207 protein-coding genes, 2 tRNA genes, 1 other RNA gene and 3 pseudogenes (2 of these 213 cut by a window edge) are annotated in these 227,122 nt (G+C 62.5%); 89 read left to right on the forward strand and 124 right to left on the reverse strand.

What is annotated here, in order from left to right; all coding sequences use genetic code 11:
* The 6 genes from carB to grpE all read right to left on the reverse strand — a co-directional run.
* Window positions 1-1,913 carry the 5' portion of a carbamoyl-phosphate synthase large subunit gene (gene carB / locus K4A76_RS20150; RefSeq protein ID WP_029885745.1) on the reverse strand. 1,309 nt of this gene lie to the left of the window's left edge, so the window shows 1,913 of its 3,222 coding nt (coding positions 1-1,913); the start codon lies at window positions 1,911-1,913; its stop codon lies beyond the left edge, outside the window.
* A 105-nt stretch (window positions 1,914-2,018) separates the two neighbouring features.
* Entirely contained in the window at window positions 2,019-3,155 is a 1,137-nt protein-coding gene (carA, locus tag K4A76_RS20155) for a glutamine-hydrolyzing carbamoyl-phosphate synthase small subunit (RefSeq protein WP_003249935.1), read from the reverse strand.
* A 316-nt stretch (window positions 3,156-3,471) separates the two neighbouring features.
* On the reverse strand, window positions 3,472-4,275 hold the full coding sequence (gene dapB, locus K4A76_RS20160) for a 4-hydroxy-tetrahydrodipicolinate reductase (protein WP_009685336.1): 804 nt from the start codon (window positions 4,273-4,275) through the stop codon (window positions 3,472-3,474).
* Window positions 4,276-4,288: 13 nt separating this feature from the next.
* Entirely contained in the window at window positions 4,289-5,413 is a 1,125-nt protein-coding gene (dnaJ, locus tag K4A76_RS20165; protein ID WP_009685335.1) for a molecular chaperone DnaJ, read from the reverse strand.
* Window positions 5,414-5,609: 196 nt separating this feature from the next.
* The gene (gene dnaK, locus K4A76_RS20170) at window positions 5,610-7,535 is read right to left on the reverse strand and encodes a molecular chaperone DnaK (RefSeq protein WP_054912825.1); all 1,926 of its coding nucleotides are present in this window, start codon (window positions 7,533-7,535) and stop codon (window positions 5,610-5,612) included.
* A 101-nt stretch (window positions 7,536-7,636) separates the two neighbouring features.
* Complete coding sequence (grpE, locus tag K4A76_RS20175) at window positions 7,637-8,194, reverse strand: nucleotide exchange factor GrpE (RefSeq protein WP_009685333.1); 558 nt, start codon at window positions 8,192-8,194, stop codon at window positions 7,637-7,639.
* A gap of 192 nt (window positions 8,195-8,386) precedes the next feature.
* Between grpE and recN the strand changes: the two genes are divergently transcribed.
* Complete coding sequence (recN, locus tag K4A76_RS20180; RefSeq protein WP_029887492.1) at window positions 8,387-10,060, forward strand: DNA repair protein RecN; 1,674 nt, start codon at window positions 8,387-8,389, stop codon at window positions 10,058-10,060.
* Between the two features lie 124 nt (window positions 10,061-10,184).
* On the opposite strand, the gene fur is transcribed toward recN, so the two are convergent.
* Window positions 10,185-10,589: a ferric iron uptake transcriptional regulator gene (gene fur, locus K4A76_RS20185; RefSeq protein ID WP_009685331.1), complete on the reverse strand. Its 405-nt coding sequence runs from the start codon at window positions 10,587-10,589 to the stop codon at window positions 10,185-10,187.
* A gap of 97 nt (window positions 10,590-10,686) precedes the next feature.
* Here fur and K4A76_RS20190 point away from each other — a divergent pair, with 97 nt between their 5' ends.
* Window positions 10,687-11,223 carry an outer membrane protein assembly factor BamE gene (locus K4A76_RS20190; RefSeq protein ID WP_274411003.1) on the forward strand — a complete coding sequence of 179 codons (537 nt, stop codon included), beginning with the start codon at window positions 10,687-10,689 and terminating at the stop codon, window positions 11,221-11,223.
* A gap of 57 nt (window positions 11,224-11,280) precedes the next feature.
* On the opposite strand, the gene K4A76_RS20195 is transcribed toward K4A76_RS20190, so the two are convergent.
* Complete coding sequence (locus K4A76_RS20195; protein WP_009685329.1) at window positions 11,281-11,715, reverse strand: type II toxin-antitoxin system RatA family toxin; 435 nt, start codon at window positions 11,713-11,715, stop codon at window positions 11,281-11,283.
* A 163-nt stretch (window positions 11,716-11,878) separates the two neighbouring features.
* Here K4A76_RS20195 and smpB point away from each other — a divergent pair, with 163 nt between their 5' ends.
* Window positions 11,879-12,361: an SsrA-binding protein SmpB gene (gene smpB / locus K4A76_RS20200; RefSeq protein WP_029887491.1), complete on the forward strand. Its 483-nt coding sequence runs from the start codon at window positions 11,879-11,881 to the stop codon at window positions 12,359-12,361.
* Between the two features lie 169 nt (window positions 12,362-12,530).
* On the opposite strand, the gene K4A76_RS20205 is transcribed toward smpB, so the two are convergent.
* Window positions 12,531-13,298: a GntR family transcriptional regulator gene (locus K4A76_RS20205; RefSeq protein WP_054881451.1), complete on the reverse strand. Its 768-nt coding sequence runs from the start codon at window positions 13,296-13,298 to the stop codon at window positions 12,531-12,533.
* Between the two features lie 255 nt (window positions 13,299-13,553).
* On the opposite strand from K4A76_RS20205, the gene K4A76_RS20210 reads away from it, so the two are divergent.
* The 9 genes from K4A76_RS20210 to K4A76_RS20250 all read left to right on the forward strand — a co-directional run bounded on the left by K4A76_RS20210 (window position 13,554) and on the right by K4A76_RS20250 (window position 24,267).
* A complete protein-coding gene (locus tag K4A76_RS20210) occupies window positions 13,554-15,224 on the forward strand; it encodes a lactate permease LctP family transporter (RefSeq protein WP_029887488.1) in 1,671 nt (556 codons plus the stop codon).
* A 63-nt stretch (window positions 15,225-15,287) separates the two neighbouring features.
* Window positions 15,288-16,433, forward strand: coding sequence for an FMN-dependent L-lactate dehydrogenase LldD (gene lldD, locus K4A76_RS20215; protein WP_274411004.1), 1,146 nt, complete (start codon window positions 15,288-15,290; stop codon window positions 16,431-16,433).
* 75 nt (window positions 16,434-16,508) lie between these two features.
* A complete protein-coding gene (locus K4A76_RS20220) occupies window positions 16,509-19,319 on the forward strand; it encodes an FAD-binding and (Fe-S)-binding domain-containing protein (RefSeq protein WP_274411005.1) in 2,811 nt (936 codons plus the stop codon).
* A gap of 277 nt (window positions 19,320-19,596) precedes the next feature.
* The gene (locus tag K4A76_RS20225) at window positions 19,597-19,887 is read left to right on the forward strand and encodes a hypothetical protein (RefSeq protein WP_009685320.1); all 291 of its coding nucleotides are present in this window, start codon (window positions 19,597-19,599) and stop codon (window positions 19,885-19,887) included.
* 99 nt (window positions 19,888-19,986) lie between these two features.
* Window positions 19,987-20,385: a transfer-messenger RNA gene (gene ssrA, locus K4A76_RS20230) on the forward strand.
* A 361-nt stretch (window positions 20,386-20,746) separates the two neighbouring features.
* Complete coding sequence (locus tag K4A76_RS20235; RefSeq protein ID WP_115294818.1) at window positions 20,747-20,989, forward strand: hypothetical protein; 243 nt, start codon at window positions 20,747-20,749, stop codon at window positions 20,987-20,989.
* Window positions 20,990-21,068: 79 nt separating this feature from the next.
* Window positions 21,069-21,332 (forward strand): DUF3077 domain-containing protein, encoded by a 264-nt coding sequence (locus K4A76_RS20240; protein WP_274411006.1) that lies wholly within the window; start codon window positions 21,069-21,071, stop codon window positions 21,330-21,332.
* A 1,682-nt stretch (window positions 21,333-23,014) separates the two neighbouring features.
* Window positions 23,015-23,995 (forward strand): integrase domain-containing protein, encoded by a 981-nt coding sequence (locus K4A76_RS20245; protein WP_274411007.1) that lies wholly within the window; start codon window positions 23,015-23,017, stop codon window positions 23,993-23,995.
* Complete coding sequence (locus tag K4A76_RS20250) at window positions 23,992-24,267, forward strand: hypothetical protein (protein WP_274411008.1); 276 nt, start codon at window positions 23,992-23,994, stop codon at window positions 24,265-24,267. Before K4A76_RS20245 ends, K4A76_RS20250 begins: the two co-directional genes overlap by 4 nt.
* Window positions 24,268-24,786: 519 nt before the next feature.
* On the opposite strand, the gene K4A76_RS20255 is transcribed toward K4A76_RS20250, so the two are convergent.
* The 5 genes from K4A76_RS20255 to K4A76_RS20275 all read right to left on the reverse strand — a co-directional run bounded on the left by K4A76_RS20255 (window position 24,787) and on the right by K4A76_RS20275 (window position 34,002).
* On the reverse strand, window positions 24,787-25,416 hold the full coding sequence (locus tag K4A76_RS20255; protein WP_274411009.1) for a DUF3226 domain-containing protein: 630 nt from the start codon (window positions 25,414-25,416) through the stop codon (window positions 24,787-24,789).
* Between the two features lies 1 nt (window position 25,417).
* Window positions 25,418-26,506: an ATP-binding protein gene (locus K4A76_RS20260; protein WP_274411010.1), complete on the reverse strand. Its 1,089-nt coding sequence runs from the start codon at window positions 26,504-26,506 to the stop codon at window positions 25,418-25,420.
* A 775-nt stretch (window positions 26,507-27,281) separates the two neighbouring features.
* Window positions 27,282-30,383, reverse strand: coding sequence for a type I restriction endonuclease subunit R (locus K4A76_RS20265; RefSeq protein WP_274411011.1), 3,102 nt, complete (start codon window positions 30,381-30,383; stop codon window positions 27,282-27,284).
* A 339-nt stretch (window positions 30,384-30,722) separates the two neighbouring features.
* A complete protein-coding gene (locus K4A76_RS20270) occupies window positions 30,723-32,078 on the reverse strand; it encodes a restriction endonuclease subunit S (RefSeq protein WP_274411012.1) in 1,356 nt (451 codons plus the stop codon).
* Complete coding sequence (locus K4A76_RS20275) at window positions 32,068-34,002, reverse strand: class I SAM-dependent DNA methyltransferase (protein ID WP_274411013.1); 1,935 nt, start codon at window positions 34,000-34,002, stop codon at window positions 32,068-32,070. Before K4A76_RS20275 ends, K4A76_RS20270 begins: the two co-directional genes overlap by 11 nt.
* A 1,012-nt stretch (window positions 34,003-35,014) precedes the next feature.
* Here K4A76_RS20275 and K4A76_RS20280 point away from each other — a divergent pair.
* Window positions 35,015-35,257, forward strand: a complete 243-nt coding sequence (locus tag K4A76_RS20280) for a hypothetical protein (protein WP_274411014.1) — start codon at window positions 35,015-35,017, stop codon at window positions 35,255-35,257.
* 16 nt (window positions 35,258-35,273) lie between these two features.
* The gene (locus tag K4A76_RS20285) at window positions 35,274-35,537 is read left to right on the forward strand and encodes a DUF3077 domain-containing protein (RefSeq protein WP_009683500.1); all 264 of its coding nucleotides are present in this window, start codon (window positions 35,274-35,276) and stop codon (window positions 35,535-35,537) included.
* A gap of 132 nt (window positions 35,538-35,669) precedes the next feature.
* Here K4A76_RS20285 and K4A76_RS23965 read toward each other — a convergent pair whose 3' ends face one another.
* The 9 genes and pseudogenes from K4A76_RS23965 to K4A76_RS20325 all read right to left on the reverse strand — a co-directional run bounded on the left by K4A76_RS23965 (window position 35,670) and on the right by K4A76_RS20325 (window position 45,438).
* Entirely contained in the window at window positions 35,670-36,533 is an 864-nt protein-coding gene (locus K4A76_RS23965; RefSeq protein ID WP_443218428.1) for a methyl-accepting chemotaxis protein, read from the reverse strand.
* A gap of 39 nt (window positions 36,534-36,572) precedes the next feature.
* A pseudogene (locus K4A76_RS23970) lies at window positions 36,573-37,301 on the reverse strand (CHASE3 domain-containing protein); the annotation flags it as partial.
* Window positions 37,302-37,524: 223 nt separating this feature from the next.
* On the reverse strand, window positions 37,525-39,918 hold the full coding sequence (locus K4A76_RS20295) for a TonB-dependent siderophore receptor (protein WP_161892903.1): 2,394 nt from the start codon (window positions 39,916-39,918) through the stop codon (window positions 37,525-37,527).
* A 116-nt stretch (window positions 39,919-40,034) separates the two neighbouring features.
* The gene (locus K4A76_RS20300) at window positions 40,035-41,978 is read right to left on the reverse strand and encodes a response regulator (protein WP_274411016.1); all 1,944 of its coding nucleotides are present in this window, start codon (window positions 41,976-41,978) and stop codon (window positions 40,035-40,037) included.
* Window positions 41,968-42,816 (reverse strand): sensor histidine kinase, encoded by an 849-nt coding sequence (locus K4A76_RS20305; RefSeq protein WP_054911674.1) that lies wholly within the window; start codon window positions 42,814-42,816, stop codon window positions 41,968-41,970. Before K4A76_RS20305 ends, K4A76_RS20300 begins: the two co-directional genes overlap by 11 nt.
* Window positions 42,809-43,822, reverse strand: coding sequence for an ATP-binding protein (locus K4A76_RS20310; RefSeq protein WP_274412316.1), 1,014 nt, complete (start codon window positions 43,820-43,822; stop codon window positions 42,809-42,811). Before K4A76_RS20310 ends, K4A76_RS20305 begins: the two co-directional genes overlap by 8 nt.
* Window positions 43,819-44,223 (reverse strand): anti-sigma regulatory factor, encoded by a 405-nt coding sequence (locus K4A76_RS20315; RefSeq protein ID WP_009683493.1) that lies wholly within the window; start codon window positions 44,221-44,223, stop codon window positions 43,819-43,821. Before K4A76_RS20315 ends, K4A76_RS20310 begins: the two co-directional genes overlap by 4 nt.
* On the reverse strand, window positions 44,220-44,582 hold the full coding sequence (locus K4A76_RS20320) for an STAS domain-containing protein (RefSeq protein WP_054905950.1): 363 nt from the start codon (window positions 44,580-44,582) through the stop codon (window positions 44,220-44,222). The genes K4A76_RS20315 and K4A76_RS20320 overlap by 4 nt, the downstream gene beginning before the upstream one ends.
* 4 nt (window positions 44,583-44,586) lie before the next feature.
* Complete coding sequence (locus K4A76_RS20325) at window positions 44,587-45,438, reverse strand: STAS domain-containing protein (protein ID WP_274411017.1); 852 nt, start codon at window positions 45,436-45,438, stop codon at window positions 44,587-44,589.
* Between the two features lie 395 nt (window positions 45,439-45,833).
* On the opposite strand from K4A76_RS20325, the gene K4A76_RS20330 reads away from it, so the two are divergent.
* The 9 genes from K4A76_RS20330 to K4A76_RS20370 all read left to right on the forward strand — a co-directional run bounded on the left by K4A76_RS20330 (window position 45,834) and on the right by K4A76_RS20370 (window position 53,690).
* Window positions 45,834-46,352, forward strand: a complete 519-nt coding sequence (locus K4A76_RS20330) for a type IVB secretion system protein IcmW (RefSeq protein WP_274411018.1) — start codon at window positions 45,834-45,836, stop codon at window positions 46,350-46,352.
* 58 nt (window positions 46,353-46,410) lie between these two features.
* Window positions 46,411-47,184 (forward strand): hypothetical protein, encoded by a 774-nt coding sequence (locus K4A76_RS20335; protein WP_274411019.1) that lies wholly within the window; start codon window positions 46,411-46,413, stop codon window positions 47,182-47,184.
* 11 nt (window positions 47,185-47,195) lie between these two features.
* The gene (locus tag K4A76_RS20340; RefSeq protein WP_110676552.1) at window positions 47,196-47,951 is read left to right on the forward strand and encodes a hypothetical protein; all 756 of its coding nucleotides are present in this window, start codon (window positions 47,196-47,198) and stop codon (window positions 47,949-47,951) included.
* Window position 47,952: 1 nt separating this feature from the next.
* Window positions 47,953-49,089 carry a hypothetical protein gene (locus K4A76_RS20345; protein WP_110676553.1) on the forward strand — a complete coding sequence of 379 codons (1,137 nt, stop codon included), beginning with the start codon at window positions 47,953-47,955 and terminating at the stop codon, window positions 49,087-49,089.
* 7 nt (window positions 49,090-49,096) lie between these two features.
* A complete protein-coding gene (locus K4A76_RS20350) occupies window positions 49,097-50,272 on the forward strand; it encodes a hypothetical protein (RefSeq protein ID WP_274411020.1) in 1,176 nt (391 codons plus the stop codon).
* Between the two features lie 13 nt (window positions 50,273-50,285).
* Window positions 50,286-51,422, forward strand: a complete 1,137-nt coding sequence (locus tag K4A76_RS20355) for a M23 family metallopeptidase (RefSeq protein ID WP_274411021.1) — start codon at window positions 50,286-50,288, stop codon at window positions 51,420-51,422.
* A gap of 27 nt (window positions 51,423-51,449) precedes the next feature.
* Window positions 51,450-52,751 carry a hypothetical protein gene (locus K4A76_RS20360; RefSeq protein WP_274411022.1) on the forward strand — a complete coding sequence of 434 codons (1,302 nt, stop codon included), beginning with the start codon at window positions 51,450-51,452 and terminating at the stop codon, window positions 52,749-52,751.
* A 67-nt stretch (window positions 52,752-52,818) separates the two neighbouring features.
* On the forward strand, window positions 52,819-53,244 hold the full coding sequence (locus K4A76_RS20365) for a hypothetical protein (RefSeq protein ID WP_274411023.1): 426 nt from the start codon (window positions 52,819-52,821) through the stop codon (window positions 53,242-53,244).
* A 14-nt stretch (window positions 53,245-53,258) separates the two neighbouring features.
* Window positions 53,259-53,690, forward strand: coding sequence for a hypothetical protein (locus K4A76_RS20370; protein ID WP_274411024.1), 432 nt, complete (start codon window positions 53,259-53,261; stop codon window positions 53,688-53,690).
* Window positions 53,691-53,728: 38 nt separating this feature from the next.
* On the opposite strand, the gene K4A76_RS20375 is transcribed toward K4A76_RS20370, so the two are convergent.
* The 4 genes from K4A76_RS20375 to K4A76_RS20390 all read right to left on the reverse strand — a co-directional run bounded on the left by K4A76_RS20375 (window position 53,729) and on the right by K4A76_RS20390 (window position 56,374).
* Window positions 53,729-54,451 carry a Yae1 family protein gene (locus tag K4A76_RS20375; protein WP_274411025.1) on the reverse strand — a complete coding sequence of 241 codons (723 nt, stop codon included), beginning with the start codon at window positions 54,449-54,451 and terminating at the stop codon, window positions 53,729-53,731.
* A gap of 84 nt (window positions 54,452-54,535) precedes the next feature.
* Window positions 54,536-55,147, reverse strand: a complete 612-nt coding sequence (locus K4A76_RS20380; RefSeq protein WP_274411026.1) for a hypothetical protein — start codon at window positions 55,145-55,147, stop codon at window positions 54,536-54,538.
* Between the two features lie 79 nt (window positions 55,148-55,226).
* Entirely contained in the window at window positions 55,227-55,886 is a 660-nt protein-coding gene (locus K4A76_RS20385; protein WP_274411027.1) for an OmpA family protein, read from the reverse strand.
* Window positions 55,883-56,374 carry a hypothetical protein gene (locus K4A76_RS20390; RefSeq protein WP_274411028.1) on the reverse strand — a complete coding sequence of 164 codons (492 nt, stop codon included), beginning with the start codon at window positions 56,372-56,374 and terminating at the stop codon, window positions 55,883-55,885. The genes K4A76_RS20385 and K4A76_RS20390 overlap by 4 nt, the downstream gene beginning before the upstream one ends.
* Before the next feature lie 290 nt (window positions 56,375-56,664).
* On the opposite strand from K4A76_RS20390, the gene K4A76_RS20395 reads away from it, so the two are divergent.
* Window positions 56,665-57,198 carry a hypothetical protein gene (locus K4A76_RS20395; RefSeq protein WP_110676562.1) on the forward strand — a complete coding sequence of 178 codons (534 nt, stop codon included), beginning with the start codon at window positions 56,665-56,667 and terminating at the stop codon, window positions 57,196-57,198.
* A gap of 65 nt (window positions 57,199-57,263) precedes the next feature.
* Here the strand turns inward: K4A76_RS20395 and K4A76_RS20400 are convergent, their stop codons facing one another.
* The 5 genes from K4A76_RS20400 to K4A76_RS20420 all read right to left on the reverse strand — a co-directional run bounded on the left by K4A76_RS20400 (window position 57,264) and on the right by K4A76_RS20420 (window position 63,684).
* Entirely contained in the window at window positions 57,264-57,698 is a 435-nt protein-coding gene (locus tag K4A76_RS20400; protein WP_110676563.1) for a hypothetical protein, read from the reverse strand.
* Window positions 57,699-57,824: 126 nt separating this feature from the next.
* Entirely contained in the window at window positions 57,825-59,648 is a 1,824-nt protein-coding gene (locus K4A76_RS20405; protein WP_274411029.1) for a phospholipase effector Tle1 domain-containing protein, read from the reverse strand.
* Between the two features lie 29 nt (window positions 59,649-59,677).
* A complete protein-coding gene (locus K4A76_RS20410) occupies window positions 59,678-60,130 on the reverse strand; it encodes a hypothetical protein (protein ID WP_110676565.1) in 453 nt (150 codons plus the stop codon).
* Between the two features lie 87 nt (window positions 60,131-60,217).
* Complete coding sequence (locus tag K4A76_RS20415; protein WP_274411030.1) at window positions 60,218-60,607, reverse strand: hypothetical protein; 390 nt, start codon at window positions 60,605-60,607, stop codon at window positions 60,218-60,220.
* 167 nt (window positions 60,608-60,774) lie between these two features.
* Window positions 60,775-63,684: a DotA/TraY family protein gene (locus tag K4A76_RS20420; RefSeq protein WP_274411031.1), complete on the reverse strand. Its 2,910-nt coding sequence runs from the start codon at window positions 63,682-63,684 to the stop codon at window positions 60,775-60,777.
* A gap of 1,212 nt (window positions 63,685-64,896) precedes the next feature.
* Here K4A76_RS20420 and K4A76_RS20425 point away from each other — a divergent pair.
* Together K4A76_RS20425 and K4A76_RS20430 are read left to right on the forward strand one after the other, a co-directional pair.
* On the forward strand, window positions 64,897-65,259 hold the full coding sequence (locus tag K4A76_RS20425; RefSeq protein WP_274411032.1) for a hypothetical protein: 363 nt from the start codon (window positions 64,897-64,899) through the stop codon (window positions 65,257-65,259).
* Between the two features lie 10 nt (window positions 65,260-65,269).
* Entirely contained in the window at window positions 65,270-65,623 is a 354-nt protein-coding gene (locus K4A76_RS20430) for a hypothetical protein (RefSeq protein WP_274411033.1), read from the forward strand.
* Window positions 65,624-65,672: 49 nt separating this feature from the next.
* Here the strand turns inward: K4A76_RS20430 and K4A76_RS20435 are convergent, their stop codons facing one another.
* The 25 genes from K4A76_RS20435 to K4A76_RS20555 all read right to left on the reverse strand — a co-directional run bounded on the left by K4A76_RS20435 (window position 65,673) and on the right by K4A76_RS20555 (window position 93,094).
* On the reverse strand, window positions 65,673-66,521 hold the full coding sequence (locus K4A76_RS20435) for a hypothetical protein (RefSeq protein ID WP_274411034.1): 849 nt from the start codon (window positions 66,519-66,521) through the stop codon (window positions 65,673-65,675).
* Window positions 66,522-66,558: 37 nt separating this feature from the next.
* Complete coding sequence (locus tag K4A76_RS20440; RefSeq protein WP_274411035.1) at window positions 66,559-66,966, reverse strand: hypothetical protein; 408 nt, start codon at window positions 66,964-66,966, stop codon at window positions 66,559-66,561.
* Window positions 66,967-67,133: 167 nt separating this feature from the next.
* Entirely contained in the window at window positions 67,134-67,937 is an 804-nt protein-coding gene (locus tag K4A76_RS20445; RefSeq protein ID WP_232108456.1) for a hypothetical protein, read from the reverse strand.
* 288 nt (window positions 67,938-68,225) lie between these two features.
* The gene (locus tag K4A76_RS20450) at window positions 68,226-69,020 is read right to left on the reverse strand and encodes a hypothetical protein (RefSeq protein ID WP_274411036.1); all 795 of its coding nucleotides are present in this window, start codon (window positions 69,018-69,020) and stop codon (window positions 68,226-68,228) included.
* Window positions 69,021-69,032: 12 nt separating this feature from the next.
* Window positions 69,033-69,971, reverse strand: a complete 939-nt coding sequence (locus tag K4A76_RS20455) for a hypothetical protein (RefSeq protein ID WP_274411037.1) — start codon at window positions 69,969-69,971, stop codon at window positions 69,033-69,035.
* Window positions 69,972-70,134: 163 nt separating this feature from the next.
* On the reverse strand, window positions 70,135-71,445 hold the full coding sequence (locus K4A76_RS20460) for a secretion/conjugation apparatus DotM-related subunit (RefSeq protein ID WP_274411038.1): 1,311 nt from the start codon (window positions 71,443-71,445) through the stop codon (window positions 70,135-70,137).
* 55 nt (window positions 71,446-71,500) lie between these two features.
* A complete protein-coding gene (locus K4A76_RS20465) occupies window positions 71,501-71,719 on the reverse strand; it encodes a hypothetical protein (RefSeq protein ID WP_110676575.1) in 219 nt (72 codons plus the stop codon).
* A gap of 103 nt (window positions 71,720-71,822) precedes the next feature.
* Window positions 71,823-73,022, reverse strand: a complete 1,200-nt coding sequence (locus K4A76_RS20470) for an ATPase, T2SS/T4P/T4SS family (protein ID WP_274411039.1) — start codon at window positions 73,020-73,022, stop codon at window positions 71,823-71,825.
* A complete protein-coding gene (locus K4A76_RS20475; RefSeq protein WP_274411040.1) occupies window positions 73,019-73,957 on the reverse strand; it encodes a type IV secretory system conjugative DNA transfer family protein in 939 nt (312 codons plus the stop codon). The genes K4A76_RS20470 and K4A76_RS20475 overlap by 4 nt, the downstream gene beginning before the upstream one ends.
* A 23-nt stretch (window positions 73,958-73,980) precedes the next feature.
* Window positions 73,981-74,481 carry a DotD/TraH family lipoprotein gene (locus K4A76_RS20480; RefSeq protein ID WP_274411041.1) on the reverse strand — a complete coding sequence of 167 codons (501 nt, stop codon included), beginning with the start codon at window positions 74,479-74,481 and terminating at the stop codon, window positions 73,981-73,983.
* 81 nt (window positions 74,482-74,562) lie between these two features.
* Window positions 74,563-75,087, reverse strand: coding sequence for a transglycosylase SLT domain-containing protein (locus K4A76_RS20485; RefSeq protein WP_110676577.1), 525 nt, complete (start codon window positions 75,085-75,087; stop codon window positions 74,563-74,565).
* 2 nt (window positions 75,088-75,089) lie between these two features.
* On the reverse strand, window positions 75,090-75,707 hold the full coding sequence (locus K4A76_RS20490) for a hypothetical protein (RefSeq protein ID WP_110676578.1): 618 nt from the start codon (window positions 75,705-75,707) through the stop codon (window positions 75,090-75,092).
* Between the two features lie 115 nt (window positions 75,708-75,822).
* Entirely contained in the window at window positions 75,823-78,756 is a 2,934-nt protein-coding gene (locus K4A76_RS20495) for a TraM recognition domain-containing protein (RefSeq protein WP_274411042.1), read from the reverse strand.
* Window positions 78,757-78,766: 10 nt separating this feature from the next.
* Window positions 78,767-81,829, reverse strand: a complete 3,063-nt coding sequence (locus K4A76_RS20500) for a type IV secretion protein DotO (RefSeq protein WP_110676580.1) — start codon at window positions 81,827-81,829, stop codon at window positions 78,767-78,769.
* A 63-nt stretch (window positions 81,830-81,892) separates the two neighbouring features.
* Window positions 81,893-82,600 (reverse strand): HNH endonuclease, encoded by a 708-nt coding sequence (locus K4A76_RS20505; RefSeq protein ID WP_274411043.1) that lies wholly within the window; start codon window positions 82,598-82,600, stop codon window positions 81,893-81,895.
* Window positions 82,601-82,710: 110 nt separating this feature from the next.
* Window positions 82,711-83,091 (reverse strand): hypothetical protein, encoded by a 381-nt coding sequence (locus K4A76_RS20510; protein WP_110676582.1) that lies wholly within the window; start codon window positions 83,089-83,091, stop codon window positions 82,711-82,713.
* Window positions 83,092-83,128: 37 nt separating this feature from the next.
* Window positions 83,129-83,713 (reverse strand): type IV secretion protein DotIE, encoded by a 585-nt coding sequence (locus K4A76_RS20515; protein WP_110676583.1) that lies wholly within the window; start codon window positions 83,711-83,713, stop codon window positions 83,129-83,131.
* A gap of 14 nt (window positions 83,714-83,727) precedes the next feature.
* Window positions 83,728-84,351 carry a hypothetical protein gene (locus K4A76_RS20520; protein WP_274411044.1) on the reverse strand — a complete coding sequence of 208 codons (624 nt, stop codon included), beginning with the start codon at window positions 84,349-84,351 and terminating at the stop codon, window positions 83,728-83,730.
* Window positions 84,352-84,361: 10 nt separating this feature from the next.
* A complete protein-coding gene (locus tag K4A76_RS20525) occupies window positions 84,362-85,792 on the reverse strand; it encodes a DotG/IcmE/VirB10 family protein (protein ID WP_110676585.1) in 1,431 nt (476 codons plus the stop codon).
* Window positions 85,789-86,802 (reverse strand): DotH/IcmK family type IV secretion protein, encoded by a 1,014-nt coding sequence (locus K4A76_RS20530; RefSeq protein WP_274411045.1) that lies wholly within the window; start codon window positions 86,800-86,802, stop codon window positions 85,789-85,791. Before K4A76_RS20530 ends, K4A76_RS20525 begins: the two co-directional genes overlap by 4 nt.
* 2 nt (window positions 86,803-86,804) lie before the next feature.
* Entirely contained in the window at window positions 86,805-87,569 is a 765-nt protein-coding gene (locus K4A76_RS20535; protein WP_110676587.1) for a DotI/IcmL family type IV secretion protein, read from the reverse strand.
* On the reverse strand, window positions 87,559-87,825 hold the full coding sequence (locus K4A76_RS20540; RefSeq protein WP_274411046.1) for a hypothetical protein: 267 nt from the start codon (window positions 87,823-87,825) through the stop codon (window positions 87,559-87,561). Before K4A76_RS20540 ends, K4A76_RS20535 begins: the two co-directional genes overlap by 11 nt.
* Window positions 87,826-88,554: 729 nt before the next feature.
* Window positions 88,555-89,946 (reverse strand): GABA permease, encoded by a 1,392-nt coding sequence (gene gabP / locus K4A76_RS20545; RefSeq protein ID WP_054882033.1) that lies wholly within the window; start codon window positions 89,944-89,946, stop codon window positions 88,555-88,557.
* Window positions 89,947-90,366: 420 nt separating this feature from the next.
* Window positions 90,367-91,722 carry a glucarate dehydratase gene (gene gudD, locus K4A76_RS20550; RefSeq protein WP_033690099.1) on the reverse strand — a complete coding sequence of 452 codons (1,356 nt, stop codon included), beginning with the start codon at window positions 91,720-91,722 and terminating at the stop codon, window positions 90,367-90,369.
* Window positions 91,723-91,741: 19 nt separating this feature from the next.
* Window positions 91,742-93,094, reverse strand: coding sequence for an MFS transporter (locus K4A76_RS20555; protein ID WP_274411047.1), 1,353 nt, complete (start codon window positions 93,092-93,094; stop codon window positions 91,742-91,744).
* Between the two features lie 261 nt (window positions 93,095-93,355).
* Between K4A76_RS20555 and K4A76_RS20560 the strand changes: the two genes are divergently transcribed.
* A complete protein-coding gene (locus K4A76_RS20560; RefSeq protein ID WP_274411048.1) occupies window positions 93,356-94,057 on the forward strand; it encodes a FadR/GntR family transcriptional regulator in 702 nt (233 codons plus the stop codon).
* A gap of 30 nt (window positions 94,058-94,087) precedes the next feature.
* On the opposite strand, the gene K4A76_RS20565 is transcribed toward K4A76_RS20560, so the two are convergent.
* From K4A76_RS20565 to K4A76_RS20580, 4 genes are all read right to left on the reverse strand, one after another.
* Complete coding sequence (locus K4A76_RS20565; protein ID WP_274411049.1) at window positions 94,088-95,098, reverse strand: zinc-dependent alcohol dehydrogenase family protein; 1,011 nt, start codon at window positions 95,096-95,098, stop codon at window positions 94,088-94,090.
* Between the two features lie 122 nt (window positions 95,099-95,220).
* On the reverse strand, window positions 95,221-95,811 hold the full coding sequence (locus tag K4A76_RS20570; RefSeq protein WP_274411050.1) for an HAD family hydrolase: 591 nt from the start codon (window positions 95,809-95,811) through the stop codon (window positions 95,221-95,223).
* Window positions 95,808-96,677 carry an acyl-CoA thioesterase II gene (tesB, locus tag K4A76_RS20575; RefSeq protein WP_009681790.1) on the reverse strand — a complete coding sequence of 290 codons (870 nt, stop codon included), beginning with the start codon at window positions 96,675-96,677 and terminating at the stop codon, window positions 95,808-95,810. The genes K4A76_RS20570 and tesB overlap by 4 nt, the downstream gene beginning before the upstream one ends.
* 149 nt (window positions 96,678-96,826) lie before the next feature.
* Window positions 96,827-97,396 carry a GNAT family N-acetyltransferase gene (locus tag K4A76_RS20580; protein ID WP_009681789.1) on the reverse strand — a complete coding sequence of 190 codons (570 nt, stop codon included), beginning with the start codon at window positions 97,394-97,396 and terminating at the stop codon, window positions 96,827-96,829.
* A gap of 179 nt (window positions 97,397-97,575) precedes the next feature.
* Here K4A76_RS20580 and K4A76_RS20585 point away from each other — a divergent pair, with 179 nt between their 5' ends.
* The 3 genes from K4A76_RS20585 (at window position 97,576) to K4A76_RS20595 (ending at window position 100,736) form a co-directional block, all read left to right on the forward strand.
* Window positions 97,576-98,262: a histidine phosphatase family protein gene (locus K4A76_RS20585; protein ID WP_274411051.1), complete on the forward strand. Its 687-nt coding sequence runs from the start codon at window positions 97,576-97,578 to the stop codon at window positions 98,260-98,262.
* Between the two features lie 169 nt (window positions 98,263-98,431).
* Window positions 98,432-99,346, forward strand: a complete 915-nt coding sequence (locus K4A76_RS20590) for a histone deacetylase family protein (RefSeq protein WP_009681787.1) — start codon at window positions 98,432-98,434, stop codon at window positions 99,344-99,346.
* A 148-nt stretch (window positions 99,347-99,494) separates the two neighbouring features.
* A complete protein-coding gene (locus K4A76_RS20595; protein ID WP_274411052.1) occupies window positions 99,495-100,736 on the forward strand; it encodes a TIGR03862 family flavoprotein in 1,242 nt (413 codons plus the stop codon).
* A 27-nt stretch (window positions 100,737-100,763) separates the two neighbouring features.
* Here the strand turns inward: K4A76_RS20595 and K4A76_RS20600 are convergent, their stop codons facing one another.
* The 5 genes from K4A76_RS20600 to K4A76_RS20620 form a co-directional block, all read right to left on the reverse strand.
* Window positions 100,764-102,095 carry a DEAD/DEAH box helicase gene (locus tag K4A76_RS20600; protein WP_274411053.1) on the reverse strand — a complete coding sequence of 444 codons (1,332 nt, stop codon included), beginning with the start codon at window positions 102,093-102,095 and terminating at the stop codon, window positions 100,764-100,766.
* Between the two features lie 54 nt (window positions 102,096-102,149).
* A complete protein-coding gene (yedA, locus tag K4A76_RS20605) occupies window positions 102,150-103,070 on the reverse strand; it encodes a drug/metabolite exporter YedA (protein ID WP_054906076.1) in 921 nt (306 codons plus the stop codon).
* Window positions 103,071-103,216: 146 nt separating this feature from the next.
* Window positions 103,217-103,822, reverse strand: a complete 606-nt coding sequence (locus tag K4A76_RS20610; RefSeq protein WP_110676596.1) for a 3'-5' exonuclease — start codon at window positions 103,820-103,822, stop codon at window positions 103,217-103,219.
* 8 nt (window positions 103,823-103,830) lie between these two features.
* Window positions 103,831-104,310, reverse strand: a complete 480-nt coding sequence (locus K4A76_RS20615) for a LabA-like NYN domain-containing protein (protein WP_009681780.1) — start codon at window positions 104,308-104,310, stop codon at window positions 103,831-103,833.
* Between the two features lie 76 nt (window positions 104,311-104,386).
* Entirely contained in the window at window positions 104,387-105,136 is a 750-nt protein-coding gene (locus tag K4A76_RS20620) for a DUF2076 domain-containing protein (RefSeq protein ID WP_274411054.1), read from the reverse strand.
* A 166-nt stretch (window positions 105,137-105,302) separates the two neighbouring features.
* Here K4A76_RS20620 and K4A76_RS20625 point away from each other — a divergent pair, with 166 nt between their 5' ends.
* Window positions 105,303-105,959: a YciC family protein gene (locus K4A76_RS20625; protein ID WP_009685422.1), complete on the forward strand. Its 657-nt coding sequence runs from the start codon at window positions 105,303-105,305 to the stop codon at window positions 105,957-105,959.
* A 48-nt stretch (window positions 105,960-106,007) separates the two neighbouring features.
* Here K4A76_RS20625 and hrpB read toward each other — a convergent pair whose 3' ends face one another.
* Window positions 106,008-108,536: an ATP-dependent helicase HrpB gene (gene hrpB, locus K4A76_RS20630; RefSeq protein WP_274411055.1), complete on the reverse strand. Its 2,529-nt coding sequence runs from the start codon at window positions 108,534-108,536 to the stop codon at window positions 106,008-106,010.
* Window positions 108,537-108,652: 116 nt separating this feature from the next.
* On the opposite strand from hrpB, the gene K4A76_RS20635 reads away from it, so the two are divergent.
* Both K4A76_RS20635 and K4A76_RS20640 read left to right on the forward strand, forming a co-directional pair.
* Complete coding sequence (locus K4A76_RS20635; RefSeq protein ID WP_029887386.1) at window positions 108,653-109,072, forward strand: hypothetical protein; 420 nt, start codon at window positions 108,653-108,655, stop codon at window positions 109,070-109,072.
* A gap of 21 nt (window positions 109,073-109,093) precedes the next feature.
* Window positions 109,094-109,966 (forward strand): cation diffusion facilitator family transporter, encoded by an 873-nt coding sequence (locus K4A76_RS20640; protein ID WP_009685411.1) that lies wholly within the window; start codon window positions 109,094-109,096, stop codon window positions 109,964-109,966.
* 13 nt (window positions 109,967-109,979) lie between these two features.
* Here the strand turns inward: K4A76_RS20640 and K4A76_RS20645 are convergent, their stop codons facing one another.
* Complete coding sequence (locus K4A76_RS20645; protein WP_029887385.1) at window positions 109,980-110,780, reverse strand: DUF6515 family protein; 801 nt, start codon at window positions 110,778-110,780, stop codon at window positions 109,980-109,982.
* A gap of 394 nt (window positions 110,781-111,174) precedes the next feature.
* Between K4A76_RS20645 and K4A76_RS20650 the strand changes: the two genes are divergently transcribed.
* Together K4A76_RS20650 and K4A76_RS20655 are read left to right on the forward strand one after the other, a co-directional pair.
* Window positions 111,175-111,651, forward strand: coding sequence for an Lrp/AsnC family transcriptional regulator (locus K4A76_RS20650; RefSeq protein ID WP_003249795.1), 477 nt, complete (start codon window positions 111,175-111,177; stop codon window positions 111,649-111,651).
* Between the two features lie 54 nt (window positions 111,652-111,705).
* Window positions 111,706-111,909, forward strand: a complete 204-nt coding sequence (locus K4A76_RS20655) for a DUF2788 domain-containing protein (protein WP_003249787.1) — start codon at window positions 111,706-111,708, stop codon at window positions 111,907-111,909.
* A gap of 153 nt (window positions 111,910-112,062) precedes the next feature.
* Here the strand turns inward: K4A76_RS20655 and K4A76_RS20660 are convergent, their stop codons facing one another.
* The 4 genes from K4A76_RS20660 to K4A76_RS20675 all read right to left on the reverse strand — a co-directional run bounded on the left by K4A76_RS20660 (window position 112,063) and on the right by K4A76_RS20675 (window position 118,228).
* On the reverse strand, window positions 112,063-112,701 hold the full coding sequence (locus K4A76_RS20660; protein ID WP_110679089.1) for a pseudouridine synthase: 639 nt from the start codon (window positions 112,699-112,701) through the stop codon (window positions 112,063-112,065).
* Window positions 112,702-112,707: 6 nt separating this feature from the next.
* The gene (gene amn / locus K4A76_RS20665; RefSeq protein WP_009685408.1) at window positions 112,708-114,171 is read right to left on the reverse strand and encodes an AMP nucleosidase; all 1,464 of its coding nucleotides are present in this window, start codon (window positions 114,169-114,171) and stop codon (window positions 112,708-112,710) included.
* Between the two features lie 176 nt (window positions 114,172-114,347).
* Entirely contained in the window at window positions 114,348-116,000 is a 1,653-nt protein-coding gene (locus K4A76_RS20670) for an acyl-CoA dehydrogenase family protein (protein WP_274411056.1), read from the reverse strand.
* A 239-nt stretch (window positions 116,001-116,239) separates the two neighbouring features.
* Window positions 116,240-118,228 (reverse strand): sensor histidine kinase, encoded by a 1,989-nt coding sequence (locus K4A76_RS20675; protein WP_054911686.1) that lies wholly within the window; start codon window positions 118,226-118,228, stop codon window positions 116,240-116,242.
* A gap of 265 nt (window positions 118,229-118,493) precedes the next feature.
* Here K4A76_RS20675 and K4A76_RS20680 point away from each other — a divergent pair, with 265 nt between their 5' ends.
* From K4A76_RS20680 to lnt, 8 genes are all read left to right on the forward strand, one after another.
* Window positions 118,494-119,291, forward strand: coding sequence for a hydroxymethylpyrimidine/phosphomethylpyrimidine kinase (locus K4A76_RS20680; RefSeq protein WP_029884760.1), 798 nt, complete (start codon window positions 118,494-118,496; stop codon window positions 119,289-119,291).
* 13 nt (window positions 119,292-119,304) lie between these two features.
* A complete protein-coding gene (gene thiE, locus K4A76_RS20685; RefSeq protein ID WP_274411057.1) occupies window positions 119,305-119,928 on the forward strand; it encodes a thiamine phosphate synthase in 624 nt (207 codons plus the stop codon).
* A 14-nt stretch (window positions 119,929-119,942) separates the two neighbouring features.
* Window positions 119,943-121,226: a glutamate-1-semialdehyde 2,1-aminomutase gene (gene hemL / locus K4A76_RS20690; RefSeq protein WP_009685400.1), complete on the forward strand. Its 1,284-nt coding sequence runs from the start codon at window positions 119,943-119,945 to the stop codon at window positions 121,224-121,226.
* A 195-nt stretch (window positions 121,227-121,421) separates the two neighbouring features.
* A complete protein-coding gene (locus K4A76_RS20695) occupies window positions 121,422-121,967 on the forward strand; it encodes a tetratricopeptide repeat protein (protein ID WP_274411058.1) in 546 nt (181 codons plus the stop codon).
* Between the two features lie 137 nt (window positions 121,968-122,104).
* Entirely contained in the window at window positions 122,105-123,103 is a 999-nt protein-coding gene (locus K4A76_RS20700; RefSeq protein WP_009685398.1) for a PhoH family protein, read from the forward strand.
* Window positions 123,096-123,569: an rRNA maturation RNase YbeY gene (ybeY, locus tag K4A76_RS20705; protein ID WP_274411059.1), complete on the forward strand. Its 474-nt coding sequence runs from the start codon at window positions 123,096-123,098 to the stop codon at window positions 123,567-123,569. Before K4A76_RS20700 ends, ybeY begins: the two co-directional genes overlap by 8 nt.
* A gap of 25 nt (window positions 123,570-123,594) precedes the next feature.
* Window positions 123,595-124,434: an HlyC/CorC family transporter gene (locus K4A76_RS20710; protein WP_009685396.1), complete on the forward strand. Its 840-nt coding sequence runs from the start codon at window positions 123,595-123,597 to the stop codon at window positions 124,432-124,434.
* Between the two features lie 8 nt (window positions 124,435-124,442).
* Window positions 124,443-125,960 (forward strand): apolipoprotein N-acyltransferase, encoded by a 1,518-nt coding sequence (gene lnt, locus K4A76_RS20715; RefSeq protein ID WP_144189380.1) that lies wholly within the window; start codon window positions 124,443-124,445, stop codon window positions 125,958-125,960.
* A 152-nt stretch (window positions 125,961-126,112) separates the two neighbouring features.
* Here the strand turns inward: lnt and K4A76_RS20720 are convergent, their stop codons facing one another.
* Window positions 126,113-126,874, reverse strand: a complete 762-nt coding sequence (locus tag K4A76_RS20720; RefSeq protein ID WP_274411060.1) for a YdcF family protein — start codon at window positions 126,872-126,874, stop codon at window positions 126,113-126,115.
* Window positions 126,875-127,009: 135 nt separating this feature from the next.
* On the reverse strand, window positions 127,010-127,324 hold the full coding sequence (locus tag K4A76_RS20725) for a hypothetical protein (protein WP_009685393.1): 315 nt from the start codon (window positions 127,322-127,324) through the stop codon (window positions 127,010-127,012).
* A 227-nt stretch (window positions 127,325-127,551) separates the two neighbouring features.
* On the opposite strand from K4A76_RS20725, the gene leuS reads away from it, so the two are divergent.
* From leuS to K4A76_RS20750, 5 genes are all read left to right on the forward strand, one after another.
* Window positions 127,552-130,158 (forward strand): leucine--tRNA ligase, encoded by a 2,607-nt coding sequence (gene leuS, locus K4A76_RS20730; RefSeq protein WP_274411061.1) that lies wholly within the window; start codon window positions 127,552-127,554, stop codon window positions 130,156-130,158.
* A 61-nt stretch (window positions 130,159-130,219) separates the two neighbouring features.
* On the forward strand, window positions 130,220-130,825 hold the full coding sequence (locus K4A76_RS20735) for an LPS-assembly lipoprotein LptE (RefSeq protein WP_110679081.1): 606 nt from the start codon (window positions 130,220-130,222) through the stop codon (window positions 130,823-130,825).
* 39 nt (window positions 130,826-130,864) lie between these two features.
* The gene (gene holA / locus K4A76_RS20740) at window positions 130,865-131,902 is read left to right on the forward strand and encodes a DNA polymerase III subunit delta (RefSeq protein WP_009685390.1); all 1,038 of its coding nucleotides are present in this window, start codon (window positions 130,865-130,867) and stop codon (window positions 131,900-131,902) included.
* Window positions 131,903-132,068: 166 nt separating this feature from the next.
* Window positions 132,069-132,233, forward strand: coding sequence for an alternative ribosome rescue factor ArfA (gene arfA, locus K4A76_RS20745; RefSeq protein WP_009685838.1), 165 nt, complete (start codon window positions 132,069-132,071; stop codon window positions 132,231-132,233).
* A 60-nt stretch (window positions 132,234-132,293) separates the two neighbouring features.
* Window positions 132,294-133,610: a lytic murein transglycosylase gene (locus tag K4A76_RS20750; RefSeq protein WP_054911693.1), complete on the forward strand. Its 1,317-nt coding sequence runs from the start codon at window positions 132,294-132,296 to the stop codon at window positions 133,608-133,610.
* A gap of 91 nt (window positions 133,611-133,701) precedes the next feature.
* Here K4A76_RS20750 and K4A76_RS20755 read toward each other — a convergent pair whose 3' ends face one another.
* From K4A76_RS20755 to K4A76_RS20815, 13 genes are all read right to left on the reverse strand, one after another.
* The gene (locus tag K4A76_RS20755) at window positions 133,702-134,640 is read right to left on the reverse strand and encodes a S66 peptidase family protein (protein WP_274411062.1); all 939 of its coding nucleotides are present in this window, start codon (window positions 134,638-134,640) and stop codon (window positions 133,702-133,704) included.
* Between the two features lie 109 nt (window positions 134,641-134,749).
* Complete coding sequence (gene lipA, locus K4A76_RS20760; protein ID WP_009685834.1) at window positions 134,750-135,766, reverse strand: lipoyl synthase; 1,017 nt, start codon at window positions 135,764-135,766, stop codon at window positions 134,750-134,752.
* A 2-nt stretch (window positions 135,767-135,768) separates the two neighbouring features.
* Entirely contained in the window at window positions 135,769-136,416 is a 648-nt protein-coding gene (gene lipB, locus K4A76_RS20765) for a lipoyl(octanoyl) transferase LipB (RefSeq protein ID WP_009685833.1), read from the reverse strand.
* The gene (locus K4A76_RS20770; RefSeq protein WP_009685832.1) at window positions 136,416-136,691 is read right to left on the reverse strand and encodes a DUF493 domain-containing protein; all 276 of its coding nucleotides are present in this window, start codon (window positions 136,689-136,691) and stop codon (window positions 136,416-136,418) included. The genes lipB and K4A76_RS20770 overlap by 1 nt, the downstream gene beginning before the upstream one ends.
* A gap of 70 nt (window positions 136,692-136,761) precedes the next feature.
* Window positions 136,762-137,922, reverse strand: coding sequence for a D-alanyl-D-alanine carboxypeptidase family protein (locus K4A76_RS20775; RefSeq protein ID WP_009685831.1), 1,161 nt, complete (start codon window positions 137,920-137,922; stop codon window positions 136,762-136,764).
* 271 nt (window positions 137,923-138,193) lie between these two features.
* Window positions 138,194-139,195 (reverse strand): septal ring lytic transglycosylase RlpA family protein, encoded by a 1,002-nt coding sequence (locus K4A76_RS20780; RefSeq protein ID WP_054906037.1) that lies wholly within the window; start codon window positions 139,193-139,195, stop codon window positions 138,194-138,196.
* Window positions 139,195-140,205, reverse strand: coding sequence for a lytic murein transglycosylase B (gene mltB, locus K4A76_RS20785; RefSeq protein ID WP_009685829.1), 1,011 nt, complete (start codon window positions 140,203-140,205; stop codon window positions 139,195-139,197). Before mltB ends, K4A76_RS20780 begins: the two co-directional genes overlap by 1 nt.
* A 17-nt stretch (window positions 140,206-140,222) precedes the next feature.
* Window positions 140,223-141,326, reverse strand: coding sequence for a rod shape-determining protein RodA (gene rodA, locus K4A76_RS20790; RefSeq protein ID WP_009685828.1), 1,104 nt, complete (start codon window positions 141,324-141,326; stop codon window positions 140,223-140,225).
* 38 nt (window positions 141,327-141,364) lie between these two features.
* On the reverse strand, window positions 141,365-143,254 hold the full coding sequence (gene mrdA, locus K4A76_RS20795; protein ID WP_009685827.1) for a penicillin-binding protein 2: 1,890 nt from the start codon (window positions 143,252-143,254) through the stop codon (window positions 141,365-141,367).
* Between the two features lie 16 nt (window positions 143,255-143,270).
* Window positions 143,271-143,738 (reverse strand): 23S rRNA (pseudouridine(1915)-N(3))-methyltransferase RlmH, encoded by a 468-nt coding sequence (gene rlmH / locus K4A76_RS20800; protein ID WP_009685826.1) that lies wholly within the window; start codon window positions 143,736-143,738, stop codon window positions 143,271-143,273.
* A gap of 10 nt (window positions 143,739-143,748) precedes the next feature.
* Window positions 143,749-144,168: a ribosome silencing factor gene (gene rsfS, locus K4A76_RS20805; protein WP_009685825.1), complete on the reverse strand. Its 420-nt coding sequence runs from the start codon at window positions 144,166-144,168 to the stop codon at window positions 143,749-143,751.
* 43 nt (window positions 144,169-144,211) lie between these two features.
* Window positions 144,212-144,871 carry a nicotinate-nucleotide adenylyltransferase gene (gene nadD / locus K4A76_RS20810; protein WP_009685824.1) on the reverse strand — a complete coding sequence of 220 codons (660 nt, stop codon included), beginning with the start codon at window positions 144,869-144,871 and terminating at the stop codon, window positions 144,212-144,214.
* A gap of 1 nt (window position 144,872) precedes the next feature.
* Window positions 144,873-146,144 (reverse strand): glutamate-5-semialdehyde dehydrogenase, encoded by a 1,272-nt coding sequence (locus K4A76_RS20815; protein WP_054913532.1) that lies wholly within the window; start codon window positions 146,142-146,144, stop codon window positions 144,873-144,875.
* A 325-nt stretch (window positions 146,145-146,469) separates the two neighbouring features.
* On the opposite strand from K4A76_RS20815, the gene K4A76_RS20820 reads away from it, so the two are divergent.
* Together K4A76_RS20820 and K4A76_RS20825 are read left to right on the forward strand one after the other, a co-directional pair.
* A complete protein-coding gene (locus K4A76_RS20820; protein ID WP_047149542.1) occupies window positions 146,470-147,138 on the forward strand; it encodes a DNA-3-methyladenine glycosylase in 669 nt (222 codons plus the stop codon).
* A gap of 2 nt (window positions 147,139-147,140) precedes the next feature.
* On the forward strand, window positions 147,141-148,457 hold the full coding sequence (locus tag K4A76_RS20825) for a bifunctional DedA family/phosphatase PAP2 family protein (RefSeq protein ID WP_115294848.1): 1,317 nt from the start codon (window positions 147,141-147,143) through the stop codon (window positions 148,455-148,457).
* Between the two features lie 78 nt (window positions 148,458-148,535).
* Here the strand turns inward: K4A76_RS20825 and K4A76_RS20830 are convergent, their stop codons facing one another.
* The 3 genes from K4A76_RS20830 to K4A76_RS20840 are packed head-to-tail and all read right to left on the reverse strand — an operon-like array spanning window position 148,536 to window position 150,211.
* Window positions 148,536-149,126, reverse strand: a complete 591-nt coding sequence (locus K4A76_RS20830) for an LON peptidase substrate-binding domain-containing protein (RefSeq protein WP_009685818.1) — start codon at window positions 149,124-149,126, stop codon at window positions 148,536-148,538.
* Between the two features lie 9 nt (window positions 149,127-149,135).
* Window positions 149,136-149,852 (reverse strand): LrgB family protein, encoded by a 717-nt coding sequence (locus K4A76_RS20835; RefSeq protein ID WP_009685817.1) that lies wholly within the window; start codon window positions 149,850-149,852, stop codon window positions 149,136-149,138.
* Window positions 149,849-150,211, reverse strand: a complete 363-nt coding sequence (locus tag K4A76_RS20840; protein WP_029885805.1) for a CidA/LrgA family protein — start codon at window positions 150,209-150,211, stop codon at window positions 149,849-149,851. Before K4A76_RS20840 ends, K4A76_RS20835 begins: the two co-directional genes overlap by 4 nt.
* 142 nt (window positions 150,212-150,353) lie before the next feature.
* On the opposite strand from K4A76_RS20840, the gene K4A76_RS20845 reads away from it, so the two are divergent.
* The 9 genes from K4A76_RS20845 to K4A76_RS20885 all read left to right on the forward strand — a co-directional run bounded on the left by K4A76_RS20845 (window position 150,354) and on the right by K4A76_RS20885 (window position 161,660).
* Entirely contained in the window at window positions 150,354-150,809 is a 456-nt protein-coding gene (locus tag K4A76_RS20845; protein WP_274411063.1) for a MaoC family dehydratase, read from the forward strand.
* Between the two features lie 327 nt (window positions 150,810-151,136).
* Window positions 151,137-152,015 (forward strand): 50S ribosomal protein L11 methyltransferase, encoded by an 879-nt coding sequence (gene prmA / locus K4A76_RS20850; RefSeq protein WP_274411064.1) that lies wholly within the window; start codon window positions 151,137-151,139, stop codon window positions 152,013-152,015.
* Window positions 152,016-152,057: 42 nt separating this feature from the next.
* The gene (locus K4A76_RS20855) at window positions 152,058-153,428 is read left to right on the forward strand and encodes a DUF3426 domain-containing protein (RefSeq protein ID WP_274411065.1); all 1,371 of its coding nucleotides are present in this window, start codon (window positions 152,058-152,060) and stop codon (window positions 153,426-153,428) included.
* A gap of 202 nt (window positions 153,429-153,630) precedes the next feature.
* Entirely contained in the window at window positions 153,631-154,644 is a 1,014-nt protein-coding gene (gene dusB / locus K4A76_RS20860) for a tRNA dihydrouridine synthase DusB (RefSeq protein WP_009683257.1), read from the forward strand.
* On the forward strand, window positions 154,641-154,961 hold the full coding sequence (gene fis / locus K4A76_RS20865) for a DNA-binding transcriptional regulator Fis (protein ID WP_003249693.1): 321 nt from the start codon (window positions 154,641-154,643) through the stop codon (window positions 154,959-154,961). Before dusB ends, fis begins: the two co-directional genes overlap by 4 nt.
* Window positions 154,962-155,042: 81 nt before the next feature.
* Entirely contained in the window at window positions 155,043-156,650 is a 1,608-nt protein-coding gene (purH, locus tag K4A76_RS20870) for a bifunctional phosphoribosylaminoimidazolecarboxamide formyltransferase/IMP cyclohydrolase (protein WP_009683258.1), read from the forward strand.
* Between the two features lie 145 nt (window positions 156,651-156,795).
* Window positions 156,796-158,091: a phosphoribosylamine--glycine ligase gene (purD, locus tag K4A76_RS20875; protein WP_274411066.1), complete on the forward strand. Its 1,296-nt coding sequence runs from the start codon at window positions 156,796-156,798 to the stop codon at window positions 158,089-158,091.
* A gap of 135 nt (window positions 158,092-158,226) precedes the next feature.
* Window positions 158,227-160,998, forward strand: coding sequence for a hybrid sensor histidine kinase/response regulator (locus tag K4A76_RS20880; protein WP_274411067.1), 2,772 nt, complete (start codon window positions 158,227-158,229; stop codon window positions 160,996-160,998).
* Between the two features lie 65 nt (window positions 160,999-161,063).
* Window positions 161,064-161,660 carry a MarC family protein gene (locus K4A76_RS20885; protein WP_009683262.1) on the forward strand — a complete coding sequence of 199 codons (597 nt, stop codon included), beginning with the start codon at window positions 161,064-161,066 and terminating at the stop codon, window positions 161,658-161,660.
* On the opposite strand, the gene K4A76_RS20890 is transcribed toward K4A76_RS20885, so the two are convergent.
* The 7 genes from K4A76_RS20890 to cobG all read right to left on the reverse strand — a co-directional run bounded on the left by K4A76_RS20890 (window position 161,657) and on the right by cobG (window position 168,164).
* Window positions 161,657-162,280, reverse strand: coding sequence for a hypothetical protein (locus K4A76_RS20890; RefSeq protein ID WP_274411068.1), 624 nt, complete (start codon window positions 162,278-162,280; stop codon window positions 161,657-161,659). The genes K4A76_RS20885 and K4A76_RS20890 overlap by 4 nt on opposite strands.
* Entirely contained in the window at window positions 162,277-162,966 is a 690-nt protein-coding gene (locus K4A76_RS20895) for a hypothetical protein (RefSeq protein WP_274411069.1), read from the reverse strand. The genes K4A76_RS20890 and K4A76_RS20895 overlap by 4 nt, the downstream gene beginning before the upstream one ends.
* A 61-nt stretch (window positions 162,967-163,027) precedes the next feature.
* Window positions 163,028-163,705 (reverse strand): hypothetical protein, encoded by a 678-nt coding sequence (locus K4A76_RS20900; RefSeq protein WP_054913303.1) that lies wholly within the window; start codon window positions 163,703-163,705, stop codon window positions 163,028-163,030.
* Between the two features lie 92 nt (window positions 163,706-163,797).
* A complete protein-coding gene (gene cobJ, locus K4A76_RS20905; RefSeq protein ID WP_274411070.1) occupies window positions 163,798-165,495 on the reverse strand; it encodes a precorrin-3B C(17)-methyltransferase in 1,698 nt (565 codons plus the stop codon).
* A complete protein-coding gene (locus K4A76_RS20910; RefSeq protein WP_054904932.1) occupies window positions 165,483-166,217 on the reverse strand; it encodes a precorrin-2 C(20)-methyltransferase in 735 nt (244 codons plus the stop codon). The genes cobJ and K4A76_RS20910 overlap by 13 nt, the downstream gene beginning before the upstream one ends.
* Window positions 166,214-166,840 carry a precorrin-8X methylmutase gene (locus tag K4A76_RS20915; RefSeq protein ID WP_009683269.1) on the reverse strand — a complete coding sequence of 209 codons (627 nt, stop codon included), beginning with the start codon at window positions 166,838-166,840 and terminating at the stop codon, window positions 166,214-166,216. Before K4A76_RS20915 ends, K4A76_RS20910 begins: the two co-directional genes overlap by 4 nt.
* Complete coding sequence (gene cobG, locus K4A76_RS20920) at window positions 166,833-168,164, reverse strand: precorrin-3B synthase (RefSeq protein ID WP_182389581.1); 1,332 nt, start codon at window positions 168,162-168,164, stop codon at window positions 166,833-166,835. The genes K4A76_RS20915 and cobG overlap by 8 nt, the downstream gene beginning before the upstream one ends.
* 143 nt (window positions 168,165-168,307) lie before the next feature.
* On the opposite strand from cobG, the gene cbiE reads away from it, so the two are divergent.
* The 17 genes from cbiE to K4A76_RS21005 all read left to right on the forward strand — a co-directional run bounded on the left by cbiE (window position 168,308) and on the right by K4A76_RS21005 (window position 185,827).
* Window positions 168,308-169,519 (forward strand): precorrin-6y C5,15-methyltransferase (decarboxylating) subunit CbiE, encoded by a 1,212-nt coding sequence (cbiE, locus tag K4A76_RS20925; RefSeq protein WP_274411071.1) that lies wholly within the window; start codon window positions 168,308-168,310, stop codon window positions 169,517-169,519.
* Window positions 169,512-170,606, forward strand: a complete 1,095-nt coding sequence (locus K4A76_RS20930) for a cobalt-precorrin-5B (C(1))-methyltransferase (RefSeq protein ID WP_274411072.1) — start codon at window positions 169,512-169,514, stop codon at window positions 170,604-170,606. Before cbiE ends, K4A76_RS20930 begins: the two co-directional genes overlap by 8 nt.
* Window positions 170,603-171,325, forward strand: a complete 723-nt coding sequence (locus K4A76_RS20935; protein ID WP_274411073.1) for a cobalt-precorrin-6A reductase — start codon at window positions 170,603-170,605, stop codon at window positions 171,323-171,325. The genes K4A76_RS20930 and K4A76_RS20935 overlap by 4 nt, the downstream gene beginning before the upstream one ends.
* 94 nt (window positions 171,326-171,419) lie before the next feature.
* On the forward strand, window positions 171,420-171,857 hold the full coding sequence (locus K4A76_RS20940; protein WP_274411074.1) for an NfeD family protein: 438 nt from the start codon (window positions 171,420-171,422) through the stop codon (window positions 171,855-171,857).
* 26 nt (window positions 171,858-171,883) lie between these two features.
* The gene (locus K4A76_RS20945) at window positions 171,884-172,738 is read left to right on the forward strand and encodes an SPFH domain-containing protein (RefSeq protein ID WP_009683275.1); all 855 of its coding nucleotides are present in this window, start codon (window positions 171,884-171,886) and stop codon (window positions 172,736-172,738) included.
* Between the two features lie 93 nt (window positions 172,739-172,831).
* Window positions 172,832-173,221: a DUF2946 domain-containing protein gene (locus K4A76_RS20950; RefSeq protein ID WP_054904938.1), complete on the forward strand. Its 390-nt coding sequence runs from the start codon at window positions 172,832-172,834 to the stop codon at window positions 173,219-173,221.
* 46 nt (window positions 173,222-173,267) lie between these two features.
* The gene (locus K4A76_RS20955) at window positions 173,268-173,753 is read left to right on the forward strand and encodes a copper chaperone PCu(A)C (protein WP_029885705.1); all 486 of its coding nucleotides are present in this window, start codon (window positions 173,268-173,270) and stop codon (window positions 173,751-173,753) included.
* Between the two features lie 22 nt (window positions 173,754-173,775).
* On the forward strand, window positions 173,776-174,207 hold the full coding sequence (locus K4A76_RS20960; protein ID WP_054904939.1) for a DUF2946 domain-containing protein: 432 nt from the start codon (window positions 173,776-173,778) through the stop codon (window positions 174,205-174,207).
* Window positions 174,208-174,273: 66 nt separating this feature from the next.
* Complete coding sequence (locus K4A76_RS20965; RefSeq protein ID WP_274411075.1) at window positions 174,274-176,304, forward strand: TonB-dependent copper receptor; 2,031 nt, start codon at window positions 174,274-174,276, stop codon at window positions 176,302-176,304.
* Between the two features lie 57 nt (window positions 176,305-176,361).
* Window positions 176,362-177,729 carry a PepSY-associated TM helix domain-containing protein gene (locus tag K4A76_RS20970; RefSeq protein WP_161892019.1) on the forward strand — a complete coding sequence of 456 codons (1,368 nt, stop codon included), beginning with the start codon at window positions 176,362-176,364 and terminating at the stop codon, window positions 177,727-177,729.
* A 290-nt stretch (window positions 177,730-178,019) separates the two neighbouring features.
* Entirely contained in the window at window positions 178,020-179,426 is a 1,407-nt protein-coding gene (gene cycA, locus K4A76_RS20975; RefSeq protein ID WP_274411076.1) for a D-serine/D-alanine/glycine transporter, read from the forward strand.
* A 184-nt stretch (window positions 179,427-179,610) separates the two neighbouring features.
* Window positions 179,611-180,876 carry an urea ABC transporter substrate-binding protein gene (urtA, locus tag K4A76_RS20980; RefSeq protein ID WP_161892017.1) on the forward strand — a complete coding sequence of 422 codons (1,266 nt, stop codon included), beginning with the start codon at window positions 179,611-179,613 and terminating at the stop codon, window positions 180,874-180,876.
* A 138-nt stretch (window positions 180,877-181,014) separates the two neighbouring features.
* Window positions 181,015-182,502, forward strand: coding sequence for an urea ABC transporter permease subunit UrtB (urtB, locus tag K4A76_RS20985; protein WP_443218407.1), 1,488 nt, complete (start codon window positions 181,015-181,017; stop codon window positions 182,500-182,502).
* Window positions 182,502-183,581, forward strand: coding sequence for an urea ABC transporter permease subunit UrtC (gene urtC, locus K4A76_RS20990; protein WP_009683284.1), 1,080 nt, complete (start codon window positions 182,502-182,504; stop codon window positions 183,579-183,581). Before urtB ends, urtC begins: the two co-directional genes overlap by 1 nt.
* Complete coding sequence (gene urtD / locus K4A76_RS20995; protein WP_009683285.1) at window positions 183,578-184,435, forward strand: urea ABC transporter ATP-binding protein UrtD; 858 nt, start codon at window positions 183,578-183,580, stop codon at window positions 184,433-184,435. Before urtC ends, urtD begins: the two co-directional genes overlap by 4 nt.
* A 146-nt stretch (window positions 184,436-184,581) precedes the next feature.
* Complete coding sequence (urtE, locus tag K4A76_RS21000; protein WP_054904943.1) at window positions 184,582-185,280, forward strand: urea ABC transporter ATP-binding subunit UrtE; 699 nt, start codon at window positions 184,582-184,584, stop codon at window positions 185,278-185,280.
* 31 nt (window positions 185,281-185,311) lie between these two features.
* Window positions 185,312-185,827 (forward strand): GNAT family N-acetyltransferase, encoded by a 516-nt coding sequence (locus tag K4A76_RS21005; protein WP_029885713.1) that lies wholly within the window; start codon window positions 185,312-185,314, stop codon window positions 185,825-185,827.
* Window positions 185,828-185,895: 68 nt separating this feature from the next.
* On the opposite strand, the gene K4A76_RS21010 is transcribed toward K4A76_RS21005, so the two are convergent.
* A complete protein-coding gene (locus tag K4A76_RS21010) occupies window positions 185,896-186,201 on the reverse strand; it encodes a chaperone modulator CbpM (RefSeq protein ID WP_009683288.1) in 306 nt (101 codons plus the stop codon).
* Between the two features lie 2 nt (window positions 186,202-186,203).
* A complete protein-coding gene (gene cbpA, locus K4A76_RS21015) occupies window positions 186,204-187,157 on the reverse strand; it encodes a curved DNA-binding protein (RefSeq protein ID WP_054912820.1) in 954 nt (317 codons plus the stop codon).
* A 175-nt stretch (window positions 187,158-187,332) separates the two neighbouring features.
* Here cbpA and K4A76_RS21020 point away from each other — a divergent pair, with 175 nt between their 5' ends.
* Window positions 187,333-188,604, forward strand: a complete 1,272-nt coding sequence (locus K4A76_RS21020) for an Hsp70 family protein (RefSeq protein WP_125854962.1) — start codon at window positions 187,333-187,335, stop codon at window positions 188,602-188,604.
* Between the two features lie 138 nt (window positions 188,605-188,742).
* Here the strand turns inward: K4A76_RS21020 and K4A76_RS21025 are convergent, their stop codons facing one another.
* From K4A76_RS21025 to K4A76_RS21035, 3 genes are all read right to left on the reverse strand, one after another.
* Window positions 188,743-189,750: an AI-2E family transporter gene (locus tag K4A76_RS21025; RefSeq protein WP_009683291.1), complete on the reverse strand. Its 1,008-nt coding sequence runs from the start codon at window positions 189,748-189,750 to the stop codon at window positions 188,743-188,745.
* Window positions 189,751-189,820: 70 nt separating this feature from the next.
* Window positions 189,821-190,108 carry a PsiF family protein gene (locus K4A76_RS21030; RefSeq protein WP_029885715.1) on the reverse strand — a complete coding sequence of 96 codons (288 nt, stop codon included), beginning with the start codon at window positions 190,106-190,108 and terminating at the stop codon, window positions 189,821-189,823.
* Between the two features lie 91 nt (window positions 190,109-190,199).
* The gene (locus K4A76_RS21035; RefSeq protein ID WP_274411077.1) at window positions 190,200-191,090 is read right to left on the reverse strand and encodes an esterase/lipase family protein; all 891 of its coding nucleotides are present in this window, start codon (window positions 191,088-191,090) and stop codon (window positions 190,200-190,202) included.
* Window positions 191,091-191,213: 123 nt separating this feature from the next.
* Here K4A76_RS21035 and osmE point away from each other — a divergent pair, with 123 nt between their 5' ends.
* Window positions 191,214-191,555, forward strand: coding sequence for an osmotically-inducible lipoprotein OsmE (gene osmE / locus K4A76_RS21040; RefSeq protein WP_009683294.1), 342 nt, complete (start codon window positions 191,214-191,216; stop codon window positions 191,553-191,555).
* Between the two features lie 47 nt (window positions 191,556-191,602).
* Window positions 191,603-192,133 (forward strand): ferritin-like domain-containing protein, encoded by a 531-nt coding sequence (locus K4A76_RS21045; protein WP_009683295.1) that lies wholly within the window; start codon window positions 191,603-191,605, stop codon window positions 192,131-192,133.
* A gap of 348 nt (window positions 192,134-192,481) precedes the next feature.
* Here the strand turns inward: K4A76_RS21045 and K4A76_RS21050 are convergent, their stop codons facing one another.
* Complete coding sequence (locus K4A76_RS21050) at window positions 192,482-194,548, reverse strand: AsmA family protein (protein ID WP_274411078.1); 2,067 nt, start codon at window positions 194,546-194,548, stop codon at window positions 192,482-192,484.
* A gap of 337 nt (window positions 194,549-194,885) precedes the next feature.
* Here K4A76_RS21050 and K4A76_RS21055 point away from each other — a divergent pair, with 337 nt between their 5' ends.
* The 3 genes from K4A76_RS21055 to K4A76_RS21065 all read left to right on the forward strand — a co-directional run bounded on the left by K4A76_RS21055 (window position 194,886) and on the right by K4A76_RS21065 (window position 197,253).
* Window positions 194,886-195,293 carry a hypothetical protein gene (locus tag K4A76_RS21055; protein WP_054904947.1) on the forward strand — a complete coding sequence of 136 codons (408 nt, stop codon included), beginning with the start codon at window positions 194,886-194,888 and terminating at the stop codon, window positions 195,291-195,293.
* Window positions 195,294-195,414: 121 nt separating this feature from the next.
* A complete protein-coding gene (locus K4A76_RS21060; protein ID WP_009683298.1) occupies window positions 195,415-196,047 on the forward strand; it encodes a TetR family transcriptional regulator in 633 nt (210 codons plus the stop codon).
* A 108-nt stretch (window positions 196,048-196,155) separates the two neighbouring features.
* On the forward strand, window positions 196,156-197,253 hold the full coding sequence (locus K4A76_RS21065) for an AGE family epimerase/isomerase (RefSeq protein ID WP_274411079.1): 1,098 nt from the start codon (window positions 196,156-196,158) through the stop codon (window positions 197,251-197,253).
* A 34-nt stretch (window positions 197,254-197,287) separates the two neighbouring features.
* Here K4A76_RS21065 and K4A76_RS21070 read toward each other — a convergent pair whose 3' ends face one another.
* From K4A76_RS21070 to K4A76_RS21095, 6 genes are all read right to left on the reverse strand, one after another.
* On the reverse strand, window positions 197,288-198,055 hold the full coding sequence (locus K4A76_RS21070) for an SDR family oxidoreductase (RefSeq protein ID WP_029885720.1): 768 nt from the start codon (window positions 198,053-198,055) through the stop codon (window positions 197,288-197,290).
* Between the two features lie 648 nt (window positions 198,056-198,703).
* Window positions 198,704-199,420, reverse strand: coding sequence for an ABC transporter ATP-binding protein (locus tag K4A76_RS21075; RefSeq protein ID WP_054912815.1), 717 nt, complete (start codon window positions 199,418-199,420; stop codon window positions 198,704-198,706).
* Window positions 199,417-200,292: an ATP-binding cassette domain-containing protein gene (locus tag K4A76_RS21080; protein ID WP_029885721.1), complete on the reverse strand. Its 876-nt coding sequence runs from the start codon at window positions 200,290-200,292 to the stop codon at window positions 199,417-199,419. Before K4A76_RS21080 ends, K4A76_RS21075 begins: the two co-directional genes overlap by 4 nt.
* Window positions 200,289-201,590 carry a high-affinity branched-chain amino acid ABC transporter permease LivM gene (gene livM, locus K4A76_RS21085; RefSeq protein WP_009683305.1) on the reverse strand — a complete coding sequence of 434 codons (1,302 nt, stop codon included), beginning with the start codon at window positions 201,588-201,590 and terminating at the stop codon, window positions 200,289-200,291. The genes K4A76_RS21080 and livM overlap by 4 nt, the downstream gene beginning before the upstream one ends.
* Window positions 201,591-201,592: 2 nt before the next feature.
* Complete coding sequence (locus K4A76_RS21090) at window positions 201,593-202,507, reverse strand: ABC transporter permease subunit (RefSeq protein ID WP_009683306.1); 915 nt, start codon at window positions 202,505-202,507, stop codon at window positions 201,593-201,595.
* A 158-nt stretch (window positions 202,508-202,665) separates the two neighbouring features.
* Window positions 202,666-203,802 (reverse strand): branched-chain amino acid ABC transporter substrate-binding protein, encoded by a 1,137-nt coding sequence (locus K4A76_RS21095; RefSeq protein WP_182368643.1) that lies wholly within the window; start codon window positions 203,800-203,802, stop codon window positions 202,666-202,668.
* A gap of 467 nt (window positions 203,803-204,269) precedes the next feature.
* Between K4A76_RS21095 and pncB the strand changes: the two genes are divergently transcribed.
* Both pncB and nadE read left to right on the forward strand, forming a co-directional pair.
* Window positions 204,270-205,475: a nicotinate phosphoribosyltransferase gene (gene pncB / locus K4A76_RS21100; RefSeq protein ID WP_274411080.1), complete on the forward strand. Its 1,206-nt coding sequence runs from the start codon at window positions 204,270-204,272 to the stop codon at window positions 205,473-205,475.
* A gap of 3 nt (window positions 205,476-205,478) precedes the next feature.
* Window positions 205,479-206,306, forward strand: coding sequence for an ammonia-dependent NAD(+) synthetase (gene nadE / locus K4A76_RS21105; RefSeq protein WP_274411081.1), 828 nt, complete (start codon window positions 205,479-205,481; stop codon window positions 206,304-206,306).
* A 108-nt stretch (window positions 206,307-206,414) separates the two neighbouring features.
* On the opposite strand, the gene azu is transcribed toward nadE, so the two are convergent.
* Window positions 206,415-206,864 carry an azurin gene (gene azu, locus K4A76_RS21110; protein WP_029885725.1) on the reverse strand — a complete coding sequence of 150 codons (450 nt, stop codon included), beginning with the start codon at window positions 206,862-206,864 and terminating at the stop codon, window positions 206,415-206,417.
* Window positions 206,865-207,213: 349 nt separating this feature from the next.
* Here azu and K4A76_RS21115 point away from each other — a divergent pair, with 349 nt between their 5' ends.
* Complete coding sequence (locus tag K4A76_RS21115; RefSeq protein WP_161892200.1) at window positions 207,214-207,801, forward strand: TIGR00730 family Rossman fold protein; 588 nt, start codon at window positions 207,214-207,216, stop codon at window positions 207,799-207,801.
* Between the two features lie 135 nt (window positions 207,802-207,936).
* Here K4A76_RS21115 and K4A76_RS21120 read toward each other — a convergent pair whose 3' ends face one another.
* The 8 genes from K4A76_RS21120 to rnr form a co-directional block, all read right to left on the reverse strand.
* Window positions 207,937-210,240 (reverse strand): YgiQ family radical SAM protein, encoded by a 2,304-nt coding sequence (locus K4A76_RS21120; RefSeq protein WP_274411082.1) that lies wholly within the window; start codon window positions 210,238-210,240, stop codon window positions 207,937-207,939.
* A 308-nt stretch (window positions 210,241-210,548) separates the two neighbouring features.
* Window positions 210,549-211,946, reverse strand: coding sequence for a replicative DNA helicase (dnaB, locus tag K4A76_RS21125; RefSeq protein WP_009681285.1), 1,398 nt, complete (start codon window positions 211,944-211,946; stop codon window positions 210,549-210,551).
* A 113-nt stretch (window positions 211,947-212,059) separates the two neighbouring features.
* Window positions 212,060-212,506, reverse strand: coding sequence for a 50S ribosomal protein L9 (gene rplI / locus K4A76_RS21130; RefSeq protein WP_003249568.1), 447 nt, complete (start codon window positions 212,504-212,506; stop codon window positions 212,060-212,062).
* Window positions 212,507-212,526: 20 nt separating this feature from the next.
* Window positions 212,527-213,390 (reverse strand): hypothetical protein, encoded by an 864-nt coding sequence (locus K4A76_RS21135; protein WP_274411083.1) that lies wholly within the window; start codon window positions 213,388-213,390, stop codon window positions 212,527-212,529.
* A gap of 33 nt (window positions 213,391-213,423) precedes the next feature.
* A complete protein-coding gene (rpsR, locus tag K4A76_RS21140) occupies window positions 213,424-213,654 on the reverse strand; it encodes a 30S ribosomal protein S18 (protein ID WP_003249563.1) in 231 nt (76 codons plus the stop codon).
* A gap of 28 nt (window positions 213,655-213,682) precedes the next feature.
* Window positions 213,683-214,108, reverse strand: a complete 426-nt coding sequence (rpsF, locus tag K4A76_RS21145) for a 30S ribosomal protein S6 (RefSeq protein ID WP_003249557.1) — start codon at window positions 214,106-214,108, stop codon at window positions 213,683-213,685.
* A 290-nt stretch (window positions 214,109-214,398) separates the two neighbouring features.
* A complete protein-coding gene (rlmB, locus tag K4A76_RS21150) occupies window positions 214,399-215,145 on the reverse strand; it encodes a 23S rRNA (guanosine(2251)-2'-O)-methyltransferase RlmB (protein WP_029887883.1) in 747 nt (248 codons plus the stop codon).
* Window positions 215,142-217,721, reverse strand: a complete 2,580-nt coding sequence (gene rnr, locus K4A76_RS21155) for a ribonuclease R (RefSeq protein WP_274411084.1) — start codon at window positions 217,719-217,721, stop codon at window positions 215,142-215,144. Before rnr ends, rlmB begins: the two co-directional genes overlap by 4 nt.
* Before the next feature lie 272 nt (window positions 217,722-217,993).
* Here rnr and K4A76_RS21160 point away from each other — a divergent pair.
* From K4A76_RS21160 to K4A76_RS21175, 4 genes are all read left to right on the forward strand, one after another.
* Window positions 217,994-218,080 (forward strand) — tRNA-Leu (locus K4A76_RS21160).
* 87 nt (window positions 218,081-218,167) lie between these two features.
* Window positions 218,168-218,254 (forward strand) — tRNA-Leu (locus K4A76_RS21165).
* Window positions 218,255-218,425: 171 nt separating this feature from the next.
* On the forward strand, window positions 218,426-219,439 hold the full coding sequence (locus tag K4A76_RS21170; protein ID WP_009681291.1) for an extracellular solute-binding protein: 1,014 nt from the start codon (window positions 218,426-218,428) through the stop codon (window positions 219,437-219,439).
* Window positions 219,439-221,004, forward strand: coding sequence for an ABC transporter permease (locus tag K4A76_RS21175; protein ID WP_274411085.1), 1,566 nt, complete (start codon window positions 219,439-219,441; stop codon window positions 221,002-221,004). Before K4A76_RS21170 ends, K4A76_RS21175 begins: the two co-directional genes overlap by 1 nt.
* Before the next feature lie 374 nt (window positions 221,005-221,378).
* Here K4A76_RS21175 and K4A76_RS21180 read toward each other — a convergent pair whose 3' ends face one another.
* From K4A76_RS21180 to hflC, 6 genes and pseudogenes are all read right to left on the reverse strand, one after another.
* Complete coding sequence (locus tag K4A76_RS21180) at window positions 221,379-221,831, reverse strand: DUF2867 domain-containing protein (protein WP_009681299.1); 453 nt, start codon at window positions 221,829-221,831, stop codon at window positions 221,379-221,381.
* A gap of 186 nt (window positions 221,832-222,017) precedes the next feature.
* Window positions 222,018-222,533: pseudogene (locus K4A76_RS23975) on the reverse strand (methyl-accepting chemotaxis protein); the annotation flags it as partial.
* Window positions 222,534-222,923: 390 nt separating this feature from the next.
* Window positions 222,924-223,616: pseudogene (locus K4A76_RS23980) on the reverse strand (methyl-accepting chemotaxis protein); the annotation flags it as partial.
* A 584-nt stretch (window positions 223,617-224,200) separates the two neighbouring features.
* A complete protein-coding gene (locus K4A76_RS21190; protein WP_009681301.1) occupies window positions 224,201-225,493 on the reverse strand; it encodes an adenylosuccinate synthase in 1,293 nt (430 codons plus the stop codon).
* 56 nt (window positions 225,494-225,549) lie between these two features.
* Window positions 225,550-226,737: an ATP phosphoribosyltransferase regulatory subunit gene (locus tag K4A76_RS21195; protein ID WP_009681302.1), complete on the reverse strand. Its 1,188-nt coding sequence runs from the start codon at window positions 226,735-226,737 to the stop codon at window positions 225,550-225,552.
* 301 nt (window positions 226,738-227,038) lie between these two features.
* On the reverse strand, window positions 227,039-227,122 hold the end of the coding sequence (hflC, locus tag K4A76_RS21200) for a protease modulator HflC (protein ID WP_182389567.1). It continues 786 nt past the right edge of the window; 84 of the gene's 870 nt are visible here — the last part of the coding sequence; the start codon falls outside the window, past its right edge; the stop codon is at window positions 227,039-227,041.

The raw sequence follows: 227,122 nt of genomic DNA on the forward strand, positions 1-227,122 counted from the left end.
ATCACGCCTTTGGGCTTCTCGACGCGGCACACTTCCAGCACGTCTTCCAGGGTCAGCGGCTCGAAGTACAGGCGGTCGGAGGTGTCGTAGTCGGTGGAAACGGTTTCCGGGTTGCAGTTGACCATGATGGTCTCGTAACCGTCGTCACGCAGCGCCAGGGCCGCGTGTACGCAGCAGTAGTCGAACTCGATACCTTGGCCGATACGGTTCGGGCCACCGCCCAGGATCATGATCTTGTCACGGGTCGACGGGTTGGCCTCGCACTCTTCCTCGTAGGTGGAGTACAGGTAGGCGGTGTCGGTGGCGAACTCGGCGGCGCAGGTGTCGACGCGCTTGTACACCGGGAACACTTCGAGCTTGTGGCGGTGGCGGCGCAGGTTCTTGTCGGTAATACCCAATAGCTTGGCCAGGCGCTGGTCAGAGAAGCCCTTGCGCTTGAGGCGCAGCATGTAGTCCTTGTCGATGGCCGACAGGGCCAGGGTCTTGACCTTCTCTTCTTCTTTGATCAGGTCTTCCATCTGCACCAGGAACCACATGTCGATGCCGGTCAGATTGAAGATTTCTTCGCAGGTCATGCCCGAACGCATGGCGTCGGCGACATACCAGATACGCTCGGCACCCGGCACGGTCAGCTCGCGCTTGAGGATGCTGGCAGCTTCCGGGCTGGCCAGGTCGACTTTCGGGTCGAGGCCGCAAGCGCCGACTTCCAGGCCACGCAGGGCTTTCTGCAGGGACTCCTGGAAGGTACGGCCGATGGCCATGACTTCACCCACGGACTTCATCTGGGTGGTCAGGCGGGCGTCGGCCTTGGGGAATTTCTCGAAGGCGAAGCGCGGCAGCTTGGTGACCACGTAGTCGATCGACGGCTCGAAGGAGGCCGGGGTACGACCGCCGGTAATGTCGTTCTGCAGCTCGTCGAGGGTGTAGCCGATGGCCAGCTTGGCGGCGATCTTGGCGATCGGGAAGCCGGTAGCCTTGGAGGCCAATGCCGAGGAACGCGAAACGCGCGGGTTCATCTCGATCACGACCATGCGGCCGGTGTTCGGGCAGATACCGAACTGAACGTTGGAACCGCCGGTTTCCACACCAATTTCACGCAGCACCGCCAGCGAGGCGTTGCGCATGATCTGGTATTCCTTGTCGGTCAGGGTCTGCGCCGGGGCAACCGTGATCGAGTCACCGGTGTGCACGCCCATCGGGTCGAAGTTCTCGATGGAGCAGACGATGATGCAGTTGTCCTTTTTGTCGCGGACCACTTCCATCTCGTACTCTTTCCAACCGATCAGCGATTCGTCGATCAGCAGTTCCTTGGTTGGCGACAGGTCCAGACCACGGGTGCAGATTTCTTCGAATTCTTCACGGTTGTAGGCAATACCGCCGCCAGTGCCGCCCATGGTGAACGACGGGCGGATGATGCAAGGGAAGCCCAGCTTCTCCAGCACCGCATTGGCCTCTTCCATGCTGTGGGCGATACCCGAACGCGGGCACTCCAGGCCGATGTCCTTCATGGCCTTGTCGAAGCGCGAGCGGTCTTCGGCCTTGTCGATGGTGTCGGCGTTGGCACCGATCATCTCTACGCCGAACTTTTCCAGAACGCCGTGGCGCTCCAGGTCCAGGGCGCAGTTCAGTGCAGTCTGGCCACCCATGGTCGGCAGCACGGCGTCTGGGCGCTCTTTCTCGATGATCTTGGCCACCGACTGCCACTTGATAGGCTCGATGTAGGTGGCGTCGGCCATGGCCGGGTCGGTCATGATGGTGGCTGGGTTGGAGTTCACCAGGATGACGCGGAAACCTTCCTCGCGCAGGGCTTTGCAAGCCTGGGCGCCGGAGTAGTCGAATTCACAGGCCTGGCCGATCACGATCGGGCCAGCGCCGAGAATCAGGATGCTTTTGATGTCTGTACGTTTTGGCATGGTGGTCACTCAAATCCGGGGTCAGTCGGCAAGCCGCTTTGAACAATCTGGGTCAGGCGCTGCCGGGCGCGGCGTGTGCCGGCCCGGGGCCTTGAAGCAGGATGCTCAGCGGCGCTTGGCCATGGCATCGGTGAAACGATCGAACAGTGGCGCGACGTCGGTCGGGCCTGGGCTCGCTTCAGGGTGGCCCTGGAAGCTGAACGCGCTCTTGTCGGTACGCTCGATACCCTGCAGGGTGCCGTCGAACAGCGACTTGTGGATGGCGCGGACATTGCCCGGCAGGGTGGCTTCGTCAACGGCAAAGCCGTGGTTCTGGCTGGTGATCATGACCACGCCGGTGTCCAGGTCTTGCACCGGGTGGTTGGCACCGTGGTGGCCATGGCCCATTTTCACGGTCTTGGCACCGGAGGCCAGCGCCAGCAACTGGTGGCCCAGGCAGATGCCGAATACCGGAATCTCGGTTTCGAGGATTTCCTTGATGGCCTGGATGGCGTAGTCGCACGGCTCGGGGTCGCCAGGGCCGTTGGACAGGAACACGCCGTCCGGGTTGAGCGCCAGCACTTCGCTGGCCGGGGTCTGGGCCGGCACCACGGTCACGCGGCAGCCACGGGCAACCAGCATGCGCAGGATGTTCAGCTTGACGCCGTAGTCGAAGGCCACCACGTGGTAGGGCAGGTCGGCCGCGTCGATGGTCGGGTGGCTGTCGGTTTTCAGCTCCCACACGCTGGAGCGCCACTCGTAGCGTTCCTTGGTGGAAACCACCTTGGCCAGGTCCATGCCCTTGAGGCCCGGGAAACCGCGGGCAGCGGCAATGGCCGCCTCTTCGCTGATGTTGTCACCCGCCAGGATGCAGCCGTTCTGGGCGCCCTTCTCACGCAGGATGCGGGTGAGGCGACGAGTGTCGATGCCGGCGATGGCAACCACATTGTTGGCCTTGAGGTACTCCGGCAGCGACTGGGTGTTGCGCCAGTTGCTGGCCAGCAGCGGCAGGTCACGGATGACCAGGCCGGCGGACCACACGCGGTTGGACTCGGCGTCTTCCGGGGTGGTACCGGTGTTGCCGATGTGCGGGTAGGTCAGGGTGACGATTTGCTGCGCGTAGGAAGGGTCTGTAAGGATTTCCTGGTAGCCGGTCATAGCGGTGTTGAATACCACCTCACCAACGGTCTGACCGTCGGCACCAATGGCTTCACCGCGAAAAATACTGCCGTCGGCAAGGGCGAGTATGGCTGGCTTTGTCAAGAAGACCTCCCGTAAATCAAGCATGAAAGGGCGATCGCAGGTTGCAAAAAAGCGGAGTGACGTATGGACACGTCACCCCGCTTTCATGTGCTGAATTCAATTCGCTGCGCGCTTTTAGTGGACACACTAAAGCTGTAGCTTACAGAAAAGTGCGTTTTCGGTCTACCGCATATGTGCCTCTAAAACACATCGATGCGACAGGCTGACTATTGTGTTGGCTTCTTCGCGGGCTTGCCCGCTCCCACAGGGCTTGGGCCTTGCACAAAACCTGTAGGAGCGGGCAAGCCCGCGAAGAAGCCAACACAGCCCTCACTGCTTAACGCAGATCAAGCACATCCTGCATGTCGTACAGGCCAGGCTCACGCCCGTCGAGCCACAGCGCCGCACGCACGGCGCCCTTGGCGAAGGTCATGCGGCTGGAGGCCTTGTGGGTGATCTCCAGGCGCTCGCCTTCTGCAGCGAACAGCACGGTGTGATCACCGACCACATCGCCGGCACGTACGGTGGCAAAGCCGATCGTCTTGCGGTCGCGCGCGCCGGTCTGCCCTTCACGACCATACACGGCCACTTCCTGCAGGTCGCGGCCCAGCGCGTTGGCAACCACTTCACCCATGCGCAACGCCGTACCCGAAGGGGCATCGACCTTGTGGCGGTGGTGCGCCTCGATGATTTCGATATCCACATCATCGCCCAGCACGCGCGCCGCCATGTCGAGCAACTTCAGGCTCAGGTTGACGCCAACGCTGAAGTTGGCAGCGAACACGATTGGAATGTCCTTGCCCGCCTCGGCCAGCAACTGCTTTTCTTCGACGGTGAAACCGGTGGTACCGATGACCATGGCCTTGCCGTGCTTGCGGCAGAACGCCAGGTTCTTCAGGGTGACCGACGGGTGGGTGAAATCGATCAGCACGTCGAACTCGTCCACCACCTTGGCCAGGTCGTCGGACAGCAGCACACCAATGCGCCCCAGGGCCGCCAGTTCACCGGCATCGGCGCCGACCAGCGAGCTGTCGGGGCGGTCGACCGCCGCCGTCAGCCCGGCGCCGGGTTGCTGCTGCACGGCCTCGATGAGGGTCTTGCCCATACGCCCTGCCGCGCCCATCACTGCAATACGTCGCATAGCCTTTTCCTTGTCAGAGATCGCCGAAGAAGCGCTTCACGCCATCGAACCAGCCACTGGCCTTCGGCGAGTGCGAGCTGTCGCCTTCCAGCGAATCACGCAGCTCTTCGAGCAGTTCGCGCTGGCGGCGGCTGAGGTTGACCGGGGTTTCCACCGCCACACGGCACAGCAGGTCACCGGCACCACCACCGCGCACCGGCGCCACACCCTTGCCGCGCAAGCGGAACTGCTTGCCGGTCTGGGTGCCTTCCGGAATACGCAGCTTCACCCGGCCATCGAGGGTCGGCACCTCCAACTCGCCGCCCAGGGCGGCATCGGTGTAGCTGATCGGCACCTCGCAGTACAGGTGCTTGCCATCACGCTGGAAGATCTCGTGCTCACGCACACTGATCACGACATACAGGTCGCCGGTCGGGCCACCATGGGTGCCGGCCTCGCCTTCACCCGACAGGCGGATGCGGTCACCGGTATCGACACCGGCCGGCACCTTGACCGACAGGGTCTTGTATTCCTCGACGCGGCCTTCGCCGTGGCACGAGGTGCAAGGGTCGGTGATGATCTTGCCCTGGCCATGGCAACGCGGGCAGGTTTGCTGCACCGAGAAGAAGCCCTGCTGCATGCGGACCTGGCCGATGCCACCACAGGTGGGGCAGGTCGACGGGGTGGAGCCCTTCTTGGCGCCGGAGCCATCGCACGGCTGGCAGTTGACCAGGGTCGGCACGCGGATGCTGACCGTAGTGCCGCGCACCGCTTCTTCCAGGTTCAGCTCCAGGGTGTAACGCAGGTCGCTGCCACGCTGGGCGCCACCGCGTCCGCCACCACGGCCGCCGCCGAAGAAGTCGCTGAACACATCGCCGAAGATGTCGGAGAAGTTGGCGCCACCGAAACCAGGGCCGCCGCCACCCATGCTCGGGTCGACACCGGCATGGCCATACTGGTCGAACGCCGCGCGTTTGCTGGCATCAGACAGCACTTCGTAGGCCTCGTTGGCCTCTTTGAACTTGTCTTCGGACTCTTTATCGCCCGGGTTGCGGTCCGGGTGGTATTTCATCGCCAGACGGCGATAAGCTTTTTTGAGGTCTGCCTCGGTGGCGCCGCGCTCGACACCCAGAACCTCATAATAATCACGCTTGGACATAGGTCATTTGCACCTTGTTGGGCGTGTGGCATCTGCGCCACGCCATCAGCACCTGCGCTCGCCCACCAGGGCCGCTGACAGATGCTGTAAAAATTCTCGAATTCCAGATACGCCAACGCGGGAGCAAGCCCCCGCGCGGCGACATCCTACCAATTCACCGACAAACCACGGTGAACTGGCCGACAACATGCAACGATTACTTCTTGTCGTCGCCTTTGACTTCTTCGAACTCGGCGTCAACCACGTCATCGTGCTTGGCTTCCGGCTCGGCCTGCTGCGCGCCACCCTGAGGCTGTTCGGCCGACTGCTCGGCGTACATCTTCTGGGCAACCGGGGCAGAGACCTTGGACAGCTCTTCGACCTTGGCGTCGATGGCGGCCTTGTCGTCGCCTTTGACAGCGGCTTCCAGGGCAACCACGGCAGCCTCGATGGCAGTTTTCTCTTCAGCGGTGACCTTGTCACCGGCGTCAGCGACCATCTTGCGGGTCGAGTGAACCAGCGCATCACCCTGGTTACGGGCAGCAGCCAGCTCTTCGAACTTGCGGTCTTCCTCGGCGTTGGCCTCGGCGTCACGCACCATGCGCTCGATTTCTTCGTCCGACAGGCCGGAGTTGGCCTTGATCACGATCGACTGCGACTTGCCGGTGGCCTTGTCTTTGGCGCTGACGTGCAGGATGCCGTTGGCGTCGATGTCGAAGGTCACTTCGATTTGCGGCACACCGCGTGGCGCTGGCGGAATGTCGGCCAGGTCGAACTTGCCCAGCGACTTGTTCTGCGCAGCCTGCTTACGCTCACCCTGCAGCACGTGAATGGTCACAGCGCCCTGGTTGTCGTCGGCAGTCGAGAACACCTGCGACTTCTTGGTCGGGATGGTGGTGTTCTTCTCGATCAGCGAAGTCATCACGCCGCCCATGGTTTCGATACCCAGGGTCAGCGGGCTGACGTCCAGCAGCAGCACGTCTTTCACGTCGCCAGCCAGTACCGCGCCCTGAATGGCAGCACCCATGGCCACGGCTTCGTCCGGGTTGACGTCCTTGCGGGCTTCTTTACCGAAGAAGTCAGCAACGGCCTTCTGCACCAGCGGCATACGGGTCTGGCCACCGACCAGGATCACGTCGTCGATCTTGCTGGCGTCGATGCCGGCGTCTTTCAGCGCTACGCGGCATGGCTCGATGGTACGGGTGACCAGGTCTTCGACCAGCGACTCCAGCTTGGCGCGGGAGATTTTCACGTTCAGGTGCTTCGGACCGGTAGCATCTGCAGTGATGTACGGCAGGTTGACGTCGGTCGACTGAGCGGACGACAGCTCGATCTTGGCTTTTTCAGCAGCTTCTTTCAGACGCTGCAGGGCCAGTGGATCGTTCTTCAGGTCCATGCCCGACTCTTTCTTGAACTCGTCGACGAGGTAGTCGATCAGGCGCATGTCGAAGTCTTCGCCACCCAGGAAGGTGTCGCCGTTGGTAGCCAGTACTTCGAACTGGTGCTCGCCGTCGACTTCGGCAATTTCAATGACCGACACGTCGAAGGTACCACCACCCAGGTCATAGACGATGACGGTGTGGTCGCCCTTGGCCTTGTCCATGCCGTAGGCCAGTGCAGCGGCAGTCGGCTCGTTGATGATACGTTTTACGTCCAGGCCCGCGATGCGGCCAGCGTCTTTGGTAGCCTGGCGCTGGCTGTCGTTGAAGTAGGCCGGCACGGTGATTACCGCTTCGGTCACGGCCTCGCCGAGGTAGTCTTCGGCGGTTTTCTTCATTTTCTTCAGCACTTCAGCGCTGATTTGCGGCGGTGCCATGTCTTTGCCGCCCGCCTGTACCCAAGCGTCGCCATTGTTGGCCTTGACGATTTTGTAAGGCACCAGCTTGATGTCTTTCTGCACGACGTCTTCTTCGAAGCGGCGGCCGATCAGGCGCTTCACGGCGAACAGGGTGTTGTGCGGGTTGGTGACGGCCTGGCGCTTGGCCGACTGGCCAACCAGGATTTCGCCATCGTTGGCGTAGGCCACGATCGAAGGGGTGGTACGCGCACCCTCGGCGTTTTCGATGACTTTGACGTTACCGTTTTCCAGAATAGAGACGCACGAGTTGGTGGTCCCCAGGTCGATACCGATGATCTTGCCCATGTTAACTCTCCCGAAACTTGAATTTGGTAGCAGCGACTAATTTGGCCAACTGCGGTAATACTTGAAGGCTTGACACCTAGATGGGGATGCCCCGACGGATTTCAAGCCTTTTCATTGATCGAGGGTTGCGCCGCGCTCGGCGCCTTGCTGACCACCACCATGGCGGGGCGCAGCAGGCGGCCGTTGAGCAGGTAACCCTTCTGGAACACGTTCAACACGCTGTTAGGCTCTACGTCAGCGCTTTCCTGCATGGCCATGGCCTGGTGGTGCTCAGGGTTGAACGGCTGGCCATGCGGGTCGACCGCTTCGAGGTTGTAGCGCTTGAGGGTGTCCTGGAACATTTTCAGGGTCAGCTCCACGCCTTCGCGGATCTGCTTGACGTTTTCATCCTCGGCGCTGGAGTGGGCCAGGGCCAGTTCCAGGCTGTCGATCACCGGCAGCAGGTCGCTGGAGAACTTCTCCAGGGCGAACTTGTGGGCTTTCTCGACATCCTGCTCGGCGCGGCGGCGCACGTTCTGCAAGTCGGCCACGGCGCGCAGCGATTGGTCCTTGGCGGCGGCCAGCTGTTCCTCGAGTTCCAGAACACGGGCATCCGCAGTGGCTTGGGCACCGGTTTCTTCAACATTAAGGTCTTTTTCGTTCAGCTGTTCGTCAGCCATGGGGTCTCTCCTGCGCAATTTTGTGGACTGCGAGCCAGGCTCGCCTTGGTTGTCGGCTATATGGGGCCGGAAAAACCAGCTTCAAGGGGCAAGCGGGTTTTCAGGCACAAACAGAATCCGCCAAGAGGCATTGGCAGGCCTGAAAAAAGTACTGTATAAATAACCAGACCTGACTTTTCGGGAGCCGCCCCCATGCTGGTGCACCTGTCCATTCACAACTACGCCATCGTCGAACACCTCGACCTCGAAATCGCCCGCGGCATGTCCGTCATCACGGGCGAGACCGGCGCTGGCAAATCGATCATGCTCGACGCCCTCGGCCTGGCCCTGGGCGACCGGGCCGACAGCGGCGTGGTGCGCCCTGGCACCGACAAGGCCGATATCCTGGCCACCTTCGACCTGGTGGACATCCCCGAGGCGCACACCTGGCTGGCCGAGCGCGACATGGACAGCGACGGCCTGTGCATTTTGCGCCGCGTCATCACCGCCGAAGGGCGCAGCCGGGGCTACATCAACGGTACCCCGTGCCCGCTCGGCGACCTCAAGGCCCTGGGCGAACTGCTGATCGACATCCACAGCCAGCATGAGCACCAGTCGCTGCTGAAAACCGACACCCACCGCCGCCTGCTAGACGAGTACGCCGGCGCTGTCGACCTGGCCCGCCAGGTGCAGCTGGCCGCCAAACGCTGGCAGCAAACCCGCCTGGAACTGGAGCGCCTGTCCAACTCCGGTGACGAGCAGCGCGCCCGCCATCAGCTGCTCAGCTACCAGCTGGAAGAGCTGGACAACCTTGCCCTCGGCGAGCACGAGCTGGAACAACTGGAGCAGGAACACAAGAACCTGACCAGCGCCGAAGCCCTGTTCGGTATCTGCCGCCAGGTCATTGACCAGTGCAGCGAAAGTGATTCGGGCAACGTACTCAGCGCCCTCACCGCCAGCCTCAACCGCCTGGGCGCCGCCACCCAGTCGCCCAAGGCGCTGACCGAGGCGGCCAACCTGATCGCCAGCGCGCAGATCCAGGTTGAAGAAGCGGTGGGTGAGCTCAACCGCTTCCTGGACAACTTCGATGCCGACCCGATGCGCCTGCAGGCACTGGAGGAGCGCCTCGACACCATCTATACCCTGGCGCGCAAACACCGCGTGCACCCGACCGAGCTGCCCCACCTGCAGCAGCAACTGATGGAAGAGCTGGAAGGCCTGAACGCCAGCGATGAATCGATTGAACAGCTGGGCGAAGAGCTGGCTGCGTACGCCCAGCACTATAAAGAGCGGGCCAGCGAACTCAGCGCCCTGCGCCGGCAGGCCGCCCAGCAGTTGGCGGTGGCGGTGGAACAGGAAATCCAGCGCCTGGGCATGCCTGGCGGGCGCTTCCGTATCGAGCTGACCCCGCATGAGGGTACGGAGCTCTCGCCGCATGGCCTGGAGCAGATCGAGCTGCTGGTCAGCGCCAACCCGGGGCAACCCCTCAAGGGCCTGGCCAAGGTTGCGTCGGGTGGCGAACTGTCGCGCATCAGCCTGGCGATCCAGGTGATCACGGCACAGACCTCGCGCATTCCCACGCTGGTATTCGACGAAGTGGATGTGGGTATCGGCGGGCCCACCGCGGAAATCGTCGGCCAGTTGCTGCGCCGGCTGGGTGAACGCGGCCAGGTGCTGACCGTGACCCACCTGCCGCAGGTGGCAGCGCAGGGGCACCACCACCTGTTCGTGCACAAGGTGCGCAACAGCGACACCACCCACACCGCCGTGGCCAGCCTGGGCAAGCGCGAGCGCGTGGAAGAAGTCGCACGCATGCTGGGCGGCATCGACCTGACCAAGGAATCCCTGGCGCATGCGCGCAAGATGGTGGTTACCAGCAAGGCCTGAAGCCACTGGATTGCCGGGGCCGCTTGCGGCCCTGTCGCGACGCAATGCCCCTCACTGACCTACTGCCCCTAAAAGCACAAAGGCGACCCGAAGGTCGCCTTTGCTGTCCATAACGATTGAATCGTTACTTCTTCTTACGCACGTACAGGACCAGATTGTGGTCCACCAGCTCGAAACCGTGTTCCTCCACGATTTCACGCTGACGCTTCTCGATGGCGGCGTCCATGAACTCGATGACTTCACTGGTATCCACGTCGACCATATGGTCGTGGTGACCGCCATCGGCCAGTTCGAATACCGCATGACCGCCGTCGAAGTTGTGGCGAACCACCAGACCCGCCGCTTCGAACTGGGTCAGTACGCGGTACACGGTAGCCAGGCCAACGTCCTCGCCAGCCTCCATCAGCGCCTTGTAGACATCCTCGGCGCTCATGTGACGCTGCTCGGCAGAGTCGAGCATCTGAAGGATCTTGACTCGAGGCAGGGTTACCTTGAGACCGGCTTTGCGTAATTCGCTATTTTCAACCATGGTCAGCTTTCTCGCCGATGCTGCTTCGCAGCTTCTCTTAATACGGGTATGATCGGGGTTTACGTTGTCCAGCCAAGATAGTGGAAGTCGCCCACCGATGCAAAACACCAAGCTCTTGCTAAACAGCCTCGCCCTCGCGGGACTGCTCGCACTCGCCGGTTGCTCGTTTCCCGGGGTTTACAAAATCGACATCCAGCAGGGCAATGTCGTCACGCAGGACATGATAGACCAATTGCGCCCGGGAATGACCCGACGGCAAGTGCGGTTTATCATGGGCAACCCGCTGATTCAGGACACTTTCAACACCAACCGTTGGGATTACCTGTACAGCCTGCAGCCTGGTGGCGGCCAACGCCAGCAGGAGCGCATGAGCATTTTCTTCAACGACAGCGACCAACTGGTCAGCCTGTCTGGCGACTTTATGCCAGGCGTTAGCCGCGACCAGGAAATTCTGGGTGGCAGCAGCGATACCACGGTCAGCCACGGCACCGAGCCAGGCCAAACCGAGCAGCCCGCCACACAACCGGCGGAGCAACCCGCCAAGCCTGGTTCGACCGAAGAGGCCATCCAGCGCGAAATCGATACCATCGAGACCACCCCGGTGCCTACGCCAGCACCGCTGGAAACCCGGTAATCGAAAGCAACAAAAAAGCCCGGACTTGTTCCGGGCTTTTTGTTGCTGCCTGCCTGATCAGCCGTTCAACTGCTTGGCACGCTGGCAGAACGCATCGACCAGGGTGTTCGCCGCCTGGTTGAACAGCGGCCCCAACGTGGCACGCACAATGGGCCCGGCATAATCGAACGACAGATCCAGGCTGATTTTGCAGGCCTTCTCGCCCAAAGGCTTGAACACCCACACCCCATGCAATTGGGTAAAGGGGCCTTCCTCCAGGTTCATTTCGATGGACTGCCCAGGCACCAGCACGTTGCGCGTCACAAAGTGCTGGCTCATGCCGCCCTTGGCCACTTCGAGCTTGGCACGCATGTGCGTTTCGCTGCTGTCGATCACCGTCGCGGCCGAGCACCACGGCAGGAACTGCGGGTAGCTGGCCACGTCGTTGACCAGATCGTAGAGCGCCTGGGCGGGGTATGGCAGCAGGGCGGAGCGTTGAATATGGGTAGTCATCCAGGCGTCACTTCCAAGGCTGGGTGGCGGCGCTTCGCAGCGTGCCAAAAACAGATTCTGTCGGCAGGACAGGGCTTGTATTGTCCGGTATTCATTGCGGTGGCTCAAGCACACCGAAATCCCATAGCGAACGACGCACGGTCTTGCCTATAATGCCGGCCCTATGGCTAAACAAAAGAAACATCCGACCGGGACCATCGCGCAGAACAAAAAAGCGCGACACGATTACTTCATCGAACACAAGTTCGAGGCCGGGCTGGTCCTGTCCGGTTGGGAAGTAAAAAGCCTGCGAGCCGGCAAGGCGCACCTCGTGGACAGCTACGTGCTGCTCAAGGACGGTGAGGCCTGGCTGTTCGGCAGCCACATCACCCCGCTCACTACGGCCAGCACCCACGTGATCGCCGACCCGATGCGCACGCGCAAGCTGCTGCTGAACAAGCGCGAGCTCGAGCGCCTGGAAGCGGCGGTGGCGCAAAAGGGTTACACCTGCGTGGCGTTGTCGCTGTACTGGAGCAAGCACCTGATCAAGTGCGAAATTGCACTGGGCAAGGGCAAGAAGGAATTCGACAAGCGCGACACCGTGCGCGAACGCGATTCCAACCGCGAGCTGCAGCGGGCGGTGCGCAACAAGGGCAAGGAAGACTAAAACCTTCTTTGTCAGCAGCGCGGTCAGTGTAGGAGCGGCCTTGTGTCGCGATGGGCTGCGAAGCAGCCCCAGCAATCTCGGCTCATTGCCGAAGCCCAGGGGCCGCTTCGCAGCCCATCGCGACACAAGGCCGCTCCTACATTAACCGCACATGCATGAAGAGACCGAGTCAGCGCCCGCTACGCCGCTCCGCCCGCGCTACCCGCTGCGCCTCCTCATGCGCTTCTTCCAGCACTTCCTGCACATACAGAATGTGCCGGCTGGACACCTCTCGCGCCTCCTCCGCCCTGCCTTCGACAATCGCCAGGTACAGCTCGCGGTGCTGGCTGATCAGCATGTCGCGGGTCTCGGTCCGCTGCTGGTACATGCCACCAATGTTGGTCACCACGTTGCGCTTGAGCAGGTCGAACAGGCCACGAATGGTGTGCAACAGCACCGCGTTATGGCTGGCCTCGGCAATTGCCAAGTGGAAGCGCGCATCGGCCGCGCCCTCCTCGGCCCGGGTCACTTCATCGACCCTGGCGTAGCAGTCCTGCAGCGTGTCGAACGCCGCCTTCAGCCGCGCCCGGTCTGGCTCGGTAGCGCGCTGGGCCGCGTAATACGCACAGGACGCCTCCAGCGTATGGCGAAACTCGAGCAGGTCGCGCTGGGCCTCGGGGCTATGTTCCAGCAGCTGCAACAGCGGGTCACTGAAGGTGGACCCCAGCGACTCGGCGACAAAGTTGCCGCCCCCCTGCCGGCTGACCAACAAGCCCTTGGCCACCAGCTTCTGGATCGCCTCACGCAGTGACGGGCGCGACACGCCGAACTGTTCGGCAAGCGCACGCTCGGCGGGCAGCCGCTGCCCCGACGTGAGGGTGCCCTCCAGAATCATCGCTTCCAACCGATCGACAATGTCGTCGGACAGGCGCCGTTGGCGAACCTGATCAAAAACCATCACATGCTCTCCACAAACCCCGGCACACACCCGGGGGTGCCTATTCTCGCCGATCCAGAGCGCGCGAACACCCATCAGGCCATGATTTTCCCGGCACATCAGCTGCCCGCTCATCGGCACGCGACCAAAGTTTTGCACGGGACAAATTGACACACCCACGACAGCGCTTTTAACCTAGCGACCAGCCATTGTAAATTGGTCTTACCAATTATCCAATGCCAGCGCCTGACCAACAACAATTAGGGGCCACCCCATATGCAAACCTGGCAACAACTCTATAGCCCGCTTGGTAGTCTTGGCCTGTCCGCACTGGCGGCGGTCATTCCCATCGTGTTCTTCTTCCTTGCCCTCGCCGTGTTCCGCCTGAAGGGCCACGTGGCGGGTAGCATTACCCTGGCCTTGTCGGTACTGGTGGCCATATTCGCCTTCCAGATGCCGGTCGACATGGCCCTGGCTGCCGCAGGTTACGGCTTCCTTTACGGCCTTTGGCCAATTGCCTGGATCATCGTTGCCGCGGTGTTCCTGTACAAACTCACGGTCAAGAGCGGCCAGTTCGAAGTGATCCGCAGCTCGGTGCTGTCCATCACCGACGACCAGCGCCTGCAGGTACTGCTGATCGGCTTCTGCTTCGGCGCGTTTCTGGAAGGTGCAGCAGGCTTCGGCGCGCCGGTGGCCATCACCGCCGCACTGCTGGTCGGCCTGGGCTTCAACCCACTGTACGCCGCCGGCCTGTGCCTGATCGCCAACACCGCACCGGTCGCCTTCGGCGCCCTGGGCATCCCGATCATCGTGGCCGGCCAGGTGACCGGTATCGACGCCTTCCACATCGGCGCCATGACCGGCCGCCAGCTGCCGCTGCTGTCACTGTTCGTGCCGTTCTGGCTGGTGTTCATGATGGACGGCCTGCGCGGCGTGAAAGAAACCTGGCCTGCGGCCCTGGTGGCCGGCCTGAGCTTTGCCGTGACCCAGTACTTCACCTCGAACTTCATCGGCCCCGAGCTGCCAGACATCACCTCGGCCCTGGCCAGCCTGATCTGCCTCACCCTGTTCCTGAAAGTGTGGCAACCCAAGCGCGCGTTCGGCGAAGCCAAGGCCAGCGTGGGTGCTGCCGTGGTGCAGCCAAGCGGCAGCCAGCCAAGCCCTTACAGCTTTGGCGAGATTTTCAAGGCCTGGTCGCCGTTCCTGATTCTGACCGTGCTGGTCACCATCTGGACCCTGAAACCGTTCAAGGCAGCCTTCGCCCCGGGCGGCGCGATGTACAACTTCGTGTTCAACTTCGCCATCCCGCACCTTGACCAACTGGTGATCAAGACCGCACCGATCGTGGCCGCGCCAACCGCCATGCCCGCAGTGTTCAAGCTGGACCCGATCTCCGCCACCGGCACCGCGATCTTCCTCTCGGCGCTGATCTCGATGGCGGTGCTGAAAATCAACGTCAAAACTGGTCTTACCACTTTCAAAGAGACCTTCTGGGAGCTGCGCTGGCCCATCCTGTCGATTGGCATGGTGCTGGCCTTCGCCTTCGTCACCAACTACTCGGGCATGTCGTCGACCATGGCCCTGGTGCTGGCCGGCACTGGCGCGGCGTTCCCGTTCTTCTCGCCGTTCCTTGGCTGGCTGGGTGTGTTCCTGACCGGGTCGGACACCTCGTCCAACGCCCTGTTCAGCTCGCTGCAGGCCACCACCGCCCACCAGATCGGGGTCAACGACACCCTGCTGGTAGCGGCCAACACCAGCGGCGGCGTGACCGGCAAGATGATCTCGCCGCAATCGATCGCCGTGGCGTGCGCCGCCACCGGCCTGGTCGGCAAGGAATCCGACCTGTTCCGCTTCACCGTCAAGCACAGCCTGTTCTTTGCCACCATCGTCGGCCTGATCACCCTGATCCAGGCTTACTGGCTGACCGGCATGCTGGTTCATCACTAAAGTGAAAGGGGCCGGGCGCCATCGGGCGCCTGGCATACCCCCCAAGCAACGCTGCGAGAATCCATGATCATTTCTGCCTCTACCGACTATCGCGCCGCGGCCCAACGCAAGCTGCCTCCTTTCCTGTTCCACTATGCCGACGGCGGTGCCTACGCCGAGCACACGCTGCGCCACAACGTCGCCGACCTGGCAAACATTGCCTTGCGCCAGCGCGTGCTGAAGAACATGTCCGAGCTCAGCCTGCAGACCACACTGTTCGGCGAAACCCTGAGCATGCCCGTGGCCCTGGCCCCGGTCGGCCTCACCGGCATGTACGCCCGCCGTGGCGAAGTACAGGCGGCGCGGGCGGCGGCGGCCCATGGCATCCCGTTCACCATGTCTACGGTGTCGGTGTGCCCGATCGAAGAAGTGGCGCCAGCCATCGACCGCCCCATGTGGTTCCAGCTGTACGTGCTCAAAGACCGCGGCTTCATGCGCAACGCCCTGGAGCGGGCCAAGGCAGCCGGGGTCAAGACCCTGGTATTCACCGTGGACATGCCCGTGCCCGGCGCCCGCTACCGCGACGCCCACTCTGGCATGAGCGGCAAGCACGGCCCGCTGCGCCGCGTGCTGCAAGCCATGACCCACCCCGAGTGGGCCTGGGACGTGGGCGTGATGGGCCGCCCGCACGATTTGGGTAACATCTCCAAGTACCGGGGCAACCCGACCGGCCTGGCCGACTACATCGGCTGGCTGGGCAACAACTTCGACCCGTCCATTTCCTGGAAGGACCTGGAGTGGATCCGCGAGTTCTGGGATGGCCCGATGATCATCAAAGGCATCCTGGATGCCGATGACGCCCGCGATGCGGTCAAATTCGGTGCCGACGGCATCGTCGTGTCCAACCACGGTGGCCGCCAGCTCGATGGCGTGCTGTCCAGCGCCCGCGCCCTGCCGGCCATTGCCGATGCGGTGAAAGGTGACTTGAAGATTCTCGCCGACTCCGGCATTCGCAGCGGCCTGGATGTGGTACGCATGATCGCCCTGGGTGCCGACACCGTGCTGATTGGCCGCGCCTTCCTCTATGCGCTGGCCGTGCATGGCCAGGCCGGGGTGAAAAACCTGCTGGAGCTGTTCGAGAAGGAAATGCGCGTAGCCATGGTGCTGACCGGCGCCAAGACCATCAGCGAAATCACCCGCGACTCGCTGGTACGCGAACTGGGCGCCTGAGCGCCTGCACCAACGACCGCCTGATAGACCCGGGGCATGTGGCACGCAGAGGCCACAGCCCCGCGAGGAGACTGCATGAGCCTGCCCGCCGCGTTTCTGCGTGATGCCGAGCGCCTGATCCCCGCCGCACGCCGCTTCGACGACCCCACCTCGACCCTGGCCTTCGGCACCGACGCCAGCTTCTACCGGCTGATCCCCAAGCTGGTGGTGCGTGTCGAGTCCGAAGACGAAGTGGTCGGCCTGATCAAGCTGGCCCAACGCGACCGGGTGCCGGTCACCTTCCGCGCCGCCGGCACCAGCCTGTCTGGCCAGGCCATCAGCGACTCGGTGCTGATCGTGCTGGGCGATAACTGGAACGACCGCGAGATCCGTGGCCAAGGCGAACAGATCCGCCTGCAGCCCGGGGTGATCGGCGCCCAGGCCAACGCTTGGCTGGCCCCGTTCGGGCGCAAGATCGGCCCCGACCCGGCCTCGATCAACGCCTGCAAGATCGGCGGTATCGTCGCCAACAACGCCAGCGGCATGTGCTGCGGCACCGCCCAGAACACCTACCACACCCTGGCCGGCCTGCGCCTGGTGCTGGCAGACGGCACCCGCCTGGACAGCGAAGACCCGGCCAGCGTGGCGGCCTTTGAAGCCAGCCATGCCGAGCTGCTGCAAGCGCTGGCCCGCCTGGGCCGCGAAACCCGCGCCAACACGGCATTGGCCGATCGCATCCGGCACAAGTACCGGCTGAAGAACACCACCGGCCTGTCGCTGAACGCGCTGGTGGACTACGACCAGCCGCTGGACATTCTGCAGCACTTGCTGGTCGGCTCCGAAGGCACCCTGGGCTTTATCAGCGCTGTTACCTACAACACCGTGCCCGACCACCCGCACAAGACCAGCGCCCTGCTGGTGTTCCCCAGCGTGGAAAGCTGCTGCCGCGCGGTGCCGGTACTCAAGCGCCAGCCGGTGTCGGCCGTGGAACTGCTCGACCGCCGCAGCCTGCGCTCGGTGCAGGACATGGCCGGCATGCCGCTGTGGGTAAAAGGCCTGTCGGCCAACGCCTGCGCCCTGCTGATCGAGTCACGCGCGGCCAGCCAGAGCTTGCTGCACGAGCAACTGGAGCAGGTAATGGCCTCGATCGCCGACTTCCCGCTGGAGCAGCGCGTGGACTTCAGTGAAGACCCGGCGGTGTACAACCAGCTGTGGAAAATCCGCAAAGACACCTTCCCCGCCGTCGGCGCCGTGCGCCAGACCGGCACCACCGTCATCATCGAAGACGTGACCTTCCCGGTCGAGCAACTGGCCGAGGGCGTGAACCGCCTGATTCAGCTGTTCGACAAGCACCGCTATGACGAAGCGATCATTTTCGGCCACGCCCTGGAAGGCAACCTGCACTTCGTTTTCACCCAAGGGTTCAACAGCGCCGAAGAGGTTGCCCGTTACCAGGCATTCATGGACGACGTGGCGCAACTGGTGGCCGTGGAGTTTGGCGGTTCGCTGAAAGCCGAGCACGGCACCGGGCGCAACATGGCGCCGTTCGTGGCGCTGGAGTGGGGCCACGACGCCTACCAACTGATGTGGCAGCTCAAGCGCCTGCTCGACCCCAACGGCATCCTCAACCCCGATGTGGTACTGAGTGACGACCCAGCCATTCACCTGAAAAACCTCAAGCCACTGCCCGCCGCCGACGAAATCGTCGACAAGTGCATCGAGTGCGGCTTCTGCGAACCCGTGTGCCCGTCCAAGGGCCTGACCCTCAGCCCACGCCAGCGTATCGTGATGTGGCGGGACATCCAGGCCAAGCAACGCGCCGGCGTCGACACCCGCGAGCTGATGCGCACCTACCAGTACCAAGGCATCGACACCTGCGCTGCCACCGGCCTGTGCGCCCAGCGCTGCCCCGTGGGCATCAACACCGGCGAGCTGGTAAAGAAACTGCGCAGCCAGGCTGCCGACCACGGCAACACCGCCAACTGGCTGGCCGAGCACTTCCCAATCGCACTGGGCGGCGCCCGCCTGACCCTGACCGCAGCCAACAGCGCGCGCAAGCTGCTCGGCGCCCCACGCCTGGGCCGCCTGAGTGCCACCCTGCGCAAAGCCAGCAACGGCCGCCTGCCGCAGTGGACGCCCGCCATGCCCCAACCGCTGCGCCCGGTCGCCTTCGGCCAGGCCAGCAACGACGCCCGCCCGCGGGTGGTGTACCTGGCGGCTTGCGTGTCCAGGGTAATGGGCCCGGCCTATGCCGACCGCGAGCAAAGCCCGCTGCTGGACAAAACCCGCGCCCTGCTGGAAAAGGCCGGCTACCAGGTCGTGTTCCCCGACAATGCCGACAGCCTGTGCTGCGGCCAGCCGTTCGCGTCCAAGGGTTACCCCGAGCAGGCCGAACACAAGCGCCAGGAGCTGATCAACGCCCTGCTGCACGCCAGCCGCGGCGGTCTTGACCCGATCTACTGCGACACCAGCCCCTGCACCCTGCGCCTGGTACAAGACCTGGGCGACACCCGGCTGGACCTGTACGACCCCGTGCGCTTCATTCGCACTCACCTGCTCGAACGCCTGGAGTTCACCCCCCAGGATGAGCCGGTGGCCGTGCACGTGACCTGCAGCACCCAGCACCTGGGCGAAAGCCAGGCCCTGATCGACCTGGCCCGGCGCTGCAGCAAGCAGGTAGTCATCCCGGAAGGCATTCATTGTTGCGGGTTCGCTGGCGACAAGGGCTTCACCACCCCCGAGCTCAACGCCCACTCGCTGCGCAGCCTGAAGGATGCCGTGCAGTACTGCAGCGAAGGCATTTCCACCAGCCGCACCTGCGAGATCGGCTTGAGCAGCCACAGCGGCATCGACTACCACGGCCTGGTCTACCTGGTGGACCGCGTCACCCGCCCCCGCAGCCTCTGAAGCCTGCGCGATCCATTGTGGGAGATAACGCAGCCCAACGGGCTGCGCTGTCGCGAAGAGAACTCAATCCGTAAGCGCGACGCGCCCTGTGTGGGAGCGGGCGTGCCCGCGAAAAACCCAGCGCGGTACCTGGCACCGGCTAAGCCGGTGTTCGCGGGCAAGCCCACCCCTCTCGCAAACAATCCCGCCCCCGCGGCACGAACAAGATTGAACCCTTGCAAAACTGCCAAGGTCCATCCTTTAGGCCCACCTTCCCGAGGCCCCAGAGGAGACTCCCATGAAAGGTACCGCGCTTTCGGCCCTGTTCGCGGCCGCTACCCTGCTGGCTTCGCCGGTGTTCGCTGCTGACGACCTGTGCGCCATCAACCTGCAAAAAATCGACGACAGCATGGCCACCGCCGGCGCCACCTCCGAGGGCCTGGACAAAGCCGTGACCGAGCACGTCGACAAAGCCAAGGCTGCCCAGGCCTCGGGCGACACCAAGGAATGCATCGCCATCACCAGCAAAGTGCTGGAGCGCCTGGAAAAAACCGAGAAAGGCAGCGGTTCGGGCAGCGGCGGCGCCTAAGCCATGGGCGGGCGACAGGACCAGCTGTCGACGTCGCCCGCACAATGGCGTATACTCCGGCTCACGTGCCGTAAGGTGCGTTAGCCAAGAGCTAGTGTAGGGGCCGATTAGGATTCGACGCCGGTAGCGAAACTCTAGGTGCATGCCGAGTTGGTAACAGAACTCGTAAATCCACTGTTGCAACTTCTATAGTTGCCAATGACGAAACCTTCGGCGCGGAGTACAAGCTGGCTGCGTAAGCAGTCCTCTTGACCCGTTGCTTCTGGTAGCTTCGGCTCCAGCAATCACTAGGGGATGCCTGTAAACCCGAACTGATTGTCATATAGAACAGGATCGTCGCGTAGCACGTTGTGGGCGAAGTGACTAAAACTTACACAACTCATCCAAAGCACCCTGCCCGTCGGGCGGCTGCGGATTAAATCAGTAGACACGGCTAAGCATGTAGTACCGACAGCGGAGTACTGGCGGACGGGGGTTCAAATCCCCCCGGCTCCACCAAATTCCAAAAAAGAAGACGCCCCTGGGCGTCTTTTTTTGTGCCTGTGATTGGCTGGCCTGGGGCCAGAAGATCAGATTTAATCCCTTCCGCGTAGGACGTTTCCCAAAGATACTCCCTGCGCCTGTTTTCCGTTGCGGTCGCTGTTTCAGGGTTTTAGGCTCGGTGGGTCGTTGCTCATCAACGACCGGCTTTGACAGGCCGCTACGGTAAACAACAAAACGGCTCGTCGTTATGGCGGCTGTACGTGCGGGCACGCTTGCGTGCGCCGGAGCTTGTTGTTTCCGCCGGTCTGTCAACCCGCGTACAGCTGCCACCCGCTGTTTGACAGCAGAGGGTGGCGGCCCTGAGATGGAAGCAATCATGTTGAAGATAGTCCCCGACCCACCCCACCTTCCCCACTCCCTGGAAGACACCATCATGCTTGCTACTGACTACGCGCTTTGCGCGGAAGCCGTGGCACAGCAAGCAATGCTGATGCAGCCCAGGTCCCCCGCCTCCGTGTTGATCATGGCCTCCATGCACGAGCTGGAAACGCTACGCCGTCTACTCGAATCGGCACTAGCGCAAATACAAAGACCAGCCGGCCCGCAACCCATGCACTGACCTCACCTCACACTGTGGGAGCCCGGCTTGCCGGCGATAGGGCCAGCCCAGGCAACACAAAGACCAGGGATAATGCTCGATGACAACCGAAAACACCCAATGCACTGTCGGCAAAACCATCTTCTTCCAAGGCGAAAACCAGACCCACCCGCTGTTCCGCATCGAACGAGGCATCCCCTGCCAGAACGCCCGTGAACAGGCGTCGGAGCTGATGGGGTATGCGCGGGATTTGACCATTGATGGCCTGATGGAAGACAAGCCGAAGCTGATCTGGGCAGCGCACTATCTTTGCGCTCTGGGGAAAGCGCTGCTGGATGATGCGGAGTTGGGGATGATGCGCTGAATTGCAGTCTCAAAGGCTATGAGAGCCAGGCTTTGCTGGCTGGCCCTCACGAAAACCCCAGGTACCTGTTTCCCCGACCATTGTAGGAGCGGGTTTACCCGCGAAAGGGCCGGGCCTGCTGGCCAGTTTATGCCAGGCATTGTGCATTGCCGGTACCACCGTATTCGCGGGTGAGCCCGCTCATCCATGGATCGATGATGCCGACCCGGCGCCGCAGGACCACCGGCCACCCCCGCCCGTTAGTTGGAGCAACTGTCTTTCTCAAAATTTGAAAAGCCTACGCGATTCATTGTGGGAGCGGGCTTGCCCGCGAAGCAGGCGAAGCGGTGTCTGGCACCAGCTCCGCCGGTGTTCGCGGCATTGCTCCTTAGGACACCGCAGCCAGTAGCCCCGTTTACCACCTACTCAACCAAAACGATCAACGCCCTAGGTTCATGGCTGACCAATAAGTGCTGAATCAGAGATCCACTGCTGATTTCTCGAATGTCCCACCGTGTCTCTGGTTGATGACTAGGTGTTAGTCAGACACATAGGGTCCAGGAAAAGTAAGGCTGTGCCACATACGATTGTCCTAGGTGAACGATTTGCCGGTAAAGGCCGCCGACCACGGAGCCGACTACAGGAGACGCCGCCGCCCGATGATGGCGTGGTGGAGCACATCCAGAAAGCTGCCACCGGTACGATCCCTGCCTCAGCATACAGCCAAATCAAAGACAAGGCGGGATGCCGATATGCTAGCGGTATACGGGTGCAGTAATAGCAACAACTGCGCGCTCAAGATTCGGGGCAAAAAGCCTCATCGATCCACTTCCAGCGCGCGTCCATCCAACCAGGGTTGCTAATCCGCCTTCGTTGGATGGACCTCATTTTGAATGAGCTAAAAGCCACGACGTTGTCCGGGATCCATCACGCAGTTCCATCAGTGGATAACCGTTTTTCGCGTCCCAAGTAGCGGTGAACTTGAGCCTTGACCGAGTTTATCCACAGGCATAGAACTGGCCGTGCAAACGCTGTCGATAACAGCGCCCCAGGTGACCCGAACCTTAAAGGTCACGCCGCTCCCGCGGTGGTTCTCCCCAAGGGCGACTCGCATCCGGCAGCTCGCCCGGTCACCTCCCCGGTGATGGATGCCAACTACATTTCATGGCCCTCGTGCGCCAGACGACACTTCCTACTGCGCTGCCCTGCAGCAACCTATCCGCTGGGCCGAATCTTGCGCCAACCTGTGACCGTCTCTTTCTTCTGGAAAGAGACGGTCACTTCTAACACTGCTGCAGCCCTGATCGCATAAGGCTTTGCGGCAATCCCCCTCGTGACAATCGGCGTGACAAACGCCGATGTCACCAGCAACAGCCATGTAGGTGATGGTGCCGCAGACCACTGAATGGACTGCACCTGACTGACAGTCAGGCATGCCCCGGTCATCGCATCGCTGCGTTCACCCGGCTCAGGATCTTCAGGCGCTGGTTTAGTCAGCCAGCGCTGCCCCCACCCGCCCACCGGTAACGGTGCTCAGGAGGCCAGATCATGAGATGCCCTTGCTCCCGGACGTAAGGAGCCGCCAGTCCCGCGTAGAGGACATTCCCCACAGGTCGCAGGGGCCTTGATCCCTGATAACACTCAGCATTCTTGGCGGGATGACGTGGGGCGAGGATCAGAGAAGCGGCGATGAGGTGATCGACATGGCATTGGTAGGTAGACGCGATGGCCGCAATTTTGGTTACGGCAGGCAGTTAAGTTACGCAGGGCCGCCGGCGCTGAAAGACATGTTCGGCGGCGGTCATTACGGTACGGTCAAAGCGCACTGTGATCGGTGGCAGGCATTCGTCAAATGGTGCCGCTCAGAACGGGGGCCCGGTATCAATGATGCGCGGCAGATTGATCGGAAGGTGTTGGCCGACTATGCAGCGTACCTGCGCGACGTGGTTGGGCGCGGTGACCTCGCCGTCAGCACCGCACAAAACCGGCTATCTAGCGTTAACAGGACCATGGCAGCGCTTCGCGGTGATCAGTACGTGAAGTTGCCAAGCCCGAGCAAGGCGTTGGGCATGCAGCGCACCGGGGTTCGACAGTCAGCGCCACAAAGACAAGATCGCGAGCACGTGAAGCAGATCGTCAATGCACTTTGCAGCCAACATCATCAACGCGCCGCCGCGCTTGTGCTGTTGGCGCGAGCCACCGGTATGCGCTTGCGTGAGGCCATCTTGGCTGACCTGCCACGACTAAGCCGTGAGGCTAACGAGCTAGGCAGGATCAACATCCAGGACGGCACCAAAGGCGGCCGAGCTGGCGCCTCGGCGCCACGATGGATTGCGGTGGACCACCATGCTCAAGACGCACTTGGGTTTGCACTGCAGGTGTTGTCTGCGAGTAGCCGCAACCTGATTGCGCCAGAAGAAAGCTATCGTAATGTTCTGCAGGAAATCATCCGCCCAGCGAGGGACGTCCTGCATGCACACAAGCTCAAGGGCTTCCATGAGCTACGAGCGGCGTACGCATGTGAACGCTATGAGCAAATCACCCAACACCCCGCGCCTATCAACGGCGGCCAATGTTGCCAGCTAGATCGGAACCTTGATCGTGAGGCCCGGAGGCAAATCAGCTATCAGCTGGGGCACGGTCGGATCGATGTGGTCGCTGCCTACATTGGAGGACGGTCATGAGCAAGCCATTCGATATGAAATTGTTCTTGGCTGGCGTGCTGACCGGTTCCCAAGCTACGCGGAGGCGGCATTTGCGGCAAGCGACGATTATTCAGGCTGCTATAGCTGAGCGGTGGCAGCGGGAGACGCCTTGGGTGTGGCAGAGAAAGCATCTGGACTGGTTTTTGAAGAGTCGCTTGAAACAGCGTAGTGACGACACTCGATATTACTATCTGCTCACCGTTAGGTTAATTGTTCGACGCTTGGAGGCGTCGTGGGTTTTCGGCATTTGAGTAAGGACAACTCCACTCTCAAGACCTATTATAGCCTCCGGTGAGACAACGCAATAGTATCCGAATAAAAACCATGAATCCGGAACGGTTGCTTCGGCCCGCTGTCGGCCTTCGGGAAGGGCAGTTAACGTCTGAGGCTGTGTAACAACGTTCTTGAGCGCGGCCAGTACTCAAAACCGGACTGAAAATCGCGCTTCTACGCGAAATCTACATCTGCTAACGTGCCGATAAATTTCAGACTTAACGTAGACGCGCACACTTCAATTTTGGTGAAGCGTTATTACACACTCTGGGCCCAAAGCGGCCAGTCCTGAACGACGGTTTTAGACCCAATGATGCCCCCTCGTGAAAGACAGCTATCAGCCACAGGCGGTCATCGTATTTTGCCTATAGAGGAGGAGTGACTCACAGGGCTCTATTCGACCCCCCGATTTTTGGTTGACAGTCATGGCATGGTGTTTGTGTAAAACACCATGCACCTAGTGAGGATAGGGAGGAAAAGGGGGCAGTGCGTGAAAGTTAGAACAGATTCTTCAAAAAATCATTAAATCGGAGCGCTATTGGCTGTTCCGGATCCAATGCCCTAGCCGTGAGGGCCATTCCCATAGGCATTCCCGGTTCATCTTGCCACGCTAGGTAGGTGTGTATTGCTGCTTTGGTGTGATGTGTGTTGGTAAAGCTCGAAAAGCCCCCTGCTCTTGCTTGTGTCACACATTTTTCTGCGAACTCAATTGCTCCGGGCTGGGCAAGTTGCTTGCAAAAGTCTTCGAGCATGCCATCAAGATTATTATCAGGCATTAGCCAGATGCCAATCACTGGCTTACCCTCAGAATGTAGAATCGTACCATTAGCATTGGGCTGATCCGGTATGGTATAACCCTCAGGTTCTAATTTGTGGCGTAAAGATCGCCACTTGCCCTGAATGCCAGGGTTATCTGCATCTAAGACCACTCCGATCACTTCCATGGGCTCGGAGCTCGCTATCAATGCAGCTAATTTCTTGATAACTAGATCATCTGATCCACACTCATGCAACCCGAAGCTTTGTGGAACGTTGTGGTACTTACATAGAGAGGAGATAAGGTGGCAGTCATTTTTTCCTTCGGCGAGCAATATGCGAGGGCCTTTATGCTTGAAAATAGTTGTCATTTCATCGCACCTCAACATCCGTCATCAACGAGTCTTGTAAGAGTTCAAGATCATATTCCTTTAAGGTGACTTTATTATTGATCTTATTTATACGAGCAAATGAGCCTGCCTGGGGGGCTCTTGACCACGCATTTTCAAAGCCTTTGATGCAATCCCTACTGTGGGTGGTAGCAAAAACTTGCACATTCAACTTCTCTGACAACTGAAATACAAGACCCCACACTTCCTCTTGGACGCCCCAGTGCAGACCTGTTTCAAACTCATCAATTAATAATATACTGTCTTTTGCGTTAACAAGAGATAGTACTATCTGGAATATCCTGCTCATGCCATCCCCCAGGCTTTTCAGGGGGAATGGTTCAGAATTTCCTAAAATTTTAACTAAGGGGATTCGACCATCTCTCTCTTCAGATGCTACAAACGCTACCCCTTCCACACGAGGTTCAATAAGCTGCAGACCCTTTATTACTTCAGCTTCGCTGTCTGTTAGGCTAATACTATCCCATAAAAAAGCGGTACCAGAGTCTTCAAGGCCCCTTGTAGGAATATAGAAGCAACTATCTCTTCCTTCCACCCTGCGAGCGTGAAGCGATCTTCTGCGTAGGTCATTGATAGACGAGTTAGTTCTTGCGAGCCTTCTGTTTTGATCAGGTTTCGCCAATACTAAAAATGTTTCATAAAGATCTGGATCTGCTTCCTCAATACTGGCTGCCTCTACCAATTTGTAGACTGGGCCAACTGTTTCATCGTCTCTTATGTAGGCTGCCGTTCGCACTTCAAATGAACGCGGGTCATTTGAAGAGCTAAGCTGAAATCCTGGCTCCCCTATTCCAGGCAGCTTGTGCTGGGCAAAGAGGTGACGTAAAGGGCTTTGCTCGCCACCACCTCTTTGGTCCCAGGTTTCCTGTCGAGAGATATGTATTCCAGGAAGATACTTGTCCGACATTTGCGAGAAGAAAAGTAGAAGCGCCTCAAGTAGGGCACTTTTACCAGCGCTGTTTTTCCCGACGAATAAATTTATGCGACTTATCGTATTTATATTTAACTCGTCAAATTGACGAAAGTTTAATATTCGGAAATCTTTTATCACATCCCACTCCTTTACGCGACGAGCAGCCTCGTAGGCCTCGAAATCTAAGCACAGCCACTATAGTACAGATTATCTATAGGAGGTCTATAGCTGGCGTGGGCCCTCCGGGCCCGCAAGTACTTAATTCTGACGTGTAGAGGTAAAATACCCCTTTCAAAGGGTTAAGTTTTCTCTCGCCTGAGCGGGTGCCACGCTCCCCCCTTAAGACCTCATCAACTCCAGCTTTGAAGACAATGCCAGACGTGCCATGAGGTCCTAAGGAGGGCGACAGGACTGGTGAGAAAGCAATGAAGGCGCTCATTGCCCCCACAGTGCTTGGATGAAATGCTACCTGAAACCTTGGCTTGGGGTCGATTGAGCTAACGATATGTCCATTTACCTGAGCTGCGGCCTACGACTGACCAGGCAGAGTGCCCGGTGTTCATCACGGATGGCGACCAATAATTCCCCGATTCGACTCCACTGAAATCCATAACTAGCTGATTTATTTATAGCGACCCTTTGAGGTACACCCAGAAATCCACCAAATTCCAGCCCCGCTAATCCCCTGCCCTCACAGCAAAAAACCGTTCGTCTGGTGCCATATCATGAGATGCCCTTACTCCCGGTCGCAAGGAGTCGCCAGTCCCGCGTTAGAGGACATCCCCACAGGTCGCAGGGGCCTCAATCCCTGATAACACTCAGCATTATTGGCGGGATGACGTGGGGCGAGGATCGGAGAGCGAGAGATGAGGTGACCGTCATGGCATTTGTGGGTACATATCGGCAGCCAGCCCTACATCCATGCCTCACAGAGCGTCTCAGCCTGCGCCAGCACTAGTTGTGCCGCCTCCTCCTGCTGATCCGGCGGATAATTATATTTACGCAGGATGCGCTTGACCAGAAGCCGCAGCTTGGCCCGTACACTGTCACGATTACTCCAGTCCACGGTTACGTTCTGGCGCAGACTATCGGTCAGCTCATGGGCGATCTTGGCCAGGATCTCATCGCCCAGCTCTCGCACCGAGGCCTCGTTATTGGCCAGCGCATCGTAGAAAGCCAACTCGTCATCATTCAGGCCCAGTGCATCTCCACGCTTGCTCGCTGCTGCAAATTTCTTGGCCATCTCGATCAGCTCTTCGATGACCTGGGCGGTCTCGATGGAGCGGTTCTGGTAGCGCTTGATCACGCTATCGAGCAGCTCGGAGAACTTCTTCTCTTGGGCCAAGTTGCTGGCGAACTTGCTCTTGATCTCCCCCTCCAGCAGGCGCTCCAGTAGCTCAACCGCCAGGTTTTTCTCCGGTAAGTTGCGCACCTCGGCAAGAAACTCATCATCGAGTAGGCCGATGTTGGGCTTGTCCAGACCGACCGCCTCAAACACATCCACCACCTCGCCGGAGACTACGGCATTGCCGATGATCTGGCGGATCGCCAGCTCACGTTCTTCATCGGTTTTCTTTTGGGCGCTAATGTCACGCTTGATCAGCAGCACCTTGATGGCCTGTAGGAAAGCCACTTCCTCCCGAACGGCTTTGGCCTCGTCAAGGGTGCAGCACAGGGTAAAGGCCTTGCTCATGGCCAGGGCATTGTCGGCAAATCGCTTCTTTCCGTCCTCCAGCCCCAGCACATGGTTGGCGGCACCGGCCAGCAGCTTGTGTCCGCCAGTCAGGAAGTCTCCGTAATCGAAGCCATACAGCAGGCTACGTAACACATCGAGCTTTTCCTCCAGCACCGCATAGGCTTCATGGGCATCGACGGTGGGCCGCCCCCTGCCTTTGCTGGCGGTGTACTCCTTGAGCGCCGCCTTCAGTTCGTTGGCAATGCCGATGTAATCGACTACCAGGCCGCCCTGCTTGTCCTTGAACACCCGGTTCACCCGGGCGATGGCCTGCATCAGGTTATGGCCCTTCATCGGCTTGTCGACATACAGGGTATGCACGCAGGGCGCATCGAAACCGGTCAGCCACATGTCGCGGACGATCACCAATTGCAGCGGATCGGCAGGGTCCTTGAAACGTTTCTCCAGGCGCTTCTTCACCTGCCCCGGGTAAATATGCGGGCGCAGCAGTGCCTTGTCCGATGCGCTACCGGTCATGACGATCTTCACCGCGCCCTTCTCCGGATCCTCATCGTGCCATTCGGGGCGCAGGGCGATGATCTCGTTGTACAGGTGCACGCAGATCTCACGACTCATGGCCACCACCATGGCCTTGCCGTTTTGCGCCTGGTTGCGCTCCTCGAAGTGCGCCACCAAATCGGCCGCCACGCTCTTGATACGCGGCTCGGCCCCCACGATTTTTTCCAACGCGGCCCAGCGCGACTTCAAGCGTGACTGCTGATCCTCCTCCTCACTCTCGGCAAGCTCGTCGACCTCGTCGTCGATATGCGCCAGCTCCGAGTCTTTGAGCGACAGCTTGGCCAGCCGCGACTCATAGTAGATGGACACGGTGGCGCCATCTTCCTTGGCCTGCTGCATGTCGTAGACGTGGATGTAGTCGCCGAACACCGCACGGGTATCACGATCTTCGCTGGACACCGGCGTACCGGTAAAGGCCACGAAAGTAGCGTTAGGCAGAGCGTCGCGCAGGTGCTGGGCATAACCCACCTGATAGCGAGCACTGGCCTCGGCCACCTTCAAGTCCGGCACCTTCAGCGAAGCACTGAAGCCGTATTGGGTGCGGTGCGCCTCGTCGGCCACCACCACGATATTCGAGCGCGTGGACAACACCGGGAAGCTGTCTTCATCCTCGCCCGGCATAAACTTCTGGATGGTGGCGAAGACAATGCCGCCACTGGGTCGGTTGACCAGTTTCTCGCGCAGATCACCGCGGGTCAGCGCCTGTACTGGTTGTTCACGCAGCAGATCCTGCGACAGCGAGAACACGCCGAACAGTTGGCCATCCAAGTCGTTTCGGTCGGTGACCACTACGATGGTCGGGTTCTCCATCGCCGCTTCCTGCATTACTCGGGCGGCGAAGCAGGTCATGGTGATGCTCTTGCCCGAGCCCTGTGTATGCCAGACCACCCCGCCCTTGTGCGTGCCGCCGGGGCGCGAGGCACTAACCACCTGCTGGATCGCCGCACGCACGGCATGGAACTGGTGATAGCCGGCAATCTTCTTCACCAACCGACCATCGTCCTCGAACAGCACGAAGTAACGCAGATAATCCAGCAAAAGCGCCGGCTGCAGCCCCCCACGAACCAGAGTCTCAAGCTCGTTGAACTCACCCAGCGGATCGACCGTAGCCCCATCAATGGTGCGCCAGCGAGCGAAACGCTCGATATCCGCAGACAGCGAGCCCATGCGCGCCTCGCTGCCATCACTGATCACCAGAATCTCGTTGTAATGAAAGACGTCCGGAATCTGCTCCTTGTAGGTCTGGAGCTGGTCGAATGCCTTGAACAGGTCGGCATTCACATCCGCCGGGTTCTTCAGCTCCAGAAGCACCAGCGGCAGGCCGTTGACGAACAGGATGATGTCCGGCCGGCGTGTATGCTTGGGCCCCTGAATGCTGAACTGATTGACCGCCAGCCACTCGTTGGCCTGCACATCCGCCCAGTCGATCAGCCGTACGAAATCGCCACGCGTCTCGCCGTCAACCTGGTACTGCACCGACACACCACTGACCAGCAAGCGATGGAACAGCCGGTTGGCCGCCAACTGCACAGGCATCCCCAGCTCCAGCACCTGACGCAACGCATCCTCACGTGCCGCCAGCGGCACCTTGGGATTGAGCCGGGCAATCGCCGTACGCAGTCGCATAGTCAGTAACACTTCGCGATAACTGGCGCGCTCCGGGTTATCACCGTCGTGGGCGATACTAGGGCCGTAGAGATGAGTGTAACCCTGCTCGCAGAGCCAGCCGAGGGTTTCCTGTTCCAGTTGGTCTTCGGTCATTACACAGCCTTCCCTGCCGCCGGCATCATCTGCCGACTGCCAAAGCAGCACACGGGCAACGAGCCTTACTTGTTCGGTTACTTGATCGGTTATTTGTTCGCTAGTGTCGCATTTACGACCTGCTGCCTCTCTACGGCACTAGCAATGAGAGGCGCAACGTCGCGCAGCCCCTCAAGATTCAGCTTACCCACCTGATATAGGTCGTACCACTTGCAACGCTGGCGCAGTACACGCTCATCATCTTGTAGGTGCAGACTTCAGACAAGTCATTGATGGCGTTGAAGTGCCTTAGTACTTCCAACCTCTGCTCAGGCGTTGCCTTGATAGGTTCTGGAGGCATCACGAGGCCACCTCCGCTACCAGCGCCTCAGCTTCCGGCAGATGCAGTTGACCGGAGATCAAGCGGGGTAGGAGGGTGTCACGGAGTTGGGTGAGGCACTTGATCTGGCCACGCTGCTGATGGATTTTTTCGAATAGAGGGCTAACTACCTGGGAAAATTTCTCCAAAACAGATGTGGACGGCACTAAAACTGATATTTCCCTTAATGCCTTTAGCGACAAATACTTCTGTGTCGTACCCGCAAGGCGCGCAAGCAAATATCGCTGCATACCCGCAGAGCAGAGCAGAATGTACATATAGTGACTCAACAGCGGGAGCTCAGACGACTTAAATAAACCAATATTCTTAATCGCAAATTCCGGCGCACCATCAAGAACAATTGCAGGAACCCCAACCGTACCGATCATTGTGATAAGCACATCCAAGTGATCAACCTTACTCCTTTTAGATACAGAAAGATAATCATCAACCGCAATCAAATATGCATCATCAGCAATTATTTCGCCGCTAGTTATATGCCGAGATGTAATCAGTGGATACCCTGACAAAGAGGGTTTTGGAGAGTCATGGGTACCGTCTCGTACGTCCATGATATTTTTACAAGCCGTAACACGCCACCCCTTCGGCACAAAGCCTAGTTCGGACTCTTCGAAGCTATCGGGGAACAGAGCGGCGGTGGCGGCGTCCATACCGTCCGGCTGGCGGCCTTCGGCCTTGGCGCGCACGGGGTCGAAACCGACGAACCAGGATTTGAACAGCGCTTGGGCGATGCCTTCCAGAGTGGCATTGGTTTCGCGTAGCAGGGTGATGCGGTCGTCGAACGTCTCCAAGAAGTCAGCAATCCGCACCTGCTCTTGAACTGGCGGCAGCAAAATTTCGTGGCGTTTCAATTGCCCAAGATTGAAACCTGGCACTGAGCTGCCGATGCCATTTTCGAGAATTTCATTTTGCTTGGCGGGTCCAGAGAATACGTAATAGATGAAGCGATGGTCCGCTTTGGCAGGATCAATCGTTAGCTTCATCTGCTTGTTCGAAACGATGTAGCTGTCAAATTTCGAGCGACTATCAATCAGACCAACCTGATTGATAGTGCCCCAGCACGTAAAGACAAGATCCCCACGCTTTGCCACAGATCGCTGAAATTCATTTGCCTTCTCATGAGAGACAAAGACCAAATCAGCATCAATGAGCCTTGTAGATGTATCTGCACTCAGGTTCGACCCACGAATAACGGGCACACCTGAATCGACGAAGTACTTCGAGCTGATAGCCGATCCAAATGGCCCAGTCGCTAATGCTGTTGAATAGGGAGCAGCAATCTCCTCGATTTTCGCCGCGCGCCACTCAGAACTCATACCCCAGCCCCCCCAGCTTCTGCCGGATCAACTGATCGAGCTCCGCCCCTTTTTGCATCTGCTCGCCAAGCTGCAGAGTCAGCCGCTGCATCTTCTCAGCAAAGGCTTCGTCGTCGTCTTCCACCTCTTCGGCGCCGACATAGCGGCCCGGTGTCAGCACATGGCCATGCTCGGCGATCTCATTGAGAGTGACGCTGCGGCAGAAGCCGGGAATATCGGTGTACTCTCCGACCTGCCCGCCTTCGTCCAGCGCTTCGCCACGCCAAGCCGCCACGGTGCTGGCGATGCGCTCGATATCGGCCTCGGTCAGCTCGATCTGCACACGGCTGACGCTGGAGCCCAGCTTGCGCGCATCGATAAACAGCACCTGGTCGCTGCGGTCGATGCCGCCGGTGCTCATGGCGTGGCGCTTGTCCTTCGCCAAGAACCACAGACAGGCTGGGATCTGAGTGTTGAAGAATAGCTGGCCAGGCAAGGCGACCATCACTTCCACCACATCGGTCGCGACCATGGCCTTGCGGATATCACCTTCGCCGCTCTGGCTAGAGCTCATCGAACCGTTAGCCAGCACGATACCGGCGCGGCCAGCAGGCTTGAGGTGGTAGAGCATGTGCTGCAGCCAGGCGTAGTTGGCGTTGCCTTGCGGCGGTGTGCCATACACCCAGCGAGGGTCGCCTTCCAGACTGCCGTGCCACCAGTCGCTGACGTTGAATGGTGGGTTGGCCAGCACGAAGTCGGCACGCAGGTCGCTGTGCTGGTTGCGGACGAAGGTGTCCGCCGGCTCTTTACCCAGGTTGAAATCGATACCGCGAATGGCCAGGTTCATCGCCGCCAAGCGCCAGGTAGTGGGGTTGGACTCTTGGCCGTAGATGGACACATCGCCCAGCTTGCCGCCGTGTGCTTCGATGAACTTCTCTGACTGTACGAACATGCCGCCCGAGCCGCAGCAGGGATCGTAAACCTTGCCATGGTGCGGGTTGAGCACCGCCACCAGGGTTTTCACGATACTGGCCGGCGTATAGAACTGCCCGCCCTTCTTGCCTTCGGCGCTGGCGAATTGGCCAAGGAAGTATTCGTAGACTTGGCCGAGCAGGTCGCGGGCCTTACCGGCATCGTCACCGAAGCCAATGGTGGAGATCAGATCCACCAGCTCGCCGAGCTTTCCGTCCGGCAGTTGCGCACGGGCATACCGCTTGTCGAGGATGTTCTTCAGCTTGGGGTTTTCCGCCTCGATGGCAGCCAGGGCTTCGTCAATGCGCTTGCCGATATCTACCTGCTTGGCGGCGGCACGGATCGACTCCCAGCGTGCCACTTCCGGCACCCAGAACACGTTGACCTCGCGGTAGTAGTCGCGGTCTTCCAGCTCGGCGGCCAATGCCTCCGGGTCGTCATCGCCCAGGTAGTAGTCGTCGTTCTCGTCGGTGAGCTTACGCTCCAGCTCGGCACGGCGACCGGCAAAGCTGTCGGAGATGTACTTGAGGAAGATCAGCCCGAGCACGATGTGCTTGTACTCGGCGGCATCCATATTGGCGCGCAGCTTGTCGGCGGTGGCCCAGAGGGTTTTCTCCATCGCCTCGATGCTGGTGGCAGCCTGTACCTTGACCACCTTGCCCTTGCTGGCTGCCGTCTCGACGACATAGCTAGCAGATACTTCGGCCACGGCCGGCTCGAAACGCTCACGCGCCTTGCTCAGAGCCTGCGCCGCCAGGCTGGCACCCGCAGCCTGGGCGCGCAGCACAGAACCACCGCGCCCGCGGCCTTTGACCAGAACACCCTCACCGATCAGCGCGTCGCGCAATTCCCAGAATTGCTCTTCACTCAGGCCGGTGAACTGGCTCTTGAGTCGCTCATAAAGGGCCTGATTGCCGATGCTGCCGCCATCTTCCGGTACTGCTGCCAGCAACGCCTGGGCCAATTCACTCATGCATAACACTCCCATACCGTCCACCATCAGATGGGCCGGCCAATACTCAAACGGGCAATGAACAAACGAGAGGGAACCTGAGAAAGCCTCAAAACAGCGCTTTAATGCGCCGCTTCATTCAGAGAGCCATCCCTGGACCACGCAAGCCGCCATCATTTTGCAACGCGCGCCACCTTATCGGCTGGAAGAGCACGGGTAAAGCGGTGGCCTGATTTCCAGGGGTATTTCTGAAACACCACACTAGGAGCCCCTGACCTGCGAGCCCAGGGGCAACAATCAGCAGCGCGTCCATTTGCTTGATAGATTGGCCCCGATTCGTTTTGGGGGGCGGTTCTCAAAACGCACCGTCCATCGGAATCCAGACCACGCAGCGTTCCAACTGGTATTCCAAGCAAGTTGACCAATCAATTATTAATTAGACAAAACAGTTAGGTACCCACTCGTTTCAAATTACCCCGGCCCACCAAATTCCAAAAAGAAGACGCCCCCAGGCGTAATGCCAGCCAGTTAAGCCTTAGTGGCAGCAATTGGTCTGCTTCGCAGCCCATCGCCGGCAAGCCAGCTCCCACAGGTACCGCACAAATCTTGAGGTCTGCACTACTTATGTGGGAGTCCGGCTTGCCGGCGATGGGCCGCAAAGCGGCCCCAATCGCGCGTAACTAACAGACATTACCCCCAGGCGTCTTCTTTATACCTGTGGCTGGCTGGCCCGGTGCCAGAAAATCAGATTTAACCCCTTCCGCGTAGGACGTTTCCCAAACATACTCCCTGCGCCTGTTTTCCGTTGCAGCCTCCAGGTCAGAGTTCTAGGCTCGGTGGGTCGTTGCTCATCAACGACCGGCTTTGACAGGCCGCAACGATACACAGCGCGCATAACCGTTAATGGCGGTTGTGCATGGGGCACGCTCGCGTGCGCCGGTTTCTGTGTTCGCCGGTCTGTCAACCCATGCACAGCTGCCACCATTCCGTTTGACAGCGGGTTGGCGGTAGCCCCTAGCGAGAACACAGTCCAATGCTAAAAATCTTCCCCGACCCACCCCGCCTCCCCCACTCCCTGGAAGACACCCTCATGCTCGCAACCGACTACGCGCTCTGCGCAGAAGCCGTTGCCCAGCAAGCAATGCTGATGCAACCCAGATCACCCGCCTCCGTGTTGATCATGGCCTCGATGCACGAGCTGGAAACACTCCGCCGTTTGCTCGAATCGGCACTGGCGCAAATACAAAGGCCAGCCGACCCGCAAACCATGCATTGACCAGGGGTATTGCTCGATGACCACCGAAAACACCCAATGCACTGTCGGCAAAACCATCTTCTTCCAAGGTGAAAACCAAACCCACCCGCTGTTCCGCATCGAACCCGGCATCCCCTGCCAGAACGCCCGTGAACAGGCGTCGGAGCTGATGGGCTATGCGCGGGATTTGACCATTGATGGCCTGATGGAAGACAAGCCGAAGCTGATCTGGGCAGCGCACTATCTTTGCGCTCTGGGGAAAGCGCTGCTGGATGATGCGGAGTTGGGAATGATGCGCTGAACCCCAGGGCCAAAGGCGATAGAACTCAGTCGGCTCGCAGCTATCAATCACTGACGCTATCGCCCGCCAAGGGCCCCTGTGCGCACGGCGAATGAGGACGTCGCACGCGCAGGGGCACCACCCCCTAACCCCTCAAATCCGAAACACCCCCACCTGCCCATACAACCCCTGCGCCAACCGCTGCAACGCCCCCGCCGTCTCGGCCGTCTGCTCCACCGCCTGGCTATTCTGCTGCGACATCTGCGCAATGCGTTCAACGTTGCGCGCCACATCCTGGCTAGCCGCGGTCTGTTCGCGCAGTGCCAGGGAAATCTGATCCACCATGCGCACCACGTCCCCCGAAGACTGCCGAATGTTGACGATCGCCTCCCCCGCTTGTTGCGCCAGGGTCACACCGCCTTTGACCTGCTGCACACCCACCTCCATCTGCCCCACGGCCTCGCGGGTGCCGGACTGGATGCGTTTGACCATCTCGGTAATTTCCTGGGTCGAGTTGCCGGTGCGCTGTGCCAGCAGGCGTACTTCGTCGGCCACCACCGCAAAGCCCCTGCCCTGTTCGCCGGCGCGGGCGGCTTCGATGGCGGCGTTCAGGGCCAGCAGGTTGGTCTGCTCGGCAATGCCGCTGATCACGCTGACAATGCTGCTGATCTGCTCGGCATGGCTGTCCAGTTCGCTGATCTGGCCGGCAGAGGCTTCTACGGTCTGGGCGATCAGGTTCATGCGCGCCAGCGTTTCCTGAATCACGCTGCCGCCTTCGCTGGACTGGCGACCAGACTCGCTGGACTGGGCATGCGCTTCCACCGCATTGTCAGAGACATGGTTGATACTCACGGTCAGCTCCTCGACCGTGGCCGCCATCGAGGAGGCCGAGCTCGACTGTTCCTGGGCCGACGCGGAGAGCTGTACCGATGCCGCCGAAATATTGTCGGCAGCCCCCACCAGTTGTTCGGCACTGGCCCTGATCTCGCCAATCATGGTGCGCAGGCGCTCTTGCATGGCAACGAATGCCTGTTGGAGGGTGCTGACTTCATCCTTACCTTCAATGGCGATGGTGTTGTCCAGGCGCCCGTCAGCGATATTGCGCGCCAGCGTTACAGCTTCACCCAGGCGGTGGGTGAGGGTTCTTGCGAGGAATGTGGCGATCAGCACAGCCAGGATTGCAGCGACCAGTCCGCCGGCGATCAGGATGGTGAAGGCGGTGGATTTAGCCTGGTCCATCAGCAGGCTGCGCTCGTCCTGCAGGGATTTCTCGGCCGCCTGGAATTCGTTGATCACGGCGCGCATGGCGTCCATTTTGGCTTTGGCCTGGCCCGAGCTTATCTGGCTGACCAGCGTTGTCAGCGGCGCGCGGTCAGCATTGACCTCGCGGCGCAGGTTCACGCTGGTTTGCATGTCTTGCTGCAACCACTGTTGGTAAAGCTGTTGCAGGCGGGCCAGCCGGCCTTGCTGCTGGGGGTTGTCGGCGGTGGCTTGCTTCAGGCGATTGTAAGCGTCGGTGAACGCCTCTTCGCCTGTGTTCATGGGTTCAAGGAAGCTGTCCTGGCCGGTGAGGGCAAAACCGCGCATGGCGGTTTCTATGTCGACAAGGCTGTTGAGCATGCTGCTGGAGCTGTTGAGCACGTCGTAGCTGTGGATGTTGCGCTTCACGCTACTGCTGACTTGATCGAAGCCTCGCAAGGCGGTCAGTACCAATACGGCGATGATGAGCAGTACAAGACCGAAACCGGCGTACAGTTTTTTCGAGATACTGAGATTGTTGAGCATCGTGGGGGCAACCCTTCAAGGCCTGGCTGGGCGCTACGCTGGGTCCCGTGCACAAGGATGCGGACGGGTTTTGGCGTAGTGACGTTTTGATATCAGGCCTATGATTATCTTGTACAGGAAAAGTTCTTTGTACAATTTTATTCGATTGGGCGATGCGAGGGTTGGATTGGGAGGGGGGTCACCCAGCTCTGGGGCTGGGTGACGATCATGAGCCTAGGCTGGCTTACCAGCTGTAACTCAACTTGGCGGTCACTTCCCGCCCTGGGTTGTAGTAATCGGCCGTACCCGAGCCCACTACATGCTGCTCGTCGAACAGGTTGCTGACATTCAGCGCCAGGTCGGTGCCCTTGGCGATCTTGTAGTTCAGCGCAGCGTCGAACAGGGTGGTGCCGTCGCTTTTCTTGGTGTTGGCCGCGTCCATGAAGTAACCGCCCACGTACCGCGCCCCCAAGCCCACGCTCACGTCGGTGTCGGGTATGTCGTAGTAGCTCCACAGCGAAGCCGTATGCTTGGGCGCAACGGTGAACGCTTTGCCTTTGAGCGAGCTGCCGTCATACAGCGAGCCGCGCAGCACTTCGGTGTCCATGTACGAATAGGCCCCGATCAAGCTGAGGTTTTGCGTGACCTGGGCCTTGGCTTCCAGGTCCAGGCCGCGCGCGCGGGACTCGCCCACGGTTTGCTGCTCGATGATGCCGCTGGGCAGCACCACGGCGATGGTGACGTTTTCCTGGGTCAGGTCGTACACGGCGGCCGAGAACATCGCATCCATGCCCAGCGGCGAGTACTTCACGCCCACTTCGTACTGCCTGCCGGTCTGCGGGGTAACCCCTACCTGCGGCGGCGAAACCGATTCCACCATGCTGACGTAGGTCGACACTTCATCGTTGACGATGTAGGTCAGCGCGCCACGGTAAGAGGTTTCCGAGAAGGTGTCGCTCTGCCTGTTCACCCCCCCCACATACTCGGTGCTGGTCAGGTCCATCGAGTCATTGCGCATACCCACCGTGGCAATGACGCGGTCGTAGAAGGACAGGTTCTGCTGCAGGAACACGGCCTTGGTGGTGGCGTCGTTTTTCTCGCGGCTATACGGCGTGATGCCGCCAGGTACACCAGTGAATACGGGGTTGGCGATGTCTATCGACGGCGCCAGGCTGTACACCGAGCGCTGTTTGTTGGTCGAGTCCAGGTATTCCACGCCCACCAGGGTGCTGCTGTCGATGTGCTCGAACTGGGCATCGTACTGCAGCATCAGGTTGCCATTGAGCTGGTCCGCGTCGCTGTCGGTGCCGAACACGTAGCGGGGGATCACGGTGCCCACCCGCTCGGCGCTGTCGCTCAGGTAGACGTAGCCGAAATCATCGCTCAGCTCGCTGTAGCGCAGGTTGCTGCGCAGGGTGAAACCGTTGTCGAAGTCGTGGGTGATGCTGGCGCTGAGGCTGGTGCGCTCCACATCATGGAAGTTGTAGCCGGGCTCGCCGTAAAAATCGCTGCGGTCGTATTCCTTGTCCAGCGGGTAGCCACCGCTGTTGGGCGAGCTGTTGGTCTTGAGGTAATCGAGAATCACCGTGGCCGAGGTGAAGTCGCTGGGTGCCCAGGTCAGGCCGCCCATCACGAAGCGGTTGTCGTCTTGCGAGTGGTCGTACTCGCGGTCGCTGTTCTGCAGCTTGGCCGTGAAGCGGCCAGCCAGGGTCTGCTCGTCGTTCAGGGCATCGCCCACGTCAATGCCGGTCTCGGCATGGTCGTAGGAGCCGTAGGTCACGTAGCCCTGGCCGAACTTCTCGAAGCGCGGCTGCTTGGTCACGAAGTTCACCGAGCCCCCTGGGTCGGCCGGGCCGAACAGGGTGGAGTTGGCGCCGCGCAGAATCTCGATGCGCTCATAGGCATAGGGGTCTTCGCGCACACCGCGCATCGAGCTCAGGGTAAGGCCGTCGCGGTAGGTGGTGGCCTGGAAGCCGCGGATCTGGAAGTAGTCGTTGCGGTCGTCCGAGCCGTAGAAGTCGCTGACCACGCCCGGGCTGTACTGCAGCGCTTCCTCGGTGGTGCTGACGCTGCGCTGCTCCATTTCCTTGCGGGTCACCACAGACACCGAGGCCGGGGTGTTGAGGATGCTGGTGGCCACCTTGCCACCGACCCACAGTTCCTTGGCCACCACTGAATTGAGGTCGTCATCGGCGCTGGCCTTGACCTTGGCATTGATGATGACCGGCGCCAGCCGGTAATCCTCGGTCGCACCCAGCTCCAGCGGGCCGGCAGCCGGCGCTTGCGCAATGATCTGGTAGGCCTGCGGCCCTTGCTGTTCAACCTGCAGATCGGTCCCCTGCAACAGCGCCGACAACGCGGCGGGCGTCGCCAGGCCGCCCTGCACGCCCGGGGTGGTGCGGTTGGCCACGGTCTGCGCGTCGAAGGCCAGGCTCACACCCGCCTGCCGGGCAAAACGGTCCAGCGCAGGTGCCAGCGGGCCAGCAGGGATATTCCACTGCTGCAGTTGCAGGGTGTGATCAGCGCCAGCAGGTTGCGCCAGCGCTGGCAATGCCGGGCTGCTGACAACCAAACCCAGAATCGCAGCGTGCATGGCACGGCTGAGGGGGTGGCGCTGTGGAACCGGTGTCGAACTCATTTTCTCGCTCCGTAGAGGGTCGGCGGGTGGCCTGTATTCCGGCCTTGTGCAAAGGCCGAACGAGAATGAGAAAACACCTCATTTATTTTCAGAAAAAACGGACGGGGGTAATTGCCTCAGGGTGTACCGACCGCCTGGCGCACTTTCACCAGCAGCTCGTAGAGCTGAAACGGCTTCACCAGCATGTCCATGCCCGCGCCGAGAAAGGCCTGGCGGTCCTGGGCCGCATCGGCGTACCCGGTCATGAACAGCACCGGCAACTGGGGCCGGTAGCACCGCGCCAGGTCGGCCAGTTCGCGGCCGCTGAGGGTCGGCAGGCCAACATCGGTCAGCATCATGTCCAGGCTGGCGTCGTCGCGCAGGTGCCGCAACGCCTCGTCAGTGGTGGTGGCCACCGTACAGCGGTACCCGGCATCGGTCAGCGCTTCTGCCACCGCCACCTGCACCGAGGCCATGTCTTCCACCACCAGCACGTGCTCGCCATTGCCTTGCAGGTTCTGCACGTTGGCCGGCTCCACCGCTACCGCGGCCTCCGCGCTGGCCGGCAGCAACAGGGTCACCTCCGTGCCCTGCCCCACCACGCTGCTCAGCAGCACATGCCCGCCGGACTGCCGGGCGAAGCCGTAGATGGTCGACAGCCCCAGCCCGGTGCCCTGGCCCACCGGTTTGGTGGTGAAGAACGGGTCGAACACCTTTTCCAACAGCTCCGGCTCGATGCCGCTGCCGTTGTCGCGCACGTTGACGGCAATGTAATGGCCGTCCGCCAGGTCGGGGTTGCCCTGCGACCAGGTGGCTGCGGTGTTCACCCAGATCCGCCCCCCCTTGGCCAAGGCATCGCGCGCATTGATCACCAGGTTGAGCACCGCGCTCTCCAGTTGCACCGGGTCGACCAGGGCGATGGCCGGGTGGGTCGACAGGTCCAGGGTAAGCTGGATGCGCTCGCCGATGGTGCGGTTCAGCAGCTCTTCCAGCGAGCGTACATGCTGGTTGACGTCCACCGGGCGGGTATCCAGTGGCTGCTGGCGCGCGAAGGCCAACAACCGGTGGGTCAACGAGGCCGCGCTGGTGGCTGAACTGAGTGCGGCTTCGGCGTACCTGGGCACTTTCTCGATACGGTTTTCCGCCACCCGTTTGCAGATCAGTTCTAGGCTGGTGATGATGCCGGTGAGCAAATTGTTGAAATCGTGGGCAATGCCGCCGGTCAGGCTGCCCAGGGCATCCATTTTCTGCAGTTGCAGCAGTTGCGCTTCAGTGCGTTCGCGCACCGCCACTTCCCGCGCCAACTGGCTGGTGGCATCGTCCAGGCGGGCCAGGTGGGAGCGCTCCCGGTGGCGGTGCTCGGTGATGTCCTCGATGAACACCAGGCACAGCCCTGGCGCCTGGTAGGGCGACAGCTGCCACTCGGTTTCGCGTACATGCCCGTGCACCAGCATGCTCAGGGTGCCCTTCCAGCGCTCGCCAGCCGCCAGGTGCCGGCGCAGGTCGGCCAACGCTGGCTCCTGGCCGCTGGCAAAGCATTCCAGCAGTTGCGAGGGGTTGCTGTTTTCCTGGGTCAGGTGGCTGAATGCCTGGTTGCACTCGTGCACCTTGAACTCGGCGTCGAGCACCGCGATGGGCGCTGATACACCGGTAAATATCTCGCGAAAGCGCGCCTCACTCTGGCGCAGGGCGCGCTCGGCGTCACGCACCCGCAACAGGGTACGCAAGGTTGCCAGCAACACATCCGGGTCTACCGGGTGCACCAGGTAGGCATCGGCGCCAGCGTTCAAGCCGGTGATGATGTCACCGCTCTGGATCGACGCGGCCGACACGTGAATCACCGGCAACAACGCCGTGCGGGCATCTTCGCGCAGCAACCGTACGATATCGAACCCGCTCATGTCGGGCAGGTTCACGTCCAGGATCAAGGCATCTATCTGCTCGTCGCGAATCAGCGCAAGGCCTTCACCGCCGGTGCCTGCCTCCAGCACTTCGTAGCCGTGCACTACCAGGCGCCGGCGCAGTGCGTAGCGGGTGGCGACGTTATCGTCCACGATCAGCAAGCGCACCTCAGGTTTCATCGGCGTTCTCCTGAGCCAGGGCCAGAGGAATCACCACGAAGAAGGTAGAGCCTTCCCCTGGTTCACTGTGCACCCCCACTTCGCCACCCAGCAGCATGGCAAAGCGCTTGCACAACGACAGGCCCAGGCCAGTGCCGCGAAAGCGCTTCTGCAGTGGCGAATCTACCTGGGTGAAATCTTCGAACAACGTATCCAACAGCTCTGCTGCAATGCCAATGCCGGTATCACTGACGGCAAAGCGGATGCGGTCGTCGCCATACAGCTGGGCCGACACCCGCACCTCACCCTGGGCGGTGAACTTCAGCGCGTTGGAAATGAAATTGCGCAGAATCTGCGCGAGCTTCTTGTCATCGGTGTACAGCCGCGGCAGCCCTGTAGGCTCCTCGAAGATAAGGTCGACTGCAGTAGCGTCGACAATCGGCCGGAACATGCCGCGCAAGGCCGCGAACAGATCGAGCATGTCGAACCAGGCCGGCGAGATGCTGATGCGCCCGGCTTCGATCTTGGCAAGGTCGAGCAGGTCGTCGACCATGTCGGACAGCTCGCGGGTGGCGGTGCTGATAAAGGTGACCTGGCGGTGCTGTTCAGCCGACAGCGGCCCGTCGAGCTCGTCGGTAAGCAGGCCGGTGATGCTCAGGATCGAACCCAGCGGCGTGCGGAATTCGTGGCTCATGTACGACAGGAAGCGGCTTTTCAAGTCCGACGCCTGGCGCAGCTGTTCGGCCTGTATGTCCAACTCGGCGTACAGGGCCAGCACGCCCTGGTTGGTTTCTTCCAGTTCGGCACGCAGGGCATCGTTATCCGCCTGCAGCCGGGCAATTACCTCTGCATCAGCCATGCGCCGCCTCCAGGTCGATGACCAGCACGGTTACATCATCCCGGCCCCGGCAGAAGTCGCGGTGCAGCACTGCCGCGATGACAGCCGGGTGGCGGTGCACCAGGCCAGGGTAACTCTCCAGATTCCAACGGGACTGCAGGCCGTCGCTGTACATGATCAACAGTTTTCCATTCGCTTGAGCGTAGTCAAATACCTGGGCTTTTCTATACTGCCCGCCAACGATGCCGGGCAACGAAGCCAACCCACGCACCTGGGTGGCGCTCACCAGGCTGGCGCCGATATTGCCGACGCCGGCAAAACCGAGGTGGTCGCGGGCACCGTCATAGCGTGCTATCGCCACCGCGCCACCACGGCTGCCATTCATGGCCTGGTGCATGGCCTGCAATTGCTCCAACTGGCCGGCGAACGGGGCCTGGGCAAACACTGCCGCGCCCGCGCTGGCTGCAGCCTGGGCATCCACACCGTGGCCCAGGCCGTCGATCACCAGGGCGCTGATACGCTGCCCTTCGATCGCCAGGTGCCAGGTATCGCCACAGGCGGGGTCGCCGTGCAGGGCATGCTGGCTTACCCCCACGCGCAAGTCTGGCGCGTGGTCGCGCTGGGCATGCACGCGCGCCAGCACCACCGCGCCGCGCGCATCGGCGTACACATCGAATACCTGGGCCATGCGCGCCAAGGCCCCCAGGCCGATTCCCTGGGTGCCTGCGGTTGAATAACCGTCGGTCAGGCAGGCCTGTGCATCAAAGCCCTGGGCACGGTCCGCCGTGAGCAGTTCAATGGCATAACCCCCGTGCTCACGGGGCAGCACCCGCAGGTGCAGTTCACCGCAGCCGGCATGCTTGAGCACGTTGCTGCACAGCTCGGTGGCCAGCAGCGCCACACGGCCGCAGTCCTCTTCGTCAAAGCCGTGCCGCTCGGCCAGCTTTTGTGCGGTACGCCGGGCGTGGCCAACATCGCTCGGGTCTGCCAGGCCCATCACGTGGGTCTGGCTGGCGAACAGGTTCATGCCCATCGGGTGATCGTCACGCGTGTGCCCTGCCCTGGCGCGGTGTCCAGTTCAAATTCATCGACCAGCCGCCGAGCGCCGGTCAGGCCCAGGCCCAGGCCACCGCCCGAGGTCCAGCCGTCAGTCAGCGCCAGCTTGATGTCGGGGATGCCGGGGCCCTCATCGCGGAACAACAGGCGCAAACCGGTGCGCCCGCCATCCTCCAGCACAGCCCAGTCCATGTCGCCACCGCCGCCATACACCACCGTATTGCGCGCCAGTTCACTGACTGCCGTCACCAGCTTGGTCAGGTCCACCAGGCGCATGCCGCATTCGCCGGCCAGCTTGCGCGCCAGCTGACGCGCCAGTACCACGTCCTGTTCGATTCGTACCGGTTGGCTGCCGCTTTCGCGCACATTCATTTTTGGCTCACACGTTGACGCAGCACTTGCATGCCACGCTCCACATTGAGTGCCGTGCTGACGCCCGGCAGGGTAAGGCCCAGTTCGACCAAGGTAATGGCCACGGCCGGCTGCATGCCCACCACCATGGTTTCGGCATCCAGGATGCGTGACAGGCCAGAGATGCTGGCGATCATCCGGCCGATGAATGAGTCGACCATGTCCAACGCGGAAATATCGATCAACACGCCCCGGGCCGAGGTACTGCTGATGCGCTCGGTCAGGTCTTCCTGCAGGGTCAGCGCCAGCTGGTCGTGCATGTCGACCTGAATGGTCACAAGCAGGAACTCGCCCATTTGCAGGATCGGGATACGCTCCATGGGCTTACCCCTGCTTGCTGATGTCGCAGCCCAGGCGTGCAAGGGCAAGCTTGAGGGCGTCGGCCAGGCTGGCCTTGGTGGTCAGCGAGCCCAGGTCCAGCCCCAGGTGCACGATGGTCTGGGCGATTTGCGGGCGCACGCCACTGATGATGCAATCGGCGCCCATCAGGCGGATGGCCGTGACGGTCTTCAGCAGGTGCTGGGCGACCAGGGTGTCAACGGTGGGTACACCGGTGATATCGATGATGGCAATTTCCGAGCCGGTGTCGACGATGCGTTGCAGCAGCGACTCCATGACCGTCTGGCTACGCTGCGAGTCCAGCGTACCGATCAGTGGCAGCGCCAGCACCCCGTCCCACAGTTTGACCACAGGGGTAGACAGCTCCAGCAGTTCTTCCTGCTGGCGCCTGATCACTTCCTCGCGGGTTTTCTGGAAGGCGCGGATGGTGTGCATGCCCATGCCATCGAGCAGTTCCGACACCAGCCACAGTTGCTCGGCCAGGCGGGCCGGGTCGCTGCTGTAGTGCGCTTGCAGCAAGCCGAACAGCGGCCCTTTCAAAGCGAAGATGAAGAACGCGGCCTGGTGCGAATCGTGGCCAAGCTGAGCGCGGCTGGCAGAAAGCTTCTCCAGGAACCGGCGCAACGCCTCCCACTCGCTGCCGGCCAGGTGGCTGCCGCCACCAGCGCGCAGGCCGTCCACCAGCAACTGCAGGAACTCCTGGATTTCCTGTGCCAGTACCTGTTCTTTGATATTGCGCGTGGCGCCGTTGGTTTCGAGGCTGGCTGTCCATTCCTCGCGCAGTTGCGCCTGGCTATGTTGGATAGCCTCCAACGTGCTGCCTTGCAGTGTTGCCATGTGCCTTCGCTCCAGTGGTGAAGGCCGGCGTCCCGATGAATGGCCGGCCTGCTGTGAATGACATTTGCCGGTTCGATTAGTTGTGCAGCGGGAAAAGATAATTGCATTGAGCCATTTAGGATAGCCCAACGGCTTCGGATTGCGGCACGGCTGCTGTCAATTCGTGGCTTCTGGCAGGGCTGGCGCACAGCACTGCTTTCTACTCGCAGCCCCTGCCAATCAAAGGCTTCAGCTGCAGGGCGTCGCCCATTTCACCCTCGAGACAGTGGCCATTTGCCAATAGCCGGCAACTACATTTCAGATGTCAAAAAGTTGATACGCCATCATTTTTGATACAGAATTAGAAACAGGATGCATTTTAGCGTATTTCAGTATGCTTAAAGCGAGTGCAGGGAATGGACCAACACACAGCGTACGGTGCGCACACACCGCCCATTGAACAGCTTGACCTCACGGCCCACGGGGTTCTTGGGCATTTCGCCAAGTCATCGCGCAATGCCGCACTGGTCAAATTCCTGATCAGCATGGATCGCCTAGACCGCTGGGCGGTGGACTTCGATGAGGATGCTTCAGGGCAGCAATTCGAAATCCAATTGCTGGTGCAGGAACTGCAGGCGTTCATCGAAGCCTACGCAGGGGTCCTGCACCACGTGCCGCAGCGGTTCGCCGAACTGCTGGCCCAACTTACCTCTTCGCGCTGTATGTACCTGGTGCGCTATGTCGCGCAACACAATGATGCGTTTACCGGAGCGCTGACCCCGCTGCTGGCCGGCGACCTTGCGCAGCCCGCTGATTTCACGGCATTTCGCCGCCGGCTGGATGCCTTCAGCAAAGCTCACCTGCTCAGCGAGATCTTCTGCGCAGAGCGGCTGCGCGAGATATCCCAGATCATGGAGAGTTACGCAGATGTATAACGGACGACCGAACCCTGTTGCTGCAGCGGTAGGCAAATTTGTGGGCAAGCACGCGGCCATGGGCAGCGTCCTGGGTGCCTGGTTACTGCTGGCAGGGCCGGCAGTGGCCGCTTCCAGCAGCCTGGGCGCTACGTCGAGCGGCTTGCTGTCGGAGCAGAGCTCGGTGGTGGCCGAGGCCATCAAGGCCGATGCCCAGGACTGTGCCGACGGCACCAAGGAAGGCACGATCGGCGCCTCCATCAACGACGCACTGAGAATTCATACCGAACTCGCGGCGGCAACACCCAACGTCGAATCGTTGTTCAGCGCCACGGCCGATTGCTTCGGGGGCTTGGGCAGCCTGTTCGACCTCTCTGGCTCCATCCCCAGCCTGGGTTCCATTTTCGCTGCTGCCCAGCAAGCGGTGCTGAAGTACGCGCAGAAGAAAGTGTGTACGGCGGTCCAGCAGGTGTCTTCCATGGTCACCAGCCCTATCAACCAGGCAATTGGCAAAGTCAGCAGCGGCACATCGCTGGCGGACCTGAACGGGCTGACCAATGGCTTGGTCAGCAAGGGCATGAGCACACTCGACCCGGAACTGGGCAGCAGCTACCACAGTACCCCTGCCGGTTACGAGGCCACCTACACGGTCGACGTCAACCCGTTCAATTACGTGCAAACCGACTTCGGCGGCGGCACTGGCACTGGTACTGGCACCAGCAGCCCCGCTGCCACCAACACCGTGGCACCTGCAGCCAGCACCCCGCCCGCAAGCACTTCCAGCAGCACCAGCCGCTCCACGTCCGGGTCAGGCAGCGGGTCGTCCAGCTCGGCTGCCGGCCTGTTCAACTGAAGGGGTTGGGAATGAAGAAAATCGCAGCAGTTGCCGCCGTCGGCCTTGCCCTGGGCACTACGGCGCTTCCGGCCCAGGCCCTGACCTGGGCCTCGGTGCTGACGTTCATCAGCACCATGCAAAGCGAGCTGAGTGCCTGGTCGGTGACGGTCAAGCAAACGGCGCTGTCGGCCAACGTCGTCGCGCAGATGGACAACGATTCGAAAAAGCAGCTTGCCAATGCCGTTGGCGCCATCGAAATGTCCGACCGGGCAATGGCGGCTGTGACCTCATTCGACTCAGCAGTGGGGCAGCCGGTCACCAGCAAGTGCATTGCCCAGCAACAGGGCAAGCTCATGGTCGAGGCCGTTTCTCAGCGCGACAAGGACACAGCGCGCCTGATGGCGACCTATTCCTCGCAACGCGTTGGCTCCAAGGCCGCAGCCGATCAGGAAACGCTGGCCATGCACCGCGACAACTACTGCAGCGTGTCTGAAGCCAGACAGGGCATGTGCACCCTCAACGCCAACGGCATGCAAGGCTGGGATGTGGACTACGCCGGGCCTTTCAGCGAAAAGACCCTTGCCCCGGAAGGCGAGACAGCAGCCTATGCCTACACCGCGATGATCACCGATCAACGGGCTGAAGCACATATCGACTGCAACTCGATCGCCTGCAATGCCGCCCAGTCGCAGCAACTTGCCGCCTCGGCAATGACTGCCATGGCTGCCAATTCTCTTGTCGGGCAAGTGACGGACCGTCGCGTGCCAATGCTCACGGGGCAGTGATATGAATTTCCGGCTCAAGTTAGCCAGCATCGTCGCAGGTTCGACCATGCTGTCGGGTGTGTCCTACGGCGCGTTGTACGGTTTCGGCCCCGCCGAAATGTGGACTGCAGCGCAGATCACCGCACTGTCAGGTTCCGTGGGCGGCAACATCACCACGTTTGGCACGACCTTCGCCAACCAGATGAACATCAAGTTCGAGCAGATCATCTCTGCCGTTGCCGTAGCCACCAAGCAGGAGGCACTGTCGGCAAGTGTGATTGCGGACAACAGCAGGCAAACCGCCGAGCAACTGATCAACGCCAGCCGTGCGCAGCAACAGAACGCGGCGGCGACCAAGGCCTATCTCGATTTCAATGCCGCTACCGGCCAAGGTTTCGACCCTTGCGGTACCGTGGTCAAGAACAAGTCGATGGACATCGCATTCACCAGCATGGCGGCCAGAGCCAAGGCAGCAGTTGGTGAACTGGATGCCTCTCCGGGTCGCTTGGTGCCTTCCACCGGCCAGGCGATGCAGCAGCGCCTGGAAGAGCACCGCGCCAAGTTCTGTACCGAAGCCGAGGCAAACGCCGGCCTCTGTACCCTCAGCAAGCTGCCCGGTGGCGACACCAACGCGGCGCTGCTGTTTGAAGCCGCCGATGCCGATTCGCTGGCTACCGAGGCGCGCACGGCCTACATCCAGCATGTGATAGGCCCGCCAGACGAGGCCCTGGCCAAGGAAGCTGGCGCTACGCCTGCCGGCGAAACCTACATGGTGCAGAAAAACCGCAAGGACTCGATGCTGTCCATACCCGCCTACAGCCTGTCGATGATCAACGCGGCCAACACCCGCAGCAAGGAATTCGGCGGTAAGTCGCCCAATGAAGTGCTCAAGCTACGTGTGAACCAGTACTTTGGTGGCAAGGAGGCGCTGGAGTGGTCAGGCAACCTGGCGCGCCAGACGCAGCGTGGGTTGCTGGTCGAAGCGGCCAAGATGGGTGGCCTTGAGGTCTGGATCCATCAGCAACAGTACGAGCAGAACCAACGGTTGCTCGCCAACTTGGCAACGCTGGTCATCGCCTCCTCCGACGGCCTGAGCGCCCCTCTGGAAGCGCGCTACCAGAAGGTGCTGTCTGAAACTGCAGCGCAAGCGGTACAGTGAGGTGCCCATGAAACGGAATTTCGACGAAGCGCGTGAAGCACGCAAATGGAAGGTTTCGCTGGGTGCGTCGCTTGTCCTGACTTCTACGCTGGCCTGGGCCTATTGCCCGCCCCAGTATCAGGAAAACACCGTAGCACCGGCATTCTCGGCTGCGACCCAGACCCTCAACGGCCTGGTGTCCGGGGTGGATGCGACGCTGTCGGCCCTGCTTGAAACCCAGAGCCAGCGCCTGACCTCGGCCATTGCGGTCCTGACCAAGCAAAAAGCCTTGGCGGCGAACCAGATCGCAGAGGCAGGGCACAATGCCGCCCAGCAAACGGCCACGGGGCTCAAGGTGCTCGCGCAGACCCAGCGCGTGAAGCAGTCACGCTTCGACTACGGTGGCGAATTCGGCCAAGGCTTTTCGCCTTGCTCGGTCTACGCGACCCGTACGCTGATCAGCGCCCGCGATGCCGATATGGGCGGCGAGGTGCGCCAGCGCGTCAAGTCGGAAATCGTCGCCGCCCCCGGGACCTACGCCGAGCCCATCAGCGCCCAGGCGGCACTGGTGCAGGCACGCAAGCCATTCTGCACCCAGGACCAGGCAGATTCTGGCCTGTGCGAATCGGTCGGTACGCTGCCGGGCGCCGACCTGACCGTGGCAACCTTGTTCGAACCCACCATGGAAAACGAACCGCTGTACCAAGCGAAAGTCGGCTTCGTCAATAACCTGGCCGGCCTGCCAGACGGACCAGTGCCGGCAGCGGCGGGCAAGTCCGCCGCCACCGAAGACTATGCCCTGTCCAAAGCCCGCAAAGATGCCCTGGTATCGCCGGCACTTGCCAGCCTGAAGGCCATTCAGCTTGACTACTCCGGCGTGGAAGGCAAGGAAACAGGTACTGACCTGCCACTGGCCGTGCACTTTCGCAACGAGGTCAAACGGTATTCGGGCAATACCGCCCAATACGACAGCTGGGCCAGGGTCATGTCTGCGCAGAACGAACGCGGCGCGCTGATCGAGATCCTGAAGATCAAGGCGCTGGACCTGGCCATCCAGGAAAAACAGTATCGCCAGTACGAAAGCATGGAAGCCCAGCTGGCCTCATTGGTGTCGATGTCGGTAGCTGGCGCGGGGGCTCAAGCCCAGACCAGCCAGGCAGCAGCGGACGCCGCCAAGCAAAACGTGCAGCAGAGCGTGAAGTGACGGAGCGCAAGGGATGAACATGACAATCTTGCGCGGCATCGCTGGCCTGGGCCTGCTGGCTTGCGCCTGTGGCGCCATGGCGGACACCTGCATGGTGTCCCCTACCGACAAAGAAATTGTTTCTGGCCGTTTCGGTAAATTTCGCGGCGGCGGCTCGGCCAACCATGGCTCGGCCAACCAGAAAGCGCACATGCACGACGGGCTGGACTTCTCCACCAGCGGTACTTCGCAACCCGTGTACGCCACCACCGAAGGCAAGATTACCTTTGCAGGCTCCAGAGGCTCGGCAGGTAACGCGATTCTGATCCAGCGCGCCAACGGCGATATCGTTGCGTACTACCACCTCAGCGGCTTCGCCAACGGCATCAAGCAGGGCGTTACGGTCAAACCGGGGCAGAAACTGGGGTTATCCGGTAACACCCCCAGCACATCCATGGCCAAGCACTTGCACTTCACCTACGGCACCACCAAACGGGACGAAGCCAGGGCCAAAGCGTTCAGGGAAAATGCCCACCGCGGGCCATTCAACCCGGCACAGTTGCCATCCGCCGTGATCAACCCTCAGCCTGGTATTGGCTGGAAGACTGACCCGGCCCCCTATTTCTGCCAAACTTACGCCATCCAGGACGGCCACCCCGAGCACTACCCGATTCTGGGCAAGGACACCAAAGCGCAACACCAGATCCTTTTCGGTAATGTACCTGCGGGCGGCGTTGCCCCAGACTCCACCGCCGAGCCTGTCCAGGTGGCAGCAGCCAACGCCGATGCTGCGTTGGCCGAAGCGGATGGCAAGGCGCCCGCGATGTACTTGTCCGATTCTGATGGCTATGGTGCCTTGCCAACCGCTCCGATCGGTGGCTATGACACCATGTCGGTGTCGGAAATGCTCGCGACCGAAGCCGGCCGGCGCTTCAGCGATGCCGAGTGGAACAACAGCATTACCCATGTGTCCAGCCGCGCCCTGTGGGTCGACTACAACCGGGCGGTGGGGGTCGGCAATTACTTGTCGGAAGCGATTTATCGCAAAAAGGAAAAAGTTGAAGCATTGCTTGCCGTTTACGCGTCGCAGAAATTGGCAGGTCAAAGGATTCAGACCGACGGGGCCCAGCAGCGAGCCCAGAAAGGAGCTGTTTCCAGATCCATTGAATAATGCGGCGCCCACGAAAGGTAAACATAGATGGAACCCAAAGAACTCGATAAGCCTGATCAAGCCGCCGCTGATTCTGCTGCCGGGCCAATAGCCCAGCCAGGGCGCAGCTATGCAGGTATCCTGGTCCATCGTGGCGTAGCGCCTCTGAACAATGACCCGAACAGCAAGAACGCTTACGCCCTCACGGTCAAAACCACTGAGGGTGAAGTGATCTTCGCGGATCCCGGTTTCGCTGAACTCATGGAAAGCACGCCCGTCCAAGTTGGCGCCCCAGTGCGCCTGGACCCCCACGAAGGCGGCTGGCGGGTGCAACAGATCAGTGCCGAGCAGTTGCAGGCATTCAATGCCAACGCAGGCAGCACACACGCGCTCGACAACCCGCAAGCAGCAGGTAACGACAGCGCTCGGAACACGTCCGCCGCCCCTGACCCAGATGCACTGGATGCGCTGATGAAAGTGGCGGCTGAGTTGAAGGCCACACCCGCGTCACTGGACCCGGAGGAAGTGCGACGCATCGATGAATCACTGAATGAACGAACCAAAGCCGCCCCACAGCGCGAACATGGCGGCGCAGCAACGCTGCTGCAGGGCAGCGCAGAACTTCTGGGCGGCGTGGCATCGTTGACGGGCGCAGCCATGCACGGCATTGGCAAAGGTGCAAGCGCCCTGGCCGATGCCTGGCGTGAGGGCAGCAAGGCCGGGCCTGTCGAACCTTCACCTGGGCTTGCAGAGTCCGAAGAGATGCTGGGCCGGGTACAGGTTCTGCCTCGTCTGTCCGAATACCGCGTGGACCAGGTCGAGAAAGCCGCTGGCAATTATGCCAAGGCCCATGCCGCGTTCTGGAGCGCGGGTACCATGCCACAGGTGCTGGAGCAGATCGAGGCGCGGGCCGGGCAAGCCGGCCTGAGCGTGCCCGAAGTGATCGAAAAGATGAAACCTGACGGTGAATTCACCGACTTGCATCACGCGTTCACCGACGCAGTGGCGCAGTCCCCTGATGCGCAAGGCCACCGGAAAGCCATGGACAAGGCGCTTACCGGCTGGGCGCGCCAGTACGGCCGGGCCCAGGAAGAGCTGCTGAACCCTGAAACCGAAGGCAACGCGCACTACGACAAGCTCAAGGCCCGCCTGGAGACGTCCTGCGAAAATATCCATGACAACGCAAGCAAAACCCCGGCATTCGAAGGGGAAGCACAATCGCATCTGGAGCGCTTGCAAGCGTCCATGCAGCGCATCTTCGAACGCCTGAAAGAGATGATGCAAGGCATCGTAAACATGGTTGGCAACAAGGCCCAAGGTAACTCGCAGGACAATGACATGGCGCCGTGAAGCCTGGCCAGCCGGCACCTGAATGGCGCCGGCAAGGCATTCGTATTCACTACGCAAGGAGGATGCAATGAGCGAGTACAGCAGCTGGAAAGACATCACCGCCACCCCGCAGGCCCACCTGGACTTTCTTCGGGTGATCGATGGCAAGCTGGAAGAAGGCCTGGGTGGCAAGAACTTGTATGAAACGCTCGCCAAGGACGTCACCGTAGAAGGCAAAGCGTTCAGCCAGGCTTTCCACCTGAACAAACTGGAATCCAGTTCATACGGTTGGGACACCGACGAAACGCCGGACCCGGTCAAGCTGGAAATCGTCGAGTTGACCACAAAGATCAAGGATGCCGACCCAGGTTATGACCTTGCCCACTTCACGGTCGGCTATGAGTACATGATCACGGAGATGAAAGAGCGCGGCGTGCAAGTGGATGCCGGTCTGGACCACAGCGACCCGGCGCCCACGATCCGTAGCGGTTCTAACTACGAACCTGGCCTGTGACGCTGGAGGTACTTGTGAAAGCGATCATGCCTCTTTTGCTGGCTTTCAGCGTGCCGACACTGGCGCTTGCTGGCCAGGCCCAGCAAGCGCCAGTGGCCGAGGAGCAGTGGCAGGAGCTCCCGCGCAATACCACCATCTACGTACCGGTACCCAAACAGGTCACGCCGGTCGCGGCTTATCGCTCGTGCTCGAACCGCTATGAAGGTGAACAGTGCGATTTCACCACGCCGCGGCAAGGCGTGATCGAAGGCACGTGCCAGGCCCCGGAATTGCGTCAGCCCCCCGCCTACGGCTACGAGGTGCAGCAATACCCCGCACAGGTACGCACGGCCCTGGTTTGCATGCCTGTCGAAGGCCCGGGGGGTGACGGCCGTGATAACCCAGGCCACGAGACCGCGCTGCCGCCGCCGGCTGCGGCCCCGTCAACCTCCGGTCCCGAGGGCTGAGCAGTCAGAACTGGCGCAGGCTGCCATCTGCGGGCAGGTCAGTCGACACCCTGTCCGGGGGTAGCCGACTGCAGCAGCGCCATGATGAACCGCTGCGTGTCCGGCAACTGCCTGCCGAACGCCTCATCCAGCTCAGGTGCGACCTCTATATCGCCTGCACGCAAGCTGCGGGCAACCTGATCCTGGTACTCCTTGACGAAGCGCTGGCGGATGGCCTGCGCTTCAGCGCTGTCGCTGGCGACCAAGCCTTCCAACAGTGCCTGCGCTGCCCGCATGAATACCAGGCTGCGCTCGTATTGCAATTGCCTGAGCCGGGATTGCTCGAGCACTGCGGCATAATACCTGTCCAGTACCTCGACCCTTGCCTGCAGCAACTCATTGTTGCTCTGCAAGGCCGCATAAGCTTCAGGATTGACAGCCGCCGCTTGAGCGTGCGCATTCTTGGCAGCGTCAGCCACTTTGGACATTTGCTCGTACATCGAGTCGATAATGCTTTTCTGGCGCTGCACGACAGTCCGCAGCTCCACCGCCTCCTGGAAATACTGCCTCACGTGGTCCCTGAGGGGCTCCAGTTTTTCGTTGGCGCATGCGGCGCCTGCGTCCCAGCCCTGCGCATACCCCTGATCGAAGCCCTCTTCAAGCCCCTCCTTGCGCCCCTGGCTGCGCCCGACATGCAGGTTGGAAATTGCATGATCGAGCGAGCCGGTGTATCCACCATCCAGGCCACCACCCGGTCTGCCCGCACCCCAGTTATGGTCCATCTCGCCATCTCCCTGGATCGGCGCGTCCTCGGAACATGCGCCGCTAGATTCTGGTCAATGCCTGACCCGATACTGTCGACCGGTTCAGCGCGTCGTCTTCACCTCGCCCCCAGCTGCTTGCTGAGCCTGGGCTTGAGGCAAGGCAAATTCGGCAAGACGATGCAGCGCAACCGCTACCCAATCGCCGCCGAAACGTTCGTCCTCCAGCACTGACTTCAGCGCCAGGATCGGCACGCAATGCCTTCCCTCACCTTGGACATAAAAAGCGGCCATCCATTCGGGCAGCAAATGCTTAATATCTTGGTGGGTTTCCACGCTGAACGCCAGCGCAAGGATACCAGGCAGCGACTTGACCTCGCGGCTGGGCAGCGCTTCGGCTAGCCAGAAGGCCACGTCGCCGAGCTGGCCCGCCTGGATAGGCAGCAGGGCCACAACCTTGTGCCCCTCCTGATCAACGACAATACCTGGCTCAATCTCGAGCGTTGGCGCGTCAAAGCTGATCGGTTCCCGACGAATGGGCAGCGACTTGAGGAAATGCTCCAGCAGCGTGTACAGCTCGAAAGCTACCGGAATGTCCTTCTGAATGGCGGGCGCACTTCTGGCCATCACGCCGACGAAGCCACCCCCTGCCTCAGCGAGCACATCGCCCCCGATGGCCTGCGCCACGAACGCCTCGAGTTCATCCAACGAATACATGGTCACACTCCCGCACAATGGCTTCGCCAAGTTGAACGCCAACTTGCTGCTCTATCGGCCATACCACCTGCTACAGCGCTCAGGGTTGGCGAGCGAGTGGGGTGCTTTGCCGGTACTGACCGAAAAACTCGAACTCAACCCGCCGATTAGCTGCGCGCCCAGCCGCAGTGGCGTTCGAGGCAATGTAACCGCCTTCCTGGCCTTCGGCGCTGATCTTGGCTGGGGCTACACCGCGCTGAACGAGGTACATTTTTGCCGCCTGCGCCCTGAGCAGGGCGACCCTGCGATTGGCTTCTACCGTACCCACACTGTCGGTAAAGCCAACGATCTTCACCTGCAGCGCGTCCTGGGCCGAGCGCACCAGAACATCGCCGTCCTCGGCACTCGGGCTGAAGCGCGCATGGCCAAAAGCAAAATTGAGCGTCATGTGGTTGATCGACGACTGCACCTGCTCCTGCCGCGCCCTGATTGCCAGAAGCTCCTGTCGGCTACCATTGGCGTCGGCCTCCGCCGCTGCCAGCCGAACCCGCAAGCTCTGGATCTCGCTGTTCAGGGCATTGATGGTCTGCTGCATTTGCGCGGTGTCCTGGCCTTGCGCAGAGGGTGCTGCATAGGGAAGCGGTGCAACAGGGCTTTCGACCAGCTCGAACCCTGCCAACGCCTTCGGCGCCAACGTGGCCGAGAGGCACGCGAACACCAGCGGCAGCCATCTATGAGGGGTGAAAACGAGGGTGCTCATACATCTCTCCAATATCGCAATACCACGGAAACGATGGCCGACCAGGCGTACCCCAACAGCAACACGAGGATGCCTACCAGCAAATAGGTGCGCAGCGGGTCCATGGCATCCTGGCCCAATGGCTGCAGCCCTGGAGCCAACGTGGCGGGGAACCAGGCGAACAGCAATGCCACCAATGGCGCCAACCACAGGCCACGGCGCAATCGACGTTGGTCCCCGTCCCGCGTCCACCACGCGAACCAGCCCAGGCTGAGCAGATAGGCAGGCAGCAACATGACGCTCAACAACAGTGCTGAAAAGGACAACGCGGCGATATAGAAGCGGGGTGACCCTTCGGCCATTTCACCCATCAGGGTTGCAGCCACAGCGATGGTGAAAGCAACCAGCGCTACCCACAGCGGCACCGACAACAGCCACAGTGCTGCGCGTCGATCCCCCGCGGCCCTGGGGTCCGGCCCCACCGCGAGTGGAGGTAATGCGTAGGACATGCGTGGAAACTCCTTGTAAAGGCCACCCGTGCGGCCAGGTCCAGATGAACCGCCGTTGCGTCACAGGCAACGTTTGACACCCTGTCACTTGTTAGAATGACTTGTTAGAAAAATGCACGTAATGATGGCAAGTATGAGTTTCACGCGTTTTCGCGTCAAGATTTGAATAGCCCTATGAACCCGCGCCGTCTTGACCGTGGGCCAGGCGTGGCGCACACTCGCGGCATTGGAAAAACATTTTTCTAACAACCTAAATTGATAGCACATTGTCATCCAGAAGGATCTGACCCATGAAAGCGCTGAAACTCGCCCTGCCTTTGCTGGTTTCATTGGCCTGCACGTCTGTACACGCAGCAGAACTAGACCCGACAGAAGCCAACGCCCGCCTCACCCAGGTCCTGACCTGCAAGCGTAATGTTACCCCCGAGCAGTTCGAGGCGTTGGTCAAGGCCGCCCACGGCAAGGCAATTGTGCAAGCCTCGGACCTGTCCGACGGCGAATATACCGTCCCGAATCCACTGGATGTGTTTGGCCGCGCTGTCACCCGCCTTGCCATGCACCCTGGCTCCAATGGTGAAGGCGACTTCAATACCTACTACGGGGTATTTACCGGCGAGAGCATCCAGGCGGTGGCCAAGCTGGCCGACGTCCCCCAGGACGAGTTCGGCCAGTACAAGAAAGAGGTCGGCAACCACGACCTATGGCTCTACGCAGATGGCAGCGACACCTCCATCAGTTGCTCGTATGACATGCGAACAGTCGTGAAAACAATCAAAAGCACTGCTCGCAAGGCTGCGGACGCCGTGCAACGAGCCACCCAGTAGCCCCGCTGCCCGCGCAGCGTCAGCTGGTCAGCCAGCCTACGCCTCAGGCCCGATCGAGGGCCTGTTCAGCCTGCGCAGTACTGCCCCGCCAGCTGATGGATGCGGGCAGCCACCTGCTCCTGCGCCGTAGCCTGCTCGCAAGCCCACAGCAGCATGGCTTCATCAGGAACACTGCCAACCCCGGCAGCCTTGTCCGCCAGGTACCACAGTGCACGCATGACGAACAGCGGGTCGGCGTTCAACCGTGCGTCCCCTGCCGACTGCAGGTAGGCAACCAGCGCCTGCAGCGCACCCACCAAGCCCTTTTCCTGGCTGAACTGGACCAAGGTACCCAATGCGCGCGGCTGCATGCTGGGATGGATCGTCAGCGGCGTACAGCGCTGGGAATCGAGCAAATCCCAAAATGTCACGCCGTCCTTGCATACCATGCCCACGCGACGGCCACCCGCCATGTCATCGACCTCGATGAAAGTGCCTGGCTGGTATTTGTGGATTTTCATTTTCTCGCCCTAACCGATTGAATGGCCGACCACCGCCGGCAACAGGTGCATTCTAAGCAAGCAGTGTGCAAAAAGCGTCATCGCACTGCCTACCATCGCGCCCATTGTGTAACAGCTTTCTCGCACTCAGGGCTCGGGGCTTTCCCAAGCCATGGTGTGCTGCTGCTCGAGCACAACAGGGCAGTCAACCACCGCACGTAACTGTGGCCTGCCATCCGCTCCGGCAATTGTGTATTCGGCCTTGAAACGACCTTCAGGCAGCTCGCGGATCCATTGCGCTGTTTGCTTGAGCCGCTCGTCGATGGTGACCGCCTGCAACTCGGGCACCACATTGCGCAAGTCGATGGCAATCAGAATTCCACGCGCGCCTGCAAATGCCGGTTCCTCATGTACCGCTTTCAGGCTGCCCACCGGGTTGCCATTGGTGTCATGGAGCTCGAACGGATCATCACAGCTCAATGTTCCCCGCCTGCGGATGACATCACCGGCGTCATCAACGATGCGGGCAACCTCATAGCCCAAGCCCAGCTCGACAAAGGCAGACGACCCTTCTGGGTCGACGCGCAACTCGGCATACCGGGCAGGCGCAATCAAGCCTGGTACAGGCACGTCCTTCAGGCCCAGGCGCTGGATGAATTCTACTTCGGGCCTGGACCCCGCCAGCAAAGACGAAAGTTCTGCCATTTGCTGGCGCGACTCGACGGCTGGATCGGCGTCGAAGTCGTCGGCGATCGACGCCAAGGCGCTTGCAGCACTGACCGGCGCCTTGTTCAGCAGGGTGGAAGGGTTGTCGACGTCGCGGTTCCAGCCAAAGAGATTTTGCCCCACATGCCGGCCGACCCGTTGGAGTACAGGGGCAGCCAGTGAGCGGTCATTCTCGAAAATGACTTTGCGAGCGTTTACAGCATGGTCGAATGGCTTTTTTTGCCAGGCGAGGAAGCTAGGCGCCCTTTCCCACCCGATGAAATTCAAGGTGCCGCTCTCTGCAGGGAACGGCCGGTTGTTGACCTGGGTGTAAGACCCATCCACTTCTCTCTTGAACGCCTCATTGCCTTTCAATAACCGAGAGTCGATCAATGCCCCCTGCACACGCTCGGGGTCTTTGATCAGCGCGTTATATTGCTCGATACGCTCAAGCTCGTTGGCCGGGAGTGCCCGCAGCCCCACCCCTGCAGACTTCAAGCGGTCATACATGAGTGCCAACGGCCCAGCTGCCAGCAGGTCGTCGCGATAACCACCGCCCACTTGCGAATGAGCCCCTGCGAACCTGATCTCTTCAATACGCGAGTTGTCGCCATTGCGCAGCGCGCTCGTCAAGGGGAACGTTGTGCGGTATTCATGCATGGCCACCAGGTGCGTGGTGGACTTGACGTTGTTACTGATTTCCAGATTTTTACTGACGTGGCTGTCGGTAACAGGAATACCGTAGGAAGCAACAGTGTCGAAAATGGCAAGTTTGTTGATTTCAGCCTGACCAGGCGGGATCAGGTATTCACCTGTGGCCCTTTGCTGGCTGTCGAGTCTGGGCACGCCACGGTCGATCACCTCGTTGGTGAAAGCACGGGCCTGCGCAGCGCCGCGACTAAAGCCAATTACATTCAATTCAATGTTCAGGTCAGGGTTCTTGTTGCAGAACGTGACGAAAGCAGCATAGGCCAGCTCGATACGGCTCTGGCTACCGCGACCTGTACCGCGCTCTATCAGCGCGATGGGCGTATTACCCTTCTGGCTGCCCACCCCATCCAGGTAGATTTTCTCTGACCGCCCGGCAGGTCCGTCAGGCCCGTATTTGAGGGGCACAGCGCCGGTGTTGAGAGAAAGGTTGGTACCGTGTGCGGTGTCGTACTCATAAAGTCTGGCGACATTAGTGTGGCTACCGACTGGCGTGTCCCTGTCCTTGTTGTTATCGGTGCCATCCATGTAAACACTGAAATAAACTGTCTTACTCATGTCATGTCCCTATGAACAAACTGCCGCCATCAGCCCTGATTCAATTTCAGGATATGCGCCTTTATGGCCTCACCGGCTGCTTGGACAAGGCTCAGGTGAAACGCCTTGCCTAAAGCCCGCAAGGGTGACCCGCGCAATGACTCGGCTGTCGCGTGGAATGTAATCACGCAGAGTTCCTCGGCCAGCACCTCTATGCTGCGATGGCGCATCCAGGGTTCGTCATACGGCTTTTGATGCCAGGTGGAAATCTGGTACTGGGCGTCCTCTCTTTCGAATGCCGCATACAGGTGCTGCGCCAGCGCGATACCGGTTTCTCGGATCAGGCCTGGGTCGACATCGCGGCTTTTCAGCAATGCCTCGAACGGAGCATTGGCGACAGACATCAAATCGCCAATGGTGTAGCCCGGCATCGGCGGAAACACACCAGGCGGCAACTCGCTGCCCGGGAGACTACCGTCGCTAGAGTTCTCTTCGTCACGCATAAAAAATCCTTCCGCGGAATGTGAAAAACGCTACCTGCCTGTGGGTGCTGGTACTTGGAAGGCCACCGACAGGCAACCCGCCTTGCTTCAGTTTGCGGATGCCTGCAACCGCTGCACAGCGGCATGATAAAGCAGGGTCAGGTCCTGCTTGGCATTCAACACTTCATTGTGAAAAACGGCAGAAACAAACGGCGCCACCTTGAAGAAATCCGGCAGCACTTGCGGAGCGCTGGCATGGATCGGAAAGACCGGATTGGCGGGTGCAGCCAACTGGAACTCATAACCGAACCCACCCAAACCAGCGCGCTCGGACAACGCCTGCGCAATACACAGGACCGCCAGCAACCCGATTTCCGCCACGTCGTCGGCATACAGCTCACCACCATCGTAGATAAACTGCTCACCGCGCACGATAGCCTGGTCGGCCAGGCCGGTCAGCAGCCGTCGAAGCTGCTCTTCCAGTTGATTGTCATCCATGCCAAGCCTCCGCCAAGCGATCCGAGTCAGGTATCAGGGTGCGCACACGATTGCGCGTCAACGTCCAAGACAATCTGGGGCAAGGGAAATTCCGCAAAGATGGCAAATTGCCATGCAACCGTCAGCCACCCATCGCCCAAATACCCGCGTTGCAACATCGCTGCCGCTCATCGGCTTTCTTCATCACCTTCTTTGCCGCCCAACGATTCAGACCCCGCCGGTTGTGTGGCCTCATTGAAGCCTTGACCCTGCAGGCCTGCACTTTGCGCGTGCGCGCCCGCTGGGACGGCCTGCTCCTGGTGGGTGTCGCTTCCAGCAGGGGCTGAGCCACCGCTCAGAGAATCCTTGTAGGCCTGAATGCGCGCATCTGCCCCTTCATGATACGCCGCCTTGCCCTCGGCACCCGCCGTGGTGAAGGCTTCCTTGTAGTCGGCACCGGCGGCACGTGCTGTCGAAGCCAGGCCGGCGCCTGCGGTCAACACCCCGGTAGCCACGCCTTCACGCATCCGCCCTGCCAGCGAGGCCGAGCCGGCCTCGCGGAATGAGCTCACGCCTGCACGCCCAGCGGACAATGCAACATTGCCAGCCCTGCGCAGGGTCCTGCCGGTGGCGGCGGTGCTACCCGCCACTGCCCGCCCCAGCGCCACGCCAGCCGCCTCGCTGCGTTTTTCGCCCAAGGTGCGGTTGCCTGCCGATGCGGCCTGGGCCCTTGCACCCGAGTCACCAGAGGCCGGGCCTCCAACACCTTGGCCATTGGCGTTGACGAGCGCCGGCTTGCCAGCAGAGCCACTTCGCGACCCACCCCCGCCTGGGCCGCCACCTGGCCGACCGCCACCTGGGCCGCCGCCGGGCGACGAACCATCTGGGGGTGGCAGCTTGCCTTGGCTATGACCAAGGCGCATGCCCGAGCCACTACCGCCGATACTCCCCCCTGCGGCAGCGATGCCGCCGCGCATCTGGCCAGTGGCGTTGGTTTCGCCCAGGTCACCGATACCCGCGCCAATCCAGCGCAAGACCTGGTCTGGCAAGGTCTGGGGCAGGCCAAAGATCATGTACAGCACCGGCAGCAAGGTCAGCCCGAACACCATGAACCACCAGCCAAACGTCAGAAACTCTGCAATGACACTCACACCCCCCGTCGACGTTACGACGGCGCCTCGCATGGCGAAGAAGCCCTTGGCTATGTAATCGATCACCGGGTCAGACACCAGCACGGCCGCGAACAAACCCAGAACCGCAAGTGCAGGGCGTGCGAACAGCGAAAGCAGCAGCAGGTAACCTTGCGTTTGCGACCCCACGAATGTCCTGTCGGGCGTCATATGCATCACAGCCCATAGCGGTGCAGCAATGATCGACTGCAAGACGGCGAGCACCCAACCGACAAATACGATCATGAACAGCGTGTAGGGCAGGCTCGGCAGAAACACACCGAAGTAGAAGGCCAAAGGCTCGATATAACTGGCCATCAATGCGAGCTGCTTGACCGGCACCTCAATCACCCAGTCCCAAAGCGGGGTGACGATCTTGTCCGCCTCCAGGCCGTTACCCAGTACCTTGGCTGCCGATACAGTACCTGCAAGCAATCGCACAGCCGTGGTGGTGGTCTTTATCGCGACGTCGGCAAGCAGGATGCCGGCGCGGGCAACGCTCAGGTAGTCGCCCACACACTTCATGCGGTTGAGCGAGCCGCCCATCTGCCCTGCGGTACCGCAGAGCGGGGTCTGCCCGTTACTCCCGGCGCCTGTCGCAATCTCGACGACATTGAGCATCATGCCGTTGACGAACGACGACATCTTGCTGTCCATGTCTGCTCGCAACGAGCCCACGTTGATATCGGTCTTGGGGTCCTTGGGTATGAGGCTGGCGAAGTCTTCCGGCTTGGTGGTCTTGGCCTGGGTGTAGGTCTCCTTTTCTTCAGACTTTTTGTTGATTGCCTCGGTAACGGTGGTCACGCTGTTGCTCAGCAGCTGATAACGCGCATCTACAGGCAGACCGACCAACGACGGTGCGCCTACCGAGCCCACCGGCTCTGCCAACACGCCTGCGATCTGGCCACGCACCATGCCCACGCGCTGGAACCACCCCCCAGCGGCTGCCCAGCCATCCTCCGTGAGGGTTTTCAGGAAGTCTTTCAGCCCACTGTCCACGTCACCCTGCTCGTTGGTGACCTCACTGACGAGAGCAGTGGCAACACGCAGCTCCCATTTTTTCACGATCTGGTTGAAACGGTCAGAGTCGACATTGCCCCAACCTGAGTCATTGATACTCACCGGCCACGACTCGATCCAGCTGTCGAGCTCGGCCATCAGGTAACCAGCAGCTTCGATTTTCTGCCCCTGCACCTGGTGACGTACCTTCTCGAGGGCCTGGGCAGTGGCATCGGTTTTGCTCTGGGCCACGTATGTGGACAGCTTCACCGTGCCGCAGAAAGGCTGCCCACCGGCAAGGTTGGTCACCAAATTGCGGTCTTTGAGCAGGAAGGTGGACTCGAGCCGGCCATCTACATCGACTTGCTTGTCAGCAGCCTGCTTGCCGACCCCTTCGCTCTTGGGCATCACTTGCGGCACCTGCCCTGGGGCAGCTCCCGCATAGATGGCATTCGCAGCCTTGGCACAGTAGGAAACGGCAATGTACTGCCGTGCAAAATCACGCAGCCCGTAGAAGTTACCCGCCTGGTTCACGCCCTGAACCACACCGTCTGCCGACAGTACTCCAATGGCCATGCCCGCCTTGTAGGTGCCGTTGGCAAAACCAATGCCCCACAAGGAGAACATCAGCACGATCAACTGAATGAACGAGAAGCCGCTGGCAGTCGGCAGTAACACCGCACCACCCGCCACGATCCGCACCGGCGTCCACAAGGACGACCAGCTCTTGCCCATGGCCTCGCCGTCATTTGCTGTATTGGTGACCCCCATCACTGCCACGTACGAGACGATCAGCGAGCCGATGATCAGGATGCCGCTGTTGAAGAAGCCGAACATGGTGGCAAGGATGTTCGCGCTCGCTTCCACAGTGTTGGGGTCGGTGCCTTTGACCAGCGAGTCGATGACCGGCCCGAAGATTCTGCCAAGCATTACGACGGACTGGTCAGTGCAAGCGGTTGGGTCGCTGCATGGAGAAAACGGCATCTGAGCCATTTGTGATACCTACCTGAATCGAGTTGCGGACGGTTGATCTGAATCGTTCGCGACGAATTCCCCTTGGAATGCTCCGTCGTCCTTGAGGCGAGCTGCCTGACAGCTCGGCCAGCGTTGCCTGCACAGCCCTACTTTCGTGGCAAAACCATGGAGCCACCAGCGTGGTGACCTGTATACCTATCGAAAGCGAGGCAATCTTAAACCAAAAACCACTCCTTTATCAAAATTTTGTTATGTAAGAAAACTAACAAAAACCTAAAGTAGGTTGCTCAGCAGATGAAGAAATGGATGGCTACAGGCAAAAACTGAAAGTGTAAGACCGTGTAAAAACCAGCGTTTTATGCCTAGATCACCGGTGTTATTAAGGGCGAAGCGTGATAATCTTCACATTTTAGCGATCAAAGTGGCTGCCTGAGACCGTCCTTCCTCCGATACCTTTTTTCGATGGGTGATTCTGCCGGTTTTCGGGCGTCAAATACGTGTCAAATGGGATTTTCTGGCGGGTTTTCAGCCAGTTTCAGCTGTTGAACGCAATGGTCAAGCCCCACCACAGGAACCATGGCGGCAGCCCGGTTGTGTTGGGCGTTTTCGCTTGGCAGGCCCAGCAAATACGGGGGCACTCCTGGCTGCCGCACACTTACCTCGACAGACGCGTGAGGCATACTTCAAGGGGCCAGAAAAAACGATTTATCCATGCACCTACAAGAAATATGAAGGTAAAAATGCTAAGGTCATTCAAGCCTGTGAAGCCCTAGGATTTACAAGGGTTTATCCACAGCAGGTCAGTGGAAATGCTATCGAGATCCGCATCAGTTGGGGCGAGGCCCGCACGGCTCACCGCACAGCCACGCAGGTGCCGCGCAATACCGACTGATTCGAGCACGCTCAAGCCCTGGGACAAAACGACGGACATAGATGCAGCTATCAATACGCGATGCCAGCCGATTCGTGATCGGGGCCGGGTCTATGCGAGACAGAGCCATTGCGGCTTCTGGCAACCCGGCAATCAGCTTGGAAAACGTAGCGCAAGCCGCGCTACGTGAAGGCCCTGACGGCCAAAAAATTCGCCAGACAATCGACACCCTGGGCGAACGGGAGTCGGCATGGCTGCGCAACACCCCGCCCCATACCCTGAGTTCCGACCGAGTCATGAAAAGCCGTTCAGCCGAGGCCACTGCATTGCGAGCCATCCATCGCGCAATAATCAGCAGCGTGGCTTTCGAAGCAGCAGCCACAGGCGCCAAGCCTGAGGCGGAAGACAGCCTGCGCCAATCGCTGACCAGCGCCCTCGAAGCAATCGACCAGGCCCCAGGCTCCCGAGCGGACCGGGAGGGGTTACTGGCCAACATGCGCGATCAACTGCTTGCCGTAGCCTCGGACGGCAATCACATGAAGCAACTGCTGCACCACAGCGAACAAGCCTACCTTGCCGCAGAACTCGAGAAGACATTCGCCCGTTACACCAACCCCTCGCTGTCGCGCAGCGAAGACCTTGACGGGCACAACCCCTAAGGACGCCAGCATGCCCAACGCGCAGGAATTCCAGAGCTTCACCGCCTCCGTTTTCCCGTCACAAACGGCGGAAATCGTCATTGCCAAGCAGCCCGTACTGACCGATTACGGCCAACAGCTACGTAGCGCCGTCAACCAGCTGCCGCCAGAAGTTTCCAGAGCGCTGCTTGGCGAATATGGCATGGCCTCGCCGGCGCTTGTCAGCGGGATCGAAGAGGCAATTGTGCAGCGGGAATTTGCTAACGACCATGCAGCGCGGCAGGCAAACCTGAATCAGAATTGGCTGAACGCCGCAGAGCTGCACACCTCCGGCATCGACGAGACCACGGCCGCGGCAGACGATACCTGGAATGCGGCGCCGTGAGCGCCGCAGATCCCTACACCTTCAGCAATGCAGGCCAGCGCGCAGCGGCCTACTGCGAAACGGTTTTATAGGTATGCATACCATCACGGCACGACATCGATGCAACCTTGAACCGTACCTCATATTGCAGATACTCACTCGGTGAGATCGTTGCCGGGCGTCGCCCCTTGTCCCTTGTCGAGTCGTAGGCAAGCACGGCATCACAGGTCGTCCATTGACCCAACCGGGTATTGAGCCGGTTCGCTTCCGAACGCATCTTCGCCGCAAAACCGGCATCTTCCATCACAACCGGAACTCGGGTAGGGACGGTCACCAGCGCCACACGGCGCCCACTTCCCTCACCCATGAAGCCTGGCACCATGGTGATGTTGCCATTTTTGTCGATCCGTGGAATCGAGGTGAAGCGCGCAGCGAATTGCTGCGTATTCGCCAACTGACCAAGGGTCTGCCTTTTCAGTTGCGCCCAGTAAGCATCTGGCGGGTTGTGTGGATCGTAGCTAGGCGCGGCCCGGTCATAAGGGTTACCTGCGAGCTTCAGCTCCGTTTGACGCTGGAAATACTTGTCGCGACATACCTCATTGGTATTTTTATCCAGGTCTTGCCCGGTCTTGGCACTGTAGAGCAAGGCGCTCGCACAGGCGAAGTCATAGCGACCGTTGAAATACAGGTACAGCCCGCTCCCGGCCAGGCTTTTGGTCGGTATCAGGTCCAGCGTGCCGCTGCCTGCACCACCGGCCATACCATTGACGAGGCTACTGGGCATCATCGAAGTCAGCGAGCTGACCGCTTCGTCCGAGAAACGAACCTTGGTAGTCCCATCGGGCATTTGCTCGGTAGTGACACAGCCTGCCATTGCCACGGCAGCGAGCACGGGCAGCATGCGTTTACACTTGGTCATGCACGTATCCTTACTTTGGAAAGTCTGCTTGAGCACTTCAGAAGAAGCGCCCCATATCTTGCTGCTGAACCTTGGCCTGCCGGGTTTCGCGCAACTGACGCACCACGTCGCCCTGGCGCATCTCGACAGGCTCGCCACACAGCTCACCCACTTCGACCACATAGCCATCCCGCACTGCCACCTGCACGCACTGCACGAAACGCGCAGCAGCCATGCGCGCACGCTTGCCGGCATCGTCGACGAAAATGCCGAGCGCCAAGGCCGGCATGCGGGAATCCATGAAGTTCACGCCATTGACCGACAAATACAATCGGTCGGATACATAGGCCGCCTCGAAGGGCATGTTCGAAACCCAGGCGGCCTCGAACGGCTGGACCCCCAGGTACAGGGTTTCGCCCTCCAGGGCGAAACTGAAACGCCCACTTTGCATGGGCGACAGCAGCATTACGCGGTCATGTTCGGGATGGCGCAACACTTCGTCCCGCTTGAAGTTCGCCGTCCAGCGCAGAAAATTGGCATACCCCACCAGCTGCCTGGCGGCTCGCGCGACACGGGCTCGCTCTTGTGCACTTATTGCCGGCCCAACGTCCCTATGGCCTTGCTCCATGTGAATCAGTCCTCGTGCTTTTTGCGTTTTTCCAGCATGCCGAAGAAGTCGTCCAGAATTTTGTTCAGCATCTTCTGCGGCGTGTGGCCAAAGTTCTTGGCGTGTTCCGACACGCGCTCATGGTTGTCATTGCGCAGCGTGTAGGAGTTGGACGGGTCTTTCTTCCGGTTGCGGAACGATATCAGCCCGGAACGGCGCGCCATCGACATCATGCGCTCGTAGTCGGTGTGCGAGATGTTGAACTTCTTGCGGATATCGACCTTGGTCAGCCGCTCGTCTGCCTTCATCAACCGCACCGACTCCACCATCAGGTTATGCAACTGGTTGAGCCGCACCAGGTGGTTGAAACCACTGTCGATCTGCCCCCGTTCCACCGCCCCACGATCGGTGTCCGGACGCGCCAGGCCGCTGGAGAGGTTTTTCAATACAACCTCATCGGACAAGTCGAGAGGGTTACGGTTCTTCTTGGTTTCCTTGAAGTCAGGTGACTCGCCGCTCAGGTAATACACCGAGCCTTGCTTGGCGATCTCCACCTCAAGGAAGGAACAGGCAACCATGAAGATGTCTTCAGTGCACAACTTGCGCGATACACCCTGCTGAACCGCCTCACGGCTCAGGGGCTCATCGGCGGCACGCATGGCAGCCTGGGTATGCTTGGCCCGCTGGATATCCTGGACCATGTTGAAATACGACTTCAGCGGCAGCACCTTGTCAGACAGGTTGACCAACGGGTGCAACTCCTTGACGGTATCGGCCAATACGTCTGGCGAAGGGACCAGCAGCGACCTCAGGCCTTGGGCTAGGGACAACAACTTGGCCCCGTCTTTAACTTCATTCGCTGGTCGCATATACGTACCTAAGATGTCCGATCCAAAATAGTCTTAAAGTGCCGGCAGAGGCATGAACACCCCGCTCAGGCAGAACAGCAGCGCCAGGCTTCGTGGGCCCGACCCGCTCTTATTCTCCAATCCTGGAAAAGATCCTCCTTCGGCACCGCAGTGCAGCAGCCGGGTGACGCGGGGAAGCTCCCCGACATTCTACCCGCCTGCAAACAAGCGAACGGCTTACTCCATCCCTGAAGCAGCTGACAATGGCAATCATTGCGGCGCAAGGCACCCAATGTCACCGCCCTGACCTGGGTCCAGCCCCATGGATTGGAGGGTCTGCTTGGTCAACTCTACCTGCGCCTTGATCGACTCCGGATCGTTCGCCATCTGCTGCGCGACAGCATTTTCAATCGGCGACTGGGAGGAAGCAAGATGAGACATTGTCGCCATGACTGCAACGACCGCCAGAGGCGGTACCAACCAAGCCATTGCAGTCTTGCGCCGGCGCGACCTGGCCTGGCGCTCGGCCTCACCAGCGGCCTGCTCGCGCAGCGCCTTTCGCGAAGGCTGCGCCGCGGCCACCTGGTACTGCGCAGCAGCCAAGGGAACAGGGCGGGCGACCTCAGCAGCCACACCCGCTGCACGCGCTTCCTCACGCTGGTAGTAGTCGCTCAAGGCCTCGTTGAGACACTCGGAAACCGCCTGACGCACCTTGTAGGCCACCAGCGCCGGCTCGACATGAGTGAGCGCGCCCTTGCGGTCTGCCTCGGCATGCAACACCAGTCGCAGGGCCGCCAGCTCATGCATCGCCTGTACCCCGGCATCACCCTCGATCATCAGGCTGACGTTCCCCTCGAGCACCCGCTGATGGTCAATGTCTTGTGCTGCGTCGAAGCCGGCTACAACCAAAGACAGCTGCCGAAACGCCTTGGGGATACGCACAGTGCGTGTTGCACGGCAAGCGTCGTGAGGGCTTTGGCTGTCAAACACCACCAAAAGGTGCTCGCCCGAACCGAATATGCGGATACCAGGGTCGAACTCGAAACTTGGCGCTTTGGCTTTCATGTACTTTGCTCCTTAAAGTTTTCCAAAGATGTCTTCAAGCACGACCGCTTGCGAAAGGCCGGTCATCATCCTTGGCTTCCCTGTACGGTGATCGATGAAGAATGCCGCCGGTACGCCCGCCTGCTCCTTGCCGTTGTGCTCGAAGGCAGCGAACAGGAACGCCAGGTTGGTGCTCAGTTGCTCGACGGTTTCCGGTGAAGGCTCCGATCGCACCTGCTCATGCTGCCCCAGCACCCGCGCCAGCACCTTGGGGTCCTTGGCCTGCAGCAACGTGGCAGCCAGCGGAACGCCATCCGCCGGGTTACCCAACGCCGCAGATGGAATCCATTTGATCGAATGGCCCTTGGCCGCGTATGCCCTTGTCAGGTTGTATGCCTGGCGGCAGTAAGGGCAGCGTGGGTCGATGATGATGTAGACGGTATCGCCGATACCACCCTCGCCTTCCTTGATCCCTGCCAGAGCGTCCACCGTTTTCATCGACTCCGGGATCGCGCCTTTGAAACTGCCGTCCATGGCGGCGGCTTCGCGCACATCAGGCTTTTCGACCGGGGACATCTGCGGCGCTACACTTGGCGCAGCTGCTGCAGCTGCGGGGGGCAGCGCTGCAGCGGCCTGGGCCGCGCCGGGCAGGAAGGCGTCGGAAATATTACTGCCCGTTTCCGCATTCCAGGCCACCCCGGTAAACAGCACTGCAGAATCAGGGGTACTGAACAACACGACCTGATGGCCATTCTTTTCCACGGTCCAGGCGGTGAGCCCGCCTAGGCCGACTGGCCGAGCGCTGACAATCCGCCCATAGCGCGATACCCGCTGTGCGGTCAGGTCATCGAGTTCTTGCTGGGCAGGGTTTACCTGTGTGGTGCCTTGCGCGGTGATGAAGGCAGACAAGTCCGCCGGTTGGGCTGGCGCGGCGTGGGCGACAGAAACCCCCGCCGCAAGTGCCGCCAGCATAGCGACAGGTCTTGCGATCACACCTTTCATGACTCAATGTCCCTATTAATAATCCAATACGACTGCATTCTAACAAAAAAGCAAAAAAACACACCAAAAAAACGAAAAAAGGCCATCTATAAAGATGGCCTTTGGCTGCTATCCAAGCTTCTAGGGCAACACTTCAGACCGCATGTTGCGCAATGGCGGCGGCCTGCGCAGTGGCATACCTATCGTGCTGCATTTGCTCGTAGCGCTTCTTGTCCGCCTCGGAGTACTTGTAACTGGCCATGGCCAGTTCAAGACCGTTGACCGCCTTGTCAAGCTGCGGCTCTGCCAGCGATATACCTGCTTTGCACTCATACAGGAAATGCGAAAGGATCCCCGGGGCTTCCGGAAAACCAGCCTGGCGCCCTATCGTCTGCAGCGCATACCACATGTCTCGGTCATAGAACCGCAGCCAGCGCATTTCTGCCGGTGGCAGCACCCCCAGGCGGCGCGCCTGGAAGAACATGGCAAAGACGATAGTGCGGACAAAGGCATGCGCATGCAGGATTGCGCTGGCGTTCGGGTGCTTGATGTACTTCTGGATGATCGCCCGGGGCACCTCTAGCGGTATGTCGGGCTTCAGCCAAGCGTATGGGTCAGCACCTTGTGCCGTTTTACCGGTAGGTGCCTGGAACTGGTCCCAGCACCAGGCAACCATGTACTCACTGTCGGCCATCGCCGCCTTGAAGGCAGCGTCATCCAGCGCCGTATCGGTGGCGACTACCCGCGGCAAGGCGATGGCTACCAGCAGGGTTTCAGCGGGTGTGAGGTTGCTGACCCGGGTCCAGTGCTGGCCTAACTGCCGACGCATCACCTCTGTGGCTTTCTCGCGATCCAGGGTTGGCGCCCAGCTGCGATCAGCCTGCTCTTGCCAACCACTGATCAGCAAGTGCTGGTAGGCAAACTGCCGTGATGTCTGCGACATGCCGAACATCGGATGGTCCAGCGGCTGGGCGATCAGGTCGAGCTCGGCGAACATGCGCAGGTGCGGGTACTGCACTTTGTTCTCTTGCACGAAGCTTTGAATCGTGTGCGTCTTGGTGAACTTGAGCTTGGGGTGTGTCCGGTTGACTTGCAGGAACATGCGCACCGCCAGGAACACCAACAGCAGCAGGAAGAACCCGTTCATGAACAATGACGACGTGGTGATTTCCCCCCACGCCACGCTTGAGAAATCTCGCTGGCAGGCGCCGATGATGCCCTCCGGCGCGCACATGCGCTCAACCCAATGGTTGATCGAGGCGATACCCGGCAGTGCCGCGAAGTCACCCAATACACTCGGCACCCACAGTTCTACATAGCGGATGTAGGTATACACCTTGGCAATCTTGTCATGGGCGAAATACCAGGCGCCCCACCCCCCCAGGTAAAGTACCGCCATGATCCCCAGTAATATGGCGGGGTCATCCCAGGTAAAGCTTTTCTGCCCACCTCCCTGTTGTTTCATGCAACGCCTCCTCTGGCTGCCACGACGATCTGGCCGGTCGTGGCTTCGCTGCCCGCTACCTGGTCAGCTCTTTGAGCAGGTTGTGCGTGGTACGCACACGACCCACCATGAACACCCCGACCCGACGGAAAACCGCCCGCACGGTCATTTTTTTCACCACCTCGATATAAACCAGGCCGATGGTCATGCACAGCGCCAATGGCAGCAGGAACTTCCAAAACGCCGGCACCAGCAGCAACATCAACCATGGCAAGGCAGCGCTGGCGTTGATCACGAAAAAACGTGCAGGTGGAGCGCATCTGCTCCAGTGATACCGTCCTGTTGCCATAACCTCTCCGTAAACTCTCTGCAGTCAGCATTAGCGTGTAGCCAGCAGCTCAGCCGTGGCGCAAATCGCGGGCCGTCGCCTCGCTGATCAGCCCCTCGGCCAGCAGCCGGTCCGCCTCGGCAGCAAAGGTGTGCCCCTCTTCACGCACAAATTCTGCAACCCGCTGGGTTACCCGGCCCATATCGGTCAGGTCCATCAAGTTGTCGCGGACCTGCTCGGTAAACCTCAGCCACGAACGCGCAGCGGTGCGCTTGCCATCAAGCGTGGGCACCAACTTCTGCGCCATCATGAAACGGCTGGTGTCGACCAGGTCGTAGATAGCGGTGGCCCGCTCCTGCTCGGGAAAGCGGGAAATCATTCGACGCATGATTGCCGCAACATCCTTGGCGTGCACCGTACCGAAGACGGGGTGCCCCGTCAGCGATAGCTCGACCGCTGCGCGAATGGTTTCCTGGTCACGCAATTCGCCGATCACGCACAGGCCGGGCGCACGTCGCATGGCTTCACGGTTGGCCCGGTAAAAATCCTTGAAATGGGTGGGGATCTGCGACTGCACGAAGATCGAATGCTTGCTCTGCACCTTGTCGTAGGTGAACTCGATCGGTTCTTCATGGCTGATCAGGTTACCCTTGATCGGCGTGTCGTTTTCCAGAATGAAGCGGTTGATGGCGGCAAAAGTGGTGGTCTTGCCGTGACCGGTGGCCCCGGCCACGTAGACGATGCCATCACGGGGTGTGGCCATCCTGACGATTTCCTCGCTCAGGCCCACCTCCTGGATACGTGGCGGGTCATCGGGGATGGCCCGAATGACTATCTGGCACGAAGTATCACCATGACACGCGATAGGCGAAGCGTTGACCCGATAGGCATAGCGCAGCCGCGCACCCCGGGCATCCTTGCGCTCCGGGTCGAACAGTTCGTAGCGCTCGTTGACCGCAGTACCAGACACGATATCGGTGGTGGCGGTATCCCGGTTGGCCGCCATCTTCAGCAACTCGTTGACCTCCCCGACGTCCAGCGCACGTCGGGTGACCGCATACAATCGCCCGTACTTCTTCACCACTACCGGCAATGCCGGCTGGATGAAGATGTCGCTCACACCATGGGCCAGGGTTTCCAGCATCATTGCCTTGAACTGGTCGGCCCGGTCAAAACGGAACGGGTCTTCGTAGCTGGTCAGGCGCTCCAGGCGCTCGACCAACGCGCCCGGCTCCAGCATCATCAGGTCATCACGCACGGCTTGGGTCATTGCCGCCCGCCTTCAGCGCCCGCTGCCGGGCCCCGCACCTGGCTGCCCGCCGATACGGTGGGCGCATTGGCAGCTGCAGGCTGGCGCACAGCAGCGGGCGATGGTGCCGGGCTGCCTGTGTGGTTTACCGCCGCGCGGGGTAACGGGTGGGCAATGGTGGAGGTCGCGATCGAACTACGCCATACGTTCATGTTGTCGTTGAACTCTGGCAGCGCGGTGATACGCAACAAGGTTTCATCTACCGCCATCGACCGCCCTTCACGGGTCACCGGGATCGCCGCCCCGGAGATTATCGGCATAGTGACCTGGCCATGCCGGGCAAACTCGCTGAAACGGCGCATCCCTTCGATATCGCGGTTCATACGGTCGAAGCCGTAGGTCAGCATCAGGTTGGCCTGCTCGACACCTTGGTGCCAGCCCTCGCGCACAGCCAGCTTCCACACTCGCTCCTCCTCGTCCGAACGCGGCACCAAGGCCGATACCAGCGAGGTACGGTCGAAGCTGGGCAGCGGGAAGCTCAAGTATTCGCGCCAGCTGGGCGGCACCGACGAAAAGCGTGCCTGGGACTCGATCTTGTAGGCTGCCCCCGACAGGCGCAGGGTGTAGTCGCCATTCTGGTTGTAGAGGTTGCGTGCCTCGGTAATGACCGGCGGCACAACCCGGTCCTGAATCATCAGGCTGCTGAAGTCGTATACCGTATCGAACTCGCGCTCGCGCAGCTTGAGTGCCTTGTTGATATTGGTCAGCTGCCACGCCAGGCCAGCTTTCACCCCGACCTGCAGTGCCGCATCGAGAATGGCCTCACCGCGCGCAGCCGATGCCTGGTTCTTCTCGTCACGCATCGCCTCCACCGCCGACCGCGCATCAGCCGAGTCGCCCTGCTGTTGCACATAGGCAGGCTTGTCATAGAGGCGCTCGGCATCTTCGAGGGTCATCGGAGGCATGTCCATCGCCATGCTCAGCCCCTCCCCAACGCCAGTGGCACTGGCTTGTAGATCAGGCGCAGCGTATTGGTGCTCTTGTCCAGCACCACGTCGGCGCCGGTGTCGATCTGTGCCCCCACGTCCTTGAGCACGTTGATCGGCGTGGCTTTGCGCACCCATACATTGATGGGTTTGAGGTCCACGCGCTTGCCGCTTTCGACATAGGCATAGCCATAGCGGCTGGCGAATGTCTGCAGCAGCTCCTGGGGCTTGCCGATGAAATCGATATCAACCTGGTCAGTGTCGACTGCAGCCTGCCGCGAAGCCACTCGCACGCGGTCGGCGTTCAGCCGCGAAACGTAAGCATGCTGAGAGTTGACCGCGACCGACACCTTGTCTGCGATGATCCGGCTGGCGAATGCCTCGGTGTCCTCGGTAGTAGGCTTGGCAGAACTTGCGCAACCACCCAGCGCCACCATCGCCAGCAGTACACCGCCAGCTTTGAAGGCGCGTGCACCGATGAGTATTCCTTTCATGTAAAAACTCCTGAAGTTGTCTTGTTCATCGACCGGGGGCAACGGGTGCCCGGATGCATCGGCACCCTGTGGCGGCCGACCTTACTGGTAGCTCACCACCAGACGTGCGTTGCGCTGTCGTTCCAGGTACTTGCCCCATTTGACCGCCAGCGGGATCAGGTCCTTCTTGTAGATGTCGTTGAATTTGCGGGTTCGCGAGTGATAGTTGGCAGCTCGCGTCCAGAAGTCCTGGCCGTTGTTCTCGTCGAGCTTCTGGCGCAATAGCCAGGCCGCCAGTTCGGCGTTGTAACAACCGCGCCAGGCAACATCAGACTTGGTGATCGCCGGGTACGAAGCGAACACGCCTTTCGGGCCCCAGTGGGTGGTATTGATCTGGAAGTGGCCGAGGTCGAAGGTGCCGTTGCGGTTCGACACGCTCTGGCCGTTCTTGCCGCTTTCCTTGCTCGAGATGGCCAGCAGCACGTTGGCCGGCACACCCTGGCGCTGGGCCGCCTGGACGACACAGGCGATATCGGCCGGGCGCACGGCGTAAAAGTCATCTGCCCCTGCCTGCACAGTGCCGCACACAAGCAGAGCAAACAGCCACCGGTATCGATTATGCGCCATGGTCAGATGATCCATTTCTGGTGCTGAAACCAGAACCAGAAAGCGCCCTCGACAAACAGCTGGCCGCTCGACACCTGCCAACTGCGGTAGGACTTCTTCATACCGAAGATCCACAGCGCGAAGCCGATCGACAACCAGTTGAGGGCAATCAGAATGCCCGCACCGCTGGCCAGCATGTAGATGAACCCGGCAGCGGCAATGACGCTGGCAATGAAAAACGCCCTGGAGTGCAACTGATGGCTCCGGGCAATGCGGTCGATCTCGTCGCGCTCGATGCTGGTCAGCTGCGCCTTAACGCGCTCGTTGCGGTAGCGGGCAGCATGCGCCTTGACCTGCTTGACATCATCCTCTTCGAGCAAAGCGAAGTCGCAGTTGTTGCAGCCCCAACGGTGCAGCACGCGCATCTTGCCTTTGGGTACCTGCTCGAACGCTTGCGGGTCATCCTCCGCCTTTAGCAGCACGCCCCGCTCGCACTCCGGGCAAGCAGGGCTGAAGCTGGAACGCCAGAGTGCCTTGATGTGCTGGTTGCCCATGCGCAGTTGGTTCACCCCCAGCGCCGCCATGGGCATGGTGACAAACGCGAACTTCGCGGCCTTCTTCCCTGAACTGAACAACCCCATCGCCTCACCCTAGCATGCAAACATTCTGATTTCTGATTATCTGTGAGATATCTATCGTCGTCAATTTATGACAAACAATAATGCCCACTCCGGCCGCTGATCACGTTGCCTGCAACTAGTCCTGGGGTCGCTCCTTCATCAGCACGCGGCACTGTTCCTGCAGCTCATCAAGCCGCTCCCGCATCCCTGCCACGCTTTGGGCTGCAGGTTCGGGCGCTACGTTGTAAGCGGTTTGCCGGGCAATCTCTGCACAAGCCTGCTCGATACGTTCTTGCGCCGCCCATTTATCCGAAAGCGAGGCAAAGCCCCCGCCGCTTGCCATCAGCTGCATGTCGAGCATCTGCTGCGGCAAGGCAATGGCCAGTTCGCGCGCCCATTCATCGTCTAGCGCCTGCTCGTCAACTACCGCTACCGCTGGCGCCACCGGGGGCACTGCCAGCTGGTCCGCGACCGCCAGGATGCAGGCCTGGATGGCTTCCGGGCCCAGGGGGTCAAGCTGCGGGGCTGGGCCCGTAGCCGCAGGCAACTGCTCGGGGGCCTTGGGCTGAGGTGGCTCTATCAGTGGGGCGCTGGGTGCCGACTGTTTGAGGTCACCGGACAAATACGCGCCAAGCACGCCGAACGAAGTCTCCTGGCGGCCGAGCAAGGGCCGGTCCGGGTCGGCATAGTTGTGCTCGAAAACACTGTGCATGCGGGCGAAGGTAGGGTCACCTTTGACGACAGCGCGTACTCTGCTGGCGAAGGAACCATCCTTCAGACTGTCGACGAATGCCTGGCGCGACTGCCGGTTCTGCGGCAGGTCCGACGGTTCGGGCGGCTCGACCGGGATGAAATCGTTGATGCGCATTTCCTTGGGTGCCGGCCCGGCCGTGTAGAAGCCCAGGCCGCGGATAAGCGCCACGCCACCCGTCTTGCCATTCTGCGCTTTCTTGCCAATCAGGAAGGTGAACTCGCCGTTCTCCTGCATGGCCACGTCATCGTAGTTCAAGCGGCTGCGTTGCTCGATGGCGATATTGTCCGATTGCCGCAACTTTTCATTGCCTGCTGTGCGTTCGAAACTGCCCAGCATGGCCTGCGCGGATTCCGCTGCGGCGCCCTGCACGCGCCGCCAGGTTTCCGACTCAGTGCCCGAGGTCAGGCGGCCGACAGCGCGAATGTTGGTGTTCTCCCAGGTGGCGTCCGCCTCTTCGGCACTGGACTTCTTCAACGAGGAGAAATCCTGTGCAGCAAAGGTCACACTGAAGCCAAGGCTGCGCGCCTGGGCCGGGGCAACGGCGAACCCGACTACAGCGTAATAGCCGTATTCGTCCAGGATGGTGTAGAAGGGGAACTTCGAGCCGGTTGGCCGGCTGTCGATAATCTCGCGCACTACGCCCTCGACCCGGTTACCCAGGCAACCGGCCATCATCTGCTTGATGCTGCCGACGATCATCTTGCCAAGCATGCGCATGCTGTCCGGGGCGCGCTCCAGCGCCGGCAGCAGTACCACCAGCAAGCGGCGGTTGATCACCACATCGTAGAAGTCCACGTCGCCGACGCGGGTCTTGAAGATATGGCCGTAATTGAATGTCAGGTCATTGAAGATCCGCCCCAGCTGCATGACGATGTAGCCGTGCTGCTCCAGGGTCTTGGTCTCCTGCTTCTTGAACTTTGCCTTCTGATAACCGGGCAATGTCAGCAGGTAGGAGCGCAGTGGCGCCACGATCACGTCGAACATCTCGCCGTATTTCCCGCCATGCTCCCACACCAGGTCCTCGATAACGTTCAGCTCGAAATATTCCAGGTACTTTTCCGGCGACAGGTTGATGAAACCCTTGTCGCGCAGGTAGGTCAGCGGCCGCGTCAGCGCCGCCACGAACATGATTGCCCGCCCCTTCCACATGTCACCGCCGCCACCGGAGTCATCCATCAGCGAGACGATCAGCTCGATCAACATGCCAGATGAGGTATTGCCCATCATGTTCATGTTGTTGGTGACCTTGTCGACCTGCTTCTCGACGAAGTCGCGCCCCGAGGTGATGAAGTTGATGATCAGCAGGTCATCTTCGCGGCCCAGGTAGCGCGAAAGGCGGAAAATCTCTTTCTGCAGCTTGGGGTCGCCCTTGCCATCGACGTAGATGAAGCCGGTGTTCTGCACCAGGGCGTTGAACACGATACCCAGCAGCAGCTCGGTATTGTGGGTCACCAGGCTGTCGTCGGTGATGTACAGGTGGTGCGGGTGATCAATCTCGATACACTGGCACGGCGCGCGGCCCGCAGCGGTCACTTTCCAGACCTCGGCCCAGCCATTGAACTTGGCAGAACCGCGCTTTTTGCGCACCTTGGGCAGCATCACCACAACGCCACGCGCCATCAACTCACGGATGCCGTCGGTGGTCAGGGTGTGCGCCTCTTCACTTCCATCCTGCCCGCGAGCAAGGACCCGCCACAGGTGATCGCCCGTGGCTTGCGCCCGCCGCCCATCGCGCGTGGCAACGGTCCAGATCGGCTGAACACCCTGTTCGATCACCCGCAGCACCGCAGCCTGCTTTCCATCGGGGGTGCACACACTGTCACCGACCCGGATACGGCCCATCTCGACCCAGCCGGCTGGCGTCAGCACCTTGGCATGCTTGGGCTGCGGCTTGCCCGAGCCGGTGGTTCCCAGCACCAGTTGGTGGGTGCGCAGGTCACTGTCGCCGGCGTAGATCTGCTCTTTGCTTTCCAGGTCGTTACCGAAGAGGGTCACGCCTTCGCCTTTCTTCTTGCCCTTGTACGAGCCGTCATTGACGTTCGCCAACTTGGGCACACGGTAAGGGAAGTCGAAAGTGCGATGGTCGACGTCAACGAACTTGCGCTTGAACGCCCAGGCCAGCAGTAACAGCAGCTCACCGGAGAACGGGACCTTGATCAACACCAGCGCCAGCACCGGCAGCGCGAACGTTCCGAAAACCGCACCATCGGCCGACTGGAAGAAATCACTGAAGCGCTGCCCGGCCAGGCGAGTGTCCTTGCGCCGGCGGCTGCTGTTGATTTCATGCTGACGGGATGCGCCCTTGTACTGAGCCATCTGTCACTCCCTACACTACGTCTTCGAATGCACTGGCGCTGATGTAGTCAGCTACCAGGTCCTTGGCGATCCGCGCAATCACCGACTGCTCCATGTCGTCATCGACGAACTCGACGTCCTTGAACGTCTCGCGCTTCAACCGCTCGACCATGTCCTTGCACCCCCCGGACGGAAAACGCCGGGCCAGCAGCGCCAGGGCGTCGGGGCGCGGCATGTGCTCGTAGAGCATGGTCCGCAGCTTGCGGTCCTCGGCGGTGGTCGTCAGTGCCCACAGGCGCATCGGCCCGGCCGACATGGTGAACAGCTGGCTGTAGGTGGCGTTCTTGGTTTCGAAGCGGGCCAGGAAGGTACAGCCGTGCTTGTTCGCACCGTGCACGAAATTGACCAACGCATGCTCCTCGGTGTCGGAAAGGCCGATGTTCTTGCGCAGCCAGTCACGGGTTTCCTTGGTGCCCGAATCGAGGATGAAGGTGGCCGTGGCGATCTTGGTCAGCGGGCCGAAGTCTTCCATCAACTGCGAAGCCAGGATGATCTCCATGTTCCACTTGCGCGCCTCACGGCCATCGGTCTGCATCTGCTCTTGCAGACCCACATGGCCACCGGTCTTGTGGAACTCGTCCATGCACATGACCTTGTATTCGTCCACCAGGTCGGCCACGAGGCGCTCGTAGAACGGCAAGTATTTCTCGGTGAAAAACGGGAAGTCCTCCTTCGAGAAGGCCACCTTCTTCATGAAGCACTGGCGCGCGATCATGTACATCAACGCGGTCTGTTTCTTGGCCGAGGCAGAGCCCTGCAGGGCCACGTCCTGCAGGTCCAGCGCCACGATGCGGGCACTGCCGACATCGAAGCGGGTATGGTCGGCAAACACCGGGAAATCGCCTACCGCCTCGCGAATACCCAGGATGAAAGCATCGACAAGGCTGCGCCCGACCTCACCAGAGCCTTCGTACTCGGCGCGCACCTCTTCGGTTGAAGCAACCGCGACCAGGTCGTTGAGGGTGGGAACCGCGTAGCGCTGGGTAACTTCCGCCTCATACACCATGCCTGCATCGAACATTGCATCGACCAGCTCCCAGTAGGTAGTGGCTGGCAGAATGCGCAAACCCAGCTTCGCCACGGCATCGTCGACCACGTCATTGTGCCCAGGCTTGTAGGTTTCCGGGCTGGCCCGCTCGATCTTGTCATCCTTGCGCCGGTACGCCAGATCGACCATGCGGCCGACGAAGTTGCTCATGCCTTCATAGGGCTTTTCACGTTCAGGCGGGGTAACCAGGATGGTCAGGAAGTTCTTGTTGAACTCGCGATCCTTTGGGAGCGGGTAACGTTGGCCCAACGGAGTGTCCAAGGGGTTGATGCAGTCCTTGCGGGCATTCTGCAAACGTTTGTACACCACCAGGTGGTGCAGCCGCTGTGGCAGGTTATCGCGCACCAGGTCGCAGAAACCGGACGAAGAAATACCGATATCGGTGATGCCGATGTAGGGCAACCCGGTCAGCCCTGGCATCAGGCACGACTCGAAGTGGTTGTTGTTCATCAGCACCGACTTGCCCGAACCGGGCTTGCCGGCGATCAGGGTGATCCACGTGGTCTGTTGCGATGAAAAGCGCTGGTACTTGAGGATTTTGCCATCCAGGCTGCGATAGATCGTCGAACCTTCCTGGAACGGCGAGGCCGGCCGCGTCAGCGGCAGCATGGCCACCGCATCGCCCAGCGGCGCGGCGGCCGGGTCGCCGAGGTGCTTGGTGGTCAGGGCCAGGCAGTTGGACTGAAATGCCTGCATCGGGTTGCCGGTTCGCTCGATGAACACGGGCTGCCCCCAGGCTTCCAGGGTGCGCCAGAGCTTGGACTTGCGCAGGGCCAGTTCCTTCACGCCCTTCTCGTCCGGACTGGCCCAGGTCATCGCCGCCACTTGCAGCTTGACCATGCACTCACCATCACGCACCCGCTCGCGCAGCTCCTTGGTGGCAAGGTTGATGTTGCGGTTCTGTTCGGAGGTAACCGACAGCAACTGGGCGAACAGACTCTTCCAGGCCAGCACACTCATGCCGTCGGAAGACAGCATGAACGACACCGAGTACGGCAACGCGCGTGACACACCGTTTTCCTGGGTTTCAGCGCGGTTCAAGCTGTTGAACAAAGTGTTGAAGTATTGCGGCTCCGCTGGCGGAATCGACATGAGCAAGGGTGCGTACACACGCGAGCCGACCCGCACACTGGTCGGGTCTGGCAACAGGCTGGTGCGCTCGCCGCTCCCGATTTCAGCTGAAGTCACCATGATCTGGCTAGGCAGCGTAGGGTACATGAACTCGGACATGTCGCCGCTTCGCCCACTGGTCTTCCAACGCATGGGGATGGCACTGCCAGGGATATAAGGCTTCCAGGTACGCGGGGTGATGTCTGGGTTCACCTTGGCGCGGATGGCGCGAATGGCTTCGCTGACATCCAGTATATCCGCCGAGCAACCGAACTCGGGGGACGTCAGGTCTTCGGAGATCTTGGTGACGAAGGAAAGGTGGCGGTCCTTGAGATAGGAAATCGGCCGCAGCAGGTTCTGCGCCTCCGCGGTGGCCGGCCACTGCGACTGTTTCCTGAATTCGTTCAATGCCTCGCGCGCCATCGACCTTTCGGTCTGATCAAGCAGCGCAGGCCGCGACCAGAACACCAGGTAGCACTCTTCGTCATACACATACTGGGCGTACTTGCTCACCCCTTCGTTGATCAGGTGCCGCACGTTGAGATTCAGCCGCTCGGCGGTGGCTGCCTGCTGCAGCGCGTTCTGCTCCAGCGGCGCGGTGGCATCCAGGTCCCGGCTGAAGACAATTTGCAGGTGATGGCCGCGCACCTTGAAGTACACCGAGAGCGACGCTTCCAACAGGCTGACCAGGCGCTCGAACTGCTCGCGCCCGAGCACGCTCTTGGTGCCATTGAAGCGCACGATGGATGCCAACGAACCGTCGTTGGCGACGATGGCCTGCCCACCATCAACGGTTTCCAGGTCGCAATAGTCCTGTACGTCAGCCTTGAGCTGACTCAGCACTGTCAGGATCACCGCCTCGAGTTTGTTAAACATTTCCTTGTTCTCCCTTGCCAACGCTCTCAACGGCGAGACTGAGCAGTTGCTGGTGCAGCTGCATCAAACAAAATTCTTCAGTAACTGGCCGCTCAATACCGACCAGTTATCGGGTAGGAACAGCGAGCGGTTATGGGCCGCATAATATTCAAGTTGGCCATCTTTGAAGGCGTTCTTGGTGGGAAACAGCCGCAGGGGCGCCAGCCATTGGGCGCGCCTGGCATAATCTTCATCGCTGACCAGTTGTTTGCTCGCGAGTGTTTCCGCGACACTCAGCACGGTAACGACTTCGCCACCAAATATTGCTTTGAGCGTGTCATTGCCACGAAACTTGAAAGCCGCCAGCAGGCTGGCAAACTTCTCATTGACCGCAACGTTATCCAGTAATTCGTTCACGTAGATACAGCGGGCAATATGGTTGATCTCGGTTTGCGTCATCTCCTGGACGGCGACGAAAAAACCGGTGTCATTCATGGCGCAGGCGCCGAGGTGATGAACCTGACGGCACAGGTTGCAGGCCGTCACCAGGTTTTCCTTGGTGCAGTTATCGGGGTTGCCATCCAGGGCATGAAGCTCCTGATACTTGGCAGACTTGAACCCGCAGTAGCGACAAGTGTAGTTGTCGCGCTGCCACACCGAAGTGCGAAGCTTGCTGTACTCGGCGCTGAACAGTTTGCGTTGGTCATCATCAGAGCGCCACAGCGGCCGGCGCACACCAAAGACTGGTTGATTGGCCGTTCGGCAGAGATAACCACCCGACAGGGTGGGCACCGTGTGCTCCCCCCGCGCAGAAGCGTTTGTTTGGCTCACGTCCGAATACCCCCGAAACTGTGCTTGAAATGCGGGGCTTTGCGCCCCGCCTTGGAGTCAACGACGCAGGTTCAGTTGACCAGCGTGTTGCGCATGATCCACATCACAGTACCGACACCCGCCATCAGGCCGCCGATGAACAGGCCGACAATGGCCGACATCGGCTTCTCACGCTCATCTTTGGAGGCTTTCCACAGGGTGTACAGGGAGATGGCGACCACCACGAAACCCCCTACCGAAACCAGCGAGATCAGCAGCGTGGCGCCGCCCTGAGCAGTGTCATCGATGTTGGTCATGACGTCGCTAGCGGTTTTGCCGCCAGACTTGTCCTGGGTCAGGTCGGTTTTGTCGATGGCAAACGCCGAGGGCGCCGCCAGAGCACCGATCACAGCGGTGGTTGCACGAACTTTGGCCGAATCGTACGCAGCTTTCAGAGTTTTGAGTGCTTTCATGAGTGACGCTCCTTGTATTTCATATTTCAAAAAGCCGTTACGACCACGGCGTGAATAGGCCAACCAGATTGAATCCGATTGTGTTGTTGAGTACATCGCTAAACCACTTGAAGTTCCACGCCAGCACACCCCCGATAATCCAACCAAAGGCAGTACCGAGGCCGGCTTGAGTTTGGTTGTTGTAATAACCGTTTATCGTCAACCACCCTTTCACCATGGCGATGAAACCAACAACCTGCATAATGCCGAGCAGTGCCAACGTCGCCAGCTGTGCCTGCTCTTGCAATGTGGTGCCGGTCGAGGAATACGACAACATGCGCGAGTTTGCATAATCCCCGGTCAGGGTGCGCGACATGATGCCCATCCATTCCAGCGTACCGATCGCCAGCAAGATAGAGCCGATCACTAACTGCACACAGGCAGAGCCGATAGAAAAGCGCTGTCGCCCGGCCACATATTTCAATGCATTGTCATGGGTAACGCCCCATAACTCGATCAACGCCGCGCCGGTCAGATAGAGACCGATGAGCACGGCAATTCCCTGGCACATCATGATCGCCGTCGGGATGACTTTCCCGACATTGACCATTACATCCACTAGATCGGCAAATCCGGCTGCCATGACAACGTTCCTGTTTAAAGAGCGGGTGAAGTAACGACGATGCCGCTGTCGCGATCGACCGCCAGTACTTTCAGTTCACGCTGGGCCGGCGGCAACGGGTCTCCGGCCTTGACGCTGTCTTCACCTTCGCCGTGCTTGACCCAGGCCCGGTGCCCAACCACCGCCTGCACCTTGTAACCCGTGGATTGGGGGATCGGGTGCGCACGTTTGGCATAACTTTGTGCGGCAGCTGGCGCCGGCTCCCTGCGCGGGGGCTTGATCACCTCGACATGCTGGCGGCTGTTCTCGTACGCCCCCATCCGTTGCTGCAGGCTCGACAGGGTGGTATCCAGGGCTTTGATCTGGCTCAGCAACAGCTGGGTATTGCGCTGCGACTCCTCACGGACGATCTTCAGCTGCTTTTCGCTGTTTTCCTGAGCCTGCAGCGCCGCCTGGGCCTGCTCACGGGACTTGGCCAGCTCAATGCTCAGCACATCCATGCGTGCCGGCTGCGCCATTTGTGCCTGGCTCTGCGTCACGCGCTTGGCCTTTGCCGCGGGCGAGGAAGTCGCCTTGATCACGACCACGGCGAGCACGATGAGCGCCAGGAAGCTGCCGGCGAAAACGCCGATGAGTTTTCCGAACGACCAGTTCTTCATGTCGAACTCCTTATCGAGATTGATCGTGAACGTCTTGCAGGAAGAACAGGCCAAAGCCTTTGTTCGCAGGCGTTGCATAGGTGGCTGGGCGGTTGAAGCCACGGCGCACTTCCGAAGCGATCGCGGTGCCCATTTCCCCCACCGACGAGCCGATCACCTGCTTGGTCGAAGGCTCGGTAGTGGTCTGTGCCACCACACCACTCGGGCTGATGACCGTGGTTCCCGCCGTCTGCTGATAAGCCCGCCCATAGCCCGACAGCAGCGAAGCCGCCCCCAGGGCGAAGTAGCGCTCCATGGTGTGGTGATCCTTGGTTTCGGCAATGCCCTGCTTGGCATCATCCTCACGCAGTGCCACAGCGCTGATGCGCATCGTCGGGCGAGGGTCGTTCACCGGCGGCGCGAGGATGGTGAACTTGACGCGGATGTTGTCCGGGGCCTGCTCGATCTTGCCGATCAGCTTCGAGCCATTCCACTTGCCACCGCGAATGGTGGCCAGTACATCGCCGCCATCATCGGTGTTGATCTCGGAGTCCAGCGTGGCATACATGATGGTGCCGGTCTTGATCAGCATGGTCCGGTCGGTGTCACCCACAGCCTCAATGGCATTGGGATCCTTGTCGTCCTTGGTGGCGCGTGCCGCAGTGGCCATAGCACTGCTGGCGGGGCGTTCGACCGGGTAGTAGCTGACGGTGCTGAAGCTGCTTTTCTCCGCGAAGCCTTTAGCGCTCTCCGATTCGCCCATCAACTGCTTGATCGACTTCAGCGTTTCGCTTTTCAGCTCACTGACATATTGGTCGCGTTGCTCCTCGGCTTTTTTCAGCTCCTCTTCCAGACGCCTGCGTTCCTGCTCAAGCGCCTGAGCGTTGGCTGCCCCGGGCTGCTGCGCAACTTGCAGGGTTTGACGCGGCGGTTGGCCAGCACCGATGTAAATCTCGGGCTGCTGCTGGCTGCCATCAACGTACGGCTGCCCTGGGACATTGAACTGAGCACTCTGGCCACGGGCAGCGTCCCTGCCCGTGGACTGCACGATGTTGGGGTCGAAGCCAGGCTGGTATGACATCCCGCGTTCGGCTGCCTGCTCGGCCTCCAGCGAGCTGCGCTGCGCACGGCGCTCTGCTTCGGTCGCGGAGATAGGGTCGATCGAGACTTCGGGTTGCGGCGCATTCGGCACGTCCACCGTGGACGCCTTGCCAGTGGGCGCGCTTTTCGAAGACATGCCGTTGTAAGCCAGGGCGCCTAACGCGAGCACGACCAACCCGGCAGCAATCAGCGAGACCTTGCCAACACCAGAACCGAACACCGCCTGCAGGTTGCGCCGCATCTCATCTGACTTGCGTGCCTTGTTCCCCTGCTCGCCGGCTTCCCCGTGGCGCTCGGCGACCAAGTGCTCGTCCTCTTCATCGAAGCCAGAGTCGTTCGGCGGCATGTTGTTATCACTCATTGCAGATTCCCTTGCTCGATGAAGACGGTTACGGCCTGCCCGCCAGTCGTGAACGTGACACTGTTCTGCAGCCCTGCGTAGCGATACACCGCCACACCGGTGGTGCTCCGCGCAGCGTTGGTGTAAGCCGGGTATTGCGCGTCAGCCTTGGCTTTCACGTACATGTTCGGGCCATAACTCCAGGCTTCCACGCCTTCCAGGCCGGTCACTTTCAGGCGGTTGGCCTCTTTCGGCGGAACGCCATCCAGGAAGTAAGTCAGCGCTTCGTCAATCGACGGCATGCGCAGCATTGCCACACTCGCTGCCGCGTCCGGGTTGCGGCCCGGTACCTTGGCATCGACCCGCATGTCCACTTCTTCCTGCCCGGCAGCGAGGATGAGGATGATCGGTGTTGCCAGGCCACGCAGGGTCACGGTGACATTGCCATAGGCCGCTGCAGTGGCAGGGTCCAGGGTCAGGATGTTGGTCGGCGCGGCTGTGCCGTTCTGACCGCCCTGCGCGCCCTGCTCGCGACCGTCACTGAACAGTTCGCGGTTGATCGACACGTTCTGGATCATCCATGGCTGACCGGCATAGTCGGAGAACACGATCGACGACTGCTGGCCCTTGCTCAGGCGCACGATAGGTGGCGACACGCCTGGATCTAGGTTCAGCGCAAGTGTGCGAGTCACCGGTTTGGGCGGGCTGACATAGGCCGTGGCCTTCTGCTTTTCCCGTTCCAGCCACAGCTGCTTGATCAACTCGACTTGCGACGATGTCAGTTGCGAGTCGTGCACGTCGTTGACGGTGTCGCTGATGACATCCTCCGGGCGCGGATAGACCACTTGAGCCGCACTGGACACTTGCCGGCCAAGACCATTCATCGGCGGCTGGGGGGGAGCCTCGCTGCCCTGTGCGGCGCCGACCTGCCCTGGGCCACCCTCGGGGGTCGGCGCAACCTGCGCCTCGTCGGCAAAAGCAGGCAAAGCGATAGCGCTCGCAAGCAACGATGCGATCAGATGCTTCTTCATGGTCACTTCCTTGAGGTGTACGGCGACAGCTGAACAGAATCGACGGCAATGCCTTTGGTGTTGGTGGCCGAGGCGGGGATCTGGACGATGGTCACGGCGGCGAGGAAGTCCTGGCGCGAACGCGGTTGCTGGTCGCCGCCTACATAGAACTCGATGGCAATCGGGACCTGCACCAGCCAGTAATTCTGCCCAGTGGCCAGGACACCGGCCTCTTCGACCTGAGCAACCTGGGTCGCCATGGCGCGCAGAATCATCCGGCCCTTGAGCACGCGCTCCAGGTTGCCGGAGTCATCCAGCGTTTTGAGGAAGGCCTTGCGCCCCTCGTCGGTGTACCAGCGGGCACCCGCAGCATTGAGGTTGGAACGGTAGTTCACATAGTCGTAGGAATACGAATTGACCACCGCATCCTTGGCGTACTCAGCCAACGTTGCCGGGGTCACCCGCGGGTTGCTTTCGGTCGAGACTTCACAGATTGCGTGGTTATCGGTGGTGGGGATCCAGCGGTACTTCGGGTACCAGAACACCACCGCAGCGATGGTTACCCCAAACACGCAGGTCAGCGCCAACAGTTGCCCCCACACGCGCTTGTTGCGACGTTTGAGGTCAAGGCATTCGAGCTGCAGGCGCTTCACTTCACGGACAGTGGCTGCGGCTTCACCAGGCGTTTCATCCAGCGCCAGTTCCAGCAGCTTGTCTTCGTCGGTGCCCTGCCGAGCCTCCTGCGCTTCACCACCAGGGGTTCCGTGTTGGGTTTCCTTACTCGACATTGCGGATTTCCCCTGTCGTTCCGTCGTAAATGCAAATCGAGTCGGTTCCGTCATAGAACACGACATTTTCAAAATTGGTTTGCGTCACCAGCCAGATGGCAGCGACCGCAACAAACGGCAGCAGCCCTATGCACGCCCACTCGCCAACGTTCAGCAATACACCCAGCAAACGGTTGTACCGCCGCAATGCTCGAACATCCACATCCGCGCCTGCACCGCTGCCCCATGACGTGTTCATAGCCCCCAGATCATCCATATCTTGCTCCATGCGGCGGCATTTTCATCCAAAACTTAGAAAGCTGCAACAGCGAAATTTTGACAGATTGGGATAATAGCTGCAATGTGCGACGCATTTTGACACGCAGGTGACTGCCCCTTTGACACCTAAATAGCTAAGCGAAGGCCGGCATGAAGGCCTAGCCACACTAAAGCAACACGATAACTCGCTCAAAATACCCAATAAAAACAGGCTATTAGGTGCCACACGGCAGAGCTGGCCTATGCGAAAGCTACCCGTCAAGCGGAATTCGAAAAATAGAGCAAAGGCGATAATTTTGATGCTTAGCCCCCCCTCATAGCAGCCCTATACCGGGGCGAATCGAAGGTGCCAGAACCGGCTAGCAAAAAGCCTTGAATGCCTTGTAATTCGTGGCTTTGATCAGTATTTGGCTAAGTACGCAGAACGGTTGACGCCGAAACGTTCAAACGTGGGTTTGGTGGGAAAAAACAGGCCAAAAAGGCGCAGAATGGAGGGGCAGCGCCTAGGTGAGATGCGTAAAATACGTTTTTTAACTTTATGCACAATTTTCCGTGATAGCGGCTTTTTGATATCACATTGCCATCACCCTGTGCAGTCACTTGCCACCGGCTTCACTCGAGCACCCTGATCGGGGCGCAGCGCATCAAGCGGCGGCTTTGCCCCAGCGCAAAAAACAAAAGGCACCTATCCATAGGTGCCTTTTGCCTTGACCCCGGGTGAACCCACTCACCCCATCGACCGCGCCCCTACCGGTTGCGCATGGCCCCGCGAAGTCACGATGCCCAGGAAGGAGATCACAATCGCCAGCCCCAATGTGGAGCTCACCTCTGCGCGGTGCTCAGGCGTGTACATCATGACCGCCAGCGCCCCGCCAATGAAAATGATCACCGCCCAGGTCAGGTACGGGAACAGCCACATGCGGAACTTCAGCTCGGTGTTCTCCCGCTCCAGGCGGCGGCGCATGCGCAGCTGCGAGATGGCAATGACCATGTACACCAGCAAGGCAATGGCGCCAGAGCTGGCCAGCAGGAACTCGAACACACCCTTGGGCGCAAAGTAGTTGAGGATGGCGATGGCGGCCCCGATCAGAGTACTGCCAAACACCGCCGCACGCGGCACGCCAACCTTGGAGGTCTTGTTCAGGAAGGCCGGGGCGTCACCGCGCTTGGCCAGCGAGTACATCATCCGCGATGCGATGTAGATCGACGAATTCATGCAACTGGTTACCGCCACCAGCACCACCAGGTCGACCATCAATGCCGCGTTGGGGATGTTCATGATCTCCAGCGCACGTTGATACGAGCCCACCACCGCCAGCTGCGGATCGTTCCACGGCACCACCGAGATGATCACGAAGATCGAGAGGATATAGAAGGTACTGATGCGCCAGATCACCGAGCGGGTAGCCTTGGCGATGTTGCGCGAAGGGTCGCTGGACTCGGAAGCCGCAATGGTCACGGCTTCGGTGCCGATGAAGCTGAACATCACGGTAATGAACGCCCCGACCACAGCCGACCAGCCATTGGGCGCAAAACCGCCGTAGTCAGCCATCAGCCCGCTCAGGCCGCTGACTTCGCGGTTGGGCAGCCAGCCCATCAGCGCGGCAAAGCCCAGGCCGATGAAACCGAGAATGGCCGTGACCTTGAGGATGGCGAACCAGAACTCGAACTCGCCGTACTTGGCCACGCTGAACAAGTTGGTGCCGGCCAGCAACAGCACCGAGGCCAAGGCGAAGATCCAGCTGTCCACCTGGGGGAACCAGGCGTTCAGCACATGCCCGGCGGCCAGCGCCTCGATCGGAATGACCAGTACCCAGAACCACCAGTACAACCAGCCGATGGTGTAGCCGGCCCAGCGGCCGATGGCCTGGTCGGCGTAGGTGGAAAACGATCCGGTGTCAGGGTGCGCCACGGCCATTTCGCCGAGCATGCGCATGACCAGAACCACCAGGGTTCCGGCTACGAAATAGGAAATTATGGTGGCTGGGCCGGCTGCCGCAATGGCGTGGCCAGAGCCGACGAAAAGTCCGGCGCCGATGATGCCGGCGATAGACAGCATCGTTACGTGTCGTGGCTTGAAACCTTGTGCAAGGTTGCCATCAGATCCCACGGTGTTCATTGATGTTGTTCTCTTTTTGCTGACACAAGGATGGACGGGCAGGCGTAGGCGAAAATAGCTCCTTTGAGTTGGGTAGGTCGACACAATGCTCGCATGCTGTTGTTGATATTTGGCACGCGTCACAGCGCAAGGTGTCAGTGCGGTTCGGGCTTCATTTAAGCCCCGCAGGGCGGTGGGAAATTACACGAGAACGCCCCGGAACTGTTCGATCACGACAGGGCATTTCCCTTGGCGCCAGATGTCGCGCATGGCATGCCCAATCGCGCCATCGGGCCGTTGGGTGCTTTTGTTTTTCACTTGGTTGTGTATGGCCTGTACCGGCCCTATCGCCGGCAAGCCGGCTCCCACCTCGATCGCATCGGCTTCAAATCCTGTGCAATCCCTGTGGGAGCGGGCAAGCCCGCGAAAAGGCCAGCAGCCTCAACGCACCAGGCAAGGCCGCTTGTTATCAAAGCGCCAACCCGGAATCAGGAACTGCATCGCCACGCTGTCATCCCGCGCCCCCAACCCCATGTTGCGGTAGCACTCATGGGCCTTGGCCAGTTGATCCTCATCCAGCTCCACCCCCAACCCCGGCCGCGCCGGCACATGCACATGGCCGTCGACAATGCGCAGCGGCTCACGGGTCAGGCGCTGGCCGTCCTGCCAGATCCAGTGGGTGTCGATCGCGGTGATCTCACCCGGCGCGGCAGCCGCCACCTGGGTAAACATCGCCAGCGAAATATCGAAGTGGTTGTTGGAGTGCGAACCCCAGGTAAGCCCCCAGTCATTGCACATCTGCGCCACCCTCACCGAGCCCTGCAAGGTCCAGAAATGCGGGTCGGCCAGCGGAATGTCCACCGACTGCAACTGGATCGCATGGCCCATCTGCCGCCAGTCGGTGGCGATCATGTTGGTAGCCGTGGGCAAACCCGTAGCGCGACGGAACTCGGCCATCACCTCGCGGCCCGAGTAGCCGTTCTCGGCGCCGCACGGGTCTTCGGCATAGGCCAGCACATCATGCTTGTCGCGACACAGGGCGATGGCCTCCTTGAGTGACCAGGCCCCGTTGGGGTCCAGGGTGATGCGCGCTTCGGGGAAGCGTTCGGCCAGCGCCGTCACTGCTTCCATTTCTTCTGCCCCCCGCAGCACGCCGCCCTTGAGCTTGAAGTCGCTGAAGCCGTAACGCTGCTTGGCCGCTTCGGCCAGGCGCACAACCGCCTCGGGCGTCAGGGCCTTTTCATGGCGCACACGGAACCAGTCGTCGTCACTGTCCGCTTCGTTGCGGTAAGCCAGGTCGGTCTGCTGGCGGTCGCCGATATAGAACAGGTAGCCCAGCATCTTCACCGCATCACGTTGCTGGCCCTCGCCCAGCAGTGCCGCCATGGGCACATTCAGGTGCTGGCCGAGCAGGTCGAGCAGCGCCGACTCGATGGCCGTCACAGCATGCACGGTGATGCGCAGGTCGAAGGTCTGCAGGCCGCGCCCCGCCGAGTCGCGGCTGGCGAACGTCTGGCGCATGGCATTGAGCACGCGCTGGTAATGACCGATCGGCTGGCCTACTACCAGGCTGCGGGCGTCTTCCAGGGTCTGGCGAATGCTCTCGCCACCCGGCACTTCGCCAAGCCCCGTGTTGCCCGCGCTGTCCCGCAGTACCACCACGTTACGGGTAAAGAACGGGCCATGTGCGCCACTGAGGTTGAGCAGCATGCTGTCGTGGCCAGCCACCGGAATCACGCGCAGGTCGGTGACCACCGGGGTGCTGGTGTGAACGGCGGGTGTTGTCTGCATATTCATGGTTGTCGTCTCGCAGTCGTCAGTGGGTCTGGCCCAGGGCCGCGGGGGCCTTCAGGCTATCGGAAGGTGCGCCCTTGGGGCGTGTGCGTACGAAGAAGATGGCAATTGCCGCCAGCACCGAAGTCACCGCCAGGCCATACAACCCGCCCTGGATCGAGCCGGTCTGCTGCTCCAGCAGGCCGAACGTGGTGGGGGCAACGAAGCCGCCGAGGTTGCCGACCGAGTTGACCAGGGCTATCACCGCCGCCGCGATGCGAGCATCCAGGTAGCCCTGCGGGATCGGCCAGAACAGTGACGAGGCCGACTTGAAGCCGATGGCGGCAAAGCACACGGCGACAAAGGCGAATACCGGCCCGCCGGTGGTGGACATGAACATGCCGATGGCCGCGACCACCAAGGCGCCTGCCACCCAGGCCTGCTGGAACTTCCAACGTGCAGAACCGGCAGCGAAGGCATACATGGCCAGGATCGAGATCAGCCACGGGATGGAGTTGAGGAAGCCGACCTGCAGGTCGCTGAGGTCGCCCATGCGCTTGATGATGCTCGGCAGCCAGAAGGTGGCCGCGTAGATGGTCAGCTGGATGCAGAAGTAGATCAGGCAGAACAGTACGATCTGGCGGTCCTTGAGCAGGCTCCAGGCCGACGGCTTGGCCGCACCCAGCGCCTCGCGCGCTTGCTGTTCACGGTCGATCGTCGCTACCAGCGCATCCTGCTCGGCCTGGCTCAGCCACTTGGCGTCCTGCGGTTTAGAGTCGAGCCAGAAGAACACGAAGAAGCACAACGCCACCGAGGCCATGCCTTCGATGAACAGCATCCACTGCCAGCCGCGCAGGCCGAGCCCCTGGATTTGCATCAAGGCCCCGGCCAAGGGGCCGGAAATCAGCGAAGCCAGCGCTGATCCGCTGAGAAAAATGGCGATTGCCTTGCCGCGCTCGGCCGCCGGCAACCAGCGGGTGAAGTAATAGATCACCCCAGGGAAGAAGCCCGCTTCGGCCACGCCGAGCAGAAAGCGCAGTACATAGAACTGGGTTTCGTTCTGCACGAAGGCCATGGCCGTGGCCACCAGCCCCCAGGTGAACATGATGCGGGTCAGCCACAAGCGGGCACCCACCTTCTGCAGCAGCATGTTCGAAGGCACTTCGAACAGCGCGTAGCCGATGAAGAACAGCCCGGCACCAAAGCCAAAGGCCGCAGCGCTGATGCCCAGGTCGCTTTCCAGGTGCGGGCGGACGAAGCCGATGTTGACGCGGTCCAGGTAGTTGACGATGAACATGATGACGAACAGCGGCAGCACGTGGCGCTTGACCTTGGCCACGGCGCTGGCCAACGCGTCGCCTTCATTCCGGGCAGACGGAGCGAGGGTGTCGTTCACAGGTAGATCTCCCACTAATTGTTTTTGTGCGGGTCGGGGTTGTCTGACATGGCAGTGGGGACGAGCATAGGCCCCGAGAAGTTGTACGACAAGATCAACAACATCGCCAAAATGGCAAAATACAAGCTGCAATAAAACTAATATGTTGCGATCTTGCAAAAACGGGCACTCCAAATGCACCCTCGCCTCGCGAAAAATTGGGCAAAAAATATTTTTAGCAATTAACTTGTCATACAAGTACAACAAGAGGTGGACCACAGCATGCTTCCAGATCACGCGCACAAACGCGGCCACAGCCGCGCACATGACCTGGTCTCCAGCCTGACCCAGCAGATTCTCCTGGGCACCTTCAAGCCCGGCGACAAACTGCCGTCGGAGAACACCTTGGTACGCGAGCACGGGGTCAGCCGCACGGTGGTTCGCGAAGCCTTGTCGAAGTTGCAGGCCTCGGGGCTGGTGGAACCGCGCCACGGTATCGGGACCTTCGTGATGGCGCGCCAAGCCCAGGCCGGGTTGCGCATTGCAGCGGAAAGCGCAGCGAATGTGCGCGACTTGCTGGAGCTGCGGATCGGCCTGGAAGGCCAGGCCGCCGCGCTGGCAGCGCTACGCCGCGATGAAGGGCAGTTGGCGCGCATGCGCCAGGCATTGGATGACTACCAGGACCTGGCGGCGGCAGGTGACATTTGTATCGAGGCCGACCGGCGTTTTCACCTGCTGATTGCCGAAGCCACCGGCAACCTGTATTTCACCGAGATGCTGCTGCAGCTGGGCAACGGCTTGATTCCGCGCAACCGCATGGCCCAAGCCGAGCGCAGTGGATCGAAGATGGCACCGCAGGCATACCTGGCCAACCTGGAGCACGAGGCAATCCTCAATGCCATCCGCCGGCAAGACCCGGATGCGGCCCGCGCGGCGGTGTGCCTGCACCTGTCCAACAGCCGCGACCGGCTGCTACCGGATTGACGGGCAACTGCGGCACAGCAGCCCCGGCGCTTACCAGGTCAGGCAGATCTTGCCGAAATGCCGGTTGCTCTCCTGGTAACGGAACGCGTCGACGATCTGCTCCAGCTCGAAGTGCTTGTCCACCACCGGCTGCAAACCGTTGGCATCAATGGCCCGCACCATCGCCTGCTGCTGCGCCCGGCTGCCGACCAGCACCCCTTGCAGGCGAATCTGCCGCACCAATGCCTGCACCAGCGGCAGTTGCCCGGCCACGCCGGTAAGAATGCCGATCAGCGACACATGCCCGCCGATCCGTGCAGCGATCATCGACTGCTCCAGGGTGGCCGGGCCACCCACCTCGATCACGTGATCGACACCGCGGTTAGCAGTCAGCTCGCGCACTTTCTCACCCCACGCCGGGGTGCGCTTGTAGTTGATCAAGTGGTCGGCGCCCAAGGCCTTGAGCCGCTCCAGCTTGGCATCGCTGGACGAGGTGGCGATCACCGTGGCACCTGCCAGCTTGGCGAACTGCAGGGCGAAGATCGACACGCCACCGGTACCCTGCACCAGCACCGTGTCGCCCGGTTTGAGGTGGTCGTCGCACATCAGCGCGCGCCAGGCGGTCAGGCCGGCAGTGGTCAGGGTGGCGGCTTCGGCATGGCTGAAGCCCGAAGGTGCCAGGGTAAACGCGGTGGCACGGGCGGTGACCTGTTCGCGGGCGTAGCCATCGATGCCGTCACCCGGCACCCGGGCAAAGCCTTCGACATTGGCCTGGCCATCGAGCCAGTCCGGGAAGAACGTACTGACGACACTGTCGCCGACCTGAAACTCGCTGACGCCGGCCCCTACGGCAACGACTTCGCCCGCACCGTCGGCCATGGGGATGCGCCGCTCACTCGGCCCCCACATGCCACTCACCACGGCGAAGTCGTGGTAGTTCAGGGAGCTGGCGTGCAGGCGCACGGTGATCTCGCCGGCCTGGGGGGCCGCAGCCTCGCTGTTGCCGACCTCGACCTTGTCGTAGCCGCCGCCAGGTTGAACGTAGATGGCCTTGCTGGTCATGGGTTGGGTCTCCGTATCAACTTCAGGAATGGGAATGAGCATAGACAGGTCTATGGGTTGCAAAAGCTTCACGGGCTTTGCAGCAGTGGCGTTGTGTCGCGATCGGGCTGCGCGCTATCGACTCAGCCCAGCATCACCTGCAGTGCCCGGCAATCGACCGCGTGCCAATCCACCAGTTGCGGCCATGGGTTATCGGGCACATTCACCAATATCGTGCGCGCCCCCGCTGCGCGCCCGCAGTCCAGGTCAAAACGGTAGTCACCCACCATCACCAGCTCGCTCGGCGCCACGCCCCAGGCCGCGGCAATCTTCAGCAACCCATCCGGGCTCGGCTTCGGTGCCGCCTCGTCACGCCCGAGCACATGCTCTACCGGGAAGCAGTCCGCCAGGCCTATCGCTTCCAGCGTCACATGGGCCAGTTCCCGCGCATTGCGGGTCAGTATCCCCAACCGGCAACCACGCGCAGCCAGTTCGCGCACCAGTTCAACCGCCCCGGTCGCCGCGGTGGAGGCCTCCGCCAGCTCACGCTCATGCTCCAGCAGCCAGGCATGCTTGGCCGCGGCTTCGTCGGCTGGCAAAGCCGCCAGGTGGGTAAGGATGTCGTCTTCGGCAGGGATACCCAGCGCCTCCCGGATGGCGGCAAAGTCATGCACTGCCACGGTCAGGGTGCCGTCCATGTCGAACACCCAGTTGCGCACCTGCTGCAGGCTCATGCCCAGTCCTTGCGGTGACGAATCAGGCCTTCCTGGCTCGACGATGCCACCAGTTGCCCGGCCTGGTTGAAAATGCTGCCGCGGCAGAAGCCACGGGAATTACCTGCCCACGGGCTATCGGTGGCATACAGCAGCCACTGGTCGGCACGCAGGTTGCCGTGGAACCACAGCGAATGGTCGAGGCTGGCGATCTGCATGTCACGCTGCCAAACCGACTTGCCATGCGGCACCAGCGCAGTGGTGAGCAGGCCGAAGTCCGAGGCGTAGGCCAGCAGGTACTTGTGCAGGGCCGGCACGTCGGGCAGGTTGCCGTCGGCGCGGAACCACGCATATTTCACCGGGTCGCCTGGCTTGGGGTTGAACGGGTCACGCTCGGTGACCGGGCGAATCTCGATTGGCTTGGCGCACAGCACCTTGTCGCGGATGCGTTCAGGCAGATGGTCTGCCATGGCACGCGCCAGTTCCACTTCGGTAGGCAGGTTTTCCGGGCCGACCACGTCGGGCATCTGCGCCTGGTGGGCGAAGCCTTCCTCGTCGTACTGGAACGAGGCGCTACAGGTGAAAATGGTCTGGCCCTTCTGGATCGCCGTCACCCGCCGGGTGCTGAAGCTGCCGCCGTCACGCACACGGTCCACCGAGTACACCACCGGCAGGCTGGCGTCTCCCGGGCGCAGGAAATAACCATGCAGCGAGTGCACATGGCGCGCGTCTTCGACCGTCTGGCTGGCTGCCGACAACGACTGGCCCAGCACCTGGCCGCCGTACAGCTGGCGGAAGCCCAGGTCCTGGCTGCGCCCACGGAACAGGTTCTCCTCGATGGCTTCGAGGCTCAACAGGTCGACCAGGTCGTCCAACACATGACTCATTGGGGCATCTCCGTAGAAGCGAGCCTTGCTCGCGCTGCGCCGCCTGGGCGGCGCTCGAACTCACCGGCGCCGAACCCCTTGCGGCCCAGCGCCCTTTCAATGGGCAAATAATACAGCGTTTGCCATTCGCACCGAGCATGGCTGTGCATTCAGGCGCGCAGGGTGTGCTCCCAGTGCGCACGGTCAATGCGGTACAGCACATGCGGGCGTAGCGGGTGGCCTGCGGGCAGGCGCGGGTGCTCGAAGCTGCCGCGCAGGTCTTGCTGCATGCCGATGGCCTGCATCACCTTCTGCGATGGCAAGTTACTTTCGGCAGTGAACGACACCACCTCATTCAGGCGCAATTGGGCGAACGCACAGCGCAGGCAGGTCCACGCGGCTTCGCTGGCAAAACCCAGCCCCCAGTGACGCCGGGCCAGGCGCCAGCCAATCTCCACGGCTGGCGCGAAATCGGCGTCAAAGTTTACCTGCAGCAAGCCGGTCATGCCGATGAATGCACCGCTGTCCTTGCGCTCCAGCGCCCACAAACCAAAACCGTATTCGTTGAAGTGCCCGCGTATCCGGCCAATCAGCGCGGCAGCTTCAAGGCGTGTGAGCGGTGCCGGGAAGTAACGCATCACCTGCGGGTCGGCACACAGCGCCGCGAATTCACGCAGGTCATCGTCGTGCCATTGGCGCAGCACCAGCCTTGCGCTTTCCAGTTGAAGGGTGGAGGTCATCGGGCCTGCTCCGGTTTTGCCGAATTACAGTCTACAGCGTAGGCGCCGGCGCGGTGTTCACCCAACGAGCCGCAACCGAATGCAATTTTCACACGCCCTTCACCGCCCCCCGACAGCTCGCTTAGCAAAATGCCGCCATCACTGCCGTGCCCGCCACGGCCCTGTCACTGGAGCAACGCATGCTATCGAGCAATACCCTGGGGCACCCTGCCATTCACGCCCGGCGCAAACGGCGCCTGTCTCGCAAAGCCCTTGGTGCCGCCCTTGGCTTGTGCATGGTCGTGGCGGCCTTGACCACCTGGCTGGCGACGAGGACGCATATCGTGGACCTTGGCAACGAGCAACAACTGAGTGACAGCGGCCTGCTGCAGAACTGGGCCGAGGGTGCCGTGATCGTGATGATCCGCCACGCCGAACGCTGCGACAGCGCCCCGGGCCCGTGCCTGGACGACCCCACCGGCATCACCGTGGCCGGCAGCCAGGCTGCCACGCGGGTGGGCCAAGGCCTGCACCAACTCGGCCTGGCCAACACCGACCTGCTCAGCAGCCCGAAACTGCGCACCCGGCAAACCGCGCACTTCATCCTCGGCCAGGCGGTGGCCAGCGAAGACTGGCTGGAAAGCTGCGACAGCCAGTTTGCCAGCGATGCAATGGCGCACAAACATGCCGGGCACAACCTGGTGCTGGTGACCCATAACGGCTGCATCGATCACTTCGCCCGCCAGCAGCACGTGGCCGGCGGCGAGCGCGAAAGCGCCTACGCCAGCGCGCTGTTCGTGTCGGTGGACGGTAACGGCAAGGCACGCATCCTCGGCCGCCTGAATGAGCCCGACTGGCAGCGGGTGCTGGCCAGCGCCGCAAAATAGCAGTGGCCTGCTCGGGCCTCATCGCCGGCAAGGCAGCTCCCACAGGTGCTGTGGCAAACACCAGTCAGCCCTGATGCGGTTCCTGTGGGAGCCGGCTTGCCGGCGATTGGGCAGCAAAGCTGCCCCGGCCATGGCAAGATCAGCACTGGCCCTGACCGCGACCTCCCCCATGCCGTTGCCGCTGATCTACCACGAAGACTACAGCCCGGAGTTCCCTGCCGAGCACCGCTTCCCGATGGACAAGTTCCGCCTGCTGCACGACCACCTGGTCGACAGTGGGCTGACCACCGACCAGGCCTTGCTGCGCCCGGACATCTGCCCCAACGATATCCTCGCCCTGGCCCACGACCGCGACTACATCGCACGCTACATGAATGGCGAGCTGTCCCGCGAAGACCAGCGTCGCCTCGGCCTGCCCTGGAGCGAAGCCTTGGCCCGGCGCACCGTCCGGGCCGTGGGCGGCTCGCTGCTGACGGCCGAACTGGCGCTGCAGCATGGCGTTGCCTGCCACCTGGCCGGTGGCACCCACCATGCCCACTACGACCACCCTGCCGGCTTCTGCATCTTCAATGACCTGGCAGTGATCAGCCGCTACCTGCTGGAGGCCGGCCGCGTCCAGCGGGTGCTGATCTTCGATTGCGACGTGCACCAGGGCGACGGCACCGCACGCATCCTGCACGATACCCCGGAGGCCATCACGGTCTCGCTGCACTGCGAACAGAACTTCCCGGCACGCAAGGCCAACAGCGATTGGGACATTCCCCTGCCGCGGGGCATGGGCGACACCGCCTACCTGAACGTGGTGGACGACACCCTCAACTACCTGCTGCCGCTGTATCAGCCCGACCTGGTGCTGTACGACGCCGGCGTCGATGTGCACAAGGACGACGCGCTGGGCTACCTGCAACTGACGGACGCCGGCGTGGCCGCCCGCGACGAGGCCGTGCTGCGCCACTGCCTGGGCCGCGATATTGCGGTAATGGGTGTGATCGGCGGCGGCTACAGCAAAGACCGGGTGGCCCTGGCCAAACGCCACGGCATCCTTCACCACAGCGCAGCGCGTGTCATCGGTTGTTCACAATGACTGTGGAACCGCTTGTGGATAACCTGCGGGAAAGCCGCTGCAGGCCTTGACCAGCAAGGCCTGCAGAAGACTGGTTGTTTTTTGACCAGTGCTTCCGGGGGCAGCGCTGCGCTAGAATGCGCCTCTTTTCCACAGCCTGCTGCCCACCATGCCCGATTTCAACCCCGCATCGCCTCCCCTTGCTGTCGTCATCGGTGGCGGCCCCGCCGGCCTGATGGCCGCTGAAGCCCTGGCCCAGGCAGGCTTGGCGGTCGAGGTGTTCGATGCCATGCCTTCGGTGGGCCGCAAGTTCCTGCTGGCCGGTGTCGGCGGCATGAACATCACCCATTCCGAGCCTTACCCCGCGTTCGTGGCCCGTTATGCCGAACGCCAAGGTGAAATCGGCACGCTGCTGGGCGAGTTCGACGCGGAGGCTTTGCGCCAGTGGATTCACGGCCTGGGCATCGAGACCTTCGTCGGCACATCAGGCCGGGTATTCCCCACCGACATGAAAGCCGCCCCGTTACTGCGCGCCTGGCTCAAGCGCCTGCGCGACAGCGGGGTAGTTATCCACACCCGCCATCGCTGGCTCGGCTGGAACGCCGAGGGGGCCTTGCGGATCGCTTATCCACAGGGCGAGCGCCTGGTCAACGCGGCTGTGCTTGTGCTGGCGCTGGGTGGCGGCAGTTGGGCGCGCCTGGGTTCCGACGGCAGCTGGCAAGCGCTGCTGGCCGAACGGGCTGTGGATATCTCGCCCCTGCAACCGAGCAACTGCGGTTTCGAGGTGGCCGGCTGGAGCGCGCTGTTGAAAGACAAGTTCGCCGGCGCGCCGCTGAAGAACATCGCCCTCAGCGTGCCTGGCAGTGCACCGCGCAAAGGTGAGTTCATCCTCACCGCGCAAGGTGTGGAAGGCAGCCTGGTGTATGCCTGGTCGGCGCCGGTGCGTGAGGCCATCAACCGCGATGGCCGGGGCGTGTTGTTGCTTGACCTGTTGCCGGACAAGCCTGTGGACAAGGTTGCCCAGGCACTGGCCAGGCCACGGGGCTCGCGCTCCATGGCCAAGCACCTGCACAGCCAGCTGGGTATCGATGGGGTAAAAGCCGCACTGTTGCGCGAGCTGACCGACCCTGCAACCTTTGCCAGCCCTGAAGCGTTGGCGCAGGCGATAAAGGCCCTGCCAATCACCCTGGTGCGCACGCGACCGCTGGATGAAGCGATCAGCAGCGCCGGCGGTGTCCGTTTCGAGGGGCTGGATGCAGGGCTGATGCTCAAAGGCATGCCGGGGGTGTTCTGTGCCGGCGAGATGCTGGACTGGGAGGCACCGACCGGGGGCTACCTGCTCACCGCATGCTTTGCCAGCGGGCAGCACGCCGGGCGGGCTGCTGCACAATGGCTCAAATCCAAGGGCTGACACCGCCCCAGTGTGGGCGCCGCGAGGCTAGGGTTTGCGCTTGCGCGGCCCGCCATTGAAGCTAGGTACCTTGCGCACCGCCTTCACCGCAGGTTCGGCATTGCCCCCCTCGGTGCTGTCCAACCAGCGCCCCAAGCCACGCTTGGCGCTGTTCTCTTTGGGCTTTTTGGGCTTCTTCGGCTTCTTGATCACCTGGCCACTGGCGTCGGTCATCGGCACCCGGTGATCCGGAATGAAGTCCGGTTCTTCATGACGCGGCAGGGTCTGGCGGGTCAGCACCTCAATCGCCGCCAGCAGTTGCACTTCATCGGCGCACACCAGCGAAATCGCCTCGCCCTTGTTGCCGGCCCGCCCGGTGCGGCCGATACGGTGCACGTAGTCCTCGGCAACGATGGGCAGGTCCAGGTTGACCACCAGCGGCAAGTCGTCGATATCCAGGCCACGGGCAGCCACGTCGGTGGCCACCAACACCTGGATTTCCCGGGCCTTGAAGCTGTCCAGCGCGCGCTGGCGGGTCGCCTGCGGGCGGTCACCGTGGATACCATCGGCATTCACACCCTCGGCCAGCAAGCGCGCCACCAACTGGTCGACGCCGTTACGGGTCTTGGCAAATACCAGCACCTGCTTCCAGCGCTGCTTGCGCATCAGGTGGCAGAACAGGTCTTCCTTGCGCTTTTTATCCACAGGTACCAGCCACTGCTTGACGCTGGCGGCAGCGGCATTGCGTGGGCTGACTTCGATACTCAGCGGGTCATTCAGGGCCAGCCCTGCCAGCATGCGGATCTGCTCGGAGAACGTGGCGGAAAACAGCAAAGTCTGGCGCTTGCGTGGCAACGCGGCATAGACCGATTGCAGCTCTTCGGCAAAGCCCAGGTCGAGCATGCGGTCAGCTTCGTCCAGCACCAGGGTCTGCACCTGGTTGAACTTGACCGCGTTCTGCCGGAACAGGTCGAGCAGCCGGCCAGGGGTGGCGACCAGCAGGTCGACGCCACGGCGCAGGCGCATCATCTGCGGGTTGATGCTGACCCCGCCGTACACCGCATAGGTACTCAACGGCAGGTTCTCGGCGTACTCGCGCACGTTGTTGTGCACCTGCTCGGCCAGCTCTCGGGTCGGCACCAGCACCAGGGCACGGATCGAGTTGCTGGCCACTTTCTCGCCTTCCAGGGCCAGGCGCTGCAGTACCGGCAGGGCAAAGCCTGCCGTTTTTCCGGTGCCGGTCTGGGCCGCGGCCATCAGGTCGCGGCCGGCCAGCACGGCGGGAATGGCCTTGGCCTGCACCGGGGTTGGGGTGGTGTAGGCCAGCTGCTGCAAGGTGCGCAGCAGCGGTTCGATCAGGCCGAGTTGGGCGAAATTCATGGCAATACCGTCAGGGGTTCAGCGAAGCCGGCAAGTTTACCGCATCGCCCCTGCCTACTTGCAGATTTCGCCTTTCAACGGCAACACGGGTTTGGCAGGCTTGCGCCACTGCGGCAGGCCGATCAGCACCACTGCGCCAATGATCACCGCCATCGCCACGCACTCTTCGGCACCGATCTGTTCACCGGCAAACAGGATCCCCAGCAGCACCGCCACGGCCGGGTTGACGTAGGCATAGCTGGTGGCAGCTGCCGGGCGCACGTGCTTGAGCAGGTACATATAGGCGCTGAAGGCCAGGATAGAGCCGAAGAACACCAGGTAGGCCAACGCGCCCCAGCCGGCAGCGCTTGGCACCTGCGTCATGCGCTCGCCCGACAGCAGGCTGCCCAACAACAGCACTGCGCCACCCACCAGCATTTCGGCGGCACTGGCCATTGGCCCCTGTGGCAGGGGCAGGCTTTTGCTCCACACCGAACCGAATGCCCACGAGGCCGCGGCAAAAATGATCAGCGCTGCGCCAATCGGGCTCGCCTGCAGGTTGGACCCCAGGTTCAACAGGGCGATACCCAACAGCCCAAGGGCAATGCCTGCCCACTCCAGTTTCGAGTTGCGGTGCCCGAACAGCAGGCCGAACAGCAAGGTGAACAGCGGCACCGTCGCCACCGCCAGGGCCGCCACCCCCGAGGCCACGCCGGCGTGTTCGGCCACCGTTACCCCGCCGTTACCGCAACTTAGCAGGAGAAAGCCGATTGCCCCGGCAGCCCGCCATTGCGGCCACGTGGGTGCCGGCGCACCGCGCCAGCGCAGAAAACCGTACAGCAGGCTACCCGCGATCAGGAAACGCACACCGGCCATGAGCATCGGTGGCCAGCTCTCGACGCCAATGCGGATGAACAGGTAGGTGGAGCCCCAGACCAGGTACAGCGCCAGGAAGGCGCCGATGAGCAACCAGGGAATGCGACGGGAGGCAGGCATTGGAACACTCGAAATCCGTTTACGGGTGAACAGTCTAGGGGCCTGCCTGAGCGAACAGAAGTTACAGAATGGCTTGAAATGAGCGGCACACTTTCGGTGCGTTCGGTTTGAAGCGGGCGCCGCTTGAAGCAAGCGCCGAACACGCCTCAAGCATACTTGACCAGCGCCTCGCGCAGCTTGGCTGCCGGTGTTTTCTGCAACCGGCACAGCAGGCCATGCGAGAGCTGCTGCACACCATGTTGTTCTCGCAACACGCCGGCCAGGTGCTGCATCAGGTTGGCGGCCATTTCGGCATCGGCCATGGCCCGGTGCGCAGTACCGGTGTTCGGCAGCCCCGCCCAGCGGGTCAGGGTGCCCAGCTTGTGGTTCGGCGCTGCCGGCAACAGGCGCCGCGACAACAACAGCGAACAGGCAAATGACTGGCTGCGGCTGCGGCCGATGCGCGCCAGCTCGTAGTCCCAGAACTTCTGGTCGAACGCGGCGTTGTGCGCCAATAGCGGGGTTTCACCCACAAACTCGGCCACCTCGTTCATGACCTTGTCGACCGGCGGCGCACTGCGCAGCATCGCCGTGGTGATGCCGGTCAGCCCGGCCACGAATGCGGGTACCGGCACACCGGCGTTCATCAGGCTCTGGTAGCGCTCGACAATACGCCCGCCTTCCAGCATGACCACCGCCACTTCGGTGGCGCGGCAGCCGGCACCAGGGGAAATGCCGGTGGTTTCAAAGTCGATGACAGCGATACGTTCCACGAATGACCTCAGTGCTTGAGCAACAACTTACCCTCGATGGGTACATAGCGGCTGGCGGCACGGATCAGTGACAGCGCCGTCAGCCCGGGCACACCATACACCACCGCCTCAGTGCCGTGGCGCTGGATCACCCGCTCCAGCAGCAGGTCGAAATCGCCGTCACCCGAGGCCAGCACTACTTGGTCGACCCGGCTGGCGGCATCGATCACATCCAGGGTAATGCCCACGTCCCAGTCACCCTTGGCCGAGCCGTCGCTGCGCTGGATGAAGGGTTTGAGGCGCACGTCGAAACCAAGGTTGCGCAAGATCTGCTGGAACTGTTGCTGCTTGCTGTCGCCGCGGTCGATGGCATACGCCACGGCCTCGACGATCTGCCCTTCGCGGCAGACATCGGCCCACAGGGCGGTGTAGTTGAAATGGCAACCATGGGCTTGGCGCACGGTGTAGTAGAGGTTCTGCACATCGGCGAACAGCGCGATCTTTTTCACCTGGGAACCTCTTGTCTGGCCTGGAATGCCGGGGCCGCTGCGCTGCCCCGGAAATGCTAGCAGTATGCCAGACCTGTCAGACGTAGGAGTCGTCGTCCGAGAAGAACCCACCGTCATCACTGCTGTAATCGGTGTCGGCGTACCCACCCTGGTCGCTGCCCCAGCCACCGTTGTCGGCCACTTGCTGCTGCCCGCCCTGGTCATTCCAGCCACCGCTGTCACTGGCCGGCGCAGGCTCTTCCTTGATCACCTCGACCACCTCTTCGGGCTGGGAGTTGTGGTTGAACAGGCTGCTGATACCTTGCGCCAGCAATACACCACCGGCCACACCGGCGGCGGTCTGCATGGCCCCACCGAGGAAGCTGCTGGCACCACTGCGTGCCGGCGCAGCGCCCACGCCAGGCTGCTGTGCCATCGGTTGCGCGTAGGCCGGTGCCGCCGGCTCACGCCAGCCGCCAGCCGATGCCGCCGCAGGCGCTGGCCGCTGTGGCTGCACCGGCGGCGCTGCAGTGCGCCCGCCCGTACCAAAAATGCTGGACAGGAAACCGCCACCGCCAGCGCTGGGCGCACTGTTGCCGCCCTGGGCCGCCTGGGCACGGGCCTGTTCCAGCTCGGCCTGCAGTTGCTTGTTCTGCTCGTCGAGGCGCTTGAGCGCCGCTTCCTGCACCAGGATCGCCTGGGCCATGTAGTAAGGCGCCGCCGGCTGCTGGCGCAGGTGCTGCTCGATGCAGGCCTGGGCCTGCGGGTCGCGCGGCTGGCTGGGGTCTTCGGCTTGCTTGAGACGGCCGAACAGGCCGTCGATCAGGGTTTGTTCTTCAGTGTTCATGGGGCGACCTCATGGGTAGCGGGACAACGGACAACCTCAAAGATGGGGCGTTGCGCCGCGCGATTCAATCGCTGCAAGGGTGAAACATTTTTCAGCAAGTGACAGCGCCACGCCTGCTTTGGGCTAAAGTGATGCACCTGTTTTTACTGCCATGCGATATAGCCCGATGAATCCGCTGAGCGTCCTGCGCGACTCCCTGTACTTTTTCCGCCGCCACCTGCCGAACATCATCCAGCTGTGCCTGCCGCTGGTCGTGCTGGAGGCCCTGCTCACCCAACTGCTGTACCGGCAACTGGGCGACCAGGCATCGCCCGCCTACGGCATGCTGATCAGCCTGCTGTGCTATCCGCTGTACAGCGCCGCCCTGATCCTGTACCTGGACACCCGTAGCCAGGGCCAGGACATCGCCAAGCGCGACCTGTTCGCCCGCGCCTTGCAGCTATGGCCGCAACTGGCCCTGCTGATCCTGATCAGCTCGCTGCTGATCATGGCGGGCCTGGCCCTGTTCGTCTTCCCAGGCGTGTGGATCATGATCAACCTGGTGTTCGCCGAGTACCTGCTGGTACTGCGTGGCCGGCCGGTGGTGCAGGCGATGCGCGACAGCGCCAGCATGACCACCGGGCATTTCATGCGCATCATGGTTTGCGTGGTCGCGGTGCTGGCACCGATCTGGCTGATCGACGGGTTGCTGCTCATGGCGTTCCCCGAGCCATCGCCGGCCATGGAGCTGGCCATGGACAGCCTCAGCGGCTTCCTGCAGCTGTTCAGCACCGTGGTGCTCTACCGGCTGTTCATGTTGCTCGAAGAAAAAGCCGGCGCCTGAGGGCGCCCTCCCGGTCGCCTGCCAGCGCGCAGGGGCACCGCGCCGCCTTCAGGTGCCCCGCGGCTTCGCCCGGGCCGTGGCCTCTGCCACCAGTGGGTCATCTGGCCAGTAGTGCTTGGGATAGCGCCCTTTGAGGTCTTTTTTCACCTCGGCGTAGGTCGTACGCCAAAAATTGGCCAGGTCCTGGGTGACCTGCACCGGGCGCCGTGCCGGTGACAGCAGGTGCAGCTTGACCTGCTGGCGGCCGTTGGCAATGCGCGGGGTGTCGGCCAGGCCGAACAACTCTTGCAGGCGCACGGCGAGGATCGGCGGATTCTCGCTGTAGTCCAGCCGAATGTTCGAGCCAGAGGGCACGGCAAGGTGTGCCGGGGCCTGTTCCTCCAGGCGCTGTGGCAGCGGCCAGGGCAACAGGTTGCGCAGCAGCGATGGCAAGTCCAGGGCGGCGAAATGGCTCAGCCGGGAGACCTTGCCCAGATACGGCTGCAACCAGTCTTCCAGGCTGGCGAGCAAGGCCGCGTCACTGAGGTCGGGCCACTCGCTGTGGCCCTGCCCGGCCAGGTCCAGGTGGCGCAGCAGTGCCACCCGCGCCTGCCACTGGCGCAGTTCCGGCGTCCAGGTCAGCAGGTTCAAGCCTTTGCGGCGGACCAGCCCAATCAGCGCGCGGGCTTTGGCGTCGTTATCCAGGCCTGGCAGCGGCTCACGGCTGAGCACCAGCTCGCCCACCTTGAGTTGGCGCTCGGCGCGCAATACCTGTTCACGTTCGTCCCAATCGAGCATGTCGACCTGCTCCACCTGCTCGGCCAGCACATCCTCGAACAGGCTGGGATCGAACGCTGCGGCCAGGTAGATACGCTCTTCACGCTGGCCTTGGCGGCTACCCAGGTCGGCGATTACCAGCCACGGGCACTTCATCAGGGCATCGACCTCGGCAAACAGCGCCGCTCGGCCATTGGCCAGGCGGTACTCGGCTCCCCCTTCGCGGCGCTGCTGGGCAACGCGGTCGGGGTAGGCCAGTGCCAGCAGTGCACCCAGCCAGCGTGGGTGGCCCGGGTCGGCGACCGCCGCGCTGGCCTTGCCCCGTAGCAGGCCACGGTACTGGCGCGACAGTTGCCGGGCACGCTGCACGCCACCCTGGCCGCCCCGTACCGCCTGGCTCTCGCCACTGACCAGCGCCAACCGGCTGTGCAGGTCTGCGCCACCGCCGCGCTGTATATCCCGCTCGCCCAGCAGCGCCGCAACATCGCAGGCCATCTGTGCCAGGCCCAGCGCCTGGCCGCGCAGCAGCAAGTGCGCAATACGTGGATGCGCCGGCAGCTCGGCCATGGCCTGGCCGTGCTCGCTGAGGCTGTCGCGGCGGCCTGGCTTGAACGCGTTCAGCCGCGCCAGCAGGTCCTGGGCCTGAGCGAAGGCGGCCGCGGGTGGTTGGTCAAGCCAGCGCAACTGCTCGGGGGTGACGCCCCAGCGGGCCAGTTGCAGGGCCAGGCCGGCCAGGTCCGCCTGCAGGATCTCGGCAGTGCCGTAGGCAGGAAGCTGGTCATGTTGGGCCTCGGACCACAGGCGGTAGCACACGCCCGGCTCCAGGCGCCCGGCACGGCCGGCGCGCTGGGTGGCACTGGCGCGGGAGATCCGCTGGGTGTCCAGGCGGGTCATGCCACTACCTGGGTCGAAACGCGGCACACGGGCCAGGCCGGCGTCGATCACCACCCGCACGCCCTCGATGGTCAGGCTGGTTTCCGCGATGTTGGTGGCCAGCACCACCTTGCGCTGGCCCGCCGGCGGCGGGTCGATGGCAGCCCGCTGGGCACTGAGGTCCAGCTCGCCATGCAGCGGGCACAGCAGGATCTCGGGGCGCTCGCCCAAGGCCTCTTGCAGATGCTGGTGCACCCGGCGGATCTCGGCCTGGCCCGGCAGAAACACCAGCACGCTGCCCGCCTGGTCGGCCAGCGCATGCAGCACGCTTTCCACGACCCGGGGCTCGATGAATTCCCCCGGCTGGAACGGCCGCCCCCAACGGATATCCACCGGGTGCACGCGGCCCTCGCTGCGCACGACCGGCGCGTCATCCAGCAAGCGTGACAAGCGCTCGCCCTCCAACGTGGCAGACATCAGCAAGATTTTCAGGGGCGGGTCGTCACGCAGCAGCTCACGGCCGTTGAGGCTCAGCGCCAGCGCCAGGTCGGCATCCAGGCTGCGCTCGTGGTATTCGTCGAAAATCAGCAAGCCCACCCCTTCCAGTGCCGGGTCGGCTTGCAGGCGACGGGTAAGAATACCTTCGGTGACCACTTCGATACGGGTGCCGGGGCCCACCTTGCTGTCCAGGCGGATGCGGTAGCCCACGGTTTGCCCAACCTGCTCACCCAGCTCACTGGCCAGCCGCTCGGCCGCCGCGCGGGCGGCCAGGCGCCGGGGTTCCAGCATGAGGATGGTCTGCCCGGCCAACCAAGGCTCGTGCAACAACGCCAGCGGCACACGGGTGGTCTTGCCCGCCCCCGGGGGCGCCTCGAGCACCGCTTCGTCGCGGGTTTGCAAGGCTTGGCGCAAAGCGGGCAAGGCCGCATCAATGGGTAATGAAATCATGGTGGTCCTCGAACAGTCTGGCGAGTATAACGGCGAACCCAGCCTGCCCTATCATGGTCTTAGCATCAGGCGCAGGCGCTTCGCTTGCCCTGCTGAATACCCTTTCGGAGATTGTCATGCGCATCCCAACCCGCGCCATCGGTGGCGCACTCGTGGTTACCCTGCTGACCCAACTGACCGCCTGCGGCACCATTTTCTACCCGGACCGTCGCGGCCAGATCGGTGGCAAGATCGACCCGGTGGTTGCCGCCATGGACGCTATCGGCATCCTCTTCTACGTGATCCCCGGGCTGATCGCCTTCGGCATCGACTTCGCCACCGGCGCCATCTACTACCCAGGGGGCCACACCGCCCAGGTCGATCCGGCAAAACTGCAACAGGCCGTCAGCCCGGATGGCAAGGTCGACAACCTGAAACTGCAGGCCATTCTTGAAACCGAACTGGGCCAGCGCCTGCCGCTTGACGACCCGCGGCTTATCCAGCACCGCGGCAGTGTCGAGCAATTGGCCAGCCTTGGCCTGATGCCAGCAGCCTGAACCACAAGGACCTGACCACGGATGATAACCACCCCGGCTGAACACCAGCGCCTGTTGCGCCTGGCCACCCGCGCCTCGCTGGCGGTGGCCGGCATCTTGGTAGTGAGCAAGGCGCTGGCCTGGTGGCTGAGCGGCTCGGTCAGCCTGCTGGCCGGGCTCACCGACTCGGCACTGGACGCCGTCGCCTCGTTCCTCAACCTGCTGGCCGTGCACTACGCCCTGCGCCCGGCTGATGACGACCACCGCTTCGGGCATGGCAAAGCCGAAGCCTTGGCCGGCATGGCGCAGGCGTTGTTCATCGGCGTCAGTGCCGTATTGATCGGCGTGCAGGCGGTCGAGCGCCTGCATACGCCACAACCCTTGGGTGATACCAGCATCGGTATCGCGGTGATGCTGCTGTCACTCGTGCTGACGGTCGCCCTGCTGGCCTTCCAGTACAAGGTCATCCGCCTGACCGGCTCCACGGCGATCCGGGCCGACTCGCTGCACTACCGTTCGGACCTGCTGCTCAATAGCAGCATCCTGCTGGCGCTGTTACTGGCCCGTTTCGGCTGGCCGCAGCTGGATGCGCTGTTCGGCCTGGGCATTGCCCTCTACATCCTGTGGAGCGCGCTGCAGATCGCGCGCGAGAGTATCGCCATCCTGATGGACAAGGAGCTGCCCGGCGATGTGGGCGAGGAAATGGCCGCGCTGGTGTTGGCCATTCCCGGGGTCAAAGGCGTGCACGACCTGCGTACGCGGCTGTCGGGCAACCAGTGGTTCGTACAACTGCACCTGGATTTGCCCGGGCAGTTGCCGCTGCATGATGCCCATGAGCTGTGCGTGGAAGCCTCGCGGGTGATCCGCCAGCGTTATCCGCAAGCGGATGTGATGGTGCATGCCGACCCGGTCTGAACCTGCGCGTGGGTCAGTTGACGCTGTACCCTCGGCCGCTGAAGCAGGCCCCCAGTGCGCGTTGGTAATTGCTGAGCACATTCGGCGGCGGCGCGTAGGTCGCGGTGGCCGGGTCGAAGCCTGACTGGCTGACCGCCCAGCGGTGGCACTGGTAACGGTCCTGCTCCTGCTGCTCCGGGCCTTGGCCATACATCGGGTACGCCACCACGTCATAGCCGCCCGCAACCGGCGGTGGCGGCGCGGGTGGCGGCGCCACTGCCGGCGGGTTGACCACCACATATTCCTGGCTGTCTGCCAGGTACTGGTAGTAGGTATCGGCAACCAGGAAGAACAACGCCCCACCCACCCACACTTCCCGTGCATACGGCGGCAGGTAATTGACCCGCACACCGTAAGGCGGGGTTACCACGATGTAATTGCCGCCATGCGGGCGGTACCAGTAGCCGCCGGAGTAGAAGTAGTCATGGCCGCGATAGGGCACTTTCCAGTAGCGGTCAGGGAAACGATCGACCGTGTGCCCAGGGCGGTACTGCGGCCCCGGCCCCCAGCCATTGCCATGGCCGTCCGGGCGCCCCTGCCAGTCGCCACCCGGCCTTGGCCCCGGCCCCCCGGCTTGCCAGCGATGCTCATCGCCATGGCGGCGGGGAATATCCTGGTAGTAGCCCTGCCTGGGCGGCTGAGTCTGGCGTACTTCGTCGCGGGCGTTCAGCGGCCGACCGGGCCCAGGGTCGCCGGGCCCTTCGGCCAGCGCCCCAAGGCTGATGCCCAACCCCAGCAAGCCAACACCTGCCAACTGCCAGATGCGCGACGTCATGGTATTCCTCTCGGTAAGTAAACTGCGGCTGCAGCCAGTCTACCGTGCTCTTCAGGCCGGCCAATTAAAATTACCGACATGAAAAAAGGGAGGCCGCAGGGCCTCCCTTCAGGAATTGTCGTCCGTGCTCGGCACTTGTGGCGCCGGCTCACCTCACAGCGTCTTCTGGAAGCTGTGTAGCCCGGGGGCCTGCGGATCCGGTTGGATGGCTGGCCGCGACCGCCCGCCTAGGGCGCGTCGCCGTGGACTGATGTCCGGGCAGTGATTCTGTTGATAAAGATACCGGACAGCTGGCGGCAGCGGATTGCGAAGATTGCTCATATAAATAGTACTTGCGCAATTTTTCACCCTGGAATGATAATTCGCCGCAATCCGAACAGAAAAGGCAAATGCCATGAGCAAACTCGACCGCTATGACCTGAGCATCCTCGCCGAATTGCAGCGCGATGCGCGCATTTCCAACCAGGAACTGGCCGAGCGCATCGGCTTGTCGCCTTCGCCATGCTCGCGTCGGGTCAAGCAGCTGGAGGACGACGGCTACATCTCCCGCCAGGTCGCCCTGCTCGACCGCAAAAAGCTGGGCCTGAGCCTGACCGCCTACGTGCTGATCGGCATGGACCGGCACACGCCGGAGCGCTTCGAGACCTTCGAGGCCGCTATCCGCAACCTGCCACAGGTACTGGAATGCAGCCTGGTCACCGGTATGGATGCCGACTACCAGTTGAAGGTGGTGGTGCCCGACATGGACCACTACCAGAAACTGCTGCTCGGCAGCCTGACCCGCATCGAAGGCGTCACCAGCGTGCGTTCGAGTTTCGTGCTGAACCAGGTGCTGGCCAGCACCGAGCTGCCATTGACCCACCTTCGGTAATTGCCCGCGCCTGCGAGCGTATACTCGAGCGCTCAAACTGCCTGGAGAACACCGATGGATCCCGCCGTATTCGAAGAGTGGATGATGATCATCCTAGTCACCGTGCTGATCGGTTTCATGGGTTTCATCGTCTGGGACCTGGCGAAAAAGTCCAAGGCGGGCAAGTTCGGTACGCTGATCCTGTTCTTCGTGCTGGGGCTGGGGGTGCTGGCCTTTATCATCAAGAGCGTGGTGGTGGGGTTTCTTGAAGGGGTTTAGGCCTTGGGAATGCGGGGAGCGCTTTGCGCTCCATCGCGACACAAGGCCGCTCCTACAGGGGTCGCACAAAGCGGGGATCGCGACCCAAGGCATGGGTTTGCGCGGTTCTGTAGGAGCGACCTTGTGTCGCGATGGGCCGCAAAGCGGCCCCCACTAGCGCTGCAATTTTGCCGGAACCTCGCGCCAGCACCCCTGCTCCAGCCCCTCCAACGCCCAGTCACCAATGCGTACCCGCACCAGGCGCAAGGTCGGCAACCCCACCGCTGCCGTCATGCGCCGCACCTGGCGGTTACGCCCTTCACGAATCACCAGCTCCAGCCAGCTGGTCGGCACGCTCTTGCGAAAACGCACCGGCGGGTTGCGCGGCCACAACGCGGGCTCGGCCAGGCGCCGCGCCTCGGCCGGCAAGGTCGGCCCATCGTTCAGCTCCACGCCGTCACGCAAACGCTGCAACTGCTCGTCGCTCGGCTCACCTTCCACCTGCACCCAGTAGGTCTTGGCCAGCTTGTGCCTGGGGTCGGCAATCCGCGCTTGTAGCCCGCCATCGTTGGTCAGCAACAGCAAGCCTTCACTGTCACGGTCCAGCCGCCCGGCCGGGTATACGCCCGGGATGTCGATGAAGTCCTTGAGCGTCGCCCGCCCTTCGCCGTCACTGAACTGGGTCAGCACGTCGAACGGTTTGTTGAACAGGATCAGGCGGGGCTCGGCCGGCGGCGCCTTGGCCTGGCGACGCGGGCCGGCGGCAGGCCGCGCCTGGGGGCGGCGCGGCTTGTTACGGGGTGGCAGTGACATGGATCCTCAGCGGAACGGCGGCTCATCGAAGCTGCGCAGTTTACGCGAGTGCAACGAGTTGAGCTCGGTGCGCAGCAGGTCGAGGGCGGCAATGCCGATCTTCAGGTGCTGGCTGACCGCCCGGTTATAGAAGGCGTTGGCCGAACCTGGCAGCTTGATCTCGCTGTGCAGCGGTTTGTCGGACACGCACAGCAAGGTGCCGTACGGTACCCGCAAGCGGTAGCCCTGGGCGGCAATGGTGCCGCTTTCCATGTCCACCGCCACGGCACGTGAGAGGTTGATCAGCGGCCGCTCCTGGGCCCAGCGCAGCTCCCAGTTACGGTCATCGTAGGTCAGCACGGTGCCGGTGCGCAGGCGCTTCTTCAACTGTTCGCCACGCTCACCGGTCACTTGCGCAGCCGCTTCCTGCAGCGCCAACTGCACTTCGGCCAGGGCCGGGATCGGAATATTCGGCGGCACCACGCGGTCGAGAATGCCGTCGCGGCGCATGTAGGCGTGTGCCAGAACATAGTCGCCAATGGTCTGCGACTGGCGCAGGCCGCCGCAGTGGCCAATCATCAACCAGCAATGCGGGCGCAACACCGCCAGATGGTCGGTGATGTTCTTCGCATTCGACGGGCCGACGCCGATGTTGACCAAGGTGATGCCGTCACCGTCGGCGGCGATCAGGTGGTAGGCCGGCATCTGGTAACGGTGCCAGACCACGCTGGCAACCAGCGCCTGGGCTTCGCCATGGTCCATGCCCTTTTCGATGGCCACGTTGCCCGGCAGCACCATGCGCACGAAACGCGGGTCGTCACGCAACTGCTCCAGGCCATGGCTGATGAACTGGTCGACATAGCGGTGGTAGTTGGTCAGCAGGATCCACGGCTGCATGTGGCGCCAGTCGCTGCCGGTGTAATGCACCAGGCGGCGCAGCGAGAAGTCCACGCGTGCGGCATCGAACAGTGCCAGCGGCAACACGTCGGCATGATCCCAGTCGTACAGGCCGTCGGCGATATTGTCGGTGGCGGCCGACAGGTCGGTGCTGGGGAACACCCGCGCCAGCTGCGCAGCGGTGATGCCGCTGCCGGCCAGTTCGTCACCCTGGTCGACCACATAGGGGTAAGGGATATTCTGTTCGCTGACGCCCACTTCTACGGTAACGGTGTAGTCGTGCATCAGCGGGCGCAGCTGCTCCAGCAGATAACCACGGAACGCCGCGGGCTGGGTGACAGTGACGCTGTAGGTGCCCGCGACCTGCACCTTGGCATAGGCACGCGTGGTAGCGGCGACTTCGCCATGGCTGTAGTAGGTCAGGCGCAGGGCCGGGTAGCGGAACAGGTCGCGCTGCTCGGCGTCGGGTTCGGTGCGGTCTTTCAGATAACGCTTGAGCGCGAGGCTTAGGGCACCGGTGGCTTGTTCATGCAGGGCCGCCAGACGATCGACGGCCTGTTCGGGGGTATCAACGACTACAAAAGCGTGGCTCACACTGTGCTTCCTGTCTGGACATGCATGTGAACCATCTTGCCTGCCTTCTTGGCTAAATACATCCCCATTGATCGGTGCTGGATCCTTCGCGGGCGCGCCCGCTCCCACAGGTACGGCACCGCCCGGGACATCCATGAAGATCTTGTGGGAGCGGGCATGCCCGCGAAGAAGCCGAATCAATTCGCCCAGGCTGGCGTCGCCCGCGCCACCAATGCCTGCACATCCACACCACGCGGCAACGCCCCATACACCCGGCCGCCCCCCGCCAACCGGCTGCCAATGAACGCATCACTCACCAACGCATTGCCCGCCCCCAGCAATAGCTTGGCCTGCAACGCCAGGGCAATATCCTCGGTCAGTTGCCGCGCGCGGTACTGCATGTCGCCAGTATCGGCAAACGCCCCCTTGAGGTTGCCGATATGCGCCGCCAAACGTGGGTCGCCATGCCCATCGCCCAGCTCGGCGAACAAGGCATCGAGCACCCCCGGTTCCTTGGAAAGGGCCCGCAGCACATCCAGGCACTGCACATTGCCCGAGCCTTCCCAGGTCGAGTTCACCGGTGCTTCGCGGTACAGCCGGGGCAGGATGCTGTCTTCCACATAACCGGCACCGCCTAGGCATTCGGCGGCTTCGTTGATCATGGCCGGCGCGCGCTTGCAGATCCAGTACTTGCCCACTGCCGTCACCAGGCGGGCGAAGTGCGCCTGCTGCGGGTCTTCGAGCTGCTCCAGCGCCTGACCCATGCGCAGGCTGAGGGCGAGCGCAGCCTCGCTCTCCAAGGCCAGGTCGGCAAGCACGTTCTGCATCAGCGGCTGCTCATTCAACACGCGCCCACCGACCTTGCGGTACGCGCAGTGGTGGGTAGCCTGGGTCAGCGCCTGGCGCATCAGCGCACTGGAGCCGACCATGCAATCGAAGCGGGTCATGGCGACCATTTCGATGATGGTCGGCACACCGCGCCCTTCTTCGCCGATCATCCACGCCAACGCCCCGCGAAACTCCACCTCGCTGGAGGCGTTCGAGCTGTTGCCCAGCTTGTTCTTCAGGCGCTGGATATAGAACTGGTTGCGGCTGTCATCCGGGCGGTGGCGCGGCAGCAGGAAACAACTCAGCCCCTTTTCGGTTTGCGCCAGGGTAAGGAAGGCATCGCACATCGGCGCCGAACAGAACCACTTGTGGCCGACCAGCTCGTAGGCCTGACCCGGGCCCGGCGCCCCGACCGGGTAGGCCCGGGTGGTGTTGGCCCGCACATCGGTGCCGCCCTGTTTTTCGGTCATCGCCATACCCAGGGTGACCCCGGCCTTGTGCCGGTCGCCGACATTGCGCGGGTCATACTCGCAGGCGAGGATTTTCGGTAGCCAGTACTCGGCCAGCTCGGGTTGCAAGCGCAAGGCTGGCACGGCGGCGAAGGTCATGGTCAACGGGCAGCCGCTGCCGGCTTCGGCCTGGCTGTGCAGGTAGGTCATGGATGCCCGTGCCACATGCGCCCCGGGGCGCGGCTCGGCCCATGGCAGCGACGGCAGGCCGTACTCGATCGCGGTGCGCATCAGTTCGTGGTAGGCCGGGTGGAACTCGACCAGATCGATGCGATGGCCGTAGCGGTCGTGGCTGCTGAATTCGGGCTTGTGGGCGTTGGCCAGAAAGCCAGCCTGCATCAGCGCCCCCCCGGCCAAGGCCCCGTAGGCATCGATCCGCGACTCGGCCCAGCCCGCGCCGAAACGCCGCGACCACTCCTGGAGTGGCAGGTCGAGGCGGTAAAGGTTGGCACCGTCGAGGGACGGTGGCTGGTTGGTGACTGCGTGGGTTTCAGCGTACTGGTGCAGGTTCATCGGGGGCTCCTGGATCCGGGTAGGCTTGAAAGACCCAGTGAAGCACTGCCTGCGGGGTTGGCAAAGTGGCATTCGTGACTAAAGGTGTGGTGGTGGGGGCATGGGGTGCAGATGCATGTCTTGAGCCTGCATCTGGGCTGACAGGTGTTCGCCATAAGATCTGCGGCGCGGGTGAGGTCGAGCGCCGAAGGGTTCGCCGCGACACTTTCAGCGCCTGTGAGATCGAGCGCCGCCCCCCCTCAAACCGAACGACGCTTCTGCAAGATACCCACCGGTACCTGCCCCTGCGAAACCGCCATATTCAAACTCAACTCAAACCGGCTCCCCAACCCCCGCGTCGACTCATGCGCCAACCGCGCACCCAGCAACTCGCCCATCTGCCGGCAGATCGACAACCCGATCCCCAACCCGCCATAGCGCCGGGTCATCGAGCCATCTACCTGGAAGAACCGCTGATACAACGTCGCCTGGTCCAAGTCATCGAAGCCGATACCGCTGTCGCTGACAGTGAAGGTCAGCGCCATGTCATCCGGCCCCACCCGGCGCCCGCGCACCTGGATCACCACGCCGCCCTGATGGGTGAACTTCAACCCGTTATCCACCAGGCACCCCAGGCAACGCGCCAGCTTGGGCCCGTCACCCAGTAACCCATCCGGCAAATCGGCCGGGATATCCAGGCTCAGGTACAGGCCCTCGGCCAATGCCTGGCCGGCATAACCGGCGCGCAGGCTCTGCAACAAAGTACGCAGGCTGAACGGCGCCGGCTGCACCCGCAGGCGCCCCGCTTGCAGCTCGGACAGCGTAAGGATGGCATCGACCATGTCCATCATGCCCTGCGCCGAACCGACCGCTGTACGGTGGTACTGGGCCATCTCGCCTTCCATCGGCAAGGTATGCATTAATTCCAGCGAGCCAATCACCCCGTTCATCGGCGTGCGCAGTTCATGGGTCACACTGGCCAGAAATTCGTCTTTCAACCGGTTGCTCCTGGCCAGCTGCAGATTCAGTTGTTCCAGCGTACGGCCGGTTTCACGCAAGGCCTGCGCCTGCTGCTCGCGCAGGATGTTGATGCGGTCGGCCAGCGCCAGCGACAGCAGCGCCACCTCCAGTGCCGAACCCAGTTGGCTGGCATACATGGTGATGAACACGTTCGGCAGGTAGCCCAGCACCATCAGGGTGTTGACCAGGCCACCAAGCAGGAACGCCGTCCAGGCAATGATGAACCAACGCGCCAGGCGCAACCCGCGCCACCAGGCATACAGCCCGGCGCTGAACACGCTGACGGTGAACAGCAGCGCCAGCAGGGTGGCCATGCGCAGCGCCACCCCATAGGCCATGCTCACGGCCAGCACCATGACCGCCACGCCCCCCAGCATCAACAGCTGCAATAGCCGATCGAAGCCCCGGCTGATACTGCCAAGCTGCAGGAAGTGGCGGGCGAACTGGCAGGCGAACAGCGCGGCAGCACCGATGCTCAGCGGTGTCGCGGCATTCGCCCACCATGGGCTGTCCGGCCAGAAGTAGGCTACACCGGCGCCATTCACCGACACCTGGTAAAGGCCGAACGAGGCGATATAGAGGATGTAGTAGAGGTAGCTGACGTCGCGCACGCTGAGGTAGATGAACAGGTTGTACACCAGCATCACCAGCAGCACGCCATAAATCATGCCAAGCACATACAGGCGGGTCGGTTGCGCCTCGATGTAGGCCTCGGGGGCCCATAGCGCCAGCGGCGCCTGCACCGAGCCCTGGCTATGCAGCCGCAGGTAAGCGGTAGTCACCTGGCCAGGCGGCAGCGGCAGCTCGAACAGATAATTGCTCTGGCGCACCTGCCGGCTGTCGTAGGGCAAGGCATCGCCGGTGCGCTGGGCCAGGCGGTAGCCGCCATTGCCATCGGCCAGGTACAGCTCCAGATGATCCAGGGGCGGGTAGGCCAGTTCCAGCAGCCACTGCCGGGGCGCAGCACCGGGCGCCGCAACCGGGCGCAACTCGACCTTGAGCCAGAACACCGAAGTGGAATAACCGGCGTTCAGCACCTCATCTGGGTGGGGGCGGAAGTATCTGGCGAAGTCCGGGGCGCTGACTTGGGCGATGCTGCTACTGCCATCCGGGTCCTCATAAACCTGCATGACCTTGCCCAGCGGCAGGTGCCGGGTAGCCTCGTCGAAATCGACTGCGCCGGCCAGCACGGGCAGCATCCCCAGAAGCACAATCAGCAAATAGCGCATACAGCCCCAGCCTGGTCTGTGCAGTCGCGTCGCGGTTGCCTCCCATCCGTTTGAGACGACGTGATCCAGCAGAGTCCGTTTGTCGAGTTATCCAAGCACTCTAGCATAGCTGTAACCGCTGGCAATCGGCCATGCCAAAACGCGAAAAAAGGCTTCTAAATCAATAGTTTGATGGAAGATGCAAGCCGTAAGCTGACCATTCGATCAGTAAATCCGGTTTGTCGGACGATTCTCCCAAACAGGTTTGGTGGTAAGCTCGCCGACCATGAATACCTACAGCTCCCGCCCCGTTGTCCTCTGTCTCTCCGGCCACGACCCAAGTGGCGGCGCCGGCTTGCAGGCAGATATCGAAGCCCTGCTCGCCCAAGGCTGTCACGCTGCACCCGCCGTGACTGCCCTGACCGTGCAGGATACCGTCAATGTTTCCGACTTCCGGGTACTCGACCGCGAGTGGGTGCTGGCCCAGGCTAACGCCGTACTGGCCGACTCCACGGTTGCCGCGGTCAAGCTGGGCATGCTTGGCTCGATCGACATGGTCGACACCGTGGCCGAGCTGCTGGCCGCCCACCCGCACCTGCCGCTGGTCTGCGACCCGGTGCTGCGCGCCGGCGGCGGCGGCCGCCTGGGCAAGGATGAAGTAGGCTATGCCCTGCGCGAACGCCTGCTGCCGCTGGCGACCATCGCCACGCCGAACCTGCCTGAAGCGCGCATTCTCGCCGAACTGCCCGAGGGCAGCGCCGATGCGTGTGCCGAGAAACTCTTGCCGTTCTGCAAGCACCTGCTGATTACCGGCGGGCACGGCGACGAAGACGAAATCCACAACCGCCTGTACACCCAGAACGGCCAGCAATACACCTGGACCTGCCAGCGCCTGCCAGGCAGCTACCATGGCTCGGGGTGCACCCTGGCCAGCGCCCTGGCCGGCCGCCTGGCCTTGGGCGAGCAGCTGGAAAGTGCCGTACGCAGCGCCCTCGACTACACCTGGCGCACCCTGCGTGACGCCGAGCAGCTGGGCAAAGGCCAGTACGTGCCGCGCCGCCTGCCCCTGGACTTCTGCGCTTGAAGCGAGGCTTTCCATGAAGCTACGTGGCCTGTATGCCATTACCGACAGTCAACTGCTTGCCGGCCGTTTCCTGTCTTATGTCGAAGCGGCGCTGGAAGGCGGCGTGTGCCTGCTGCAGTACCGCGACAAAAGCGACGACGCAGCGCGCCGGCTGCGTGAAGCCGAAGCGCTGATGAAGCTGTGCGAGCGCTATGGCACCCAGCTGCTGATCAACGACGACGCCGAACTGGCCGCGCGCCTGGGCGTCGGCGTGCACCTGGGCCAGACCGACGGCCCGCTGACCCCGGCCCGGGCCCTGCTCGGCCGCCAGGCGATCATCGGTTCCACCTGCCACGCCAGCCTCGCGCTGGCCGCCCAGGCCGCCAAGGAAGGTGCCAGCTACGTGGCCTTCGGCCGCTTCTTCAACTCCGTGACCAAGCCCGGCGCGCCTGCCGCCAGTATCGAGCTGCTGGAGCAGACTCGCGCCCAGGTAAAGCTGCCGATCGCGGTGATCGGCGGCATTACCCTCGACAACGCCGCCCCGCTGGTCGACCATGGCGCCGACCTGCTGGCGGTGATCCACGGCCTGTTCGGTGCCGACAGCGCGCAGGAAGTTACCCGCCGCGCCCGCGCCTTCAACGCCTTGTTCGCATCCTGATTCGAGAGATTCCCATGTCCCGTTCCGAAGCCCTGTTCGCCCAAGCCCAGAAGCACATCCCCGGCGGCGTCAACTCGCCGGTCCGCGCTTTCAAGAGCGTTGGCGGTACGCCGCTGTTCTTCAAGCATGCCGAGGGCGCCTACGTCGTTGACGAGGACGACAAGCGCTATGTCGATTACGTCGGCTCCTGGGGCCCGATGATCCTCGGCCACGGCCACCCCGAGGTGCTGGAGTCGGTGCGCAGGCAGCTGCAGCACGGGCTGTCCTACGGTGCGCCAACGGCCATGGAAACCGAAATGGCCGACCTGGTCTGCTCGATCGTGCCGTCGATGGAAATGGTGCGCATGGTCAGCTCGGGCACCGAAGCCACCATGAGCGCCATCCGCCTGGCCCGTGGCTACACCGGCCGCGATGCCATCATCAAGTTCGAAGGCTGCTACCACGGCCACTCGGACAGCCTGCTGGTAAAAGCCGGCTCCGGCCTGCTGACCCAGGGCGTCCCCAGCTCGGCGGGCGTGCCCGCCGACTTCGCCAAGCACACCCTGACCCTGCCGTTCAACGACATCGCTGCCGTCGAGAAGACCCTGGCCGAAGTTGGCCAGACCGTGGCCTGCATCATTGTCGAGCCAGTGGCCGGCAACATGAACTGCGTGCCACCGGCCCCGGGCTTCCTCGAAGGGCTGCGCGAGCAGTGCGACAAGCATGGCGTGGTGCTGATCTTCGACGAAGTGATGACTGGCTTCCGCGTTTCCCTGGGTGGCGCCCAGGGCCATTACGGCATCACCCCGGACCTGTCCACCTTCGGCAAGATCGTCGGCGGCGGCATGCCGGTCGGCTGCTTCGGCGGCAAGCGTGAAATCATGGGCTGCATCGCCCCGCTGGGCCCGGTCTACCAGGCCGGCACCCTGTCGGGTAACCCGCTGGCCATGGCCGCCGGCCTGACCACCCTGAAGCTGATCAGCCGCCCCGGCTTCCACGCCGAGCTGACCGACTACACCAGCCGCATGCTCGACGGCCTGCAACAGCGCGCCGATGCCGCCGGGGTGCCGTTCGTCACCACCCAGGCCGGTGCCATGTTCGGCCTGTACTTCAGCGGTGCCGACGATATCGTCACCTTCGATGACGTGATGGCCAGCGATGCCGAGCGCTTCAAGCGCTTCTTCCACCTGATGCTCGACGGTGGCGTATACCTGGCACCGAGCGCGTTCGAGGCAGGCTTCACCTCCATCGCCCATGGCGACAAGGAGTTGCAGATCACCCTGGATGCGGCTGAAAAGGCGTTTGCTGCCCTTAAGTGATGCTTTGCCTGTACCGGGATCTTCGCGGGCTCACCCGCAAAGAGGCCGGTACAGGCAACAATTATTCATGCACAATCAGCTGACTTCCCCAACCAAGCAGAAATTCGAGTAAAACTTTGTAAGGTTGGCGCTGCTTATCCCATAATGTGCCACCAGAGACATTGGCCGCAGCTTTGCAGAGGTAAGTCGATCCCCATGAACCGCACCGGCCGCGCCCTGACCCTGGGCTGCCTGTTGCTTCTTCAGCCCCTGCTGGCCCTGGCGGAGGGCGGTAACTCGTTGCTCATTCCGGCAACGGGGCGCTGCACCTTGAACGTTCAGCCTGAAGACCTGGCAAACGCCCTCAAGGCCTGCGAGCAGACCGCCAGCGCGGGGGACGCCCAGGCGCAGTTCGAACTGGGCGAGTACTTCTACACGCAAACCCCCAAGAACCTTAACAAAGCCCTGGACTGGTTCCAGAAAGCCTCGCTGCAAGGCCAGGCCGATGCCCAGTATCGCTTGGGGGCCATGTTCTTCCATGGCGAAGGGGTCAAGGCCAACAATGTGCAGGCGTACATCCTGCTGAAAATGGCCGCGGTCAACGGTGCCGAAGACGCGCTGGACATGGCCGACGAAGTCACCGAGCAAATGCCTCGCGACGACCTGGAGCATGCCACCCAGGTGCTCGGCCAGATTTTCCGCAAATACCTGCTGGAACTGCAGAACGCCGAAGGGCGCACGCCGTTCTCGCCGTTGCCCTGACCGCCAGTACGCCAGCATGGGTACACGCGCCCGGTGCAGGGCGAACATACCCTTGATCGTTTCAGTGCTTTCGCCACTGCCATTCAAGGGTTATTCTTGAGTTCAACTCCATTGCCGTCGAGCGGCTAAAAACGACCTTGAACGCACCCATAGAACCCCATCGTTTCATCCTCGAACCTTTCGAGGCCAACCGTTTCGCCAACTTGTGCGGCCAGTTCGACGAGCACTTGCGCCTGATCGAACAGCGCCTGGCCATCGAAATCCGCAACCGTGGCAATCAGTTCGAACTGATCGGCGAACCCAAGACAACCTCTGCGGCCGAACAGCTGCTGCGCCGTCTCTACCGTGAGACCAAGGCCACTGACCTGTCGCCGGAAACCGTGCACCTGTACCTGCAGGAGTCGGCCGTCGAGCACATCGACAACCCGGCCGTCAACGAAGTCAGCGTGTCGCTGCGCACCCGCAAGGGCAATATCCGGCCGCGCGGTCTGAACCAGCAGCGCTACGTCAAGGAAATCCTCGCCAACGACATCAACTTCGGCATCGGCCCGGCCGGTACCGGCAAGACGTACCTGGCAGTGGCCTGCGCCGTGGATGCACTGGAGCGCGAGCAGGTGCGCCGTATCCTGCTGGTACGCCCGGCGGTCGAGGCAGGCGAAAAGCTTGGCTTCCTGCCTGGCGACCTGGCGCAGAAGATCGACCCGTACCTGCGCCCGCTGTATGACGCCTTGTACGAAATGCTCGGCTTCGAGCACGTGGCCAAGCTGATCGAGCGCCAGGTCATCGAGATCGCCCCGCTGGCATACATGCGCGGCCGCACCCTGAACAACAGCTTCATCATCCTCGACGAAAGCCAGAACACCACGCTCGAGCAGATGAAAATGTTCCTGACCCGCATCGGCTTCGGCTCTACCGCGGTGATCACCGGCGACATCACCCAGGTCGACCTGCCCCGTGGCACCAAGTCGGGGCTGGCACACGTCATCGAAGTATTGCGGGACGTGCCGGGTATCAGTTTCACCCACTTCCAGCCCAAAGACGTGGTTCGTCATCCACTGGTGCAGCGTATCGTCGAGGCCTATGACCGCTTCGATGCCCGCCAGGCCAAGCCTGAGGCACCCGGCAAAGATGCTTGAACTCGACATTCAACGGGCCACCGATGCCGCTGCCCCGGGCGACGAGGACTTCCGCCGTTGGTGTGAGCTGGCCTTGCGCCAGCGCAGCGCCGACTCGGAAATGACCATTCGCCTGGTCGACGAAGCCGAAGGCCGTGAGCTGAACCACACCTACCGGCACAAGGACTACGCGACCAACGTGCTGTCGTTCCCTGCCGATGTACCCGATGACCTGCTCGATATCCCGCTACTGGGCGACCTGGTCATCTGCGTGGCGGTGGTCGAGCGCGAAGCAAGCGAGCAAGGCAAGTCGCTAGACGCGCATTGGGCCCACCTGGTCATCCACGGCTGCCTGCACCTGCTTGGCTACGACCACATCGACGATGTGGAAGCCGAGGAGATGGAAGGCCTGGAACGAGAATTGCTGGCAGAACTGGGTCACCCCGACCCCTATGCCGATGATGAAACCGACACCCTCACACACTGATACACGAAGGATCACGAGAACCGCCATGAGCGAAGATCGATCGAGCAACGGGCAGAAGTCCTGGCTGGGTAAACTGACCCAGGCTTTTGCCCATGAGCCGAAAAACCGCCAGGAGCTGCTGGAGCTGCTGCGCGAAGCCCATCAGAACAAACTGCTGGACAGCGAGGCGCTGACCATTGTCGAAGGCGCCATCCAGGTCGCCGACCTGCAGGTGCGCGACATCATGGTCCCGCGCTCGCAGATGATCAGCATCAAGGCCAGCCAGTCGCCGCGCGAATTCCTGCCGGCGGTGATCGACGCCGCGCACTCGCGCTACCCGGTGATCGGCGAAAGCCATGACGATGTGCTCGGGATCCTGCTCGCCAAGGACCTGCTGCCGCTCATCCTCAAAGAGAACGGCGACAGCTTCAATATCAAGGACCTGCTGCGCCCGGCCACCTTCGTGCCCGAGTCCAAGCGCCTGAACGTGCTGTTGCGCGAGTTCCGTGCCAACCACAACCACATGGCCGTGGTCATCGACGAATATGGCGGCGTGGCCGGCCTGGTCACCATCGAGGATGTGCTGGAGCAGATCGTTGGCGATATCGAGGACGAGCACGATGTCGAGGAAGACAGCTACATCAAGCCGCTGCCCAGCGGTGACTTCCTGGTCAAGGCGCTGACCCCGATCGAAAATTTCAACGAGTTCTTCGACAGCGAGTTCTCCGATGACGAGTTCGACACCGTCGGCGGCCTGGTGATGAGTGCCTTTGGCCACCTGCCCAAGCGTAACGAAACCACCGAGATCGGCGCCTACAAGTTCCGTATTCTCAACGCCGACAGCCGGCGGATACATTTGCTGCGCCTGACCCCGATCAACCGTTAAGGACAAACATGCGTTGGATCACCCGCCCCGGCTGGCCCGGTAACCTGCTGGCCCTGGCGGCCGGCGCATCCACCCTCCTGGCCCTGGCACCGTTCGATATCTGGCCGCTGGCCTTGCTATCGATCGCCCTGCTCTACCTGGGCCTGCGCGAGCTCAGCCCGCGCCAGGCCATGTGGCGTGGCTGGTGGTTCGGGTTTGGCCTGTACGGCGCGGGCACCTGGTGGATCTACGTCAGCATGACCACCTACGGCGGCGCCTCGCCGTTGCTGGCGATCGTGCTGTTGTTGGCATTTTTCGCCGCTCTGGCGTGGTTCTTCGCCCTGCCCACCTGGTTGTGGGCGCGCTGGTTGCGGCGCAACGAAGCGCCGCTGGCCGACGCCTTGTGTTTCGCCGCCCTGTGGCTGCTGCAGGAAGCTTTCCGCGGCTGGTTCCTGACCGGTTTTCCCTGGCTCTACGCCGGTTACAGCCAGCTCGACGGGCCGTTGGCAGGCCTTGCCCCGCTGGGTGGCGTATGGCTGGTTTCCTTCGCCCTGGCCCTTTCTGCCGCCCTGCTGTGCAACCTGCACCGCCTGCGCGCGCGCCCTTCGTTCCTGGCCATTGCCGCGGTGCTGTTGCTGGCGCCCTGGGCCCTGGGCCTGGCACTCAAAGGTCATGCCTGGACAAAGCCGGCTGGCGACCCGCTGAAAGTGGCGGCCATACAGGGCAACGTCGAACAGGACCTGAAATGGGACCCGGCGCACATCGATGCACAACTGGCGCTGTACCGTGACCTGAGCTTCAGTTCCAAGCCAGTGGACCTGCTGGTGTGGCCCGAAACCGCGGTGCCGGTGCTCAAGGACCAGGCCCAGGGCTACATCGATGTGATGGGCCGCTTTGCCGCCGAACGGCATTCGGCGCTGATCACCGGCGTACCGGTACGCGAAGAGGTGCATCACCAGCGCCGCTACTACAACGGTATCACGGTGGCCGGCGAAGGCGATGGCACCTACCTCAAGCAGAAACTGGTGCCGTTTGGCGAGTATGTGCCGCTGCAGGACATGCTGCGTGGCGCCATCGAGTTCTTCAACCTGCCCATGTCGGACTTTGCCCGCGGCCCGGAAGACCAGCCACTGCTGCAGGCCAAGGGTTACCAGATTGCCCCGTACATCTGCTACGAAGTGGTCTACCCGGAATTCGCTGCAGGGCTGGCGGCGCGTAGCGACCTGCTGCTGACCATCAGCAACGACACCTGGTTCGGCACCTCGATCGGCCCGCTGCAGCACCTGCAGATGGCGCAGATGCGTGCGTTGGAAGCCGGCCGCTGGATGATCCGCGCCACCAACAATGGTGTGACCGCGCTGATCGACCCGTTCGGCCGTATCACCACGCAGGTACCACAATTCCAGCAGGCGGTAATGTATGGCGAAGTGGTGCCGATGCAGCAGCTCACGCCCTACCTGCAATGGCGTTCGTGGCCGCTGGCGATTGTCTGTGTGCTGCTGCTGGGCTGGGCATTGCTGGCCGGGCGCATAGCCAAGACCGTCTAACTGGCATTACACGGTCCCTGTAGGAGCGGCCTTGCGTCGCGATGGGCTGCAAAGCAGCCCCGGCAATCTTGAGATAGAGCTGAGATCCGGGGCTGCTGCGCAGCCCATCGCGACACAAGGCCGCTCCTACAAGGAACCGCGCAAACCTGAATTCAATAGAACACCCGGTACCCCACCAACCCCACTACCTCATTGAACAACTGCCCGCTTTGCCACATCGCCCGGCTTTCCGGCAGCAACCCGCCGAACGGCCGCGCATGCTCGCGCCCAAGGAACCCCACCGGCGCCGGCACCACCTCGAACCCTGCCTGTTCGAAGCTCCAGCGCGAACGCTGCATGTGCCAGGCCTGGGTGACCACCACCACACGGCGAATCCCCAGCGGCTGCAGCACCTTGGCCGACAGCTGGGCGTTCTCCCAGGTGGTGCGGCTGGCCTCTTCGCGCCACCTCACCTTGACCGCGAAATCCTCACGCAGGCGATCGGCCATCAACCGCGCCTCACTCGGCGGCTTGCCATAGTGCAGCCCGCCACTGGTCAGCACCGGCAAACCGGAGGCCTTGGCCAGCCGCGCGGCAAACCGCATGCGCTCCAGCGCCGTGGCCGTGGGCTGGTCACTGCCGCCCCAGGCCGGGTCGCCACGTTCACGGCCCGCGCCCAGCACCACGATGGCGTCTGCCCGCCCTGCCAGGCCCGCCCAGTCGCCCACGGCCAGTGGCGGCTCGGTCTCCAGCACGCGGGCCGTTTCCTGCACCACCAGCGGCAAGCTCATCAGCCACAAGCCACCCAGCCCCACGCCAAAACACAGCGCCGCCAGCCGTGGCCGGCGCGCACGCCACCACCATGCGGCAAGCAGCAACAGGAACAAGATGCCCGGCGGCATCAGCCATTGTTTGATAAAAAATCGTATGGGCATCGGCCACACCTCCTTGGCAGGCGTGCAGCCTAAAAGGATCGGCACCGGTCAACAAGGTAGGGCCAGTGCCGATCGCAAGCTGTATGAATGATGAATGACCGTGGCGCGATGGCCTGCGCCGGGCGCCCTGAATGACTAGCGCTGGCGCAGCGTTCTGGAACTGGCCGCAGTGGCAGCGCGCTTCTGGTCCTTGAGCCAGATAATCTTGGCTGATGCCGGCTCCGCTTGTGGGTAACTGCCGACAGCAGCATTACGGCGCCCCGGAAGGGCTTCCAGGTAGGCCTTGATCACTTCGAACTCTGCGTGGCTGAGGCCACGCAACTCCAGCTCGGCTGGCATCTCGTCGCGCAATCGCACAGAGGTCCTGGCGCTTTCGAGTGCCAGGCCAAGCCGGTCGATCAGGCGCTCGTAAAGCTCCGGTCTGATTGCGGGTAGCTGCGTCTCTCCCATCCGTTCACCTCATTGAAGATAAGAATATCTCCCCCCACACCAGAGCTTAGCGTCGTTGCAAAAAGCAGCCGGGTGCAGCGACCAGCGGCCATTCGCAACGAAGGTTTCCCACGATACGCAGCGCTGCTGTATGCTACGGCGTTCACTCTAAATGACACCGGAGTGCCGGACGCAGCGAGGTTCCGCTGCCTGGAACAAGGTCTCTTCCCTCTCAGCAAAAAGTAGCCATGCACGAACAATACACGCCCCGTGATATCGAAGCCGCCGCCCAGAACTTCTGGGACGAGCAACAATCGTTCGCTGTTACCGAACAGCCAGGCAAGGACACCTACTACTGCCTGTCGATGTTCCCGTACCCGAGCGGCAAGCTACACATGGGCCACGTGCGCAACTACACCATCGGTGACGTGATTGCCCGCTACCAGCGCATGCTGGGCAAGAACGTGCTGCAGCCGATGGGCTGGGACGCTTTCGGCATGCCCGCGGAAAACGCGGCGATGAAGAACAACGTCGCCCCGGCCAAGTGGACGTACGAAAACATCGAGTACATGAAGACCCAGCTCAAGAGCCTGGGCCTGGCCATCGACTGGGCACGTGAAGTGACCACCTGCAAGCCTGACTACTACCGTTGGGAGCAGTGGCTGTTCACCCGCCTGTTCGAGAAAGGCATCATCTACCGCAAGAACGGGACCGTGAACTGGGACCCGGCAGACCAGACCGTACTGGCCAACGAGCAGGTCATCGACGGCCGCGGCTGGCGTTCCGGCGCGCTGATCGAAAAGCGCGAAATCCCGATGTACTACTTCCGCATCACCGACTACGCCGACGAGCTGCTGGAAAGCCTCGACGAACTGCCGGGCTGGCCCGAGCAGGTCAAGACCATGCAGCGCAACTGGATCGGCAAGTCACGCGGCATGGAAGTCCAGTTCCCCTACGACCAGGCCAGCATCGGCCACGCCGGCACGCTCAAGGTCTTCACTACCCGCCCCGACACGCTGATGGGTGCCACCTACGTCGCCGTCGCCGCCGAGCACCCGCTGGCCACCCAGGCTGCCCAGAGCAACCCGGCGCTGCAGGCGTTCATCGAAGAATGCAAGGCCGGCAGCGTTGCCGAAGCCGACATGGCCACCCAGGAGAAGAAGGGCATGGCCACTTCCCTGCTGGTGGAGCACCCGCTGACCGGCGAGAAGCTGCCGGTCTGGGTCGCCAACTACGTGCTCATGCACTATGGCGATGGCGCGGTAATGGCGGTGCCGGCTCACGACGAGCGCGACTTCGAGTTCGCCCACAAGTACAACCTGCCGGTCAAGGCCGTAGTACGCACCAGCGCCGGCGATGAAGTCGGCAACGAGTGGCAGGACGCCTATGGCGAGCACGGCCAACTGATCAACTCCGCCGAGTTCGACGGCCTGGATTTTGCCGGCGCCTTCGACGCCATCGAAGCAGCCCTGATCCGCAAGGACCTGGGCAAATCGCGCACCCAGTTCCGCCTGCGCGACTGGGGTATCAGCCGCCAGCGCTACTGGGGTTGCCCGATCCCGATCATCCACTGCCCGTCCTGCGGCGACGTGCCCGTGCCAGAAGACCAGCTGCCGGTGACCCTGCCGGAGAACGTGGTGCCCGATGGTGCCGGCTCGCCACTGGCGCGCATGCCAGAATTCTACGAATGCAGCTGCCCGAAATGCGGCGCTGCGGCCAAGCGCGAAACCGACACCATGGACACCTTCGTCGAGTCGTCCTGGTACTTCGCCCGCTACGCCTCGCCGAACTACGAAGGTGGCATGGTCGACCCGAAAGCGGCCAACCACTGGCTGCCGGTCGACCAGTACATCGGCGGTATCGAACACGCCATCCTGCACTTGCTGTATGCGCGCTTCTTCCACAAGCTGATGCGTGACGAAGGCCTGGTAACCTCTAACGAGCCGTTCAAGAACCTGCTGACCCAGGGTATGGTCGTGGCCGAAACCTACTACCGCGTTGCCAGCAACGGCGGCAAGGACTGGTTCAACCCGGCCGATGTCGAAATCGAACGCGATGCCAAGGCCAAGATCATTGGCGCACGCCTGAAGACCGACGGCCTGCCGGTGGAAATCGGCGGCACCGAGAAGATGTCCAAGTCGAAGAACAACGGCGTCGATCCGCAGTCGATGATCGACCAGTACGGCGCCGATACCTGCCGCCTGTTCATGATGTTCGCCTCGCCACCTGACGCGAGCCTGGAATGGTCCGACTCCGGCGTCGAAGGCGCCAGCCGCTTCCTGCGCCGTGTCTGGCGCCTGGCCCAGGCACACGTCGCCCAAGGCCTGCCGGGCAAGCTGGATGTCGCCGCCCTGGACGACGCACAGAAGGTCATTCGCCGCGCCATTCACGCCGCCATCAAGCAGGCCAGCACCGACGTCGGCCAGTTCCACAAATTCAACACCGCCATCGCCCAGGTGATGACCGTGATGAACGTGCTGGAAAAAGCCCCGCAAGCCACGGCGCAAGACCGTGCCCTGCTGCACGAAGGCCTGGAAGCCGTGACCCTGCTGCTGGCGCCGATCACCCCGCACATCTCCCACGAGCTGTGGAAGCAGTTGGGCCATGATCAGGCCGTGATCGACGCTGGCTGGCCAGCGGTCGACGAAGCCGCGCTGGTGCAGGACACCGTCACCCTGGTGGTGCAGGTCAATGGCAAACTGCGCGGGCAGGTCGAAATGCCGGCCGCCGCCAGCCGCGAAGAAATCGAAGCCGCCGCGCGCAGCAACGAGAACGTCCTGCGCTTCATCGACGGCCTGGCCATTCGCAAGGTCATCGTGGTACCGGGCAAGCTGGTCAACATCGTCGCCAACTGATGGCAACGCCCGCCCGCAGCCACTGCGGGCGGGCGGAACAGGCCCACAAGGGAGCAACAACATGATCAAACGCAATTTGCTGGTAATTGGCCTGGCGGTCATGCTCAGCGCCTGCGGTTTCCAGCTGCGCGGTACTGGCACCAACGAGCTGAGCATCAAGGAAATGGACGTCAGTGCGCGTGACGCGTACGGGCCTACCGTGACCGAACTGCGCCAGGTGCTCAAGAACAGCGGCGTCAATGTGCACACCGGTGCGCCGTACCGCCTGGTATTGACCAACGAACAGCAGCGCGAGCGCTCGGCCAGCTACAACAGCGGTAACCGCACTGCCGAGTATGAGCTGACCACCCAGCTCGACTACAGCATCCAGGGCTTGAACAACCTTGAACTGCTGAGTGACAAGCTGGAAGTGCGCAAGGTGTATGTGCGCGATGCCTCGAACATCACCGGTTCCGAGCAGGAAGCTGCCCGTTCCCGCCTGGAAATGCGCCGTGACCTGGTCAACGCCATGGTCGTGCGCCTGCAGCAACTGACCCCTGCCCAGCTGGACGAGCTGCAGCAAAAAGCCGATCAGCGTGCCCAGGCTGAAGCGGCGGCCCTTGAGGCCGCACGCCGCCAGCAGGCGGAAACGCCGCAGCAGTCGCCCCTGGAAGTACCGGGCAACTAAGCCCGTGCGGGGTACCTTCGGGTGCCCCGCCTACTGCCCATGAAGCTCGCCCCCGCCCAACTCAACAAGCACCTGCAAGGCGCCTTGGCCCCGGTCTACGTGGTCAGCGGTGACGACCCGCTGCTGTGCCAGGAAGCCGCCGACGCCATCCGCCAAGCTGCGCGCCAGCAAGGTTTCGACGAGCGCCAGGTTTTCAGTGCCGACGCCAACTTCGACTGGGGCACCCTGCTCCAGGCCGGCGCCAGCCTGTCCCTGTTCGCCCAGCGGCGCCTGCTGGAACTTCGCCTGCCCTCGGGCAAGCCGGGTGACAAGGGCGCCGCAGCGCTGATGGAATACTGCGCTAACCCCGCCGAAGACACCCTGCTGCTGGTCAGCCTGCCCAAGCTCGACGGCAGCGCGCAGAAAACCAAGTGGGGCAAGGCGTTGATCGAAGGTGCCCACTGCCAGTTCATCCAGATCTGGCCGGTGGATGCGCACCAACTGCCGCAATGGATCAACCAGCGCCTGCAGCAGGCCGGCCTGTCGGCGCAGCGTGACGCTGTCGACCTGATTGCCGCGCGCGTAGAAGGCAATCTGCTGGCTGCCGCGCAGGAAATCGAAAAGCTCAAGCTGTTGGCCGAAGGCAACCAGATCACCGTCGAAACCGTGCAGTCGGCTGTCGCTGACAGCGCCCGGTTCGACGTTTTCGGGCTGGTAGACGCCATTCTCAACGGTGAAGCTGCACATGCCCTGCGCATGCTCGAAGGCTTGCGCGGTGAGGGGGTCGAGCCCCCGGTGGTTCTCTGGGCGCTGGCGCGTGAGCTGCGCCAGCTCGCCGGGCTGGCCCAGCAATTCAGCCAGGGCGTGCCGCTGGACAAGGCGTTCAGCCAGGCGCGCCCACCGGTCTGGGATAAGCGCCGGCCGTTGGTCAGCAAGGCCTTGCAGCGCCTCTCGGCGCAGCGCTGGGCGCAACTGCTGCAGGATGCCCAGCGTATCGATGCGCAAATCAAGGGCCAGGCCGAGGGTTCGCCGTGGACGGGCCTGGCGCGGTTGGCATTGCTGATGGCGGGTCAGCGCCTGGCGCTACCCCCTCTATAACGGTCACAGGCCCTATCGCTGGCAAGCCACACATGGAGTCCACAGGCCTTGAAGGTTGTGCTGAACCTGTGGGTGCTCCTGTGAACCATATACACAATCAATTGGCCCACATCGCCTCAGGGCCCTAAAGTGCGCCCCGAAACCCACCCACCACGGGAACCCCGCCATGAGCAAAAAGCCGAAAAAGCACGGCCCCAACAAGGCCAAGTCGATCATTGCCCAACCGCTGTTCCGCTGCCGCCAGGAACAACCGGAAAAAGGCAAAGGCAGCTACCGCCGCGAAGCCTTCCAATCGAGAGATTGGGAGGCTTCCTACTTTTTGGCGGCATGAAAGCATCGCGGGCGCAGGCATGATATGGTCAGCACCTGACCTGCAATTCTGGATCTGTGCATGCTCTTCCGTCTTTCTCCCCGTTGGGAAACCCGCCAGCTGATCGCGGCCTCCAGCTTCATCCTGCTGGTTGCCTGCGCGGAAAAACCTACCGCCGCCGACGCGCTGCCGCTGGCCCCTGCGCAACCTGCGCCTGTGGTTACCGTGCCCGGTGCAACGCCAGACGCCAGCACTGAAATCCAGCCTTTGCAAACCTTCGCCCAGTGGCAGGCGGGTTTCCGCGAACAAGCCTTGCAAGCGGGTATTTCGCCAAGCATCTTCGACCGCGCCTTCCTCGGGGTTACCCCCGACATGGACGTGATCAAGGCCGACCGCAGCCAGCCTGAGTTCAGCCGCCCGGTGTGGGAATACCTCGAAGGCGCGCTGTCCCCTTTGCGCGTGCGCAATGGCAAGCGGTTGCTGGAGCAGAACGCCGAACTGCTGACCCGCATCGAGCAACGCTATGGCGTTGACCGCCAGGTGCTGGTGGCGGTGTGGGGCATGGAGAGCAATTTCGGCCAGTTCCAGGGCAACAAGTCGGTGATCCGCTCGCTGGCGACCCTGGCCTATGAAGGCCGTCGCCCGCAGTTCGCCCAGGACCAGCTGATCGCCGCCCTGCAGATCATCCAGCATGGCGACATTCAGCCTGAGGCCATGCGTGGCTCGTGGGCTGGCGCCATGGGCCAGACCCAGTTCATCCCGACCACCTACAACACCCATGCCGTGGACTTTGACGGCGACGGCCGCCGCGACATCTGGAACAGCACCCCCGATGCCCTGGCCTCGACCGCGCACTACCTGCAAAGCTCGGGCTGGAAGCGTGGCCAACCGTGGGGCTTCGAGGTGCAGGTACCGCCAGGTTTCGATTTCTGGCAGGCCGATGGCGCGTTGCGCAGGCCGGTGAGCGAGTGGCTGGCAATGGGTGTGAAGCTGCCAACCGGTACTCAATTGCCAGCGGGCAGCAACCAGCTGTCTGCCGCGTTGCTGCTGCCAGCAGGTGCGCGTGGCCCGGCGTTCCTGGTACTGGATAACTTCCGCGCCATCCTCAAGTACAACAACTCATCGTCCTATGCGCTGGCGGTGAGCCTGCTGGCCGACCGCTTCAGCGGCTGGGGCTTCATTGCCGGCAGCTGGCCGAAGGAAGACTTGCCGCTGAGCCGCAGCGAACGCGTGGAGTTGCAGAACCTGCTTAACGGCCGTGGGTATGACGCAGGCAATGCCGATGGCATTATCGGCGCCAACACCCGCAAGGCCATACGCAACGCCCAGCAAGGGCTGGGGTGGCCGGCGGATGGTTACCCGACCCATAAGCTGCTTGAGAGCCTGCGTAGCCAGTGAGATAGCTGGGGGTTGCGGTACGTTGGTGTAACGCGATCCCTGTAGGAGCGGCCTTGTGTCGCGGAAGGGCTGCAAAGCAGCCCCGGCTATCTCAAGCCTTGAACACATCCTGCTCCAACACCAAGCTCTGCGGAACACTGTCCAGCCGTACCCGAGCCCCCAGCGGCAAGCACACATTCGGGTCGCAATGCCCACTGCGCCACCCCGCCAGCACCGGCACGCCCAAGGGCCCGAAAGTTTCCTCCAGCAATGGCGTCAACGCCGCCGTGGTAATCCCGGCAAAATCCCCTACCAGCACGCCTTTCACGCCCGCCAGCTTGCCCGCCAGGCGCAACTGCGTCAGTAGCCGGTCTACCCGGTACAGCGGCTCATTGACGTCTTCGATAAACAGTATGCAGCCCTCGGTATCCAGCTCGGCCACGGTGCCGAGCGTCGCGCCCAGCATCGACAGGTTGCCACCCAGCAAACGCCCGCTGGCAACCCCCGGCATCACCGTGCTCATGGCATAGCCCGCTGGGTGGGCAATCTGCTCCCCTGCGCGCACATGCCCACCCAGTTGGGCCAGCAACGACGACTCGGTCGGCGCCAGCTTGCCGCCGAGCAAGTCGGCATTGAGCATCGCGCCATGGAACGTGATCAGCCCGGCATGCCGATAAAGGGCCGTATGCAGCGCCGTGATATCGCTGTAGCCAATCAGCGGCTTGGGGTTGCGCCGTATCAGCTGGAAATCCAGCTGGTCGAGCAGGCGCATGCTGCCATAGCCGCCACGCATGCACAGAATGGCGTCGATGGCTGGGTCGGCAAAGGCATCATGCAGGTCTTGCAAACGCTGCTGGTCGGGCCCTGCCAGATAACCCTGGGCCTGCAGGGCACCTGGGAAGATGCGGCACCGGTAACCGCGTTCGGCGAACCACTGGCTGACCTTGCCCGGGTCCAGCCGCGCCGCGCCCGCCGGGGCAATGATGGCGAAGCAGGCGTCCTGCGGGGTTGCCTTGGGCAGGTGGAGGTGAACGCTATCGACACAATTCATCATGCAGCTCCAAACAACTTGTCGCCTGTAGCTTAGGGCTTGTCGGCCACAAAAAAAAATGCCGATGCTGCCCTTTCGGCAAGCATCGGCATTTGTGTTTCAGCCAGGCTCAGAGCTTGATCTTGGCTTCGTGCGCCTGCTGGTCGGCATGGTACGAAGAGCGCACCAGCGGGCCGGAAGCCACGTTCTTGAAGCCCATCTTGTAGCCTTCCTCGGCGAACCAGGCAAAGGTGTCGGGGTGCACGAAACGCTGCACCGGCAGGTGGCTGCGCGACGGTTGCAGGTACTGACCGAGGGTAAGCATGTCGATGTCATGCTCACGCATGCGGTGCATCACTTCGATCACTTCTTCGTCGGTTTCACCCAGGCCCAGCATCAGGCCCGACTTGGTGGGTACATGCGGCACCAACTGCTTGAACTTCTGCAACAGGTCCAGCGACCAGTCGTAGTCAGAGCCCGGGCGCGCGGCCTTGTACAGGCGCGGCACGGTTTCGAGGTTGTGGTTGAACACATCCGGCGGCTCTTGCGCAGTGATTTCCAGTGCCACGTCCATACGCCCGCGGTAGTCCGGCACCAGGGTTTCCAGTTGCACGCCTGGCGACAGCGCGCGGATTTCGCGGATGCAGTCGGCAAAGTGCTGGGCACCACCGTCACGCAGGTCGTCGCGGTCTACCGAAGTGATCACCACGTACTTCAGGCGCAGGTCAGCGATGGCGACCGCCAGGTTTTTAGGCTCGTCCAGGTCCAGCGGCTTCGGTCGGCCGTGGCCTACGTCGCAGAACGGGCAACGACGGGTGCAGATGTCACCCATGATCATGAAGGTGGCGGTGCCGCCCGAGAAGCACTCACCCAGGTTCGGGCAGGAAGCTTCCTCGCACACGCTGTGCAGCTTGTGCTTGCGCAGCAGTTGCTTGATGCGGTCGACCTCCGGCGAGACGGGGATACGCACGCGAATCCAGTCGGGCTTTTTCGGCAACTCGTCGGTCGGGATGATTTTCACCGGGATGCGCGCCACCTTCTCGGCGCCACGCAGCTTGACCCCGGCTTCCACCTTCTTCGGCGCTGGGCGCGGGGTGGCATCCTGGGTAGGTATCAGGTTGGGCACGGCTTCTTGCACAGTTGTCATATTCAGTCGATTCCGCCCGTGAGGGTCGTCTGCTCAGCGTAGTCGAGGTGCTTGACCAGCTGTCCGCGCAGCCTTGTCCTGACCTCGTCGAGTTCGATCGGGCCTGCCAGGTCACGTAGCTGGGTCATCGCCAGCCCCGCATAACCGCAGGGGTTGATTCGGCGGAATGGCGCAAGGTCCATGTCCACGTTCAGGGCAAGGCCGTGAAACGAACGGCCGTTGCGAATTCGCAGGCCGAGGGAGGCGATTTTCGCTCCATCGACATAGACGCCCGGCGCATCGGGCTTGGCTGAAGCCTGCACGCCATAGCTGGCCAGCAGGTCGATGAGGGTCTGCTCGATACGGCTGACCAGCTCGCGTACACCAAAACCCAGCCGGCGTACATCCAGCAGCAGGTAGGCCACCAACTGCCCGGGGCCATGGTAGGTCACCTGGCCGCCGCGGTCGGTCTGCACCACCGGGATGTCACCCGGCACCAGCAGGTGCTCGGCCTTGCCGGCCTGGCCCTGGGTAAAGACCGCAGGGTGCTCGACCAGCCAGATTTCATCCTGGCTGGCCGGGCTGCGCTGCTCGGTGAAGCGCCGCATGGCCTCCAGCACCGGTTGGTAGGGCTGTAGGCCAAGCTCGCGAAAACCGAGGCAGGCGGGCATCAGAGCACCATTTTCACGATACCGGTAGCGCGCAGGGCGCTGTTGATATCGTGCAGCTGGTTCTCGCTTTCGGCAACGATGTGCAGTTGCACGGTGGTGTACTTGCCTTCCTTGCTCTGGCGTTCGGCCAGGGTGGAAAGGTCGACTTTGGCGTGCTTGCTGAGAATCTCGATAACCGTGTCCTTGAAGCCGACAACGGTGTCACCGATGACTTTGATCGGGTAATCGGCGCAAGGGAATTCGATCTTGTGCGACTTGACGTCTGGTTCGCTCATGGCGGAAACGGCCTCGTAAGCCGTGGCAACAACACCCCCGCGTGATGCGCGGGGGTGTGCAGGTCACGTATCAGTTGAACAACCCGTAGAAGAATAGACGGATGCTATCCCACATACGGCGGAAGAAACCACCTTCCTCGACGCCATCGAGGGCGATCAGGTCGGCGCTGTGAACCACTTTCTCGTCCAGTTTGACTTCCACTTTGCCGATCACGTCACCTTTGGCGATTGGCGCGGTGAGCTGCGGGTTCATGGTCATCGTGGCGACCAGGCGCTTGAGCTGGCCTTTAGGCATGGTCATGGTCAGGTCGTCGGCCAGGCCGGCCTTGACTTGGCCAGTGGCGCCCTTCCACACCGGCGCCTGGGTCAGCTCGGTGCCCTTCTGGTAGAAGGTCTGGGTTTCGAAGAAGCGGAAGCCGTAGGTCAGCAGCTTCTGGGTTTCGGCAGCACGCGCTTGTTCGCTGTTGGTGCCGAACACCACCGCGATCAGGCGCTGGCCATCGCGTACCGCCGAAGCCACCATGCAGTAGCCTGCTTCTTCGGTGTGGCCGGTTTTCAGGCCGTCGACGGTCTTGTCACGCCACAGCAGCAGGTTGCGGTTAGGCTGCTTGATGTTGTTCCAGAAGAACTCTTTCTGCGAATAGATGGCGTAGTGCGCCGGGTCGACGTTGATGATCGCCCGGGCCAGTACCGCCATGTCATGGGCCGACGAGTAGTGGTCTGGGTTCGGCAGGCCAGTCGGGTTCATGAAGTGGCTGTTGGTCATGCCCAGGTCGGCCGCGGTCTTGTTCATCATGTCGGCGAACGCATCTTCGCTGCCGGCGATGTGCTCGGACAGGGCGACCGAGGCATCGTTGCCGGACTGGATGATGATGCCGTGCAGCAGGTCGCTGACGGTGACCTGGCTGCCAACCTTGATGAACATGCGCGAACCGCCGGTACGCCAGGCGTTTTCACTGACGGTAACCGGGTCGTTCTCGCCGATCTGGCCACGGCGGATGTCCAGGGTGGCGATGTAGGCGGTCATCAGCTTGGTCAGGCTGGCTGGCGGCAGGCGCTCGTCACCGTTGTTTTCGACCAGCACGTTGCCGCTGGACGCGTCCATGAGTACGTAGGACTTGGCTGCCAGTTGCGGTGGTGCCGGTGTCATCTGCTCGGCCGCGAAGGCAGCAGGCGTGATCAGCAGCAGTACAGGCAGGCAAAGTCGTTTGGCAAGGTTGGTGATGTTCATCCGTCTCTCGAAAATCGCTAATGGTCTGATGTTCCCTGGGCAACATCATGCGCCCAGCGCCAGTCAGTCTAGTTTTATGGCCAGAGGCCTGGCCCGCTACAGTGCGGCTTTATGTCGCTGCGGGCAAAAGCCGACATTGTACATGGCCGAGCCCGGCAGTTCATGACAAAACCGACAGCAAGAGTTTCAAGCTGCAAGCCGAAAGACAAAGCGGGTGGGCGCAGGGTCTTCTTGCAGCTTGCAGCTTGCAGCCGGTTGCTTGTAGCTGAGCTCAGTCTGTGACCAGCTTGGCCTGCCCCAAGTTCGCCAGGCGGATGCTGTCCTGGGCTTGCTGGATCTCGCCCTGGCTGCCGATCGGCCCCAGCCGCACGCGGTGCAGGGTCTGCTGGTTACGCACGATCGAGCTGATGAACACCGGCGCGCTGACCATGGTGCTGAGCTTGGAGCGCAGCAATTCGGCGGCATCCGGGTTGGCGAAGGCACCCACCTGCAGGAAGCTGCCGCCATTGCCACCCGGGACGTTGTTGCCCCCTACCTGTACTGGCACCACCGGCGCCGCGTGCTGCTGCGGCGGCGGCGTCCATTGCTCGACCCGCCCAGTCGTGGCCGGAACCGCCTGGGTCTGGGCCACCTGGGGCTCCTTCAGCACCATCGGTGGCGTCTGGCCACGCTGGGCCCACCATTGTTGCGGGTCGATGCCCTCGACACGCACGTGTGCGGTGCCGATTTCGGCATAGCCGAGCTTTTTCGCTGCGGCATAGGAGAGGTCGATGATGCGGTCGGAATAGAACGGCCCACGGTCATTGACCCGCAGAATCACGCTACGGCCGTTGGCCAGGTTGGTCACGCGCACATATGCCGGCAGCGGCAAGGTCTTGTGCGCGGCACTCATGCCGTACAGGTCGTACAGCTCACCATTGGCGGTGTTCTGCCCGTGAAACTTGGTGCCGTACCAGGACGCGGTACCCTCGGCGCGGTAGTTGCGCGAGTCCTGCATGGGGTAGTAGGTCTTGCCCAGCACCGTGTAGGGGTTGGCCTTGTAGTTACCCGTGTGCACGGTCGGCGTGGCGTCGGGGATCTTGTTCACATCCACGTCCCACCACGGCGCGCCATCCTTGTGTGCCCGGTTGATATCCAGGCCCGGCTGGCTGCGTACCACGTTGCCGCTGCTTTTTTGCGGGGCCGGGCGGTTGGAAGAGCAACTGGCCAGCACCAGGCCAACGGCGAGGCAGGTGAGCAGCTTGAAAGAGTGTGCAGAGATGATTGCGCGCATTACTTGACGCCCCGTACTTGAACCAGCTGTTCCGCGAGCTGATGCACCGCCATGGCATACATCACGCTGCGGTTGTAGCGAGTGATCGCGTAGAAGTTCTTCAGCCCCATCCAGTACTCGGGGCCATTGTCGCCTTCGAGCCGGAAGGCCGTAACCGGCAGATCATCGCGCAGCGAATCATGAACCGACCAGCCAAGCGCGCGCAACTCCCCCGCGGTCTTGACCGGCTCGATACCGGTGGTCAGGCCTTCGTCGGCGCGCGCACCTTCTACCCAGGCGCGGCTGACCACGCCTTCGCCGGCTACCCAGCCGTGGCGCTTGAAGTAGTTGGCCACGCTGCCAATGGCATCGTCCGGGTTGTTCCAGATGTTGATGTGGCCGTCACCGTCGAAGTCCACCGCGTAGTTGCGAAAACTGCTCGGCATGAACTGTGGAAGGCCCATGGCACCGGCGTAGGAGCCTTTGAGGGTCAATGGGTCCAGCTGCTCGTCGCGCGCCAGCAGCAGGAACTCGCGCAGCTCCTTGCGGAAGAACTCGGCGCGCGGCGGGTAGTCGAAGCCCAGCGTCGACAGGGCATCGATCACACGGTAGTTGCCGGTGTTGCGGCCGAAGAAGGTTTCGACCCCAATGATCGCGACGATGTATTGCGCGGGTACCCCGTATTCCTGCTCGGCGCGCGCCAGCACCGCCTCATGCTGGCGCCAGAAGTCCACCCCACGGGCAATGCGCGCATCGGTGATGAACATCGGCCGGTAGTCCTTCCACGGTTTTACCCGCTCGGCAGGGCGCGAGATGGCATCCAGAATCGACTGCTTGCGCTGTACCTCACGGAACACACCCATCAGCTGCTCCGGGGCAAAACCGTAGTCACGGCTCATTTCGCCCACCAGCTCGGCCACCTGTGGCGAACCCTCATAGTCGCCGGCATGGGCCAGCTGTACAGCGCCGAACAGGCCCACCGCGCCGACCCACGGCGCACAACGGGCAGCCCAGTTACGCACTGCTTGCATCAAATTGTTCACCTTTTTCAAACCTGTGCGATCCATTTTCGGTGCGTATGGATCGACATGAGAACGCCAAACGCTGACAGCAGCGTTACCAAGGATGTTCCGCCATAGCTGATAAAGGGCAGCGGCACGCCCACTACGGGCAGCAGGCCGCTGACCATGCCGATATTGACGAATACGTAGACAAAGAAGGTCATGGTCAGGCTACCCGCCAGCAGCTTGCCGAACAGGGTCTGGGCCTGGGCGGTAATCATCAGGCCACGGCCGATCAGCAGCAGGTAGACGATCAGCAGCAGGCAGATACCGACCAGGCCGAACTCCTCGCCGAGCACGGCGATGATGAAGTCGGTATGGCTTTCCGGAAGGAAGTCCAGGTGCGACTGGGTGCCGAGCAGCCAGCCTTTGCCGAACACCCCGCCCGAACCGATTGCCGCCTTGGACTGGATGATGTTCCAGCCGGTGCCCAGCGGGTCGCTTTCCGGGTCGAGGAAGGTCAGTACCCGCTGCTTCTGGTAGTCGTGCATGACAAAGAACCACATCGCCACCGCCACCGGCACCGCCGCTGCCAATACGCTGAGGATCCAGCGCCAGCGCAGGCCACCCATGAACAGCACGAAGGCGCCCGATGCCAGGATCAGCAGTGCGGTGCCCAGGTCGGGCTGGCGCACGATCAGAATGAATGGCACGCCGATCAGCACCAGGCTGATGGCCACGTGCTTCAGGTGCGGCGGCAAGGTGCGCTTGGACAGGTACCAGGCAATGGTCGCCGGCATGATGATCTTCATGAATTCCGAGGGCTGGAAGCGGATCACCCCCGGGATGTTGATCCAGCGCGTGGCGCCCATGGCGTTATGGCCCATCACATCCACCACCACCAGCAGCAGCACCCCGGTGAGGTAGGCCAGCGGCACCCAGCGGGCCATGAAGCGCGGCTCCAGCTGGGCGATGACGAACATCGACACCAGACCGATGCCGAACGAGGTCGCCTGCTTGAGCAGCAGGTCCCAGTTCTTGCCGCTGGCCGAATACAGCACGAACAGGCTGCCGGCGGCGAGGGTCAGCAGAATGATCAGCAAGGGGCCGTCGACATGAATGCGCTGCAGGAAGCTGGCGCGCCGACGCATCACATCCTCACTGGAGAGCATGCGATCGAAATTGTTCATCACAGGGCTGATTCCTGGGTAGCGGTAGCAGGCGCGAACTCGGGCTTGAGACGGCCATTTTCGTCGAGCAGCCAGGCGTCCATGATCTGGCGGACCACCGGTGCCGCAACACCCGAACCGGACTCGCCGTTCTCGACCATCACCGACACCACGATCTGCGGGGCTTCGGCCGGAGCGAAGGCAACGAACAGGGCGTGGTCACGGTGACGCTCCTGGAGTTTGTTACGGTCGTACTTTTCACCCTGCTTGATCGCCACCACCTGGGCGGTACCGCTCTTGCCGGCGATGCGGTACTGGGCACCGAGGGCGGCCTTGCGTGCGGTACCGCGGGCGTTGTGCATCACCTGCTCCATGCCATGGGTGACCTTGGCCCAGTCCGACTTGTCCCGCAGCACAATATTCGCCATGGGGTTTTCGTCTACCGGCGGCTGGCCTTCGATGGTCTTGGCCAGGTGCGGGCGGTTCCATACGCCTTTGTTGGCGATCAGCGCAGTGGCCTGGGCCAGCTGCAGTGGCGTCGCCTGCATGTAGCCCTGGCCAATGCCAAGGATCAGGGTTTCACCGGGGAACCAGGCCTGGCGGCGGGTGGCGCGCTTCCATTCCCGCGATGGCATCAGCCCGGCAGATTCCTCGAACATGTCCAGCGATACCCGCTGGCCGATGCCGAACTTGTTCATGTAACTGGACAGCCGGTCGATGCCCATCTTGTGCGCAAGGTCGTAGAAGTAGGTGTCGTTGGAGCGCATGATCGCGGTGTCCAGGTCGACCCAGCCATCACCCGAGCGGTTCCAGTTACGGTATTTGTGGTCGTAGTTGGGCAGTTGGTAGTAGCCAGGGTCGAATACCCGGCTACTGGCGTTGACCACACCGCTGTCCAGGCCGGCAATCGCCACCGCCGGCTTGATGGTGGAGCCCGGCGGGTACAAGCCGCGCAACACGCGGTTGAACAGCGGCCGGTCGATCGAATCACGCAACTCGGCATACGCCTTGAAGCTGATGCCGGTGACGAACAGGTTGGGATCGAAGCTTGGCTGGCTGACCATGGCCAGAACCTCGCCAGTGCGCGGGTCCAGCGCCACCACGGCGCCCCGGCGGCCACCCAGGGCGGCCTCTGCAGCTTCCTGCAGCTTGATGTCCAGGCTCAGCACGATGTCCTTGCCCGGCTTGGGGTCGGTGCGCTTGAGCACCCGCAGCACGCGGCCGCGGGCGTTGGTCTCGACTTCCTCGTAACCGACCTGGCCGTGCAGCGCATCCTCGTAGAAGCGCTCGATGCCGGTCTTGCCGATATGGTGGGTACCGCTGTAGTTCACCGGGTCGAGGGTTTTCAGCTCTTTCTCGTTGATCCGCCCCACGTAACCCACCGAGTGGGCGAAGTGCGCCCCCTGTGGGTAATGCCGCACCAGCTGCGCGACCACCTCGACACCCGGCAGGCGGAACTGGTTTACCGCCACCCGGGCAATCTGTTCTTCGTTGAGCTCGAACAGGATCGGCACCGGCTCGAACGGCCGGCGGCCCTGGCGCATGCGCTTCTCGAACAGGGCGCGGTCGTCTTCGGTCAATTCCAGCACTTCGACGATGGTGTCCAGTACTTCCTGCCAGTTCCCCGCGCGTTCGCGGGTCATCGACAGGCTGAAACTGGGCCGGTTGTCGGCCACGATCACGCCGTTACGGTCGAAGATCAACCCGCGGGTCGGCGGGATCGGCTGCACATGCACCCGGTTGTTCTCCGACAGCGTGGAGTGGTAGTCGTACTGGATGATCTGCAGGTAGTACAGCCGCGCGATCAGCACGCACACCAGCAGCACCACCGCGATTGCGCCGACCACGACGCGGTTACGCACCAGGCGGGCGTCTTTCTCGTGGTCCTTGAGACGGATCGGCTGCGACATCGGACGGCTTACAGGCTCATTTGTGGTAAGGGTGCCCGGACAACACGGTCCAGGCGCGGTAGATCTGCTCGCCGATGAGTATCCTTACCAACGGGTGTGGCAGGGTCAGCGGCGACAGCGACCAGCGTTGCTCGGCGCGCGCGCAAACCTCAGGCGCCAGGCCCTCCGGGCCTCCCACCATCAAATTGACCGTGCGCGCGTCCAGCCGCCAGCGATCCAGCTCGCCCGCCAGTTGCTCGGTACTCCAGGGCTTGCCATGGACCTCCAGGGTGACGATGCGTTCCCCGGGCTGCACCTTGCTCAGCATGGCCTCGCCCTCCTGACGGATCAGGCGGGCGACGTCGGCATTCTTGCCACGGGTGTTCAGCGGAATTTCCACCAGCTCCAGCGACAGCTCGGCGGGCAGGCGCTTGGCATATTCATGCCAGCCTTCCTCGACCCACTTCGGCATGCGCGAGCCGACCGCAATCAGGCGCAAACGCACGGCGCTGCCCTTATTCGCGGTCTTTGAGCTTGTCGGAGTACTCGTGGGCATGGTCCGGGCTGTGGTGCTTGCCATCGGCAGCACGGCTTTGCTCGGCGCCTTGCCACAGGCGCTCCAGGTCGTAGAACTGGCGCGCAGCGGCGGTCATCATGTGCACGATGACGTCGTTCAGGTCCAGCAGCACCCAATCGCTGTCGCCCTTGCCTTCTTCGCCCAGAGGCTGTGCGCCCTTGGCCTTGACGGCTTCACGGACCTTTTCGGCCATGGCGTTGATCTGGCGGTTGGAGGTACCGGTGGCAATGATCATGTAATCGGTCAGGCTGTGCTTTTCGCGCACGTCGATGACCTGGATGTCCTGGGCCTTAACGTCTTCCAGCGCGGCCTTGGTCACTGCGACCAGTTCTTCGCCGTAAATTTTCTGCTTGGTCATATAAAACTCGTTCAACTCGTTGGATGAGGCGCCAGGGGCGCCGTCAGTTGGGCGCACGATACAGTTCGTGCGCCTCGATATAGGCCAGTACGGCGTCCGGCACCAGGAACCTCACCGATTTGCCGCTGGCCAGCAGCTGTCGGATCTGTGTAGCCGACACCGCAAGCGGTGTCTGCCAGACGAACGAAATATTTCCCGCCGGGCCGGACATGGCGGTGGGATCGCTCTCCGAGCGCGCAGCCAGCAGGTTGCGCAGCTCGTCAGGGGGTTCTACGTCGGCATCCGGGCGTTGCAGCACCAGAATGTGACAGTGTTGCAGCAATTCTTCCCAGCGGTGCCAGTTGGGCAAGCCACAGAAGGCATCCCAGCCCAGCACCAGGAACAACTGGTCGTTACCGGCCAGTTCGGCACGGACCGACTCCAGCGTGTCGATGGTGTACGACGGCTTGTCACGCTCGAGCTCACGGGCGTCGACGCTCAGGCAGGCCACCCCCTGTACCGCTTCGCGCACCATGGCCAGGCGGTCTTGCGCGGCCACCTGCGGGGTATCGCGGTGCGGCGGCCGGGCATTGGGCAGCAGGCGCAGTTCGTCCAGCCCCATGAACTCGGCCACTTCCAGCGCGCTGCGCAGGTGGCCGATGTGCACCGGATCGAACGTTCCGCCGAGAATGCCGATACGCCGGACTGCCTGGGCCTTGCTCAACTCAGCAGGACCCCTGACCGCGCAACTGGCCGTCACCGATGACGACGTATTTTTCGCAGGTCAGCCCCTCTAGGCCGACGGGGCCGCGGGCATGCAGCTTGTCGGTGGAAATGCCGATTTCCGCGCCCAGCCCGTACTCGAAGCCATCGGCGAAACAGGTTGGGGTGTTGAGCATGACCGATGCCGAATCGACCTCAGCCATGAACTGGCGGGCTTCGCCCTGGTGTTCGCTGATGATCGAGTCGGTGTGGTGCGAGCCATAGTGATTGATGTGTTCGATAGCCTGGTCCAGGCCGTCGACCACGCGAATTGCCAGGATCGCGTCCAGGTACTCGGTGTGCCAGTCGTCTTCGGTAGCCGGTTCGGCGTCGATGATTGCCTGGGTGCGCTCGCAACCCCGCAGTTCCACGCCTTTGTCCCGGAAGCGGCGGGCCATTTCCGGCAGGAAGCGCTCGGCCACCTGCTGGTCGACCAGCAGCGTTTCCATGGCCCCGCAAATGCCGTAGCGGTATGTCTTGGCGTTGAATGCCACATTCCAGGCCTTGTCCAGGTCGGCATGCTGGCTGACATAGATGTGGCAGATACCGTCCAGGTGCTTGATCACCGGCACGCGGGCATCGCGGCTGATGCGCTCGATGAGGCCACGGCCACCACGGGGGACGATGACATCGACGAACGCAGGCATGCTGATCAGCGCGCCCACGGCCTCGCGGTCGGTGGTTTCGACCACCTGGACCACCGCGGCCGGCAGGTCGGCAGCGGCCAGGCCACGCTGGATGCAGGTGGCGATGGCGCGGTTGGAATGAATGGCTTCGGAGCCGCCACGCAGGATGGTGGCGTTACCCGACTTCAGGCACAGGCTGGCGGCATCGATGGTCACGTTGGGGCGCGACTCGTAGATGATCCCGATCACCCCCAGTGGCGTACGCATCTTGCCGACCTGGATGCCCGATGGGCGGTAGCTCATGTCCCGGATGGCGCCCACCGGGTCCGGCAGGCTGGCCACCTGGCGCAGGCCGGTGATCATGCCGTCGATGCGGGCCGGGGTCAGCGCCAGGCGGTCCAGCAGCGCAGGCTCCAGGCCATTGGCACGGCCGGCGGCCAGGTCCAGTTCGTTGGCAGCGGTGAGCTCGGCGCGGGCAGCATCCAGCGCATCGGCGGCGGCCAACAGGGCGCGGTTCTTCTGCGCAGTGCTGGCACGGCCGATGACCCGGGACGCCTCGCGGGCAGCGCGACCCAGGCGGGTCATATAGTCAAGAACGGACTCAGTCATGGGTTCGGTGTCTTGGCGAAGGGGAAATCGGCTGATTATAACTGCCGCGCAGGTATACGCCCAGCGGTGGGTGGCGGATGGTCAAAAATGGCCTGGGCAATATGCAGGAAAGATGTAACCGCTCTTATCGAAATCACTCTCCTGCTGTGGCCCTTTCGCGGGCGCGCCCGCTCCCACAGGGATTTCACAAGGCCTTGGGCCATGCAGTACCTGTGGGAGCGGGCATGCCCGCGAAAGGGCCGGCCCGCCAACACCACACTCGATTCAGCCTCGATTAAGCCATTCATTGCTATTATCCGGCGTCCCCAAACCGCGAACAGCCCGCATGCCAGCCCTGCCCGACAGCTTTTTCGACCGCGACGCCCAAACCCTGGCCAAAGCCCTGCTGGGCAAGGTCATCCGCCATCGCCAGGGCGACCTGTGGCTGGCGGCGCGCATCATCGAAACCGAGGCCTACTACCTCACCGACAAAGGCAGCCATGCCTCGCTCGGCTACACCGAGAAGCGCAAGGCGCTGTTCCTCGATGGCGGGCATATCTACATGTACTACGCGCGCGGCGGCGACTCGCTGAACTTCAGCGCCCACGGCCCTGGCAACGCAGTGCTCATCAAGTCCGCCTATCCTTGGCAGGACGCCCGCTCGGGCCCCAACAGCCTGGCCCAGATGCAACTGAACAACCCCGACGCCAGTGGCAAGCTGCGCCCGCCGGAACGCCTGTGCGCCGGGCAAACGCTGCTGTGCCGCGCCCTGGGCTTGAAAGTGCCACAGTGGGATGCCCAGCGCTTCGACGCCGAGCGCCTGTATGTGGAGGATTGTGGCAGCCCCGTGCCGAAGGTGATCCAGGCCACCCGCCTGGGTATCCCGCACGGGCGCGACGAGCACCTGCCATACCGCTTCGTCGATGCCGAGTACGCGCGTTTCTGCACGCGGAACCCCTTGCGCCGCGGCCAAGTCGAAGGTCGCGATTTCTTCATTCTCGAACAAGGAAGCTGACCATGGGCCAATGGCTCGACAGCCTGACCGGCTGGCTCAGCGCCAACCCCCAGTGGCTTGGCGTGGCGATTTTCCTGGTGGCCTGCGTCGAATGCCTGGCCATCGCCGGCATCATCGTGCCGGGTACGGTGCTGCTGTTCGCCGTGGCGGTACTGGCCGGTAGCGGCACCTTCAGCCTGGGCGAGACCTTGCTGCTGGGTTTTCTCGGCGGGCTGCTGGGCGACGCCCTGTCGTACACGGTGGGCAAGTACTTCCACCAGAACATCCGCCGGCTGCCATTGCTGCGCCATCACCCGGAGTGGATCGGCAGTGCCGAAACCTACTTCCAGCGCTACGGCATCGCCAGCCTGCTGGTCGGCCGCTTCATCGGCCCGCTGCGCCCCATGCTGCCGATGGTCGCCGGCATGTTCGACATGCCGCTACCACGCTTCATCGCCGTCAGCCTGGTGGCCGGCGCGGGTTGGTCGGTGGCCTACCTGCTGCCTGGCTGGGCCACGGGGGCTGCCATGCGCCTGCCCTTGCCAGAGGGCTTCTGGCTGGACGCCGGCATCCTCGCCGGCGGCTTGGCCGTGCTGATCGGCCTGAGCCTGAACAGCAGCATTCGCGATCAACGCCACGGCACCCGGCTGGTTGCCGGCTTGAGCCTGCTCGCCCTGGCCGGCATTTTTCTGGGCTGGCCGTACCTGCATGAATTCGACCAAGGCGTGATGACCCTGGTGCAGGAGCACCGCAGCCAGGCCATCGATGGCACCGTGGTCCTGGTCACCCGCCTGGGCGACTTCAGAACCCAACTGTTCCTGGGCGGCTTGCTGACCGGCCTGTTGCTGCTGGCCCGGCAATGGCGTCACGCCGTGTTCGCCGGCGGCGCGCTGATGGGCACGGCAATCGCCAATGGCACCCTCAAATGGCTGTTTGCCCGTGCCCGGCCCGAGGTACTGAGCGACCCACTGACCAGCTACAGCATGCCCAGCGGGCACAGCTCGGCATCGTTTGCCTTCTTCCTGGTGATGGCGGTGCTGGCCGGGCGCGGTCAGCCGCCGCGGATGCGCCTGACCTGGGTGATGCTGGGCTGCATTCCGGCGCTGGCGATTGCCCTGTCGCGGGTCTACCTGGGTGCTCACTGGCCCACCGATATCCTCGCCGGGGCCCTGCTGGCCTGCTGCGTGTGTGCCTTCAGCCTGACCCTGGTGCAGTACCGCCAGCCGCTGCCGGCCTTGCCGCAGCGGGTATGGTGGCTGGTGTTGCCGGCTTGCGTGGCGCTGCTGGCCTTTTTTGCCATGCACGCACTGCCGCAGGCGTTGGCCAGGTATCACTATTGATGTTGCCGGCCTGTTGATGGGGCAAGCCGCTACTACACAGGCTCCGCTACCAACAGGCCGGCGCAGGCAACTCTCACCTCAGGCAAACAGCTCGCCCTGAATCCGCTCCAGCAATTTCTGGATCTCGCCCAGCCGCTGCTGCGGCGAGTCGAGGCTCAGCAGGTCCAGCTTGTCTTCTTCCATGAACGGCAGCAGGTAAGCCAGCTGGTTGGCCAGCGCCTGGCGCCCGTCCAGCGGGCGCGGCATGTCCAGCGCCTCGACCATCGGGTGCTCACCCAAGGCCACCAGCAGCGCCACCAGGTCATCGTCCGCTTCCAGCAACGGGCTGTCGGCCTGCTCGGCCAGCCACTGCACCTGCCCTACCAGCAACTGGTCCTTTTGCACCTCGGTGCTGTCCAGATTGAAGCGCCGCACGCCTTCGACGCGAATGCCCAGCAAGCCGTTGTCCTGCTGTACGAAATCGCGGATCAGCGCCTCGCAGCCGATCGAGGCGACCGTCGGCGGCGCCTTGCCCACCTGCTCGCCCTCCAGGATGCACACCACGCCAAACCCTTCGCCCTGCTTCATGCAGCGCCCGATCATGTCGAGGTAGCGCGCCTCGAAAATCTGCAAGTCGAGAAAGCAGCCAGGAAACAGCACGGTATTGAGCGGAAACAGCGGTAGCGTCATCACCAGTCCTCAGGCCACCAGGCTCACCGCCAACGGCAGGAACACCGCCGTGGCTACGCCCATCAGGCTCATTGCAAGCGCGGCAAAGGCGCCGCATTCGTCACTTTCCTGCAGGGCCACCGAAGTGCCCACCGCGTGCGCAGTCACCCCCAGCGACATGCCGCGGGCTTCCGGGCTGTGCACGCCAACACGGCTGAGCAGCGCCGGGCCGAAGATGGCGCCGATTACCCCGGTAATCAGCACGAACACCGCTGCCAGGGCAGCGACCCCGCCAATCTGTTCGGCCACCAGCATGGCAATCGGCGAGGTGACCGACTTGGGCGCCATGGTCATCAGGATCATGTGCTCGGCACCGAACCACCAGCCCAGCAGCAGGCAACACAGGGTGGCAAACAGCCCCCCGACTACCAGCGTAGTAAAGATGGGCCAGAACAACTGCCGGATGCGCCGCAGGTTGAGGTACAAAGGCACCGCCAGGGCCACGGTGGCCGGGCCCAGCAGGGTATTCATGATTTGCGTGCTGTTGCGGTATTCGCTGTAGTCGATGCCGCACGCCAGCAGCACGCCGATCACCAGCAGCATCGACACCAACACCGGCTGCAGGAAGATCCAGCGCGTCTTGTCGTAGGCGGCGAGCACCAGTTGGTAGGCCGCCAGGGTGAGACCGATGCCAAACAAAGGGTGGTGCACGACCGCATCCAGGGCGCCTTGCCAGTCAAGCATCATGGCTGCTCCTCGCGCTTGCTCTGGCGCTGGATCAGTTTCTGCATCAGCACCCCGACGAAAACCAAGGTCAGCAGGCAGGAAATCAGCAGGGCGCCGACAATCGCCCAGAAGTCGGCAGCGATATCCCGGGCATAGACCATCACCCCCACCGCCGGCGGCACCAGCAACAGCGGCAGGTAGCGCAGCAGGCTGCTGGCCGCTTCATTCAGCGGCTTGCCAACCTCGCCGCGGGCCATGAGGAAGCCCAGCAGCAGCAACAGGCCAATGATCGGGCCCGGCAAAACCGGCAGCAACAGGTGGTTGATCGCCGTTCCCAATAGCTGGAACAGCACCAGCCAGGTCAGACCACGCAACAGCATAAGCATCTCCCTTTGGCATGGCGCCATTATAAGCACGCCGTGCTATAGATCGATATTCGCCGAAAAGCGGACAACTTGACTGCAATGGCCGAGCGTGCTGATCTTGCACTTTCGTACCAACTGACAACCTGGAGAGTCCGCGATGCCCTATGTACCGGTTACAGAGCTTTTGCAATACGTTGGTAAGGAACTGGGCCACTCGGCCTGGCTGAAGATCGACCAGCAGCGCATCAACCTGTTCGCCGAAGCCACCGGCGATTTCCAGTTCATCCATGTCGACCCGGAAAAGGCCGCGCAAACCCCGTTTGGCAGCACGATTGCCCATGGCTTTCTGACCCTTTCACTGATCCCCAAGCTGATCGAAGACATCCTGGTGCTGCCGCAAGGCATGAAGATGGTGGTGAACTATGGGCTGGACAGCGTGCGTTTCATCCAGCCGGTCAAGGTGAACAGCCAGGTGCGGCTGAAAGTGGACCTGGCCGAGGTGACCGAAAAAAGACCGGGGCAGTGGCTGCTCAAGGCGATTGCCACGCTGGAAATCGAGGGTGAAGAGAAGCCTGCTTATATTGCTGAGTCGCTTTCGCTCTGCTTTGTCTGATGCACCACGCCCGCTGTGGGAGCGGCCTTGTGCCGCGATTGGGCCGCAGCGCGGCCCCGGCAATATTTGCATGACGCTGAGATCCTGGGGCTGCTGCGCAGCCCTATCGCGACACAAGGCCGCTCCTACCTCGGCCGCATCAGCCTCAAGCCTTGCAGTACCTGTAGGAGCTGGCTTGCCGGCGATGAGGCCCGCCCAGGCAATACAAGACAGTTGCCCCCACAAGGCCGGTGCCAGGCCTTCTCTACAAACCCTGCGCACTCGCGTAAACTGCCAGCCTTCGCGCAGCCTAGGGCTGCCCCTGTCGATTTACCAAAGGTGCCCGCCATGCCCTGGCTGCAAGTACGCCTGGCCATCAGCCCGGAACAAGCCGAAACCTACGAAGACGCCCTGCTTGAAGTAGGCGCCGTTTCTGTCACGTTCATGGATGCCGAAGACCAGCCGATCTTCGAACCCGACCTCAATACCACCCCGCTGTGGTCGCACACCCATCTGCTGGCCTTGTTCGAAGCCGATACCGACGCTGAGCAGGTGTTCGCCCACCTGCGCCTGCTGACCGGCGCCGAACTGCCCGAGCACCAGGCCGAAGTGATCGAGGACCAGGACTGGGAACGCAGCTGGATGGACAACTTCCAGCCCATGCGCTTTGGCCGCCGCCTGTGGATCGTGCCCAGCTGGCATGACGCCCCCGAGAAAGACGCGGTCAACCTGCTGCTCGACCCGGGCCTGGCCTTCGGCACCGGCACCCACCCCACCACCGCCCTGTGCCTGGAATGGCTCGATGGCCAGCAGCTCGGAGGCACCCAGGTGCTGGACTTCGGTTGCGGCTCGGGCATTCTGGCCATCGCCGCCCTGCTGCTCGGCGCCCGTGAGGCGGTGGGTACCGATATCGACGTGCAAGCCATCGAGGCTTCCCGCGACAACGCCCAGCGCAATGGCATCGCCGACGAGAAATTGGCCCTGTACCTGCCAGAGCACATGCCGGCGATGCAGGCCGACGTGCTGGTCGCCAACATCCTTGCCGGCCCGCTGGTGTCGCTGGCACCGCAGCTGTCCGGGCTGGTTCGCCCAGGTGGCCTGCTGGCGCTGTCGGGCATCCTTGCCGAACAGGGCGAGGAAGTGGCCGCAGCCTATGCCGCCGACTTCGACCTGGACCCGATCGTCGTGCGCGACGGCTGGGTGCGCATCAGTGGTCGGCGCCGCTAAGCGGGCCTAGAATACTTTTCTGCACAGCTCCCGGATTGCCGCATGACCGACAGTTTCGTCACCCAGTGCCCGCATTGCCAGACCAGCTTTCGCGTCACCCACCACCAGCTGAGCGTAGCGCGCGGCGTGGTGCGGTGCGGCCAATGCCTGCAGGTGTTCAACGCCGCCAAGCAGTTGCTGGAGCAGAACCGCGCTGCCAGCGCCGCGCCAGCACCGGCGGCGGCGCCTGCTGCCCCGGCGGCGCCAGCGCTGCCCGACGCCGAGGCGGCAACGCCTGCCCCGCCCGAGGCGGCCAGCAGTGCGCCCACCCCTGCGCCAGGGGAGGACTGGGCCGTCACCGCCGAGGCGCTCGATGCCCTTGACCTCGACAAAGAGCTGGAGCGCCTTGAGCGGCGTGGGGGGCCGGCGCAGGCACGCGCCGCCCGGCAGGATGACGGGTTGCAAGCGCGGCGCGATGAGGGGCATGCCGACGAGCCTGTGGACGACCTGTTCGGCACGGCAACCGATGACCCCCTCGAGCCGCCACTGCAGGCACAGCCTGCGCCAGTGCTGCTGACGCCGGAGCCACAGGCGCCAGACCTGCAGCCTGCCCCTGGCGAGCGCACCGAGCCGGTACTGGGCAGCAATTTCGACCTGGACTTCGACGACCAGCCGCCCGTGCAGCGCACTGGCGAAACCGGTGAGCCTGAAACACTCGGCGAACCGCTCCACGCCGACGATGACGACATCCCGGAAAAAGGCCTGAGCGCGCGCGAAGATGAACCGCTGCCACTGCAGCTGTCGGCGCGGGACGACGAGCTTGGCGCACCGCTGCCCGGTGAGCGCCTGGAGCCCGGCCTTGCCGGCAAGCCCGAGCGCGCACCGCGCAAGGAGCCGCTGGTCGACGTGGTCGACGACCCCCTGCAACTGGGCTGGGAAAAGCCTGCGCCCAACTGGGGCAAGCGGATCCTGTGGGGCGTGCTGTCTTTGCTGGCCGCCGGCCTGCTGGCCTTCCAGTACGTGTGGTTCCACTTCGACGAAATGGCCCGCCAGGACCAGTACCGGCCGATGTTCCTGCAGCTGTGTCCGCTGGTCGGCTGCCAGGTGCCCACCCGTGTCGACATTGGCCGGATCAAGAGCAGCAACCTGGTGGTGCGCAGCCACCCGGATTTCAAAGGCGCGCTCATCGTTGATGCGATCATCTACAACCGTGCGCCATTTGCCCAGCCATTCCCGTTGCTCGAACTGCGCTTCGCCGACCTCAATGGCCAGTTGATCGCCAGCCGCCGCTTCAAGCCCAGCGAATATCTGTCGGGTGAGTTGGCGGGGCGTGGCGAAATGCCCAGCCAGACGCCGATCCACATAGCCCTGGACATCCTCGACCCCGGCCCGAAGGCGGTCAATTACAGCCTGAGCTTCCGCTCGCCGGAATAAGCGACAAGCGGCAAGTTGCAAGCCACAAGACAAGCGAGCCGACAGCCGGCCTGCTTCGTCTTGCAGCTTGAAGCTTGCCACGTGTAGCTAGCCCCGGTTGTTCAGATTTTATCCAGTTCCATCTTTATCCGGTCACCGAGAGCGGGTATCATGCCAACCCTTTTTCGAACTCCAAGATTCGGCCCCACAACAGGGATCACCTATGTCGGCGGTACGCATCGGCCAATACACGCTACGCAACAACCTGATCCTCGCGCCCATGGCCGGGGTCACGGACCAGCCTTTCCGTACACTTTGCCAGCGCTTGGGCGCAGGCATGGTCGTGTCGGAAATGGTCAGCAGCGACATGAACCTGTGGAACAGCCGCAAGTCGAGCCTGCGCCGCATCCATGAGGGTGATCCCGAGCCGCGCTCGGTGCAGATCGCCGGCGGTGATGCGCAGATGATGGCAGCGGCAGCACGGGCCAATGTCGAGGCGGGCGCCCAGATCATCGATATCAACATGGGCTGCCCGGCAAAAAAAGTCTGCAACAAAGCTGCAGGCTCTGCTTTATTGAAGGATGAAGCCTTGGTCCACGAAATTCTCCACGCCGTGGTCGGCGCCGTGGACGTTCCGGTGACCCTGAAGATCCGCACCGGTTGGGACCGGGCGAACAAAAACGGCCTGAACGTGGCGAAAATCGCCGAGCAGGCCGGCATCCAGGCGCTGGCGGTACATGGCCGCACACGCGCCGACCTGTACACCGGCGAAGCCGAATACGACACCATCGCTGCCATCAAGCAGGCGGTGTCGATCCCGGTTTTTGCCAACGGCGACATCACGTCGCCCGAAAAGGCCCGGGCGGTGCTGGATGCCACCGGGGTCGATGGCCTGCTGATTGGCCGGGCTGCCCAGGGGCGGCCATGGATCTTTCGCGAGATCGAGCATTACCTGCGCACCGGCGAACACCTGCCGGCGCCGCAGCTGGACGAAGTGGAACACATTCTGCTGCAACACCTGGCCGCGCTGCATGCCTTCTATGGCGATGTGATGGGCGTACGTATCGCCCGCAAGCACGTTGGCTGGTACCTGGCAACACGACCCGGCGGCAAGGAGTTTCGCTCCCGGTTCAACGCTTTGGAAGATACACAAGCGCAGTGCGCCAACGTTCGCGCGTTTTTCAGCGAGCGTCGACAGAGCCTTGAGACAGAGGACGGACAAGGGGTGGCCGCATGACGATGATGACCGAGAATTTTGTGAGTGGAACAACGCCCGTGAGCGACAACGCCAACCTGAAACAGCACCTGAACACGCCGAGCGAAGAGGGCCAGACCCTTCGCGACAGCGTCGAGAAGGCGCTGCACAATTACTTCGCCCATCTGGAAGGCGCGACCGTCACGGACGTCTACAACCTGGTGCTCTCCGAAGTGGAGGCCCCCCTGCTCGAAAGCGTCATGAACTACGTGAAGGGCAACCAGACCAAGGCCAGCGAGATGCTCGGGCTGAACCGAGGCACGCTGCGCAAGAAGCTCAAGCAGTACGATTTGCTGTAACACAGAATCCCAACCAGAAAAGGCGGCTCCCTGAACAGAGGCGCCTTTTTTGCTGACTCCACCGCGTTATTGGAACCCGAAATGACCGACCAGACTACCCGCCTGCCAGTCCGCCGCGCCCTGATCAGCGTCTCCGACAAGACCGGTATCCTCGAATTCGCCCGTGAGCTGCAACAGCTCGGTGTCGAGATCCTGTCCACCGGCGGCACCTACAAGCTGCTCAAGGACAACGGCGTTGACGCGGTGGAAGTGGCTGACTACACCGGCTTTGCCGAAATGATGGACGGCCGGGTCAAGACCCTGCACCCGAAAATCCATGGCGGCATCCTCGGTCGTCGCGGTACCGACGACGCCATCATGAGCGAGCACGGCATCAAGCCGATCGATCTGGTTGCAGTCAACCTGTACCCGTTCGAAGCCACCATTTCCAAGCCTGGCTGTGACCTGCCGACCGCCATCGAGAACATCGATATCGGCGGCCCGACCATGGTCCGTTCGGCAGCCAAGAACCACAAGGACGTGGCCATCGTGGTCAACGCCAGCGACTACGCCGGCATCGTCGAAGGCCTCAAGGCCGGCGGCCTGACCTACGCCCAGCGCTTCGACCTGATGCTCAAGGCGTTCGAGCACACCGCCGCCTACGATGGCATGATCGCCAACTACATGGGCACCATCGACCAGGCCCAGCAGACCCTGTCCACGGCTGCACGCAGCGAATTCCCGCGCACCTTCAACAGCCAGTTCGTCAAGGCCCAGGAAATGCGCTACGGCGAGAACCCGCACCAGAGCGCGGCGTTCTACGTAGAAGCCAAGAAGGGCGAAGCCAGCATCTCCACCGCGGTGCAGTTGCAAGGCAAGGAACTGTCGTTCAACAACGTGGCCGACACCGACGCCGCGCTGGAGTGCGTGAAGAGCTTCGTCAAGCCGGCCTGCGTCATCGTCAAGCACGCCAACCCGTGTGGCGTGGCCGTGGTGCCGGAAGACGAAGGCGGCATCCGCAAGGCCTACGACCTGGCCTATGCCACCGACACCGAGTCGGCATTCGGCGGCATCATCGCCTTCAACCGTGAACTGGACGGCGAAACCGCCAAGGCCATCGTCGAGCGCCAGTTCGTCGAAGTGATCATCGCCCCGAAAATTTCCCAGGCGGCGCGCGACGTAGTGGCTGCCAAGCAGAACGTGCGCCTGCTGGAATGCGGCGAGTGGCCAGCCGAGCGCGCTGCCGGCTGGGACTTCAAGCGTGTCAACGGCGGCCTGCTGGTGCAAAGCCGTGATATCGGCATGATCACTGCCGATGACCTGAAGATCGTTACCAAACGTGCGCCAACCGAGCAGGAAATCCACGACCTGGTATTCGCCTGGAAAGTGGCCAAGTTCGTCAAGTCCAACGCCATTGTCTACGCCAAGCAGCGCCAGACCATCGGCGTGGGCGCTGGCCAGATGAGCCGCGTCAACTCTGCCCGCATCGCCGCCATCAAGGCCGAGCATGCCGGCTTGCAGGTACAGGGCGCGGTCATGGCCTCGGATGCGTTCTTCCCGTTCCGTGACGGCATCGACAATGCCGCCAAAGTGGGTATCAGCGCCGTGATCCAGCCGGGTGGTTCGATGCGTGATGCAGAAGTCATCGCCGCGGCTGACGAAGCGGGCATCGCGATGGTATTCACCGGTATGCGTCACTTCCGCCACTAATTACGCGGCCCCCGGGCAAGCGGCGATCCTGTGGGAGCGGGCGCGCCCGCGAATACGATGGTGAATTCACCGCCGCATTCGCGGGCACGCCCGCTCCCACAGCGTTCCCCGCCCGCCTCGGGGTCACCTGAATCGAGGTTTTGACATGAAAGTTTTGATCATCGGCAGCGGCGGCCGTGAGCACGCCCTGGCCTGGAAAGTCGCGCAGGACCCACGCGTAGAAAAAGTCTTCGTTGCCCCAGGCAACGCCGGCACCGCCATCGAAGCCAAGTGCGAAAACGTCGCCATCGATGTGTGCGCCCTGGAGCAACTGGCCGACTTCGCCGAGAAGAACGTCGACCTGACCATCGTCGGCCCGGAAGCGCCGCTGGTCATCGGTGTGGTCGACCTGTTCCGCAGCCGCGGCCTGGACTGCTTCGGCCCAACCAAGGGCGCGGCCCAGCTGGAAGGCTCCAAGGCCTTCACCAAGGACTTCCTGGCACGCCACAAGATCCCGACCGCCGACTACCAGAACTTCACCGAGATCGAGCCGGCGCTGGCCTACCTGCAGGAAAAAGGCGCGCCGATCGTGATCAAGGCCGACGGCCTGGCCGCGGGCAAAGGCGTGATCGTCGCCATGACCCTGGAAGAAGCCGAAGCCGCCGTGCGTGACATGCTGGCTGGCAACGCCTTCGGTGACGCCGGTTCGCGTGTGGTGATCGAGGAGTTCCTCGACGGCGAAGAAGCCAGCTTCATCGTCATGGTCGATGGCCACAACGTACTGCCAATGGCAACCAGCCAGGATCACAAACGCGTCGGTGACCAGGACACGGGCCCCAACACCGGCGGCATGGGTGCCTACTCCCCTGCCCCGGTGGTTACCGCCGACGTGCACCAGCGCGTGATGGACCAGGTGATCTGGCCCACCGTGCGCGGCATGGCAGAGGAAGGCAACGTCTACACCGGCTTCCTGTATGCCGGCCTGATGATCGACAAGGCGGGCAACCCCAAGGTCATCGAATTCAACTGCCGCTTCGGTGACCCGGAAACCCAGCCAGTCATGCTGCGCCTGGAGTCGAGCCTGGTGCTGCTGGTAGAAGCGGCCTTCGCCAAGGCGCTGGACAAGGTCGAAGCCCAGTGGGATCCACGCCCGAGCCTGGGCGTGGTACTGGCCGCAGGCGGTTACCCGGGCGACTACGCCAAGGGCGACGTGATCAACGGCCTGGACGCTGCAGCGCAGATCGAAGGCAAGGTGTTCCATGCCGGTACGTCGCTCAAGAATGGCCAGGTGGTCACCAACGGCGGCCGCGTGCTGTGTGCCACCGCCATGGGCAGCACCGTTGCCGACGCGCAGCAGCAGGCTTACCGCCTGGCCAAGGAAGTCAGCTGGAACGGCAGCTTCTACCGCACCGACATCGGCTACCGGGCCATTGCCCGTGAGCGCGGTGAACACCAGCAGTAACCACTACCGGCACGCCGCGGTGCCCTGTGCACCCGGCGCCCGGCTCGTCGACAAGGCCCGCCATGGGCCTTGCCTTCGGCTTGGTGCGCCGCGCATAGTTGATACCCGGCACATCGGCCAAGAAGGGATTTCGTAGTGCGTCGGCTTCGGATTGCCTCAGCTCTTATCGTCAGCTTGCTGACCTTGCTCTGCATGTTCCCGGCTGCGGCCGATCATGGCGGGGGCTGGTCGGTGCTGCTCGATGAACACGCCAACCTGCAACTGAGCGACGTGCGTTCCGAGCGCTACCGTAACCAGTTCAGCCCGCTGATCCTTGCCGAACTGGATGCCGCACCGGCAGAACAAGCCCTGTGGCTGCATTACCGCCTGGAACCGGGCGACCAGGAACAGCTGCTGCGGGTTTTCGCCCCGGACCTGTCTGGCCTGGACCTCTACGCCCTCGAAGGCGACCAACTTCTGCGTCAGCTGCACCACGGGCGCCAGGCCGGCAATGCCAGCCCCACCCTGCGCGGCAGCGACCATGTACTCCCCCTGCCCAACAGCAAGCAACCGGTGGACATCTACCTGCGCCTGGTGTCCGAACACCAGCTGCGCCCGGCCATCAGCCTGGAACCCGCCGCCCAGGCCGCCGCCGACCAGCGCCAGCCGCTGCTGTTCGGCATGCTGTTCGGCGGTTTGGTGATGCTGATCCTGCACAACCTGATCCGCTTCCTCTACAGCCGCTCCAGCACTTCCCTGGTGCTGGCGCTGTATCACGGCCTGATGCTGCTCAGCGGCCTCATCTTGCTGAACCTCAGCGGCCCATGGTGGCATGTATGGCACAGCGCACAAACGCCCGCGGCCTACCTGACTCTGGTACTGGCGGGGCTGGCCGGGCTGTATTTCACCCAGCACTTCTTCTCGCCGTGCAATTCGCCCCGGCTGAACCGTTTGCTGCAAGGTGAAATGCTGCTGGTCGGGCTCAGCGGCCTGGTGCTGCTGTTCGTCGATACCCTGCCCCTCAACCTGATGACCTATGCCCTGATGGCGCTGGGCACCGTGAGCATGCTGCTGGTCAGCAGCTACCAGTGGTACAAGGGCTATGCCCCCGCCCGGCTGTTCTGCCTGGCGATGGTGCTGTTCAACCTGGGTGGCCTGGTGCTGTTGCCGGCCCTGCTCGGCTTTACCCGCACTTCCACGCCATGGCTACTGAGCATTTTGCTGGGTCTGGCCGTGGCCAGCGGCCTGCTGCTCAACCTGGCGGTCAGCGAGCGCCTGCGGCGCATGAGTGAAGAGCGCTTCAGCGTCAGCCGGGCACTGGCTGCCAGCGATGCCGAAATCAACGCCAAAGCCGAGTTCCTGGCCAAGATCAGCCACGAAATCCGCACCCCGATGAACGGGGTGCTGGGCATGACCGAGCTGTTGCTCGGCACCCCGTTGTCGGTCAAGCAGCGCGACTACGTGCAGACCATCCACAGCGCTGGCAACGAACTGCTGACCCTGATCAACGAGATACTCGACATTTCCAAGCTCGAGTCCCGGCAGATCGAGCTGGATGATGTGCAGTTCGACCTCAACGCGCTGATCGAGGACTGCCTGAACATATTCCGCGCCAAGGCCGAACAGCAGAACATCGAGCTGATCAGCTTTACCCAGCCGCAGGTGCCGCGGGTCATCAGCGGTGACCCCACGCGGCTGCGCCAGGCGTTGTCCAGCCTGCTGGAAAACGCACTGAAAAACACCGACCAGGGCGAGATCCTGCTGGTGGTGGCCCTGGATCAGCGTGGTGAGGTGCCACGCCTGCGCATTGCAGTGCAGGACAGTGGCGAGCCGCTGCCGGCCGCAGACCGCGAGGCCCTGCTGCAGGCCGAACTGCACAGCCACCACTTCCTCTCCAGCAGCAAGCTGGGCGGCCACCTGGGGCTGGTCATCGCCAAGCAACTGATCGGCCTGATGCAAGGTGAATTCGGCATCAAGAGCAGCACCGGCATGGGCAATACCCTCTGGCTGACCCTGCCGCTGGACCCTTCGCGCCTGGAACAGCCCCTGGCCGACCTCGAAGGCCCGCTGCGCGATGCCCGGGTGCTGGTAGTGGACGACAACGATACCTGCCGCAAAGTGCTGGTGCAGCAGTGCAGTGCCTGGGGCATGAATGTCAGCGCGGTGCCGTCAGGCAAGGAGGCCCTGGCCCTGTTGCGCACCAAGGCGCACCTGCGCGACTACTTCGACGCCGTGCTGCTGGACCAGAACATGCCCGGCATGACCGGCATGCAGCTGGCCGCCAAGATCAAGGAAGACCCCAGCCTGAACCACGACATTCTGGTGGTCATGCTCACCGGTATCAGCAACGCACCCAGCAAAGTCATCGCGCGTAACGCCGGGGTCAAACGGATACTCGCCAAGCCGGTGGCCGGTTATACCCTGAAAACCACCCTGGCCGAGGAGCTGGCCCAGCGCGGCCGCGAGCAGGCGCTACCCGCCAGCCCGCCTGGGGTCCCGCAGGCATTGGACTTGCCAGCAGATTTCCGCGTACTGGTGGCCGAGGACAACAGCATTTCGACCAAGGTGATACGCGGCATGCTCGGCAAGCTGAACCTGCAACCAGACACCGCCAGCAATGGTGAGGAAGCCCTGCAGGCCATGAAAGAAAGGCATTACGACCTGGTCTTGATGGACTGTGAAATGCCTGTGCTGGACGGTTTCTCGGCCACCCGGCAGCTGCGCGCCTGGGAAGCCGCCAACAAGCGCCAGCGCACCCCGGTGGTGGCGCTGACGGCGCATATTCTTGCCGAGCACAAGGAACGCGCGCGGCTGGCCGGCATGGACGGGCACATGGCCAAGCCGGTGGAGTTGTCGCAACTGCGCGAACTGATTCAGTACTGGGCCAGCCAGCGCGAAGCCGCGACAGACCCCGCGCACATTTCCTGACCTGCCGGCGCAGGCCCACCACAGCCCCACCCCACGCCAACCGACTTTGCCAAGGACCCGCGCTCATGCTCCATGAGTTGTTCAGCGTCTACCTGAAAATGCTCGTGCTCTACAGCCCGTTCTTCGTGCTGTCGTGCTTCATCAGCCTGACCCGTGGCCACTCCAGCAAAGAACGCAAGCAACTGGCCTGGAAGGTAGCCTTTGCCGCGCTCATCGCCAGCGTGCTGCTGTACCTGTTCGGCCGGGCGATCTTCGGTATTTTCGGCATCACCGCCGACGCCTTCCGGATCGGCGCGGGCAGTGTGCTGTTCATTTCTGCGCTGGGCATGGCCCAAGGCAAGTCCGCGGTGCAGGCCGACAACGTGCAACAGGACGTCACCATCGTGCCGCTGACCATCCCGTTGACCGTCGGGCCCGGCACCATCGGCGCCCTGCTGGTAATGGGCGTCAGCCAACCGCACTGGGGCGACAAGTTGCTGGCAATCATCGGCATTGCCTTGGCCAGCTTCACCGTGGGTGTGGTGCTGTACCTGTCGCACCGCATCGAGCGCCTGCTCGGTGACCAGGGCCTGCAGATCGTCAGCCGGCTGATGGGCCTGTTCGTCTGCGCTCTGGCTGCACAGATCATCTTCACCGGCATCAAGGGCTACCTGGCACCTTAAAGGCCGTATTCGAGAATACGGTTCAACGAGGCTTGCACCACCCGCTCCTGCACTTTGCCCAAGAAGCTGTTCTCGAAGGCCAGCACATTGAACCGCACCAGTTCCGCCTGCACCACCCGGTGGCTGCGCTTGTGGCTGAGAAAGCCAGCCTTGAATGCCGTGTGGCTGTCGACCTCATGGTAAAGCACCATGTCGACCCGGCCGGCACCGGCGGGCGCGCATGGCAGTAGCTGGAAATGCTGGCGCTCGTATGCACACCGTTCCAGCTCACGCAGCACCGAGGGCTGCCTCAACAGTTTCCGGATAGAGAGCCCGGTTGCCGTTGCATAGCGCTCCCCCGCCTCGGCAGCGATGGTTTCCAGAACCTGATCGGTCTGTTTGGCACGGCGCGGGTCGGGGCAATGCGCCTGATCGGCAGAAACCGAGTCCCAGCCCATGAACTTGAGCTGGTTGCGGTAGTAGTCGAACCAGTTCTCGATCAAGCCCTCTCTGTAGGCTGTTTCCGTGGCCCGCTCGGCCATCGCCAGGGCCAGCTTCACCTTGCTCGCCTGGGCTGCGTCCATTCCTGGCAAGAACGACACGATACCAGCACCGATTACCGCAGGGGTAACGTCCGTCATGGTGTTGCCCCCCCTACTGGCGCATAAGGGTCGAAGCGGTATTCACCCTGGGCATTCCTGTCCTCCATCAGCGCCTGCAGTGCAGTGCGCTGGTGCTCGAAGCGCCGGTTATCCAGTGCCAGGGAAATACCATCGAACTCGGCTTCGCCCCTGAGTACCTGCTCGCTCAGCAGCACATTCACGGGCACGGCAGAAATACGCTCGTCGACCTGCAGCGTGATGCTGCAAAGATCGAGGGTTGGCCCGGCCTTCAGCAGCCCCACCTCCACTACCAGGCTGGAGCGCTGGCCCTGCTCCTGGGCGCTGAACTTCAGCAAATGGCCTACAGCCTGGGCAGAGCGGCGCAGGCCTGCCTTTACCGTGGTCAGCAGGGCTTCGGGGCTGATCGCGCGCATTTTCAACCAGGCTTCCAGCGGCTGGGGCTGGGCGCACCGAACGGGTTGCCCCAGCTGTTTGAGGTCGTGGGTGCTGGCCAGCTTGATCCAGCCCAATTGGCGAAATGCCTCGCGGTTGGCCGCGTACCAGGCGTCATACTGCTCGAAACGCGACCCGGCGTGCTTGTTGGCCACCAACTGGGCGTACAGTATCGAGTCGAAAGCGGCCTGGCGCAGTATTTCGCCCGCCCTCTGCGGGTAAACCAACGCCGTGCCACCGATCAGCATCAGTTGCTCGGATGCTTTATCCATGTGTGTTGCCTCATTTCAAGGAGAGTCGAAAAGGCGGCATCGGCGAAATGCCGCCAGGCAATCAGATGTCGTACTGCAGAACGTTCTCGACGCTGCGCACGCCCAGTTTGTTTTCCACGGTTTCGCGCACTTTGTCGTAGACGAAGTTGTTGAGGGTGAGCACCGCCGTACCGGCGTAGTAGCGGCTCTTGTTCAGCTTCCACTGGATGCCCAGCACGTCGTCGTCCAGCTGCGGGGCAGACGCCTGGATACAGCTGATCACCATGACCACATCACCTTGTTCCGTCTCGATGCACGCAGCCAGGCCGACCATGCCCCGGGTCTTGTTCTTGCGCTTGTGGTCGAGCACTTTGGCGTCGCTCTCGACGGTGGCCATCTTGTCGAAGGCCTTTTTGGCCAGGCTGCCCAGTTGGGTGCCGCCCAACATTGCGTTGCCGGCAACGGCAATAGCACGTACAGCAATGGCGCCGACGGTGACCGACAGCTCAGCCGATGTTTCCTGCTCGAAGCTGCGCTTGGGGATGGTGAAGCCCAGGTCACGCATCACATCGATGAGCTTGTCATACCACTCCCTGCTCTGCTTTTCGGCATCGAAGGCTTTGTCCGCCACCAAGGTGGCAAAGTGATATGCATTCTTGCAGTCATGGCGGCTTTGCACGGACATACCTGCGCCACAGGCAAGCAGGTTGCCTTCGACCAGGACGGCGGCGTCGCGGGTAGTGGCTTGTGTTTCAGACATCGGGAAACTCCTTGGTGGTTACCCCTGAATCAGGGGCAGCCACCTTAGCCAGCGCGCTCGCAAGACAGCGCGCTGAAGGGTTTCCGCGGCAGCTAGCTGGCCGAAGGGTACCAACGTGGCGTGTAGGCCCACACCCCACCCGTGAGGCGAGGAAACACGCAGGTTGTGGAGGAGCCCACCAGCACCATGGTGCGCATGTCGACCATTTCTGGCAGCAGCTCGGCCAATGTGACTACCTTGAGCGTCTGCCCCGGCCTACCGATATCACGCCCCAGGACTACAGGCGTGTTGCCAGCACGGTGCCGGCGAACCACCTCGAGCGCCACGCCGAGCTGATGCGGCCTCGAGCGGGAAATCGGGTTGTAGAATGCCAATACCAGGTCAGCCTGGGCGGCCAGGTCCAGGCGCTTCTCGATGATCGACCAGGGTTTGAGGTTGTCCGACAGCGACATCACGCAGAAGTCATGGCCCAGCGGTGCACCTGCCTGGGCAGCGGTCGCCAGCGAGGCGGATACCCCCGGCAGGATCTCCAGGTCGACCCGGTGCCACGCCGGGTCGGTCGACGCGTGCAGCGCTTCGAGCACTGCCGCCGCCATGGCGAACACCCCCGGGTCGCCCGACGATACCACCACCACCGAACGGCCTTGGGCCGCCAGCTCGAAGGCATGCCTGGCGCGTTGCATCTCTTCGCGGTTGTCGGTGCAGTGCAGCACTTGGTCGCTACGGAACGGCCCGGCCATGCGCACATAGGTTTCATAGCCAAGCACGTCCTGCGCCCGGGCCAATTCCGCCTTGACCGCTGGCACCATCAGCTCGGCAGCGCCCGGCCCCAGGCCGATAACGGCCAAACGGCCGCGGCGGCGGCCCAGCCGCTCCACCTCGACCGGGGCGGGTGCCACCGCGATGACCACGTCGCCCTGCCCGATCAGTTGGGCACCGGGCAATGCCGCCGCCAGCATGCTGGCAACATCCCCTGGCTGGGCCGCGAAGCGCAGGGCAACACCCAAAGCCTGCGCCGCTTCGTGCAGGGTGGTGTCGGCCATGGCGTGCTCGCCCGCCAACACACAGGCCACAGCTGGCTCGGCGATGCCGGCCTGCTGCAAGGCAGCACGGATAGTGTGCAGCGCGCCGCCTGCAACCCCCACGACCACCGAGCGCGGGTGGATCAGCAACTCGTCGCGGCTGGCCGGGCGCGCCAGGTGCCCCACATGAATGGTGCGCCGGGCCACCTCGCTGGCGGGCAATTGCGCCTGCTGCAACCAGGGCGCATGCCCCTCGACCCGCACCGACTCGCCAGCCAGCAGGTCGGAAACAAAGCGCTTGCCTTGCTCGACATCAGCCAGGGCATAGCCTTGCGGCGGGTTCAGCAGGCAGGTGCCGAAACGCAGTTCGCCGCTGGTCGTGATGGCGGCGGCAACACCCAGCGCCGCGCCGATTTCCCGCGCCATCACGTTCACCCCGCCCAGGCCGCCGAGCAATGGCACCACCGCACTGCCATCTTCAGCAACGGCCAGCACCGGCGGTTCGCTGCCCTTCTCGCTGAGCAGGGGCGCCAGGCTGCGAATGACGATACCGGCTGCGCACAGCGCAATGATCGGGGTGGCTTGCTGGTACAGCGCCCGCAGGGTGTCGCCAAAGGCACTGTAGTAGCAGTCGGCGCCCTCTACGCGGCCCTGCAGGCCATGGATCAAAGCCTGTGGATAACACTGCTGGATGCGCTGTGCCGTCAACAGGCTGCCCGGCCCGAGAATGACGATGGCCGGTGCCGGGTTCATGGTCAGCCCTGCCATTTTTCCCCCGGCACGATGATCAGCGAAAAGTACGGCGACGACAGTGGGTCGACCTGGTCCAGCGGCACGATTTTCTGGTTGGCCATGGTCGCCCGTTCCACATACAGCGCGCGCCCGTCCAGGCCAAGCTCGGCCAGCACGTCGCGGACCTTGGGGAAGTTGCGGCCAAGCTTCATGATCACCGCCGCATCGGCGTCGGCCAGGCGGCGCTTCAGCTCATCGGCGGGCAACACCCCGGACAGCACGGACAAACTCTGGTTGCGGTACACCAAGGGCGCGCCCAGCACCGAAGCGCCCCCCAGCATGGAGCACACGCCAGGAATCACCTCGGCCTCATAACGCTGTGCCAGGCGGTCGTGCAGGTACATGTACGAGCCGTAGAAAAACGGGTCGCCTTCGCAGATCACCGCCACGTCCCGACCGGCATCCAGGTGCGCGGCCACTTGCACGCTGGCTTCGTCGTAGAAGTCGCTGATGACCTGTTCATAGGACAAAGGCGCCGGCAGGGCTTCGGTGGTCACCGGGTAGACCAGCGGCAGCAGGGTCTGGGCAGGCTGCAGGTGCGCCTCGATGATGCCGAAGGCATTGCCACGCTTGCCCTTGGCCACGAAGTAGCCGACCACCGGGGCCTCGCGCAGCAGGCGCAGGGCCTTGACGGTGATCAGCTCGGGGTCGCCGGGGCCTACGCCCAGGCCCAGCAGTCGTCCACGCGGCGCCATCATTCCACCTCCGTGGCCAGGGCGTTGACCGCGGCAGCGGCCATTGCGCTGCCGCCCAGGCGGCCTTGCATGATCACGAACGGCACGCCGCGGCTGTCGGCAGCGAGCATCGCCTTGGACTCGGCAGCACCGACGAAGCCAACCGGGAAGCCGAGGATCAGCGCCGGCTTGGGCGCGCCGGCGTCGAGCATTTCCAGCAGGTAGAACAGGGCGGTGGGGGCATTGCCGATGACCACCACGCTGCCCTCCAGGTGCGGGCGCCACAATTCCAGGGCCACGGCCGAGCGGGTGTTGCCGGCCTCTTTGGCCAGGCCAGGCACGCTGGGGTCACGCAGGGTGCAGATGACCTGGTTGTCGGCTGGCAGGCGGGCCCGGGTGATGCCCTCGGCGACCATGTGCGCATCGCACAGGATCGGTGCGCCGTTGCGCAGCGCTTCGCGCCCGGCATGGCCAGCGCCTGCAGAGAACTGCAGGCCATCGATGGCTTCGACCATGCCACAGGCGTGGATCACCCGCACGGCGAGCTTTTCGAGGTCTGCGGGGATCCGCTCGAGCCGGGCTTCCTCGCGGATGATCCGGAAGGAATTGCGATAGATCTCCTGACCATCGCGGATGTAGTCAATCATCAAGGTGCTCCGTCGGCAGGTCGAGCATGGCGCCTGCTTCATTCAAGGTAAGGTCGGTGCCGCGCAGGGCGCCAAAGCCTGGCTGGCACGCGTCACGCAGGTACAGGTCATAACGGCCCGGTGAACGGGCCAACAGGGTGGCCGGGGCAACGTGGGCCACGGCGCAGGAACGGGGGCAGCCAGACAAGTGCACGCTGCCCGGGGCGCCAGGGCCGAGCAGCGCGGCCAGGGCCACGGCATCGCCCTTGGTCTCGCCCAGGGCCTTGGCGCAGCCGCTGCTGCCGGTGCAGGCGCTGATACGCGCCAGCGGCTCATCGACGTGGCAAAGCAGGCCCAGGGCAGACAACCCGGCCTGGGCCTGCTCGATGTGCTGCGCCGGCAGGTTGGTCAGCACCAGGCTTTGCCATGGGCTCAGGCGCAGGCTGCCGTCGCCCAGCTCACGGCAGACCTGGGCGACGCCGCGCAGCATGGCCGGGGTCAGGCGGCCCTGCGCCGGGGCAACGCCAAGGGCCAGGCCGCGGGCCTGAGGCAGCTTGCCCAACCACACGGGAGCAGGCTGGTGCCGGCGCCAGCCGAGCACGGCAGCGTCGCGGCGGATATCCAGAGGCAGGCCTTCGACAAACTCGCCGGCCGGGCAGGCTTCCAGCAGCTGGCGCATGCGCGAATGCGCGGGGCTGGCCAGGTCGAGGAAACGGTCGAGCACGGCACGCACCAAGGCCAGGCCATCGGCCAGCGGAACCGCACCCAGCACTTGGCCATCTGCCGGGCAACCCGCCAGGCCGAAAGCCAGCCAGGTTTGCTGGCCCAGGCGCAAGGCCGACAACCACAGGTCGTGAGGGTGTTCGAGCATGGCCAGGGCTTCGCCGGCATCGAGCTGCACGGCGAACTTGGCTGACAACTGGTGGAAGCGCGGGGTGCTTTCGAGCAGGTCTAGAATCTGCCCGGCCAGGGGCCGTGCATCCAGCAGCATGGCCGGATCATGCCCGGCCAGCGGGCTGAGCATCAGGTTGCGCACATCGTCGCCTGCCGCATCGCGCGGGCCCAGGCCTGCCGCGAGCAAGGTCTCGACCAGGGCGTGGTGTGCATTGCCGATGCCGCGGATCTGCAGGTTGCCGCGGTTGGTGGCCTCGATCACGCCGCCGGCGAAACGCTCGGCAGCGGCCGCTACCGCATCGGCCTGGTCGGCCAGCAGCAGGCCGCCCGGTAGTTTGATCCGGCAGATACCGCCATCGCGGGCACTGACGATACGCCACAACCCCGGGCAAGCCGAGGGACGTGGGGTAACAGCGGGGGCATCGGCCTGGGTCAATGGAGTATCCGGCAATCTGTGAAAGTGCGCTTGAGTGTAGAAGGCGCGGTATTATGCCTGCTTTGGCCGGCGGCATGAAAAGCCGGTGGTCGAGCATCATTCGGGTTTGAGCAGAAATTCTGGGGCGCTGTGCGCCCCAGAATCTTTAAGAGGTATGAATGACACCCTGGCTGACAGTAGTAGGCATCGGCGAAGACGGCTTCCCTGGCTTGGGCAAACAAGCCCGGCGCGCCCTGCTGGGCGCCACGAAGATCGTCGGCAGCCCCCGCCAGCTGGCCCTGCTGCCGCACTGCACGCGCGCTGAACAACTGCCCTGGCCCAGCCCATTCTCGCTGAACCCGGTACTGGCCCTGCGTGGCGAGCCGGTGTGCGTGCTGGCCAGCGGCGACCCCATGTTCTACGGCGTCGGGGCCAGCCTGGCGCGCCTGGTGCCCGCGGCCGAAATGCGCGTGCTGTCGATGCCCTCCTCCTGCGCCCTGGCAGCGGCCCGCCTGGGCTGGCCAGTGCAGGACCTGCACGTGTTGTCACTGGTGGCGCGGCCGCTGGCTGCCCTCAACGCCCACCTGTACAGCGGCCTGCGCCTGCTGGTGCTGAGCAACGATGGCGACAGCCCGGCGGCCATCGCTGCACTGCTCTGCGAACGTGGCTTCGGGCCCAGCCGCCTGCAGGTGTTCGAGCACCTCGGTGGCGAAGCCGAACGCATGCTGGTCGGCACTGCCCAGGACTGGCCGCACACCGATATCGCTGCACTCAACCTGGTGGCCATCGACTGCCAGGCCACGCCCCACGCCCCCCGTCACCATCGCCTGGCCGGGCTGCCCGACAGCGCCTTCCGCCACGACGGCCAACTGACCAAGCGCGATGTCCGCGCCATGACCCTGGCGCGCCTGGCACCGCAGCCAGGCGAACTGCTGTGGGACGTGGGTGCTGGCTGCGGCTCGATCGGTATCGAATGGATGCGCGCCCACCCGGCCTGCCGCGCCCTGGCCATCGAGGCCGACGAAGGCCGCCAGGGCTTCATCGAACATAACCGCGATGCGCTGGGTGTTCCCGGCCTGCAGCTGGTTCGCGGCAAGGCGCCGGCAGCGTTGCATGGGCTGGAGCCGCCCGATGCCATTTTCATCGGCGGCGGCGTCACCCGCGAAGGGGTGCTCGACCTGTGCTGGGCCAGCCTGCGCCCTGGCGGGCGCCTGGTGGCCAATGCGGTGACCCTGCAAAGCGAACTGGCCTTGGCGCATTTTCGCCAACAGCACGGCGGCGAACTGACCCGCGTGCATGTCGCCCATGCCCAGCCACTGGGCGCGTTCGACACCTGGCGCCAGGCGCTGCCGATCACCCTGCTGGAAGTGCAGAAACCCGTCGATGCGTGAAGAAACCCGCGAACAGCCCGCCCCACTGCGCAGCGGCCTGACCACCGGCAGTTGCGCCACCGCCACCAGCCTGGCGGCAGCGAAGCTGTTGCTCACCGGGCAGCGTGACGACGCCGTGGCTATCACCCTGCCCAAAGGCAAGGTGGTGCAGATGCGCCTGGAATTCTGTCGCCTGGTGGGCGAATGCGCCGAAGCCGGGACCGTCAAGGATGCCGGCGATGATCCCGACGTGACTCATGGTGCGCTGCTGTACACCCGGGTGCGCCTGCTGGGCGAACCGGGGGTGCGTTTTGTCGCTGGCAGCGGCGTCGGCACCGTGACCCGCCCGGGGCTGGTGCTGGCGGTCGGTGAACCTGCCATCAACCCGGTGCCCCGGCGCATGATCAGCGAGCACCTGCAGCGCCTGGCCGATGAGTGTGGCTACCCTGGCGGCTTCGAGGTCACAGTCAACGTGCAGGGTGGTGAACAGTTGGCGCTGAAGACCATGAATCCGCGCCTGGGCATCCTCGGCGGCCTGTCGATCCTCGGCACCAGCGGTATCGTGCGGCCATTCTCCTGCGCTGCCTATATCGCCTCGATCCACCAGGGCATCGACGTGGCTCACACCAATGGCTACACCCACATCGCCGCCTGCACCGGCAACGCCAGTGAAGACACCATGCGCCGTGTCTACGGCCTGCCGGAAATCGCCCTGATCGAAATGGGCGACTTCGTCGGCGCGGTGCTCAAGCACCTGCGCAAAGTGCCGGTGCCGCGCCTGACCTTGTGCGGCGGCTTTGGCAAGATCAGCAAGCTGGCTGCCGGGCACATGGACCTGCACAGCCGCCATTCCAGCATCGACCTGCCGCAGCTGGCCGGCTGGGCAGTTGCGATCGGTGCTGACACAGCCCTGCAAGCCGCGATCATCGACGCCAATACCAGCCAGCAGGCTCTCGCACTGGCGCATGCGGCCGGTATCGCGCTGGGTGATGCGGTGTGCGCCCATGCCCTGGCCTTTGCCCGCAGCGTGGTGCCGGCGGCAGTGCAGGTGGAAGTGTTCGCCATCGACCGCCAGGGCGGCATTGTCGGCAAGGCTGGCGTGGCATGACCGCCCGTATCCTGCTGCTGGGTGGCATCACCGAGGCCCTGGCCATCGCCCGCCGCCTCGGCCCGCAGCATGTCTACAGCCTGGCCGGTATCGGCCGTGTGCCGCAGGACCTGCAATGCCAGGTGCGGGTCGGTGGCTTCGGTGGCGCCGAAGGCCTGGCGCGCTACTTGCGCGAGTCGGGCATTACCCTGCTGATCGACGCCACCCACCCCTATGCAGCACAGATCAGCGGCAATGCCGCCCAGGCCGCACGCAGCGCCGGCATCCCCTGTTGGGCCCTGCGCCGCCCGGCCTGGCAGGCGCAAAAGGGGGATGACTGGCGCGAAGTGGCGGACTGGGCGCACTTGATCGCAGCACTGCAGCCGTTTCGCCGGCCGCTGTTTACCCTGGGGCGTGAGCCGCTGCAGCACCTGGACGAAATTCCGCCACAGCAGTTCTGGACCTTGCGGGCACTGGAGGCCTGCCCCGGCAATGAGCGCTGTGAAGTGATCGGTGCGCGCGGGCCGTTTGTTCTCGAGGATGAACGGGCATTGTTCCAGCGGCGCAACATAGACGTGTTGATCAGCAAGAACAGCGGCAGCGTGGCGACCGAACCCAAACTGGAAGTGGCGCGTGAGCTGGGGGTGCCGGTGCTAGTCCTGAAACGCCCGGCGTTGCCAGCGGTGGACCGTGCATTCGACACGCCGTTGGCGCTGCTGGCCGCGCTGGGCCTGCACTGACAGCTTTTTCGGATTTTTCCGTACGCCCTGCAAGTGGCCCAGTAGCGCCCTGCTGCCTTACACTCAGCACCTCCCCCTGGAAGGCGCAACCCATATGGAAATGCAATGGTGGATCTGGTTGCTGTTCGGCATCGGGCTGATCCTGCTGGAACTGGTCCTGCCGACATTCTTCATCCTCTGGTTCGGCATCGGTGCCGTGCTGGTCGCGCTGATTGCACTGGCCGCGCCCACCCTGGCCCTGGACATGCAGGTACTGCTGTGGGTCGTGCTGTCATCGGCCACCACCGCGCTGTGGTTCAAGCTGTTCCGGCGCAAGCAGCCGGATGTGCGCTGGACCGCCGACAGCGTGATCGGCGAAGTGGGCCTGCTGACCGCCGCGGTGTCGGAGTTCCACAAGGGCCGTGTGCGCTTCCAGAAGCCGATCCTCGGCAATGAAGAATGGACCTGCATCGCCGACAGCGAAATCGCCGCCGGCGAGCGGGTGCGTCTGACCGCCATCGAGGGCAATACCGCCCGCGTCATCCGGGCCTGAAACCGCACAAAAAGGAATTTTGCATCATGACCAGCCTCATCGTCGTTGGCGCCATCGCGCTGTTCGTTCTGATCACCGTATTCAAGGGGGTTCGCATCGTGCCCCAGGGCGAGGAATGGATCGTCGAGCGCCTGGGCCGCTACCACAGCACCCTCAAGCCCGGCCTTAACATCGTCATCCCGTACATGGACGTGGTCGCCTACCGCCTGCCCACCAAAGACATCATCCTCGATGTGCAAGAGCAGGAAATCATCACCAAGGACAACGCGGTGATCGTCGCCAATGCCCTGTGCTTCGCCAAGGTGGTGGACCCGCAGAAGGCCTCGTATGGCGTACAGAACTTCTCCTTCGCCGTCACCAGCCTGACCATGACCTCGCTGCGCGCGATCGTCGGTGCGATGGACCTGGACGAAGCGCTGTCCAGCCGCGAGCAGATCAAGGCTCGCCTGCGCGAGGCGATGTCCGAGCAGACCGAAGACTGGGGCGTGACCGTGCGTTCGGTGGAAATCCAGGACATCAAGCCCTCGGAAAACATGCAACTGGCCATGGAGCGCCAGGCTGCCGCCGAACGGGAGCGCAAGGCTGATGTGACCCGTGCCGAAGGCGCCAAGCAGGCGGCCATCCTGGAAGCCGAAGCGCGCCTGCAAGCCGCCAGGCTGGACGCCGAGGCGCAAATCAGCCTGGCCGAGGCTTCGGCCCGGGCTATTTCATTGGTCAAGGAAGCCGTGGGCAACGAAACCGTGCCGGCCATGTACCTGCTGGGTGAGCGCTATGTCGGGGCGATGGAAAACCTGGCCGGAAGCAACAATGCCAAGGTGGTGGTGTTGCCGGCGGACCTGCAGGAAACCGTGCGTGGGCTGATGGGGCGTGGCAAGGCTTGATAGCACCACGCGCTGCGTCACTTCACCGCACCCCGCGTATTTACCTATACTCCGCCTTACAATACCCACCACGATTCCTGACCGGATCTCTCCATGCCCCCACGTCGGCACATCGCCTGGATAGCCTGCCTTGCAGTGCTGTTCAACCTGCTGGCCATGCCGCTGTCCTCTGCCGCGCCCAAGGGCCCGGCCGAGCAGCTGCTGTGGGGGGCCTTCTGTTCCAGCATGGCCAACAAGGCCAAGGTCGATGTCCAGGCACTGGCCAAGATCGACCTGGGCCCGCAAAGCGACGACAGCGCCGCCTTGATGAACTGCTGGTGCTGCTCTGGCGCCGCGCCGCTGTTGGCCCTGCCCGCATACCCGCCGCAATTGCACAACCCGCCGACACTGTTCGCCGGGCTGTTGCCGCCACCGGCTGACTATCAACCCACGCCGCGCCAGCTCTGGCCTGCGTTAAACCCCCGTGCCTCTCCGCTGGCCTGAGTTCCGTCGTTGACTGCCTGAACCTGAAACAGAACGGAGATTCACCATGCTCAAGCACGCCCTCGTCCTGGCCGCCCTGATGCTGCCTGGCGCTTTCGCCAATGCCCACGAATACAGCGTGGGTGACCTGCACATTGCCCACCCCTGGTCGCTGCAGTTGCCCCCCAATGCGCCCAACGTGGCGGCGTATTTCGTGGTGCACAACAACGGCCAGGCCGACGACCGCCTGCTCAGCGTCAACAGCCCGATCAGCGATGATGCCCAACTGCACGAACATGCCATGAGCGCCAACGGCGCCATGAAAATGCAACAGGTACCCAGTGTGGTGGTGCCCGCCGGCAAGGACCTGACCTTCGCCCCCAGTGCCTACCACGTGATGCTGATGCAGCCCAAGGATCGCAGCCTGCTGGTCGATGGCAAGCGCTTCCCGTTGACCTTGCACTTCGAGAAGGCCGGCGATGTCACCGTCGAAGTGGCCGTGCAGAAGCAAGCGCCAGCGAACCAGCCGCAAGCGCACGAACACGCACACTGACCGCAGCTGACAGGCGCTGGCCATGAGCCTGCCCTCCCCCCGCATGCGCCGTACCACCCGCCCTGACCGCAGGCGCGCCGGTGGCGGATGGCTGAGCCTGTTCGCCATGTGGATGATCTTCATCGGCCCGCTGATTTCCCAGGCGATGCCGATGAACCACCACGCCGGCATGGCCATGCCGATGGACATGCCCATGCCGGCTGCCCATCAGCACGCTGGCGACAGCCATCACGGCCACGGCAGCGACGGCCAGCTGCATGTAATGTGGGAAAAGTGCGGCTACTGCAGCCTGTTGTTCAACTGCCCGGCCCTGCCCCAGGCCCTTAGCCCACTCAGCGCCGGCAGCGTCGTCCCCACCAGCCACCTGATTGCACCCACGCACCAGGGCCATGCCCGGCAGGCTGTATTCCCCGGTGCGCGCAGCCGTGCACCGCCTTCCTCGATCAGCACCTGAACCCACATTTTGTGCACGAAGCCAGCGAGCTTCGCGCTACCTCATGACTGATCGACTGGAATCATTATGTCTGGCTGCACCCCTGTTTTTGCCTTGTCCCTGCGTGGGACCATCGCCGCACTGTGCGGCTCGCTGCTTGCGCCGGTAGCCCTGGCCGCCGAGCTGAGTCCGACGGTCGTCACGGCCGTGGCACCGAGTTCGCCGTTGACCGTGGTCACCACCCCGAAAGACCCACGCCAGCCGGTGCCGGCCAGCGATGGCGCCGACTACCTGAAAACCATTCCCGGTTTCTCGGCGATCCGCGCCGGCGGTACCAACGGCGACCCGGTCCTGCGCGGCATGTTCGGCTCGCGCCTGAACATCCTCACCAATGGCGGGCTGATGCTCGGCGCCTGCCCCAACCGCATGGACGCGCCGACCTCCTACATTTCCCCCGAAACCTATGACCGGCTGACCGTTATCAAGGGCCCGCAGAGCGTGATCTGGGGGCCAGGCGGTTCGGCGGGCACGATACTGTTCGAACGCGAACCCGAGCAGTTCGGCAGCCTCGGCAGCCGGGTCAATGCCAGCCTGCTGGCCGGCTCCAACGGCCGTTTCGACAAAGTGCTGGATGCCGCTGCCGGGAACAGCCAGGCCTATGCACGGTTCGTCGGCAACCAGTCGCGCTCGGACGACTATCACGACGGTAACAACGACACCGTGCCGTCACGCTGGGACAAGTGGAACGGCGATGTCGCCCTGGGCTGGACGCCCGACCAGGACACCCTGCTGGAGCTGACCGCCGGCAAGGGCGATGGCGAAGCCCGCTACGCCGGGCGTGGCATGGACGGCTCGCAGTTCAAGCGCGAAAGCCTGGGCCTGCGCTTTGAAAAGTCCAACCTCGGCGAGGTGCTGGACACGCTTGAAGCGCAGGTCTACTACAACTACGCCGACCACGTGATGGACAACTACAGCCTGCGCACGCCCTCGGGCAGCGGCATGATGGGCATGCCCATGGTCAGCAACGTAGACCGCCGCACCCTGGGCGCACGCATCAAGGCTACCTGGCGCTGGGCCGACGTACAACTGATCAGCGGCCTCGACGCGCAAACCAACGAGCACCGCCAGCGTGGCGGCATGGGCGTGGACGCGCACAAGGGCCAGCCCTGGACCAAGGACGCCGACTTCCACAACTACGGTGCCTTCAGCGAACTGACCTGGTACGCCACGGGTGAGGACCGCCTGGTCAGCGGTGCCCGCCTGGACCGCGCCTCGGCCCGCGACTTCCGCCAAGGCAGCGCCACCCAGGGCGACACCCGCGCGGCCACCCTGCCCAGCGGCTTCGTGCGCTACGAACATGACCTGGCAGGCCTGCCAGCCACCACTTACATTGGCCTGGGCCATGCCCAGCGCTTCCCCGACTACTGGGAGCTGTTTTCGCCCAAGCTGGCACCGCCCGGTGCGGCCAACGCTTTCGACGGCATCAAGCCCGAGAAGACCACCCAGCTGGACTTCGGCATCCAGTACCGTAGCGAACGCCTGGAAGCCTGGGCCTCGGGTTATGTCGGGCAGATCCGTGACTACATCCTGTTCGACTACCGCCCCGGCATGATGGGCATGAGCACCTCGCAGGCCCAGAATGTCGATGCGCGTATCATGGGTGGCGAACTGGGCGCGGCCTACCAGCTGACCGAGCACTGGAAGGCCGATGCCAGCCTGGCGTACGCGTGGGGCAAGAACAGCAGTGACGGCAAGGCGCTGCCGCAGATGCCCCCGCTGGAAAGCCGCCTGGGCCTGACCTACAGCCGTGATGTGTGGAGCGTCGGTGCGCTGTGGCGGCTGGTGGCGGCGCAGAACCGCATCGCCGAGAACCAGGGCAACGTGGTCGGCAAGGACTACGAAAAAAGCGCCGGCTTCGGCGTGTTCTCGCTCAACGGCGCCTACAAGGTCAACACCAACCTCAAACTCAGCGCCGGGGTCGACAACCTGTTCGGCAAGGCGTACGCCGAGCACCTGAACCTGGCCGGCAACGCCGGGTTCGGCTACCCGGCAAGCGACCCACAGCCGGTCAACGAGCCAGGCAGGACGTTCTGGACCAAAGTCGATTTCAGCTTCTGACACTAACCACGGGCGCAGCTTCGGTTGCGCCCATCTGCGGGTCAAAAGGAGGTTCCCATGAGAGGAACACGCATCAGTTTCTATAACCTGGCCTGGCGTTGGCACTTTTATGCGGGGCTGTTCGTGGCCCCCTTCATGATCCTGCTGGCCATCACCGGGATCATCTACCTGTTCAAGCCGCAACTCGACCCAGTGCTGTACCGCGACCTGATGGTGGTCGAAGCCGGCCATCATCGCCAGGCCGCCGATACGTTGCTGGCCGAGGTGCACCAGGCCTACCCCAATGGCCACGTGGGCCAATACCTGCCGCCGTTGAATGCCGAGCGCAGCGCGCAGTTCGTGGTGCATGACGGCGGGCGAGAATTGAACGTCTTCGTTGACCCTTACAGCGGCAAGGTCCTCGGCGAACAGGACGGCAAGCTGAACCTGCAGGCCATCGCCCGTGCCCTGCATGGCGAACTGATGGTCGGCACCGTCGGTGACCGCCTGGTGGAACTGGCTGCCGGCTGGGGCATCGTGCTGGTGGTGTCGGGCCTGTACCTGTGGTGGCCACGCGGGCGCACCGGCGCCGGGGTAGTGTGGCCCCGGCTGTCGGCACGTGGCCGCCTGCTGTGGCGCGATCTGCATGCGGTAACCGGGTTCTGGGGTTCGGCCTTGCTGCTGTTGATGCTGCTCAGCGGCATGACCTGGACCGGCCTGTGGGGCAAGCAGTACGCCGAGCTGTGGAACCGCTTCCCGGCCGCCATGTGGACCAACGTGCCCAAGTCCGACCAGCAGGCAGGCGAACTGAACGACGCGCACCGCCAGACCGTGCCGTGGGCCATGGAAAATACGCCCATGCCGCAGTCTGGCGCGCATGCCGAACACGCCGGGCACCACATGATGTCGGCCAAACCGGCAGCGCCGCAGGTAAGCCTGCAGCAGGTCGAAGACATCGCCACCGCGCGGCAGGTCGAGCCGGGCTACAGCATTACCCTGCCCACCACCGCCGATGGGGTGTTCACCGTCGCCGTGTTCGCCGATGACCCGCGCAATGACGCCACCCTGCATGTCGACCAGTACACCGGCAAGGTGTTGGCCGACGTGCGCTGGCAGGACTACAGCCCGGTCGCCCGTGCCACCGAACTGGGGGTGATGCTGCATGAAGGCAGGATGTTTGGCGTGGTCAACCAGGTCATCATCCTGCTGGTGTGCCTGATGATCCTGCTGGGCTCGGTGAGCGGGCTGGTGATGTGGTGGAAGCGCCGGCCCGAGGGCGGCCTGGGCGTACCGCCGCTGCGCCATGACCTGCCGCGCTGGAAGGCGGCGGTGGCGGTGATGCTGGTGCTGGGGGTGATGTTCCCGCTGGTGGGGGTGTCGATGGTGGTGATGTGGGCGGTGGACAGCCTGGTGGTGAGGCGCCGCCGGGTGTTGGCCAGCGCCTAATTGTGCATGAGCAGTGAATGACAAGCTGAATGCCGCAGGTGCCTAGAGCACGAGTGGGAGCAGAAGCTGTCATTCACCGCTCCCACAATGAATCGCGCAGGCTTGTCAAATTTTGGGAAAGACCGTTGCTCCTACAACGAACTGCGTTGGCTTTGTAGAGAGGGCGGCACAGGCATCACACTGCTACCCAAATGCAGAGTCGATCTGTCACGCCCCGAATTGGGACGCCCGTGTTAGCCTAGCCGGCTACCTCTGACAAGAAGACTGACCTTTACAAGGGAATGCTGCCTATGACGCAAACCTCACCCACAGCGCCAGATGAACCGCATCTGCAGCGCAACCTGACCAACCGCCATATCCAGCTCATCGCCATCGGCGGCGCGATCGGCACCGGCCTGTTCATGGGCTCGGGCAAGACCATCAGCCTGGCCGGCCCATCGATCATCTTCGTCTACATGATCATCGGCTTCATGCTGTTCTTCGTCATGCGCGCCATGGGCGAGTTGCTGCTGTCGAACCTCAACTACAAGTCGTTCATCGATTTTTCCGCCGACCTGCTCGGGCCCTGGGCTGGCTACTTCACCGGCTGGACCTACTGGTTCTGCTGGGTGGTCACCGGCATCGCCGATGTTGTCGCCATCGCCGCCTATACACAGTTCTGGTTCCCCGACCTGCCGCAGTGGATACCCGCGCTGACCTGCGTGGCGCTGCTGCTGTCGCTGAACCTGGTAACGGTGAAAATGTTCGGTGAGCTGGAGTTCTGGTTCGCCCTGGTCAAGATCGTCGCCATCCTCGGCCTTGTCGCCACCGGCCTGTACATGGTCATCACCGGCTTCACCTCGCCCAGCGGGCGCACGGCGCAACTGGCCAACCTGTGGAATGACGGCGGCATGTTCCCCAACGGGGTGATGGGCTTCTTCGCCGGCTTCCAGATCGCCGTGTTCGCCTTCGTCGGCATCGAGCTGGTCGGCACCACCGCTGCCGAAGCGAAAAACCCCGAGCGCACCCTGCCGCGGGCGATCAACTCGATCCCGGTACGCATCATCGTTTTCTATGTGCTGGCGCTGATCGCGATCATGGCGGTGACCCCATGGCACGACGTGGTACCGGGCAAGAGCCCGTTCGTCGAGCTGTTCGTGCTGGCCGGCCTGCCGGCCGCGGCGAGCATCATCAATTTCGTGGTGCTGACGTCGGCCGCTTCGTCGGCCAACAGCGGCGTGTTCTCCACCAGCCGCATGCTGTACGGCCTGTCGCAGGAAGGTGATGCGCCCAGGGCGTTCGAGAAACTGTCCAGCCGCTCGGTACCTGCCAACGGCCTGTACTTCTCCTGCACCTGCCTGCTGCTGGGGGCGGTGCTGATTTACCTGGTGCCGAACGTGGTCGAGGCATTCACCCTGGTGACCACGGTGTCGGCGGTGCTGTTCATGTTCGTCTGGACGCTGATCCTGCTGTCGTACCTGAAATACCGCAAGCAACGGCTGGCGCTGCACCAGGCGTCGAAGTACAAGATGCCGGGCGGGCGCTTCATGTGCTACGTGTGCCTGGTGTTCTTTGCCTTCATCCTGGTGTTGCTGAGCCTGGAGGCCGACACCCGCTCGGCGCTGGTGGTAACGCCGATCTGGTTCCTGTTGCTGGCATCCACTTACCAGGGCGTGCGCAGCCGCCGTCAGCCGCGTTCCACAGTGCGCAACGGTTAATGGCCTTTGGGGCTGCTTTGCGGCCCCAATCCTGTGCACGCAAACCCCACAAGCACCATGCTGGCCCGCGCAAACGCCCCAACACCTCGCACCACGGCTCTATCCCGCCCGTTTCGCCGTTAGGCACACCCCTTGCAACGCTCCTCCCGCTTGCCCAACACATAAAAACCAGCGGAGAGAGCACATGAAGCGTCGCAGTCTGATCAAGGCCTTTACCCTCAGCGCATCGATTGCGGCAATGGGCCTGAGCTGGAGTATCCAGGCCGCCGAAACCATCAAGGTCGGCATCCTGCATTCGCTGTCGGGGACCATGGCCATTTCCGAGACGTCGCTCAAGGACATGGCGCTGATGACCATCGAGGAAATCAACGCCAAAGGCGGAGTCAACGGCAAGATGCTCGAACCGGTGGTGGTCGACCCGGCCTCCAACTGGCCGCTGTTCGCCGAGAAGAGCCGCCAGCTGCTGACCCAGGACAAGGTCGCGGTGGTGTTCGGCTGCTGGACCTCGGTGTCGCGCAAGTCGGTGCTGCCCGTGTTCGAGGAACTCAACGGCCTGCTGTTCTACCCCGTGCAGTACGAGGGTGAAGAGATGTCGCCAAACGTGTTCTACACCGGCGCCGCCCCCAACCAGCAAGCCATCCCTGCGGTGCAATACCTGATGAGCGAAGACGGCGGCAGCGCCAAGCGCTTCTTCCTGCTGGGCACCGACTACGTCTACCCTCGCACCACCAACAAGATCCTGCGGGCCTTCCTGCACAGCAAGGGCGTGGCCGACAAGGACATCGAAGAGGTGTACACGCCGTTCGGCCACGCCGACTACCAGACCATCGTCGCCAACATCAAGAAGTTCTCCGCAGGCGGCAAGACGGCGGTCATCTCCACGGTCAACGGCGACTCCAACGTGCCGTTCTACAAAGAACTGGCCAACCAGGGCCTGAAAGCCACCGACGTGCCGGTGGTGGCGTTCTCGGTGGGCGAAGAAGAGCTCCGCGGTATCGATACCAAGCCGCTGGTGGGCCACCTGGCGGCGTGGAACTACTTCGAGTCGGTGGATAACCCGGTCAACCAGAAGTTCGTCGCCGACTGGAAAGCCTACGCCAAGGCCAAAGGCCTGCCAGGTGCCGACAAGGCGGTAACCAACGACCCGATGGAGGCCACCTACGTGGGCATCCACATGTGGGCCCAGGCGGTCGAGAAAGCCAAGTCCACCGACGTGGACAAGGTCCGCGAGGCCCTGGCCGGCCAGACCTTCAAGGCACCGTCAGGCTTCACCCTGACCATGGACAAGACCAACCACCACCTGCACAAGCCGGTGATGATCGGCGAGATCCAGGATGACGGGCAGTTCAGCGTGGTCTGGGAAACCGAGCAGCCGCTGCGGGCGCAGCCATGGAGCCCGTTCATTCCGGGCAATGACAAGCGGCCAGATTACGCCGTGAAAGGTAACTGAGTGCAGGGGGCTGCTTTGCAGCCCATTCGCGGGCTTGCCCGCTCCCACAGGATCCCCACTGCCCTCTGGACCGGTGAAATCCCTGTAGGAGCGGGTTTACCCGCGAAGAATCCAACACCGATTTCCAGGATTGCCCGCATGCTCAGACTCCTGCTCACACTTCTCCTGCTAATGCCCTTGGCAACCCACGCCAGCGAGGGCGAATTCTTCCTCACCGCCAAGCCCGCGGAGCAGGCCCAACTGCTCGGAAACTGGGCAGCGCAACCCGATGCTGAACGCCTGCCGCTGTTGGAAAACCTGCGCCAGGGCCGCATCGCACCCGACGACGCCCGCAAGCTGCGCCTGAACAACCGCCTGCGCGGCTTGATCGACAATGCCCTGGCCAGCCACCAGTTGCTCAGCGACGACAGCGACACCCGCCTGGCTGCCGCCCAGCAACTGCAAAAAAGCGCACAACCGGCGCAAATGGCGTTCCTCGACCGGCGCTTCGCCAGCGAGCCGGACGCTGCCGTACACGCAGCCCTGGGCCTGGCCCTGGCCAATTTGCAACTGGGCGCCAGCGACCCCGCCGTACGCCTGGCCGCCGTACGCCTGCTGGGGGAAACCGGCGACCCGCTGGCTCGCACGCGCCTTGAAGCGCTGCTGCAACCCGACGCGGAAAGCGACCCGGGCGTGCGCACCGCTGCCGAAACCAGCCTGGCCCAGGTGCAGCGCAAGCTGCTGTTCGGCGAGCTGCTCGGCCAGGCCTTCAGTGGCCTGTCGCTGGGGTCGATCCTGCTGCTGGCGGCGCTCGGCCTGGCGATCACCTTCGGCCTGCTTGGCGTGATCAACATGGCCCATGGCGAGATGCTGATGCTCGGCGCCTACAGCACCTATATGGTCCAGGTGCTGGTGCAGCGTTATGCCCCGGGTGCCATCGAGTTCTATCCGCTGATCGCCCTGCCGGTGGCCTTCGCCATCAGCGCCGGCGTCGGCATGGCGCTGGAGCGCACGGTCATCCGCCACCTGTATGGCCGCCCACTGGAAACCCTGCTGGCCACCTGGGGGATCAGCCTGATCCTGATCCAGGCCATCCGCCTGCTGTTCGGCGCGCAGAACGTCGAAGTCAGCAACCCGGCATGGTTGTCGGGCGGCATCCAGCTGCTGCCCAACCTGGTGCTGCCCTACAACCGCCTGGTGATCATCGGCTTCGCCCTGGCGGTGGTGCTGCTGACCTGGCTGCTGCTCAACCGCACCCGGCTGGGCCTGAACGTGCGGGCGGTGACCCAGAACCGCAACATGGCGGCATGCTGCGGTGTGTCTACCGGGCGCGTCGACATGCTGGCCTTCGGCCTTGGCTCGGGCATTGCCGGGCTGGGCGGCGTAGCCCTGAGCCAGGTGGGCAACGTCGGCCCGGACCTGGGCCAGAGCTACATCATCGACTCGTTCCTGGTGGTGGTGCTCGGCGGGGTCGGGCAACTGGCCGGTAGCCTGTGGGCGGCGTTCGGCCTTGGCATTGCCAACAAGCTGCTGGAACCCCAGATCGGCGCCGTACTCGGCAAGATCCTCATCCTTGCGTTGATCATTCTGTTCATCCAGAAGCGCCCGCAAGGCCTGTTCGCCCTCAAGGGACGTGTAATCGACTGATGAACCAGCCACTGCTAGTCACCGCTACGCAAAAGGCCGGGCCGCGCCTGTCGCTGGCCATCGGCGCCGTCGTCACCCTGCTGCTGGTCGCCCTGCCGCTGTTGTCGCTGCTCCCGGCGGACCACGCCTTGCAAGTGTCGGCCTATACCCTGACCTTGGTAGGCAAGATTCTCTGCTACGCCATCGTCGCCCTGGCCCTGGACCTGGTCTGGGGCTACGCCGGCCTGCTGTCACTGGGCCACGGCCTGTTCTTCGCCCTGGGCGGGTATGCCATGGGCATGTACCTGATGCGCCAGGCGGCCGGGGACGGTCTGCCCGGGTTCATGGCTTTTCTGTCGTGGACCGAGCTGCCATGGTACTGGGCCGGAACCCAGCATTTTGCCTGGGCCCTGTGCCTGGTGGTGCTGGCCCCCGGGCTGCTGGCGCTGGTGTTCGGTTGGTTCGCCTTCCGCTCGCGGATCAAGGGTGTGTACTTCTCGATCATGACCCAGGCCCTGACCTTCGCCGGCATGCTGTTGTTCTTCCGCAACGAAACCGGCTTCGGCGGCAACAACGGCTTCACCAACTTCCGCACCATTCTGGGCTTCGACATCACCGCGCAAGGTACCCGCGCCGTGTTGTTCCTGCTGACGGTCGGCCTGCTGCTGGCCAGCCTGTACCTGTGCTGGCGGCTGACCCGCAGCAAGTTCGGCCGCCTGCTGACCGCAGTGCGCGACGCCGAGAACCGCCTGATGTTCTGCGGTTACGACCCGCGCGGCTTCAAGCTGCTGGTGTGGGTGCTCAGCGCCGTGCTGTGCGGCCTGGCCGGGGCGCTGTACGTGCCCCAGGTGGGCATCATCAACCCCAGCGAAATGTCGCCGACCAACTCCATCGAAGCCGCCGTGTGGGTAGCCCTTGGTGGCCGTGGCACGCTGATCGGGCCGTTGCTCGGCGCCGGCTTGGTCAACGGCATGAAAAGCTGGTTCACCGTGGCCTTCCCGGAGTTCTGGCTGTTTTTCCTCGGTGCGCTGTTCATTCTCGTCACCCTGTACCTGCCCAAGGGCGTGGTCGGCCTGTTGAAAAAAAGGAGCCAGCCATGAGAGGCGTGCCCCCGGTGCATCCCGAATTCATGCTCGAACCGGTATTCGACCCCCTCGGCGCCGGCCGCGACGCCATTGGCCTGGGCCACACCCGCAAGGCGGGCCTGGATACCCGCCACGGCACAGTGCTGAGCCTGGAAGACATCAGTGTCAGCTTTGACGGTTTCAAGGCGCTGAACGCGCTCAACCTGTACATCGGGGTGGGTGAGTTGCGCTGCATCATCGGCCCCAATGGCGCCGGCAAGACCACCCTGATGGACGTGATCACCGGCAAGACCCGCCCAGACAGCGGCACGGCCTACTTTGGCGACACCCTAGACCTGACCCGCCTGAGCGAGTACCAGATCGCCCAAGCCGGCATTGGCCGCAAGTTCCAGAAACCCACGGTGTTCGAGGCGCTGACGGTATACGAGAACCTGGAGCTGGCGCTGAAGACCGACAAATCGGTATGGGCCAGCCTGGCTGCGCGCCTGAGCGGCGAGCAGCGCCAGCGCATCGAAGAGGTGCTGACCACCTTGCGCCTGCTGCCGCTGGCCCAGCGCCAGGCGGGCCTGCTGTCGCACGGGCAGAAGCAGTTCCTCGAAATCGGCATGCTGCTGGTACAGGAGCCGCAGTTGCTGTTGCTGGATGAACCCGTGGCGGGCATGACCGATGCCGAGACCGAGTTCACCGCCGAGCTGTTCAAGGGCTTGGCCGGCAAGCATTCGCTGATGGTGGTCGAGCACGACATGGGGTTTGTCGGCAGCATCGCTGACCACGTTACTGTACTGCACCAGGGCAGTGTGCTGGCAGAAGGGTCGCTGGAGCAGGTGCAGGCGGATGAGCGGGTGGTCGAGGTGTACCTGGGCCGCTAGACAGGGATACCTGTGCCGGCCTATTCGCGGGTAAACCCGCTCCCACAGGTAATGCACAAGTCTTGAAATCTGTGCGGTCCCTGTAGGAGCGGGTTCACCCGCGAATAGGCCGGCACAGGCACAGCAACACTTTCAGGAACACCAACATGCTCAAGATCGACACCCTGCACCAATACTACGGCGGCAGCCACATTCTGCGCGGCCTCTCCTTCGAAGCCAAAGTCGGCGAAGTGACCTGCCTGCTGGGCCGCAACGGGGTCGGCAAGACTACCCTGCTGCGCTGCCTGATGGGCCTGGTGCCCGCCCGGGATGGCAGCATCGAATGGGAAGGCAAGCCGATTACCGCGCTCAAACCCCAGCAACGCGTACACGCCGGCATCGCCTACGTGCCCCAGGGCCGTGAGATTTTCCCGCGCCTGACCGTCGAGGAGAACCTGCTGATGGGCCTGTCGCGTTTCCCCGCGCGGGAGGCCCGCGAAGTGCCAGCCTTCATCTACGAGCTGTTCCCGGTGCTTGAGCAAATGAAGCAGCGCCGGGGCGGCGACCTGTCTGGCGGGCAGCAGCAACAGCTGGCCATTGGCCGCGCCCTGGCCAGCCGGCCGCGCCTGCTGATCCTCGACGAACCGACCGAAGGCATCCAGCCGTCGGTCATCAAGGAAATCGGCGCCGTCATCCGTCGCCTTGCCGCACGGGGGGACATGGCGATCCTGCTGGTGGAGCAGTTCTACGATTTTGCCGAAGAGCTGGCCGACCAGTACCTGGTCATGGCCCGTGGCGAGATCGTGCAGCGCGGGCGCGGCGAAAACATGCAAGCCGAGGGTGTGCGCGGCCTGGTAACCATTTAACCTGCAAGCACCGTACTTGCGAGACCCTGTCATGAGTTACCAGCTGCGCGATGCCCTGCCCGCCGACGTGCCGGGCATCCTCGATATCTACAACGACGCCGTGCGCACTACCACGGCGATCTGGAACGAAACCCCGGTAGACCTGGCCAACCGCCAGGCCTGGTTCGAAGCACGTGCGCAGCAGGGCTATCCGATCCTGGTGGCTGTGGATGACACGGGCGTGCTGGGCTATGCCTCGTTTGGCGACTGGCGGCCGTTCGAGGGTTTCCGCCTGACCGTGGAGCACTCGGTGTACATCCGCGGCGACCAGCGGGGCAAGGGGCTGGGGGCGGTGTTGATGGCGGCGCTGATCGAGCGTGCACAAGGCTGCGGCAAGCATGTGATGGTCGCGGCCATCGAAAGTGGCAATGCGGCGTCGGTCCGCCTGCATGAGCGGCTGGGTTTCGTGGTGACCGGGCAGATGCCCCAGGTTGGCGTGAAGTTCGGCCGCTGGCTGGATTTGACCTTCATGCAGCGGGTACTGAACCCGGGAGCTGAACCAGGCTGAAATGCGGCCGCTTGTGGGAGGGCCCTTTCGCGACACAAGGCCACTCCCACAAAGGCCGGCGCGCAAGCCTACATCTGGGTAAACCTGCCCAGCCGCTGCTTCAACATGCTGTTCTCGCTGCGCAGCTGCTGCACTTCCTGCAACAGCTCCAGCGCCAGCGCCACCCCTTCCCACTCCAGCTCCAGTTCCCGGTGCAGCTTGGCCGCGCGCTTGGCCAACAACGGCGCCTGATCGTCAAACAGCCAGTCCTCTGGCGTTCGGCCAGAAGGCTCGACAATGCCGTGTTCGACGATTTCGATCACGCAGTCCGCCGTGACATCGGCTTCCTGACACAGGGTACGCATGTCCAGTTGAACGATCAGGGTGCTGCTCATGATCACTTACTCCATTGTGTCCTCGGGTTGAACGCCGCTTTCTCGGCGAGCTTCGTCCACAGTTCGCGGGCAGACTCGTCGGATGCCGGCGGCATCACCACCTTCAGCTGTGCATACAGGTTACCGCGCTCACCGTGCTTGCTCGCAAGGCCTTTGCCCGGTACACGCAGGCGCTGGCCGCTCTGGCTGTCCGGGCGGATGGTCAGGTTGATCTTGCCGTCCAGGGTGGGTACCGCAACCTTGGTGCCCAGCGCAGCCTCCCATGGCGCCAGCGGCACGGTGATGATCAGGTCATGGCCTTCAACATCGAACAGCGGGTGCGGTGCCATGCGAATGGTCAGGAACAGGTCGCCATTGGCCCCGCCGCCACTGCCCGGCGCGCCCTGGCCCTTGAGGCGGATACGCTCGCCATCGGTGACCCCGGCCGGAATCTTCACATTCAGGGTTTTGGTGGTGAAACCGGTGCGCTGGCCCATGGCATTGGTTTGCGGCACCTGGAAGCTGATCTGCTTGGACTCCTTGCTCAGGGTTTCTTCAAGGAATACGGCCAATTCAAGTTCCACGTCCTGCCCCCGCCTGCCGGCACTGCGTTGCTGCTGCCGGCCACCACCGAAGGGGTTGCCACCACGGTTGCCGAATATCGAGCTGAAGAAGTCGGAGAAATCGCCGCCCTCGAAGCCGCCACCGCCACCGCGGTTTTCCCAGCCCGGTGGCGCCTGGAATGGCCGGCCGTGCTGGCCGCCATACTTGCGGATCTCATCGAACTCGGCACGTTTCTGCGCGTCGCCCAGAACCTCGTACGCCTCATTGGCCTCTTTGAATTTGTCCTCGGCGTCGCGTTCCTTGCTGACATCGGGGTGGTACTTGCGTGCCAGCTTGCGGTACGCGGCCTTGATCGCCTTCTCGTCCGCCGTGGGCTCTACGCCAAGTATCTTGTAATAGTCTTTGAAGTCCATCTGTGGATCACCAATGTGAAAGTGCGTGTTGCAACTGAAGATGCTACTGAAGATAGGGGTCAAGCATAGCCTTTCAAGACCGCCTTGGCTTTGCTCCATCGCAGACGACTGGTCTTGATTCTGTAGCCAACTGGCATAAACTGCGCGGCCGTTTTGCCTCCGGAAGCCTTTTCCCATGTCTGACGTAACCCCGGCCCGTGCCCTGGGCATCGACTTTGGCACCTCCAACTCCACGGTTGGCTGGCACCGCCCTGGGGTCGAGTCGCTGATCGCCCTGGAAGATGGCAAGATCACCTTGCCCTCGGTGGTGTTCTTCAACATTGAAGAGCGGCGCCCGGTCTATGGCCGCCTGGCCCTGCACGAGTACCTGGAAGGCTACGAAGGCCGCCTGATGCGCTCGTTGAAAAGCCTGCTGGGCTCCAAGCTGATCAAGCACGACACCAGCGTGCTGGGCAGTGCCTTGCCGTTCAAGGACCTGCTGGGCATGTTCATCGGCGAGCTGAAAAAGCGTGCCGAGGCGGCCGCGGGCCGCGAGTTCGACCAGGTCGTGCTGGGGCGCCCGGTATTTTTCGTCGACGAAGACCCGGCCGCCGACCAGGAGGCCGAAGACACTCTGGCCGAGGTGGCACGCAAGCTCGGCTTCAAGGACGTGTCGTTCCAGTACGAGCCGATTGCCGCCGCGTTCGACTACGAGTCGACCATCAGCCGCGAAGAGCTGGTACTGATTGTCGACATTGGCGGTGGTACCTCGGACTTCACCCTGATCCGCCTGTCGCCAGAGCGCCACCTGCTGGCCGAGCGCCAGAGCGACATCCTGGCCACGGGCGGCGTGCACATCGGCGGTACCGACTTCGACAAGCAGCTGAGCCTGCAGGGCGTGATGCCGCTGTTCGGCTACGGTAGCCGCATGAAAAGCGGCGCCCTGATGCCGACCAGCTACCACCTCAACCTGGCCACCTGGCACACCATCAACGCGCTGTACTCGCAGAAGTCGCAGCTGGCGCTGGGCAGCATGCGCTACGACATCGAGGACAGCTTCGGCATCGACCGGCTGTTCAAGCTGATCGAGCAGCGTGCCGGGCACTGGCTGGCGATGGAAGTGGAAGCCAGCAAGATCGAACTGACCGAGCGCGACAGCCGCCGCATCGACCTGCACCGGGTCGAGCCTGAACTGTCTGCCGAACTGACCCGGGTGCTGTTCGAAGAGGCCATTGAGGGGCTGCTGGAGCGTGTGCGCGGCAGCGTGAGCGAGCTGCTGGCCAAGGCCGGGGTGAGCGAAGGCCAGGTCGACACGGTGTTCTTCACCGGTGGTTCCAGCGGGATTCCGGCATTGCGCAACAGCGTGTCGGCGATGTTGCCCAATGCGCGGCATGTGGAGGGCAATATCTTTGGCAGTATTGGTAGTGGGCTGGCGATCGAAGCGCGCAAGCGGTACGGGGTAGCCTGATCCATTTTGGGGCTGCGTTGCAGCCCATCGCGACACAAGGCCGCTCCTACAGGGTGAGGTGCAATCATTGGATGCACGCAGTCGGCTGTAGGAGCGGCCTTGTGTCGCGATGGGCCGCAGCGCGGCCCCGGCAATCTGTCAGACCAGCTCGGCCCGCTTCAGCTCACTTTTCAGGTAGGCATAGTAGATCGGCCCCGCCACCACCCCAGGCAGCCCGAACGCCGCCTCGAACACCAACATCGCCAGCAGCAGCTCCCACGCCTTGGCGCTGATCTGCCCACCCACGATACGGGCGTTGAGGAAGTACTCGACCTTGTGGATGACGATCAGGTAGCCCAGCGCCGCCGCCGCCACCCAGATCGACAGCGACAAGCCGACGATGGTGATCAGGGTGTTGGACATCAGGTTGCCGATCACCGGCAGCAGCCCCAGCAGGAAGGTCAGTACGATCAGCGTCTTGGTCAGCGGCAGGTGCACCCCGAACAGCGGCATCACCACTGCCAGGAATATGCCGGTAAAGGCCGTGTTGAGCAGCGAAATCTTGATCTGGGCGAAGACGATGTTGCGAAACGCCTGTACCAGCAGGGCCAGGCGCTCGAACAGTGCCGCCGCCAACGGCTTGCGCCGGGACACATCGGGAATGCGCTGCAAGGCAATGATGGCGCCGAGGATCATACCGATCAGCAGCGTGACGAACATGTGCGCCATGCCCTTGCCGACCAGTTGCAGGTCGCTGAGGTGGCTTTTGATCCAGTCGCCGATGGCGACCTTGAATTCGGCAGCACTGGCGGGCAGGTAGGCTTCGATGAACGGCGGCAGCTGGCTGCGGGCCTGTTCGACCAGGGCCATGAACTTGTCCAACGAGGCGCCAGGGTTTTCCGCCTCGTGCAGCAGGAAGCTGAACGCGCCGGCAATCAGCAGGCTCAGGCTGAGCACCACCAGCGTGCCCAGCAGCGCCACCGCCAGCCAGCGCGCGCGTTGCCCGGCCAGCAGGGGTTGCAGGCGCGGGGTCAGCATGTTGACCAGTTCGAACACCAGCAAGCCGGCCAGCAGGCTGGGCAATAACTTCAGCGGCAAAGCCAGCAGCAGGCCGGCCATGACGATGATCAGGCTGGCCAAGGTAATCTGACGCGGGGTAAAGGTCATACAGCCTCGAAGGCAGACAGCGGGAATGCCCGCAGTCTGCCAGCCTTGACGGCGCAGGCATAGGCGCAGGTCACTTCTTCTTCAGGCAGTCACTCATGAACGCTTTGCGCTCGTCCCCCTTCAGGGCTTTGGTGGTGGCGTCGGCGTTGCAGGTTTTCATCTTTTCCTGCTGGGTTTGCGGGGCGCTCTTCTTCAGGCAGGTGCTCATGAAGGCCTTGCGCTCATCACCCTTGAGGGCCTTGGCGGTGGCGTCGGCATTGCAGGTTTTCATTTTTTCCTGCTGCGCGGTGTTGGCAGCGAAGCCTTGGGCGCTGAACATCAACGCCAGGGCCAGTAACGGGATGTGCAGCACTTTCATGGAGTGGTCTCCTGGGCTCCGTGCCCGATGCACGGGTGTCGAGGTGAGAGTGTAGCCAAGAATTTCAGCCCCCAGCCCCCCACATCCGCCGTTAAAGGCCTGCCGCCTTGAGCCGCGCGGCGTGTTCGGTGAACAGCCGCACCGGCTCGGCACCCCGCCCTACGGCGCCGAACTGCTGGTTGACGATATCGAGGTGGTCGAGCGGGTAATCGTCACCGATCACCTGCCCCAAGTGCGAGCTGAAGCGCCCCACCATACCGTCGCACTGGCCCTTTTCCCTGACGAAGCTGCGGGCGAACAGGCGGCAGAAACGGTTGCTGCCATCGAAGCGGTTGCGCCCCCGGTCGGTCAGCCCGGGCTGCAAGGTGCCGGACCATGAGTAATAGCGCACTCCGTTGACTTCATGGGCGCCTTCCCCGCCCCAGGTTTCCGGCAAGCCCTGTGGGTAAGCCTGGTTGAACAGCGCCACCCCGGCGCTGGTCAGCGACTGATGCGAGGCATGCACATCCACCGGCAACGGCTCGCGCCGCCAACCGGTTTCCAGCCATCCCAGCACCACGGCAAGGGCATGCAGCATCGCTCTCAGCATACGCCCCTGAGGCGAATCCCCCGGCGCCGTGCGTTGCAGGTGGTCGGCCAGCTCCGAGCCATGGTTGGGCCCGGCCACCGAGGTGACCGATGCCACCCTGGCTGGCCGCCTGGCGGCTGCGTAACGCGCACTCAGGGCGCCTTGGCTGTGGCCGATGAGGTTGACCCTGGCGGCGCCCGTGCGCCTGCAGATGTCTTCGATGATGGTCAGCAGTTGCTCGCCGCGCACCTCACTGCTGTGCAGCGGCGAAACCTGTACCGGGAACACCTGCGCGCCCCCTTTGCGCAAGGCCGGGACAATGCCGAACCAGTAGGGATAGAACCCGGCCCGGACGAACCCGAGCATCCCTGGCACCAGTACCAAGGGGTATTGCGTGGCCAAATCCTGCTGCATTGCCCCTGACCCTTTGCGTGGAGGTTTGGCCAACCCTACAGCGGCTTTCGTGGGCATCGCAATCGAACTCCTGGCGCGCGCTGTTGTTCAAAACCACACAGACCCTTTGCAAGGAGCGGGACCATGTACAAGCAGACCCTGGCAATCCTTCTGGCAAGCGCCACCCTGGCCGCCTGCGGCAGCCGCCCGGAAAACCCGGTCGACTACGTCACCTACCGTGACGAACCGCTGGTCAAGCAGGTGGAGCACGGCATGACCATGCAGAAGGTCATCGCCATTGGCGGTAGCCCATCGAACGTGATCGACCTGCCGCACGGGGGCACCTGCAACGACTACATTCTTAACCACGATGGCAAGCAACAACCGTATTACGTGCGTTTCGACGCCACCGGCCATGTTGATGCCAAAGGCTTCAAAACCTGTAAACAACGCGAAGAAGACAGCGAGGCCGTTCACGGCGCGTAAGTCTCACCCTGCATGCCACGACCACCCTGATGCTTTCGGAGATGAACATGAGTGCTACAGAACTGACCGATGTAAAAACCCTGCGCGAACGTGCCCGCCAGCATGTTGAGCAAGGCGCCGTGACCGAGGGTTACCATGCCGACCGCGAACAGATCCTGCGCCTGCTGAACGAGTCCCTGGCGACCGAGCTGGTGTGTGTGCTGCGTTACAAGCGCCACTACTTCATGGCCAGCGGTATCAAGGCAAGCGTTGCCGCGAGCGAATTCCTGGAGCATGCCAACCAGGAAGCCGAGCACGCCGACAAGCTGGCTGAGCGCATTGTGCAGTTGGGCGGCGAGCCGGATTTCAACCCCGACAACCTGACCAAGAACTCGCACGCTCAGTATGTGGCCGGTAATTCCCTGAAGGAGATGGTGCTGGAAGACCTGGTCGCTGAGCGCATCGCAATCGACAGCTACCGCGAAATCATCCAGTACATCGGCGACAAAGACCCTACCACCCGCCGCATCTTCGAAGACATCCTGGCGCAGGAAGAAGAGCACGCAGACGACATGTCCGACTTGCTGCAAGGCTTGTAAGGACCAGGGGGCGCTTAGCGGAATGCCAGTCAGTTAAGCGTTACTGGGGCTGCTTTGCAGCCCTTCGCGGGCACGCCCGCTCCCACAGGTTTGGCGCTGAAATCAAGACATGCGCGATTACCTATAGGAGCGGGCGTGCCCGCGAAGGGTCGCAAAGCGGCCCCAAATTACTTAACTGACTGGCATTAGGCGCTTAGCGCCCCTTGTAAGAGCGGGCTTCCCGCGAAGAGGCCGGGCCAGCCGACGGCTATCTCCTGGCCATTCACCGTCGCATCTGCCACCGCATTCGCGGGTAAACCCGGCCCTACAGCGACCGTGCGTGGTAATGGCCGGCAACACAGCTAGCTGCTATTTACGCCCTTTCACCGCAGCGGGTGCCTTGCCCGCCTTCATCTGCTGCAACAACGGTGTGCACTGGTTCGGATCATCGCCACTGCTGGGTGCAATCAGCGCCAGCAAACCGGCTGCAGGCCCTGCCACAACCCCCAACGCCACCATGCCCGCACCGCGCAACGCCAATGGCACCGCCTGTACACCCGCATTGGGTTTGGCAAATGGCCCGCGTACATACAACGGCGAACGCAGCGAGAACAGCCGCAGCCCTTTCGATTCAGGGGTGATCTTCAGGTCCAACTGCTCACTGGCAAAATTCGCCGTGCCATTGATATAGATGATCGCGTTCTCGGTGTCGAAGATGAACAGCCGGGTCGAGGCCAAGCCGTCCTTGATGCCAACATCGGCCGCCGCGCAGTTGATCTGCACGTCCTCATCGCCAAACAGCTTGCCGACCACATAGTTGCCCACGTTCAAACCCGCAATTTCCATCAGGCTGCGGCTGATGGCGCCATCGTTGACCAACATGCGCAGGTCGCCATTGGCCGTGCCTAGCAGGGCAGCGACGGAATTGCCACGGCCACTGATATCGGCATCGCCATTGAGCTCACCAAAACTGGTCTGCATGGGCGCGAAACCGGGGAACAATTGCTTGAGCTTGAAGCCACGGGCGGTCAATTGTGCCCGCCCTTGCAGCGGCACGCTGCGCCCATCCAGGCGAATGTTGGAGGCCAGGTTGCCACCGGCCACGCCAAACCGCAGCGGCTCCAGGCGTAGCAGCCCGTCATCGAGAATCACGTGCGCCGCCAGGTCGTTGAACGGCAGTTGCGCACTGTGCACGATGCGCTTGCCGGCAAAGGTGACGTCGGCGTCCATGGCGCGCCAGCGATCGGTGCGGAACTCTTCCACCGGCAGCACCTTGCCGGCCGGTTGCTTGCTGGCCCCGCCACGGGCCTTCTGCTCGGCATTGGAGTCAGCGCCGATCAGCGGCGCCAGGTCCTTGAACAGCAGCTGGTTGGACACCAGCTTGCCCGTCAGCTTGGGCCGTGGCTGGCTGGCGACGAAGGCCAGGTCGCCGTGGATGTCGCTGTCGCCGATCTTGCCGTTGAAACCCTCGTACTTGAAACGCGCCCCTTCGGCTGCATGCAGGTTGGCGCTGAGCCGGCCGTCCGTTGAATAGGCCGGGGTGTCGGGCAAGGTCACCCCCGTCAAGGGGTAGAGGTTGCCCAGGCTCGCGCCCGACAGGCGCAGGCGCAGGTCAAGGGCACCCAGGTTGCGTGGGTCGGTCAGGGTGCCGGCAAGTACCACGTGCGTATCGGCAATGCGCACGTCGGCCTGCAACGGGAACGGCTGGGTGGCGTCCTGCAGCGCCAGCAGGCCACCGATCTTGCCGGTGCCAGACACCGGCTGCCCCTTGTAGCGGCCCTCGGCCTTGAAAGCAAAGGCGTAATCCTGCGCTCCGCCGGCTTTTTCAGCGCTGGCCTTGCCAACGATTTCGCTGAAGGGGATTGGCTTGCCCAATGGGTCAACCTGCACCTTCATGCGGGTTTTCAAGGTCTGGTCGTCGAAGCTGACATTGCCTTGGTCAAAGCCGATGGCACCAATGTCCAACTGCCATTTGGAAGGTGCCTCGTTTTCGTCCTTCGGCCCGAAGTCGAATGTCCAGTTGGCCCGGCCATCTGCCAACCGGGTCAGCCTGGCCGTGGGCTTGGTCAGGTTGATGCGCGGGATGCTGATCTTCTGCACCAATAGCGCAAGTGGCGCCAGGCGGAACTCTACGCGCTCCAGGCCCACCATCTTCGGCTCCTGCAACCACTCAGGGTTGCCCAGGGTCAGGTCTTCGGCGGTGAAGTGCGGCCATGGCACCCAGGCACGCCAACCGCCTTCTTCTGGCTCGGTACGCCAATGCACGGCGAGGTTGCCGTTGATTGCGAACGGCCGATGCAAGGCCTCGGACACCTTCTCGTTGAGCAACGGCTTGACGCGGTTCCAGTCGAAGGTGGCGATCACCACTACCAGTATTGCCAGCAGCGTGAGCAGGGTGGCGAGGGTCCAGACGAGGATTCTGGCGGGACGCGTCATTGCGTGATTCTCCTTGCGGGGCTCGAAACAGGCGCGGCGGTGGCACTTAGTATCTGGGACTGACGAAAACCCGTGGGGTTTTATCGGTAGCGTCATCTTAGCGAAGTTTTTCCTGGCCATTCGCTCAGCAAATCGTGGCGCGGCGGCGCTCATGTTACCCCACAACAGCCTCGGCATTTTGCCATCAACGAGCCTACAAGGCGCTTAACAGAGCGGTCGCCGAGCTCTATCAATATGGTCGATTGTTACCATTATCCGTATGAACTTCTCTCTGGCGTTACCCGGCGTAGCATTGGCTTCGTACCCACTTTCCAGCCCCCGAAAGGAGCACCGAATCATGAAACGCCAACTGCTGACCCTGACCCTGTCCATCCTGGCCGCCAACGCCTTTGCCCTGCCAGCCGCTGAACAACACCTCACTGCGGAATCGCGTTCGAGCGCTGTCGAAATTGCCCAACCGCTGAAAACAGTCGCCGAAGGTGGCTCGGACCGCCTGATCGAACAATCCGGCCGCGTGGCCGAAGGTGGCTCGGATCGCCTGATCGAACAGTCCGGCCGCGTGGCCGAAGGTGGCTCGGACCGCCTGATCGAACAATCTGGCCGCGTAGCCGAAGGTGGCTCGGATCGCCTCATCGAACAGTCCGGCCGCGTGGCCGAAGGTGGTTCGGATCGCCTCATCGAACAGTCCGGCCGCGTGGCCGAAGGTGGTTCGGATCGCCTGGTTGCAATCAGCCACGTGAGCTGATTGCCATGGCTGAAAAGAACAACCTGTGTCACACCGCTTGCTCCCCTCCCAGCCCGGTCATTGACCGGGCTTCGTTTTTTTAACTAGAGTGCCCAGCCTTACCGTCACAGAAGCCCGCACCATGCTGCCGCGCGCCGAACAGAAGCTACAGACTCGCCAGGCCCTGCTCGATGCCGCCTGCCAGCTCATGGAAAGTGGCCGGGGCTTTGGCAGCATCAGCCTGCGCGAAGTGGCGAAAACAGCCGGCATCGTGCCAACCGGCTTTTACCGGCACTTCCCGGATATGGACGCCCTGGGCCTGGCCCTGGTGGCCGAGATCGATACCACCTTCCGCCAGACCATTCGCCTGGTCCGCCACAACGAATTCGAGCTGGGCGGCATCACCGACGCCTCGGTGCGCATCTTTCTCGATGTAGTCGCCGCCCACCGCGCACTGTTTCTGTTCCTGGCGCGGGAACAGTATGGTGGGTCACAACCGGTACGCCAGGCCATTGCCCGCCTGCGTCAGAACATAAGCGACGACCTGGCCACCGACCTTGCGCGCATGAAACGCTGGCAGCACCTGGACAGCGCGGCGCTGACGGTGATGGCCGACCTGGTGGTGAAAACGGTGTTCGCCACCCTGCCCGAGCTGATCGACAGCCCAGAAGCGGGTTATCCACAGGCCCTGTCACCGCAGGAAAAGATCACCCAGCAGTTGCGCTTCATCTTCGTCGGGGCGCGGCATTGGCAAGGGTTAGGCAACCCAGGCTGATCGCCTTTCGCTCAACGCCGCCCGGCCAGCCGGGCAAGCGCACCACCGGCTACCGAAAACCCCACTTCTGCTACCATGGCGCCCTGCCCGACAGCCACGAGCGCCGACATGTCCGACCCCCGCCCTACCCTGCCCGCACTGGCCCGTTTCAACCAGCACTTCGCCGAGCGCATCGTGCCAATGTGGCAAGGCCCGGGCTGGAATGCCGACATGGCACTGCCCTACGAAGCCCTCGACGCCCAGCACCGGCCGTTACCGGTACAGCGCTACCGGGCCATGGCCTGCGCCCGCCAGTTGTACCTGTTCAGCAGCCGCATCGAACAACCGGGCGCCGCCGAGCGTGCAGCCGCGCTGTTCCGCTCGTTGCAGAAGCACTTTCACGACGCGGAGCACGGGGGCTGGTTCTACAGCATCGATGCCCAGGGCAACCCGCTGGACCGGCGCAAGGACCTGTATACCCACGCCTTCATCGTCTTTGCCTGCGCGCACTACTGGGGCAAGGTAGGCGAAAGCCTGGTGGAATCCACACTCAATGCCGGCCTCGACATCATCGACCAGCAGTTCGCCAGGGACGATGGCCTGTACGAAGCAAGCCTGGGCGAGGATTGGGCAGACCTGGGCAGCGGGCCCCTGCAGAATCCACAGATGCACCTGGCCGAGGCCTTCCTGCAGGTACTGGCTGTTCGCGACGACGAACATACCCAGCAGTCACTGCTGCAACTGTGTGCAGCACTCCAGGCGCATTTCGTCGAACCGGCCCATGGGCTGATGCTGGAGAAACCGCGCGGGGCTGTGGATAACTGGTACGAGCCTGGCCACCAGTTCGAATGGTTCTACCTGTTGCACACCTCCCCGCTGCTGCGAGATACGCCGCTGCATGCCTCGATCGACCGGGCTTTCAGCTGCGCCGAACAACAAGGGGTGCAGGGTGGCGCAGTGCTCGCCATGCTGGGCGTGGACGGCCAGGTGCTGGACGCCACCCAGCGCATCTGGGCACAGGCGGAATACCTGCGTGCGCTGGTGCTACGCGCTGGCGGTGAAGCCAGGTTGCCTGAACAGTTGCAGGTGCTGGAAGCGCGGTTCTTGCGCGAGGCTGGCTGGTACGAATGCCGGGATGGCGAGGGTGCCGTCAGCCGGCATGACATGCCTTCGACTACGCCCTACCACTTGGCAACTTGCCTGGAAGGCTTGCAGCGCCTGAGCTGAAGCCTTCCGGTTGTGGCCGCCGAGCGGCCCTGGCTCAGCCCTTGACCGACCGGTCGATCGAGAACCCGGCCCAGTCCTGGCTCACCGGCATCAGCTCAAGGCTGTTGATGTTGATGTGCGCGGGCTGGTTGAGGATCCAGAAGATGGTCTCGGCAATGTCCTGCGGCTGGATAGGCTCGGCGCCTGCGTAGGTGGCGTCATACTTGGCCTGGTCACCACCGAACCGTACCAGCGAAAATTCACTTTCGCACAGGCCCGGCTCGATATTGCTCACGCGCACACCTGTGCCACGCAGGTCGCAGCGCAGGCTCAGCGAGAACTGCCCGACAAAGGCCTTGGTGCCGCCATACACGTTGCTGCCCGGGTACGGATAGTTGCCGGCCACCGAACCGACGTTGAGGATCGACGCCCCACGGCCATGGGCAATCAACCGTGGCAGCAGCAGGCGGGTGGTGTACATCAGGCCCTTGATATTGGTGTCGACCATGGTTTCCCAGTCGTCCAGGCTGCAGTTCTGCGCCGCATCCACGCCCAGCGCCAGGCCGGCGTTGTTGACCAGGCCCTGCAGCTTGTCGAAGCCGGCTGGCAGGCTGGCAATGGCCTGCTCCATGGCTTTGCGGTCACGCACATCGAGTACCAGGCCATGCACTTCGGTCTTGGCAGAAAGCTCGGCGCACAAGGCGTCCAGGCGCTCCTTGCGACGACCGGTTAGCACCAGCTTCCAGCCGGCTTCGGCGAAACGGCGGGCTGTGGCCTCGCCGAAACCCGACGTGGCGCCAGTGATGAATACGGTGGATGACATGCTCTGTTCCTCGCAGTGGGTGGTCATGGCAGTTTTGCAGCATGCCCGTGGCTAACGCTGGCGGCAAGCCGAAAAGGCAGCTGGTCATTTTTTGTTCATGTGCGGCAAACCCTTGTGGCAGAAGCCTCCGCGCCAGCTATGCGCATGTTATCCACAGGGCTTTCCCCATGGATTGGGGGCAACTTCGCTGTCCGGCGGAAACCTTTCAGCCCGTTGTGGTCGGCGTCGTTCTTTTCGGTGATGGCGCAAGGCTTTCAAGCATGCCGCCTGGAGCGGGATGTCCAAGGCTTTTACACAGAGTTATCCACAGAATTTGCGCAGTGCTGGGAGTGGTTGGAATGTCGTGATTTGGCTGGGAAAACAATCCACAGGGGTGCACTGATCAAAAAATGATCATGACGCTGTAGGGCCTGATGGTGTTGGGTTGGAGGGGGATACCACCATGTTTTCCACAGGCGGCTCCACATTATCGGTGGAAAAGATTTGGCTTGTGGGAAGCGGGGTTGGGTAGCTGTGGGTGAACGGGTTGAAGGCCCGGCTAGGTTGAGTTGTCCACATGGGAAGGGGGCTGCGTTGCAGCCCATCGCGACACAAGGCCGCTCCTACAGGGGACCGCGACCGGGCATGGATCGCGGCCCCTAGGGGTAACTAATGCCCACCCAGGTAAGCGCTGCGGACTTCTTCGTTGACCAACAACTCTTGCCCAGTCCCGGTCATGCGAATTTGCCCGTTGACCATCACGTAGGCACGGTCCGACAGTTTCAGGGCGTGGTTAGCGTTCTGCTCCACCAGGAAAATGGTCATGCCGGTCTTCGCCAGTTCCCGCAGGGTCGAGAAGATCTGCTTGACCACGATGGGTGCCAACCCCAGCGAGGGCTCGTCCAGCAGCAGCAATTTTGGCCGGCTCATCAGCGCCCGGGCAATCGCCAGCATCTGCTGCTCGCCACCGGACATGGTCATGGCCCGCTGGTTACGCCGCTCTTTTAGGCGCGGGAAGAGTTCGTACATGCGCTGCATGTCTTCGGCGGCATGCTTGTCGCCAATGGGGATGGTCCCCATCATCAGGTTTTCCTCGACGCTCATGTCGGGGAATACCCGGCGCCCTTCCGGCGACTGGGCGATGCCGTTGGAAGCAATGTAGTGCGATGACTTGCGGGTAATGTCGGTGCCACGGTAGACGATCTGCCCGGAAGCCGCCCGCGGCTGCCCGAAGATCGACATCAGCAGGGTCGACTTGCCGGCCCCGTTGGCGCCGATAAGGCTGACCGTCTCACCTTCGTTGATGTGCATCGATACCTTTTTCAGCGCCTGGATCGGCCCATAGAACACGTCCAGGTCCTTCAGCTCGAGAATGGGTGCACTCATACCAGTTCCTCTTCGTCTGCACCCAGGTAGGCAGCGATCACCGTCGGGTTGTTGCGGATGTCCTGTGGCGCACCCTCGGCAATCACGTTGCCGTGGTCCAGTACCACGATATGGTCGGAAATGCTCATGACCATGCCCATGTCGTGTTCGATCAGCACCACGGTGATGTCGTGCTCGTCACGCAGCACGCGAATCATCTGGCTAAGTGCCTCGGTTTCCTGCGGGTTCAAGCCCGCCGCCGGTTCGTCCAGGCAGATGATCTTCGGTCGCGTGCACATGGCGCGGGCGATTTCCAGGCGGCGCTGCTGCCCATACGACAGCTCACCGGCCAGGCGGTTGGCGCAGTCGACCAGGTCGACCACCTCCAGCCAGTAGAAGGCGTGGTCCAGCGCATCGCTTTCGGCCTTGCGGTAGGCCTTGGTATTGAATACCCCCGCCAGCAGGTTGCGGTTGACCCACATGTGCTGGGCCACCAGCAGGTTTTCCACCACCGACATTTCCTTGAACAGCCGGATGTTCTGGAAGGTGCGCGCCAGGCCCGCGCGGTTGACCAGGTGGGTGCCGCCGAACATCTTGTAGTACAGGCGGCTGGCAAAGCGTGCCGGCGAGACGAAGTCGGCCGCCTGGAAACGCTCGCCCAGCAGCTGGATCACATTGGTGTGGCTACCGCGCACGTTCAGTTCGATGCGCCCGCCACTGGCCTTGTAGAAACCGGTCAGGCAGTTGAACACCGTGGTCTTGCCGGCGCCGTTGGGGCCGATCAGGGCGAAGATCTGGTTGCGCCTGACCTTCAGGCTCACGTCGCTGAGCGCCTTGATGCCGCCAAACTGCATCATCAGGTTGTCGACCGACAGAATGATTTCGTCGCTCATGGCGCCACTCCTTTACGCGGGGTCACACCGGTACGGCTGATGCGGATCAGCCCCCGCGGTCGCCAGATCATCATCAACACCATCAGTACCCCGAACAGCAGCACCCGGTACTCGGAGAAGCTGCGCAGCAACTCGGGCGCCACGGTGAGCACGAATGCTGCAATGACGACGCCCACCGTGGAGCCCATGCCACCCAGCACGACGATGGCGAGAATCAGCGCCGACTCGAAGAAGGTGAACGACGAGGGGTTGACGAAGCCTTGGTACGTGGCGAAGAACACGCCGGCCAACCCCGCGGTGGAGGCACCCAGGGTGAAGGCCGAGAGCTTGACCAGCACGTGGTTCAGGCCCATCGAACGGCAGGCGATCTCGTCTTCGCGCAGCGCTTCCCAGGCCCGGCCGACCGGCATGCGGGTCAAGCGGTGCTTGATGTAGAGCACGGCCAGCACGACCATGAACAGCACCGCATAAATGAACACGAACTTGAGGTTGGGGTTGTAGGCAAAGCCGAAGAACTCATGGATGGGTACCCCACCGTCCTTGGCCCGGCGGCCGAACTCCAGGCCAAGGAAGGTCGGCGACGGCGCCGGCATGCCGTTGGGGCCGCCGGTGAACGACAGCCAGTTGTTCAGCACCAGGCGAATGATCTCGCCAAAGCCCAGCGTCACGATTGCCAGGTAGTCACCGTGCATGCGCAGCACCGGGAAGCCCAGGATGCAACCGGCAAGGGCCGCCGCAATGGCTGCCAGCGGCAGCACACTCCAGAAGCCCAGGCCAAGGTACTGGTAACCCAGTGCGAGGCCGTAGGCGCCAATGGCGTAGAAGGCCACGTACCCCAGGTCGAGCAGGCCGGCCAGGCCGACCACGATGTTCAGGCCCAGGCCCAGCAGCACATAGATCAGGCCGAGGATGACCACGGTCAGCAGGTACTTGTTGGCGAAGATCGGGAAGACGATGGCAATCACGATCAGCGCCGGGATGATGTAGCGCAGCCGCGACACATAGTTCGGCGCCCGCACATGCACGCCCGAGCCACCGCTGTCGAAGCCTTCGAGCATGCGCCGGCCGGCAGCGGTCTGCACATACAGGCTAAGCAGGAAACGCCCGAGCATCACGCCACCTACCAGCCAGGCCACGCGGCGCGGTTCAGCGTTGAAGGTATAACCGTCGAGCACCACGCCGACGATCGGGCCAAACACGATCAGCGCCAGCAGGCCAGCGACGAGGGTTTCGAGCAGGCTGCGTTTGATATCGAAACCTTTGGTTTCAGAGGCAGAAGCAATTTTGGCAATCGACATGTTCACACCTTAGCCACGAGCGGGCGACCCAGCAGGCCTTGTGGGCGGAAGATAAGGATCATCACCAGCAGCGAGAAGCTGAACACGTCCTTGTAGTCGGAGTTGATCAGGCCGGAGAACAGCGATTCGGAGATCCCCAGGATGATTCCGCCGAGCATGGCGCCAGGCAGGGAGCCAATGCCACCGAGCACTGCAGCGGTGAATGCCTTGATACCGATGATGAAGCCGGCATAGAAGTCGAAGGTGCCGTAGTTCATGGTGATCAGCACGCCTGCCAGGGCGGCCATCACTGCGCCAATGACGAATACATAGGAAATGACCCGGTCGGTGTTGATGCCCAGGATCGAGGCCATCTTGCGGTCTTGCTGGGTAGCGCGGCACATGCGACCGAGCTTGGTGTACTTGATCACATAGGTCAGCAGGCCCATGCCCAGGAATGCCGCCACCAGGATGAAGATCTTGGTGTAGGTCAGTTGCACGAAGCCGGTGCCGACATCGATGCGCATGGCGCCTTCGAGCAGGGTTGGCACGCCTTGCTGGCGAGCGCCCTGGCTGATCTGAGCGTAGTTCTGCAGGATCAGCGAAATGCCGATGGCGCTGATCAGCGGTGCCAGGCGGGTAGAGTTACGCAGCGGCTTGTAGGCGATGCGCTCGATGGTGAAGCCGTACACACCCGTGACGACGATGGTGAACAACAGCGTGCCCAGCATCAGCAGGGGAAACGACTCGACGCCAAAATAGGCCAGCAATGCCAGGCTGATAGCCGCCAGGTAGGCGGAAATCATATACACCTCGCCGTGCGCGAAGTTGATCATGCCGATAATGCCATAGACCATTGTGTAGCCGATGGCGATCAGGCCATAGACCGACCCGAGGGTCAGGCCGTTGACCAGTTGCTGCAGGAAAATACCATCCATAACGCAATCTCACTGAGCGAGACTGCACGCATGCCGACCACGCAAGGCCACGGACAATGCGGCCCCAGCAGTGCACGACCGTGCAGGTCTCCGAATAAGGACAGGTACCGCAGGGGCTCAGGCCCAGGCGCATGCGCAACCCGGGCGGGTGGCCGTTATTATTTTTGTTTGTCCAGCTGGTGGTACTTGCCGTCCTTGTCCCACTGGTAGACCACGTAGTCGGACACGGTCAGGTCGCCCTTGCTGTCCCACTTCTTTTCGCCCATGACGGTCTGCACCGGGTTGGCCTTGAGCCACTTGGCAGCGTCTTCGCCCTTGTTCGACTTGGCGCCGTTGAAGGCGGCGGCAAGGGCCTGCAGCGAGGCGTAGGCGTACAGGGTATAGCCTTCCGGCTCGGTGCCCGCCTTGCGGAACTCCTCGACCACGGCCTTGCTGTCTGGCAGCAGGCGCGGGTCGGCGCCGAAGGTCATGTACACGCCATCGACGTACTGCGCGCCGCCGGCGGTAGACACCAGCTCGTCGGTGACAATGCCGTCATCCGACATGAACTTGACGTCCTTCAGGCCCTGTTCGCGCAGTTGACGCACCAGCGGGCCGGCTTCGGGGTGCAGGCCGCCGAAGTAGACCACATCGGCACCGGTAGCACGGATCTTGGTAACCACGGCGCTGAAGTCTTTCTCGCCCCGGGTCAGGCCTTCGTACAACACGGGCTTGACGCCGCGTTTTTCCAGCTGTGCCTTGGTGGCATCAGCCAGGCCTTGGCCGTAGGTGTCCTTGTCGTGCAGCACCGCGACTTTCTTGCCCTTGAGCACGTCGACAATGTAGTCGCCGGCGACCACGCCCTGCTGGTCGTCACGGCCACACATGCGGAACATGGCACTCAGGCCGCGCTCGGTGACCTGTGGGTTGGTCGAACCGGGCGTGATGGCGATCACGCCGGCCTCGTCATACACCTCGGAGGCCGGGATGGTATTGGACGAACAGAAGTGGCCGACCACCCCGATCACCTTGTCCTGATCAACCAGGCGGTTGGCTACGGCAACGGCCTGTTTCGGTTCGCAGGCGTCATCGCCTTTGACCAGTACGATTTTCTCGCCATTCACGCCACCCGCGGCGTTGATCTTGTCGGCCGCAGCTTGCGCACCTTTCATGTATTGCTCGCCAAACGCTGCGTTGGCCCCGGTCATTGGCCCCGCTACACCGATCTTAACGTCGGCCTGGACATACGAAGAAACACCCAGTGCCGTGGCTACGGCAAGCGCCAGGAAACCTTTCTTGTAAAACGTCTGCGACATGAGGTGGTGCTCCTAGAGTTTTTTTGGTTGGCACTACAACTTCTCAGCCCAATGCTCAGAGCAAGGGCCGTGCCATCGGTTTTGTCTTACGGAAAATCACACCACCACCGGCGCGCACAGGCGACCGACGGCCTTTTCTTTATTGAGCGTGCAACCGTCTGCCACGCGCCGGGCGCCACCACCCGTACAGACAAGGAGCAACCACTGTGTGCCATCATTGCAACCCTGCCATGTGTTTACGTGCAACCGGCCTGTAACAGCATACGTCACCGAACTGCACACCCGTGGTGCGCGACTGCTACAGGCAGCACCGTTTCAAGGCTGGCGGGTGCACCGAAAAACACGCGGATTTGGCAGATACACGGCCCTGCAGGAGCGGGTTCACCCGCGAACAGGCCAGCGCAGACACAACAAGGCCGAAAAGGCTGGCACAATGTCCCCCATTCGCCGCCTCCGGAGCCCCTTTGATGAGCGAGAGCGCATTCGCCGAGCGCATCGTGCACAACCTGCTCGACACCGATTTCTACAAACTCACCATGATGCAGGGTGTGCTGCACAACTACCCGGACGCCGACGTCGAATGGGAATTCCGCTGCCGCAACGGCGAGGACTTGCGGCCGTATCTAGGCGAGATCCGCCACCAGTTGGAGGTCCTCAACGACCTCACGCTCGATGATGGCCAGCTGGGTTTTCTGGAGCGCATCAGTTTCCTCAAGCCCGACTTCCTGCGGTTTTTGCGGCTGTTTCGCTTCAACCTGCGCTATGTGCACCTCGGCATCGAGCACGATCAGCTGTTCCTGCGTCTCAAAGGCCCTTGGCTGCATGTGATCCTGTTCGAAGTGCCTTTGCTGGCGATCATCAGCGAAGTGCGCAACCGCCACCTGCACCCGCATATGCGCCTGGCCGAGGCACGCGACCAGCTGTACCGCAAGTTCGACTGGCTGCGCGCCCACGCCAGCGACGACGAACTGGCCGAACTGCAGGTAGCCGACTTTGGCACCCGCCGGCGCTTTTCCAGCCGCGTGCAGGAGGAAGTGGTCCGGGTACTGCGCGACGACTTCCCTGGCCGTTTCGTCGGCACCAGCAACGTCGACCTGGCATGGAAACTGGATATCAAGCCGCTGGGCACCATGGCCCACGAGTGGATCATGGCGCACCAGCAGTTGGGCCCGCGGCTGATCGACAGCCAGATCGCCGCGCTGGACTGCTGGGTCCGCGAGTACCGTGGCCTGCTCGGTATCGCCCTGACCGACTGCATCACCATGGATGCCTTCCTCGGCGATTTCGACCTGTACTTCGCCAAGCTGTTCGATGGCTTGCGCCACGACTCCGGCGAGCCGGTAACCTGGGCCGAGAAAGCGATCGCCCATTACCAGAAACTGGGTATCGACCCGATGACCAAGACCCTGGTGTTTTCCGACAGCCTCAACCTTACCCGCTCGCTGGAAATCTTCCGGGCCCTACGCGGGCGCATCAACGTCAGCTTTGGCATCGGTACCAACCTGACCTGCGACATACCGGGTGTGGTCCCCATGAGCATCGTGCTTAAAATGACCGACTGCAACGGCGCACCGGTGGCCAAGATTTCCGACGAAGCGGCCAAGACCCAGTGCCGCGACGCCAACTTCGTTGCCTACATGCGTCACGTATTCAAAGTCCCCAGCAAGGAGTAACCCATGCAAGCGGTTCAGCAAGAAATTGCCCAGGCGCTGAAGGTCCAGCCGCCGTTCGCCGACGCGGCCGCGCTAGAGGCCGAAGTTGCCCGGCGCGTGGCGTTCATCAAGGACTGCCTGGCCAACGCCCGGCTCAAGACCCTGGTACTGGGCATCAGCGGCGGGGTCGACTCGCTGACCGCCGCCCTGCTCGCCCAGCGCGCCATCAACGAACTGCGCGCCGAAACCGGTGACCAGGCTTATACCTTCATCGCCGTTCGCCTGCCGTACCAGGTGCAGCATGATGAACATGACGCCCAGGCCTGCCTGGACGTGATCAAGGCCGACGAAGTGCACACCGTGGACATCGCCCCGGCAGTGCGCGCCTTGGCGGCTGAAGTGGTGGAATTGAAAAACGGCTCGCCGGCGCTGGTGGACTTCGTGGTAGGCAACGTCAAGGCACGCACGCGCATGGTCGCCCAATACACCATCGCCGGCGCGCGCGCAGGGCTGGTGATCGGTACTGACCACGCCGCCGAAGCGGTGATGGGGTTCTTTACCAAGTTTGGTGATGGTGCCTGCGACCTGGCGCCGCTGAGCGGCCTGGTAAAAAACCAGGTGCGGGCCATTGCACGCAGCTTTGGCGCGCCGGAGTCACTGGTGGAGAAGGTGCCGACTGCAGACCTGGAAGACCTGGCACCGGGCAAACCGGACGAAGCCTCGCATGGGGTCACCTACCAGCAGATCGACGCGTTCCTGCATGGGCAGCCGGTCGACCAGGCAGCGTTCGACATCATCGTGGCCACCTACCGCAAGACCCAGCACAAGCGCGAATTGCCGTTCGCCCCTTGATCAGGCTGTAACAATGCCTGTAGGAGCGGGTTTACCCGCGAATGCGATGGTGGATCTAGCACCGCATTCGCGGGTAGAGCCGCCCCTACAGGGCTCGGCGTCAGCTGATTACTTGACGACAACCTTGCCTTTCATCATCGAGATGTGGCCCGGGAAGGTGCAGAAGAAGCTGTAGTCACCACCGGCTTCCAGCTTGGAAGGGTCGAACTTCACTTCGGTTTCTTTTTCCGGCGCGCCGATCATTTTGGTATGGGCAATGATCGCGGCGTTGTCAGCCTTGATGTAGTCCTTTTCCAGGCCCTGGCTCATACCTTCGGTAGCAATGCCCTGCATGTCGGCAGTCTTGCTGATCACCAGGTTATGACCCATGACGTTCTTCGGCAGGTTGCCGGAGTGGGTCAGTTTGACCGTGAATTCCTTGCAGCTTTTGTCGACGGTGATTTCCTTGGTGTTGAAGGACATCTGGTCAGTGGAGTCGACAGTTACCGAGCACTCGGCGGCGAAGACAGAGGCGCTGGCGAGGGTCAGCAGGGATACCGCTACAGCTTTCGCAAACATCATGAATCTCCTTGGCAGGGTTTTATCAATTGCGAGACTGCCTGAAACCGTTCAGCACCCTGCTGATATGGGTCAAGGGGGTGTCAAGTGGCCAGTCAGTTGAATTGTTCAATGGATTGTATACAACCAATCTAAGAGCACATCATGCCCTTTTATTGGACGATGGGACAACCTCTCATTTAGGAGCAATACCAAATGCCCATCTCCCAGTTTCTGAACAGCCTGCTCGCCGCCTACGCCCACGGTGCTACCGGCGCGATCTGCGAATTCTCGCGCCCGGAATGAACCCGGCCTTGGAAGCGACGGTCAGCCACCGTACCCTGTCACCCTGAGTGACTGGAGGTGAGTAATGCCCGTACGTTCCGTTTGTGTGTTTTGTGGTGCCAGCATCGGCAGCAACCCCGCCTACCGTGAGGCGGCGGTCGCGCTGGGCCAGGCGATTGCCCGCCGAGGCTGGACGTTGGTGTATGGCGGTGGCGCAGTTGGCTTGATGGGTGTTGTAGCCGACGCCGCGATGGCAGCGGGTGGCGACGTGGTAGGGATCATCCCGCAGAGCCTGCTGGACGCCGAGGTCGGCCATAAAGGCCTGACGCGGCTGGAAGTGGTGGACGGCATGCATGCGCGCAAGGCTCGCATGGCCGAGTTGAGCGACGCGTTCATCGCCTTGCCGGGTGGCCTGGGTACGCTGGAAGAACTGTTCGAGGTCTGGACCTGGGGGCAACTGGGCTACCACGCCAAGCCGCTGGGGCTGCTGGACGTGAACGGCTTCTACGACAAGCTTGGCGGGTTCCTCGACCATATCGTCGAGGAGGGCTTCGTGCGCCCGCAGCACCGGGATATGTTGTTGCTGGGGCAGCAGCCGGATGAACTGCTGGGCGCGATGGACCGCTTTGTCGCGCCAGTGGCGCCGAAGTGGGTCGACAAGAAGCCTGACTAAACCAGATTCAGGGGCTGCTTTGCAGCCCAATCGCCGGCAAGCCAGCTCCCACAGGGACAATGCTCGCTTTGGGATTTGTGCAATCCCTGTGGGAGCTGGCTTGCCGGCGATTGGGCCGCAAGGCGGCCCCCGAAATCAGCGCGGAATGACTGGCTGGCGCGGCTTCTTGCCCTTGCCGCCACCGCCCTTGCCCGCTTCCTTGCGCTCCTTGGCCGCCTGCTGGTTACGCGCAAACGCCTCGGCCTTGGCCTTCTCGCGCTTGTCCCACGGCTTGCTGCCATCGCTGCCACGCGGTGGCAGGCCCGTGTGCTGGGTCAGGATTTTCTGGTCCTTGCCCACTTTGTGGCTGCCCGCCGGGGTCGAGTTCTTGCGGCGCGCGCTCTGGTAGCTGTCGGTCTGCGGCTGGTGCGCCGGAATCAACTGGTGCTTGCCAGGCCCGATCAGGTCGGCGCGGCCCATGCGCTGCAGCGCTTCGCGCAGCATTGGCCAGCCTTTCGGGTCGTGGTAGCGCAAGAATGCCTTGTGCAGACGGCGCTGCTCGTCACTCTTGACGATTTCCACACCTTCGCTCTTGTAGGTCACCTTGCGCAGCGGGTTCTTGCCCGAGTGGTACATGGCGGTGGCCGAGGCCATCGGCGACGGGTAGAACGCCTGTACCTGGTCGGCACGGAAGCCATTGCCCTTGAGCCATAGCGCCAGGTTCATCATGTCTTCGTCGGTGGTACCCGGGTGCGCGGCAATGAAGTACGGGATCAGGTACTGCTCTTTACCCGCTTCTTTCGAGAATTTCTCGAACATGCGCTTGAAGCGGTCGTAGCTACCAATGCCGGGCTTCATCATCTTGTCCAGCGGGCCACGCTCGGTGTGCTCCGGGGCAATCTTCAGGTAGCCACCTACGTGGTGGGTGACCAGCTCCTTGACGTATTCCGGCGACTCCACGGCCAGGTCGTAGCGCAGGCCCGAGGCAATCAGGATCTTCTTCACCCCTGGCAGGGCGCGAGCCTTGCGGTACAGCTCGATCAGCGAACTGTGGTCGGTGTTGAGGTTCTCGCAGATGCCAGGGAACACGCACGAGGGCTTGCGGCAGTGCTTTTCGATGTCGTGGCTCTTGCACGCGATGCGATACATGTTCGCAGTCGGCCCGCCAAGGTCGGATACCACGCCAGTGAAGCCTGGCACCTTGTCACGCATCTCTTCGATTTCGTGCAGGATCGACTCGTGCGAGCGGTTCTGGATGATGCGGCCTTCGTGCTCGGTGATCGAGCAGAAGGTGCAGCCGCCGAAGCAGCCACGCATGATGTTGACCGAGAAACGGATCATCTCGTAGGCCGGGATACGCGCCTTGCCATACGCCGGGTGCGGTACACGGGCGTAAGGCATGCCGAACACGTAGTCCATTTCCTCGGTGCTCATCGGAATGGGTGGCGGGTTGAACCACACGTCCACGTCACCGTGTTTCTGCACCAGTGCACGGGCGTTGCCCGGGTTGGTCTCCAGGTGCAGCACACGGTTGGCGTGGGCATAGAGCACCGGGTCGTTACGCACCTTCTCGAACGATGGCAGGCGGATGACCGACTTTTCCCGCGTGACCGCCGGGCTGTCGAGAATCTGTACCACCTTGGCTTCGTTCGGGTCTTCCTGGTCGCCCTTGGCCTGCTCGATGGCACAGGCCTGGGTGTCCTGGGTGTTCACGTAGGGGTTGATGATCTTGTCGACACGGCCTGGGCGGTCGATGCGGGTCGAGTCGATTTCGTACCAGCCCTGCGGCGTATCACGGCGCACGAAAGCGGTGCCGCGCACGTCGGTGATGCTTTCGATGCTTTCGCCACTGGACAGGCGCTGGGCCACCTCGACCACCGCCCGCTCGGCGTTGCCGAACAGCAGGATGTCGGCGCTGGCGTCGATCAGGATCGAATGGCGAACCTTGTCCTGCCAGTAGTCGTAGTGGGCAATGCGACGCAACGATGCCTCGATACCGCCGAGTACGATCGGTACATGCTTGTAGGCTTCCTTGCAGCGCTGGCTGTACACCAAGCTGGCGCGGTCTGGTCGGCTACCGGCCAGGCCCCCCGGGGTGTAGGCATCGTCGGAACGGATTTTCTTGTCCGCGGTGTAGCGGTTGATCATCGAGTCCATGTTGCCGGCGGCCACGCCGAAGAACAGGTTGGGCTCGCCGAGCTTCATGAAGTCGTCTTTGGACTGCCAGTTCGGCTGGGCAATGATGCCCACGCGGAAACCCTGGGCTTCCAGTAGCCGGCCGATGATGGCCATGCCGAACGAGGGGTGATCGACGTAGGCATCCCCGGTCACGATGATGATGTCGCAGGAATCCCAGCCGAGCAGATCCATCTCCTCCCTGCTCATTGGCAGGAAAGGTGCTGGCCCGAAGCATTCGGCCCAGTACTTGGGATAGTCGTAGAGTGGTTTGGCTGCTTGCATGTCAGTGACCGGTTCTGGTGTGCAGGAAAATCGCGGGCGCGAAATATAGCACAAATTTTGACCAAATCCGACTGGATTCGTGGGGGATTGGTGGGTCGGGTGACGGTTGGCTGACTTGGGGGTTGTAAGGGTGCCAGGTGTTCACCGCAACATTTTCAGCGCCTTGGCCATCGGGCGCACCGCACACCTTGTAGGAGCGGCCTTGCGTCGCGATGGGCTGCGCAGCAGCCCCAGGATTCAGTGCAAATGCAAACAGTGTGGGGGCTGCTGCGCAGCCCATCGCGACGCAAGGCCGCTCCTACAGTGAGTTATTCATCATCATCGAAGTTGTACATGCCCGGCGCGAGGTTTTCGAAGCGGGTGTACTTGCCGATAAACGCCAAACGGACAAAGCCGATCGGGCCATTACGCTGTTTACCGATGATGATTTCCGCCACGCCCTTGTGCTCGGTCTCGGGGTGGTACACCTCGTCGCGGTACACGAACATGATCACGTCGGCGTCCTGCTCAATTGCACCGGACTCACGCAAGTCGGAGTTCACCGGGCGCTTGTTCGGGCGTTGTTCCAGCGAGCGGTTCAGCTGCGACAGGGCGATGACCGGGCAGTTGAATTCCTTTGCCAAGGCTTTGAGCGAGCGGGAAATCTCGGAAATTTCGTTGGTGCGGTTATCACCGGCTGAACCCGGAATCTGCATCAGCTGCAGGTAATCGACCATGATCATGGCGATTTCGCCGTGTTCACGGGCCAGGCGGCGGGTGCGCGCGCGCATTTCCGAGGGGCTGATGCCCGCGGTGTCGTCGATGAACAACTTGCGGTCGTTGAGCAGGTTCACCGCCGAAGTCAACCGCGGCCAGTCATCGTCGTCCAGCTGGCCGGAACGGACCTTGGTCTGGTCGATGCGGCCCAGCGACGACAGCATACGCATGATCAGCGACTCACCTGGCATTTCCAGCGAGAACACCAGCACGGCCTTGTCGGTACGCAGTACGGCGTTTTCCACCAGGTTCATGGCAAAGGTGGTCTTGCCCATCGACGGGCGGCCAGCAACGATGATCAAGTCGGCCGCCTGCAGGCCGCTGGTCTTCTCGTCCAGGTCGGTAAAGCCGGTGGATACACCGGTAATGTCGCTGTCGGAGTTGAACAAGGTGTCGATACGGTCGATGGCCATGGTCAACAGCTCGTTGACCCCCACCGGGCCACCGGTTTTCGGCCGGGCCTCGGCAATCTGGAAAATCTGCCGCTCGGCATCGTCGAGGATTTCTTCGGCGTTGCGCCCTTGCGGGTTGAAGGCGTTGTCAGCGATGTCGGTACTGATGCTGATCAGCTGGCGCAACGTGGCGCGCTCGCGAATGATCGCGGCATAAGCCTTGATGTTCGCCACCGACGGCGTGTTCTTGGCCAGTTCGGCCAGGTACGCCAAGCCGCCAACTTGCGAAGACAGGCCTTCCTTGTCCAGTTGCTCGTGCAGGGTAACCACGTCGAATGGCTGGTTGGCGTCGGCCAACTTGTGCACGGCACGGAAGATCAGGCGGTGGTCATGCCGATAGAAATCGCCGTCCGATACCTGATCCAGCACCCGCTCCCAGGCGTTGTTGTCCAGCATCAGGCCACCGAGCACGGCCTGTTCGGCCTCGATGGAATGCGGCGGCACCTTGAGGGCTGCGGTTTGCAGGTCTAGCTGTTCGGAAGTGGTGATCTCGTTCATGGCCACGAAAGAATTCTGGAGGACGAAAAAGACAAAGGGCACGGCCTGTAGGAAACAGGACCGTGCCCGATGTTAACTGCCTGGCTCGCAGGGAGCCAGCCAGTCAGCGCAGCTTAGGCAGCTACGACAACCACACGTACAGTGGCTTCAACGTCGCTGTGCAGGTGCACGGCTACGTCGTATTCGCCAACCTGACGGATAGTGCCGTTCGGCAGACGAACTTCAGCTTTGGCCACTTCAACGCCAGAGGCGGTCAGGGCGTCAGCGATGTCGTGGGTGCCGATCGAACCGAACAGCTTGCCTTCGTCGCCAGCGGTGGCAGTGATGGTCACTTCCAGCTCGGCCAGTTGGGCAGCGCGGCTTTCAGCCGAAGCTTTCTTGTCAGCGGCTGCTTTTTCCAGCTCGGCACGACGCTCTTCGAACGCAGCCAGGTTGGCGGCGTTGGCAACGGTGGCCTTGCCGAATGGCAGCAGGAAGTTACGGCCGTAACCAGCCTTAACTTTTACTTTGTCGCCCAGGTTGCCCAGGTTAGCGACTTTTTCCAGCAGGATCAGTTCCATTTGGTAAAACCTCTTAACTTTTAACCTTCACCGTTCGCGGAGTCATTCCCCTTGGGGGACTTGCGACCGCGAAAATCAATCAGGCTGTCGACAATGGCCAAGACCACCAGCAACGGATAAATCAGCTGCATGATCAGCGGCAACGTCACGTACATGCCCACCAGCCAGAAACCGGCCAGTCGCCCCTGTGCCACCAGCCCGTGCATCAACGCGATGCCGGCCAGCACCAGTACCAGGCTGGAAGCCGATGCCAGAATGATGAACGGCGGACCGATAAACGGCGCCACCACCATCACTGCCACCAAGACCGCCATGGTCTGTTTCGGCAACTTCAGCTCGCGAAACTCGCGACCGAAGCCTCCAGGGTTGTACAACGCTGCTTGCCAATAGCGCGCCAGCATCAACGCCAGCACACTGAACAATTGCACCGTCACTGCTGTGGAGGCGACCAGCACAGGGCGGATCAGCTCACCGGAGAGCACGGGCTCCCCTTCGATTTTCGGCATGGCTTCGGCAAACGCCTTGGCCAGCATATCGAAGGTCTGCGCCAGCGCCAGATCAAGCACGAGGCTGAAAGCCACGGCGAACACGGCACTGGCGAGCAACACCCGGCTCCAGGGATGCTCGGCACGCAACATGGCGGCCAAGGCCAGGGCACCCGCAATCACCAGAAAGGTGATGGGATCGCCCATGACCCACACAGCCAGCCCGGCGAGCAAGCCGCCGACGATGACCGATGTAGCATCCCTGAACCCACGCCGCAGCAGCACAAGGCTGCCGGCAGCGGCACTCAACCAGAACAGCAGCGGCAGTACCGCGCTGATGACCACCACCAGGGTGGCCTGCATACGACCGCGCATGATGAAACTTGCTAACGCTCGCATGCTAATCCCTTACTGCTTGTCGACGACCCGGTCTCAGCGGCCGTGGCTGTCGGTGTAGGGCAGCAGGGCCAAGAAGCGGGCGCGCTTGATAGCGGTAGCCAGCTGACGCTGATAACGAGCTTTGGTACCGGTGATACGGCTTGGAACGATCTTGCCGGTTTCGGATACGTAAGCTTTCAGGGTGTTGAGATCTTTGAAGTCGATCTCTTTCACGTCTTCAGCAGTGAAGCGGCAGAATTTACGACGACGGAAGAAACGTGCCATTTAATAGGCTCCTCTAAAGGTCCGTGGATTACTCGTCAGCGTTATCGCTGGAGTCGCTGTCATTGCTGTCGTCGCCTTCGGCGGAGTCAGCATGCTCAGGACGCTCGCGACGCTCACGGCGCTCGCTGCGGTTCTCTTCAGCCTTCAGCATCTCGGACTGGCCGGTAACGGCTTCGTCACGACGGATGACCAGGTTACGGATCACGGCATCGTTGTAGCGGAAGTTGTCTTCCAGCTCGGCCAGGGCCTTGCCGGTGCACTCAACGTTCAGCATCACGTAGTGAGCCTTGTGAACATTGTTGATTGCGTAGGCCAGTTGACGACGGCCCCAGTCTTCCAGGCGGTGGATTTTGCCACCATCTTCTTCGATCAGCTTGGTGTAACGCTCAACCATGCCGCCGACTTGTTCGCTCTGGTCCGGGTGAACCAGGAAGATGATTTCGTAATGACGCATGAATGCTCCTTACGGGTTAGTAGTCTGCCAGTGAATCTGGTCAGACAAGGAGTGAATGACACTGTATGTCTTGCACGGAGGGGAGGCACATGAGCACCTGCCAGCTCGGCAAGGGGCGCAATTGTAGAGAAGGCGTTGCGCACAAGCAAGGCAATTGGCGAATATTTGAACAGCCTGAAACATATTCACATGGCGTCAAGCCCGCTCCCACAGGAAAGCTGCAATACCAGAGGCAGCAGCCAACCTGTGGGAGCGGGCATGCCCGCGAAGGGGCCGTTACAGGCTTAAGATCAGCGTTTGGCCTGGCGCTGACGCACGGCTTCAAACAGGCACACGCCCGTGGCGACCGACACGTTAAGGCTGCTGACGCTGCCGCTCATCGGCAACTTCACCAGGAAGTCGCAATGTTCGCGGGTGAGGCGGCGCATGCCCTTGCCTTCAGCGCCCATGATCATCACCAGCGGCCCGGTCAGGTCTTGCTGGTAGATCTCCTGCTCGGCCTCACCCGCGGTGCCGACCACCCACAGGCCACGTTGCTGCAATTTCTCCAGCGTACGCGCCAGGTTGGTGACAGCCACCAGCGGAATGACCTCGGCAGCGCCGCAGGCCACCTTGCGCACCACCGGGGTCAGGGTGGCCGACTTGTCCTTGGGCACGATCACTGCAGTGGCGCCGGCCGCATCGGCAGTACGCAGGCAGGCGCCGAGGTTGTGCGGGTCGGTCACACCGTCCAGCACCAGGATCAGCGGCGGGGTTTCCGTGCGCTCGAGCAACTCTTCGAGCATCAGTTCGCCCCACACCTGGCTGGGGCTGACCTCGGCGACAACGCCCTGGTGCACCCCCTCGACCCAGGCATCCATTTCGCGGCGCTCGGCCTGGCCAACCGCCACGCGGTTTTCCGCGGCCAGTGCCAACAGCGCCTGCAGGCGTGGCTCGCTGCGCCCTTCCGACAGCCAGATCTGCTTGACCCGCTTCGGATGGTGCTGCAGCAATGCCTGCACGGCGTGCACGCCGTAGATCTTTTCCAGCTGACTCATGACTTGCTCTTGCTCTTGCGTGGCGCACCGGACTTCGGTGGGCCTTTACGGTGCTTGGTCGGTTTGCCAGTGGCCTTGCCACCTTTGTCCGACTTGCTGCTGGCGTGGCCGCCCGTGCGCGCCTCGCTCATCAGCGCCTTTTTCATCTCGCGGCTCTTGCGCACTTCGGCGTTACGCTGCACGGCGTCTTTCGGGAAGTAGGCTTCGGCGGCTTCGCTTTTACGGCTGCGCGGCTTGGGCGTGGCCTTCGCCTCGCTCAGCGGCGGCTGCTCGGCCTGGTCAGTTGCTGGCGCGGCGCCGCGCTGCTTGCGACCGATGGGGGCCGCCAGGGTCGACTGGGCCACTTCGAAGTCGATCTTGCGCTCGTCCAGGTCTACCCGCATGACCTTCACTTCGATGGTGTCGCCCAAGCGGAAACTGCGCCCGGTGCGCTCGCCGGACAGGCGGTGGTGCACCGGGTCGAAGTGGTAGTAGTCGCCCGGCAGCGCACTGACGTGCACCAGGCCTTCCACGTAGATGTCGGTCAACTCGACGAACAGGCCGAAGCCGGTCACGGCGGTGATCACACCCGGGAAGGTCTCGCCCACGCGGTCTTTCATGAACTCGCACTTGAGCCAGTTGACCACGTCGCGGGTGGCTTCGTCGGCCCGGCGCTCGGTCATCGAGCACTGCTCACCCAGTTGCTCGAGGGTGTTCTCGTCGTACGGGTAAATGCGCGCCTTGGGAATGCTCATGGCACCAGCCCGCTTGACGTGCGGGGTGTCGACCTTGGAGCGGATGATGCTGCGAATGGCGCGGTGCACCAGCAGGTCCGGGTAACGGCGGATCGGCGAGGTAAAGTGGGTGTAAGCCTCGTAGTTGAGGCCGAAGTGGCCATTGTTCTCGGTGCTGTACACGGCCTGGCTCAGCGAGCGCAGCATCACCGTCTGGATCAGGTGGAAGTCCGGGCGCCCGGCGATGCTCGCCAGCAGGGCCTGGTAATCCTTCGGCGACGGGTCCTTGCCTTTGTGCAGGCTGAGGCCCAGTTCGCCAAGGAAGGCGCGCAGTTTTTCCAGGCGCTCCGGCGGCGGGCCGTCGTGCACACGGTACAGGGCTGGCACGCCGTGCTTCTGCAGGAACTCGGCAGTGGCCACGTTGGCAGCCAGCATGCACTCTTCGATCAGCTTGTGGGCATCGTTGCGCACGGTCGGGCGGATTTCCGCGATCTTGCGCTCGTCACCGAAGATGATGCGGGTTTCCTGGGTCTCGAAGTCGATGGCGCCACGGGTGTGACGCGCCTCCACCAGCACCTTGTACAGGTTGTACAGGTTCTTCAGGTCTGGCACGACCGCCTTGTACTCTTCGCGCAGCGCCTTGCCTTCACGGGTGCGCGAGTGCTCGAGCATGCTGCTGACCTTGTTGTAGGTCAGGCGGGCGTGGGAGTGGATAACGCCTTCGTAGAACTGATAGTCGACCATCTGGCCGGCCTTGTTCATGGTCATTTCGCAGACCATGGCCAGGCGATCGACGTGCGGGTTCAGCGAGCACAGGCCGTTGGACAGCTCCTCGGGGAGCATCGGCACCACGCGCTCGGGGAAGTACACCGAGTTGCCGCGCTGCTGCGCTTCTACGTCCAGGGCCGAACCCAGGCGTACATAGCTGGACACGTCGGCAATGGCCACATACAGGCGCCAGCCACCGGAGAACAGGCGCAGCTTGCCCAGCGGCTCGCAATACACGGCGTCGTCGAAGTCGCGGGCGTCTTCACCGTCGATGGTGACGAACGGCAGGTGACGCAGGTCGATGCGCTTCTCTTTGTCCTTGTCTTCGACTTCAGAGCGGAACTTGCGCGCTTCCTTGATCACGTCCTTGGGCCACACATGGGGGATATCGTAGCTGCGCAGGGCAACGTCGATTTCCATGCCGGGGGCCATGTAGTTGCCAATGACCTCCACCACGTCGCCTTGCGGCTGGAAGCGCGGGGTTGGCCAATGGGTGATCTTGATCTCGACGAACTGGCCGATCTTGGCACCACCGTTGCGCCCCGCAGTCACCAGCACTTCTTGCTGGATCTTGGGGTTGTCGGGAGTCACGTAGCCGATGCCGCCTTCTTCGAAGTAGCGGCCGACCACGCTTTCGTGGGCGCGGGAGATGACCTCGACCAGCACGCCTTCGCGACGGCCGCGGCGGTCCACGCCGGACACGCGCGCCAGGCCGCGGTCACCGTCGAACACCAGGCGCATCTGCGACGGGCTGAGGAACAGGTCTTCGCTGCCGTCATCTGGAATAAGGAAACCGAAGCCGTCGCGGTGGCCAGAGACGCGGCCGCAGATCAGGTCCAGCTTGTCTACCGGGGCATAAGTGCCGCGCCGGGTATAGATAAGCTGGCCATCGCGCTCCATGGCACGTAGACGGCGGCGCAAGGCTTCGATCTGGTCTTCTTCATACAGACCAAATTCTTTCGCCAGCTCCTCGCGTGCGGCGGGCTCGCCACGGTCGGCAAGGCGTTGCAGGATCAGCTCACGGCTGGGAATGGGGTTATCGTATTTTTCCGCTTCGCGAGCGGCCTCGGGATCGAGGGATTGCCAATCGGCCATCAGAAGGGGTTCACCTTGGGGTATATAGATAGGAATTCTGGCATAGGCGTATTGAAACCGGAAATGTCGGCCTTGGACAGCCCCCGCTGCAGTGCGTAAACAGCAGGAATAGGCCAGTGGAATCAACAAGTTGAAATTTTTGAATTTTTTTTTGCCAAGGGGGTTTACAGCCCCCCAAGCCGCCCGTATAGTGCGCACCACAACGACGGACTAGCCCGAAGTTGTAATAGAGATTAACGGCGCTGTAAAGCACCAAATAATCTCGAATGTGTGCCCAGGTGGCGGAATTGGTAGACGCGCTGGTTTCAGGTATCAGTGACCGCAAGGTCGTGGAAGTTCGAGTCTTCTCCTGGGCACCAAGTATTTCAAGTAACAGATGACCAAGGATCTGTTACTACTGTGTGAAAGCGAACGATAGTCGCCTTCTCCAGATGATGTAAAGCTTTGCCCAGGTGGCGGAATTGGTAGACGCGCTGGTTTCAGGTATCAGTGACTTAACGGTCGTGGAAGTTCGAGTCTTCTCCTGGGCACCATACAAAAACCCACTAGCTTGCTAGTGGGTTTTTTCTTGCCTGCGATTTTGCACCCTCCCCCACCCCTTGCACCATGGTCTGACGATGAATTTATCGTCACCCGGCCACATGAGAAACGATTTCGTTTACCATTGTTTCCAAATATGTTGCCGTAAGCGAGGAAGTACCCGCATGACGATCCGCCCGCAACCGCTGATGCGTACCTTGGCCGCCGCCGTGCTGAGCCTGGTCATCGGCGCTCCGGCCGCCATGGCTGACGCACCGGTCACCCTGACCATGTACAACGGTCAGCACAAGGAAATCGGCGAAGCCATCGCCAAGGCCTACGAGGCCAAGACCGGTATCCACATCAATATCCGTAAAGGCAGCAGCAACCAGCTGGCCAGCCAGATCATCGAGGAAGGCGATCGCTCGCCGGCCGACATCATCTACACCGAAGAATCGCCACCGCTGAACAACCTGGGCGAGCTGGGCCTGCTGGCGAAGATCGACGACGCCACGCTGAACATGCTGCCCAAGGAATATGTGGCTGCCAACGGCACCTGGATGGGCGTTACCGCGCGCACCCGCGTGGTGGTCTACAACCCGAAGAAGATCGACGAGAAAGACCTGCCGACCACTGTCATGGACTTCGCCAACCCTGACTGGGAAGGGCGCGTAGGCTATGTCCCGACCAGCGGTGCGTTCCAGGAGCAGGCCGTTGCCATACTGAAGATGCACGGGCGTGAAGCCACCGAAGAATGGCTGACCGGCCTGAAGGCCTTCGGCAAGACCTACACCAACAACATGGTCGCGCTGAAGGCCGTGGAAAAAGGCGAAGTGGCTGCCGTACTGGTGAACAACTATTACTGGTACGCCCTGGAGCGTGAGCGCGGCAAGCTCGATTCGAAACTCTACTACCTGGCCGACGGCGACGCCGGCAATCTGGTGACCATCTCGGGCGCCGCGGCCGTGAAGGCCAGCAAGCACCCGAAAGAGGCCCAGGCCCTGCTCAACTGGATGGCCAGCGAAGAAGGCCAGCGCGTGATCACCCAGACCACCGCCGAGTACCCATTGCACAAGGGCATGGTCTCGGATCGCGGCCTGAAACCGTTCGATGAACTGCGCCCGCCGAAGATTTCGCCAGCTGACCTGGGTAATGCCGAAGAAGCCATCGAGCTGGAACGCGAGGTCGGCCTGCTCTGATGACCGCCGCCCTGTCCACCCCGCTGCCGGTACGCTTCGTACCGCGCCGCAAGCGCCCTTCGATCTGGGTCGTGCTGCCTGTGCTGTTTCTGGTGGCGATGAGCTTGCTGCCTTTGGCCTATGTGGCGATCAAAGCCTGGGAAGCCGGCTGGCACGAAGCCCTGTACCTGCTGTGGCGGCCCTTTGTCTGGGGGCTGATGCGCAATACCCTGCTGCTGATGGTCGGTGTAACGCTGACCTGCATGGTGGTCGGCCTGGCGCTGGCCTGGCTGCTGGAGCGCAGCAACCTGGCCGGTCGCCGGCTGTGGGGGGTGGTGCTGTGCCTGCCGTTTGCCGTACCGTCGTTCGTCAGCAGCTTCACCTGGGTATCGCTGAGCTCGGACTTCGAAGGGTTGGGCGGGGCGATCATGGTCATGGCCCTGTCCAAGTACCCGCTGGTGTTCCTGCCGGTGGCCGCGACCCTGCGCAATCTCGACACCTCCCTGGAGGAGTCGGCGCGCACCCTGGGTTGTAGCCGCTGGGGCGTATTCACCAAGGTGACCCTGCCCCTGCTGTGGCCATCGATGCTCGGCGGTGCCCTGCTGATTGCCCTGCACATGCTGGTGGAGTTCGGTGCGCTGTCGATTCTCGGCCTGCAAACCTTCACCACGGCGATTTACCAGCAGTTCGAACTGGAGTTCAGCAACGCCAACGCGGCCATGTTGTCTGCCGTCCTGTTGGCGATGTGCCTGGTGATGCTCTGGCTGGAGCTGCGCGTGCGCGGCAAGGCCCGCCATGTACGCATCGGCCAGGGCGTGGCACGCCGTGCACAACCGGTGCGGCTGCGTGGTTGGGCGGTGCCGGCGCAGCTGTTCTGCCTGGGCCTGGCAGTGCTGGGCAGCGGCATTCCCCTGGCCATGCTCGGCTACTGGCTTGGCGTAGGTTCGTCAGCGGCATTCCCGGTGGCGGCCATCTCCAAGGCGCTGTTCACCTCACTGTCGGTGTCACTTGGCGGCGCCGGCTTCTGCGTGCTGTTGGCGCTGCCGATCAGCTTCCTGGTGGTGCGCTACAAAGGCCGCCTGGCGATCTGGGCCGAGCGCCTGCCGTACCTGCTGCACGCCCTGCCCGGCCTGGTGATCGCCCTGACCCTGGTGTTCTTCGCCTTGCACTATGTGCCGGCGCTGTACCAGACCACGGCACTGTTGCTGCTGGCCTATGCACTGCTGTTCCTGCCGTTGGCGCAATCGCCGGTGCGCACCGCGCTGAACAAGGCTTCGCCAACGCTGGAAGAAGCTGCGCGTACGCTGGGTGCGAGCAGTTTTGCCGCGTTCTGCCGGGTGACCCTGCCAATTATCTTCCCGGCCATGGCGGCAGCGTTTGCCCTGGTGTTCCTGGATGCCATGAAAGAGCTTACGGCAACGCTGCTGCTCAGCCCGACCGGCATGACCACCCTGGCGACCGAGGTGTGGGCGCATACGGCAAACGTCGAGTTCGCGGCGGCGGCGCCTTATGCGGCATTGCTGATTGTGGTGTCGGGGTTGCCGGTGTATTTGCTGACTACGCGGATGTATCTGAACAAGGCTTGAAAGCTTGCCCAGGCTGCCATATGGCCTGGGCACAAGCCTGAGTATTTGAGACTTCATCACAAGTTCACTTTAAAACTCCCATCACACACACGCTGACTGCCATACAAGCGAGCAGGATAGACTCGATTATCGTCAAAGCTTCGGTACTCATTCTCGCGCTCTTGCTACAGGCCCGACTGACACTAGCGCCCAGCGCTAACCACCCAGCATCGAAGCTAACATTGCGTCACCTCCTTTGGATACGCTTGTAGCCATCCAGAAACAACAACTATGAACCAAGCCCAATTCTCACGCCATGGCTACGGGCTATAACTTTGAGGAAGATGCAGACTTGATCACGTAAATGAATGTTTCACCTTCATATTCAGCGCTGTCTACAAATTCGCCAACATCCGACGCACGATCAGGCCATGTACCTGGCCAACCGGCAGCATGTACAGCCGGCCAAAGGCATTGAAACACCGCACCGACGTGGTTACTTTCAAGCGCTGCCCATTCACATCCATGCAGACCATCACCGCCAAGTGCGTATCGCGCGACGTCAGCACCAGTTGCTGGTCGCTGATGGCCTCGACAGTGAAGAAGTCCAGATGCTCGCCGTCGGCTGGCACATGCCCAGGATTCTGGGGAGTGAAGCCATGGATATCGGCGACATTGAATCGACGCGAGATGAAGTCACGAATGCGGAAGGCCTTGGCCAGCCAGGCGGGAACATCCGAGGTCATGGCGCAGTAGGCTTGCAGGGCGGTCATCGGGGCAGTGAGCTGTATGCTGGCACTGTGGAGAAAATCGAGGTCTGCCTGGGCGGCGACCAATTGGGCGGACATGAGCAACTCCCTTTGTCATGTGTCGCTGACAGCATAGCAACATGACTCGCTGCAGGAGCGGCCTTGTGTCGCGAAAGGGCCGCGAAGCGGCCCCAGCAATAGATGTGTTTACGCGAATATCCTGGGACCGCTTTGCGGTCCTTTCGCGACGCAAGGCCGCTCCCACAAGAAGAGACTGCGCAGGATTCAGGCCCGGAACTGGCCCAGGCTGGCGCGTAGCTGAGCCGCCAAGTCATCCAGCACCTTGCTGCTGGCCGTGGTCTGCATCACCACCTCAGCCGAGCGTTCGGCCTGGGCATGGATGTTCTCCACCCGCCCCCGCACCGCCTGTGCGCCATGGGCCTGTTGTTCGGCAGCGCGAGTCGCCAAACCAATGGCCGCGTGAACTTGCTCCACCGCAGCCTGCACCGACTGCTGGCGACGTTCGTTGTCGCGCAGCACCAACAGGCCTTCACTGGCCTTGAGCCCGGCCTGGCTGATAGTAGCCACGGCCTCCTTGGCGCCCTTCTGTAACGCGGCGATGTGCGACTGTATATCGCCAGTGGAGCTTTGTGTCTTGCTCGCCAGCGCCCGCACCTCATCGGCCACCACGGCAAACCCGCGCCCGGTCTCGCCTGCCCGGGCCGCCTCGATGGCGGCGTTCAAGGCCAGCAGGTTGGTCTGCTCGGCGATGCCGTGAATAACCGTCAGCACCACTTCGATCTGCTCACTTTGCTTGGCCAGGCGCTCGATCACCTGGGAGCCCGTCTCCACTTGGCCGGCCAGGTTCTCGATCAAGCTCGCCAGCTGGGTCGAGCTGCGGCTGTTCTCGTCGGTGGCCTGGCGAATATCCACCACCTGCTGCAGAGCCGCCTGCATCGCATGGCTTTCGGCCTGGGCTTCGTCAGCCATGCTCGACAGGTCACGCAGGCTGGCTGCCACTTCATCACGCTGCAGCGCGGCAGCAGCATCGGCGCCGGCATTGCGCTGGGCCATCGCGCCTATCTCCACGCCGGTACGCTGCGCCACTTCGCCCGCCTCCCGCACGATTGGCTGCAGCTTGTCGACAAAACGGTTCACCGCCGAGGCCATGTCGCCAATTTCATCGCGGCTGTCGAGCGACACGCGCTTGGTCAGGTCGCCCTCGCCCGCCGCAAGGTCATTCAGGGCAGTTATCAACAGGCGCAACTTGCTCAGCACCCGGCGCCCCAGCACCACGGCAACGACCAGCAATACACCTAACCCCACCAGCGCCAGGCCCAGGCCGATGCGCCAGCGCAGCTCGGCAGCGGCATCGCGTACGGTCTGCGCGGTATTGGCCTGCATTGCCGCTGCACTGCCCTGTGCTTTCTCCAGGCGTTCGCGCAGGGTGTTGCCGCTGTCGGCGGCAGCACCGTTCAGGCTGTCGCCAACCAACTGTTCACCACTGGCAATCAGCGCCGAAAAGCGCTGGTCAAGGGCCTTGAGTTCCTGGTCGATGCCTGCGGTGGAAACCCCCATGACCACTTTGCCGATTTCCGCTCCATTGGGGTTGATCGGCGCTTCCACGAAGTACACCGCCGGGTCGCGCCGGGCGGCGTCGATCACCTTGTCCAGCGCGCGCTCGCCTTGACCTTTCTCCATCAAAGCCTGGTTGATCGGGTTCTGCCGGTTCAGGTAGCGGGTCAGGTGCTGGCCTTGGGCGTCGTCGTAGATCACGAACAGCACATTGGGATTGCGCTGGGCGCGGCGGGCGAAGTCGGAGAGTACCGGCACGTCGTTATCCCAGATCGCCCGCGGGGCGACCGAGGCCAGCAACTCGGCCATGTCGCTGGCCGAATCCTTGAGATTCTTCTCCAGGGTGCTTCGCAGTTGCTGCTGCTCGCTTTGCAAGCGCGTCGCCAACCCCGCGCTGAGGCGCTGGCGAGTGCTGCTGGACAGGCCGTCGAGGCCCGAACGTACATCCTGCCCGGCTTGCTCCAGCTCGCTGGCGAGTTGGCGGCTGTCATTACCCAGGCGCTCGCCAAGGTCGGCCTCAAGGGCAGTCACCGTGCTGCGGGTGAGGGCAACGGCAACCAGTACCTGCACCAAAAGAGCGATACCAAGGGCAACAAACACAGGCCGCAGAAGGCGGCTTCGTAACAGTGAGAGGATGGCAGACACGTTGTAACCCTCGTGTTTTCTGGCGCCACTATTTTGATGGCATCGTCAGATGTTTCTTACAGCAAGGGTTGTGCCGGGGGGAGCAGGGATATGCGCCAAGGTTGAGCAATGGGATTGCCTGAGCTGGCCCTATCGCCGGCAAGCCAGCCTCCACAGCAAGCTCACAGCGCTCAAGGCAGGCATACGCCACAAACAAAAACGCCGCAGCCCCTTTCAGGGCCACGGCGTCAGATCAGCCTGGAGGCAGATCAGGCGAACGGATGGCGCAGTACGATGGTCTCGTTGCGGTCAGGGCCGGTCGAAATGATGTCGATCGGGGCGCCGACCAACTCTTCGATGCGCTTGATGTAGTTACGTGCAGCCTGCGGCAGCTCTTCCAGGGTTTTGACGCCCAGGGTCGACTCGCTCCAGCCTGGCATCGCTTCGTACACCGGCTCCAGGCCGATGTAGCTGTCGGCATCGGAAGGTGCATCGATGACGGCACCGTTCTCGTTCTTGTAGCCAACGCAGATGTTGATGGTTTCCAGGCCGTCGAGCACGTCCAGCTTGGTCAGGCAGATGCCCGAGATGCTGTTGACATCGATGGCGCGACGCAGGATCACGGCGTCGAACCAGCCGCAACGGCGAGCACGGCCGGTGGTGGAGCCGAATTCGTGGCCACGCTTGGCCAGGGTAGCGCCGGTTTCGTCGAACAGCTCGGTCGGGAACGGACCGGAGCCCACGCGCGTGGTGTAAGCCTTGGTGATGCCCAGGATGTAGTCCAGGTACATCGGGCCCACGCCGGAACCGGTGGAGATACCACCAGCCGTGGTGTTGGAGCTGGTGACGTACGGGTAGGTACCGTGGTCGATGTCCAGCAGCGAACCCTGGGCGCCCTCGAACATGATGTCCTTGCCGGCGCGGCGCAGGTTGTGCAGCTCGGCGGTGACGTCGAGCATCATCGGCTTGAGCTGTTCGGCGTAGGCCATGCACTCGTCCAGGGTCTGCTGGAAGTCGATGGCCGGCTCTTTGTAGTAGTTCACCAGCTGGAAGTTGTGGTAATCCAGCAGCTCACCGAGCTTGGCAGCGAAACGCTCGCGGTGGAACAGGTCACCCACGCGCAGGCCGCGGCGGGCGACCTTGTCTTCGTAGGCTGGGCCGATGCCGCGGCCAGTGGTGCCGATCTTGGCTTCGCCACGGGCTTTTTCACGGGCCTGGTCCAGGGCCACGTGGTACGACAGGATCAGCGGCGCTGCCGGGGAGATGCGCAGGCGCTCGCGCACCGGCACGCCCTTCTCTTCCAGCTTGGTGATTTCACGCATCAGCGCATCCGGGGCAACGACCACGCCGTTGCCGATCAGGCACTGTACGCCTTCACGCAGGATGCCGGACGGAATCAGGTGCAGAACGGTTTTTTCACCGTTGATCACCAGGGTGTGGCCCGCATTGTGGCCACCCTGGTAGCGCACTACGGCGGCAGCATGTTCGGTCAGCAGATCGACGATCTTGCCTTTGCCCTCATCACCCCACTGGGTGCCCAGGACGACGACATTCTTACCCATTACATTGGTCCTCATTCACGCAAACTTGGTTGCCGGCCTGTTGCCGACGCAGAAACTCACTGGGCCAGCGGCAGAACCTGCCAGCGCCCGTCTTGCTGAATCAATTGCCGATCACAATCCGCCTCGAGAGCAGCACTCAACGGCTGGCCAGGCAGAGCCTGAACCACACGCTGGCCCTCGCTGCGCAACTGGCAGACTTGCTGCCAGAGGGCCGCGTCGCCACTGTCGGGCATCCAGATGCCGCCAGTTGGCAATACGACCTCCGCTCGCCCCAGTGTGACCAGGGTCTTCAAATCCGTGGAGAAACCTGTGGCTGGGCGTGCCCGGCCAAAATCGGCGCCGATGTCGTCATAGCGCCCGCCCTGGGCAATGGACTGCCCCTCGCCCGGCACGAACACGGCGAACACCACACCGGTGTGGTAGTGGTAACCGCGCAGCTCACCGAGGTCGAAGTACAGCGGCAGTTCCGGGTAGCGCGACGCCAGCCGGTCCGCGATCGCCAGCAGGTCGTCCAGCGCGGCCAGCACGCTGGCCGGGGCGCGCCCCAGGCGCACGCGCGCTTCGTTCAGCACTTCACGGCCGCCGCACAGCTCGACCAGCGCACGCAACATGTTGCCCAGGTCCTTGGGCAGGTCGGCAGTCAAGGCTTGCACCTCATCGACCGACTTGCGTTGCAGCGCGTCGAACAACTGCTGCTCCACTGCCCCGGACAGGCCGGCCGCCCGGGCTAGGCCGCGGTAGATGCCGACGTGGCCAAGGTCCATGTGTACGTCCGGCACGTCAGCCAGTTGCAGCGTGGCAAGCATCAGGCTGATGACTTCAACGTCGCTGGTAGGGCTGGCATCGCCATACAACTCGGCACCCAGCTGGATCGGGCTGCGCGAGGTGGACAGTGCGCGCGGTTGGGCGTGCAGCACGCTACCGGCATAGCACAACCGGCTTGGGCCTTCACGGCGCAAGGTGTGCGCGTCGATACGGGCCACCTGCGGGGTGAAGTCGGCACGGAAGCCCATCAGGCGGCCGGACTGCGGGTCCACCACCTTGAAGGTGCGCTGGTCCAGGTCCTGGCCGGCGCCGGTCAGCAGCGACTCCAGGTACTCGATATGCGGGGTGACGACCAGTTCGTAGCCCCAACCCTGGAACAGGTCCAACACCTGGCGGCGCGCGATCTCGATGCGCGCGGCCTCAGGTGGCAGTACTTCCTCGATGCCATCTGGCAGCAGCCAGCGGTCTACCGTTGCCATTACGCCATTTCCCCTCTGGTCCGGGCGGCTTGCCAGCAGGCGAGCCGTCAGTAAAGCCGGTATCGCGCACAGCAGCGGGCAGCACTGATCCCAGCGCAGCCACCGTACCCGATACCCTCGAATTGCCTTGCGAGCTGAGCAAACCGTCAACCGGCGCTGTGCCAATCAACCTTGCAGACGCAAAAAAGCCGGGAAATTTCCCGGCTGCCTCATGATACACCCCTTTTCATTCAGGATGCACCCCGCCTGGTGTTTTAGCTGCCAGGCGGAGCGCTGCCGCATGAAAATCAGGGCCTGAGCATTACGGCTTGCTCTTGTCCAGGAAGCGGAAGAACTCGTTCTTCGGATCCAGGACCAGCACGTCGCTCTTGCTCGAGAAGCTTTC

The organism is Pseudomonas sp. NEEL19 (assembly GCF_028751975.1).
Classification (GTDB): domain Bacteria; phylum Pseudomonadota; class Gammaproteobacteria; order Pseudomonadales; family Pseudomonadaceae; genus Aquipseudomonas; species Aquipseudomonas juntendi.

What these genes read in the sequence shown, in the direction of transcription:
- mrdA (WP_009685827.1), bottom strand. Translation starts at nt 143,254, where the DNA reads ATGTCGCAGCCGATCCGTCTCAAGGACCACGAGAAAGACGCCCGCCTG.
- K4A76_RS20900 (WP_054913303.1), bottom strand. Translation starts at nt 163,705, where the DNA reads ATGTCTGAAACACAAGCCACTACCCGCGACGCCGCCGTCCTGGTCGAA.
- K4A76_RS20495 (WP_274411042.1), bottom strand. Translation starts at nt 78,756, where the DNA reads ATGGCTCAGTACAAGGGCGCATCCCGTCAGCATGAAATCAACAGCAGC.
- hrpB (WP_274411055.1), bottom strand. Translation starts at nt 108,536, where the DNA reads ATGATTTCATTACCCATTGATGCGGCCTTGCCCGCTTTGCGCCAAGCC.
- K4A76_RS20590 (WP_009681787.1), top strand. Translation starts at nt 98,432, where the DNA reads ATGCCGTTGCCGCTGATCTACCACGAAGACTACAGCCCGGAGTTCCCT.
- K4A76_RS21035 (WP_274411077.1), bottom strand. Translation starts at nt 191,090, where the DNA reads ATGCAGCAGGATTTGGCCACGCAATACCCCTTGGTACTGGTGCCAGGG.
- K4A76_RS20855 (WP_274411065.1), top strand. Translation starts at nt 152,058, where the DNA reads ATGACCGACAGTTTCGTCACCCAGTGCCCGCATTGCCAGACCAGCTTT.
- rodA (WP_009685828.1), bottom strand. Translation starts at nt 141,326, where the DNA reads ATGCGTCGGCGCGCCAGCTTCCTGCAGCGCATTCATGTCGACGGCCCC.
- K4A76_RS20525 (WP_110676585.1), bottom strand. Translation starts at nt 85,792, where the DNA reads ATGAGTGATAACAACATGCCGCCGAACGACTCTGGCTTCGATGAAGAG.
- urtE (WP_054904943.1), top strand. Translation starts at nt 184,582, where the DNA reads ATGCTCAAGATCGACACCCTGCACCAATACTACGGCGGCAGCCACATT.
- K4A76_RS20770 (WP_009685832.1), bottom strand. Translation starts at nt 136,691, where the DNA reads ATGAGCGAACCAGACGTCAAGTCGCACAAGATCGAATTCCCTTGCGCC.
- rplI (WP_003249568.1), bottom strand. Translation starts at nt 212,506, where the DNA reads ATGGAACTGATCCTGCTGGAAAAAGTCGCTAACCTGGGCAACCTGGGC.
- K4A76_RS21190 (WP_009681301.1), bottom strand. Translation starts at nt 225,493, where the DNA reads ATGGGTAAGAATGTCGTCGTCCTGGGCACCCAGTGGGGTGATGAGGGC.
- K4A76_RS20725 (WP_009685393.1), bottom strand. Translation starts at nt 127,324, where the DNA reads ATGGGAGAGACGCAGCTACCCGCAATCAGACCGGAGCTTTACGAGCGC.
- K4A76_RS20625 (WP_009685422.1), top strand. Translation starts at nt 105,303, where the DNA reads ATGAATCCGCTGAGCGTCCTGCGCGACTCCCTGTACTTTTTCCGCCGC.
- K4A76_RS20410 (WP_110676565.1), bottom strand. Translation starts at nt 60,130, where the DNA reads ATGCGTGACGAAGAGAACTCTAGCGACGGTAGTCTCCCGGGCAGCGAG.
- K4A76_RS21080 (WP_029885721.1), bottom strand. Translation starts at nt 200,292, where the DNA reads ATGAGCGACGAAATCATTCTGTCGGTCGACAACCTGATGATGCAGTTT.
- K4A76_RS21050 (WP_274411078.1), bottom strand. Translation starts at nt 194,548, where the DNA reads ATGACGCGTCCCGCCAGAATCCTCGTCTGGACCCTCGCCACCCTGCTC.
- fur (WP_009685331.1), bottom strand. Translation starts at nt 10,589, where the DNA reads ATGGTTGAAAATAGCGAATTACGCAAAGCCGGTCTCAAGGTAACCCTG.
- grpE (WP_009685333.1), bottom strand. Translation starts at nt 8,194, where the DNA reads ATGGCTGACGAACAGCTGAACGAAAAAGACCTTAATGTTGAAGAAACC.
- K4A76_RS20965 (WP_274411075.1), top strand. Translation starts at nt 174,274, where the DNA reads ATGTCTGGCTGCACCCCTGTTTTTGCCTTGTCCCTGCGTGGGACCATC.
- gabP (WP_054882033.1), bottom strand. Translation starts at nt 89,946, where the DNA reads ATGAACACCGTGGGATCTGATGGCAACCTTGCACAAGGTTTCAAGCCA.
- K4A76_RS20670 (WP_274411056.1), bottom strand. Translation starts at nt 116,000, where the DNA reads ATGAACCTGCACCAGTACGCTGAAACCCACGCAGTCACCAACCAGCCA.
- lipA (WP_009685834.1), bottom strand. Translation starts at nt 135,766, where the DNA reads ATGACAACTGTGCAAGAAGCCGTGCCCAACCTGATACCTACCCAGGAT.
- yedA (WP_054906076.1), bottom strand. Translation starts at nt 103,070, where the DNA reads ATGCCTGCCTCCCGTCGCATTCCCTGGTTGCTCATCGGCGCCTTCCTG.
- K4A76_RS20565 (WP_274411049.1), bottom strand. Translation starts at nt 95,098, where the DNA reads ATGACCAGCAAGGCCATCTACGTTCAACCTGGCGGCGGCTACGACAAG.
- K4A76_RS20320 (WP_054905950.1), bottom strand. Translation starts at nt 44,582, where the DNA reads ATGGAGCGTATCCCGATCCTGCAAATGGGCGAGTTCCTGCTTGTGACC.
- K4A76_RS21005 (WP_029885713.1), top strand. Translation starts at nt 185,312, where the DNA reads ATGAGTTACCAGCTGCGCGATGCCCTGCCCGCCGACGTGCCGGGCATC.
- urtB (WP_443218407.1), top strand. Translation starts at nt 181,015, where the DNA reads ATGCTCAGACTCCTGCTCACACTTCTCCTGCTAATGCCCTTGGCAACC.
- K4A76_RS20645 (WP_029887385.1), bottom strand. Translation starts at nt 110,780, where the DNA reads ATGACGTCGCGCATCTGGCAGTTGGCAGGTGTTGGCTTGCTGGGGTTG.
- K4A76_RS20435 (WP_274411034.1), bottom strand. Translation starts at nt 66,521, where the DNA reads ATGACCAAGTGTAAACGCATGCTGCCCGTGCTCGCTGCCGTGGCAATG.
- recN (WP_029887492.1), top strand. Translation starts at nt 8,387, where the DNA reads ATGCTGGTGCACCTGTCCATTCACAACTACGCCATCGTCGAACACCTC.
- K4A76_RS20285 (WP_009683500.1), top strand. Translation starts at nt 35,274, where the DNA reads ATGACCACCGAAAACACCCAATGCACTGTCGGCAAAACCATCTTCTTC.
- K4A76_RS20970 (WP_161892019.1), top strand. Translation starts at nt 176,362, where the DNA reads ATGAGAGGAACACGCATCAGTTTCTATAACCTGGCCTGGCGTTGGCAC.
- azu (WP_029885725.1), bottom strand. Translation starts at nt 206,864, where the DNA reads ATGTTTGCGAAAGCTGTAGCGGTATCCCTGCTGACCCTCGCCAGCGCC.
- purD (WP_274411066.1), top strand. Translation starts at nt 156,796, where the DNA reads ATGAAAGTTTTGATCATCGGCAGCGGCGGCCGTGAGCACGCCCTGGCC.
- K4A76_RS20425 (WP_274411032.1), top strand. Translation starts at nt 64,897, where the DNA reads ATGAAAAGCCGTTCAGCCGAGGCCACTGCATTGCGAGCCATCCATCGC.
- lnt (WP_144189380.1), top strand. Translation starts at nt 124,443, where the DNA reads ATGCGTTGGATCACCCGCCCCGGCTGGCCCGGTAACCTGCTGGCCCTG.
- K4A76_RS21070 (WP_029885720.1), bottom strand. Translation starts at nt 198,055, where the DNA reads ATGTCATCCACCGTATTCATCACTGGCGCCACGTCGGGTTTCGGCGAG.
- K4A76_RS21095 (WP_182368643.1), bottom strand. Translation starts at nt 203,802, where the DNA reads ATGTCGCAGACGTTTTACAAGAAAGGTTTCCTGGCGCTTGCCGTAGCC.
- K4A76_RS20315 (WP_009683493.1), bottom strand. Translation starts at nt 44,223, where the DNA reads ATGAATGTGCGCGAAAGCGGCAGCCAACCGGTACGAATCGAACAGGAC.
- K4A76_RS20325 (WP_274411017.1), bottom strand. Translation starts at nt 45,438, where the DNA reads ATGGCAACACTGCAAGGCAGCACGTTGGAGGCTATCCAACATAGCCAG.
- K4A76_RS20845 (WP_274411063.1), top strand. Translation starts at nt 150,354, where the DNA reads ATGCCCTATGTACCGGTTACAGAGCTTTTGCAATACGTTGGTAAGGAA.
- dnaK (WP_054912825.1), bottom strand. Translation starts at nt 7,535, where the DNA reads ATGGGCAAGATCATCGGTATCGACCTGGGGACCACCAACTCGTGCGTC.
- K4A76_RS20520 (WP_274411044.1), bottom strand. Translation starts at nt 84,351, where the DNA reads ATGAAGAACTGGTCGTTCGGAAAACTCATCGGCGTTTTCGCCGGCAGC.
- K4A76_RS20530 (WP_274411045.1), bottom strand. Translation starts at nt 86,802, where the DNA reads ATGAAGAAGCATCTGATCGCATCGTTGCTTGCGAGCGCTATCGCTTTG.
- K4A76_RS21120 (WP_274411082.1), bottom strand. Translation starts at nt 210,240, where the DNA reads ATGCAAGCAGCCAAACCACTCTACGACTATCCCAAGTACTGGGCCGAA.
- K4A76_RS20935 (WP_274411073.1), top strand. Translation starts at nt 170,603, where the DNA reads ATGACCGCCCGTATCCTGCTGCTGGGTGGCATCACCGAGGCCCTGGCC.
- K4A76_RS20235 (WP_115294818.1), top strand. Translation starts at nt 20,747, where the DNA reads ATGTTGAAGATAGTCCCCGACCCACCCCACCTTCCCCACTCCCTGGAA.
- leuS (WP_274411061.1), top strand. Translation starts at nt 127,552, where the DNA reads ATGCACGAACAATACACGCCCCGTGATATCGAAGCCGCCGCCCAGAAC.
- K4A76_RS20635 (WP_029887386.1), top strand. Translation starts at nt 108,653, where the DNA reads ATGCGCATCCCAACCCGCGCCATCGGTGGCGCACTCGTGGTTACCCTG.
- K4A76_RS20350 (WP_274411020.1), top strand. Translation starts at nt 49,097, where the DNA reads ATGAAACGGAATTTCGACGAAGCGCGTGAAGCACGCAAATGGAAGGTT.
- urtA (WP_161892017.1), top strand. Translation starts at nt 179,611, where the DNA reads ATGAAGCGTCGCAGTCTGATCAAGGCCTTTACCCTCAGCGCATCGATT.
- K4A76_RS21010 (WP_009683288.1), bottom strand. Translation starts at nt 186,201, where the DNA reads ATGAGCAGCACCCTGATCGTTCAACTGGACATGCGTACCCTGTGTCAG.
- purH (WP_009683258.1), top strand. Translation starts at nt 155,043, where the DNA reads ATGACCGACCAGACTACCCGCCTGCCAGTCCGCCGCGCCCTGATCAGC.
- K4A76_RS20450 (WP_274411036.1), bottom strand. Translation starts at nt 69,020, where the DNA reads ATGAAAGCCAAAGCGCCAAGTTTCGAGTTCGACCCTGGTATCCGCATA.
- K4A76_RS21180 (WP_009681299.1), bottom strand. Translation starts at nt 221,831, where the DNA reads ATGTCCGCCCAATTGGTCGCCGCCCAGGCAGACCTCGATTTTCTCCAC.
- cbiE (WP_274411071.1), top strand. Translation starts at nt 168,308, where the DNA reads ATGACACCCTGGCTGACAGTAGTAGGCATCGGCGAAGACGGCTTCCCT.
- K4A76_RS20595 (WP_274411052.1), top strand. Translation starts at nt 99,495, where the DNA reads ATGCCCGATTTCAACCCCGCATCGCCTCCCCTTGCTGTCGTCATCGGT.
- K4A76_RS20255 (WP_274411009.1), bottom strand. Translation starts at nt 25,416, where the DNA reads ATGACAACTATTTTCAAGCATAAAGGCCCTCGCATATTGCTCGCCGAA.
- cycA (WP_274411076.1), top strand. Translation starts at nt 178,020, where the DNA reads ATGACGCAAACCTCACCCACAGCGCCAGATGAACCGCATCTGCAGCGC.
- K4A76_RS20280 (WP_274411014.1), top strand. Translation starts at nt 35,015, where the DNA reads ATGCTAAAAATCTTCCCCGACCCACCCCGCCTCCCCCACTCCCTGGAA.
- hemL (WP_009685400.1), top strand. Translation starts at nt 119,943, where the DNA reads ATGTCCCGTTCCGAAGCCCTGTTCGCCCAAGCCCAGAAGCACATCCCC.
- K4A76_RS20300 (WP_274411016.1), bottom strand. Translation starts at nt 41,978, where the DNA reads ATGAAACCTGAGGTGCGCTTGCTGATCGTGGACGATAACGTCGCCACC.
- nadE (WP_274411081.1), top strand. Translation starts at nt 205,479, where the DNA reads ATGCAAGCGGTTCAGCAAGAAATTGCCCAGGCGCTGAAGGTCCAGCCG.
- K4A76_RS21045 (WP_009683295.1), top strand. Translation starts at nt 191,603, where the DNA reads ATGAGTGCTACAGAACTGACCGATGTAAAAACCCTGCGCGAACGTGCC.
- K4A76_RS20750 (WP_054911693.1), top strand. Translation starts at nt 132,294, where the DNA reads ATGCTCTTCCGTCTTTCTCCCCGTTGGGAAACCCGCCAGCTGATCGCG.
- K4A76_RS20535 (WP_110676587.1), bottom strand. Translation starts at nt 87,569, where the DNA reads ATGTCGAGTAAGGAAACCCAACACGGAACCCCTGGTGGTGAAGCGCAG.
- K4A76_RS20815 (WP_054913532.1), bottom strand. Translation starts at nt 146,144, where the DNA reads ATGACTGAGTCCGTTCTTGACTATATGACCCGCCTGGGTCGCGCTGCC.
- K4A76_RS20695 (WP_274411058.1), top strand. Translation starts at nt 121,422, where the DNA reads ATGAACCGCACCGGCCGCGCCCTGACCCTGGGCTGCCTGTTGCTTCTT.
- K4A76_RS20820 (WP_047149542.1), top strand. Translation starts at nt 146,470, where the DNA reads ATGCCAGCCCTGCCCGACAGCTTTTTCGACCGCGACGCCCAAACCCTG.
- K4A76_RS20735 (WP_110679081.1), top strand. Translation starts at nt 130,220, where the DNA reads ATGATCAAACGCAATTTGCTGGTAATTGGCCTGGCGGTCATGCTCAGC.
- K4A76_RS23965 (WP_443218428.1), bottom strand. Translation starts at nt 36,533, where the DNA reads ATGCAAGAGCGCCTGCGCACCATGATTGGCGAGATCAGGGCCAGTGCC.
- K4A76_RS20225 (WP_009685320.1), top strand. Translation starts at nt 19,597, where the DNA reads ATGAAAGGTACCGCGCTTTCGGCCCTGTTCGCGGCCGCTACCCTGCTG.
- K4A76_RS21135 (WP_274411083.1), bottom strand. Translation starts at nt 213,390, where the DNA reads ATGCGAGCGTTAGCAAGTTTCATCATGCGCGGTCGTATGCAGGCCACC.
- K4A76_RS20355 (WP_274411021.1), top strand. Translation starts at nt 50,286, where the DNA reads ATGAACATGACAATCTTGCGCGGCATCGCTGGCCTGGGCCTGCTGGCT.
- K4A76_RS20440 (WP_274411035.1), bottom strand. Translation starts at nt 66,966, where the DNA reads ATGCTGCTGTCGCCCATGCAAAGTGGGCGTTTCAGTTTCGCCCTGGAG.
- rsfS (WP_009685825.1), bottom strand. Translation starts at nt 144,168, where the DNA reads ATGACCAAGCAGAAAATTTACGGCGAAGAACTGGTCGCAGTGACCAAG.
- K4A76_RS21055 (WP_054904947.1), top strand. Translation starts at nt 194,886, where the DNA reads ATGAAACGCCAACTGCTGACCCTGACCCTGTCCATCCTGGCCGCCAAC.
- K4A76_RS20510 (WP_110676582.1), bottom strand. Translation starts at nt 83,091, where the DNA reads ATGAAAGCACTCAAAACTCTGAAAGCTGCGTACGATTCGGCCAAAGTT.
- K4A76_RS20385 (WP_274411027.1), bottom strand. Translation starts at nt 55,886, where the DNA reads ATGAGCACCCTCGTTTTCACCCCTCATAGATGGCTGCCGCTGGTGTTC.
- cbpA (WP_054912820.1), bottom strand. Translation starts at nt 187,157, where the DNA reads ATGGACTTCAAAGACTATTACAAGATACTTGGCGTAGAGCCCACGGCG.
- rlmB (WP_029887883.1), bottom strand. Translation starts at nt 215,145, where the DNA reads ATGAGTCAGCTGGAAAAGATCTACGGCGTGCACGCCGTGCAGGCATTG.
- K4A76_RS20275 (WP_274411013.1), bottom strand. Translation starts at nt 34,002, where the DNA reads ATGAGTGAATTGGCCCAGGCGTTGCTGGCAGCAGTACCGGAAGATGGC.
- mltB (WP_009685829.1), bottom strand. Translation starts at nt 140,205, where the DNA reads ATGCAAGCAGTGCGTAACTGGGCTGCCCGTTGTGCGCCGTGGGTCGGC.
- tesB (WP_009681790.1), bottom strand. Translation starts at nt 96,677, where the DNA reads ATGAGTCATGTGTTGGACGACCTGGTCGACCTGTTGAGCCTCGAAGCC.
- K4A76_RS20755 (WP_274411062.1), bottom strand. Translation starts at nt 134,640, where the DNA reads ATGAATTGTGTCGATAGCGTTCACCTCCACCTGCCCAAGGCAACCCCG.
- K4A76_RS21115 (WP_161892200.1), top strand. Translation starts at nt 207,214, where the DNA reads ATGCCCGTACGTTCCGTTTGTGTGTTTTGTGGTGCCAGCATCGGCAGC.
- K4A76_RS20330 (WP_274411018.1), top strand. Translation starts at nt 45,834, where the DNA reads ATGGACCAACACACAGCGTACGGTGCGCACACACCGCCCATTGAACAG.
- urtD (WP_009683285.1), top strand. Translation starts at nt 183,578, where the DNA reads ATGAGAGGCGTGCCCCCGGTGCATCCCGAATTCATGCTCGAACCGGTA.
- rpsR (WP_003249563.1), bottom strand. Translation starts at nt 213,654, where the DNA reads ATGGCACGTTTCTTCCGTCGTCGTAAATTCTGCCGCTTCACTGCTGAA.
- K4A76_RS20710 (WP_009685396.1), top strand. Translation starts at nt 123,595, where the DNA reads ATGAGCGAAGATCGATCGAGCAACGGGCAGAAGTCCTGGCTGGGTAAA.
- K4A76_RS21060 (WP_009683298.1), top strand. Translation starts at nt 195,415, where the DNA reads ATGCTGCCGCGCGCCGAACAGAAGCTACAGACTCGCCAGGCCCTGCTC.
- K4A76_RS20780 (WP_054906037.1), bottom strand. Translation starts at nt 139,195, where the DNA reads ATGCGCGCAATCATCTCTGCACACTCTTTCAAGCTGCTCACCTGCCTC.
- K4A76_RS21025 (WP_009683291.1), bottom strand. Translation starts at nt 189,750, where the DNA reads ATGACCTTTACCCCGCGTCAGATTACCTTGGCCAGCCTGATCATCGTC.
- smpB (WP_029887491.1), top strand. Translation starts at nt 11,879, where the DNA reads ATGGCTAAACAAAAGAAACATCCGACCGGGACCATCGCGCAGAACAAA.
- K4A76_RS20955 (WP_029885705.1), top strand. Translation starts at nt 173,268, where the DNA reads ATGCTCAAGCACGCCCTCGTCCTGGCCGCCCTGATGCTGCCTGGCGCT.
- K4A76_RS20345 (WP_110676553.1), top strand. Translation starts at nt 47,953, where the DNA reads ATGAATTTCCGGCTCAAGTTAGCCAGCATCGTCGCAGGTTCGACCATG.
- osmE (WP_009683294.1), top strand. Translation starts at nt 191,214, where the DNA reads ATGTACAAGCAGACCCTGGCAATCCTTCTGGCAAGCGCCACCCTGGCC.
- fis (WP_003249693.1), top strand. Translation starts at nt 154,641, where the DNA reads ATGACGATGATGACCGAGAATTTTGTGAGTGGAACAACGCCCGTGAGC.
- K4A76_RS20885 (WP_009683262.1), top strand. Translation starts at nt 161,064, where the DNA reads ATGCTCCATGAGTTGTTCAGCGTCTACCTGAAAATGCTCGTGCTCTAC.
- K4A76_RS20360 (WP_274411022.1), top strand. Translation starts at nt 51,450, where the DNA reads ATGGAACCCAAAGAACTCGATAAGCCTGATCAAGCCGCCGCTGATTCT.
- K4A76_RS20675 (WP_054911686.1), bottom strand. Translation starts at nt 118,228, where the DNA reads ATGCGCTATTTGCTGATTGTGCTTCTGGGGATGCTGCCCGTGCTGGCC.
- K4A76_RS20650 (WP_003249795.1), top strand. Translation starts at nt 111,175, where the DNA reads ATGAGCAAACTCGACCGCTATGACCTGAGCATCCTCGCCGAATTGCAG.
- K4A76_RS20405 (WP_274411029.1), bottom strand. Translation starts at nt 59,648, where the DNA reads ATGAGTAAGACAGTTTATTTCAGTGTTTACATGGATGGCACCGATAAC.
- K4A76_RS20960 (WP_054904939.1), top strand. Translation starts at nt 173,776, where the DNA reads ATGAGCCTGCCCTCCCCCCGCATGCGCCGTACCACCCGCCCTGACCGC.
- K4A76_RS20915 (WP_009683269.1), bottom strand. Translation starts at nt 166,840, where the DNA reads ATGATTGACTACATCCGCGATGGTCAGGAGATCTATCGCAATTCCTTC.
- K4A76_RS20375 (WP_274411025.1), bottom strand. Translation starts at nt 54,451, where the DNA reads ATGGACCATAACTGGGGTGCGGGCAGACCGGGTGGTGGCCTGGATGGT.
- thiE (WP_274411057.1), top strand. Translation starts at nt 119,305, where the DNA reads ATGAAGCTACGTGGCCTGTATGCCATTACCGACAGTCAACTGCTTGCC.
- K4A76_RS21020 (WP_125854962.1), top strand. Translation starts at nt 187,333, where the DNA reads ATGTCTGACGTAACCCCGGCCCGTGCCCTGGGCATCGACTTTGGCACC.
- K4A76_RS20945 (WP_009683275.1), top strand. Translation starts at nt 171,884, where the DNA reads ATGACCAGCCTCATCGTCGTTGGCGCCATCGCGCTGTTCGTTCTGATC.
- K4A76_RS20195 (WP_009685329.1), bottom strand. Translation starts at nt 11,715, where the DNA reads ATGACTACCCATATTCAACGCTCCGCCCTGCTGCCATACCCCGCCCAG.
- lipB (WP_009685833.1), bottom strand. Translation starts at nt 136,416, where the DNA reads ATGCCCGCCTGCCTCGGTTTTCGCGAGCTTGGCCTACAGCCCTACCAA.
- K4A76_RS20775 (WP_009685831.1), bottom strand. Translation starts at nt 137,922, where the DNA reads ATGAACATCACCAACCTTGCCAAACGACTTTGCCTGCCTGTACTGCTG.
- K4A76_RS20340 (WP_110676552.1), top strand. Translation starts at nt 47,196, where the DNA reads ATGAAGAAAATCGCAGCAGTTGCCGCCGTCGGCCTTGCCCTGGGCACT.
- K4A76_RS20930 (WP_274411072.1), top strand. Translation starts at nt 169,512, where the DNA reads ATGCGTGAAGAAACCCGCGAACAGCCCGCCCCACTGCGCAGCGGCCTG.
- K4A76_RS20310 (WP_274412316.1), bottom strand. Translation starts at nt 43,822, where the DNA reads ATGAACCTGTTCGCCAGCCAGACCCACGTGATGGGCCTGGCAGACCCG.
- gudD (WP_033690099.1), bottom strand. Translation starts at nt 91,722, where the DNA reads ATGAATATGCAGACAACACCCGCCGTTCACACCAGCACCCCGGTGGTC.
- dnaJ (WP_009685335.1), bottom strand. Translation starts at nt 5,413, where the DNA reads ATGTCCAAGCGTGATTATTATGAGGTTCTGGGTGTCGAGCGCGGCGCC.
- K4A76_RS20365 (WP_274411023.1), top strand. Translation starts at nt 52,819, where the DNA reads ATGAGCGAGTACAGCAGCTGGAAAGACATCACCGCCACCCCGCAGGCC.
- K4A76_RS20390 (WP_274411028.1), bottom strand. Translation starts at nt 56,374, where the DNA reads ATGTCCTACGCATTACCTCCACTCGCGGTGGGGCCGGACCCCAGGGCC.
- K4A76_RS20840 (WP_029885805.1), bottom strand. Translation starts at nt 150,211, where the DNA reads ATGCTGTTGCGTGGTCTGACCTGGCTGGTGCTGTTCCAGCTATTGGGA.
- livM (WP_009683305.1), bottom strand. Translation starts at nt 201,590, where the DNA reads ATGTCGATTGCCAAAATTGCTTCTGCCTCTGAAACCAAAGGTTTCGAT.
- urtC (WP_009683284.1), top strand. Translation starts at nt 182,502, where the DNA reads ATGAACCAGCCACTGCTAGTCACCGCTACGCAAAAGGCCGGGCCGCGC.
- K4A76_RS21030 (WP_029885715.1), bottom strand. Translation starts at nt 190,108, where the DNA reads ATGAAAGTGCTGCACATCCCGTTACTGGCCCTGGCGTTGATGTTCAGC.
- K4A76_RS20245 (WP_274411007.1), top strand. Translation starts at nt 23,015, where the DNA reads ATGGCATTGGTAGGTAGACGCGATGGCCGCAATTTTGGTTACGGCAGG.
- K4A76_RS20485 (WP_110676577.1), bottom strand. Translation starts at nt 75,087, where the DNA reads ATGGCGCATAATCGATACCGGTGGCTGTTTGCTCTGCTTGTGTGCGGC.
- K4A76_RS20950 (WP_054904938.1), top strand. Translation starts at nt 172,832, where the DNA reads ATGCCCCCACGTCGGCACATCGCCTGGATAGCCTGCCTTGCAGTGCTG.
- K4A76_RS20305 (WP_054911674.1), bottom strand. Translation starts at nt 42,816, where the DNA reads ATGGCTGATGCAGAGGTAATTGCCCGGCTGCAGGCGGATAACGATGCC.
- K4A76_RS20585 (WP_274411051.1), top strand. Translation starts at nt 97,576, where the DNA reads ATGCTATCGAGCAATACCCTGGGGCACCCTGCCATTCACGCCCGGCGC.
- K4A76_RS20830 (WP_009685818.1), bottom strand. Translation starts at nt 149,126, where the DNA reads ATGACGCTACCGCTGTTTCCGCTCAATACCGTGCTGTTTCCTGGCTGC.
- K4A76_RS20515 (WP_110676583.1), bottom strand. Translation starts at nt 83,713, where the DNA reads ATGGCAGCCGGATTTGCCGATCTAGTGGATGTAATGGTCAATGTCGGG.
- K4A76_RS20250 (WP_274411008.1), top strand. Translation starts at nt 23,992, where the DNA reads ATGAGCAAGCCATTCGATATGAAATTGTTCTTGGCTGGCGTGCTGACC.
- dusB (WP_009683257.1), top strand. Translation starts at nt 153,631, where the DNA reads ATGTCGGCGGTACGCATCGGCCAATACACGCTACGCAACAACCTGATC.
- pncB (WP_274411080.1), top strand. Translation starts at nt 204,270, where the DNA reads ATGAGCGAGAGCGCATTCGCCGAGCGCATCGTGCACAACCTGCTCGAC.
- K4A76_RS20895 (WP_274411069.1), bottom strand. Translation starts at nt 162,966, where the DNA reads ATGGATAAAGCATCCGAGCAACTGATGCTGATCGGTGGCACGGCGTTG.
- K4A76_RS20720 (WP_274411060.1), bottom strand. Translation starts at nt 126,874, where the DNA reads ATGCCCATACGATTTTTTATCAAACAATGGCTGATGCCGCCGGGCATC.
- K4A76_RS20475 (WP_274411040.1), bottom strand. Translation starts at nt 73,957, where the DNA reads ATGACCCTCGAAGATGCCGAGCGCCTCTATGACAAGCCTGCCTATGTG.
- K4A76_RS20560 (WP_274411048.1), top strand. Translation starts at nt 93,356, where the DNA reads ATGCTTCCAGATCACGCGCACAAACGCGGCCACAGCCGCGCACATGAC.
- rnr (WP_274411084.1), bottom strand. Translation starts at nt 217,721, where the DNA reads ATGGCCGATTGGCAATCCCTCGATCCCGAGGCCGCTCGCGAAGCGGAA.
- prmA (WP_274411064.1), top strand. Translation starts at nt 151,137, where the DNA reads ATGCCCTGGCTGCAAGTACGCCTGGCCATCAGCCCGGAACAAGCCGAA.
- K4A76_RS20620 (WP_274411054.1), bottom strand. Translation starts at nt 105,136, where the DNA reads ATGAACACTGAAGAACAAACCCTGATCGACGGCCTGTTCGGCCGTCTC.
- K4A76_RS20190 (WP_274411003.1), top strand. Translation starts at nt 10,687, where the DNA reads ATGCAAAACACCAAGCTCTTGCTAAACAGCCTCGCCCTCGCGGGACTG.
- K4A76_RS21195 (WP_009681302.1), bottom strand. Translation starts at nt 226,737, where the DNA reads ATGGCAACGGTAGACCGCTGGCTGCTGCCAGATGGCATCGAGGAAGTA.
- K4A76_RS20825 (WP_115294848.1), top strand. Translation starts at nt 147,141, where the DNA reads ATGGGCCAATGGCTCGACAGCCTGACCGGCTGGCTCAGCGCCAACCCC.
- K4A76_RS20455 (WP_274411037.1), bottom strand. Translation starts at nt 69,971, where the DNA reads ATGCTGGCGGCACTTGCGGCGGGGGTTTCTGTCGCCCACGCCGCGCCA.
- ybeY (WP_274411059.1), top strand. Translation starts at nt 123,096, where the DNA reads ATGCTTGAACTCGACATTCAACGGGCCACCGATGCCGCTGCCCCGGGC.
- K4A76_RS20210 (WP_029887488.1), top strand. Translation starts at nt 13,554, where the DNA reads ATGCAAACCTGGCAACAACTCTATAGCCCGCTTGGTAGTCTTGGCCTG.
- K4A76_RS20240 (WP_274411006.1), top strand. Translation starts at nt 21,069, where the DNA reads ATGACAACCGAAAACACCCAATGCACTGTCGGCAAAACCATCTTCTTC.
- K4A76_RS21075 (WP_054912815.1), bottom strand. Translation starts at nt 199,420, where the DNA reads ATGAGTGCACCCATTCTCGAGCTGAAGGACCTGGACGTGTTCTATGGG.
- K4A76_RS20910 (WP_054904932.1), bottom strand. Translation starts at nt 166,217, where the DNA reads ATGATGGCGCCGCGTGGACGACTGCTGGGCCTGGGCGTAGGCCCCGGC.
- holA (WP_009685390.1), top strand. Translation starts at nt 130,865, where the DNA reads ATGAAGCTCGCCCCCGCCCAACTCAACAAGCACCTGCAAGGCGCCTTG.
- K4A76_RS21090 (WP_009683306.1), bottom strand. Translation starts at nt 202,507, where the DNA reads ATGGATGGTATTTTCCTGCAGCAACTGGTCAACGGCCTGACCCTCGGG.
- K4A76_RS20655 (WP_003249787.1), top strand. Translation starts at nt 111,706, where the DNA reads ATGGATCCCGCCGTATTCGAAGAGTGGATGATGATCATCCTAGTCACC.
- K4A76_RS20420 (WP_274411031.1), bottom strand. Translation starts at nt 63,684, where the DNA reads ATGCTTGGCAGAATCTTCGGGCCGGTCATCGACTCGCTGGTCAAAGGC.
- K4A76_RS20395 (WP_110676562.1), top strand. Translation starts at nt 56,665, where the DNA reads ATGAAAGCGCTGAAACTCGCCCTGCCTTTGCTGGTTTCATTGGCCTGC.
- K4A76_RS20490 (WP_110676578.1), bottom strand. Translation starts at nt 75,707, where the DNA reads ATGGGGTTGTTCAGTTCAGGGAAGAAGGCCGCGAAGTTCGCGTTTGTC.
- K4A76_RS20540 (WP_274411046.1), bottom strand. Translation starts at nt 87,825, where the DNA reads ATGGATGATCTGGGGGCTATGAACACGTCATGGGGCAGCGGTGCAGGC.
- dapB (WP_009685336.1), bottom strand. Translation starts at nt 4,275, where the DNA reads ATGCGACGTATTGCAGTGATGGGCGCGGCAGGGCGTATGGGCAAGACC.
- K4A76_RS20295 (WP_161892903.1), bottom strand. Translation starts at nt 39,918, where the DNA reads ATGAGTTCGACACCGGTTCCACAGCGCCACCCCCTCAGCCGTGCCATG.
- arfA (WP_009685838.1), top strand. Translation starts at nt 132,069, where the DNA reads ATGAGCAAAAAGCCGAAAAAGCACGGCCCCAACAAGGCCAAGTCGATC.
- K4A76_RS21175 (WP_274411085.1), top strand. Translation starts at nt 219,439, where the DNA reads ATGACCGCCGCCCTGTCCACCCCGCTGCCGGTACGCTTCGTACCGCGC.
- K4A76_RS21170 (WP_009681291.1), top strand. Translation starts at nt 218,426, where the DNA reads ATGACGATCCGCCCGCAACCGCTGATGCGTACCTTGGCCGCCGCCGTG.
- K4A76_RS20400 (WP_110676563.1), bottom strand. Translation starts at nt 57,698, where the DNA reads ATGAAAATCCACAAATACCAGCCAGGCACTTTCATCGAGGTCGATGAC.
- K4A76_RS21065 (WP_274411079.1), top strand. Translation starts at nt 196,156, where the DNA reads ATGTCCGACCCCCGCCCTACCCTGCCCGCACTGGCCCGTTTCAACCAG.
- K4A76_RS20570 (WP_274411050.1), bottom strand. Translation starts at nt 95,811, where the DNA reads ATGAGCCTGCAGCAGGTGCGCAACTGGGTGTTCGACATGGACGGCACC.
- K4A76_RS20660 (WP_110679089.1), bottom strand. Translation starts at nt 112,701, where the DNA reads ATGTCACTGCCACCCCGTAACAAGCCGCGCCGCCCCCAGGCGCGGCCT.
- K4A76_RS20220 (WP_274411005.1), top strand. Translation starts at nt 16,509, where the DNA reads ATGAGCCTGCCCGCCGCGTTTCTGCGTGATGCCGAGCGCCTGATCCCC.
- K4A76_RS20470 (WP_274411039.1), bottom strand. Translation starts at nt 73,022, where the DNA reads ATGACCCAAGCCGTGCGTGATGACCTGATGATGCTGGAGCCGGGCGCG.
- K4A76_RS20265 (WP_274411011.1), bottom strand. Translation starts at nt 30,383, where the DNA reads ATGACCGAAGACCAACTGGAACAGGAAACCCTCGGCTGGCTCTGCGAG.
- rpsF (WP_003249557.1), bottom strand. Translation starts at nt 214,108, where the DNA reads ATGCGTCATTACGAAATCATCTTCCTGGTTCACCCGGACCAGAGCGAA.
- K4A76_RS20500 (WP_110676580.1), bottom strand. Translation starts at nt 81,829, where the DNA reads ATGTTTAACAAACTCGAGGCGGTGATCCTGACAGTGCTGAGTCAGCTC.
- K4A76_RS20940 (WP_274411074.1), top strand. Translation starts at nt 171,420, where the DNA reads ATGGAAATGCAATGGTGGATCTGGTTGCTGTTCGGCATCGGGCTGATC.
- K4A76_RS20380 (WP_274411026.1), bottom strand. Translation starts at nt 55,147, where the DNA reads ATGTATTCGTTGGATGAACTCGAGGCGTTCGTGGCGCAGGCCATCGGG.
- K4A76_RS20270 (WP_274411012.1), bottom strand. Translation starts at nt 32,078, where the DNA reads ATGAGTTCTGAGTGGCGCGCGGCGAAAATCGAGGAGATTGCTGCTCCC.
- K4A76_RS20640 (WP_009685411.1), top strand. Translation starts at nt 109,094, where the DNA reads ATGATAACCACCCCGGCTGAACACCAGCGCCTGTTGCGCCTGGCCACC.
- K4A76_RS20415 (WP_274411030.1), bottom strand. Translation starts at nt 60,607, where the DNA reads ATGGATGACAATCAACTGGAAGAGCAGCTTCGACGGCTGCTGACCGGC.
- dnaB (WP_009681285.1), bottom strand. Translation starts at nt 211,946, where the DNA reads ATGAACGAGATCACCACTTCCGAACAGCTAGACCTGCAAACCGCAGCC.
- K4A76_RS20205 (WP_054881451.1), bottom strand. Translation starts at nt 13,298, where the DNA reads ATGGTTTTTGATCAGGTTCGCCAACGGCGCCTGTCCGACGACATTGTC.
- K4A76_RS20460 (WP_274411038.1), bottom strand. Translation starts at nt 71,445, where the DNA reads ATGAAACAACAGGGAGGTGGGCAGAAAAGCTTTACCTGGGATGACCCC.
- cobJ (WP_274411070.1), bottom strand. Translation starts at nt 165,495, where the DNA reads ATGGCAGGGCTGACCATGAACCCGGCACCGGCCATCGTCATTCTCGGG.
- K4A76_RS20680 (WP_029884760.1), top strand. Translation starts at nt 118,494, where the DNA reads ATGAATACCTACAGCTCCCGCCCCGTTGTCCTCTGTCTCTCCGGCCAC.
- K4A76_RS20890 (WP_274411068.1), bottom strand. Translation starts at nt 162,280, where the DNA reads ATGACGGACGTTACCCCTGCGGTAATCGGTGCTGGTATCGTGTCGTTC.
- K4A76_RS20600 (WP_274411053.1), bottom strand. Translation starts at nt 102,095, where the DNA reads ATGAATTTCGCCCAACTCGGCCTGATCGAACCGCTGCTGCGCACCTTG.
- K4A76_RS20480 (WP_274411041.1), bottom strand. Translation starts at nt 74,481, where the DNA reads ATGAAAGGAATACTCATCGGTGCACGCGCCTTCAAAGCTGGCGGTGTA.
- K4A76_RS20580 (WP_009681789.1), bottom strand. Translation starts at nt 97,396, where the DNA reads ATGACCTCCACCCTTCAACTGGAAAGCGCAAGGCTGGTGCTGCGCCAA.
- K4A76_RS20430 (WP_274411033.1), top strand. Translation starts at nt 65,270, where the DNA reads ATGCCCAACGCGCAGGAATTCCAGAGCTTCACCGCCTCCGTTTTCCCG.
- K4A76_RS20835 (WP_009685817.1), bottom strand. Translation starts at nt 149,852, where the DNA reads ATGATGCTTGACTGGCAAGGCGCCCTGGATGCGGTCGTGCACCACCCT.
- lldD (WP_274411004.1), top strand. Translation starts at nt 15,288, where the DNA reads ATGATCATTTCTGCCTCTACCGACTATCGCGCCGCGGCCCAACGCAAG.
- K4A76_RS20335 (WP_274411019.1), top strand. Translation starts at nt 46,411, where the DNA reads ATGGGCAGCGTCCTGGGTGCCTGGTTACTGCTGGCAGGGCCGGCAGTG.